This window comes from Corynebacterium sp. TUM25015 (genome assembly GCF_056393505.1).
This window is the reverse complement of the sequence record NZ_CM150783.1, coordinates 1,384,114-1,614,799: the sequence shown is the minus strand read 5'-3', so window position 1 is coordinate 1,614,799 and position 230,686 is coordinate 1,384,114. Positions and strand designations below refer to the sequence as shown.

Below are 230,686 nucleotides of genomic sequence, written 5' to 3'. Positions count from 1 at the left end.
TGAGAGTTCCGGCATTGCCGGGGTCGTTCGTTTCCACGGGAACGCTCACCAACCTTGGCTGCGGCGTCAATGCCTTAGCGACAGACCACAAAACCGGCTTACACACGGCGAACAAACCCGTGGTCGTGGCGGTATCAGCCAAATGCTTGGCGGCCTTGTCGTTGATGTAGTGAACGTAGACATTGAGGTATCCGGCGGTACGAATGATCGGCTCGAAACGCTCGGCCGCCGCCATAGTCACAAACACATCCGTGGCGCTGCCGGTAGCAATGGCCGCCTCGACGCTATTCTCCCCTTCCACGAGGAAAACCCCCGCCTTCTTGCGCGCAGCCGCACGGTGAAGCTTGGCTGCGTTAACCACGCTGGGGGTTCGTTCGGTGAAAATTTCCTGTGCATCCTGCAGGCTCATACCCCACAGCTTAGGGCACCTACTCTTCAAAGAGACGTTGGGTTGCCTCTTCCGTCGTGGTCACACCATTTTCTACATGGGTCTTGGTGACGGTTCCGCCTCGGCCCTCCTGACCCAACTCGATGAGGTAGTGACCATCGACGCGGAGCTGACCGTCCTCAACGACCGCAGTCATGGGCTCCCCCCTGGTTGCCCGGCACTCCGCCCATTTTCATGTCCAGGGATCCCAGCGGGAAGGTGGCCTTTGTGCGCCCCTCGTCAACCTCAGCCTTCTCGAGGTCTGCGGTGACCGACATACCACCCTTTCCAGCTGTAAAGCGCCATATTGCATCCAGCGTAAAGTTCAGCCCCGCCACGAATGCGCCACGGTCGTCCGTGTTCATTTCATCGACTCCCGCAAAGTAGTGACGCATGTTGTAGATCTTGTCGGCCGTTTCAAAGACCTGATCCTTTTCTTCATCACTCAATTCCGCGTAGTGCTCCACGGAATCGACTCGCTTCAGCAGGTTCTTCTCTTCGTCGGGCAGCTCGTCTATGGCCTGCACAAGGGAGGAATCCGTAGTGTTTTTCAGACAGTCGTCGATAGCCTTCGCCGCTTGTTCGGCGAAGTCTTCCTTGGACATGTCCGCATAAGAAAGATCTTCGCCCGCGCCATTTTCGTTGGTAGCAACATCCCCTTCGTGCGCTTTCTCAGAGGCTTTCTCGACTGCCTGCTCGGCATCCTCGTTAGTGCTCATATTGCAGGCGGTAACGGATCCGGCGAGCGAAAGGGCCAGCAGCACTGCTGCAGATCGTCGTGTGCACGCATTCATTGGGGGTTATCTCCTCAGGAAACACTGGCGAAACGAAGGGATAGCTTTTACCTCAATCTATCGGGAATCCGTCGGTCAAGAAGTCCCAAATGCGCAAAAGACCCCCACCCTGGAAAAACCAGGATGAGGGTGAACTAAGCCTTCCGGCTAGCTTTTAGGATGCAGCCGGTGCGTTAACGTCCTCCGGCAGGGCAGCCTTAGCGGCCTCACACAGAGCGGTGAAAGCGTCGAAATCGTTGACGGCCAGCTCGGCCAGGTTCTTGCGGTCAACCTCGATCTCAGCCAGGCGCAGGCCCTGGATCAGACGGTTGTAGGTCATACCGTTCTGGCGTGCGCCAGCGTTGATGCGCTGGATCCACAGCTTACGGAATTCGTTCTTGCGAGCCTTGCGGTCGCGGAACTCGTAAGTCTTGGAGTGGAGCATCTGCTCCTTTGCCTTGCGGTACAGGCGGGAGCGCTGACCACGGTAGCCCTTAGCGGACTTCAGTACTTCGCGACGCTTCTTCTTGGCGTTCACTGAGCGCTTGACACGTGCCACGGTGATACTTCCTTTTCTTTAAATTGTGCACGCCTCACAAAAGCACTATTGCAAGTGCAGTCATTACTCGATGAGGCGGTGAGGTGAATGGGGGTGGAAAGGTGGGCTTTCGCTATGCCTTGCCCAGCAGACGCTTCATGCGCTTGACGTCAGCCGGAGCGACGTCCTCGGTACCCTTTAGGCGACGAGTGCGCTTGGAGGGCTTGCCCTCCAGCAGGTGGCGGCGGTTAGCCTGCTCGCGACGCAGCTTGCCAGAGCCGGTGATCTTGATGCGCTTTGCGGCGCCCTTGTGAGTCTTCTGCTTCATTGGTGAAAAACCTCTAACAACTAGTTCTGTTACTACTTCTTGCCCTTGCGGATCGGGCCCAGCACCATGGTCATGTTGCGACCATCCTGCTTCGCACGAGTCTCAACTACGCCGTACTCTTCGACGTCGTTGGCCAGGCGCTCCAGCAGGCGGAACCCGAGTTCCGGTCGAGACTGCTCACGCCCACGGAACATGATCGTTACCTTGACCTTCGAGCCCTTCTCCAGGAAACGAATAACGTTGCCCTTCTTGGTCTCGTAGTCGTGGTCGTCGATCTTCGGACGGAACTTCTGTTCCTTCACCACGGTCTGCTGCTGGTTCTTACGAGCTTCACGAGCCTTCTGGGCCTGCTCGTACTTGAACTTGCCGAAGTCCATGATCTTCGCCACGGGTGGCTTGGCGTTCGGTGCAACCTCTACAAGGTCGAGGTCAGCTTCATAGGCCAGCTTTCGCGCATCGTCTGTCTTGACGATACCGACCTGTTCGCCGCCTGGACCGACGAGTCGGACCTCAGGGACTCGAATACGGTCGTTGATGCGAGCTTCTGCGCTAATGTGAACTCCTCAGTAGCAGTTTGGTTAATGTCTTACCGACCCCTGCAGTACTGAAGATCCCCTGTGTTCCCCCACTATCACAACCACAGAAGCACCAGCGGGAACATATCCACGCTTCCATGCATTGCACTTCCGGATTTTCAGAACCCATCCGTGCCTGTGGCCACGACCCGAGCCCAACCTCTAAGGCGGTCTCTAGGTGGGAGAAGGAACCTCCACTTGCAGCCCGTTTCCAATTCCTTGGAGCAATGCGTTTCAAACAAACTGCCTGAAACAAAATGTCCCAAATGAACGGAACGAGACGGTAGTACCTGGAAGTATAACAAGTAACCAATAGAACACAAAATGCCCTATCCGATCTGATCCCTAGGCACGGGGCTGACCAAAGAAAAGCGACTTTTATGACATGAATGATTCTAAGAACAATCAGGATAGAAGGCACTTGAACGGGTCTAGTTCCGACAATAAACCATCCGATCTGGTGCAGCGCATCGAGGATGTTGCGCAAACGCATGCGAAGGTCCAGGCACAGCTGTTCGCTCTTCTGCGCGAGGTTGCTGTTAATCAGCAGAAGCTAGCGACGCCACAAGCCGCTGCCGCCCCACAACCCAAACATGCCACGCAAGTTCCCTCTCCGCACGCACGGCTCTCCTCCCCGGTACAGCCTCAACGCACACAGCCACCTCAGCGCACGCAGCCACCGCAACAGACCCAACCACCGCAGCGAACACAGCCACCCCAGCAGGTACAGCCACCACGACCTATACCGACGCAGCCGCCCCACCCGACACGTCCGGTGGCGGCAACCCCATCAATGCAATCTCCCCGGCCACAGCAGGGACCTCCTCAGCAGAGCAAGCCGGAGCGTCAGCAACCTCAACGAGGGCAAGCTCAACCGCAGGGGCAACAACCGCAGAGACAACAACCGCACCCTCAACCACGTCCCGCTCCCCAACCGGTTGCTGTCAATAGGCTAAAGCAGTGGTGGGAAAAGGAGGATCTGGTTACTCGCCTGCTAGCGATTATCGGCGGTTCGATCACCGTCGTGGGTCTTACCTTCCTGGCTCTGCTGGCCTATGCTTCTGGCGTTCTAAGCCCAGAAGCCGCCGTCGTCCTCGCTGCTGTCCTCTGTGGAGGCCTGGCACTTGCTTCTACCATGATCCACCGGCGACAGCCGGACGGAGTCGGCGCATCGGCACTGCTTGTCGTTGCCACGCTGGGTGGCTTAGCTGATCTGTGGGTTTCGGTGTTCCAATTGAATTGGTTCGGTGAAGCGCTCGGCAGTGTCCTGACAGTGGTCATATGCGCAGCTGCCTTGGGGCTTGCGTATACGTGGAAGAAGGAGGTTCTGGCGGTCATCATCACCGCCTTTGCCCCACTTTTCATCGTTCCAATAGCCGCCGGCTTCCTTTCGATGTTCCCCGCCGACCAAATGACACAGCGAGAGATCCACAATGGCTACTTCGCGGGTAGCCTCTTGGCTGCCGCTATCTGCGGCTTTGCTGCTCGCTGGGGACGGCCATGGTTCAAGCTACAAATCACCGCGACGATCACATACATGGCCGCGCTGTTCATGAGTGCCCCATTCGTCCTCACAACGTTCCTGCTTGGCGTGGTTGGATTCACCCTGATTGCGATCATCAGCTTCGTACCACCATGGGCTACGCGCCAGCTTCACATCAGTAGTGTCATTGCCGTCGTAGTGGTTCCTGTCCTTATCCTTAGCAGCCACGACTCTTGGGGAAGCATTGCCTTTATCTCGGTGGTAACACTTTTTGCCTACCTCATCGCGCACTTCAACGGAGCCATTTACAAAGTCGACTCCCATTACACAGCAAACGCTCCACTGCCTCCGACCGTGGCTACGTCCTTCCTGTTTTCGATCGCCGCGGGAACGCTGCCGATCATCTTTGTCATCAGCTTCTTCCGTTGGCAAAAACTCTACGCGCTCAGCTATGAAAACCTCGGGGGCGTCCAGCTTCTGAAATACTCGACCGTAGCAATCGCCGTGGCCTTGCTGCTGTACTCCGCTGCAATTGTATGGGGACTGCCGCGGATACATAAGGCCGTGGCCTGGATCTCATTGGTCTGCTCGTTCTTGGTGGTGTTCACCTATGCCCCGCAAAGCTGGGTTGAGGCAGACAACATGCGCATCCCGGACTCCGCGATCGTGCTCGTCACCAGCCTGGCGCTTTCCGTGGCCTTGGCTTACCGGCATAAGTACCTCTTGGATTCGGGTCTACAGGGCATTGCCGGTCGGGAAGCCCCCGGTGCGACGGTCAATCCCGAATTGATTCTTATGTGTATCGGCGGAGTCACACTCGTCTTGGCTTCGTCGGCGGTTCCCGCGGTTGCAATGGCCATCTCGGCTACAAAGCTGTCGTTCATGATCGCCCATGTTTTTATCTCCGTCAGCTGGATGTTGGGTGCGGTATATCTGCTGTACCGCAACAACTCGAAGCTGGGATTGATCCTGGCAATCATCGCCACCGGAAAGCTCGTGTTCTATGACCTCTCCGTTCTGGGTGGATTGGTGCAGGCGCTGGCGTTCCTGATCTGCGGCATGGTACTGCTCATTGCGGCGGTTACGCGCGAAAAGCCGAACAAGAGCAATGGCATTACAAACATCCAAACGAACGCTCAGGTGCCCGCTACGCATATGGAACCCGCGGCCCCGACGGGTTCCCCTGTTCCGCCCCATGCTCAGCAGCCCCAACAGCCCCAGCGTCCGGCACAACCTCAGCAGCCCCAGCAGCCACAGCGTCCGGCACAGCCTCAGCAGCCAAGTCCTGGATCAGAGCATCGGCCGTAGATAACGGCCTGTATGGGAGGCCTCCACCGTTGCAACCTGCTCCGGGGTTCCCTCGGCAACCACCGTGCCGCCACCGGAGCCACCTTCCGGCCCCATGTCCACAATCCAGTCGGCTACCTTAATTACATCAAGGTTGTGTTCAATGATGAGCACGCTGTTGCCCTTGTCCACCAGCCCCTGGATTACCAGCATGAGCTTTCGGATATCCTCGAAATGCAGGCCGGTCGTCGGCTCGTCCAAGATGTACACAGTGCGCCCGTTGGAACGCTTCTGCAGCTCCGCGGCCAGCTTCACGCGCTGCGCCTCACCGCCAGACAAGGTGGTTGCTGCCTGCCCCAGGCGCACATACCCCAGTCCAACATCCACCAGCGTATTCAGGTAGCGCGAAATGGAGGTCACAGGTTCAAAGAACTCCGCAGCCTCAGAGATCGGCATATCCAGCACCTCGGCGATGGACTTGCCCTTGTAGTGGACCTCCAGCGTCTCGCGGTTGTAGCGGGCGCCTTCGCACACTTCGCAGGGTACGTACACGTCGGGCAGGAAGTTCATCTCAATCTTCAGCGTGCCATCGCCATGGCAGGCCTCACAGCGTCCGCCCTTCACGTTGAAGGAGAATCGTCCCGGACCATAGCCGCGGACCTTCGCCTCCGTCGTCTCGGCGAACAGCTTGCGGATCTTGTCGAACACGCCCGTGTACGTGGCCGGGTTGGATCGCGGTGTGCGCCCGATCGGGCTTTGATCCACCTGCACCAACTTGTCGAGGTGCTCCGTGCCCGTGATCTTCTTGTGGTGGCCGGGCACCTGGCGTGCCTTGTTCAGGGTATTGCTCAGCGACTTAGCCAAAATTCCATTAATCAGCGACGACTTACCCGAGCCAGACACTCCCGTCACGACTGTCAGCACACCCAATGGCAGGGTGACATCCACGTTCTGCAGGTTGTTCTCCTGCGCCCCGTGTACCTGCAACACGCGACCCTTGTCTATCTCACGTCGCTTTTCCGGCACCGCGAGGATTCGCTCGCCGGAGAGGTACTGGCCGGTTAGAGACTTCTTTTCTTTAAGGATTCCCTCCGGCTCGCCCTGGTAGACAATCTCGCCGCCGTACTCGCCAGCTCGCGGACCAATATCCACCAGCCAGTCGGCGGTGCGGATCGTATCCTCATCGTGCTCCACCACGATCAAGGTGTTCCCCAGATCCCGCAGATGCTGCAGTGTACGGATCAGACGTTCATTGTCGCGCTGGTGCAAGCCAATCGATGGCTCATCCAGCACGTACAGCACACCCGCCAAGCCCGAACCAATCTGTGTCGCCAAACGGATACGCTGCGCCTCGCCACCAGACAGTGTGCCCGCGGAGCGGGACATCGACAGGTAGTTCAATCCGACGTCCAAAAGGAACTTCAGGCGCGCCTGGATCTCCCGTAGAACTGCCCCGGCGATCATCTCCTCGCGCTTGGTGAGAGACAGGTTGTCCAGGAAACTACTGGCGTCGGCAATAGAAAGATCAGACACCTCGGCGATGGATAGTTCCCGATCCCCCGCAGCGATGGTTACGGCAAGAACCTCCGGCTTCAAGCGAGTGCCCTTACATGTCGGGCATGCAACCTCGCGCATGTAGCTGCGGTAGCGTTCCTTCGACCAGTCGGAATCGGTCTGGTCGAGCTTGCGCTTAAGGAAAGGCATCACGCCTTCGAAAGGCGCGTTGTAGTTGCGGGAGCGACCGTAACGATTGCGATAGCTCACCTTGATCTGAGTCTTGTGGCCATTCAGGAGGGCCTTGCGGTGAGCCGCCGAAAGCTCACTCCACGGAGACTTAGGATCAAAGCCCATCGCCTCGCCCAGCGCAGTCACAAGTTTGGTGAAGTACTTACTGTTCGGACTCGAAGCCCACGGTGCAATCGCGTTAATGACCGGCGCATCCTCGTCCGGAATCACCAGCTTCTCGTCAACCTCCAGGCGCGTGCCCAAGCCGTCGCAGGCGGGGCAGGCACCGTAGGGAGAGTTGAACGAGAACGTGCGCGGTTCGAGCTCTTCTAGCTGCACCGCATGGCCGTTGGGGCACGCCATCTTCTCGGAAAAGCGTCGCACGCGGTTCGGGTCGTCCTCTGGCAGGCCGACGAACTCGAGTGCCACAATGCCGTCGGCCAGCTTCAGCGCAGTCTCGATTGAGTCGGTCAGACGCTGCTTCTGGGAATCCTTAACCTGCAGACGGTCAACCACTACGTCGATGTCGTGCTTTACCTGCTTCTCCAGAGTCGGGGGATCCGACAGCTGGTACACGGCGCCGTCGACGCGCACTCGGGAATAACCCTGTGCGGAAAGATCCTCGAAAAGGTCCACGAATTCGCCCTTGCGGGTACGCACCACGGGCGCAAGTACCTGGAATTTCAGCCCCTGTTCCATCGCGAGGATCTGATCCACGATCTCTTGGGGAGTTTGGCGCTGGATCACCTCGCCGCACTTCGGGCAGTGCGGAGTACCGGTGCGGGCATAAAGCAGTCGCAGGTAGTCGAAGATTTCCGTCACTGTGCCCACTGTCGAACGCGGGTTGCGGTTTGTGGACTTTTGGTCGATGGACACTGCTGGAGACAGCCCCTCGATGAGTTCAACATCGGGCTTGTCCATCCGCCCCAGGAACATGCGCGCATAGGAGCTCAAAGATTCGACGTATCGGCGCTGGCCTTCTGCGAAGATCGTGTCGAAAGCCAGGGAGGATTTACCCGAGCCGGACAGGCCCGTAAACACGATCATCTTGTCGCGTGGCAGGTCGATATCCACGCCCTTGAGGTTGTGTTCGCTGGCTCCACGGACAATCAGCTGATCGGCCACTATTTACTCCTTAATTGTTGAAGCATCAACCCTGCTAGTCTACGCCATCGCCGAGACATCGCTAGTGTGGTGCCATGCAGCAAGTTACTGAATTTAGCCATCTTTCCGCACCGCGGGACGTGCAGGCTTTGAGTTCTGACGCCCATACGTATGCCGTTACCACCGTGGGTTCTATGGACAACAATTGTTGGTTGCTGTGCCGGGACGGCGAAGCGCTGCTGGTGGATGCCGCCGATGATGCAGAACACCTGCTGGACCTGGCCGAACGGCTGGGTGTGCGCATCACCGATGTGCTCACTACTCACCAGCATGCAGACCACACTCGCGCGCTGGCAGACGTCCTAAAGGCGACAGGCGCCCGCCACCACGGGCCGCGCCTGGATGCCGAGGCGCTGCCCGTGGCGCCGGATCGGGTGTACGGAAACGACGAAGGTTCCCGGGAACCACTGGACCTGGCTGGTGCACAGCTGCCGGAGCTCGGCTTGCAGGTAGTCGAGCTCCGGGGCCACACCCCGGGCGGCTTGGCAGTGCTGGATTTGGCCGACGGGCGCGTGCCACGAGCGTGGGTGGGTGACAGTGTTTTCCCCGGTGGCGTCGGAAAAACAAACAATCCCGAGCAATTCCAACAGCTTCTGGGCGACGTGCGCGACAGGATCTTCAACCTCCCGGAGGACACTCGCATTCACCCTGGTCACGGCGACTCCACTACCGTCGGAGCAGAAAAGGGCAAACTTGCAGAATGGGCTGCACGGGGTTGGTAGCAAGCGGTGTACTTCCACTCGGGACGTGGTCACTTCCGGTAACCTGGATGAGTGATCGAGCACGACTAAAATTAGTCAAGGGTCGTGCCACCAACGATTGAGGAGTGTGTAGACCCAAATGTTCCGTACCCTTGCCCGCCCTTTGCTGGCATCCGCTTTTGCCGTCGACGGTGCTCAGATGCTGCTGAACAGCAACGAGTACGCCGAGGACGCAAAGGCCATCAACGGCACCCTGCGTTCCGTTCTGCCGCAGGATAAGGCCGGCCTGATTCCAGACGATGCAGAATCCACCGTTCGCATCGTTGGCACCACCAAGGTTGTAGCTTCTGCCCTGCTGGCAACGGGTAAGGCTCCGCGCCTGGCCGCCGCCACCCTGGCTGCGGTACAGATCCCGACGGCTCTGTCCCGCCACGCATTTTGGAATGCCACCAATGGTGCAGAACGCAAGGAAGAGATCCGTGGCCTGGTTACCGATCTGGCTCTGCTGGGAGGCCTCGTCATCACTTCCGCAGACACCGCTGGAAAGCCGGGTCTGAAGTGGCGCGCACAGCAGGCAATGCCGGGTAAGTCCGAGCAGCAGAAGATGCTGGAGAACGCTCAGACCCAGTCCAAGGCTTTTGCCGCTAACGCTTCCGACCAGGCACAGGGCTTCTTTGCCAAGACGAAGGAAGTTGCCGGTCAGGTGCAGGAGAAGGTTGCCGACTATGTAGACGAGCACCAGGACGAGTGGAAGGAAACCGCCGAGAACCTGCGTGAGCGCGCAGCTGACTTCGGCGACCAGGCTTCCGATTACGCACAGACCGCAGCTGCCAAGGCGCAGGGCGCGTGGGATGACTTCGACTCCGAGGCTCTGAAGAAGGATCTTCAGAAGGCTACTAAGAAGTCGCGCAAGCGTGCGCAGAAGGCACAGAAGCAGGCTCAGAAGCGCGCCAAGAAGGCACAAAAGCGCCTGCAAAAGTAGCCCTTTTCTTTCCTTCTGCCAGTCTCGGTAGTGGGGAAAGAAAAAGAACCCCTGCCCAGGGGTTCTTTTTTTATGCTTGTTTCCTAGAGTTCTGGCTGGGGTTCTGGCCGTGGCGCTTCTAGCGTGGATCGAAGTTCTGCATCAGGAAGTTGGCGATAATGCCGAGCGCTGCACGAGCTCCCGCCACGAACAACAGGCAAAAGAGTATGATTGCTTGCTCTACCCCTTTAGACGCCTGCAATACACCCGCAGACCACCGACCTAGATAGAAGGGAACCCGCAACCACCTTGGCGCCCAATAACGACATCGCCGCCGAGCAGAACTACCTCGACGATCTCCTCTCCCGGGTAGATAACGCCCGCCAGAGACTGGAACAACGCCTCAAGGCCGTCCGCCTTGAAGCCGATATCGACGACCCGCAGGGACTCATGGTTCGCGACCGCGAGGCAAGGGATATTGCCCAACGCCTCGATTCCTATTCCGCTGCAGAAGTTGGTCTGATGTTCGGACGTATCGACGTCGAAGACCCGGAGGCGGAAAATCCCGCGCCTGGAAACGAAAAGCTGGATCGCCGCTATATCGGGCGCATCGGGTTGCACGATGACGACGAGCAGATGCGTACCCTGCTTATGGACTGGCGCGCTCCCCTGGCGCGCCCCTTCTACCTGGCCACCACCCTGCACCCCGACGGGGTACATACGCGACGGCATATCACCACTCGTGGCCGCACAGTACGCAACGTTGCAGACGAACAGCTTTCCAATACGCAAAACCCCGCTGATTCTGCGGGGGCGGGAGCGCGAGGTGGCGTCGCCAAAGAAGAGGCGCTGCTCGACGCAGTCAACAGAGCACGCACCCCATATATGCAGGACATCGTAGAGACGATCGCAGCGGAGCAGGATAAGATCATCCGCGCCGAACACCGCGGAGTAACCGTCGTGCAAGGCGCACCGGGCACTGGCAAGACGGCCGTCGCACTGCACCGCGCGGCATACCTGCTGTACACATGGCGTGAGCAACTAAGCAACACTGGCGTGCTGATCATCGGGCCAAATGACCGCTTCCTTTCCTATATCTCGCAGGTGCTTCCGTCTTTGGGCGAAACCGGCGTGGTGCTCGCGACCCCCGGCACCCTTCTGCCGAACCTAAAAACCGTGCCGGAGACGAACCTGCTGGCGCGCGAAGTGAAAGGCTCGGAGGAAATGCTGACGATCCTTTCCGACGCCATCAAGGCGTATCAAACCGTGCCGGACACCGACATCGAGCTCAGCATCGACGGACTCAACGTGCAGCTGACACCAAAGATGGTGCGCTCAGCCCGCACTCGTGCTCGCCGCAGCCGGAAGCCACACAACCACGCGCGGGCGGCCTTCCTAGACCACGGGCTCAACGCCCTGGCGGAGGCTTTGGGAGAAAACATTGGTGCCGACCCGCTTGGTGGCGCGAACCTGCTGGGTAAGGGGGACATTGCCACCCTGCGTGAGGAGCTCGGCGCAGACCCTGCGATCGTGGACGCGCTGGGGCAATTCTGGCCTGAACTGCACCCCATCGAGGTCTTAGAGCGGCTCTATGCAAACCCCGCGGCTATCGCCGTCGACTATGACGAGGACACTTGGCGCGGTCTTTCCGCTCATCCCAGCGGTGAATGGACGGACGCCGACGCGCCGCTCATTGACGAACTCATCGACTTGCTCGGCTATGTTTCCGACGAGGAGTCCGCGGCCGAGGAACGTGAAAAATGGCTGGAGAAGATCGCGGAGGCGCAGGAGGCTCTCGACATCCTTACCGGCTCGGCCAGCCAAGACCTCGACGATGGCTTCGCCCCCGAGGTGCTGATGGCCTACGACGTCATCGACGCGGAAACGCTCGCCGCCCGTCAGCGAGTACGCGATCAGCGCACTACTGCCGAACGCGCTGCAGCTGATAGTCGTTGGGCCTTCGGACATGTGATCGTGGACGAAGCCCAGGAGCTAAGCCACATGGCCTGGAGGATGGTTTTCCGCCGCTCGCCGAACAAGTGGATGACGTTGGTCGGTGACCCAGCGCAGACGGGCAACCCCGGTGGGGTGGATAGCTGGTCGGAGGCACTCTCGCCCTTCGTGGCCGACCGTTGGCAACTGCACCAGTTGACGGTGAACTATCGCACACCGAAAGACATTGCGGATCTTGCCGCACCTCTGTTGCAGCAGATCGATCCCGCCCAACCTGCCCCCGTAGCGCTGCGAGAGTCCGGCACGGGCGTGCGCTATGTAGTTCCCACGGATGAGATGCCACGGTCGGAGGGAGTGCGGGAGGCCATCGCGCAAGCCCGTGAACTGACGGGCGAAGAGGGACAGATCGGTGTCATTGCCGCTGCCCCGGACGCCTTGCGGTCGGCGATAGCCGAGCTGTTAGAGGCCACCGGCGCGGAAGTGGTGCTGGTCGATACAGCATCTGCGAAAGGGCTGGAATTCGACGAGGTTGTGCTGATCGAGCCGGCAGACATTGTGGAAGCTTCCCCCCAAGGGCTCAACGATCTCTACGTAGCAATGACCCGTGCCACTCAGGGGCTTACAGTCGTACACACGCGCCCGTTGCCGTGGCGCTAGATTAAAGGCCTAGTCTTTCATCCCTACGGTGTGAACGATCATCACGTCGCATTCCGCCTGGCGCGCAGCGTCGGCAGGCACGCTTCCCAGTAGTCGGCCTGTCAGGGAATTGATCCCGCGGTTACCGACCACGAGCAGATCTGCTCCCTCGCTCTTCACGATGCTCATCAAAGCCTCGACCGGGTCGCCTTCCTTCAGCACCGCACGGATCTTTGCCGCCCCTGCGTCCTCAGCTTCTTTTCGTGCGGACGCCAACACCTCAGACGCAGACATTTCACCTTCCACAGCGGTGGTCTGCTTTGCCGCGGTATCCGCATGCTCCCCCACATACGCGCTGGCCAGAACAAGCTCTGCATTCATTGCTGCGGCCACGCCTGCGGCACGTCGCACTGCTAGAAAAGAAGATTCTGACCCATCGGTTCCGACCACGACTGTGTTGTACATAACCCCAATCTTACAACCCAGCTTCGATCATGCCCCGAAGTTCCTTTTTTAGGTCTGCAATTTCATCGCGCAAGCGACCAGCAAGTTCAAACTTCAGCTCCTTGGCCGCCGATTTCATCTGCTCGGTCATCTCTTGGATGAGCTTTTCTAGCTGTGGACGTGCCATTGGCTCATCGGTGGAGCCGCGTACCAGCACCCAATCTGCTTCGGGCGATTCGCCCTTGCCACCGGAGGTGGTATCGGCGTCATTTCCTGCTTCTGCCTCAAGCTCCGCAACCTGATCCAAGATATCGGCGATCTTCTTGCGCAAGGGTTGCGGGTCAATTCCGTGCTCCTTGTTGTAGGCGATCTGCTTGGCACGGCGGCGCTCCGTTTCGTCGATGGCGTACTGCATGGAGTCAGTGACCTTGTCCGCGTACATGATGACTTCGCCCGAGACGTTGCGGGCTGCGCGACCGATGGTCTGGATCAGGGATCGTTCGGATCGCAGGAAGCCCTCCTTGTCCGCATCCAAAATAGCGACCAGCGATACTTCTGGCAGGTCAAGCCCCTCACGCAGCAGGTTGATACCGACCAGTACGTCGAATTCGCCGAGGCGTAGCTGGCGCAGCAGCTCCACGCGCTTGAGCGTGTCGATATCCGAGTGCATGTAGCGCACCTTTACACCATGTTCCAGCAGGTAGTCGGTTAGGTCCTCTGCCATTCGCTTGGTCAGGGTGGTCACCAGCACACGCTCGTTCTTCTCGGTTCGCTGACGGATCTGCTCAATCAGATCGTCGATCTGGCCTTCGGTTGGACGCACCTCTACCTTCGGATCCACGAGGCCAGTCGGACGAATGACCTGCTCCACATATTCGCCTTGGGCGGCGGCAATCTCGTAATCGCCGGGGGTCGCGGACATATAGACGCACTGGCCTTTACGATCGTCGAACTCCTCCCATGTCAATGGCCTGTTATCCAGGGCACTAGGAAGGCGGAATCCGTGCTCCACCAGGTTGCGTTTGCGGGACATGTCGCCTTCGAACATGCCGCCGATCTGTGGGACGGTCACGTGTGACTCATCGATGATGGTGAGGAAGTCCTCCGGGAAGTAGTCGATTAGCGTAGCGGGCGCAGACCCTGCCGCGCGTCCGTCAATGTGGCGGGAGTAGTTTTCGATACCGCTGGTGAAGCCCACCTGTTGGATCATCTCCAGGTCGTACTCGGTGCGCATGCGCAGGCGCTGAGCCTCCAACAACTTGCCGCGGTTTTCCAACTCCTCCAGCCGCTGCGCCAGCTCCTCCTTAATCGCCTGCATAGCCTTTTCCATGCGTTCCGGACCCGCCACATAGTGAGTGGCTGGGAAAATGCGCAGTTCGTCAACCTGGCGAATCACGTCTCCCGTCAAGGGATGGATGTAGTACAGCGCATCAATATCATCTCCGAAAAACTCCACACGAACTGCCAGTTCCTCGTAGGCGGGGATGATGTCTACCGTGTCGCCCTTGACGCGGAAGGTGCCGCGGGTAAAGGCGACGTCGTTGCGGGAGTATTGGATATCCACCAGCAGGCGCAGGAACCGATCGCGTTCGACCTCCTCGTCGACCTTCAAGACCACCGAGCGGTCCAGGTAAGACTGCGGGGTGCCGAGGCCGTAGATGCAGGAGACCGAGGACACAACCACCACGTCCCGGCGCGACAACAGCGCGGAGGTCGCGGAGTGGCGTAGGCGCTCCACGTCTTCGTTAATGGAGGAATCCTTTTCGATGTACGTATCCGTCTGCGCGATATACGCCTCTGGTTGGTAGTAGTCGTAGTAGGAAACGAAGTATTCCACTGCATTGTTTGGCAAGAGGCTTCGCAGTTCGTTGGCCAGCTGTGCCGCCAATGTCTTGTTTGGCGCCATCACGAGGGTGGGGCGCTGTTCCTTCTCAATTAGCCACGCCGCGGTCGCGGACTTACCGGTACCGGTGGCGCCCATCAGCACCACGTCGCGCTCGCCTCTGTTTAACCGCTGGTGCAGTTCCTCGATCGCCTTCGGCTGATCGCCAGCGGGTTGATAGTCGCTGATGACTTCGAACTCCGCATTCGATCGCTCGACCTCCCCCACGGGACGGAACTCGGAGTACGACAGTTCTGGACGTTCTGCTGCAAAGGCCATGCGCACCAGTCTACGTGTCACCTAGGACGGCACTCACTACCTCGCTCCCTTTGCCCAGCGCATCTGTCCTCGCCACTCTAAGGTAATTCACATGAATCTCTCTTCCCGTGCGCGCTTTTCTTCCCTCGCTTCTTTCCTCGCCGTCACTCTCTTTGCGGCGCCTCTTGTCGCACCGTCTGTCGCCCCCGCTGTAACCCCTACTGCCACAGCCGCACCTGCCATTCCACCTATCGTTGCCGGCACCGCGCCGATTGGCCCCAACACCGTCGTTATTCCTGGCGAGCTGTTGCCGGTGGGCCCCAGCGGGGCTCGCACTGCCCGCACTGTTGATGACGCCTACTCCGCAGCTGCCATAGCCGCTCAGTACATGAACAAGGATCCTCGCCCGGCGCTTGCTAGACTCTCCCCAGCTCGACGTACCGAGATCAAGCACATCCTGAGGGTATTGGAAGCTCCCGTCCAAAAGCCTGGAAAGTCCACCAGTCCGCGCGCAACCGTGGTTGTCCTCGGTAATGGTCTCAACCCGGACGGTTCTGTACACCCGAACCTACAGCGCCGCCTGGAGGTAGCCCGGGACTACGCCCTAAAGCACCCCGCTAGCCCTATCATCACCTCGGGTGGAAAGACCGAACATGGCCACGTAGAGGCCCAGGCGATGAAGAATTGGCTAGTCAAGGCTGGCATTTCCCCACAGCGCATTCATGTGGAAGGCAACTCCTGGTCCACCATCAGCAACGCATGGCACAGCGCGAAGGTGTTCGCTCGCATAAACAAGCATGCCACCAGCGCTCCCCGCAGTACGGCGTTGCCTCGCCAGCTGGTCATCGCGACCACCGATAGCCACCTGCACCGAGGTGTAAGTGACTACCGCATCGCCTTCGGCCCCCGTACCACCGTTTATGGCCTGGCGTCGAAGTCCGACCCAGTGCAGCAGCGGAACCTAGCCAAGGAACGCATGTCCCGCTACCGCGACGCGGTGGGATTGTATATCTTCCCGGAGACAGTTGTAGCCGACGGCCTTCCGCCAATCTTCGGAGCTGGTATCCCCCGCTTCTGGTAGGTTTTACAGCCCGTCCCAGAAGTCATCGACCTGAGTCAGCAGGTCTTCCAAACTGCCGGAGTTGTCTAACACCGTATCTGCAGCACTTAGGCGAGTCTCCCGATCGATCTGGGCGGCGATGCGGCGCCGGGCGTCGTCCTCATCCAGGCCGCGGTGCTGAACGAGGCGTTCGATGCGCAGCTCATCGGGAGCATCCACCACCAGTACATGATCGACCTTATTCACCTCGCCATTCTCAATGAGCAAGGGCATGTCGTAGACCAATACTTCCGCACCCGATTCCCTGCCCTGTTTGAATAGCTCCTCCGTGCGCGCACGAATACGCGGATGGGTGATCGCGTTGAGCTTCTTTGTGGCTTCCGGGGTAGCAAAAGCCTGGCGAGCCAACTCAGCACGGTTCAGCGTTCCATCGGGGTTTAACACCCCATCAAAGGCCTCCGCCAGCTCAGCCAAAGCTGTCTGACCTGGTTCGACGATCTCGCGCGCCACCAGGTCGGCGTCAACAATAAAAGCACCGAGCTCCGCCAACCGCGACGAGACGGTTGACTTGCCCGATCCGATTCCACCAGTTAGCCCAATTGTGATCATGAAGCCATGCTAGCGGCTACAGGGAACCGGAAATGGTGTTCCCGGCCAAACGGCACTGGTAGTAGCTGGCGGCGAGGTTGCCGAAATCGACGCGCAAAGCATTGGCCTTGTAGATATCCTGCTCCGCGACGGCGGCATCCCACTTCTTACGCACCTCGTCAATCTGCTGATTCAGGTTCTGGCATGCCTTCGGCACTCGCGAGGAGCTGCCGGAGCTGCCCGTCGCAGGCACCTCGACGGTGGGAAGCGGCTGGAGGGTCTCAGGTGCAGTGCCAGAGTCCGCAGCACCAGCGAGTCCCGCTGCAGTGGAAAAGGTTAGGCAGGTAGCGGCGACGATGGAAGCGATGCGAGAGGATTTAGCCATATGGGTGAATATAGCGAAGCTCCCCAGGCGGTGCAGCACAACATGTGTAAACATTAGCTTCATGAAGAACACATTCAGCGCCCGTCGCTCCCTCGCAGCTACCCTCTCCACCGGCACAATCCTCGCCACCGCATCCGTGGTGACCGCCCTTTCCACAGGTCACGCCGCCGCAGACCCATGCTGGACCTACACCCCCACCATGAGCGATGGCCTGGCAGCTAGCAGCACCGGTTCCCTGGCAGGCAGCCTGGGTCAACCGCAATGGCTCACCGGTAAGCCCGAAGGAATGCCAAAGGTCACCGGCAACACCGAGGCACTGCATATGCTCACGGGGCGCTTTGGGCCAGATCGCACTGACAAGACCGGGCTTAGCTCCACCGACCTGGGCATCATGTGGGATTCCGGAGACGGACGCGTGCTCGCCGCCTTCGGCGACTCCTTCCGCTGCGGGGCCGGTAACAATGGCTGGCACTCCAATGCGCTGTACGAAACGGACGACATGGACCCCTCTAACGGGATCTACCTGACCGGCCCTGCCACTGGAAGTCGCTCCGAGGAGTTCCTCCCCGCATCGCTGAAGATCGACGGAGTGGAGAAAACCATTATTCCTACCGCCGGCATTGAGGTTAACGGTGCACAGTATGTGGACTTCATGTCCGTCCGCGACTGGGGTCGCCCAGGACAGTGGCGCACCAACTACGCCGCGACCGCGAAGTCCACTGATGGCGGCAAGACCTTCTCTGTGATCCGCAATTCCTACCGCAGTAGTTCCGTGGCCTCTGGGGATAGCCGCTTGCCAGACTTCCCCGCTCACTCCCCCGGCGCCGATAACTTCCAGATGACGGCCTTTGCTAAGCCTCCTCAAGGCACGGCTGCCGAGGACGGCTATGTGTACGTCTATGGAACCCCTTCGGGGCGCTCGGGCCAGGCTCGGTTGGCGCGCATCAGCGAAGCGGAGTTCCCCAACTTCAGCTCTGCAGAATTCTGGGATGGCCAAGGATGGACCACTCGAATGGACGCGGCGAAAACTGTGCTGGACGGGCGAGTTTCCGAACTATCGGTGCAGTACAACAAGCACCTCGGCAAGTGGTTGGCTCTGTACGAAACCACCCAGGGCATGGTACTGCGGCAGGCCGATAAACCAGAAGGACCCTGGAGCAGCGAGAAAACACTGATCTCCAGGGCCCAGGTGCCGGATATCTACGGCGGTTTCATGTACCCACACCAGACTGACGGGAACCTGTACTGGGTAGCCACGTCGTGGAATAGCTACAACGCTGTGGTGTACAAGACCGATCTGGCGAAGGTCTTCTAGCGCTGCGAGAGCGCTAGGGCGCTAGCGCATTAGCGCTCGATGATGGCGACGATGCCCTGACCACCTGCAGCGCAGATGGAGACCAGGGTGCGGCCACCGCCGTTTTGCTCCAGCACCTTCGCAGCGGTAGCGATGATGCGGCCGCCGGTAGCGGCGAACGGGTGGCCAGCTGCCAGGGAGGAGCCCTTGACGTTCAGCTTCTCGCGGTCGATAGCGCCCAGAGCGCCGTCCAGCCCCAGACGCTCGCGGCAGTACTCGTCGGACTCCCATGCCTTCAGGGTGGCGCAGGTCTGGGAAGCGAAAGCCTCGTGAATCTCGTAGAAATCGAAATCCTGCAGGGTGAGATTGTTGCGCTTCAGCAGGCGAGCCACCGCATAGGTCGGGGACATCAGCAGGCCATCCGGGGTCATGCCATCCCGGCCGCTGATGAAGTCTACGGAAGCAATCTCGGAATCAACCAGGTAAGCCTTCACCGGAAGGTTGTGCTCTGCAGCCCATTCCTCGGAGGAGATCAGGACTGCGGAAGCGCCGTCGGTCAGCGGGGTGGAGTTACCAGCGGTCATGGTGGCCTTGGTGCCGTGCTGCTCAGCGTCCTTCTTGCCGAAGACCGGCTTCAGCTTAGCCAGCTTCTCCACATTGGAGTCCGGGCGCAGGTTGGTATCGCGCTGCACGCCCAGGAACGGGGTGATGAGGTCCTCGAAGAAGCCCTCGTCGTATGCCTTGGCCAGCTTCTGGTGGGATTCTGCCGCCAGCTGGTCCTGCTCCTCGCGGGTCAGGCCGAACTCGCGGGCGGTGATGGCCGCATGGTCACCCATGGACAGTCCGGTGCGGGGCTCGCCGTTGTTCGGCTGCTCCGGGGCCAGCTGGGAGGGGCGGATCTGGCCGACCAGCTTCAGGCGGTCGGTGGTGGTCTTTGCGTTGTTCAGCTTGATCAGGGTCTTGCGCAGCTGATCGTTAACAGCCAGCGGTGCGTCGGAGGTGGTGTCCACACCACCGCCGATGCCGGACTCGATACGTCCCAGGGCGATAGCGTCGGCAACCTGAACCAGGGCAGCCAGGCCGGTGCCGCAGGCCATCTGCAGGTCGAAGGCCGGGGTGGTGGAGGACAGTGCGGAGCCGAGGACGGTCTCGCGGGTCAGGTTGAAGTCGCGGGAGTGCTTCAGCACGGCGCCGGCGACAACCTGGCCCAGCTCCTCGCCCTGCAGGCCATAGCGTGCGACCAGGCCATCGATGGCGGCGGTCAGCATGTCTTGGTTAGACGCGTTCGCGTACTCCTTGTTGGAACGTGCGAACGGGATGCGGTTGCCGCCCAGGATGGCGACCTTGCGGGGTGCTCCGTTAGTCATATTTTTGTGTCACTCCATCGAAGAATGTGAATTGAAAGAACGTTTTCCTACACGGTGTGCTCGATCACACCGTATGGTTATACATGAGAACATACATTGTCACGGCTATGCACGTGTACGTATTGCCGACAAGACTTGTATATTTCGCGCTCACTTGCCGCACATTGCGATGAGGAAGCGTAAATCTCCACGTAGTCTTCAACCACATACTTCTATCGACATGAGGAGTTTAAGCTAGTGCCTGAAAACCAGGATGCATACCTGAAGTTCATCAACTCGGATCTCGGCAAGAAGGTCTCCAAGCAGGTTGGCCTGCCGGTACCGACGAAGCTGCGTCGTTACAAGGAGGGCGAGCCCGCCCTGGACGGTCGCGTACTGCTGGGTGGCTCCGGTCGCCTGATCGGCCGTATCGAGGAGCTGCTTGCCGACGATTACACCGTCTCCACTTCTGCTGGCGATAACAAGTACGCCGGTCTGGTCTTCGACGCCACCGGCATCACCAAGCCAGAGGATCTGCGCCAGCTGTACGACTTCTTCCACCCGGTCATGCGCCAGCTACAGCCCTGCGCACGCCTGCTGGTTATCGGCACCACCCCGGAACTGATCAACGACGTTGACGAGCGCATCGCTCAGCGTGCCCTGGAGGGCTTCACCCGCTCCGTCGGTAAGGAGCTGCTGCGCGGCGCTACCATCCAGCTGGTCTACACCGCTCCGGACGCTGCCGCCGATCTGGCTGGTCTGGAGTCCACCCTGCGCTTCGTGCTGTCTGCTAAGTCTGCCTTCGTGGATGCACAGGTTATTCGTGTTGACGCCCAGTCTGCGTCCGCCCCGGCTGATTGGAACAAGCCTTCCGAGGGCAAGATCGCTGTGGTTACCGGCGCTGCCCGTGGCATCGGCGCCACCATCGCAGAGGTGCTGGCTCGCGACGGCGCAAAGGTCATTTGCGTGGATATTCCGCAGGCTGGCGAGGGCCTCGCCGAGACCGCCAACAAGGTCGGCGGCACTGCACTGCCGCTGGACGTTACTGCGGCAGACGCTGCGGACAAGCTGAAGGAGCACGCTGAGGCTCGCCACGGCGGCCCAGTCGACATCATCGTTCACAACGCTGGTATCACCCGCGATAAGCTGCTGGCCAACATGGACGAGGGTCGCTGGGATTCCGTTATCGCCGTGAACCTGGTTGCACCGGTTCGCATCACCGAGAAGCTGCTGGAGAACGGTGGCCTGGCCGACAACGGTCGCGTCATCGGTGTGGCCTCCATTGCCGGTATCGCCGGTAACCGTGGTCAGACCAACTACGGTGCTACCAAGGCCGGCGTGATCGGCTTTGTCGATTCCTTCTCCGACAAGCTGGCTGACCGTGGCATCACTGTCAACGCTGTTGCTCCGGGCTTCATCGAGACTCAGATGACCGCTGCTATCCCGTTCGGCACCCGCGTCGGTGGCCGTCTGCTCTCCTCCCTGCAGCAGGGTGGCGAGACCGTGGACGTTGCCGAGACCATTGCCTACTTTGCTTCCCCGGCTTCCCAGGCTGTCACCGGCAACGTTGTCCGCGTGTGTGGCCAGGCAATGCTGGGAGCCTAAGCCGAGCCTCTTCGAGCGAGCTGTAGAGAAAGGAGCCACGACTAGTGGTTGACTACAAGAAGCTGGACTCCATCCCGGTTCTGATGGAGGAATACCGCAATGCAGTCAAGGATGTTGTTCCGGGTGTGGGTAGCTCTCGCAGCGCCAAGGAGAACCCAAAGACTGCGTTCAAGGTTGAGGGCGTCAAGATCAACGTGCCCGAACTAGCGGCCTACAACGCGGCAACGGGCCTGCGTCTGCGCAACGAGCTGCCGCTGACGTACCCGTACGTGCTGAGCTTCCCTATCGTCATGAAGATCCTGACGGCCAAGGACTCCCCCGTCAACGCCGTGGGGCTGGTGCACCTGACCAACCGCATCGAGCAAACCCGCGACCTGACCGTGGATGACGTACTGGATATCCGCGTACACGCGGAGAACCTGCGCCCGCACACCAAGGGCGTGTTGCTGGATGTTGTCACCGTTGTCTCCGTAAACGGCGAGGACGTATGGAAGCAGACTAGTGGCTTCCTATCCAAGGGTGCGAAGCTGTCTAGCTCCTCCCCTTACAAGGACAAGCAGCCGACCGACGGCCGTATTCTGGAGCCGGCTGAGTTCGACGAGTACAACGCAACTCCTACCGCGAAGTACCGCGTGACCCCGGCGGATATTCAGGAGTACGCGCAGGCTTCGGGTGACAAGAACCCGATCCACGTCTCCGGCATCGGCGCGAAGGCTTTCGGCTTCCCGGCCGTCATCGCGCACGGAATGTGGTCCGCCGCCACGATGCTGCGTGGCTTGGAGGGTGTGCTGCCGTCCGCCGTACGTTTCAGCGTGGAATTCGCCAAGCCCGTCACCCTGCCGACCTCCGTGGCGTTCTTTGCCGAAGCCGCCGGCGACAAGGCCTACCCGCGCCCCAGCGAGTGGGATCTGCAGCTGCGCAAGGCTTCCAAGTTGAGGACTCTGCATGCAGTGGGCAAGGTAGAGAAAATCTAGCCACCGTAAGTTGGGTTGACCGAACTGGCTGGACAGCTGCCGTTTAGATAAGTTTCGGTAGAATACGCTGGTTCTAAAAGAGCTCGTGGTGCGTACATCGCGCCACGAGCTTTCTTTTATCTATCGCCAGGGTCCTAGTAGAACGACGCCTAACTGACCGCCCAGTAGTAGGTCAGCACACCTTGCCCGATCAGGACGATTGGGATGAAGGCAAGGGACGCCACCACGTCAATGAATGTGATGACTTTGGCCATGCGAGCCTCGGCTAGTTCGTCCGGCTGACGATTCGCGATAAAGGCTAGAACAATCAGCGAGATGACGGTGACCAGGGCGGCTGCAGCCCATGGTTGCCAACTATCAGTAGCACCGTTGAAGACCCACGCATTCACACCAAACTCATCAGTGGAGTCCTTGCCAGACTGCGTTTGGTCACCTGAGAGCCAATGCACGAAGCTGCCAGCGCTCATGGCGAGGCCAATGATTCCGGCGATGAGCAGAGGGCTAATGATGCGAGCATCCGAAAAGCCATTCGTACGCAGGATCAAGATGATCGCCAGCAGGGCTGCAATGAGCCCCTGTTGCCAGTAGCTGCTTGAGTTGAGAACAAGAACAATGAGGGCGCCCATGATTGTTGCGGCCCAGCTAATACCGCGACTAATTGCTTCAGTGCGCAGGGCGGCAGCGCGAATGGATTCGCGGCTAATGGATTCACCTGCGTCACTGCGACGCAGCATCGCGGCAAGCCCGGTGCTACTGATGGCAAGAGTCGACGTGGTCAGTAGCATCGCAATAGGCAGCCAGGCTGTCCACGCAGCCAGCGCAAAAGGACTTGCTCCAAGGAAGGTTGCCAGGCCGAAGACCGCCGCAGCAACGGCGACGATCCCGGCTGCAACCGCTGTAGCTGTCGCTTGCCTACTCAGCGCGATCCAAGCTGCGACGGCTGTACAGAGCGCAGTGATGCTAATTGTCCAGGCTAGCCCTGGCGCACTTTCCACGGGGCGTAACACGGCTGCAGAGACAATGAACCCAAAGATAGGCAGGGCCCACGCCAACTTCTGAGCCCACGGACGCGGCTTCCACAGGGCAATCCCGATTGCCAGGAGGGTCAGGATAGTAGCGGTCACGACGCTTGTGATTCGACCTGAATTCCACGCCTCCACAACGTGTCCGCCGGCTGACGAGCTATACCCAAAGCCAAGCCCTGCGAGACTACTACCCCACACACTCTTGAGTGCGACGAAGCCAACCAGCGTAATAGTGGCCAACATAGTTGCCAGCAGTCCATCTGTGCGGGTGGTTCCAGACCACGCAAACTGGGAGGCTCCAATGGTGCTGCGCATTTCGGCCATGATGTCATCGACAAATGGTGCGTGGGCGGCTTCAGCTCGCTGCGACAGGTAAAGCTTGTGCCCGTCCAGCACCTCATAGTCTTCGAGAGAGCGCTCAGCGTTGATAATCCCCGTTTCTGGGGAGGACAATACCCACAGGTGCGCGGTAGCTTCCACGTCTGCGGTAAATTTGGAATCTGCTACTCGTCCCCGGAACAGTTCCACCACGTCATCGAGGTAGTCGATAACGGGCCTGTGTGCTGGGAGGCTGACATCCAGTTGATGGTCTTGCCAAAACACACTTAATCTCACAAACATCGCAGACATAGTAGTAATGATTACATGGATTGTCGTGTGGCACGTGGCTGGGTGCCCTTGTATGCGCCTAGTGGCCGATTGTCCTGTTGATCCCCGATACGTGCGTAGAGAGTTTTTGCTGAAGTAATGTCCACCAAAATTATTCACCGTCCGGCCCGCGCGAATCGAGCCATAATGCCACAAGGGCCGTTGGAGTTGGCTCAGATTCCAACGATTCGTTCCAATGGCGCGGCGGCGAATGCGGTTACGTTCCTGCTACCAGTTATTGGTGGCATGGGCATGGTGCTCATGATGATGTCGTCCGGCAACCCTATCCGCATGGCCATTGGCTCGGTGATGTTCGTGATGGTGATTGTCAGCGCGCTGGTGATGTTCGCGCGTTCGCGCACGGGCAAGCGCAAGGAGGCCGAAACAGCCCGCGTTCGTTTCTTGGAGCACCTGAAGGAAATGGAGGCGAAGGCAAAAGACAAGGCAACTGAGCAACAAAAAGTCGCAGCAATGCGCAGCCCCGAGCCAGGCGCGCTGCAGGATGCCATTCGAAATCCCTTCCGTCTGTGGGAGCGGCGTCGTGGTGACGAAGATGTTTTGGTCACCCGCATCGGATCAGGAACGTGCCAGCTGGCGTGCGGCATCAAGGTGAAGGAGGCCACGGATCCGTTGGCCATTCCGGAGCCGATCTCCCAAGCGCACGCAGAACGCATGCTGAAGCGTACTCAAACCGTGGAGAATACTCCCATCGCCATTCCCGCCCGTGGCGTGGTCAGTTTGGTGGGATCCCCACAGCTGACAACGGAGGCCCTCCGCACGATTGTCACCCAGGCGGCGGTGTTTCATGCTCCTGACGATGTGCGTTTCCACTTTGCATTGCCGTTGGCTGATCATGCGGATACGGCAGATTGGGCGCTGTGGCTTCCTCATATCTTGAGTGAGGACGAGTTTGATGGCCCTCTGGGTAAGCGCCAGGTGAGCCACGATGAAACTTCTGCCCAATCGTTGCTTCAGGAGGTGGAGCGCCGCAATGACGAGTTGAAGGAGCGCGCCCGGTACCAAATGAAGTCTCTGGAGGAGCCTTTCATTGTGGTGGTGCTGAACATGGACTCCGAGCATGGGCGCTGGCTGGAGGGCCAGTTGTCTCAGGTGTTGAGCCTGGAGAAGGCCCGTATTGCTGTGCTGGCCACGTCTCTGCGTCAGCAGGACGAGCCGAGCCACGTGGACGTTCGTGTAAGCATTGAGGATTCCCGCGAATTCCAGGTTCAGCTGATCGACCGTGGTGAGGTGCGCGAGCCCAAACCTGGCGAGGATGGCTTTGTAGAGCGCATGCTGTATGGAGGTTTTCGTGGCCGGTTGGATGAGGTCTCCCCTGCCTTAGCGGAATCCGTAGCGCGTTCGCTTTCACCTCTACGTTTGGTGGAGGATGCCACGCCCGACGCTCCGCTTGAACAGACCATCGGCTTGGATGCGATGCTGGGCATTGATGACTTTGCCACCTACGACATTGCCCACCAATGGAGTCCGGGTGGCGCGGATGAGTTCTTGAAGGTGCCTTTTGGAATTGACGCCGAGGCGCAACCGATCTACCTAGATATTAAGGAATCGGCGAGATCCGGAATGGGTCCACACGGCCTATGTGTGGGTGCGACCGGTTCGGGTAAGTCTGAGGTGCTGCGCACCATCGTTTTGGCTCAGGTCATCAACCATCATCCCGATCAGCTGTCGCTGGTTCTGGTGGACTTTAAGGGTGGCGCGACCTTTGCCGGCTTGGAGCCACTCCCTCATACGGCTGCGGTGGTGGATAACTTGGCGGACGAGGCTGGCTTGGTGGATCGCCTGCATGATTCAATTTTGGGCGAGATTCAGCGTCGCCAGCATGTTCTACAAAAGGCTGGCAACTTGGCCAATGTTGCGGAGTACAACGCCATTCGACAAAAGCAGATCGACCAGGATGGCTCAACCTCTATGGATCCTCTGCCTGTCCTGTTTGTAGTGATTGATGAGTTTGGTGAGCTTCTGGCAGCCAAGCCGGAGTTTATCGAATTGTTTGTGCAAATCGGGCGCATCGGCCGTTCCATTGGCGTGCACCTCCTCTTGGCTTCTCAGCGTTTGGAGGAAGGCCGCCTGCGCGGCTTGGAGTCTTACCTGTCCTACCGCATAGGCCTGCGTACGTTTTCCGCATCCGAATCCCGCACGGCCATTGGTTCCACGGCAGCCCACGAGCTTCCCCCAATTCCCGGTTCGGGTTATTTGAAGGTGGATCCGGATATCTTTGACCGCTTTAAGGCCGCTTATGTGTCGGGACCGTACACGTCCTCCGCATCCCAGGAGGAGCGCGAGCTTCCACCTGTTCCGATGCCTCTGGAGCTAGAGAATACGACGGAAAGCTGGCTGCAGCAGCGTGTTGAGGCTCACCAGCTCTCGCTGGCTACGAATGCCAAGAGGTCGGCGGATATCCCACCGACGGTAGAACCAACTACGACGTTGGAGCTGGTTGTGTCCCGCTTGATCCCCGCTGCGGCTCCTACCCGTCAGATTTGGCTTCCTCCGGTTCCTGACAGGATCGATCTTGGCTCGGCGTTGGGCCAGGTAGAGCTCACATCTGACCGCGGCATGCGTGCTCAGCGCACCGGTCAATTGCAGATTCCACTGGGGCTAAAGGATAAGCCTTTGGAGCAGTGGCAGGGCCCGCTTGTTGTCGATCTGGCGGGTTCGCAGGGCAATGTCGCTATCATGGGTGCTCCCCAATCTGGCAAGACGACAACGGTGAAGTCTCTGGCCCTGTCCACGGCTCTTACTCACACTCCTGCGGAAGTGTCCATGTACATCGCGGACCTGAATGGTTCGGCGTTCACCGCGTTTGCAGAGCTTCCTCATGTTGGTGATGTGGCAACTCGTTTTGATGAGGATAAGCTGCGCCGCATGTTTTCTGAGATGCTGCAGTTCCTCGCCGATCGCGAGCGTATTTTCGCTGAGCATCGCTTGTCCAGCGTGGAAGATTTGCGGGTTGCACACGCGGCGGGCCGTCTTCCGGAGCTGCCCAGCGCGGATGTCTTCCTCATTATCGATGGCTGGGCCACTCTTCGTCATGACTTTGAGGATCTGGCAGAGCAGGCTCAGAACTTGGCTGCCCGTGGCCTGGGCTATGGCGTACACGTGGTGTTTGCAACGGGACGCTGGGCAGATTTCCGACTGCAGCTGCAGGCTGTAATTGGCACCAAGCTGGAACATCGCCTGAATGATCCTCTGGATTCCTCGATCGGGAAGAAGCCACAAGAACAGTTGGCGGGACAGCCGACGGGTCGCATTTTGTCGGCGGACAAGCTGTTTTCCCATGTGGCAAGCCCTGTGCTGGACCAGCCAGATGTGGTTCGGGAGCAGTCCACGCAGGCGTTGATTTCCGCGATTGCTCAAGCAAGCCCATTTAAGTCTGCGCCTGCGGTACGCATGTTGCCGGAGAAGGTAATGCTGCAGGAGTTGATTGAGGCCAGCGGCGGTCAGCCTGCTGTGGTGGCGTTGGCGGAATCAACGTTGCAGCCGGTGCGCTTCGATTTGGATGGCGCTCAGCGTCATTTGTTCATTGTGGGTGAGCATGCGTCAGGCAAGACTACGGCGCTTCGCGCGTTGATGTCGGAGGCAATTCGTGGCAAGCAACCGGGCCAGGTGATGTTTGGTATTTTCGACGCCCGCCGCACCTTGCTTGGCGAGTGTCCTGAGGAGTTCCTGGGTGAGTACGCTGGCACAAAGTCCGCGGCGGAGTTATTGGCAAAAGGTATCGCTAAGGAGCTGGAGAGGCGTTTGCCGCCTGCGGATGTAACGCAGGAGCAATTGCGCAATCGGTCGTGGTGGCAAGGCCCCGAAATCTACATTGTGGTGGATGACTTCGAGCAGTTCGAGGGAACCAATAACCCGCTCCGGCCACTGGTTCCCTTCCTTTCCCATGGCACAGATATTGGTCTTCACGTGTGGATTGCACGCCGCGCGGCTGGTGTGTCGAGAGCCACGTATGACACGTTTGCACAAGGCATCCGGGACAACGGTGCAAATGGTTTGCTGCTCAGCGGCGAGAAGCAAGAAGGTGCTGTATGGCCGAAGGTGTACCTGCAGCAGTTACCGGCTGGGCGCGCACAGTGGGTGCGTGGCTCGGGCCGTGTGGAGTTGGTCCAGCTTGGTTTCTGCTCCCCCAATTAGAGGGCACCATAGGTAAACCTAAAGCGAACTACACCTTATATAAACCTAATTTTCACATAAGATTTTGTCCGGCAGTTAGTCCAAAATATTATCTAAACATACCCAAACCGTGCTGTCATACCTGCAGATTTCCCATCGCTTAGGATTCTCTAATCCAAGTTCCCCAACCTTCCCTTTTATCGAGATTTGCCATGCGATCTCGAGGCTCAGCTGGCATCCTCGAAGAGGTATTCAAGATTGACGGTGCGATTGAGTGAATTAAAGAGGAGAAGGCTTTATGGCCAATTCGGTCACGTCGCCTGTGCGGTTCCACCCGGACGCCCCACGTCCACGGTTCCTTTGGCAAGCCTCCCTCCCCACAAACTGGGTTCGTATTGACACCCATCCAGAGGCTTCACCACACCGTTTGTCCCAGATTGCGGAGAATTACATTCCTGGCCATCGCTTGAAGCGAGCCGAACAAAAGCTGGTGCTTCAGCAGCTCGAGCAGCTGGTTAAGGCTGCCCGCGATGGAAACATTCTACTAACGCTCATCCTCCCTGGCCTGTCGGAGGATGGGGAGGCAACGTCGGCAACGCTGCTCTTGCGGTGGTACGACAGCTCCCCTGAGTTTGCTAGCCTGCGCACCGTGGAGCAGGCATTTTCTACGAAGGACGCGACCACACAACAGTGCACAACCCCTAAGGGCACGGCCTATCTGTATTCATCCAACACCACTCAGACAGGTCCAATATCTCAGCGGCGCAAGACATTTAACCACCAGGCGTTTCTTCCCATTCCCTCCACCACCTGGACGCTGGTCATTTCTGGAACGGCTCCAGATGAGGAGACTGGTGAATTGCTGGGCAACATCGTAAAGCGTGTGGCCAACAGTGTTCAGGCACATCCAGAGACGTTGGGTGAAACGTTTGAAGGTCTGGATCTACTCGATTCGAATTTCTTCGCTGGTAGCCAGGAAGCTTTGCAGGAACAGGAGTAAGGCATGTCCGATTTCATTCAAGTCCCTTTGCAATCTCTGCGTGATATTGCAAACAATCTCGCCGGAATGAAGGCCGATCTAGAAGGAGATAAGACAGGTGCCGACCTTCTGTCTGGTGTGGACACCGTCCACGGTCACAAGATCCAGCAGGCGGTGGCCGAATACTTCGGCGAGTGGGATGGCCCACGCAAGCGCCTTCTAGAAAACGTCGGGAAGTTGGGCGATGTGTCGGGAAAGATCGCCGACGTCACTCAGCAATACGATGACGAATCCGCAAATGGTTTCAACCAGTTTGCCGCCAAGCTCAAGGGAAAGGAATAGCACATGTCTGGCGCTACGTATTATGCGTTCCGCGATTCGGCGGCAGATTCCACAAAGGGCGATATCAAAACGGTGATGGGCGAAATCGCGAATACTTTGGAAGACATCGACAACTCGATTGAAGATCTTCGTGGCGGTTGGGAGGCTACTGAGGCCGATGCGTACTACGAGATCATCACCAAGTGGAAAGAAGGCGCCACCAATTTGAAGGACGTCCTCGCGGACGTTCAAGATGCCTTGCAAAACATGAAAGATGGCAATACACAGCTTCGCGAAGGAATTTCCAAAGTGCTTGATGAAACCAGTTAGCTCAGTTAGCTAATGTCACGCGCGGGGTGCATGCGGGTGAAGGTCGGAAATCTTCTCTCGCGTTTGTTATTCCAGCACCGAACTGACTGCGCACCAACCTGTACAAGTTTTTCACCACTATTGACGAGCCCGAGTTGTCGGACTCGCGCAAGGAGTAATCATGGGTAGCGAACACCTTTCCGTTGAACACAGTGCCGTTTCTGGTCACGTATCTTCTCTGCAGACCAACCACCAGAACCTAATGGACCAGTCTTCTAAGTTCTTGGAGGCTTTGGAGCCGTTGAAGGGATCCTGGAAAGGATCCTCTGTTGGCGCTTGGGACAATATGACTCAGGCATGGTCGGACAACATGGATCAAGTTAAGCAGGCTTTGGAAGAGCTGACAGGTCGCGTTGATGAAGCTGGCAAGTCCTACCAGTCGGGTGAGGAAGAGCAGACCAACGCGCTGCAGCAAAAATTCGCCGGCATGAATTTCCAGCAGGGCAACATTCTCTAACCAACCACTGTCACCACATCTTCATTCGTAGAAAGGTTAACGTCCACCATGGCTGTGTATGCATACAACAATTCCGATGCCGAGTCCACGTCTGGCGATCTCAATGGCGTAATGAACCAGATCGAGTCCACCCTGTCGGAGATGGATTCTGATATTCGCAAGCTAGCTTCCAGCTGGGAAGGCTCCGAGCAGGAGGAATACTCCCAGGTTCACGGTAAGTGGTCTTCCGCTGCACATAACCTGAAGGAAATTCTGGGCCAGATTCGCGGCGCGCTGGACGAAAACACCCAGTCTGTCGCTGAAACTCGTGGTCGCGCTTCCCAAGCCATCGCTGGTTCCTAAGAGGGCTAGACCTTCTAGCCTCTTCATTCTATTTCCCCTTTTCTTTAGACCTGATTAAGACCAGAGGATTTTAGCCCGTCATGCCTGCACTGCCGCTGCTTCCTTTTGCTACGTACGCCGTTAAAAACTTCCACATTGGTGGAAACGTTGTCGCAGTCGGCGAGTCCGCGCGCCGGTATACCCATTTTGGCTCCCAAGCGTCGCTTGCCGCATCTGCCATGCGGACTATCAATGATGGCGGGTTCGAAGGCTCCGAAGGCGACCGTTTCAAGGAACTGCTAAATGCAGACTTCCCTAGCCACCTGGATGTCACCGGCGAGTCACATTCTGGTGTTGGGCGAGCCATCGGTCTTTATGAAGGTGCATTGCAGACTGCCCAAACTGAGATGGGCACGCTGGCTGGCACGGCAATGGGTACTCACGCTGAGCACCAGGCGGCAGTTGTGGCGTTTAATGCTGCTGAGGCCAATGCCGCGCGTGCCCGCGTAACGGCAACTGCTGCAGCCGCTACGGCAGTGGGCACCGCAATGGTTCCTGGTGTTGGCGCTGCCACAGCAGCAGCTGCGGCATCAGCTGAGACAGAGGCAAATGCCGCTCACACTGCGATGGAAGCCGCACGTCTCAAGTTGGATACCATACGCGCTGTCTGGGATGGTCATATTTCATCGTCCGATACCATTAAAGCCACTCTCGGCGGAGAAGTTGATTCCGCGGTAAGCATTATCGCAACGCAGGCCAGAGCAGACTTTGACGATAATCCGAACTGGCTGGAGCGCGCATGGCAGAAGACCAAGGATTGGGTGTCTGATCATGCTGATGTTCTCGCCGCTATTTCTGACATCATGCAGATTGTCGGTTCCGTGTTGCTTCTTGTTCCTGGTCTTCAGGCAATCGGTGCGGGACTGTTGATTGCTGGCATTGGGCTGAAGGCGTTGCTTGCAGCAACGGGCAACGCGTCGTGGGGTGAGGTACTTTTCGACGTGGCGACTTCCTTGCCTTTTGCCGGTATAGCCAAACTTGCGAAAGCAGGAAAGCTTGGCAACACCGTTGCCAAGGCAACTCACGGCATGGGCAAGGCAGCGTCCGCTGTAAAGGCGGCGGCGAAGTCCGGTGCCAACTCGGCTGCACTGAAGATGGCGAATGGAGCCAGCCGTGTCGCAGGCGAGGCTGGCGAAAAGTTCGCCAAGTCTGCCTATTCAAAGATCACCCGCGGCGGCCAGATTTGCTTCGCTGCTGAGCCTGTCGATATGGCGACGGGCAACATGGTCGATTTCACTCAAGACATCAACATCCCTGGCATCTTGCCGCTGATCATCGACCGAAATGCTAATTCTGCGCACGAGTTGGGACGAGCTTTGGGCTCCAAGTGGGTCTCGCGCATGGATGTGCATATTGAGATCTTGGATGACGAAGTCCTCATGGTCTCCCCCGATGGTGCGCTGTTGACGTTCCCGCCAGCCCCAACGGACGGATCCGAGGTTCGCGCGGACGGCCGCGCATGGCTGCTTTCGTTTGCAGATGGTGCCTACCGTGTGCGCAATGTAGCGGAGGGAATCACCTACGTATTTTCTGTTTCTGGTGACGGGAGCTACGTCACTACATCGGGCGTGGAGGACCGTTCCCCCGCAGCCGATGGAAATTCGGCAGGCGCAGGATTGCGCACAGGCTCTTTCGCCGCTGATCTTGGTTTGGGCTTCACCGTTGGTGTGACGGCGTTGGTTCACCACACCGGCGCGGCCATCACGTACTCCTGGGATCAGGCCACTGGCCAGATGCGAGACATCACACGCAGCGATGGAACTCACTTGTCTTTGGTCTGGGATCACGCTACGAACCGTGTGGCTTCCATTTGGGTTGATAACCAACAGACTCACCCTGACGAAGCACCTCAGCGGTTGATCTCTTATGAATACGACGCTGCCGGTCAGCTCATTCGCGTGGTGAACTCCCATGCTGGTGTATTGAGCTACTTCTACGATGAGCAAGGCCGTACTGCTGGTTGGCGTGACCGGAATGGTGCTGCGTATCACTACCGCTACGATGACCACGGCCGTGTTACCGCCCAAGTCGGCACCGGTGGTATGTTCCCCAACATCCTCTACTGGGGCGACGACACCGGCGACGACGCACCCGCTGGTGGTTCGGTTTGTGTTCTCATCGAAACCGCCGGCGACTTCACCGGCGACCCCCTAGAAACCGGCGATAGTGTCGTTGACACTTACCTCGACCGCCTCCACAACCTCCCCCTCTACCAAGCCCTCCTCAACGGCGGACTAGAACAAGCAGGACTCACCGGACGCGGTCGCACCACCAACCGCGACACCACCACAAACTGGACCATCCCCACCGACTGGCTGACCGACGACCTCCTCGGCGACATCCGCCCCACCGTCTACCGCGCCACCGCCGCAGGCGACGTCTGGCGCATCATCACCCCCGAAGGTGGTATCCAAGACACCACCTACACCGACCACCACCTCCCAGCCACCGTTACCAACGCGGCTGGTGCCACCACTTGCTACACCTACGACGACAACGACCTGATCACCCACACCACCTACCCCGACGGGACGACCACAACCATCGAACCCGGCACCTGGGGCATGCCCGTACGCATCACCGGCCGCGACGGACACACCACCGACTACCACGTCGACACCTTCGGCATGACCACCGCCATCACCACCGCCGACGGAGCCACCACCACCTACACCTATGACCTGCGCCCCACCGGCATCGTCCCTGCAACCATCACCAACCCTGATGGAGCGACCACCCACATCGACTGCGATAACGCAGGCCGCACCATCGCCATCACCGACCCCGCCGGCCGCCGTACCAGCCACACCCTCAACGTACGAGGCCTTATCACCGACACCCTCGACCCAGACGGCAACACCACCCGTATCGACTACACCCCTGAGGGCTGGCCCACCACACTCACCCATCCTGATGGCACCACCCTCACCGCCACCTACGACGGCGAAGGCAACCAACTGACCACCACCAACGAAACCGGTGCGACCACCACAACCACCTACACCGTCTTCGACAAACCAGCCACCACCACCGACGCCACCGGTGCGACTACAACCATCACCTACAACACCCAAATGCAACCCGTGGCCATCACCAACGCCGACGGCCACACCTGGACCTACTCCTACAACCTCGACGGGGACATCACCCAACAAACCGACTACAACGGTATTGTCACCACCAACACCACCAGCCCCGACGGGCTCGTCTCCGAGGTCACCACCCCAGCGGGAACAACCACCACCACTCGTAACCAGTTGGGACTGACCACCAGCATTGATGATGCGTCCGGCACCACACTGTTTGACTACGATCCCTTAGGCCGCCTGACCAGCATCACCAACCCGGCCGCGACCGTCACCTACACCCGTGATGCCTACGGCCGAGCCATTAGTGAAACCACACGCCTGGCCAGTGGCGAAGAAACCCGCCACACTCTCGAGCTCTCCCCCACGGGTATGGTCACCGGCGAACACCTCACCCTACCCACCGACCACACCATCACCACCGGCTACGGACGCAACGCTACCGGTGAGATCACCAGCAGCACCATCACCCAACACACCACCCCAGCGGTCACCCATGACCACCACACCGGTACAACCGACCCGGCAGGCCTGGATCACACTGGCCGACTGCTTGCCGAACTGACCTACACCACCAACACCCGCGGCCACCGCGCCACCACCGCCATCGACAACCTGGTACGCACCATTGACATCGATACCCGTGGACGTATCACTGGTGATCACACCAACCTGTTGGATTCGGCAACACCTGGCGGGCTTGCCCCTGTTGCTGGTCGTGACTTCACCTGGCGAGCAGACTCCACCCTCACTGCCATCACCGACCAACTGCGTGGCACCACCAGTTTCACCGTCGACGCTATTGGCCGTGCTACCAGTGCGACCCGCACACCCCAACCAACCACCACTAACCCCAGTGACCGGGGCTCCACCCCACCACACACTCCTGCACGAGCAGGCACTCCAGCACAATCAGGCTCTGCCACCGGGGTTTCCGCCCAGGAAAACTACTCCTTCACCCCGGCAGGTGTGCTGGCCTCTACTGCTGACGGGGTCATCGACTACCACAACACCCTGCCGGTCAAAGTCGGCCGGACTACCTACACCTACGACCAGGCTGGCCGTATCACCCGCACGGTAACCAAACGTCTGGGTAAGAAACCGTTGGTGCATCACTTCTTCTACGCCACCGGGGAACAACCCATCGGCTTTAGCTCAAGTGATGCTCCAGGAGTTGGCTACCGCTACACCTACGATGGTCTCGGCCGACGTGTAGCCAAAGAAACCATCAACACCACCACCGGCGAAGTTACCCACCGTGACGTGTTCACCCACACCGGTAACCAACTAGCAGCCGTCACCACCACCGTGGATACCACCGATCCGGCACGTGTGGGTGAAGGCTACGTGTGGACTACTGACCCTGCCACTGGTGAGACACATGGCCAGATCGCACTAACCAGTAACACCAGTGGCACCACATATGGCACCACAGGTAGCACCGGTGAGTATTCACACACCTCGGGCGGCCACTATGCAGAACCGGTTAACCCTGCCGCTGGTTGGTCCCAGGCTCGGGTTGATGCGACGTTCTACGCCCTAGTGTGTGATCTGGCAGGTGCACCACAGGAACTGATTAACACCACCACCGGTGTCATAGAGGGACACACCACCCAAACCTTGTATGGCAAGCGTACGTGGTCTGGTCGGTGTACCAGCCCGTTGTTGTTTGCCGGTCAGTACGAGGATGCTGAATCCGGGTGGGCGTACAACCGCTTCCGCTACTACAGTCCCACCTTGGGTGGCTACAACGCCCAAGACCCACTCGGACTCGCCCCACGCCTCGCCTCAACCCAGGGGTATGTCGACCACGCAGCACACTGGGTCGACGTACTCGGGCTCATGGCTCACAAAGCCACCCGCGGTATGCACCCTAGCGCCCCGCACCCCATTTATGATGGTCACAGGGTAAATGGTGAGTTCATGGGCCAGTCTTCGCTGACCAGAGATGGTATGTCTGCACACGCTGAATATTCTGAAACCATGAAGCCTCTAGGTTACGAAACCAATAGGTCATTGCCGAATAGCAACCAACGTCCAGACGCCTACAGGATAAATGAAGATAATTTCGTTACTGAAGTCCGTGAACTGAAGCCTGACACTCCAACAGGACGCCGCGCTGGTGCAGCACAGCTACAGAAATACGAGACTATTGCTAACCAGAACAACGCAAGAGTCTCCGAAGCTACCGGTAAGCCGGCCCCAACAGTTTCAAGCTACGCTGACTTCTATACAGTTGAAAACGGGAATTTTATATTTAAGCTCGGAAAATAAAATCAGAAGTTCGTAGAATAAGGAGGACATATGGAGCCATTCACATTTTCGGACTTTCGTTCAGGAATTGTGGAATCAGCTGTCTCGTGGCATCGCGTCGGCAAAAAAATGATGTGGGTTTATCAACCGGACGAAGTTATCTTCTTGCTTAAGCTAATCCAACCTAAAGCGATGAAGTACTTTGACATTCAACTGTTTTATGGGCATAGAGACTGGATTCAAGATGGTAATTACGAAGCTATCTCTTGCGGCGCACAAGCTTCATACCGAGCACTCACTCGCAAGAGTGATCTCAACCTGTCCGTGACATATCCAGGCATAGAGGAAAACTTTCACGGAGCTCTATTCGACAGTCTTCTCAACTCCGATATCATCACACGAAACAGTCGCGAAAAGTTTCCCGACATGATGAATCTAGAACTTCGCAAAAAGGATTGGACTCAATTTTTTGAAGTGCTTCGTCAACGACTTCAACCACTTCACACACTTAACGACATTGAGAACGAATTCGACGGGAACCTCAACAGCGAATTTTGGGACCGTATGAAGCAACGAGTTACCAATTTCCCTGATTGCGAGCCTTGCTAATGCCAAACGAAAACATCATACTACATATCTCGGACAGTTTCGTTAGAGGTGAAGAAGTTCTTCGCACCGTCCTCAACGCTAGCGAGAAACCCATTCAAAATAGCTCGGTTGAACTGCTTCAGCTACAAAACGCTATTAATGATCAATTAAACAAGGCTTCATTGCCTACTTCAGAACCAATTGGCGACAATTGCTTAGTCATTCCTGCCAGCGAACCTGAAGTACCATGGATCCTTCACCACATAACGCGATTAGCGTTAGAAACGTCTGCACTTATGGTCTTAGAAAATTCGCGTCTCGTTTGGCTTTTCGGGGACGAATCTATAGATTTTATAACCAAAGTATCCCATTACGGCTTCGTCTTCGAATGCCCCTGTGCAAGCCTTTCCGCGATCCCACAATGGATTAATGAAATTACAGAGCGTACAACAGTTGCTCCAGGTCAGCCAAGTAAGATTCAAAATCAAGATTTCTTGGTGGTCAAGAAGGAAGACCGTACAGAAACCTTTATTCAAACTGTTTTCGATCCTGTCATTAGAAGCTACCGGGTAGAAATGCGGCTAGGCGATGAAGAGCATCACTATTGGCGCGAAGAAACGGCTCAACAAGCTGTAGTCCAGGAATTCATCACGTGGATATCCAGCGAGTCACATTCAACTCAAGGATGGCACAAGTTAGAGCTCCCGCAAGCATAGACTCAACCACGCACCCTAGAGGTACTGAGATGCTACAGGTCGTGTTCCTAGGCATCCGCCTCAACTTCCATTCATTCGTAGGTCGGGTTTTCCCGAAGCCCTGACTAAACTGAAGTGCCCCGAGTTTTGGAAGCAGAATCCGCCGCAGGCGATAATAGAAATCAACGCGAATGCCTAGGAACGAAACCCGGGGCACTTCAGGCACAGCGGAAGGCCGGGCCACCCAAACCTTGTATGACACACGCATGTGGGCGGGTCGGTGTACCAGCCCGTTGTTGTTTGCTGGCCAGTACGAGGATGCGGAATCCGGGTGGGCGTACAACCGCTTCCGCTACTACAGTCCCACCCTGGGCGCCTACAACGCCCAAGACCCACTCGGACTCGCCCCACGACTCGCCTCAGCACAAGGGTATGTCGACCACGCAGCACACTGGGTCGACGTGCTGGGGTTGAAGTGCCACGAGGTTAGCCTCAATGAACTTAAAGCTGCCGGAGTTCCAGCGAAAGACCGATCAGCTGTGCAAGCCTGGCTCAACGGAAGGAATACCGACGCTCATGTCTACTCCTATATGGACAAAACCGGCAACCAGATGCAGTACATTGGAATGACTAATAATCTAGACGCCCGAGCACTGCAACACGGAAACCGTTTCGGAACGCGTATGATGCCAGCGGAACTAAATAAGAAAATGCTGAGTGAGAACGCAGACTCACTGACCCGTCGACAGGCACGGGCACTCGAAGAACTGGGAATCGACTCGCACGGCATGGCGAAGGAGGACGGTTTACTCTTGAATGCTCGCCACGAGATAGGAATAAATGGATCAGCGGGAAAGGAAGTACGCAATGGGGCGCTGAAATGGGCGCAATACATGGTAGATTCAGAGGCAATTAGAGTTTACGGAATGTGAGGGACTAGTGGCCTACCAAATTGTTTTAGATCCCAACTCTAAAGCCATACGACGCGCCGATAATCTTCATTTGAGACTGCATCTGAAACGCGGAAGTATAGATGCTTACCTTTTACGGAAAAGTTTTCACGTTGGTTTCGGTTGTCTTATTGGGATCCCGTTTACGGATAATAATTTGGCCGTTCTAGGAGTAGAGAACACATCTCTAGTTACACAGTGGAGTGACCTTGGCCAAGAATGGATTATTCCGCCCTTCACACTGCAAAACAGTTTTTTTGGAAAAGGCGGACCATTTGTGAGGGTAGGTAAACTAGATCCGACTGCGTACGCGTTCGATCCAGAGGCCACGGCAATTCTGGCGGAAGTCGAAGACTACAGTCCGTATCTTCTCGACTTCGTCCCCAGAAGAAAGCTTCAGTCAATCACACTGGGCATTCGTCCTAACGAGTTGGATCGCACCGATTGGCGCATCAAAATGCACGAATCTAAAGCTGCGGTACGAGAGCCAACACAGTCAGAACGCAACCTCCCGCTTGTACCTTGGACCGTCTTCGGCTTAGGGGATCCCGATTTATGGCTCGAACAATTCAGATGTCTATGTCTGGGGCAGCCAATCCCCAGCGTTGTTAAAGGCGCCGACGACTCGTGAAATTTCTAAAACTTATCCAGTTCGACTCAGATTTAAAAAGAGCCTGAACTGCTACGACTTAATCGTAGAACGCCCCAACTTCGATCAAATTGTCCTCCTCCCCGTAGAAGGTTTATCCCCCCATCGTTACGGAGGACAGAGGTCGAGGTAAAGCCCGACTAGATACTAACGGCAAGCCGGGCAATCCATTCTCGCGGGATCTATAGATCGGGGCATCTGCACCTCCATAACTATTGCGACGCCACGACGCGTGAGCTCATCGACACCACCACGGGTCTGAGACTCGCTGGACTCTGGACAGATAGTTTCGTCGAAATCGATTATAGTTTGTCCTGCCGGAGCTGGCGGACCACAATGATCATCCCGAAACGACTGCATACATAAGCTGCTGACTTTATCTGACGGAAACCGAGGGAATATTTCTATTTGGAGGGATCTAAAGTGGAAACGCTAAACTCACCGAAGGACAACAGCTCGTATGCCTTGAACTCGCTAAGAACGGTGAAGCTATGGACACGCGTTCCGCGAAAGAAACCAAATTGCGTTCCCTTAGGATAGGGGTCGGAGACATGTTGCAGGGGAATTGTCTCACGTTCAATTTGGATAAAAGGCTATGCAGACCAACTGCAAACTCTACCCGACAGCACTGTCTAGAAAGAGATCAGACTCCAATGGCAGCGCCTAAAATCCTTTACTGAAGCGCACGTTTGGTTTTCCGAACGGGGTACAGACGAGAAAAGTTCGACAAAACCACCGAGGCTAAGATTATTGAAGCTGATCTTCGGATTAGTTATTCTTGTGATCCTATTTAGTGCTCTCTGCAACTTTATGATACCCGTTTTGCCTACATAGTCCGCTTTCCGCACTGGGCTAGGTTGAGTTCGTCCCTGCATCTACTGAACTCCAGAAAAGGCAGACCAAATGGAATCAGCAAGGGGTCAGCGCTATTTACCTCTTTTTCCCAAAAATGCACGGGATTGGGTTTATGAACCGCTCAAGAATTCTGGTGCAGGACCGTACTGGGATAATAACTTCGCTATGACGCCGAAGGCTCCTCCAGTCGTTCACCTACTACATTGAGACCCACCGAAAGGATTCCTAACTTATCAACTCCGACATTCCTATTATCGATCCTGCTACGGTGCCGACTGGCATCTCAATTGACCGAGATCAACAGCGACGCGACAAGGACAATGAAGAAGCTGAAGATCCTGTAACCGATACACCATCGGCGAAGACACTCTCTACATCGCCTTCGACTGGGCTGGCGCTAAAGAAAAACACCAGGCAACTAAAGCTATCACCGGTGAGCATGAATTGACCTTCATCGATATCAGCGATACCACGACTATTCACCACCCCGATGGCCGCACACTCACCTGATAGCCACACCGCCGGATGGGTGTGGGAGTGCGGATGAAGCGTCCTGGGTTTAGTTCCTACCTCTGCTAAGGAAGGATTGGCACTATGCCCAGGACGCTTCACCACCGGTGTCGTCGAGGGACACACCACCCAAACCCTCTACGGCACACGCACATGGCATGGTCGATTCACCAGCCCGTTGTTGTTTGCCGGTCAGTACGAGGATGCTGAATCAGGCTGGGCCTACAACCGCTTCCGCTACTACAACCCCACCCTGGGTGCCTACAACGCCCAGGACCCACTCGGACTCGCCCCACGCCTCGCCTCAGCACAAGGCTACGTCGACCACGCAGCATACTGGGTAGACGTTTTCGGGCTAAAGCGGTGTTGGCTAAAAGTTAATGCCACCAAGAATCACTATGTCTATCACTACATGAATACAGCCGGCGATACGACATACGTCGGCATCACCAAACACCCTCGGCTACGAGCCATGCAACATGCGTTGAGTCATCCGATTACTCGACCCCGAGACCAAATGACAGTACTAAATAAAGACATGGCTCTAGGAAAATACGAGGCAAGAGGAGTCGAGCAACACCTAATTGAAAAACTGGGAATGCAAAAGCCCACGGGAGCAACGACTAAAGTAGGTAACCTAGAAAATAAGATAAATAGTATGAGCCCAAAACATGAGTTCTATGACCAAGCAACAGCTTTTGGCAAGGACTGGGTAGACCAATTCGCTAGCAAGGTACGTTAAGAACATGGCACTAAAACTAGTATTCGACGCTCCCAAAGGCAGCCGCCCGAAGGCTGGACGGCTCTACCTGATGAAAACCACCCTCGGATACATCCCTGTTGGTGCGACCTCCACCGAAGCATTCTTCGGCGCCGCCGTGATGATTCATCCCTACCGAGCGATCGTATCTGACCCCAAAGACACCACCTGGTACCCACTCGTCGAAAACAACGAACTCTTGATCCCGCCACTAGAGATCAGAAAGCAGGATTTCAAAAAGGGAGGCTGCTTCACTCCGATTCGCGACAAAGCAGCTCCTGTGCCCATCCCCTTCGATCGCTACTTTTACTACCAAATGTCCATGCCTTGGGCCCCAGCCGAACAAGCGTTCGTTCCAGCTGCTGAAACATTGCCAGAAGATCGGCTAGGCACTTTCGTTCCCAAGGACGAAAGAATCATAAAATTCACCATTCACGACACGAACCCGCCTCAAGGTGGCATCGTCGATGAAGCACCGGAGGGCACTTACTTTATGCCAGCGGGCCTCCTCATGGATCTTCACATCGAGTTTGCCCTTGAAGATGCACTTGCCTACTACGGATTGATCGATACCCCGCGACCCGCACACCCCGACTTCACCGAAAGCCAGGAGCACGACACGATGCCCACCGACACACAGCAGGAAGACCAACCACTCTTCCACCTCGCAGAAATCGACGGCGTGACTACCCTGTTTGCCGCCATGGACACCCTGCCCAAGGAGGCAGTCGGCGTCATCGAACAAGCAGGGCACACACCCAACGGCTACTTCCTCGACAACCTCGCCATGTACCTACTCCGACAAACAGGCGTCACCACCGACGGGATCGAATTCGACAGCGACGCAGGCATGTTCAGCCTCATCGGCACCACCGAAACCCTCCAACCACTCCACACCCAACTCACAGACCTGTTCAACAACACCAACGACCTGCAACAAACGCTAAAGCAAGCTAAAGCCGCAGGAACAGACTTCGACGACTAACACAGAAGCTTTTATCCTGACACACTAGAAACCAGCCAGCCGGCTGGAATGGTGCTGCTAAGCATCGCCGTTCCCCGGTGGCAGACTCGCACCGAGGTTAGCCTTGATGCAAGGGTATGTTGACCACACAGCACACTGGGTCGACATACTCGGACTCACGGGAAAGGCCTCAAACTCATACTTTATATGGGTAAAGTCGAAATGAATCCCAAAGGATGTAGTTCATATCGATCGCTACGCCTTGATTCATGGAGTGAACAATACTGAATAAGACGAGTAAGGGACTTTTGATGATAAACTCAAATGATTTTTTTGACAATCGTAGAGTTCAGCTATACGAGGGCGGTCTAGATAAAACGGAGCTGGAAGAGGCCCTTGATTTCGCTCCTACTTGGTTGCCTAGCGATCTTATTGACTTCTATTCCAGGTTCAATGGTGCAGAAATCGGAACGATCGAGGTGGTGCCACCAGGCCCGCTTTTTAACTCATCAAATGCACTCAAAGATTTGAACGAACAGATGGTGGATTCTTTTAACGATACAGACAATTTCTTTGCCGTTGCGTTTCTAAACGAAGATTGCTACCTCGTTATTCAGCGAGAATCAGAAACCGAACTTCGATGCGGTAGGTATGATTTTGGGGAACACGAGTGGTACGGCGGTGATACATTTCAAAGCTTCACCGACTGGATGTATTCACAAAAGAGTCAAGCCAACTAGCTCAGAAATGACGTGCTCCAAGTTTTGTTTCGTTCGAGTTGATAGGAAAATCGGGAACACGCCAAAGAATTCTGATCAGGATGTGAAGGATCGAGTGGTCCGCCCCGTTGAGGATCGCTTCCCTGGTAGAGAGCCTTTCCATGCATAATGTGTGCACGATTACGGCTCCGATATTGGGCGTGTCATGGCACTAAGTCCGGTTGATGCGTCTCGTTGACCTATTGGGCGAGAGAGGTGGTGCTCTTTTAAAAGCAATACCCAGGGGGCGCTTCAAGGCCTGTCCGCGAAGTTGAAAGACGGCATAACACGAGCCATAGCCAAATTATAGAAAGAGTCACAATGGCAATACCGAAACCGAATGCGCTCAAAGACCCTGCCATCAAACAACAAGCGATCGCTGATTTCAGAAAATTCAAACCTGACTTCCACAAAACACCGGAAGAGTTCGTTGATTTCATCCGGGAAGCAAAACGTGACCTTACCCCAGTGCAAATACGCCAGTATATCGCCGAGCACCGGCACATAGCCGAACGCCCCATGGATGAATGGTCTCGTTCTTTTATGGGCCTATTGATCCAACTCGGGGCTAAAGACCTGGACATCACCAACGCTGTCGATGAAATGCTCGAATACATCGACTGCGGCGGAGACCACTACGCAATTCGCGCACTTATTAAAGCGGATACCAACCTCATCATCAACAACATCCACCCGAAAACTTCGAACAAATCAACCGCTTCCTCAAAGCCACCAGCACCAACGAACCAGAGCTCCTTTTTGAGTGGCAACGCTTCCTCATCAAACAAGGAGTCAGAAAGAAAACCTTCCGTGAATACCCAGGATTCCACTGGATCAAAAACAGCGCTTTTGTAGAATATCCTCGAGCAAAAAGAACACGTCGCAAAGCTCGCCGACCCGTCCTAAAAAGTTCCACACCAAAGAAACTAAAGCATCCTGGGAGTAGTACAGAACAACAAGTCCACCACCAGAGGCATCAAGTTGGCCACTACCGCCACTACTGTCATCGCACAAAGCACCACAGAATGTGATTACGGGTGACCCCGGACAGCGCTAGTGATACCGGGAACCGCATTTAATACCAGCACCCACAGCAGCCAACCGGATCTAATACCAGGTCGACTCCAAGTTCTACTCCCTGGTCTCCACACCGGCTAGGGAATCTCGCGACAACTAGCGGTGTGTAGCAGTCCTCAACTACCGAAAACCCTCGACAGCAAACGGTGATACATCGACACGTCCTCTGGGTTTGTCGATGGAACGATCTTCGATCTGCTCGTCGAATGAGCGTCTACACTCGGCAGAACCACCGTATCTTGCGGCAAATCCAGAGCAGCTGCCCCCACCTTGACAACAGTCACCTTATTGGACTGTGCCAGCTCCGTCAGGTGGTGCCCCGGCTGGTACAGCCACCCATGCTGTTCATGGTGTCTATCAGCCACCAACAGCACATGATCCGCCATAGCTGTGCCCGCGGCAATGGTCTCCCCGGCACATGTATAAGGCAAGTTCACTACAACAATTGGCCACCTGTGCTGGGCACGACTAACCACAGTATCTAGCACATCAGCAGCCATCTGCCCCTGAGTACCTTGCGAAGCCGTCAACAGCGGAACTGCCCCGGAGTTATCCGCAAAGTTCTCCATTTTCTTGCGGGTCAGATCCAGCGGTTCCGTCGCCGCTAGCCCAAGAACATCTCCCGCTGCCCACGCACCCAACGGTCCTCGCATTGGCTGGGCTTGCACATCTGCGTCCAGAACTACCATCGGTAGTTCAGACACCTCTTCGGCAATCATGGAAACCAAAGCGGTCACAGGCGAAGTCAGCATACGGTTGTCAATGGAAGCCACCGCAATAACCATCGGCCTAGATGTGTCGACTGAAGAAAACCTCCGCGCCTGTGCAACCCGCGAAGCCCACACTGCCCTGCCGAAAACGCTACGCCCCGAGACCAGCGAGCCCGAACCTCCACTTCGTGCAGCGTTAGCTACCTTTGGGGAATTCATCTAGCGATTCTCTTCCATTCTGCCTAGAGCAAATCAAACACATCTGTGGGGGACACACAGCACAAATTGCACAACACACATTAGTATAGGACGGGTTATACGTAGAGAAGTTGTCGGTAACAAAGAGTGAAGTACACGAGGAGTGCGTAGTGTCAACCAACCAGCCATCCCACGAAGGACTGCCCTCTTGGCTCCAGTTCACTGGTGATGGTGCGCCAGCACAACCAGCCACCCCACCACAACAACCTTCTCAGCCCCAAGAGCCGCCCGCTGCAGAGTCTCCTACTTCCTCCCCTTCTTCCAATGAAGGTCAGCAGCAAGTCCCTGCGGCGCCTCAGCAAGCTCACGAATCCAAGCCTCAGGAAGGTCACCAAACCAACCAGGTGACTACTGATTCCCCTGAGTATCCTCAGCCTCCCCAAGGAACAGCGCCGCAGGGCACTGCCCCGCAAGGCTCTCCCGCTTCATCTGAAGCTCCTCAGCAGGCCCAGCCACAGCAAACTCAGGCTCAGCAGACTCAGCCACAGCAGACTCAGGCACAGCCGCAGCAGGCCCCATTGAATCACGGCAAGCACCATGTACCGTCCGAATATGACCTAAAGCCACCGCCGGCATTGGACCAGACAAACCTTGTCAATGCCGTCAAGAAGGCACCGCGCAGTGGATGGCGCAAAATGCTTTACAACGTCACCGGTGGGCACTGGAACGTTGGCGACTCCCAGCAAGATCTTGAACACGATCAGCTTCTGGAGAAAATCCGCCGACCGCTGCGCGGCGACTACCGCATTGCCGTGATGTCGCTCAAGGGTGGCGTGGGCAAAACCACCACCACCGTGGCATTGGGTGGCGTTTTCTCTTCCATCCGACACGACCGCGTCATCGCCATAGATGCCAACCCGGACCTCGGCACCCTAGCACAGCGTGTGGCTGCCCCCGGTCCGGCAACGATCCGCGACCTCCTCAACGCAGAAGACACGTCAAAGTACGCCTCCATACGCCAGTTCACTACCCAGGCCAAGTCTCGCTTGGAAGTTATCGGCTCGGAGCGCGATCCCGCCGTGTCCGAATCCTTCAGTGATGAGGACTACCGCCACGCGGTCGACATTCTGCAGCACCACTACAACGTGATGCTCACCGACTGCGGAACAGGGCTGATGCACTCGGCAATGTCCGGCGTGTTGGAGCTGGCCAATTCCTTGGTGCTCGTCACCTCTCCTGCCCTTGACGGCGCTCAATCAGCCTCCGCCACTTTGGACTGGCTCAATCTGCACGGCTACGAACAACTCGCAGCAAACTCTGTGGTGGTCGTCTCTGCGGCCCACCCTGAAAATGCGACGATTGATATGGACCAGTTGATTGCACACTTCCGTAGCCGCACCCGCGCAGTGCACGTCATTCCATTCGACCGCCACCTCTCTGAGGGCGCAACGGTTGATCTTGACCGCATCAGCAAGGAAACCAAGCAGGCCTACATGGAACTAGCAGCAATTGTTGCGGAGGACTTTGATTCGTGGCACCGTCACGCAGCTTCGTAGGCCGAGGGGTGGCCGCGCTGGGCGTCGGGTTCCTTGCTTTTACAACCCTTTCCAGCTGCGCCGATCGCCTAGAACCACCTGTGCCGGAACAACACGCCCAAGTGGATACCATGAAGCAGTGGGCTACCGAGCGCGCAAAACCCTACCACATTCCCGAGCGCGCGCTGCAGGCATACGCATACGCGGCCTACAACGTGGAACAGGAACAAGGCTGCGCCGTCGGCTGGCAAACGCTAGCTGCTTTGGGTGATGTGCTGACCCAACATGGGCAAATAAACTCCACCACCATCGACGAAGACGGCGTGACCTCCAAACCTATACGCGCCGTTGCGCCTGCCGCCGGCGGCAAGAACTCCGTGCCCGATACCGACGGAGGAGACATCGACGGCGATTCCACTAAGGACATCCCGGTGGGACCAATGCAACTCATGCCTTCGCGCTGGGAACAATATGGCACTGCCGCTGAACCTGGCAACGCGCCAAATCCGGACAACATCGACGACGCCGCCCTGACCACCGCGAAAATCACTTGTAGCGCGGGAGACCTCACCAGCCCAGAAGGGTGGACCACAGCAGTCTCAGAATTCAACCCCAGCCCAGTGTTCTTAAAAGCTGTGCACAAAAAGGCCAAGGAGTATTCACGCTAATGAGGAAAACTCACACTGCAAGCGCACTGCTCTTGATTTCGCTTACAGGCACGCTAGCTGCATGCGAATCGCCGGGTCATGCCAAAGAGCAGACTGTGAATGACGAAGTTCCACCACTGGGCAAAGTACCTGAGCTACCTGAAGAGGTGACGGCACCGAGCACCAAGTCTGAAACTCCCAAGCCAGCTCCCCCGCCGGCCCCAGCTGCGGAGCCAGAGACGGTAACAGAAACTGCCCCGCCTCCTTCTAAGCCTCCTGCGAAGCCAGCACCCAAGGCTCCAAAGGCACCAGCACCCAGGCCGCCTGCGAATGATTCACCAGAGATCCGTATCCAACTCCCACCAGAGCTGAAGCCATATCTTTAAGGCAGACGCCAAGCTGAAAGGAGCCCCCCATGTCTATCCAACAGCACGACGTAGGACAGAGCGCCCCTGCGGCTTCTCCCTCGTCGTCTACCGCCACGCCAGCAAAGAAGGACCATCGCGCTGCCGTGCAGGCGCACAAGCTGCGCATGGATATCGCGGGCAAAGCTATCCGGCATGGTGAAAATCAGCCGAGTGTGACACCGCGAACCGTCAAAATCCTGATGGGCTCGACAATTATCGCAGCCATCATGCTTGTGGTTACGATCGGCGCCGCCACTGTCATTCAGATGCTGTAGCCAAAAGCGCACCTACGAAAACCAAAAAGGCACCCACCGAAGTGGATGCCTTTAAGCGTTCCTAGCGCGCGGACTTAGCTGGTTAAATAGCGGTCCCTGCTAGCGGTGTCGAGTGGTTTACTCGCCGCCGGCCAGCTTCTCGCGCAGAGCAGCCAGCTGCTCGTCGGAAGCCAGGGTGCCTGCGTCCTGCGCCGGCGCCTCAGAGGAAGCCGGTGCGGACTCGGTCTGAGTCTCGGAGGAGTAGCCACCCTCGCCGTTGGCAGCGGCCTCGGCAGCTGCGGCGCGGTTGCGCTCGATCTGGGCGGTGTGCAGGCGGTGGCGACGCTCGGACTCTGCGTAGCGAGCCTCCCATGCCTGACGCTGCTCGTCGTAGCCCTCGAGCCACTCGTTGGTCTCCGGGTCGAAGCCCTCCGGGAAGATGTAGTTGCCCTGCTCGTCGTAGGAGTCAGCCATGCCGTACTTGGACGGGTCGAACTCCTCGGTGTAGTCCTCATCAGCCTGCTTCAGGGACAGGGAGATGCGGCGACGCTCCAGGTCGATGTCGATGACCTTGACCATTGCGTCCTGGCCAACGCCTACAACCTGATCCGGAACCTCGACGTGGCGCTCGGCCAGCTCGGAGATGTGAACCAGGCCCTCGATGCCCTCTTCGACGCGGACGAATGCGCCGAACGGAACCAGCTTGGTGACCTTGCCCGGCACGATCTGGCCGATAGCGTGGGTGCGTGCGAATACGCGCCACGGGTCTTCCTGGGTTGCCTTCAGGGACAGGGACACGCGCTCGCGATCCAGATCCACATCCAGAACCTCGACGGTGACCTCGTCGCCGACTGCGACAACCTCGGACGGGTGGTCAATGTGCTTCCAGGACAGCTGGGAGACGTGAACCAGGCCGTCGACACCGCCGAGATCGACGAAGGCGCCGAAGTTGACGATGGAGGAGACAACACCCTTGCGGACCTGACCCTTCTGCAGCTGGTGCAGGAACTCGGAGCGAACCTCGGACTGGGTCTGCTCGAGCCATGCGCGGCGGGACAGCACAACGTTGTTGCGGTGCTTGTCCAGCTCGATGATCTTGGCCTCGATCTCCTGGCCGATGTAGGGCTGCAGGTCGCGAACGCGACGCATCTCCACCAGGGAGGCGGGCAGGAAGCCGCGCAGGCCGATGTCCAGGATCAGGCCGCCCTTGACGACCTCGATGACGGTACCGGTGACCGGCTCCTCGTTCTTCTTGAGCTCCTCGATCGTGCCCCAAGCGCGCTCGTACTGTGCACGCTTCTTGGACAGGATCAGGCGGCCTTCCTTGTCTTCCTTGGTGAGAACCAGAGCGTCGATCTCGTCGCCGACCTCAACAACCTCACCCGGGTCAACGTCGTGCTTGATCGACAGCTCGCGGGAAGGGATGACACCCTCCGTCTTGTATCCGATGTCCAGCAGGACCTCGTCGTGATCGACCTTGACGACGGTGCCCTCGACAATGTCACCATCGTTGAAGTACTTGATGGTGGAGTCGACGGCAGCGAGGAAATCCTCAGCAGAGCCAATGTCGTTAATGGCTACCTGAGGGACGTTGTTGGTGGGCATATGTTGAATGTCTTTCGGAACGAATAGAAATAGAAGATGGACAGTTACTCTAGTTCTGCAAACCCTTCTTTTTGACGCCCCCACCAGCGTCAATTACCTGGCGGGAACCCCTAGGACGCTCACACTGGGGCGTCACAAAGTCTAAAAAAGAGGGCGCACAACGCGCATAACGCTACACGACCACAGTGAACAGCGCAAACATGGCGTTTTGGCCGCGCGTTAGGCGGGAGCTATTGAGGGCGTCCAGTACGATGGTGCGCGATGAAGGCAATACAAATATTAGTGAACATGGTCCGTGGCGGTTTGATCGGCATGGCCGAGCTGGTGCCCGGCGTATCGGGCGGAACAATTGCACTAGTTACTGGCGTGTACGAGCGTGTCCTCCACCAGGCGAACTTGTTCTTGGACGCCACGAAGCAGCTTCCCAAGGATAGGAAGGCTGCGTTTGCCCAGTACAAGGCTTTGGATTGGATGCTCTTGCTGCCGATGTTGGTGGGTATGGGCGCCGTTGTCCTCTCTCTGGCCGGAGTAATGGAGAGCTTCGTGACCGACAAGCCCGTCCATGCGCGGGCGCTGTTCTTCGGCATGGTGCTGATCTCCCTGAGCGTGCCGATTGGCATGACCGATAAGGAGGATGTGCGGCGACGCCTGCCAATGGCGATCCTCGGAATGGTTGTGGCGGCAGTGGCGACATTCTTCCTGACAGGCCTAACCAGCGCGCCGCAGTCTGACCCGAACCTTTTGTGGGTGTTCGTGGCCGCGGCGATCGCGGTGTGTGCGTTGGTGCTACCGGGCGTTTCGGGTTCTTTCTTCCTGCTGGCAGTGGGATTGTACTCCGCGACTATGGCTGCTGTGGACGATAGAAACCTGCTGTACCTGGGCGTGTTCTTCCTCGGTGCGCTGACTGGCATCGTGTGCTTTGTGCGTCTGCTGGAGTACCTACTGCACATTCACCGCACCATCACCCTGTTTGTGATGACGGGGCTGATGATTGGTTCCCTTCGCGCACTCTGGCCGTGGCAGGATGGCGACGCCAACCTGCAGGCACCCGGCGAGAACCTGGGCGCAGCCCTCGGGCTGTTCGTTCTCGGCGCAGCCATCGTGGGGGCGATGCTGGTAGCCGAGAAGGTCGCCGGCGCAAAGGCTGAAGCCAACTAGTGCGCAGCTAGGTCCCAGTTATCGCCCGTGCCGGCAGAGACATCCAAAGGCACGCGCAGCTGGGCGGCTGCATCCATTTCCCGCTCCACGAGCTCGGTCATCTGCTCCAGCTCGCCAGGGGCAACTTCCACAACGAGTTCGTCGTGGACCTGCAGCAGCACGCGGGAGTTCAGCTGCTGCCGTGCAATCTCCCGATCCACACGCAGCATAGCCAGCTTGATAATGTCCGCCGCCGTACCCTGAATCGGTGCGTTAAGGGCGGCACGCTCAGCATTCTCACGAGCCACGCGGTTCGATGAGTTGAGCTCCGGCAGATAGCGACGGCGCCCGTAGAGGGTTTCCGTATAGCCGGTTTCCTTGGCAACCTCCACCACGTGGTCGAGGTAGCGCTTCACACCGCCGAATCGCTCGAAGTAGTTATCCATGATCTTCTTCGCCTCCCCTGCGCTGATTTTCAGCTGCTGGGAAAGGCCGAAAGCGGATAGACCGTAGACCAGGCCGTAACTCAGCGCCTTGACGCGGCGGCGTAGTTCCGGAGTGACCTCATCGACAGGCACGTCGAACACGCGCGAGCCGACATAATTGTGCAGATCCTCGCCGCTGGCGTAGGCCTCGATGAGCCCCGCATCTTCGGATAGGTGCGCCATAACGCGCATTTCGATCTGGGAATAGTCGGCGGTCAGCAATGTTTCGTAGCCCTCCCCGACTTGGAATGCGGCACGGATCTTACGGCCTGCGTCTGTGCGCACGGGGATGTTCTGCAGGTTCGGGTCGGAGGACGAGAGTCGACCGGTCGCCGCACCCTTTTGGTTGAAGGTGGTGTGAATGCGCCCGTCGTCACCCACCGCCTCGATCAGCCCGTCGATGGTGGACTTCATCTTTTGGTATTCGCGGTGAGCCATCAAGTGCCCCAGGAATGGGTGGTTCGACTGTGCCGCAAGCTTTTCCAGCTCGGCAGCAGCGGTGGAATAGCCAGTCTTGGTCTTTTTGGTTTTCGGCAGGTCGAAGGTCTCAAAAAGCACCTTCTGCAGCTGCTTCGGGGAGGAAAGGTTCAGCTCCGGCTCCCCTGCCAGTTCGCGGGCTGCGGCGACCTCCTCGTTCAGGCGTGTGCCGTAGTCATCGGAGAGTTCTTGCAGCGCCGCGTCATCCACGGCAATGCCTGCGTGCTCCATCTTCGCCAGGATCAGCGCCAGGGGAACCTCCAAGTCAAAATACAACTCGGACTGTCCGGCCTCTTCGATCTCTGGAGTGAGGGCCTTCACCAGTTCCGCCACGGCCTGGGCTCGGTCGGTGCCGGTGGCATTGTCAGATAATTCGTGCCCCACGTGTCGCTGCACCACGTCCGCAAGACCGAGAGTGCGCACGTCGGGGCGCAGCAAGTAAGCCGCAAGCGATGTGTCATGCTCCACTCCGTCAAGCTTTAGGCCTTGATTTTGGAGTGTATGGAAGGCTTGTTTGGAATCGTGCAGCCACTTTGTGGCCTCCGGATTGGCCAGCCACTCCGACAGGGCTTTCTCATCCTTCGGATCCACGTCCGCCAGGTCGATGAGCACTGCAATGTTGTCCTGATCCAGCAGAGTCAATTGCTCGCCGTCAACATCGACCACCGTGCCACGGGTGCGCTTCTTCAGCCACGCCCCCAGCTTCCCAGCCTTGGGTTCCTCCACTGTCACGGGCACAGCTGCGCTGTCGGCGAACTCCACGCCCATGATCTTGAACGTCCTATTGCGAAGTCCCGTGCCAAACTGCAACTCCTCGAACATGCCCAGGGCTTCGTTGGCATCGATGTCTCGGGGGCTAAGGGCGTCCATACCATCGACGAGCTTTAGATCCCGCACCATTTCCGTAATGTCGCGCGCCAGCACCACATTGTCGATGTTCTCCCGCAGGCTAGTGCCGACCTTGCCGCCGATGTCGTCCATGTTGTCGATCACGCCCTGCAGACCGCCGTACTTCGCGATCCACTTTTGCGCCGTCTTTGGGCCGACTCCCGGTACGCCGGGCATGTTGTCGGAGGTATCGCCGCGCAGCGCCGCGAGGTCTGGGTACTGGGTGGGGGTCACGCCATACTTTTCCTCCACGGCCTGCGGAGTAAAGCGGTGCAGATTGGAGACGCCCTTCAGCGTGTACAGCACCGTCACATCCTCGGTAACCAGCTGCAAAGAGTCACGGTCGCCAGTACAGATCAGTACCTCCATGCCTTCCTTGGCGCCCTCGGTAGCCAAGGTGGCAATGATGTCGTCAGCCTCGTAGGACTCTTTGTCGAGGGTTGTGACGCCCAACGCTTCAAGAGTGCGGCGGATCAGCTCAATCTGGCCTTTGAACTCCGGCGGCGTACTCGGACGCTGCGCCTTGTACTCCGGGAAGGATTCCTCGCGGAATGTCGGCCCGGACAGGTCAAAAGCGGCGGCGACATGGGTGGGCTTCTCCTTATCCATAAGAGTAAGGAACATGCCCAGGAAGCCATAGACCGCGTTTGTGTGCTGGCCACCGACCGTGGAGAAGTTGGCGGCGGGTAGCGCATAGAAGGCGCGGAAAGCCAGCGAATGACCGTCGAGGAGTAAGAGTTTAGCCATGCGACCAACTTTAACGGAGGGCGGTTTTGGTTGGCTCGAGCACCGTGGCGTATTATGCACCGGTAAGCACTTCGCGCCCCAGTAGCCCAATTGGCAGAGGCAACGGATTCAAAACCCGTCCAGTGTGAGTTCGAGTCTCACCTGGGGCACCATGTAGACACCCGCTGTTGAGGAAAACCTTGGCAGCGGGTTTTGCTTATTCCTGCCACGCTCGTACCCCCCACGCCAAGTATCTGAAGTATCGGTGTCAACACCCCAAAAAGAACCACCCCGACATACCGAAAACCGACCGCAACAAGCCGGAGCCCGACGAGTCCGTTAATATGAATCGCAAAGAAAATTCGCAGCCTTGCCTGAAAGGCCGCTAAGCACTTTTTGTGACGCTAGGAGAACCATGACGGAAGAGAACTTCGGTTCAAACGATCCTGTGAACCCCGCCAACAACGGCGCACAGCAGCCCGAGCAGCCTCAGGCGCAGGCGCAGGGCAATTGGAACCAGAACCCGAACCCGTACGGCCAGCCTAACCAGGCACCGCAGCAGGACTGGAACCAGCAGGCTGCGCCTCAGCAGGGACAGAACGCATACGGCGCCCCGCAGAACGGCCAGAACGGCTACCAGAACAACTTCCAGAACCAGCAGGGCTTCAACGGACAGAACGGCCAGGCAGGCCAGTTCGACATCAAGCAGTACCTGGACTTCTCCAACAAGTCCGTGCTGTGGATGGTCTGCGCAGCCGGTGCCGCTCTGATCAGCCTCATTGGCAGCTTCATGCCGTGGGGTAAAGTCACTGTTCCTTTCTATGGAACCATCACAGTCTCCGGTACTGACGGCGATGGCATGCTCACGATGTTCCTTTCCCTGATCCTGATCGGTGGAATCGCTGCCTACCTGTTTGTAGAAAAGCTCACCAAGATGTGGTGGCGCGGCATCCCAGTGATCGCCATCGGTGCCGTTCTGCTGCTGATTTCAGTAATGGATTGGACCGATATCGGTTCCAAGGCAGGCCAAGTGGACAAGGACGTCGCCCAGGTGAGCGTGGGTGCCGGTCTGATTTTGATCCTCCTCGCTTCCATTGCAATCATCGCCTTTGGTGTTCTGACGCTGCTTAACGACAGGAAGAATTCTCCAGCAGTCCAGCAGGCAGGCTTCGGCCAGCCCCAGCAGGGCTACGGCCAGCCCCAGCAGGGCTACGGCCAGCAGCCGCAGAACAACTTCGACCAGAACAACAACTACGGTCAGCCACAGCAGAACGGCTTCGACCAGAACAACTTCGGTCAGCAGAACCCGCAATAAGCTTTAGCTTTAGCTTTAGCCGGAAAACTCCCGCGCCTCTCTTCGCAGAAGGCAGCGGGAGTTTTTGTTTCTTTACCCCCGCATTCCCCCAATGCAGACCCCTATTGGGAACCGATCCCGGTAGACATTCGACTAATGAGTCATGTCTCGCAGAATCATTCGCAGAGTCCACACTCTCGCCGGACTCTTTATCGCACCTCTTATCCTCGTAGCCACGCTATCGGGCTTCTTCTACGCGCTCGCGCCCACCATCGAAAGCTGGGTCTATGACGCCGAACTGACAGCCACCTCAACCAGTCCAGCACAACCCGTAGCTAAGCAGATCGAGGCTGCCAAGCGCATCCACCCGGACTTGGACGTCGCGAAGGTACAAATCTCCGACAAGGAAGGTAAGACCACTCGTGTGCTCTTCGCCGACCCGGAACTCCCCTCCGAAAGCTACACCCACGCGGTGTTCGTCGACCCGGGTGATCTCCACGTCACAGGCGAACTCGTGCAGTACGGAAGCGCCGCTGCCCTACCTTTCCGTTCCTGGCTTTCCGAAGGCCACCGAAACCTGTGGCTGGACGAGCCCGGGCGCATCTACTCCGAAACCGCAGCTACCTGGCTGGGTCCGATGGCCGTCACTGGCGTGGCGATGTGGTGGATCATGCGCAAGCAGAAGAACCAACGCAAGCCCAAAAAGAAGTCCCGTCGTGAAGCCATGAAGCGCCACACTCTCATCGGCCTCGTCGCAGCCCCAGGCCTGATCTTCCTGTGCGTCTCTGGCCTCACGTGGTCCCACTTTGCAGGAGATAACATCGCTACCGTCCGCGAACAGCTGAACTGGATGACTCCCAAGCCCAATACCACCATCGGTGGCGAGCCAAGTGCGGACGGCGACTCCGGTCATGGCGACCACGCAGGTCACGCAGGTCACGGTGATCACGGCGGAAGCGCCCACACCGACGCAGATGCCACACCGGTCAATACAGACAACGCAGACACCGTTTTGCAGGTTGGTCGCAATGAAGGCCTCACCGGAACGCTGCAGTTGGAGCCTCCGAGCAAGGCTGGCCAGGCATGGACCGTCAGCGAACCACGCCAGGCGTACAAGATGTACAACGATGCCATCACCGTAGACGGGGATACCGGCGCCGTCGTTGACCGCCTGCCCTTTAAGTCGTGGCCGATTGCAGCACAGCTGACCAGCTGGATTATTCAGCTACACATGGGCACACTGTTCGGATTGGTCAGCCAGATCGCACTCGCATTGCTGGCACTCGGCATTGGTGCGCTTGTTGTGTACGGCTACATCATGTGGTGGCGTCGCCGCGGTGGAAAGAACACCGGCAACCGCGTCGACCTCAGCTCCCTTACTTGGAAGCACTGGCTGACATTGGCCGTCCTGCTCGGCGGATACAGCGTGGTCGCTCCCCTATTTGCTGTCAGCGGTGCCATCCTCTTCGTCCTTGCCTGGGCTTTGGACTTCCGTGCAGGAAACAAGCGCGATAGCAAGCCCCGGATTTCCGCAGACCTAGACGGCGAAAAACAAGAGCCCGTTTCGGTCGAAAGCCATTAAAGAATATTCACATACTCCGATATAATCCACTGTATGAAACATAGCCACCCGCGCTCCCTGGCCCGTACAGTGGCCAAGGGCACCCTTGCGATCCTTCTTTCAGCATCGCTGGCGGGGTGTGTGACCAACGAAGAACTCGGCAATCCGGAAGGATGGGAGGAAATCCTCCCAGCAAAGAACCCCCAGCTAGCCGCCCTTGTGCCCCCAGAAATTCAAGCAAAAGGGAAAATCACCGTCGGCACCAACCCGCCCTACGCGCCCAACGAGTTTAAAGACTCCGACGGCAACATCATTGGCTTCGAAATGGACCTCATCCGCGCCGCTGGCGCCATGATGGGTCTCAAAGTCGAAGTGAATCAAATGGACTTCAACCTGATTCTGCCCGCCCTCAGCGCAGGATCCGTCGACGTCGGAGCTACCGCCTTCACAGACACCGAAGAACGACAAACAAACTACGACTTCGTCGACTTCTACAGCGCCGGTATCTCCTGGGCCACCCAGCCCGGCACCCACGTCGACCCGGACAATGCCTGCGGCCTGAAGGTCGCCGTCCAAAAGGGCACCTACTCCGACACGGACGAGGTGCAGGGACGATCCGAAGAATGCGAGGCCCAGGGCAAACCCCCGATCGAAAAGCTCGTCTATGAAAAGGCCGACGCCGCCGCCACCGCAACCATCCTGAAAAAAGCGCAGGCATACAGCTCTGACTCGCCGGTGATCGACTTCGCCATCGCCCGTTCTGAAGGCAAGCTAGTGCGAGTGGGCGAACCTTTTGACACCGCCCCGTTCGGTATGGGCGTCAAAAAGAACAACCCGCTAGGAACAGCACTGGCAGCGACGATGCAGACCATGATGAACGACGGCACCTACGAAGCGATCCTGAAGCAGTGGGGGCTAGAAGACGGTGGGCTTGACGCCGTGACGTTCAACCTCAAGCCGTACCAGCTGCCCCGCACGCTCCAAACGAAAGAAGGCACCAAGTGAGCACCCCAAACGCCTCTTCCGCCTCTGACGCCACACAGCGCAGGCGCCCCACCGAAAACAAAGCGATCCCACTACGCCACCCCGGTCGCTGGATCGCGGCGGTGATCCTCGCGGGGCTCGTGGTGTGGTTCATCATCTCCGCAGCCCAGAACGAGGCCTACCACTGGGATACCTACTTCCAATACCTGCTGGACACGCGCATCGTGAAGGCCGCGATGCACACCATTGCGTTAACGATTCTGGCGATGATCATCGGTGTGGTCATCGGCGCTATCGTCGCGGTACTTCGCATGTCCCCGAACCCGGTGTTACAGGGCGTGGCGTGGCTCTTTCTGTGGATCTTCCGCGGTACGCCCGTGTATGTGCAGCTGGTGTTCTGGGGTCTGCTGAGCTCCCTGTACCAATCCATCAATGTTGGATTCGCCGAGATCAACCTCGAAACAATCCTGCAGAATGCCTTTATGCTGGCGGTCCTGGGACTCGGTTTGAACGAGGCGGCCTACATGGCCGAGATCGTGCGCGCCGGCATCCAGGCCGTGCCGGAGGGACAGTCCGAAGCGTCGAAGGCACTGGGCATGACCTGGAGCCAGAACATGCGCCGCACTGTAATGCCACAAGCCATGCGCATCATCATCCCGCCAACGGGCAACGAGTTTATCTCGCTGCTGAAGACCACCTCACTGGTCATCGCCGTGCCTTACGCTGCTGAGCTGTACGGTCGTGCCACCGACATCTCGAACTCGCTGTTCCAGCCCGTACCCCTGCTGCTGGTCGCCGCCACGTGGTACCTGGTGATCACTAGCTTGCTGATGATCGCGCAGTTCTACGTGGAGCGTTACTTCTCTCGCGGATCGTCGCGCCAGCTCACGCAGCGCCAACTCGCTGCCCTTGCGGACGCCGAAGGCGTGCCCCCGCGCAATGTCACCGTCACGCCGAACGATAAGAAGGACTAGGAGCCACCATGTCTGACAACAACGCGCCGATGATCGCCATCAAGAACGTGTGGAAGCGCTACGGTCGACTCGACGTCCTTAAAGGCATCGACCTCGACGTACCCCGCGGTGGCGTGACCTGCCTGATTGGCCCCTCCGGCTCCGGCAAGTCCACCCTGCTACGCTGCGTCAACCACCTGGAGAAGGTGACCTCCGGACGGATCGAAGTAGACGGCGAACTGATCGGCTACCGCGAAAAGAACGGCAACCTCTACGAGCTGACACCAAAGCAGGCAGCAGCACAACGCGTGGACATCGGAATGGTGTTCCAGCACTTTAACCTCTTCACCCACCGGACCGTTATCGAGAACATCATCGAAGCCCCGGTGCAGGTGCGCGGAGAAAATAAAGACGAAGCCCTCGAACACGCACACAAGCTCCTGGACCAGGTTGGGCTCGCGCACAAGGCCGACGCCTACCCTGTGCAACTTTCTGGCGGCCAGCAGCAGCGCGTGGCGATCGCCCGTGCGCTGGCAATGCGCCCGAAGCTGATGCTCTTCGACGAGCCGACAAGTGCGCTGGATCCCGAGCTGGTTGGCGAAGTACTGGGGGTAATGCGCCGACTGGCCGATGACGGCATGACCATGCTTGTAGTGACCCACGAAATGGGATTCGCCCGCGAAGTAGCCGACGAGGTTGCATTCATGGATGGAGGCGTGATCGTGGAGCACGGACCGTCCGCGGAGGTCATTGGAAACCCGCAGCACAAACGCACCCAAGAATTCCTATCGAGCCTGCTCTAGGGGTGAAAACGAGGGGGCGTCGATAAGAAGGGAGAGGGGGTGTCCGGGGCCGTGTGTAAGGTAAGCGGCGCTCGGACACAAAGGGGGCAAAAATGGATGCCGACGAAATGCGGCGAATGTGCAATAGGGTCGACGCGGCGTATGCGTACAGCGTGATCGACGACCCAACCGTGGCGCGGATACAAGCGCAGCGGAAGGCGGGGACGGCAGATGCGACAGTGTTCGCACACGCGGCACAGATACTCGCAGTGATGAATTTATTGGGACTTGCCGCGCTGAAGGCAGGGATAATTGGCGTGCGGCACCTAGAGCAGGTGTGGCGTGTACGAAACGCTTACGCAGCAGCGCTGACGGAACCCGACGAAACAGGGCGGGCGATCATGGAGCTAGAACAGCTCAACCGCTACCTGGAAAAGCACGCAGTGGATTGCATCAGCGCGCGGGAAGATGGGCCGACTGCGAAAGAACTTGGGGAATATCTGTGCGAAGTGATTGCGCGGGACTTCCCCGCTCCCTTCGCGACCGGTGAGAAGGCAGCGGCGGAGGAACGCTCCGCAACGCGGAGTTCGGTGGCAACGCTGGGCGGAGCAGCGGAGTTTTCGCGCTGGACACTAAACATGCCAAAGGATCAATCGCAGCGGATGTGGGAAGCAGTGACCAAGAAGGCGAAAGTGCTGGCCGGGGAACTGGATTGTGACTTGGCACAGGCACGGATGGATGTGATTGCAGGACTGATCAGCGGCGAAGAGTCCAATGCTGTGGTGCACGTGCACGTGTTCCGGTGGGAGCATGGGCCCGGGTTCATCCCCGGTGCTGGCGCGATCAGCACTGAGCAGGCTGACTACTATGAGAGCTTCGCCTCGCGAGTGGAGAGTGTGACGGTGCCGCCGGCGGTAGAACAGTACACGCCCAGCAGGGAGATGAAAGAATTTCTAGTTGGTCGGGACGGGACATGCCGATTCCCCGGGTGCGAACACCCGGCGCCGATGTGCGACAAAGACCACATTGAGCCGTACAACCACTCGGAGCCTGCGGAAGGCGGACCGACGGATGTGCGAAACATGCAATGCCTTTGTAGAGCCCACCACAACCTAAAGACCAATGGCCAGTGGAGGGCGAGTACGCAGGACGGCGGCTGGACTATCAAGTGGGTGAACCACCACGGAGAGGAGTTCACCACGCACGCAAGGGGTGTTATACCGAAGCCACAGTGACGTGCCACGGCACGCGGGGCGAACCGGGATCGTCGTGGACCTGGCGCAGGATCGGCTCGGAGGGTTCCTTTTCCCGGGTAGTGAGAAGCTCCGCGAAATGCATGGCTAGCCCAGAAACAGAGCCGATGTCGTAACGGGCGACGTCGACGGTAAGTTCGGCGCCGGTGGCCGGGTCGGATCCTTCGTCGGGGCTCTCCCCGAAAAGCTCCACCCAAGTAGTGACCAGTTCGGGATCAGCGGGAAGCCCGGACTGGCAATTCAGCGTGCCTTCAAACGCCTCGCCGAGGGCTGCAATCATGGAGCGGAAATCCTGCTCGATTGTGGCCAGCTGCTCATGGTTAGCCAGCAGCCGAAAAGTAATCTTTGGCATTCCCCTAGTGTGGCAGCACGCAGCGGTGAACGGCAAGCACGGTGTGGGGTTAGTGGTGTGATCGACAGAACTTCAAAACGACTAGACTGTGTGCCGTGATTGGTTCCCATACTTCGCACCCCGCGCCCGTACCGCCCCTGACGACCCTGCCAGACGGGACGATCAAACAGGTCAACCCATTTTCCGGCACCGAGGTGTGGACAGTCCCCGGACGGGGTAACCGCCCCATCGCAGAGCACCGACCAGAAGTACGCACCGTGGCCGACCGCGACTCTGCTACTGCATTCGGGCTCAACCGTAAGCTGGACACTCCGCCGGAGAAGGCACGCCTGGTGCTGGACGAGGACGGTAAGCCACGCATCCTCCGTGGCCTTCCCGTCAGCGAGCTAGAGAACACCGAACCACTGTTCCGCCGTGTCGCGAACCTGTTTGAGATCCTGACGTACGACTACTGGCTGTTGAACTACGGCTACCGAATGAACCCCACAGCCGCCAAGCACATGGCCGATTATCTGGCAGAGGAAGCCGGCCAGAATCACGTCGAACAGATCCTGCGCACCAAATGGGCCGCCGGTGGGAAGACCCAAGAAGAACTCGATGAGCTCTTCTCCCCCGACCGCCGTCTACAGACCCTCTACGAAGAAAGCGGCTCACTATTCGCCGGTGGTCACGACGTAATCATCGCCCGCGACCACTATGTCCCCGGTGCAGAATCCACCGACCAGCTGGCATCCAGCGGCACACTGGGTTGGGAAAACCACCGCCACTTCATCGCTTTCACCGTCGACAGCATGGACCGCCTGTACCGCGCCAACCGCTATGTGCGCTATGTCGCCGCCTTCCAAAACTGGCTCGCCCCGGCGGGAGCCAGCTTCGAACACTTGCACAAGCAACTCGTCGCTATCGACGAACACGGCCTGCAAAACGAACTCGAGATCGCCCAGGTCCGCGCGAACCCAAACATGTACAACGAATGGGCCGTCGATTACGCTGCCCGCCACAACCTCGTTTTCGCCGAAAACGACCATGCCATCGCCTTCGCGGGTTTCGGGCACCGCTGGCCAACGCTGGAAGTCTTCTCCAAATCCGCGACGACCGAGCCGTGGCTCATGACCGACGCCGAACGCGATGCTGTCTCGGATCTGGTTCACGCCTGCCACGTCGCAGCCGGGCCACACATTCCCTGCAACGAAGAATGGCTTCACCGTCCCTTGGACGTGGACGTGCCCATGCCCTGGCGCATCGTGATCAAGTGGCGTGTGTCCACCATGGCTGGTTTCGAAGGCGGTACGAAGATCTTCATCAACACGATTTCCCCCGCTGATCTCAGGGAACGCGTACTCAATGCACTGCTCACTGCACAGGAGGAGGGGAAGCTCGCGCCTGGAATCCGACTCGGCGATGACTGCGCCACCCGCCCCAACATGCTGAAGTACAACCCGGCTATCCGATAGAAAGGACTTCCCCGTAAATGCGCAACGCAGATATTGCAGAGTTCATCTCGGACCACGGTGTGGATCTGAGCTGGCAGGACAGCTTTTACCAGTGGATGCATGAAAATCCCGAGTTGTCTCTGCAGGAAGAACAGACGGCAAAGCACATCATCGCCCGGTTGGCGCAAATGGATTGCGAAGTAACCACCGGTATCGGCGGACATGGCGTCACCGCAGTGTTCCATAACCCAAGCGGCGCAGGGGCAGACGAGCCAACAGTGCTAATGCGCGCCGATTTCGATGCGCTCCCGGTGCAGGAGACCACCGGCTTGCCCTATGCCTCGAAGAACAATGGAGTGATGCATGCGTGTGGCCATGACATGCACGCCACCGCCCTGATGGGACTGTGCGCGGTCCTCGACGAACGCCGCGATGCGTGGCACGGCACCTTTATTGCGCTGTTCCAGCCTGCGGAGGAAGTCACCGCCGGTGCCAGCAATATGATCAACGACGGCTTGGCCGACAAGATCCCGGCGCCGGACGTGTGCCTGGGACAGCATATTCTGCCGGGCCGCCTCGGCACCGTGATGTCCGCACCCGGCCCGGTGCTGGCGGCCTGCGACACGATCACTATCACGCTGCATGGCAAGTCCGCGCACGGTTCGAGCCCGCAGGATGCAATCGACCCAACGTTCCTCGCTGCGCTGATTGTCGTGCGTTTGCAGGGCATCGTCGGCCGCGAGGTCGCGCCGTCTGACTTCGCGGTCATTACCGTCGGCACGCTTTCTGCGGGGCATACGAATAACACCATCCCCGATACGGCAACGCTGGTACTGAACTGCCGCTTCTACGACACCGATGTGCGCGATAAGACCTATGCCGCGATCGAGCGTGTCGTGCGCGGCGAGTGCGCTGCGTCGGGGTGCGAGGTTCCTCCAGAGTTTGTCTATTCCGCCCACGGCGAACTAACGGATAACACACCTAGCGTATTCGAGCAGGTGCGCCCGGTTTTCGATGCGGTTTTCGGCGAGGATTCTATTGACGCCGAACCGTGGACGGCCTCCGAAGATTTCTCGGAAATCCCCCGCCACTTCAATGTGCCGTATCTTTTTTGGACGATCGGCACGACTGATCCGGAGCTGTGGAACTCCGGCGAGCCAGTGCCTGGCAATCACCACGGAAGCTTCGCTCCACGGATCGAGGCACTGGGCACCTCCACGGACGCGGCATTGGCCGCAACCTTGAGCTACCTCTTCCGCTCCTGACCCAGTAGGTGCACCTGGATCATGTTGGTGTTGCCGGAGATTCCGGGTGGGGAGCCGGCGACGACGACCATCATGTCGTCGTACTTGTACTGCGGCATAGCCAGCAGGTGGTGGTCTACGGTGTCCATCATCTCGTCAGTGGACTTCACGTCCTCGATCAGGAACGTCTCCACGCCCCACGTCAGCGCCAGCTGCGAGCGCACGGCCTGCGACGGGGTGAACACCAGCAGAGGCAAGTGGGAGCGCAGGCGCGCAACACGCTTAGCGGTATCGCCGGACGAGGTGAAGGCAACGAGTGCCTTCGCGTTGAGGCGCTCGCCGATGTCCTTGGCTGCGTAGGAGATCACGCCGCGGCGGGTGCGCGGACGGTGTGTAAGTGGCGGCACTTCCCCATCAACTTCGGCTGCGGCAACAATTCGCGCCATCGTCTCGACGGTCGTGATTGGGTGCTTGCCGACGGAGGTCTCGCCGGAGAGCATCACGGCATCCGCACCGTCGAGCACGGCGTTGGCCACGTCGGAGGCCTCCGCGCGCGTCGGGCGGGAGTTCTCGATCATGGAATCCAGCATCTGCGTTGCCACAATCACCGGCTTCGCGTTCTCGCGGGCGATCTGGATGGCACGCTTTTGCACCAGCGGCACGTCTTCCAGCGGTACCTCCACGCCAAGGTCACCGCGGGCGACCATGATGGCGTCGAAGGCCAAGATGACGGGCTCCAGTGCATCGACGGCCTCGGGCTTTTCCAGCTTGGCGATCACAGGTACGCGACGGCCCACCTCGTCCATGATGTCGCGGACAAGCTCCACGTCAGAGGGGCTGCGCACGAATGACAGTGCGATAAAGTCCACGCCCAGCTGCAGGGCGAAGCGCAGATCCTCGGTGTCCTTTTCACTTAGTGCAGGCACGGAGATATTCATGCCTGGCAGGGAGACACCTTTGTTGTTGGAAACCGGGCCGCCTTCAGTGACCTCACACACGACATCGTTGCCGTCGACTTCTTTACACACCAAGGCGATCTTGCCGTCGTCGACGAGCAGGCGGTCGCCAGGGCGCGCGTCGCGGGCGAGTCCCTTGTAGGTGGTGGACACGCGGTCGTGGGTGCCCTGTACGTCATCAACGGTGATGCGCACGGTTTCACCGGTCGCCCAGACGGTAGCGCCCTCTGCGAAGCGCCCCAGACGAATCTTCGGGCCTTGCAGGTCAGCGAGCACGCCGACCGCCTTGCCGGACTCGTCGGTCGCCTCTCGAACCCAGTTGTAGTTTTGCTCGTGGTCAGCGTGCTCGCCGTGGGAGAAATTCAGGCGCGCAACATTCATTCCGGCGTCTACGAGCCCGCGGATCTGCTCTTTCGAGGCAACCGCAGGACCCAGGGTGCAAACAATCTTGGTTCTTCTATTCACGAGTTCGAGAATAGCCCCGCGCCGTGGTCCTCGCTACTCCTTGGGTGTGACGCCCTTAGCCCTGCGCTCTTTCAGCGTCCACCACACAAAGAGCGCCGTGGCGGCCAGGAACACCACTGCCGAAACCACAACATTGATACGTATATCGCCGAAGACGGTGGTGGCTGCATCGGTGCGAATATTTTCGATAAAGAATCGCCCAAACGTGTACCCCATCACGTAAAGGGTGAATAGCCTTCCCCCGCTTACTCGCCAGTAGCGTTCTGCGACTAGCAGCAGAACTACGACGAGCAGGTTCCATAGCAGCTCGTAGAGGAACGTCGGCTGTACGGTAGCCAGTACTTCCCCGGTCGAGTGTCCGGTGACGGGCGCGGAATACCCATTCTCGTCGACGCGCCGGTAGATCTCTAGCGCCCAGGGGGCATCACTGGGCCCGCCGTAAAGCTCTTGGTTGAACCAGTTTCCAAACCGGCCAATCGCCTGTGCGAGTGGAATCGTGGGCGCGACGGCCGCGGCAAAGGTTCCCAAAGGCAGCTTCTTGGCTTTAAAGAGCAGCCACACTGCCAGGGAACCGAGGACGATGCCACCCCAGATCCCCAACCCACCGTTGGTGATGTTAAACACCTGGCTCGGGTCTTTCCCCTCCCCGAAATACTTTTGGTGATCGGTGATGACGTGGTACAGGCGGGCACCAATAATTCCCGCAGGCACGGCGACAAGCAAAGCGTCGACCGTAACTTCTGGATCCCCGCCCAGTTTTGCGTAGCGGCGGCGTGTCCAGAAGTAGGCCACCACCACTCCGGTGAGGATGCATAGCGCATAGGCGCGGATGGGTATGGGACCTAGTTCCCATACCCCTTGGGGCGGCGACGGAATGACCGCCGTCATGCGCGCACTCCCTGTGCCAGCTCGGCGGCTAGCTCACCCAGGTTGCCGGCAGCTGCGGCTTGGATCAGGGCGGAGCCGACAATCACGCCATCGGCGTAGGCGGCAATGCTTGTGGCATGTTCCCCGGTCTTCACACCCAGCCCCACTGCCACCGGCAGTTCCGTTGCTTCGCGCACGCGCGCCACGAGTTCCTCTGCAGAGTGGGAAACTTCATTCTGCGCACCGGTCACTCCCATGTGGGATGCGGCGTAAATGAAGCCATCGGCGGCGTCAACAGTAAGGGCCATGCGCTCGGGCGTGGTGGAGGGTGCTACGAGGTACACGGGCGACAGATCATTCGCGGCGCAGGCCTGTGCCCACCGGTCGGCTTCCTCAGGTAGAAGATCCGGAATGATGGAGCCCAATCCCCCGGCAGCGGCCAGGTCCGCGGCGAATTTCTCGGGGCCGTACTGCAGGATCGGGTTCCAATAGGACATGATGACGGCCTTGCCACCGGCCTTGGTGACAGTGCGAACCACATCCATCGTGTCCTTCACTCGGAAACCATTGGCCAGAGCTTCGTTGGCTGCATCCTGGATGGTGGGACCGTCCATCATCGGGTCGGTAAAAGGAACGCCTACCTCGATAAGGTCGGCGTGCCGAGCCAGCTCGGTGACAAGCTCCTTAGTTTTAGCCACCGTGGGATAGCCGGCGGGGAAATAGGCCACCAGCGCAGCCCGCCCCTCGGCGCGGGCGTCGAGGAACACCTGGGAAAGTCGGGAGGTCATGCCTTAGCCATCCTTCTCGCTTGTCTGATCCAGAATGTCGAACCATTTCGCAGCTGTCGTGACGTCCTTGTCACCACGGCCGGAAATGTTCACGATAAGCGTCGCACCCGGCTTTTCCTTAGCGATCTTCACCGCGGCGGCCACAGCGTGCGCGGACTCGATGGCCGGGATAATGCCTTCCAGGCGGGTTAGCAGTTTAAAGCCGTCCATAGCCTCGGCGTCGGTGATAGGTAGGTAACGGGCCCGACCCTCAGCATGCAGCTGCGAGTGCTCCGGCCCCACGCCCGGGTAGTCCAGACCCGCGGAGATGGAGTGCGATTCGATGATCTGGCCGTCTTCGTCTTGCATAAGATCGGCGTACGCACCCTGGAATACGCCCTGTAGCCCCAGGGTGATCGGCGCAGCGTGGCGGCCAGTTTCCATGCCATCTCCGGCGGCTTCGGCACCGACGATGTCCACGCCTTCGTCTTCGATGAACGGATGGAACAGGCCAATGGCATTCGAACCGCCGCCCACGCAGGCAATCACCGCATCGGGTAGCTTGCCAGTTTCGGCCAGCAGCTGCTGGCGCGCTTCCACTCCAATGATTCGCTGCAGGTCGCGCACCATCTGCGGGAATGGGTGCGGGCCTGCGGCGGTGCCGAAGCAGTAATACGTGTCATCGGCGTTGGATACCCAGAAGCGCATGGCTTCGTTGATGGCGTCCTTCAGCGTGCGGGAGCCAATCTCCACTACCTCCACCTGGGCACCTAGCAGGCGCATGCGGGCAATGTTGAGGGCCTGGCGTTCGGCGTCCACAGCCCCCATGTAGATACGGCAATCAATGCCGAGTAGCGCACAGGCCGTTGCCGTGGCCACACCGTGCTGGCCTGCACCGGTTTCAGCGATGACGCGAGTCTTACCCATGCGCTTGGCCAGCAGCACCTGCCCCAGCACGTTGTTGATCTTATGGGAGCCGGTGTGGTTAAGATCCTCGCGCTTCAGCCATACCTCCGCGCCCACTTCCTCAGAGAAGCGTGCCGCGTAGTACAGCGGGGACGGCCGCCCCGTGTAGGTGCGGTGTAGCTCGTCGAGCTGATCGAGATATCCCTGGTCGGAACGTGCCTTCGCCCAGGCATCGGTGATCTCGTCGATCACGGCCATGAGGGCTTCGGGGATGTATCGGCCACCGAATTCTCCCCAATGCCCACGCTCGTCAGGCTCGTGGTGGGTGGCGGTACCCAGGATCTCGCCTACCGTCGGCAGGGGCTTGCCCTGTGCATCGGCATTCTTGGAGTTCTTTTCGGTAGTCACAGTGTTACATGCTATCGTCTAGGAATTTTTTTGTGGGCAAGCGGGGTGTTTTCCTGCCGCTGCAAGATCCCGGCACGCCTGTGCGGGGTTACCAGCGGTAACGAGTCCTTCGCCGACGAGCACTGCGTCTGCACCCGCTGCTGCATATGCATTGAGGTCGTGTTTATTCTTGACGCCCGATTCTGCGATCTTCACGACGTCATCCGGCAGCGTCGGGGCGATCTTGCCGAACACCTCCGGATCCACCTCCAGGGTCTTCAGATTTCGCGCGTTGACGCCGATGACCTTCGCTCCAGCTGCAACGGCGCGCTCTGCCTCTTCGGCGGTGTGTACTTCCACCAAGGCAGTCATGCCCAGGGATTCGCTGCGATCCAGCAGAGATTCCAACCGTTGCTGTTCAAGGGCTGCGACGATGAGGAGGATAATGTCCGCGCCATGTGCCCGAGCCTCGTGGATTTGATAGGGGTTCATCATGAAGTCCTTGCGCAGCAGCGGGATATTCACCGCGCGCCGCACTGCATCGAAGTCCGCCAGGGAGCCCTTAAAGCGTCGTTCCTCTGTGAGACAGCTGATGGCTGTTGCCCCATTGTCCTCGTAGGCCTTGGCCAGTACTTCGGGCTCGGCGATCTCGGCGAGATGCCCTTTGGAAGGGCTAGCACGCTTTACCTCGGCAATGAGGCTGACCCCCGGGGCGGCCAGCGCGGAATGGGCGTCGAGCGCCGGTGGTGCGTCCAGGGACATGGCCTTGATCTCCTTATATGGGATCTTGGCTTCCCGCTCGGCCTGGTCTTCTAGCACCCCGGCGATGATCTGGTCGAGAACAGTCATGTGTGTCACATTTATGAGCTTATCGCCCGCGCTTGGTGCGGGAGAAATCGGATTCTTCGGTCGGATCCACCCCCGCGTCGAGAGCATCCCACAGCACGCGAGCTGAATCTGGATTCTCCGCGAGGTCCTCCTCCGCATCGGCGCGACGTACCTCCGGGGTCTCGTATCGACTGTGTCCCTTGGACTCCTGACCGGGGCGCAGGATGAGGATGCCACCACCGACGACTCCCACCGCCGCCGCGAGAAGCACGAGCACGATTCCCAGCGAATGTACTTCGCCGCTAATTACTTGTGCCCAGTCCGAGATCTGCACCGGATCCGATTGCTTCTGGGTTGCCGCTCCACTGGTCAAGATGCTCTTAGCTCTAGCCAGATCCACATCATTGGTCAGCAGCTGCACTGCCCGGAAGCTGGCCGTCGCCGCCAGGGCAACAATCACCACCCCCAGCACTCGCCGGATCATAGGCTGCACCGCAATCGAGAGGATCAGCGAAGCCAGCATCGCCAGCGCAAGAGGCACTAGTGCCGGATCCCACACGGAACCCACGAGCTCCTTGGTGGAGGCGCCGGCCTTGTCGTCGTCGATGGCCACGGTCACGAACTTCAGTCGGCTCGCTCCCCACAGCCCCGCGGCGCTCAGTACAACACACAGCAGGGCAATTTGCCGGATACGCTTGGCCTTCTGCGTGATGCCGTTGTCCTCTACTTTGCTGTCCTCTACTTTGCTCGCCTTGCTCACTGTCCTACCTCTGCACTCGCACTCTCGATGGTCTCTGCGGCGGCAACGGCCCGCAGCACTGCGGCGGCTTTATTGCGCGTTTCCAAATCCTCGGATTCCGGATCTGAATCCGCGACGATTCCTCCGCCTGCCTGCACATACACCGTGCCATCCTTGTACAGCCCAGTGCGGATCGCGATGGATTGGTCCGTGTTTCCGGAGAAATCAAAATAGCCGACAGTTCCGCCGTATACTCCGCGGCGAGTTTCCTCCAGCTCATCAATAATCTTCAACGCCGAGGGCTTCGGCGCACCCGATAGCGTCCCTGCTGGGAAGGTCGCATTGAACGCATCCACTGCCGTCTTTCCCGCAGCCAACTTGCCGGACACCCCGGAGACCAAGTGCATTACCGCCGAGTAGCGCTCCACGTGACGGAAGTCGTGCACCTCCACGGTGCCGGGTTCGCTGACTTTCCCGAGGTCGTTACGTCCCAGATCCACCAGCATGAGGTGCTCCGAGTTTTCCTTTTCGTCGTTTACCAGCTCGCGTTCAAAGGCGAAGTCCTGCTCCACTGTCTCTCCGCGCGGCCTGGATCCGGCGATGGGGAACGTTGTGACATTTCCGTCACGGACTTGCACCAGCGATTCCGGGGAGGAACCGATGATGTGGAATGCTGTGGCGTCAAAATCCTCGGTAGGAACGTTGAGCAAGAACATGTACGGCGAAGGGTTTGATACGCGCAACATGCGATAAATATCGATCGCCTCGACGTCAGTGTCCATCTCGAAGCGCTGCGACAGCACCACCTGGAACGCATCGCCGGCCTTGATATGCTCTTTCACCTTGCCGATGCGCTGACGGTGATCGTCGTAGGTGCGCTGCCGACGGTAGTCGGGCGTGGGGTCGTTATAGGTAGTGACGCCCCCTGCTACTCCCCTGGCCAGCCGTTCCACCATGGCGTCGAGCCGTTCCACTGCCTCGTCGTATGCCTCGTCCACGCGCTCATCAGAGTTATCCCAGTTGATCACACTGGCGATCAGCCAAATGGTGCCCTCGTAGTGATCCACGACGGCCATATCCTCGACGAGGAGCTGCACCATATCGGGAATATTCAGATCATCGGTGCAGGTATCGGGAATGCGCTCGATATAGCGGATCATGTCATAACCCATGTACCCCACCAGACCACTCGTTAACGGCGGCAAGCCTGGCATCGGGGCGGTCTGCAGGTGGGCAAGGGTATTACGGATCGCGTCGAGCGGGTCGGTTCCCTCTGGAATATCTACAGGCGGCTGGCCGATCCAGCGGGCGGCACCGTCGTCCACGGAGCTCTTAGCGGTCAAGGCGCAACGGGCGCCAGTGCCGATAAAGGAGTATCGATCCCACGACTGCCCGTGGGCGGCGGACTCCAACAGGAAAGTGCCGGGGCGCCCATCGGCGAGCTTGCGATAAGCCGACAGTGCTGTTTCTCCATCGGCGAGAACCTTGCGTACAACGGGCACCACGCGGTGGTCAGCGGCGAGCCTGCGGAAAGTCTCACGGCTCGTCAGGTCGCCGGTGGCTCGGCTGGAAGTGTTGTCACCCATGCCAAACATGTTAGGCCAAGCGGTCGGCGTCGAAACAAGTGCGGTCGCCGGTATGGCATGCAGCGCCGGTCTGCTCGACTTTCAGCAGCACCGTATCGCCGTCGCAGTCCAGGCGTACTTCTTCGACGCGCTGGGTGTGGCCGCTTGTTTCGCCCTTGATCCAATAGGATTGGCGCGATCGGGACCAATAGGTGCCTTTGTGGGTGGCTAGGGTATGCGCCAGGGCGTGGTCATTCATCCACGCCATCATCAGCACATCACCGTTCGTGGCATCCTGCACGATGGCGGGCACGAGACCGTCAGCGTTGAAGCGCACCCGCTCGGCAATGGCGTGGTCTAGTTCAAAGGTTGCCGGGTCGGTGCTGCTCACAGCCGCACCTCGTATCCTGCGTCGGCGAGTGCCTGCTTGACCTCGCTGATTTCCACTTCGCGGAAGTGAAAGATGGAGGCGGCTAGTACGGCATCGGCCCCGGCCTCCACTGCGGGTGGGAAGTGTTCCGGGGCGCCGGCGCCACCGGAGGCGATGACGGGGATGGAAACAGCCGAACGCACGGCCTGCAGCATCTCGATGTCGAAGCCGGCCTTTGTGCCGTCGCCGTCCATGGAGTTCAGCAGTATCTCCCCCACTCCCAGTTCCTCACCGGTGCGGGCCCATTCGACAGCATCCATTCCAGCGGATTTGGTACCGCCGTGGGTGGTGACCTCAAAGCCGGAGGGGTATTTGTCTGCCTCATCTGGGTTCTGTACGCGCCGCGCGTCTACGGATAGGACGATGCACTGAGCACCAAAGCGCTGCGAGAGCTCCCTGAGCAACTCGGGGCGAGCGACGGCGGAAGAGTTCACGGAGACCTTGTCTGCACCTGCGCGCAGCAATGCATCCACGTCTTCCTCGCTGCGTACTCCCCCGCCGACGGTCAGTGGAATAAACACCTGGTCTGCGGTGCGACGCACCACATCCAGCATGGTGCCGCGGCCGTCCTTGGAAGCGGAGACGTCCAGGAACGTCAGTTCGTCAGCACCCAGCGAGTCATAACGCTTGGCCAGCTCGACGGGATCTCCTGCATCGCGTAGGCCCTCAAAGTTCACGCCCTTCACTACCCGGCCATTGTCTACATCTAGACAAGGGATGATGCGCACGGTGACGCTCATCGGATGCCCCCTCGGTCGCGGATCTCTTGGGCATTGCGGGCAGCGGTACCGATCGGCACGGCTTGGATGTGCTGCAGGAGGGTGGCGTGAACCTCCGGCTCACCAGCGACCAGACCAGAGACGCCCGGGCGCCAAGGATTTCCTGCAAAGTCAGTGGCAATACCACCGTTTTCCTCTACAGCGAGGATGCCCGCCGCGTTGTCCCATAGGTTGGGGCTGAACGTCACCGTGCCACCAAACACTCCGGCGGCGGTGAAAGCTAGGTCGATGCCGACCGAACCGGTCACGCGCATGCGCGGGTAGGACTTACCAATTTCGTTGAGCATGTCCTGCCGGTATGAAATCGGCAGGTTTCCGCGACGCTGCGAGAGGATGGAGCCGAAACTGATCTGGGTGACACCAGGGTCGGACGGCGGCATAGCTCGCGACGGGTGCCCATCGACGAGCAGTCCGTGTCCACGACGAGCGGTGATGCGCTTGCCCAGCAGTGGCATTTCGGTCACGGAAATCATGGTCTGCCCCTGGTGTACCAGGGAGACCAGGATGCAGGCGAAGGGATTACCCACTGCATAGTTAGCAGTGCCGTCGATAGGGTCAACCACCCAAAACGTCTCCGGCAGCTCCTGGTCGCCAGCTTCGAGAGACTTACGCCTAGGACCATCCAGGCCATCGGCCATGGCGTCGCTGGGGTTGGGCTCGGTGACGTTCTCCCCCGGGACTTCACCGGGGCGTACGGTACCGAATTCCTCGCCGTGCACGGGCAGACCAGTGTACTGGGTCAGCAGTGTACGCAACTGCCGTTCGACGGTCAGATCGGCTTCGGTAGCGAAGTCGCCAGGAGACTTAATGACCTCCGGCTCTGCACCGACTGCTGCGGTGAACGTCGTCTCGGCTTCATCCACGGCGGCCTCAGCGATGGCCAGCAGCGACCGCGTGTCCAACTCCTCAGGGTGTACTCCGTGGAAGGCTGTCATTAGTTACCACCTTCTCGAGCTGCCTGCAGAGCCTGCTCCAGGGTGAACTTGCCTGCGTATAGTGCCTTGCCGACGATGGCGGAGTCCACGCCCTCGTCCACGACCGCCGCCAGAGCGCGGATGTCGTCCAGGCTCGAAATTCCGCCAGAGGCGACAACTGGAGCATCGGTGGCCGCGGCCACTTCGCGCAGCAGGTCGATGTTTGGGCCGTTCAGCATGCCGTCGCGGCTGACATCGGTGACGACGAGGCGCGATACTCCCTGAGAGTCCAGGCGCTCCAGTACCTCCCACAGCTCGCCTCCATCGGAGGTCCAGCCGCGGCCACGCAAGCGCCATTCACCGTCGACCTCTCGGGTATCCAGGCCAATAGCTACCTTGTCGCCATAACGAGAGATGACGGATTCGCACCACTCCGGATCTTCCAACGCTGCGGTGCCAATGTTCACTCGGCGGCAACCGGTGGACAAAGCACGCTCCAGCGATTCATCATCGCGAATGCCTCCGGAAAGCTCGACGTTCACATCTAGCTGACCGGTGACCTCCTTGAGCAGCTCAAAGTTGCTGCCTCGGCCAAAGGCTGCGTCAAGGTCCACCAGGTGAATCCACTCCGCACCCGCGTTCTGCCAGGCCAGAGCTGCCTCGATCGGCGCGCCATAGCTGGTCTCTGTGCCTGCGGCACCCTGTACCAGTCGGACGGCTTGGCCGTCGGCCACGTCAACGGCGGGTAGCAGGGTTAGAGCACGGGGGTTTTCAGTAGAAGCCATAGGAAGAATCCTAACGTGTAGAGAGGTCAGCGAAGCTCGAATCGGTCAAAGAAGTACTACTTTCAGATCTAGAGTGTTTCCACCCAATTCCGCAGCAGGTGCAGCCCCGCATCACCTGACTTCTCCGGGTGGAACTGTGTGGCCCACAGCGGACCGTTTTCCACCGCAGCAACGAAGCGGCTGCGCCCATGACGTGCCCAATGCACCAGTGGCGGTTCTGTCCGCCCGTCGGTCATGAGCTCCCACTCCTGCACGCCATAGGAATGCACAAAATAGAATCGTTCGGAATCCTTGATCCCGGCGAACATCTTCGATCCTTCAGTAGCGGGCGCTCCCAGTGCGCTCGCGGACGTACCGTCGCCCACCTCCACGGTGTTCCACCCCATGTGCGGTAGTACGTCCGCATCCAATTTTTCCACCGTGCCGGGCCACTCACCCATGCCTTCGGTATAAGCCGCAGATCCTTCGTCTGCACCTTCGGCGAACTCGGCTCCCTGTTCGAAAAGGATCTGCATGCCAACACAGATTCCCAGCACCGGGCGCCCGCCTGCCAGGCGCTGCCCAATCATGCGGTCGCCGTGGACACTGTGCAGCTGTTTCATACAGGCACTGAATGCCCCTACCCCCGGCACCAAAAGCCCGTCGGCTCGCTGGACGGTCTCCGGATCGCGGGTTACCTCAACCTCGGCGCCAGCCCTTTCCACCGCTCGCTGGGCGGAGCGTACATTTCCGCTGCCATAGTCCAAGAGGGCGACATGTGGGCGTCGAGAAGAAAGAGAAGAAGTCATAGCTAGCTAGTTTAGCCGGACTTACCTGGGCGCAATTCTCGCTTTCGGACACGGCGTAGTGTTTCGCGAACATTGCCGTGGTCGGTAAGGCGGTGACGCCCCACGATTCGGTCAAGAACCGCGATGACAAAACCTGCCAGAGCGACCGCGCCAGCAGTAATAAACGCACCCTGATACGTCAGTGCACCTGCGACGAACCCCAGCAAAACAGCACCAACACCGGTACCGCCATCGAAAGTCATGTTCCACAGCGCGGAGGCCTTAGCGGACTCGGCCCGGGGCAGGCGGTCGAACAGCATCAGCAGCGCCTCAGTCTGGTTGATGCCAAAACCCACGCCGAAGAAAGCAGCCGATGCCAGCGACCACATCAGCAATAGCCCACCGCTCGGGTGCACAGCCAGCATGACGGCTGCCGACCCCAAACCCACTACGCACAGCACCAAGCCGAGTGCATTCAAACGGCCCGGTTCGCCCACACGGTCGGCATACCAGCCGCTGAAAAGGCGCGAGCCGATCTGCATCAACCCCACGATGCTCAGCGCCAAGCCAGAAATCGTGGCCGCCACGCTCGCGTCGATTTCCCCGGCGGCGGGCGCCAAGAAGGTGCTAAACCCGGCGAAGCCCACCGCAGCTGCGCCGATGGATAGACCCGGCACAGTTGCCAGCTTCCACGTCGCTGCACGCGGCGCAGCCGGGGTGTAATCCGACTGCGCGGTCGCGTTATCCGGAATATCCGCAGCCACACCGGGAGAGTTTTCGCGCTCAACCTTCGGCAGTTGCAAAGCGGCCAAAGCTCCAACGGCAGAGTAGGCCGCCGCAGCCAAGCACACGCTCACCAGGCCAAAGCTGCCATATAGCCACATTCCCAGGGGGAAGCTGATTAGCTGGGTCACACCCACCGTCGCGCCGAACACACCGGAGGAACGTCCCACCAGTCTTGGTGGAACGAGCTCCGCGATCAGCGCGGCTTCCGTCACGGTTACCGCGCCGAAGCCCACACCACGCACAGCCGCGATGGCCAGCACCGTCACTGCGGACATATCGGCGATGTACACCAGCGCCGGGAAGCCCAACAGCAAACCGGCAACAAGCATGACGGGCGAATATCCAACCGCACGCAGCAGACGCGGGGTGAAAGCCTGCGTCAGAACCGTCGCAGCCATAAATACACCGGTGGATAGACCGGCGATACCGTCCGTCCCGCCCCCATCGATCACGGCCAGGGGGATGACCGGCAGTAGCAGCGCCCAACCGCCAAACGCACAGAAGACCGAGACCAGTGTGGCTTTCAGGCCGGGAGCCTGCCACACGGAATCGATCTTTTCTAGCTCTTCAATGGTCAGCGCCTGTGGGCGCGCCACTACAGCGTTCCCTTAGTCGACGGGACTCCGCCCACGCGCGGGTCATTCTCCACGGCGGTCCGCAGTGCACGGGCCACTGCCTTGAACTCCGCCTCCGTGATGTGGTGCGGATCGCGACCAAAGAGGCAGCGCACATGCAGCGCAATACGTGAGTTCAGCGCCAGGGTCTCAAAGAAGTGCTGGTTAATGACGGTGGCGTAGTGCCCGCCGATCACCGCGCTGAGCATCTGCTCTGGCTCCCCCACGCCCACGTAGTACGGACGTCCCGATACGTCCACCGCCGCGTGTGCCAGTGTCTCGTCCATCGGGATGAAAGCATCGCCGAAGCGGCGGATTCCTGCCTTATTTCCCAATGCCTGTGCGAGCGCCTGGCCCATCACAATAGCTGTGTCTTCCACGGTGTGGTGTGCGTCGATCTCCACGTCGCCACGGGCATGCACGGTGAGATCAAAGCAGCCGTGCGCACCGAGGGCGGTCAGCATGTGATCGAAAAACGGCACGCCGGTATCAATATCGGTCTTGCCGGTTCCGTCCAGGTTCCACTCGACCTTAATATCGGATTCTTTGGTGGCTCGCTGGGCCTTCCCGATGCGCGGAGCGGGATTCGTTGCCACAGTAGCTTTGCACCTGCCTCTCTGGTCTTGTTCTCTTGAAGGTTCTTGAAGCGTCCGTCTAATCGTCCATCATCTGCGCTGCGGCGGCAAGAAAAGCATCATTCTCTTCCGGCAGGCCGACAGTTGCGCGCAGCCAGCCGGGCACGCCAACGTCGCGGATCAGCACCTCTTGGTCCAGGAAACGCTGCCACACCGTGTGCGCGTCCCCCAGCTTGTCGAAGTTGCCGAAGAATACGAAGTTCGAGTGCGAATCGATGACGTCGTAGCCCAGTTCGCGCAAACCAGCAACCACTCGGTCGCGTTCTGCACGCAGCTTCGCCACCGTCTGCAGCGTGTCGTCGGAATGCTCGAGCGCCACCTCCGCTGCCGCCTGCGACAATGTAGCCAGGTGGTACGGCAGGCGCACCAGCATCACGGCTTCGATAAACGCCGGGTGTGCAACGAAGTAGCCCAGGCGCCCGCCCGCAAAGTCGAAGGCCTTGGACATGGTGCGGGAGACGACCAACTTCGTCGGATACTGCTTCACCAGTCCCACTGCACTCGGCTCATCGGAGAATTCCGCGTAGGCCTCATCCACGATGACGATGCCAGGGGCAGCCTGCACAATGCGCTCAATGTCGGTGAGTGGAGTGCTATTGCCAGTGGGGTTATTCGGCGTCGTAATAAAGACCACATTGGGTTGCTGTTCGGCGATGGCAGTGAGGGCCTCGTCAACATCAATGTCGAAGCGATTCTCGGCCTTTCGCTCAACGGTCACGAACTCGGTCTGTGTGCCCGCAGCCAGGATCGGGTGCATCGAGTAGCTCGGCACGAACCCCATCGCGCTGCGCCCGGGCCCACCGAACGCCTGCAGGAGTTGCTGCAGTACCTCGTTGGAACCGTTGGCCGCCCAGACCTGTTCTTTAGTGACGCCCACACCCGTCTGTTGGCTCACATAAGCCGCAAGGGCCTTACGCAATCCCACTGCGTCCCGGTCTGGATAGCGGTTCAGTTTGGTGCCCAGCTCTGCCACGCGCCGAGCGATGCCTTCGACAATCTCCGGCGACGGTGGGTAGGGATTTTCATTGGTGTTGAGTTGGTTCGCCACAGTCAGCTGCGGTGCACCATAGGCGGACTTACCGCGCAGCTCCTCGCGCAGCGGCAGGTCGGCCAGCGAAATGTTCTGTTTATTGGTGTTTGCTGCGTTGTTGTTCTCAGCCATGATTCCTCACTACCTCTCAGTGCCGCCTGTGCGAGCGCTGATGGCCTCGCCGTGGGCTGGAAGTCCCTCAGACTTGGACAGCGTGATGACAGTATCCGCCACGCCGCGCAGCCCTTCCTCGTTGTAGTCGATGACGTGCACAGACTTCAGGAACGTCAGGGTAGACAGCCCCGAAGAGTGACGTGCCGTGCCGGAGGTCGGCAGTACGTGATTGGAACCCGCAGCGTAATCGCCCAGCGGAACCGGGCTAAAACGTCCAATGAAGATCGCGCCGGCATTGGTGATTTGCGCGGCCACTGCGTGAGAATCCGCGCAGTGAATCTCCAAGTGCTCCGCCCCATATGCGTTGGCAGCGCGGATGCCCGCAGCGATATCGTCAACCAGCACCACACCGGACTGCTGGCCTTCCAGGGCTTCGGCGACACGCGCGGAGTTCTGGGTGATGTGGTAGCGCTTATTCATTTCCGCCACTACTTCATCGGCCAACTTTTCACTGTCGGTAATGAGTACAGAGGCCGCCATCGTGTCGTGTTCCGCCTGGCTTATCAAGTCGTAGGCAATCTCCACCGCATTTGCAGTGTCATCGGCCAAAACGGCAATCTCGGTGGGGCCTGCCTCGGAGTCAATGCCCACCACCGAACGGCACAGTCGCTTGGCTGCGGTAACGAAAATATTGCCCGGACCGGTGACCATATCCACTGGCTCCAGCTCCTCACCACCTGCGGCTGTCGAACCATAAGCCAACAGAGCCACGGCTTGCGCGCCACCAACTGCCCAGACCTCATCCACGCCCAGCAGCTGGCAGGCCGCCAGCACGGTCGGGTGCGGCCAGCCGCCCTCCTGCGGCGGGGAGGCCACTACGAGAGATTCCACCCCAGCTTCCTGAGCAGGCACAACGTTCATAATCACGCTCGACGGGTACACCGCGTTGCCGCCCGGTGCGTACAAGCCCACGCGCTGTACGGGAATGAATCGCTCCGTCACGGTGCCGCCCGGCGCGACCTCCACCTGCTTATCGTCTGGGCGGATGGCGGAGTGGAAAGCACGCACCCGTTTAATGGCTTCTTTCAGCGCTGCGATGACGTCGTCATCCAACGTCCCCACGGCGGCGTCAATAACTTCGGCCGGAACCCGCACTGAATCCGGGGTTACGCGGTCAAAGCGCTGCCCGATCTCCAAAGCCGCGCGAGCCCCGCCCTCGCATACCTGCGTAACGATCGGCTGGACGGTAGGAATCACTGAGTCCACGTCCGTGCCACCACGGGGAAGACGATGGCGCAGCTCAGCTGTAGTCGGGGTCTGTCCCCGCAGGTCGATCCGGCTAAAGTCCAGCTCAGCGTTTGTCATCGTGTACGCCGCATCCTTCCGAGTGATTCTTGGGAGCATTCTTATGCTGGGCTAGAGTTTACGCCATGGCCCAGACACTCCTTTCACTGCTCCAGGACAGCAGTCGCGCCGCGCATTCGGGGGCGTCTGCAGCGGCGAGCTGGCGCTTGGCCAGCGACTTCGCCAGGCAGTACTGGTTAGCCACCCCGGACGAGGTGCCGGAAGAGCTGGTGGGCGAGTTTTACAGCATGCGCGCCAGCGCGGCGGATCACCTGGGTTTCGCCGATGAGACCATCGCCGCCTTGCAGGATCTGCGCACGTGGGCGCGCAGCAACAACGACCACGCGCTGGCTCTGGAGGCCTTGGCGCTGCTTACTCACCAGGCTCTAACACAGGAAGGTCGCCCCGGCACCCTGACGGAACTGCATTCACCACAGGAAATGCTGGCGCAATTGGCCCAGGGTTTTGATGACTTCCGCCCGGATCCGGATTCCCCCACTCTCGCGGAAACTCCCGCGCTGACGCACCGGGACATTGCCCCTGCCATCGCCGCGCGCCTGACTTCCGCGGCCACGACAGGCTTCGCGGTGGCCACGAATCTTCCTAGTTCTTTTGAGGATGACGCCGAAGGCTTCGACTTTGCAAGCATCTTCGCTCGACTTGTACGGAGGTTCGGGTCGAAGCCCCCTTCGGCGGCGGATCGTCAGCTGTGGTTCGCGCAGGAAGCGTGGTTCCGCGGCCGGCGGACGGAGGCTTTAGAGCGGGTAACGGCACTGATCGACAGGTTGGAAGAAGACGGCGCGACCACGGATGCGCGCACGGTTTCCCTGTACGAGGCTCATGACATGCTGGCGCATTTCGAGATGTTCCGGGCAGCGGAGGGCGAGGACGCGGATTCGCTGGCTGCTGTGGCTGAGCATTGGAAGGCCTGCGTGCGCCTGGCGCGCAAGCTGGATGCCGGAGTAATTGCCCTGCACAATGCCGGTTTAGCGGCAATGGCACTGCTGGGCGAAGGATGCGAGGGCGAGGCCTGGGAGCTTGCGAGTTCTGCATTGGAAGGTGCAGAAGGGTGCCCACTGTCCCCCGCGATCCTCAACCTGCGCTACGCCCTTGCCGAAGCTGCCTTGAACTGTGGGCTCTTCGACGAGGCCTTAGCGAATGCCCGCCTGGTGGCGGAATGGTCCGAGTTCAGCGCCGATGACGAGCGCACTATCGGTGGCTACACCATGGCACTTGTGGCTGCCAGGGAGCTTGGCCACGAAGAGGTGGCCTGGGAACTCGACAAGCGCAGGCGGGCGGCATTGGAACGCTGGGAGGGTTAGTCCAACCCGATGTCGAGGGCACGCACACTGTGGGTCAGTCCACCCACCGCCACGGAGTCCACGCCCGCGGCTGCATAGTCAGCCACTACATCGAGAGTTAACCCGCCTGAGGATTCCAAAAGCACCTCCGGGGCTCGATTATCGCGCAACTCCACAGCCTTCTTCGTATCCTCCACGCTGAAGTTATCCAGTAGCACCTGTGGCGGATGAGGGCGATCCGCACCAAGCAGGTCGGAAAGTTGCTCCAGGGTATCCACTTCGACCTCTACCCACGTGGTGGCGTCATCACCCAAAAAGTCCCTTACCCGCGCATAGGCTTCGGCGGCGTTGGAGAGCTCCACGTGATTGTCCTTTACCATCACCTGATCGCCTAGGTTGTAGCGGTGCGGGTAGCCGCCGCCGTGAACGACCGCGCGCTTTTCCAGCATGCGCATTCCGGGCAGGGTCTTCCGCGAGTCACGCACCAAGCATCCGCCCGGGCTGCTGGCGGCGGCTGCGACGACATCCACCCACGCGCGTGTTTGGGTGGCAATGCCCGAAGCATGGCTCAGAATGTTCAACAGGGTGCGTTCCAGCATGAGGATGTGCTGGATCGTCCCCTCCACTCGCGCAATGTCCGCGCCGGCATCGACCCGATCCCCATCGGCGACTAGCGGGGTGATGTCGATGTGCCGGTCGGCGGCAACCTCCGCGACGATCGTCAGGGCTTCGAGTCCGCTGATCACTCCAGACTGGCGTGCTCGCATCACCTTCGTGCCCGTCGCATCGGCGGGGACGGTGGCTAGGGTACTGACATCCGCACCGTCGCCAAAGTCCTCTTCCAATGCGACCTTTGCCATGCGGAGATAAGCTGCGCGAATGCGGGAGGGGTCGGATAGTTGGGCGGGGAAAGGCAGCTCAGGGGTGGTCTCCATCGTTATTCCCCACTTCCCGGGTTACCAATGGCGATCATCCGCTCCACGGAGCGACGGGCCTTGGCGGCGGTCTGCTCGTCCACCGTTACTTCGTCCTCCCCCAAAGCCAGGCAGCGCAGTAGCGCGGCTGGGGTGATCATCTTCATATAGGTGCAGGACGCGCGGTCGTTGACGGCACGGAAATCAACGCCCGGGGCGGCCTGGCGCAATTGGTGCAGCATGCCCACCTCGGTGGCAACCAGAACCGTGGACTGGCTGGTGGACTTCGCCTGCGAGATCATGTCACCAGTGGATAGCATTTTCACCCGCTCGGGCTCCACAACCCCCTCGCCTGCGAGGTAAATCGCCGAATTGGCACAACCACACTCCGGGTGGATAAACAGGTCGGCCTCCGGGTTATCGTGCGCCTGCTGGCTTAAGTCCTTCCCAGAAATACCCGCATGCACATGGCACTCGCCTGCCCACACGTGAATATTGTCCCTCCCGGTCTTGCGGCGCACGTGAGCGCCGAGGAACTGATCGGGGCCGAAGAGCACTTCCTGATCCTCTGGCAAGCTCGCCACGACGTCTACTGCATTGGAACTGGTGCAGCAGATATCCGTCAACGCCTTCACATCAGCTGTGGTGTTTACGTAGCTGACGACCACAGCCTCTGGGTGCTCGGCCTTCCACTCACGCAGTTCCTCCGCTGTAAGGGAGTCGGCTAGGGAGCACCCCGCATTGGCGTCGGGAATAAGCACCGTCTTTTCCGGTGACAGGATCTTCGCTGTCTCGGCCATAAAGTGCACGCCGCAGAAAACGATCACGTCAGCGTCCGTTTCCGCGGCGATACGGGATAGTGCGAGGGAATCGCCCGTGTGGTCGGCGATGTCCTGAATCTCTGGCAGCTGATAGTTGTGAGCCAGAATCAGCGCGTTCCGCTCCTTCTTCAGCCGCTGCACCTCCGCGGCCCACTCGTCAGTGGTGATGGTATCTGACATTTCCCACTGGCCGTCTACACGGGTGATGCTTTCTAAGATCTTGTCTAGCATTCCTGCTACGTTAGTCCCCCGCGGCCCCAGATCACTAAAGGTTTAGAAATCTTCTGGGTCGACGAAGGTCGCCGCCAACCAGTACACCACCAGCGCCAGTGCCGTGGCTACGAGCATTCCCGAACCGGGATTAGTTGCCTCCACCAGGTGAAAGAGATCCCCTGGGTGCGGATCGGTAGGCAATGGATCGGCATGCAGTTTCTCTGCCAGCCACGTTCCAACGGTCCAGCACGTCACCGAGCCCCAGAGCGTGACCACACCGACCCACAGCATCATCAGCAGGCTCCTCATGCGGGTGCGAAAGGCCCACAGTCCAATTGCCAGGCCACCAAGTCCAGTCAGGGCCAAAAAATAGGCCAGGGCTTTAAACGAGGCATCCTCGGTACCCGGGACGGTATCCGCCCCACCGTCCGCTGCCACGGTCAGTTGGGTGGTCGGGTGGATGAGCCCCCACACCAGTCCCAACAGGATAAACACCACCAGCGTGACGAAAAGAACGAGTGCTGCCTCCCCGATTGGCCGAGGAATCAGCTGGTGCCGTTGCGCATTTTTTACTTTCTTCAATGTCCTAAAATGTCCTAGCCCTGCGACCCCTGCGTTCCTAGGGTGTGGCAGAACTTCCATTTCGCATCCTCGCGCTTGAAGTACATGCGATTGGTGTCGCTGCGCTCCCCCTCGACGATGGTGACCATCGCGTGCGCATTGTCGCCCTCGGCCATGACATCTTTGATGTCGGTGATATTCGGCGTTCTACCCGGCTGTTCGTCGAAGTTGCCCTGACCTGCGGAGTCTTTAGCCTGCTGACGTGCAGCCTCTTCGCCCCCTTGCTGGTCGATATCCGCGCGGCAGGTGTTGTCGATGGTCCAGTTCAGGTACACATCCATTGGTCGCGCGCCGTCGGACAGTCCGTGCAGCAGGTCAATGATCTGCTGTTGATCTTCCTCGCTAGCGGCCGTCTTGTACTCCGGCCCCTGCACCGGAGCTTGCGTGATTTCCCCTTCGCCGGCCTGTTCGCCTTGATTGTCCTGGGGCGCGGCGTTGTCCGCGTTATTACCCGCGTTTTGTTCTGCGTCTTCTGCGCCGTCGGATCCGCAGGCCGTCAGACCGAGGGGAAGGCTCACCGCGCACAAGGCAGCCACGCATGTCTTTCGAATCTTCATGTGGCACACCCTACGGCAATCGCGTCCACTACCCTTGTACATCGTGCAGCTAAACCGCAAGAAAATCGTGAGTACCGCCGTCGACATCCTGCAGCAGTATGGCCTGGCCGATCTCACGATGCGGCGACTCGCTCGTTCCCTCGATGTCGCACCGGGTGCGTTGTACTGGCATTTTCCCAATAAGCAAGCGCTTCTGGGAGGTATCGCCGAATCAATCCTCGCGGAAGTCCCTGCTTGCCCCGGAAGCGCGGCGACGTATTGTTCTTTACTTTTTGACGCCCTCACCTCCCTGCGCGACGGGGCTGATATCACGCTGGCAGCGGTGGCCAGCGGCACGTTGGAAAGGGATCTCACTTCAGAACTCGCTGCTGAGCTACAGTCCGGTGGCGCCCACTCCAGCGCCGAAGACGCAGCGAAGCTCCTGCTGCGTTTTATCTTCGGTTCTGCCTTAGAACTTCAGGCACGCCAGAACGTGCTACAGAACTTGGGGTCGCCTGCGGGGAAGGCCGAATCAGAGACGGTTTCACGGGAGGATGCGCACCGACAAGCAGTGATAGGAGTAGAAACAATACTCCGCGGTTTTAGCCGTTAGAATGGTGCCCATGACTTTCGGACTGTCAGATAAAAGTGGATTGCGTGCGCCCGGTGAGCCTTTGGTCGGTTGGCCTGGAAAACCCTACCCACTCGGCGCCACCTTCGATGGCAACGGCACCAATTTTGCCCTATTCACCGAGGTAGCTGAATCCGTCGAACTCTGCCTTTTCGATAGCCAGGGTGCGGAAACCCGGGTGAAGATGGAAGAGGTCGACGCAGACATTTGGCACTGCTACCTCCCCGGTATCGTTCCCGGTCAGCGTTATGGCTACCGTGTATACGGTCCGTGGGATCCGGCCAAGGGGCTGCGCTGTGACCCATCGAAGCTCCTCATGGATCCCTACGGCAAGTCCTTCGATGGCGCTTTCGATGGCGATGCCTCGCTGTTCAGCTACGACATCAACGATCCGGATAACCCGGAGAAGCGCAATCAGGAAGACTCCGCTCCGCACGCAATGCGTTCAGTGGTCATCAATCCATACTTTGATTGGAACCATGACCGCCGTCCGAATATTGAGATGCACAAGACCGTCATCTACGAAACCCATGTAAAGGGCTTAACGATGACGCACCCGGATGTCCCGGAGCACTTGCGCGGCACTTATGCCGGGCTGGGTCACCACTCCATCGTGGAGTACTTCAAGGATCTGGGTGTCACTGCTGTGGAGCTCATGCCGGTGCACCAGTTCGTCCACGACGATCGTCTGCGTGATATGGGACTACGCAACTACTGGGGTTACAACACCCTGGGCTTTTTCGCTCCACACCGCGACTACGCTGCCTCCCCCAGCGCTGAGGGCGCCATCGCAGAGTTCAAGCAGATGGTGCGCAGCTATCATGACGCGGGCATTGAGGTGATCCTGGATGTGGTCTACAACCACACCAGCGAGGGCAACCACATGGGCCCGACTCAGAACTTCCGCGGTATCGATAACGCCGCTTACTACCGTCTCGTCGACGGTGACGAGGCCCACTACATGGATTACACGGGCACTGGTAACTCCCTGAATGTGCGCCACCCGCACACGCTGCAGCTCATTATGGATTCGCTGCGCTACTGGGTCACGGAGATGCACATCGACGGCTTCCGTTTCGACCTGGCTTCCACTCTGGCCCGCGAGTTCCACGATGTCGATCGCCTTTCCGCATTCTTCGACCTGGTACAGCAGGATCCGATCGTCAGCCAGGTCAAGCTCATCGCTGAGCCTTGGGATGTCGGCGAGGGCGGCTACCAGGTGGGTAACTTCCCCGCACTGTGGAACGAGTGGAACGGTAAATACCGCGATACGGTTCGTGACTTCTGGCGTGGCGAGCCTTCCACGCTGGGCGAGTTCGCCTCCCGCCTGACGGGCTCCTCGGATCTCTACACAGGCCGTCGCCCGACCGCGTCGATCAACTTCATCACCGCCCACGACGGCTTCACCCTGAACGACCTGGTCAGCTTCAACGAAAAGCACAACGATGCCAACGGTGAGGAAAATCGCGACGGTGAGAGCCACAACCGTTCTTGGAACTGTGGCGTGGAAGGCCCGACGGATGATGAGGAGATCCTGCAGCTGCGCAACAAGCAGCGTCGTAACTTCCTCACCACCCTGATGCTTTCCCAGGGCACCCCGATGCTCTCGCACGGCGATGAGATCGGCCGCACCCAGGGCGGCAACAACAACGTTTACTGCCAGGACAACGAGATTTCCTGGATGGATTGGGAAAACATGGATGAGGGGCTGCACGCATTCACGCGCTACCTCATTCACCTGCGCCAGGCGCACCCGGTTTTCCGTCGCCGCCGTTTCCTGGCCGGCGGTCCGCTGGGTCAGGATGTGGCCAAGCGCGATATCGCCTGGCTCACTCCAAATGGCGATCTGATGTCTGAATCCGATTGGAATGCGGACTTCGGCAAGTCCCTGATGGTGCACCTCAATGGCATGGCAATCGACGAGCCGGATCCGCAGGGGCGCCCTGTCGAGGACGATTCCTTTATCTTCTGCTTCAACGCCCATCACGAGCCGATCACGTTCACTCTGCCGCGGCGCCACAATGTGATGCACGTCGAGCCCAGTGACGAGGAAAACTGGACCGTCGTCGTCGATACCGCCGAGCCGACCGGCGTGCCGGAGGAAACCCGCAGCTTCTCCGGCGGGGACACTCTGGAGATCGCTGGCCGCAGCACCGTCATTCTGCAGCGCCCGATCACCACGGAGGTCAAGCTCTAAACATGCCGACTGGTTCCTCCACCTTCCCCGCCCGCGGGGCGGAGGTCACGCTCACTGAGCAGGAGATTCGAGTGACTCGTTCGCCACTTGGCTCCTCGCTGTACCCGGACGTCACGCGCCCTGCCTCCGAACTTATTGGCTGGTACAAGCAGGCTCCCGAGGGCTGTTCACCGGGGTTTATCCAATTACTTTTTGACGCCGAGCGCCCGCGGGTGAACTTTTCCCCCTCGCAGACCGAGGAGTTCGCCGCGCTGGATAGCCAGCTCACCAACCTGCAGGCGGGATACCCATTGGAGGAAGGCACTAAGGTCAGCTCCCCTGCCAGCACAGAAGGCCACGAGGACATCTCCGCGGAGGAATGGGTTAGTTCTGCAGAGGCCTCAAGCGACGGGGACGAGGGGGCGTCATCAGACAACAAACAGCGCCGCTCGCCCGCACCATGGGCGAAGGTGGCCACACCGGACGTCGTGCCCGAAGCGAACGAGGAAGCGGATATCGACGGCCCGATCTACGGGCAGACTGTGTGCGTGACCGGCGACGTGGAGCCCTACGACAAGGGCGAGGTATGGGACATGATTGCCTCGCGGGGCGGCGTGGTGGCAAAGAACGTGACGAAGAAGACGACGATGTTGATTGTCGGCGAATGGCACTCCATGACGTCCAAAGAGAAGCGGGCACGGGAGTTGCAGGATAAGGGGCAGGAGCTGCAGATCATTGGGTTCCAGGAGTTTCTGCAGCTTATTAAGTAGCCAAGTAGCCTAGGAGTCATGTCAGCGACCTATCGCCTTCAGCTCCGTGGACCTGGATCCGACCCCACCCAAGCATTCACCTTCGCCGACGCGGAGAAGCACCTCCCGTACTTCTCTCGCCTGGGGGTTTCGCACCTTTATCTTTCCCCTGTGATGCAGGCTCCGGCGGAATCGACGCATGGATACGACGTGACCGACCCGGCGACCATTAACCCCGAGCTCGGCGGTATTGAGGGGCTGCGTTCCCTGGCCGATAAGGCGCACGAGGTGGGCATCAAACTATTGCTGGACATCGTGCCGAACCACGTGGGCGTGGACGATCCACAGCTCAACCCCTGGTGGTGGGATCTGCTGAAAAAGGGCAAGGAATCCGAGTACGCCGCCTACTTCGACGTGGACTGGTCGGAGGACAACGGCGCAAACGGGCGGCTGGGGCTGCCAGTGTTGGGCAGCGAGGATGACGTTGCGGAGCTGCGCATTGAGCCTGGCGATGACGCCGAGGGCTCCGAGCCTATGCTGTGCTACTACGACAACTGCTTCCCCATTGCCGAGGGCACCTTGGGCGGCACCCCGCAGGAGGTACACGACCGCCAGCACTACCGCCTGATGTTTTGGCGCGACGGAGTGATTAACTACCGCCGATTCTTTAGTATCAACGGTCTGGCCGGCCTGCGGCAGGAAGACCCAGTGGTGTTTGAACACTCCCACCGCATTCTGAACCAGCTGATCGCGGCTGACATCATCGATGGCGTGCGCGTAGATCACCCGGATGGCCTGGCCGATCCGTTCAACTACCTAAAGCAGCTGCGCAAGCTGATCGGCGACGAGCGTTGGTTGCTAGTGGAGAAGATCCTGGGGGTCACCGAACCACTCGATCCGCGCCTGGCTGTCGATGGCACTACGGGCTACGACGCATTGCGCGAGCTCGATGGCGTGTTCGTCCATCGCCCTGCCGTCGACACCATGGCTGAGCTCGCACTGGACATGACGGGATCCAAGTGGGATGCCGCAGCCTTCGAACAAGCCGAGTACGAGCTCAAGAGCGAGGTCGCCCGCCAGGAACTCGCCGCCGAGGTGCGTCGCCTGGCCCGCGCGGTACGCAATGACAACTGGTCCACCTCTGGCGAGGCAGTATCGGATGAGGAACTGCGTGAAGCCCTCATCGATCTTATTGCCGCCATGCCGGTATACCGTGCGGACTATGAGTCGCTGTCCCGCGTAACCAGCACCGTTATCGCCCAGATGATTATTCGCTATCCGGAGCGCGCCGATGCGCTGGATTTGATCGCCACCGCTTTGATTTCCCGTGGCGAGGCCAATATCCGCTTCGCCCAAGTTTGTGGTGCTGTGATGGCCAAGGGTGTGGAAGATACCGCTTTCTACCGTGGCTCCCGCCTAGTGAGCCTGCAAGAAGTCGGCGGTGCTCCAGGCCGCTTCGGGGTCTCCCCCGCCGAATTCCACCTGCTGCAGGCAGAGCGTGCTCGCCTGTGGCCCAAGGCCATGACTACGTTGACAACGCATGACACAAAGCGTGGCGAGGACGTGCGCAGCCGCATTGGCTGCATCACGGAATCCGCCGAGCGTTTCGCTGAGCTCTGCGACAGCATCGAATACGTCGACGGCGCTACCTGCCACTTCCTGCTACAGAACATGATTGGCGTGTGGCCCGCCGACGGTGCCGTTTCCGACGAACTGCGGGAGCGCCTGCATGCCTACGCCGAAAAGGCCATGCGCGAAGCCGGAGTGCACACCACGTGGTTCGAGGTCAATGAGGATTTCGAGAACTCTATTCACGCATGGATAGATTCCACTATCGACAACTTCGGCGAGGACATCACCTCCTACGTCAACCACATCGCCCCGGCGGCCAACACAGTCTCCATTTCCAAGAAGTTGCTGCAGATCATGGGCCCTGGAATTCCGGATATCTACCAGGGCACAGAGTTCTTTACGGATTCCCTCGTGGATCCGGATAACCGCCGCAAGGTAGACTTTTCCGAGCGGTTGGAAGCCCTGGATCGCATTTCCCGCGGAGATATCCGCAACGCCGACGACGAGCGCCTCTACGTCATCGCGACCGCTTTGCAGATCCGCAACCAATTCGAGCTCGATGCAGCCAGCTACCTGCCCGTCATGGCTACAGGCACCATGGAGCGCCACCTGTTGGGAACCATGCGGGGCGAGGACGTGATCACGCTGGTCACCCGCCGCCCGCTGGACGTGCTGCGCGATGGCTGGGGTGACACGACTGTGGCCCTGCCCGAGGGCGTGTGGGAGGATCGTCTCTCCGGCAGCATGTGGGAAGGCGAAGTGCCGCTCAACAGCCTGTTTAGCGAGCGCGGTCAGGCGATCCTCACGCGCATGGGAGCCTAATGCCGAAAAAGTCTGCGCACCCCGCTTTGGCGGATTACGACGCCTGGATCCAGTCCCACCCCAACGTCGCCGGCGCCCTGGAGGCGCGCATTATTGATGTTCTTGATGACGCCGGCCTGACGTTTGATCGGGTCAGCGTGCGAATCAAGGATCGAATGAGCTTCGCTCGCAAACTGTCCAACGAGGCCTACCCCGAGTACAACTCATTTGTCGACGCCCACGACGTCATCGGCGTGCGCGTGATTACCTTCCATTCCTCGGAGATACCGCAGCTTAAAGAAGCACTCTCCGACCTTTTCGAGGTGGTGCGAGTTATCGACAAGGCCGCCGAGACTGCGCGCGAGGGACGCTTTGGTTACGCCAGCCAGCACCTTATCGTCTCCGCTAAGAATGAACCTTGGGCAGCGGAGGATGGGGCGTCACCAAAGTACATAGAGATCCAACTACGTACCGTTCTGCAGCACGCATGGGCGGAGTTCGAGCATGACGTGCGCTACAAAAACCAGGAGCATCCGGAAACGAGCGCGCCGGAGATTCAGCGTGCTTTTACGCTGGCTGCAGGGCTGATCGAGCTGGCGGATGAGCAGTTCGACAAGATTGCCGCTGTGCTGGATACGGCTCGCTCCGACGCAGATGTGGACGGAGCGCTGGACGCGGCTTCATTGCCACGAGTACTCACTCGCATCGTCGGCGAGAAATACCCCACCTCTCGTGTGGATTACTACCACTATGCAATCGAGATGCTGGCGGCCCACGACATTACGACGATTCCCCAGCTGCGCGAGCTTTTGGCGCCGAAGCGGCTTAAGGCGCTGCGCAAGGCCATGAACTACCCCTATTACCCCGGCCAAGTCCGACTGATCGACGATATGCTGCTTTTCGCCTACGGGCGCGAGCACATCCGCAAGACGGTGCACATCGGCGACAATGCGCAATCGCGCCCCGGAAGGCTGGGCAATAGGTGGCAGCAGCTGGGGCAAAAGACGGGCTAGAGCCGGCAAGAGCTACCTAGAGCTCACCGCGTTTGAAGCGTTCCAATTGGCGCCGCTCCCGCTTCGTCGGACGGCCTGCTCCCCGATCCCGGCGCGGCATCGCGGGAATTACGGGTGGCGGTGGAGAATGGTCGATATAGGCTTTGCGTGCGAGCTCCGCACCTACGCGCTTAGACAGCAGCTGGGTGACTTCCACAATGTGCTCGCGGTGATGTATCCACACGCGCACTGTATCCCCCACCACCACGGGCTGGGCCGGCTTTACCGATACATCGTTGATCTTCACGTGTCCCGCGCGGCAGGCCTCCGCTGCTTGGGCGCGAGTCTTACAGAGGCGGACGGCCCACACCCATGCGTCGATGCGAACCTTGCTAGAAGGATTGTTGGCCAACGGAGTGCGTCACCACTGATCTTTGTGCTCGACGATGCCTTTGATCTTGAAGCCACTGTAGACGATGAAAGCCACAGCCAGAATCGGCACGATAACTGCGAAGAAGGTGGTGGGCAGGATCGTCAGGCCACCGACGAGGCTTACCGCACCCACGCCACCGGCGATTTGGATATTCCGGGAGTGCTTGCGAACTTCAGCCTTGCGCTGGGCGATCGGGTCGGTGCCCGGTCGGCGGGCGGGCAGGTTGCCGTAGTTACTCATGCTTCTACAGTGTAGTTAAGCGCCGTGTAGTTATTAGGAGTTGGTGCATTCGCGCGGTTTCTAGAGCGCGTCTTCAATCCAGCGCTGACCTTCCAGGTGGGGATCTACCGTCCCGCTGGTGATGCTGGCGAGGAAGTCCGGCAGTGGCGCGCCGGGTTCGCAGGCAATAGCCAGCTCCGCTGCAGCCTTGTATTCCACGCCCACCACGGTATATCCGGCGGCGCGCACCTCGGCCTCCACTCGCCCGGCATCCGCATGTGGCACCTCGCAGGTGTATAGGTCCAGCTGACGTCGCAGCGTCAATGGCACCTGCTGCAAGGCCTCGCGGGTGGCATCTTGGTAGGCGCGCACGAGCCCGCCGGTGCCTAGCTTTATCCCCCCGAAGTATCGCACCACCACTACGGCTACATCCTGAAGCGGCTTGGAGCTGCTCCACCCTTTTAGCACCTCCAGCATCGGCTGGCCTGCGGTGCCGGCTGGCTCACCGTCATCGCTGGAACGTTCAATCGGCTGTGCCGCGTCGACATGCACGACAAAGGCGCTGCAGTGGTGGCGCGCATCGGGATATTCGCGGCGAATTGCGCTGATAAACCCGCGGGCTTCGTTCTCGCTGGTGCATCGCTCTGCAAGCGCGATAAAGCGGGAACGTTTGATCTCCACTTCTGCGGTGTACCTACCCGCCTGGGGGCGGACGTACGAGGGTTCGGGTCGGGAGGCATTATCAGCGAGCATGCTCCCATTATCGCAGCTAGGGTAGGACGCATGTATTCCGTGTGGGCTCCCCTGGCCGAAAACGTAGATCTAGTCCTCCGACCAGCACAATCAGGTACCGAATCCGAGCACGATTCCGAACAGCGATTACCGATGACGCGCGGAACCGATGACTGGTTCCATGCCGATGTGCCTGCCGCTGCTGGCGATCGCTATGGCTTTTCCGTCGACGGTTCGCCAGTCTTCCCCGACCCGCGTTCCAGGCGCCAACCCGATGGCATCCACGGTTTATCAGAGGTGTGGCAGATCGATAGTCCACGCCGCCCGCTGGGGCGCCCGCTTCAGGGTGAGGTTCTCTACGAGCTGCACGTCGGCACATTCACCGAGGCAGGTACGTTCGACGCTGCCATTGACAAACTCGATGAGCTCAAAGCTGTGGGCGTCACCGCTATCGAGCTCATGCCCGTGCAGCCTTTCGGTGGCAGGCGTAACTGGGGCTACGACGGCGTGATGTGGCATGCGGTCACGGATGTTTACGGCGGGCCGGACGGACTGTTAAGGCTTATTGACGCCGCCCACGACCGCGACCTGGCCGTGGTTTTGGACGTGGTGTACAACCACTTCGGCCCGGACGGGAACTACACCGGAGTGTTCGGCCCCTACACCGCCGGCGGTTCCACCGGCTGGGGTGATGTGGTGAATCTGCAAGGCAGAGATTCCGACGAGGTGCGCGCATACATCCTAGAAGCCGTACGACTGTGGACCCAGGAATTCGGCATCGACGGCCTGCGCCTGGATGCGGTGCACGCTTTGGACGATACGGGCGCGGTGAGCATCATCGAGCAGATCCGCGACGCTGCGGAGCCGAGTTGGATCATTGCCGAAACCGACCAGAATGATCCCGTGTACACCGAGGGATACAAGGTGGCGCAGTGGAACGATGATATTCACCATGCGATCCACACCGTCGTCTCCGGCGAGGATCATGCCTACTACTCAGACTTCGGGACGCTCGAAGTACTGGCTACTACGTTCCAGCGAGTGTTTTGGCACGACGGCCGCTTTAGTTCTTTCCGCGGGCGCACTCATGGCAGGCCGGTGACGGATCCACAAACATGGCGCTTTGTGACATACACGACTACCCATGACCAGACGGGTAACCGCGCCGCGGGTGATAGGCCAAGCATGAACCTCACCGTCTCTCAACAACTAGCCAAGGCCACCCTCGTACTAACGAGTCCTTTCACCCCGATGCTGTTTATGGGCGAAGAGTGGGGCGCCTCTACCCCGTTCGCGTTCTTCGTCGATCACGAGAATGAGGAACTAAACCAGGCGACTCGGGAAGGCCGAATGCGCGAGTTTGCCCGTGCCGGTTGGAACCCAAAGGACGTGCCAAACCCAGCCGCCGAAGAGACCTTCCGCTCTAGCGTACTGAACTGGGCCGAGCGCAACGATGCCCCGCACGCAGAAGTTTTGCGGGGCTACACCGAGCTTTTGGAGTTCCGTCGTACTCACCGCCTGGCTGAGGCCGAGTTGCTGGACGTGAGCTGGTGGGCGGATGCCGAAGAGCCGGTGAGCGAGAAGCTGGCGGGAACAAACCCGACAGTGTCACCGATCAGCGCGGATACGGCCGAAGCACAGGGCCGCTGGATCCAGCTGACTTACCAAGCACCGGAGTCTCTAGTGAAGGTCACCGTGAACTTGAGCGACGAGCCACAAGAGGCACTGGGGCTGGGGCCATGGGAGTCCCGCTATACCGCAGAATAGCTAACGCCAGCTGCGCACCCGGTGCAGCAGCATGCGGTTCTTGCGCTGCGAGCGGTCCATCTTCGCACCGATTTCCCGCAGGATTCCAATTGCATCCGGTATGTGCGGCCCCTTGTTCAGCATGATGCATTCGGCGCGCAGGGCGAAAGCGACGTCGGTGATCTCCGCGCGCGTCGGTAGGCCCGACTTCGCCATGGATTCCAGCACTTGAGTGCCGATAATCAGCGGCACATGCGCTGCCTCCACCATCGCCAGCACCTGCCCCGGAACCTCCGCCATGCGGGAAAATCCCAATTCCACGGCTAGGTCGCCACGCGCGAGCATCACACCGAACCTCGCGTGCCGCATGCCCTCCAGCAAGATGGGCGCTAGGTTTTCAAACGCTGGGATCGTTTCAATCTTCAGCACCAGTCCCAGGTCGTCGGCCCCCAGATCGCGGAACTTTTCCAACACGTAGGCGACGTCTTCGCGGGTACGGATGAAGCTCACTGCGGCGATATCTGCATGCTCTGCGACGAAGGCCAGCGCGGCCTCGTCCTCCTCGGTCAGGCTCGGCAAAGGCAATTCCGTATCGGGCAGATTGATGCCTTTGTACTCGGCTAGTTTTGCTCCGCCACGGGTGATCTCCAGCTCAGCTTCTGCTGTGCCAGCCAACTCTCGGGTCTCCACGACCTGCGCCGCAATTGCCCCATCGTCGAAGAGCACCTGCTGGCCCACTTCGAGGGCCTGTACCGCTTCCGGCAAGGTACAGCTGATAGTGGGAACTCGCCCGTCTTGCGGGTTACAGACCACATCGGCGCTGGTCAGGATCAATCGATCCCCGGTCAACGGGCGAAGCTTCTGAATCGTTGGCGGCACCGAACGCACCGTGGTTGTAGCCGTGTCCGTCCGCAGCTCCGCCCCAAGCTGCAGGTAGATATTCTGCTGTCCCTCTGCCAGCGCCCCTTCGCTGCCGCCGGATGCCCTGTCTTTCTTTGTGACGCCGAGTTTCCGCCGCTTGCCGCGTGCGTCAACGACATGGATCACGTCGTCCACGGCAAGGGAATCAAAGAACTCCCGAGAAACGTGCACGCTCACGATCGGCCGCCCTTCAGTGGTGGCCGCCATGGGTGCCGGTTCCAGCTCCTGATCCTCTGGGATCATCCACAACCGGCAAGGGTGGATTACCGTGCCCGCGTCGTCGCGCTGCACGCGCACACGCACCACCGCAGGCCCCGGCGCGATACGCCCAGTCCGGATTTTCGGTCCGGCTAGATCCATGCTGATAGGGATTTCCCGCCCTGCGGCCTTGGCGGCGGTGCGGACGTTATCGATCATTCGCTTCCACACGTCCGGCCCATCGTGAGCACAGTTGATGCGCGCGAGCTCCATACCGGATCTCACAAGGCGAGCCACTAGATCTTCGTCAAAGGCAGCCTCGGCGGGCAGGGTGACCATGATGCGCGAGGAATCCCCCGGCAAAACCCGCGGGCCGAAGAGAGCTTCCGTGTGTTGCTCAAGAAGTTCATCTGCCCCCACGATGGCGTCGGCTACATCTTCCTCGTCGAACTGCGGCGAGCAACCATCCAGGGCAGAGACCACGTTGTGCGCTGCCTGCAGACGTGCCTTCACCGCAGGCTCCGCGGTGGACAGACGCGTAGCACCCAGGCTTTCCAAGTTGCCTTGCAACCCTCGGCGGTCGTGGGCACGCAGCGTCATATAGTGCACGAGGTTGCGGGCGCCGACATAGTGGGTGGGTGTGGTAGCTCGGATCTCTGAGTACCAGTGCAATGTCTGGTTATCGAGGTCGTCGAGGAGTTGCTCGATGGTTTCTAGAACCGCTTGCTTGTTGACCTGCATGATGAAAAGGCATCTCCTGGAAAGATGCGCAGCCTAGCCAGAGGACGCGCATGTAGGTGTGTCTTCTCTATCGTTACAGCTCTGCGGGGTTTGTGCTCGGCAACGTACTCGGCGCGGGGAACTACGAGAAAATTCCCTCCCACGTCGACGCTTTGAGTGCCCCCATCAAGGATGGGGATTTATTGACGCGCATTTCCGGCCCCAGCAGGAACTGCACCTCCTGTTCGCCGTCGATAAGGGTGAGGTAGACATCCGAATCGCCCTTGTTCTGGCTTAGAACCCGGCGCAGGTTGGCCATGTTGTCGGGGGTTGCCTGATCCACGCGAATGTTGAGGCGCAGGGGCACTCCGGAACCGGCACCGACGGTGAGCTCAGCGGACTTAAGATCCTGACAGAACAGCCGCATGTCGTCTTCCCGGTAATTGATCTTCGCCTTCACGAGGACAATGTTGTCCTCGACGATCTGCGGGGCCACCATCTGATAGGTCTTCGGGAAGACCAACAGTTCCACCTGCGCGCCGTGTTGATCTTCCACGGTGGCGATTGCCCACGGATTGCCGTTGCGGTCGATGCGACGTTCCACGGACGAAATAATGCCGCCGATCTTGAGATCCTTGTTGTTCGGAACTTCCCCGGACAAGACGGTGGTCAGGGGCGTATCAATCTGGGCGTCCAGGGCTTCCTCGAAGCCATCGAGTGGGTGGCCAGAGACGTAGAGCCCCAGCATGTCGCGTTCCAATGCCAGTTCGTGCTTTCGCTCCCACTTCTGGTCGGGCACCTCGACGCGGAAGACATCACCTGCATCGTCATCGCCGCCAAGTCCGGCAAAGAGGTCGAATTGTCCCTTGGCTGCGGCCTTCTTGGTGGCGGTTACGGCGTCCACCGCATCCTCGTGCACCAGTACTAGTCCCTTGCGCGGATGCCCCAGGGAATCGAAAGCACCGGCCTTGATCAGGGACTCGGTTACGCGCTTATTTGCTGCGGGGAGGTCGATCTTGTCCAGGTAGTCAGAGAAGTCCTTGAAGGCGCCCTTTTCCTCACGGGAGGCAATGATGGAGTTCACCACGTCTTCGCCCACGTTGCGGACGGCGCCCAGTCCGAAGCGGATATCCTCGCCGACGGATTGGAAAGTGTAACGCGAGTCATTGACATCGGGGGACAGCACTCGAATGCCCAGGTGGCGGCAGTCGGCCAGGTAGATAGCGGACTTGTCTTTCTTGTCGGCCACGGAGGTCAAGAGTGCGGCCATGTACTCCGGCGCATAGTTGGCCTTCAGGTAGGCGGTCCAGAAGGAAACGAGACCATAGCCCGCGGCGTGGGACTTGTTAAACGCATAGCCGGCGAAGGGCAGGATCGTATCCCACAGCGTCTTAATCGCATCGGAGGAATAGCCATTTTCCTTCATTCCGGATTCGAAGGTGACGAATTCCTTTTCGAGCACCTCCGGTTTCTTCTTACCCATGGCCTTACGGAAGCCATCGGCCTGACCCGCGGTGTAGTTCGCGACCTTTTGGGAGATCTTCATGATCTGCTCCTGGTACACGATCAGGCCATAGGTTTCTTCCAGAATTTCCTTTAGCGCATCTTCCAGCTCAGGGTGAATCGGCACGATGGGTTTGCGGCCATTCTTGCGGTCGGCGTACTCCCAGTGCGCGTCCACACCCATAGGGCCAGGTCGGTACAGTGCCAATGCGGCGACGATGTCATTAAAGCCGGTGGGTCGCATGCGCTTCAGTAGCTTCTGCATACCCGCCGAGTCCAGCTGGAACACACCCAGTGTCTCGCCTCGAGCCAGCAGTTCGTAGGTGGGGTCATCCACCGTGTCGAGGTTTTCCAGGTCCAGCTCGAAGTCGCGGTTGGCCTTAATGTTATCGAGGGCGTCACCAATAACGGTGAGGTTACGCAAGCCCAGGAAGTCCATCTTCAGCAACCCGATGGCCTCACAGGCGGGGTACGGCCAGCCCGTGATCAATGCGCCGTCCTGCTTGCGTTTCCACATGGGAATGCAATCCAGCAGTGGCACGCTGGACATAATCACCGCACAGGCGTGCACACCAGCCTGGCGAATCACGCCTTCTAGGCCGAGCGCATCCTTGTAAATCTTCGCTACATCCGGATCGGTCTCGATCAGCTGGCGGACTTCCGCGGCCTCGGGATAACGCTCGTGCTCCGGATCGGTAATGCCGTGGAGAGGAATGTCCTTAGCCATAATCGCCGGCGGCAGAGCCTTGGTGATCCGATCTGCCATTTGGAAACCCGCCTGACCATAGTGGGCGCGGGCGGAGTCCTTAATGGCCTGTTTAGTCTTCACTGTGCCGAACGTGATCACCTGGGCAATTTTGTCCTCGCCCCAGCGATCGGAGGCATAGCGAATCATCTCGCCACGTCGGCGATCGTCGAAGTCGATATCGATATCGGGTGCGGACGGACGCTCGGGGTTCAAGAAGCGCTCGAACAGCAGACCGTGTTCCATCGGATCGATGTTCGTGATCGTCAGCGCGTAGGCCACCAGTGCACCGGCTGCGGAACCACGTCCCGGACCGACGCGGATACCCACGGACCGGGCATGCTTAATCAGCTCGGCAACAATAAGGAAGTATGAGGGGTAGCCCTTCATATCGATCACGCCAATTTCGTACTTGGCGCGGTCGATGTACTCGGCGGGTACTTCGCGGCCGGGGAAACGCTCCTCCAGGCCCTTCATCACTTCGTGGGTCAACCATGTCGTCGGAGTGTGTCCCTCAGGCACGTCGGCGATAGGCATACGGTCGTGCGGGTGTTCCTCCCAAATTTCGGAGTAGTCCTGCACGCGCTCGGCAACCCAGAGGGTATTGTCGCAGCCCTTGGGTACCTCTTTATCCCACTGCGCACGAATATCCTCGGCGGTGCGCAAGTAATAGCCGGTGCCGGAAAAGGCAAAGCGCTTGCCGCCCTGATCCAAGGTCGGCTCGTCCAGGGTCGAACCGGTCTGCACACACAGCATCACTTCGTGGGCAGGAGCCTGCTGCTCTAGCACATAGTGGCAGTCGTTGGTCACCAGCGGCGGCAGCTCAAGCTTGCGGCCGATCTCCAGCAGGTCGTCACGTACTCGCTTTTCGATCTCGAGCCCGTGATCCATCAGCTCCAGGAAGAAGTTTTCCTTACCGTAGATGTCCTGCCACATCGCCGCAGCTTCCAGGGCCTTGTCGAACTGCCCCAGGCGCAGGCGCGTTTGCACATCGCCAGACGGGCAGCCGGTGGTGGCGATGATGCCCTCGGAGTGTTGGGAAATCAGTTCGGCGTCCATGCGCGGCCACTTACCCAGCTGCCCCTCGTAGCTGGCCATCGACGACAGGTAGAAAAGATTGCGCAACCCCGTAGCGTTCTCCGCAATCATCGTTTGGTGCAGATAGGCGCCGGAAGCCGAAACATCGTCCGACTTCTGCTCTGGCTTACCCCATCGCACGCGCTGCTGATCAAAGCGAGATTCCGGTGCGATGTACGCCTCGATGCCGATGATGGGCTTTATCCCCGCGGCGGTCATGGCGCGGTAAAAAGCGTCTGCTCCATACATGTTTCCGTGGTCGGTCATCCCCACCGCAGGCATCCCCTGCCGCACCGCCTCTTGAGCCAGAAGATCAACCTTGGCCATGCCGTCGAGCATGGAATATTCGGTGTGGTTATGCAGGTGGACGAAGGAGGAACCGCTCATGGTTCGCCATCATAGCGTGTCCTAAGAATCGCATTTTTCGGCACATCGGGTTCGCTTGCCCGTTACAGTTACTTTCCATGAACAAAGATACCCGCCTCGCAGTGGCGCACCTGGACGCTCCCTTTGCAGTGCTGGATCTGGATGCTGCTAGGGCCAATGCGCTAGACATGGCGCACCGTTCTCGCGGCACCCCGATTCGGGTGGCCAGCAAGTCTCTACGTATCCGCTCGCTGATCTCGGAAGTCCTCACCCTTCCCGGATACCGCGGTGTGCTGGCCTATAACCTCAACGAAGCTCTGTGGCTAAGTGACGAGCAAGTCAGCGACGATATTTTGGTCGCCTACCCCTCTGCTCACCGCGAGGCGCTGCATCGCCTGATTCACAATGCACGCGCTCTTGAAAACGTGACCCTCATGGTTGATTCTGTCGCTCACCTGGATCTTATTGACGCCGTGATGCCACCCAACGAGCGCGGGATAGTTCGGATCTGTATTGATATTGACGCCGCATTGCGCGCCGGCCCCGTTCACATTGGAGCTCTGCGTTCCCCCTTGCACACGGTGGACGAGGTGCGCGCCGTGGTACGGCATCTGCGTCAACGGGAAGGCTTTCGACTGGTGGGGCTGATGGCCTATGAGGGACAGATTGCCGGCACTACTGACACTTCCCCAGCCATCGCTGCAATGAAGGCACTGTCTGTTCGCGAATTGGCGCGTCGCCGCGCGAACATCGTGGCAGCGGTCGAAGAGGAATTGCGTGTTGCTGGCCTGCCCGCCCTGGAGTTCGTCAACGGTGGCGGTACCGGCTCGATCGAAACCACCAGTGCGGAAGCCGCGATCACTGAGATCGGCGCGGGGTCCGGCATTATCGGCCCAGCTTTGTTCGACCACTACCGCCAGTTCCAGCCCACCCCGGCCGAATGGTTCGTGGTGCCGGTGGTGCGCCGCCCAGCCGAGGAAACGGTGACGGTGGCCGGTGGTGGCCGCATCGCCTCTGGCCCTCCCGGAAAGGATCGCCTCCCCGTCGTCGACTGGCCGCGTGATCTGAAGATGGCTCCACTCGAAGGGCCGGGCGAGGTGCAAACCCCGCTGACTGGCCCCGCCGCCCGCAACCTGCGGCTAGGCGACCACGTTTGGATGCGTCATGCAAAGGCTGGCGAAGCAACTGAATACATCGATAGCGTGCTGGTCGTCTCGGCTGGCGAAATCATCGCGGAGTGGCCCACTTACCGCGGCGAAGGAAAGAGTTTTGTCTAATGAGCACCGTTAAAACCCGTAAGCCCGTCTACAACTCCCGGTGGATCAACTGGTCCAAGGTCACCACGGCTCAGCCGCGCAAGCAGGTAGCCCCGCGTGACGAGGCGGAGTTGATCGAGCTTATTCAACGCGCCGCAGCCTCCGGAGAGAGGGTGAAGCCCATTGGCGCTGGGCATTCTTTCACCTCCGTCGCGGCCACAGAGGGCATCCAAGTGAGCCTGGACCACCTGGCCGGATTGATCCGCTTCGACCCTGAGAAAATGACGGCACGCCTGCGCGCCGGCACGCGCCTACGGGATGTGCCCGGCATCCTGGCCCCGCTGGGAATGGCATTGGCTAACCAGGGCGACGTGGATCCGCAGTCCCTGGCGGGTGCGATCGGCACCAGCACCCATGGCACGGGTCTGGGCTTCACCGGCTTCGCCGGAATGCTGCGGGCTTTCCGCATCATCACCCCAGATGGCCAGGCTCACGAGTGCTACCCCGGAGCCGAAGGTATTGCGGGCGAACTCTACGACATTGCGCGCGTTTCCTTGGGCGCGTATGGCATCATCACGGAGGTTGAACTGGATGTGGTGGATACCTTCGTCCTCCACGCAGTAGAGCGCGCCGAGCCCAATGCACAGATCGTGGAGAATTTCGCAGATCGGGTTCGTGAAAAGGATCACCTGGAGTTCTATTGGTTCCCCGGCACCGATGTTGCCCACGTCAAGACGAATACCCGCCTGCCTGGCCACGCTCCCACCCAGCCTGTTCCGCGTTGGAAGGAGGTACTGGACGACGAGATGCTCAACAACGGTGCCTACCGAGTGATGAACGACCTGGCGCACTACTTCCCTTCCCTCAGCAGGCCTTTTGCAAAGCTGAGCGCGAAGACTCTCGCGCAGCGCGAGTACTCGAACGTAGCTCACGATGTTTTCGTCAGTTCTCGACGGGTGCGTTTCAACGAGATGGAGTACTCGGTGCCCCTTTCCGACGCCACGGAAGTACTCAAAGAGGTTCAGCACACCATGAACACCTGTGGCGAGCAGGTGCTCTTCCCCATCGAGGTGCGGGCGACTGCCGCCGACGAGGTGCCACTGTCCACCGCTAAAGGCCGCGAATCCTGCTACATCGCCATCCACCGCTATAACAAGGACAGCCACCAGGCGCTGTTCCGCCATATCGAGCCGATCTTCAAGGCTGTGAATGGTGGGCGTCCGCACTGGGGCAAACTGCATACTCTTACCCACGAGGATCTTCTCGAAAGGCATGAAGACCTGGCACGCGCGTGCGAGGTTCGCGCCCAGGTGGACCCTCAGGGCATGTTCAGAAATGCCATGGTGGATCGAGTATTCGGACTGGCCTAGTTCTCCCGCGCTAGTCCGCTGCCTCTGCCGACTGCCCGCCGAGTTTCTTTACCCGCCGTACCCGTGGCGGGCGGTTGCGCAGCAGGTCGACGATGAACACAATCACCGCTATCCAGATCAATATGAAACCCACCCACCGGGCAGGTGCGATGTGTTCGTGGGTGACGAACACTGCCCAGAGCATCTGCAGCACGGGAGTGATGTATTGAATCATTCCCAAGCTGGTCAGCGATAGCTCCTGGGCGGCTCGGGCAAAGCACAGTAGAGGCAGGGCTGTCACTACACCGGCTGTTACTAGCAGCAGTGCATGGCCGACACCGAATTGGACGAAAGTATTGCTGCCCTGGGACTGTAGGAACCACAAGTAGATCAGTCCTACCGGCGCCAGGACAAGAGTCTCGGCGGTAAGGGACTGTGTGGGCGTCAACCTCACCTGCTTTTTAACAAGCCCATAGAAGCCGAAGCTAAACGCCAATCCCAAAGAAATGATTGGCGGCGAACCCAGCGCCACGGTAAGAACGACGACGGCGAGGGTCGCGACGCCGACGGACACCAGCTGCAGGCGGCGTAGCCTCTCTCGCAGGACGATCACACCCAACAACACGCTGACCAGCGGGTTGATGAAGTACCCGAGGGCGGCATCGGCAACGTGGTCATTGTTCACTGCATAGATGTACAGCCCCCAGTTCACGCTGATTAGCAGTGCTGCCGCAGTCACGATCGCCCACTGGCGGCCCGTAATAGTCCGCATTTGCTTCAGTCCGCGCACAGCGGCGAGCAGCAGAAGCATGAACACCAGCGTCCACACAAAGCGGTGCGCCAGAATCTCCGTGGGGCTTGCCGGTTGTAGCAGAGGGAAGAACGCGGGGAACAACCCCCACATCAGGTAGGCCGCCAGGCCCCAAATCATCTATCTCACTCCCATAGGTCGGATTCCAATGCGCCCATACGCCGCGTCCGGTGCGGCGGGTTCCACGGCATACGCACGCGTGGCCAGCTCGCGCAGCTGGTCAGGCGTGGCATGTACCAGCACTCCATCGATACGCAGTTTCTCGGGCTGAGTCTGTGCACCGCGGGCAATATGTGACATCGCTTGATTGATCACATCGGCACGGGTGCGCCCCACCGCAGGTTCCGGTAGAACCGCCTGCGCAGTTGCACCGAAGTAAAGGGTACTCACCCGCGCATCGATGCCTTTCACTAGTTCGATTACTTCCCGGGCATCCCACGGGTGCTGCGGGTCGGGGGAAACCAGCGCCCAACGCGGTTCATCACCAGCCATCTGTTCTAACTGACCGTGCGCAAAGTCCCGATACCCCGCCGGTGTTCCTTCAAAGGGGCCGAGTTGATCACCGTTGATATTCGGCGGTGCGGAGGTCAGGTCGGAGGTGCTCATGGCGATGACGCCACATCCCATCGCAATAAGACATACCCCGGACAGCCACGCCACCCAGGCGGGTCGGCGGGTGTCCTCCCAATCCAACTGACGCTGCCGCTTTTTATTCGCCTTCAGCTGTTGGGGGTTGCGCCCCCGATACCGCTGCGGGTCACTCACGAATGCTGTCCCTCCCTGCTGGTGGGCGAGGCGATGCCGTTGGCATCGCGGAGCCGGTCGAGGGCCTGCTGCAAATCCTGTGGGTAAGGCGAGCGCACAGTCTTCCACGTTCCATCCGGGTGGGGAAATCCCAGTTCCACGGCGTGGAGCCACTGGCGAGTAAGCCCCAGTCTTTCGGACAGTTTCGGATCGCTGCCATACATCGGGTCGCCGCACAGAGGATGGTGCAAAGCGGAAAAGTGAACACGGATCTGGTGAGTGCGCCCAGTCTGCAGCTTTACTTCCAGCAAGCTCGCCTGACGGTGCGCCTCCAGGGTGTCGTAGTGCGTAATGGCATGCTTGCCATCCTCGCGCACGCTGAAACGCCACCCGGCTGATGGGTGACGGCCGATCGGCGCATCAATGGTGCCGGACGTTGGATCCGGGTGTCCCTGTACCAGAGCGTGATAGGTCTTGGACACTTCTCGATCGCGAAAGGCATTCTTCAACACGGTGTAAGCGCGCTCGCTGGCGGCGACAACCATTACCCCGGAAGTACCGACGTCCAGGCGTTGAACAATTCCTTTGCGCTCCGGTGGTCCAGAGGTGGAAATGCGAAAACCCGCCGCGGCCAAACCGGAAGTTACCGTTGGGCCTTCCCAACCGACGGTGGGGTGCGCTGCCACCCCCACCGGCTTATCGACCACGATGACGTCCTCATCGGAATAGAGGATTTCCATGCCTTCAACGTGGCGGGCAGGCTCTGCAGCTAGATCCCTTGGAGGGGCTGGCAAGGTGACATCCAACCAGGCCCCGGCCACCAACCGGTCCGACTTCCCCACCGGTTGCTGATCCTGCAGAATATCTCCGTCAGCTGCGAGCTCCGCTACCACGGTACGGCTCAGCCCAAGGAGTTTGGATAGGCCGGAATCCACGCGCATGCCGGCCAGCCCATCGGGCACGGGCATTACTCGGTTCTCCCGCGTCATCGGCTCACCTCCTCGCTCTCCGGATCCTGGTTACCTGCGGCGCCATTACCTTCTTTTGCTTCGCGCTCGGATTTCACATGATTCGCCGGTTCGATAAAAAATGCATAGATCAGATAGCACGCCACGCCGACGGTGATGGCGGCGTCGGCAATATTAAAGATGGCAAAGCTGCCGAAAGACAGAAAGTCCACCACGTGTCCGTGCATTCCCCCAGGCTCCCGGAAGATACGGTCGATGAGGTTGCCGGCCGCACCGCCGCCGATCAGGCCAATGGGTAGCGCTCCTGCCATGAAGCGGGTGCGCAGTGCCAAAATTATGCAAGCGATAAAGGCAGCCAGTTGAAAGAATGAAAAGACGATTGTGGCGCTGGTTCCCATGGAAAATGCAGCGCCAGGATTGCGCACCAAGTAGAGGCGAAAGAACTCCCCAAGGACGGGGTATGCCCGCTGTGGCTCGAGATTCTCGACGACCGCCCATTTGGTGATCTGGTCGACGGCGATGATCCCGAACATCAGGGTCAAGGCTGCGAAAGATGCGCGTTTCGAAGTCACGCTTATTCAGTCTAATGTCCGCCTGTTACGCTGTGAACTTGTGGGTATTTCTAGCAAGTCCGCGCTGGCTATATGCAGCGCCATAGGCCTGGCCTTCGCGGCCGTTGGATGCTCCGACTCTGAGCAGCCGCAATCTAAACCGGCTGACGTGGCCGTGCCGGGTGTCAAGGTAGAACTGCAAAACCGTGGTTCTACACCGCAGGAACCAATTGCATGGTTCTCACAAGAGGGCAACCAAGAGGTCATTTTCCGAGCCACCCAAGGTTTCGCACAGCACACGCTGGGGGCAAAAAAGGAATCTGAGAACCGCTCCGAAAAGGAGCCGAATACTAGCGCCACGGTGCCCCACGACGAGCAGCCGGATGTCGCCGAACTGGAATACGACGAGGTCACGATGGATCTGCCCTTGTCGGCCGAGGTGACGACGGACGGCAAGGGTCGCGAAACGGACGTTACCGTGGGCGCCCCTAGCGGCACGAATGACAAAAAGAACGAGGACATCGCCACCGCCGAGGGCTTTAAGATGCACGCGGCACAGGAGGTCGATGGTCGCACGACCTCTCGCAGCTACACTGCTCCCGACGGTGCGAGCCAGACGGCTCGAGCCAGCGTGGAATCAGCGTTGAGTCAGATGAACGACTACCCGCTAATCTTCCCCGCCGAGCCAGTGGGCGTGGGCGCAAAGTGGACGGTCTCCAACCGTGTGGATGGCGACATTTCCATGTCGCAGACCATCACCTATACCCTGCTGGAACGCCAAGGGCAGTCGGTTACTTTGAAGGTCGATGTGCAGCGTCGCCCGGCGGTATCCACGCTTGCGCAGACCGATCTAAAGGTTCTGAAATCAAACACCAAGTCCACCGGTCAGATTGCATTGGACTTAAATAAGGTGCTGCCCACTCGGGGTCATATCAACGTCACGACCGAGATCACCTATGGCCGTGACGACTCTCCGGCTCGCGTGGTGCAAACCACCACGTCGAAGTCAGAGTGGAAGCCGGCGAAAAAGTAAAAGCGTCTAGCTATAGCTGGTTGCAGCTAACTTAGACCTCTTTACACATCGGCGGCACCTGATCCGGCAGGACGTTTTCCACCAGGGTGCAGGCCCAGCCCTGGTCCAGCTTCCACTTTCCGTCTTCGTTGACAAACTCAACGTCGCTCACGACGTGCGGTTCCTGGCCGGGCACGGTGAGGTTTACGGTGGCGTTCACGTTGCCGGGGTTCAGGCTCGGCAGCACGGGCTCTACCACCTCGAGGGTCGCATTGGACTCGGTGCGGGACTTCGTCAGGGCGTCAAAAAGTTCCGGTGCTTTGTCGCCGTTGACGACCGTGTCCACCTTTTGGTCAGTCGGTACGTTCGGGTCAACCGCGCGGTTCAGCACGCCCGCCAGCTCCTGAACGGTCGGGGTTTCATCCTGCGCTGCACCGGAGGACTCAGCGCCACTGGAAGCTTGAGAGCTGGATGCCGAGGAGGCCTTGTCGGAGGAATCGTCGTCATTGCCGCAAGCCGACAGGGTCAGCCCGGCGGCCAAGACGGCAGAGATGGCCGTTGCGCGAGCAAAGACTTTTTTACCGCGAGAGTTGCGCAGGGTAGAACGCACGAAAATGCTCCTTCAATGGATAGACATGGTTAGACATGTTTGGACATGGATGGACTATGTGACGCTGATAAAAGTGTGTAGTCAGCGGTACAACCCTCAAATAAAAGGGGAACTAATTGTCGACTATACAAGCCATGCTGTTGCAGATGTTATTCGTGTGACTTGCGCTAGCGTAGCCAGTCGTTGAGTTCACCGCGGCGCTCTGCCTGATTTTGATACGCGCACCAACGGATTGGCCCATCCCATGGGCGAATCGGAGTCTCAGTTGTGTATTTTGCTGGAAGAGTATCCCTGTACCTTCGCCTTCACAACTATTCTGTGGCGTTCATGCGTTGCCGAGCAATCTGACAAACTAACGCCATCAAAGCTACGCCCGCCGCGGAAGCACAGAGAACGGTCGGCGTCGCGTGTACAGCAACGAGTAGCGACCCGAAGATAGCCCCCAGTCCGGATCCCAAGTAGTTAGCGGAAGCATTTGCAGCCACAGCCGTGGCACCGTCGGTCGGGTTCGTCTGCAGCAAGATATGCTGCTGGGGCGCGAGCGATGCCCATCCGCACATTCCCCAGACAAACAAGCTCGCGATCATGATCCAGGCGGTCTGACCTTGCGTCGTGCCAAGCAGCGCACAGGTGAGGAGCACGAGAATGAGCACGCTCAGGCGCAGCGGATCGCGTCGGTCCATAAGTCGGCCAATACCTAATGCTCCCACCGCTCCCCCAACGCCCCACACCCAGATCGCAAGAGTCTGGTGGGACGCGAGGCTTCCCGCTGACAAGATCACGGTCATGTACGTGTAAAGCCCCAAAGAAGCGACACCAGTCAGCAGAGTAACGGTGACCGTGAGTAGGTTCTTGGGTCGAGCAATTGATCGCAGGCGCTCGCGGGCACCCGAAGCGGGGATCGCTGGCAGCTCAGTTCCGCGCAGAGCAGTTCCCGCTAGTGCGGCACCACCAATAGCTGCGATCAAAAGTACGGCGGCTCGCCACCCCCAGTGCTGTGCTAACGCCAGACCGGTTGGGACGCCAAATACGGTACCGACCGCCAAACCTGCAAGAACTAGCGCCAATGCACGTCCGCGATGCGCTTCCCCTGCGATCTCCGCCGCAACTGCGGATGACAGCGGTGAATACACGCCCGCAGCTGCGCCAGCCACCACTCGGGTGGCTAGGAAAAACGCAATAGACGGTGAGAGCGCCGTGGTCAGGTTTGCCACGGTGAAGATCAGCAAGCACACAATTAGGCTCTGGCGTGACCGCCTCCCCGCATGTCCGGCCAGTAAAGGTCCTGCTATCGCATATGCCCCTGTGAATGCCGCTACTCCCAGGCCGACAGTGGCCTCGCGCGCATCCAAAGATGCGGCGATAGGGGGAAGGAGTCCCGCGACGACATAGGCGTCTAGCCCGAGCGCAACACTGCCCATTACAAACGGCCAGAGCCGCCCCATCATGCCTGTCCCTCCTCAGGGACAGCATTGGCCACTACAGCAGAAAGAAGACCGGGGAATAAGCGATCGAGGTCCTCGCTCCTCATTCGGATTAGACATGCGCGACCTTCACCTCTGGTCCATGTAACCCCTGCCTCCCGCAACATTCGGGTGTGGTACGTCAGTGTCGACCGTGGCAGGTCGTCCGCAAGCTCGAGACTATCGTGCTCGCGCCCGTCAGCCAGACGACGAATCATTTCGAGACGCGTGGGGTCACTCAAGGCGGCCAGCACCCTGGCCAGGGTGATTTCATCAGTCTCTGGGTGGTGATACTTGCGAGGGGACATGGAACCTCCTTGGATCGTGCAGGAATACTTGCATGTTAATCATGCAAGTATTCCTGCACAACTCCATTCGCTTTAACAGCCCTTGATCAACGCCCCCGATGAGGCACGCCTAGGCGTCGCGTACATTAGGCACATGACTTCCAGCGCCTCGCGAAATCGTCCACAGATTCCCATCCTCGGCACCGGTGGCACCATCAGCTGCACCCACTCCCCTGACGGCGATCTTGTACCGTCGCTGGCCTGCTCGGATATCGTTGGTCAAGCTCATATTCCCCAGGGGGTCGAGCCCGTCGCACACGACATCATGAGCATCGATTCCAGCTCGATCACCCTCCCCCAAATCGATGAGCTCATCGGCCACATCAACAGCTTCTGCTCCCCTGCCCCAATCGGCATTGTGGTGCTGCACGGCACGGACACAATGGAGGAATCCGCCGTCGCCGCTGCATGCGCACTACAACTGCCGTGCCCCGTCGTGTTTACGGGCGCTCAGCGCCCAGGTGATGACGCCACACCGGACGGCCCGGCCAACCTTTCCCGCGCGTTAGCTGCACTGGCCACTGGGGAACTCGATCCGGGTGTCCATATAGTCTTTGGAGACTCCATCGTAGCCGCTCGTGGGGCCTATAAGGCCCACACCACTGCGGATACCGCCTTCCGCAATGCCCTGGCGGATTCCAACGTGGCGCAGGATTCAGCATCACGTCCTTTTAAGTCCTCCGACGCACCGAATCCTCCGCGGATTGCCGGTCTGTTCGTGCCCATCATCACTACCTTCGCAGGTGATGACGGCCAGCTCCTCCGCGCCTTGCACGAACGGGATAGGAAAGAGGGCACTGTAGATGGTCTGGTGTTGGCTGCAATGGGGTCGGGCAATATTCCCACCGCCGTGGCTGAAGAGCTGACGACCTGGCGCGCCAGTCGACGTGCGCTGAACCGCGCCGACCTGCCTGTGGTGGTATGCAGTCGCGTGCCCACGGGAGGGGTTTCCTTCGTTTATGGCGGCACCGGCGGCGGAGCGCAGCTGGCGCGAGATGGCCTCCGAAGTGGAGGCGCATTGCGACCCAGCCAGGCACGTATCGAGCTCCTATACGAGCTTGCTGCTACTCCTCCATCAGGCCGCTGAGATCCCACCCCAGACTATCCAGCGGATCAGCAGGGCTAAGGTCTGGATCGTCGATGCGGAAGGTGCGGGTCTTCCCCGGCCCGGTCGCAGCGGTTTCGAAGCGCACGCTAACCACCCCGTTGCCGGCTCCCTGCACCCATCCGTGGCCGTACTCCACGTGCGATACATCCTGGGTGGCATGCCAGGCCGGATGAACCGTGATGGCGTCATCAGTAAAAGCAGCAACACCAGAATCAGTAGGCTGATCAGCGACAATAGGTAGGGGTGGACCGTCGAGTTCGGGGAAGAGTAGCTCCTGACGATCGGCGACAAGTCCGGATACGCTCACTCCGACGAGGCGAAAGGCACCGGCTTCCTCCGGACGCGGCATGAGACGCTGGGCGAGGGCAAAGATTTTATCGAAGTCCTCTGTCGGCGCTGGCAAACCGGCGGACTTCGTGTGCAGTTGGAAGTCCGTGGTGCGGGTCTTGACCGTCACGGTGCGGGCAGCACGGCCGTCTTTAAGCAAACGGCGGTGCATAGCTTGCGCGGTCTCGTGGAGTACGCGCATGGCTTCGGCAGTAGTTCGCGCATCGGTCTGCAATGTTCTTTCAGCGCTGACCTGCTTGGCGGGCGCGCGGGGTGCCACGGGCCGCGGATCATCCCCGGCGGCCATGCGTTGCATCTCTGCGCCGACGGATCCTAAGGCACCTCGAATATCCTCTACGTCGGCGACTACAAATTGGCCGATCGTTTCGATCCCCATGGTGTGCAGCTTCCCCTGCGCAACTTTGCCGATGCCCCATATGTCGCCTACAGGTCGGTTCGCGAAGATCTCCATGCGTTGCTCTGGCGGCACCACAAATACTCCATGGGGTTTCGCTAGGTCACTGGCCATTTTTGCATCCAGCTTCGTGGCCGCCATGCCGACGGACGCAGGCAGGCCGGTTTCTTCCTCCACCCTGGCCTGTAGTTTTTCCGCCCACGCGCGGGCCTCGGCTACACTGCCAAGCCCCTGGGGTTCGGCAAAGCCCTCGTCCACGGAGAGCTGCTCCACTACCCCGGCGTGGGCACGGATAACTTGGAAAATGCGTCGCGAGGCGGTGGTATACACCTCCTTGCGTGGAAGCACAACCACCGCGCGATGGTTGCATAGGCGCACGGCCTGACCCATCGGCATTGCAGAGCGGGCGCCGTAGGCTCGCGCTTCATAGGATGCGCCTGCCACGACCCCGCGCCCGCCCAGCCCGCCGACGAGTACCGGACGACCGCGCAGAGTGGGCCGGGTGAGCTGCTCGACGGAGGCAAAGAATGCGTCCATGTCGATGTGAGCTACCCAGCGCATGTGCGTACCCTGTGGGCCTATTTCTTTATGACGCCACCGTGATGTCAGCCGAGCAACCGTCGGCGACGTCGTGGCTAAGCTGCTCGCCGACGACGATCTTCACGTCCGTGGCCAGCACCTCCTTGCCGATGGTGTCCGTGTGGGTGTGGGCCCACTCTTCCTTGTCTGCAGGCACGGAAAGGGTCAGGTGGATCCGGTCGCTTACCTGCAGATCGGCAGCCTTGCGGGCTTCCTGCACGCCGCGCACGCGGTCAGCGGCCCAGCCTTCGGCTTCCAGCTCCGGTGTGGTCTGAGTGTCCAGAACAACCAAGCCGTCGTGGCCGGAAACCTCAGCAGTGTGCTCCGGGTCAGCGGCGACGAGCTTGCGGGTGAACTCCCCATCCTGCAGCTCAATGCCATCCGCAGCGACAACACCAGCATCGTCGACGGTGTAGTTGCCGGACTTCACTGCCTTGATCACACGCTGGACATCCTTGCCCAGGCGTGGGCCAGCCACACGGGCGTTCACGACAACATCGAAGCTGCCGACCTTCGCTACGTCCTCGGTGAGCTCCACCTGCTTGACGTTCACCTCGTCGGCGATGATCTGCGTAAAGTCCTCCAACGCGTTGGCATTGGGCAGCGCTACGGTCAGCTTGGGCAATGGCAGGCGGTTACGCAGCTTGTGTGCCTTACGCAGGGAGCTCGTAGCGGAGCTAACGGCGCGAACAGCATCCATTGCAGCTACCAGCTCGGCATCAGCCGGCAACGCATCGGCCTGTGGGAAATCCGCAAGGTGTACGGAACGCTCGCCAGTCAGGCCGCGCCAAATAACCTCGGTAGTCATCGGCAGCAGCGGTGCAGCAGTGCGGCACAGCGTCTCCAAGACGGTGTAGAGGGTGTTGAAGGCCTCGGGGTGAACGGTGTCGCCCGCCCAGAAGCGGTCGCGGGAGCGGCGAACATACCAGTTAGTCAATGCGTCACAGAACCAGCGAATCTCGTCGCAAGCGGTGGCAATGTCCGTGTTGTTCAGCGCGTCGGTCACGCCCTGCACCGTGTCACGCAGCTTCGCCAGAATGTAGCGATCCAACACGTTGGTGGACGAGGTATCGTACTGCGCCGGCTGGGAAGCATAGAGGCGCAGGAAGGAGTAGGCGTTCCACATCGGCAGCATCGCCTGACGCACGCCCTCGCGGATGCCCTGCTCGGTGACGATCAGGTTACCGCCGCGCAGGATCGGCGAGCTCATCAGGAACCAGCGCATAGCGTCCGAACCGTCACGATCAAAGACCTCGTTGACGTTCGGGTAGTTGCCCTTGGACTTACTCATCTTCAGCCCGTCGTCACCCAGCACGATGCCGTGTGCGACGACCTTCTTGAACGCCGGCCGGTCGAACAGTGCCGTAGACAGCACGTGCATGGTGTAGAACCAGCCGCGGGTCTGTCCGGAGTACTCCACGATAAAGTCCGCCGGGGAATGGCTATCGAACCACTCCTTGTTCTCGAACGGGTAGTGCTTCTGTGCGAAGGGCATCGAACCGGACTCGAACCAGCAGTCCAGTACCTCCGGTACACGGCGCATGGTGGACTTGCCCGTCGGATCATCCGGGTTCGGGCGGGTTAGCTCGTCAATATCCGGGCGGTGCAGGGAGGCTGGCTTACGGCCGAAGTCACGCTCCAATTCCTCCAAAGAGCCGTATACATCCATGCGTGGGTACTCCTCGGAGTCGGAGACCCACACCGGAATCGGTGCACCCCAGTAACGGTTGCGGGAGATGTTCCAATCGCGTGCGCCCTCCAGCCACTTGCCGAACTGGCCGTCGCGAATGTGGGAGGGCATCCACTCGATCTGCTCGTGGTTCAGTTCCACCATGCGGTCGCGGAACTTCGTGACCTCAACGAACCAGGACGGAAGTGCCATGTAGATCAACGGCTCGCCGGAGCGCCACGAGTGCGGGTAGGAGTGCTCGATCGTCTGGTGGCGGAGCACTCGGCCGGCGGCCTTCAGATCCTTAATGATGTCCTTGTTGGCGTCAAAGACCAGCTGGCCTTCATAGTCAGGGACTTGGGCGGTGAACTTGCCGTCCATGTCCACCGGGATGACCAGCTCGATATCTGCCTTCTGGCAGGTGTTCATATCGTCTTCACCGAACGCAGGAGCCTGGTGAACCACGCCGGTTCCGTCCTCAGTGGTGACATAGTCTGCGCTCAGGATCTGGAAGCCATTGTGCAGATCCTTGAAGTAGTCGAACACTGGGCTGTAGGTGAACCCAACCAGCTTTTCGCCGGGGAAGGTCGCCAGAACCTCGTGGTCTTCGCCTAGCTCCTTGCTGTAGGCACCCAGCAGGGCCTCCGCCAGGACCAGTTTCTGGCCAGCGAAGCCCTCGGTTCCCTTCTCTCCTACCTTGACCAGGGCATAGGTAACCTGAGGGTTCACAGCGAGCGCGGAGTTCGACGGAAGGGTCCACGGGGTGGTGGTCCATGCGATGGCGGATGCGTCGGAGAGCTCTGGGTGCTCAGCCAGCGTAGCTTCAGCAGCAGTTCCGGCATTCGCACCGGTCAGCGGCATGGTGACGGTCAGAGTCGGATCCTGACGCATCTTGTAGGAATCATCTAGGCGGGTTTCCTGATTGGACAGCGGAGTGTGCTCAGCCCAGGAGTACGGCAGCACGCGGAAGCCCTGGTAGATCAAGCCTTTGTCGTAGAGGTTCTTAAAGGCCCACATGACGGATTCCATAAAGCCCGGATCCATCGTTTTGTAGCCGTTGTCGAAGTCCACCCAGCGAGCCTGGCGAGTGACGTATTCCTTCCATTCATCCGTGTAACGCAGTACGGACGATGCACAGTACTCGTTGAAGGAGCGCATGCCCATCTCTTCGATGCCAGCGCGATCCTTGATGCCTAGCTGCTTTTCCGCCTCCAATTCGGCGGGCAGGCCGTGGCAATCCCAGCCGAAAACGCGAGCGACCTTCTTGCCCTGCATGGTCTGGTAGCGCGGCACGATGTCCTTGACGTAGCCGGTAAGAAGGTGCCCGTAGTGCGGTAGACCATTGGCAAAGGGCGGGCCATCGTAGAAAACGTATTCTTCATTGCCTTCGCGGGCGGAAACGGATTCATTAAACGTGCCGTCCTTGGCCCAGTACTCGAGAACGTTCTCCTCGAGAGCAGGAAAGGCAGTCGAGCCGCCGTTGGACATATCGACGCGCGGGTAGGCGCCGCCAGCTGGGGTTGCTTCGCTCATGGTGGTTCCTATTTCTGTTCTGTTTTTCTTAATGACGCCCACAGCGGTGCTGCCGACGAGCATGTCATAGAAACAGGGACGCTTCGAGCCAACAAAGGCCTAAAACGCGGTACCACCCTGATTGGCGTAATCCGCCCACTTCTTCTCTTACGGCTGTGACGTGCCGCGACTCCGCCTGGTTCTAATGAGTATCCCTACCTCCTCGCCTAAGCGAAGTGAGGTGAAAACACCGTTCTTCCAGGAACGCTCCCCGATGATGGTCGGATCATTGCGTGTGGTTTTCTTTCTATTCAGTTACGGATCCCAGCCTACACGGCGCAAGTGGGGATCTTTGATTCAAGTCTCAGTTTGCTTGTTTTAGCGTTTGTGGTGGCGAATCAGGTCGTAAATGAACAGAGCCACGCCTAGCGCAGCTACAGCCACGCAGATCCAGGCCCAGGTGGTGGACCCGACCGCGAGGCTGACCACCAGCGCTATAAACCCGACAACCGCCAGGAGGATGGCTGCGAAAAGCATGTTCCAAATCCTCCTGGCGGTTGCGTTGGGGCTTAAAGGGCTAGTGGGGTCAACGAAAACTAGTTGCTACTAGTTGTTCTGACCCTCTACCTCGATGGAGCCGGCAGGTGCAGCGGTGCCGCGGCTGTTGAGCTCTTCCAGCTGGGACTCCAGGAAGGTCTTCAGGCGGGTACGGTACTCGCGCTCGTAGGTACGCAGTTCCTCGATGCGTGCCTCGAGGGTAGCCTGCTGCTTCTTTACCGTGTTCATGATCTCGGTGTGCTTGCGTTCTGCGTCTTCCTGCAGCGCATTTGCCTTCTCCTGTGCGGAGCGGATCTGCGCCTGGGACTGAGCGGTGGCGTCGGAGATCATAACCTCGGACTTCTGCTTGGCGTCGGCCAGCTGTGCGCTCGACTTCTCCTCCGCGTCGGCCAGCATCTTCTCGGAACGGGTCTTCGCGTCGGACAGCTGAGCCTCGGAGCGCTTCTGGGCATCTGCCAGGATGTTCTTGGAGCTAAAGTCCGCATCGTCGATGGTCTTCTTCGCAGTAGCGCGAGCCTCTTCCAGCATGCTAGAAGACTCGGCCTTAGCATCGCCGGTCAGGCGGTCTGCCATCTCCTGTGCCAGGGACAGAACGCGAGCTGCCTGCATGTGGGTTTCGGCAGTTGCGACGCCGGACTTGCCATCGCCGGAGGCTGCACCAGCCGGTACTGCAGCGGCGGCCTGAGCCGGAGCCTGTTTCTTTGCCTCTTCTGCGCGCTTCTCAGCCTGCGCAGCGCGCTCCTCGGCAGCCTTAAGCTTTGCTTCGTAGTCAGCCTTGATCTTCTTCTCGATCTCAGCAGCGTTCGGCTGTGCTGCATCCGCGCCCTGAGGCTGAGAGCTGCTCAGCTTAGCCTGTGCTTCAGCAGCTTCTGCGCGGGCGTCCTTACGAGCCTGCTCCAGCTTGGTGGAGTACTCGGACTCGAACTTGCCACGCAGCTCGGTCTCGATCTGGCGACGCAGTGCTGCCTCGTCAACCTTAGAGACACCTGCGGCTCCGACGGCGCTCGCGGCACCTGCAACACCGGCACCCTTGGCAGAGCCAGACTCCAGCTGCTCGACCTTCAGCTTGAGGTCGGAGTTCTCATCCTGCAGTTCCGCAAGAGTGTCCTCCACGAGATCCAGGAACTGGTCGACCTCGTCCTCGTTGTAACCACGCTTGCCGATCGGCGGCTTGCTAAAAGCTACGTTGTGCACATCAGCCGGAGTGAGTGGCATAGGTTGTACCTTTCCCTTTCGGATTGCCTCAAAGTGCTAGAAGGCGTTCGCAACAGTAATGAACTATTGATGGTTTATGAAACAGCTACAAAGCATACCAGTTTCCATCGGGACAGTCTCAACTTCAGATAGAGATTGACCCCTAGCCCTAGAATAACTTTAATTTACGAACACCACATCTGTATCACAGGCTACACTCCACCCCCACAGGCACCCCCCATAGAAGATCTTCTATCCTTTTTTGGAGAATGCGTAACACTCGCCAGTGGCGAGCGTTCTAACAGATGACGGAAAAAGGAAAACCGCCACCGGCTAGGACCCACATTCCCAACCAGTAGCGGTTTCCGTCACTACACACGACATCTCCGCAGCCTCACTCACGTACCGCGAAGATGTCCTTAATATTAGTGTCTTGAACGATTATTCACAACAGTCTTGTGATTATTTGTCGCCATCCCTCCCCCATTAGCCACCCCCTTAATTTTAGGCTCCAAAGAAACTGCTGGAAGCAGCTTCAATAGTGAACTTTAGCGAGCTTTGTACCCGCTAGCTTACTCCCCTCATCACCCCCAATTCAGGGTTAGATCTGGCGGGTTTGTACTCGCACTGAGGGCATACTGAGGGCTTAGCGAATAAACGCTCCCAGCAACATGCTCAACAGCTGAAGTCCGAAGAAGAGAACTAATACGGAGACATCCAATCCCACTCCCCCAAGTTGGATCGGAGGAATCAGCTTGCGCAACGCCTTGACCGGAGGGTCGGTAAGAACAAACAAGGGTTCCGCCACGATGGTGAACCAACGCTGTGGTCGCCAATTACGCGAGAACGATTGAATCATCTCAATGATGATGCGCAGAATCAGGATCAGCACATACAGGCGAATCAGCCACAGCAGCACAAGCAGGATTTCGTTCACTTACAACAGCTCTTTCTACCAATGAAAGCCCGGCCGATGCATTCCGACGCGGGCTATTACTGGCTAACGACGATTGTCCAAAGGATCTTAAAAACTTAGATGGTCTCCGCGATGGCGTCCAGCTGATCCTGGGCCAGGGTCACGCCCTTCGGCAGCAAGATGAAGTTACGCACACCCTTTAGCTTCTTCAGCTGAGCATCCAGGCCACGGCTCAGGCCTGCAGCGAAATCCAGAACACGCTTAGCTTCGCCCTTTTCCATACCGCTCAGGGAAAAGACAACAACTTCACGTGCCTTCAGGTTCTCCACTAGTTCGCCCGCCTGGGTGTAAGAGCTCAAGGTGAAAGACACGAATGCCGAAGGATCCTTCTCCTCGGCGGCTGCGCCGGAGTAAGAGGAGGAGTAGCCGGAGTCAAAGGTGGCGTCAGAATCAGCGAAGCTTGAGCCACGAGAAGAGTAACGATCCTCGCGATCCGAGAACTCGGAACGGCTATAACGATCACCGCGCTCACCACGCTCCGCACGATCCAAGTGATCACGGTGATCGCGGTCCGAACGGGAGCGGTAGGAAGGCTCGTGTACATCGCGATCGGCACGGTCTGCACGGTCGGAACGATCACGGGAACCGTAGCCGTCGCTGTAGTAATCGGCATCGTAGGATTCCACGGGATCAAAACCGAAGAAGCGCTTGGTCTTGTCCATAAAGTTGTCTGCCATTGCTCTTGAGGAACCTTCCGTTGCTAGTTTTTCGAGGGTGTTTAATTATTAACTTCTTGGTTTAAAGTACTGGTCGCGCGCCCATAATATCCGTACCGACACGCACCAGCGTGGAGCCTTCCGCGATGGCGATCTCCAGGTCACCGCTCATCCCCGCGGAGTACACTGGGGCACCCACCACCCGGTCGGAAATCCGCTCAACGAGCTGCCGTCCACGGGCGAACACGGTCGCCGGATCTGCCTCCAGCGGGGGCACAGTCATTAGTCCGCGCAGCTCCAAATTCTCCGCCGCGGAGACGGCGTCGGCGAGCTCGTCGATATCCGCTTCCACTGCCCCGCCACGCTGCGGATCTCCGTCGGCACTGTACTGCAACAGAACCGGCAGAGCAGACTCGCGGTCGCCTCGTTCTAAGGCTAACGCGGCGCCACGGTCGAGCGCCTGCAGCAGCTTCAATGAATCGACGGTATGCACCGCTGCGGCCCATCGTGCCACGGAGTTCGCCTTTTTGGTCTGGACCTGGCCCACCATGTGGAACTGAAGTCCTGTCTCCGCCAATTGCGCGTGTTTATCGCGCGCTTCCTGTTCGCGGTTCTCGCCGACAGCAGTGACGCCCAAACGTACCAGCAGTCGGACGTCCTCCGCAGGGTGGAACTTGGTGATGGGCAGCAAATCCGCTCCCCCAGCGACCGCGATGCGGCGACGCACCTGCGCCAGGTTTTCGGCGAGCTCTCGGGCGCGCGGCCCGAGCTCTGCATCCCCACCTGGCAGGTCGCTCGGCTCGTGAGTTTCGCTCAGCTGCTCTGTCATGGCATCCACACTACGCCCGCTTGGCGGCCTGTCGTCCCCTCTCGGCGGTAGGAGAAGAAACGATCGGCGTTTTCCGAAGCGATAGTGCAGCGCGGGTCGGCGTCGATACTACGCACCCCGAGGGAAAGCAGTTGGCGGGTTAGACCAGCACGAATGTCTAGCCCGCTGGTGCCTTTGGCAGTAGTTGTGGCGGAACCGGGAAGTTTAGATTCCACATCGGCTGCCATAGCCTTCGGTACCTCGTAGTTCTCGCCGCTTGCAGCAGCGCCGAGCAGCGCATGAATATTGCTGGGAACAGCACCGAGATCCTCCATGCGAGCGATCACGCGCTTCAAGATCCCATTGCGAGCTCCCATGCGACCAGCGTGAACCGCCGCGACCACGCCTGCGTCCTCATCGGATAGCAAAACCGGAACGCAGTCCGCTGTAAGGACGATCAGGGCAGTCCCGCGCAGGGTGGTAATCAAAGCGTCGGTTGCTTCGATAATCGGGGAGGTGCCGGGCGTCAGGTGGTCGGCGGTGACCTCCGTAACGTTCGGCGAATGGATTTGCTCCATGAACACCAGTCGTTCCACGGCGAGTCCCAGGACATCGGCGAGACGCTGACGATTCTGGGCGACAGCCGCAGGGTCGTCACCTACGTGATCGCCGAGGTTAAAGGACCCATAGGCGCCGGTGGACACGCCACCATTGCGATCCGTAAAGACCTTCCGCACCTTAGGCTGGGGTTGCTGCTGGTCGTGGTTCTTAGGGCTCATGGGAAGCTCCTGCTCCTCACGCTGATTGCTGGATGCGAACTTCTAGTTGAAGTCCGGCAGATCCAGGTCGTCCTCTTCCTCCGACAGGTCAACATTCGCGTTGGTCGGATTCTGAGGCTGCTGGGAAGCAGTAGTGAACAAGCCGCCGCCCTGGTTAGGCTGTGCCTGCTGCGTCGGCTGCGGCATGGTGCCACGACGCTGCGCGAAGCTAGACTGTGCGCCTGCCTGCTGAGCCGGATCAACCTGCTGTTCCTGCTGTGCCGGGATCTGCTGTCCCTGCACTGCATACTGGGAGTTCTGGCCTGCCTGAGGTGCTTCCTGACCGCCGAACAGATTCGTCGGCTGGGCAGCGCCCGCGTCAGCGTTCTCGGACGCACGGTGTGCACCGGCACGCTGGTTGGCAGAAGGTGCAGACGGAGAATCGTCGAAGCCGGTAGCAATGACGGTCACACGCACCTCGTCGCCCAGCTGATCGTCGATGATGGTACCGAAAATCAGGTTGACGTCCTCGTCGGCCTTCTCTTCCACCAGATCCGCGGCCTGGGAGACCTCCAGGAGCCCCAGATCCGAACCACCGGCGAAGGACAGCAGCACGCCCTTGGCGCCTTCCATGGTGCTTTCCAGCAGCGGAGAGTTGATGGCAGCCTGGGTAGCCTTCACGGCGCGCTGTTCGCCGCGGGCGGTACCGATGCCCATCAGCGCGGAGCCTGCGTCGGTCATAACGGAACGCACGTCGGCGAAGTCCACGTTGATCACACCCGGGGTGGTGATCAGCTTGGTGATGCCCTCAACACCGCTCAGCAACACCTCGTCGGCCTTGCGGAAGGCCTCCATCATGGACAGCTGCTCTTCGGACATCTTTAGCAGGGAGTCGTTGGGGATGACGATGAGGGTATCGCATACCTCGCGCAGGGCCTCGATGCCTTCCATTGCCTGCTTGCTGCGACGACGGCCTTCAAAGCCGAAGGGGCGGGTAACCACACCGACAGTCAGGGCATTCTGCTTCTTGGCAATATTGGCCACGACCGGTGCAGCGCCCGTACCCGTGCCGCCACCCTCACCGGCGGTAACGAAGACCATGTCGGCACCGGCGAGGATCTCCTCGATCTGATCCTTGTGATCCTCGGCAGACTTGCGGCCCACCTCCGGGTTGGCACCTGCGCCCAGGCCACGGGTCTCCTCTCGACCGATATCCAGCTTGATATCCGCATCGGTGAGCATCAATGCCTGTGCGTCGGTGTTGATCGCAATGAACTCCACGCCCTGCAGCTGCTCGTCGATCATGCGGTTGACGGCGTTTACTCCGCCGCCGCCGACGCCGACCACCTTGATCTCAGCGAGGTGGTTTCCAGGATTCGTCATGTGTGCTTGTCCGCCTTCCTAATGAATTTTTCGTGCTTTGCGGTTTGCCGGTTTGCTGTTGCGTCCATCTTCCTAGCCGTCAAGCATTTAGCGGCGCACATTTTTGGTGGCGTGTCGTATCCTTAAAGTTCAACTTAAGGCTTAAGCTGGGGTTTCAGCCCTACTTCACGGTGGGCATCGCGGGGTTGGAAACGTTCCAATTTCCCTTACGCCCCAGCACGATACGGGTCGCTTCAGCCTTCTCATCCGCCCTGTCGGACGAACCCCAATACACCACCTGATTAGGGAAAAACAGGCGAATGCTATCTGCTGAACCAGCCTCGATCCCCTCCAACTTGCCCCGCAGTTCTGGGGACAAAGTCTGGAGAACCTTGGACGCTGAATCGATCGCGCGGGCATCGTCCGGCTTGGTTTTCTTAAACTCCAAAGCACCCTCGGGCTTCACACCCGTTAGGAACACCTGCCCGTTCTCGTCCACGACATGCGGCGTGTCGCCGTCCATCACATAGCCCACGGCATTGTGCTCAGTCACCTCGACGGTGACTGTCGTAGGCCAGGAACGCTTCACCGTCACCTTTTCCACCCACGCCACACTGGAAACTCCCTTAGCGGCGCTGGCCATGTCCAGGCGCAGCATGTTATCGCCAACATTAATGGTGCTGGCCTCGCGAATCGCTTCCACGTCCGCATGAGTCGTACCCTGCACGTCGATCTGCGCCACTTTAAGGATCGGCACCGCATACATCAACACGCCCAGCAGCACGATAAGCGCCACCAGCCCCGCGATAATCTTCTGCACGCGCTTCTTCGGCGCCCCATTCTTCTTCAGGAACTTCTTGCCCTTGGCGCGCGCTGCGCTATCGCTTGTAGTTCTGGACGCCCTACTCACCCGCGATCACCACGGTCCAGCTGCAGGAGAATCTCATCCGCCAGCATTGTCACGGTTCCCGCACCAATGGTCAGAACCATGTCACCAGGCTGTGCTAGGTCGGCAACGACGCCCGCCACGCTGGAGAAATCAGGTTCAAATACCCACTGGGTGGAAGCGTCGATCTTGTCTCCGATGATGCGGGAATCGACTCCCTCCACGGGCTCCTCGCGAGCGCCGAAGATATCCAACAGCACCACCTGATCAGCCAGAGAAAGTGCGTCGGCGAACTCCTGTGCGAAATTCATTGTGCGGGAGAACAAGTGCGGCTGGAAAACCGCCACAATGCGTCCGCCGCGAGCCTCCACTCGCTGGCGTGCAGCCGACAAAACGGCCGCCACCTCAGTCGGGTGGTGGGCGTAATCATCGTAGACCTCAACCTCACGACGAGTGCCGTGGTACTCGAAACGACGGCGTACACCGTCAAAGCCAGCGATACCGGCAAACACCTTGTCCACATCCGCTCCCAACAGCACGCTGCCCAGCCCCGCCGCCGTGGCATTGAGCACCATGTGAATACCGGGGATGGCCACGCGCAGGGAGTATTCTCCGGCAGCCGGGGTGGCCTCAGTCAGTCGCAGCGTGGAGACAGTCCCTTCGGCAGTCACCTCCGTGGCTTCGATAATGGCCGCTGGGGTAACGGAAGAGTGGGCGTCACAAGCTTCGGCCGTGCCATATCCCACAACGGTAAAGGACAGATCCATGCCATCGGCCGCAGCAGCTACCAAACCCTCCGCGAGCGCAGCCGACCCCGGATCGTCAAGGCAAGCCACCAAGTAACCACCTTCAACAATGCGGTGGGCGAACTTTTCAAAGACTTCGCGATAGGCCTGTTCGGTCTTGAAGTAATCCAGGTGATCGGGTTCGATGTTCGTCACGACCGCCACCTCTGGCGAGTAGGACAGGAAGGAGCCATCGGATTCATCCGCCTCGGCGACGAAGATATCGCCCGTGCCGTGGTGGGCGTTTGTGCCCGCACGGTTCAGCTGCCCACCAATGGCAAAAGAAGGATCCTGTCCCGCGGACTGCAAGGCGGCTACGGCCATCGATGTAGTTGAGGTCTTTCCATGCGTGCCCGCTAGTAGGAATGCACGCCTATCCTGCAACAACAGTGCCAGAACATCGGATCGACGAAGCACCGGGATACCCGACTCGCGAGCGGCAACGAGCTCCGGATTGTCCTGCGGGATTGCTGCGAAAGAAGTGACGACAACGGACGGCAGGTCGCCTAGGAGGCGCAGGTTATCCGCTGAATGCTCCACCTGGATCTGTGCCCCGGCTGCACGCAGCGCCAGAATGCTGCGTGACTCCTTCATGTCAGAACCGCTGACCTGGTAGCCGCGATCCAGCAGAATGCGGGCAATGCCGGACATTCCGGCTCCGCCGATACCCACCATGTGTACGCGTGTGAGATCCGTGGTTTGGGGCTGCTCGCTCATCGTGGAAGAAGGTGCCTTTCTAAGAAGGGAGGGGGAAAGTGTGGCTTCGTCAGAACGCTAACGCTTGTAGGCGGCAGCGATAATCTTCTGTGCAATTTTCTGTGCCGCGTCGCGGTGCCCTGCTGCGAGGGTGGCAAGGCTGGCGGCCTGCCAACGGGTCTCATCGCGCAACAATGGGATAACTTCCTGGGCGACGCGATGTTCGGTAAGTTCGGCGTCCTTGATGATTACTCCACCGCCAGCGTGAGTGATCGGACGAACGTTGAGCTCTTGTTCGCCATTGCCATGTGGCAAAGGCACGTAGATGCCTGGAAGGCCCACTGCGGATACTTCGGCGACAGTCATAGCACCGGAACGGCACAGGATGGCATCGGCGGCGGCCAGCGCCAAGTCCATTCGTTCGATATAGGGAACGGCTACATAAGGTGGCTTTCCTGCCTGGACCTCCTTGGGCAGCTCCACCGTATTTTTCTTGCCATACGCGTGAAGCACGCCAATGCCCGCGTCCTGCAGAGTCTTCGCTGCGCTCACAACGGCCTCGTTGATGCTGCGTGCGCCCTGGGATCCGCCGGTGACTAGCAGCAGCGGTGCTTCTGCATCCACGCCGAAGAACTCCCGAGCCTCTGCCCGTAAAGCCTTGCGATCCATTTTCAGAACTGCGTCGCGCACCGGGATGCCTACGACCTCGGCCTCCAGACCGGAATCTTCGACTGCTGCCAGACCCGTACCGCCCAGCTTTACTCCCAATTTGTTGGCTACGCCCGCACGGGCATTCGCCTCGTGGACGAAGAAGGGAATCTTGAGGGCGCGTGCAGCCAGATATGCCGGTGCGGACACATAACCGCCGAACCCGATCACCACATCAGCTTCCACTTCCCGCAGGATCTGCTTGGTTTCCTTGAGAGCTTTACGCAGGCGCAGCGGCAGGGTGGCTAGATCCTTGTTCAGTTTGCGGGGCACCGGCACTGGTGGAATCAGCTTCAAATCAAAGCCGCGAGCGGGCACCAGCGTGGTTTCCAAACCGCGGCTGGTTCCCAGCGCCGTAATGCGTGCATCGGGGCGCTGAGCGCGCACCGCTTCTGCCACGGCCATGGCGGGCTCAATGTGCCCTGCCGTTCCGCCGCCGGCAACGACGACTGATAGCTTCCGGTCGGCTTCTGGCTTCGGGTTCACTGGGCTAGCGCCTCCTGTGTCGGTTATCTAGATTTCTGCGGGTCTTGCGGGCTCTCTCCTGCCCTGAACTATCAGCCCGATTGCGGCTGCGTGGCATTGGTTTGGGAGTAGCCGTTGGGGGAAGATCCTGCCTTCGTACCCCATCGTAGCCACGCAAGCGGGACTCCCCACCGACCCGGCGGATCGATCGCTCCACCCGGTCGCGTTCCCGACGCACGTCTTGGCTGCCGCGGCCTGCACTAACCCGTTGACGGGTGACTGGTTCCCCATAGCTATAGGCCGTCTCACGACGCTCTGTACGGCGCTGTTCTCCGGCTTTATACCCCCGGGGCTCCGGGAGCATAAGGATACGGTCGATCAGCGGGCGTCCCTCGTGCTGCATGGAAGAAATCGTCTCCGGCTCATTGCGCGCACAATTGCACAGCAACCCCATGGAAAGCAGAGTGATGATCGCGGAGGAACCACCTGCGGAGATCAGTGGCAATTGAATACCGGTCACCGGCAGCAGGCCAACGACGTACCCCATGTTGAAAAACGCCTGCACAGCAATACCAATCGTCAGCGTGCCCGCCAATAGCCGGAGGAAAGGATCCGCCTGAGCCAACGCCGTACGAGTGCCGAAAAACGCAAGCATTCCGAACAGAATGACTACAATCACCGTGCCGAACAGACCCAATTCTTCACCAACGATGGCGAAAATGAAGTCGTTCTTCGCTTCAGGCAGATAAAACCACTTGGCACGGGACTGCCCCAAACCGGCGCCGAAAAGCCCGCCGTCGGAAAGGGAAAGGATTCCCTGGTGAGACTGGTAGGCCGCACCCTGTGTCGTAGTGTCGCCGAAATTCAGGGTCAGAGCATCCTTCCATGTCGTGATACGTGCACCACGGAAGCTCTTGCGGGAAATCGCGAATACTCCGAGCAATGCAACGCTACCCAGCATGGTGAAGAAGACCCGTTTATCAACTCCTGCAAAGAACATCAAGGCGGCGACCACGATGCCAACGGAGAACATCATTCCCAGGTCCTTTTGGAACAACACCAGCAGCATGATCACCGCGCTAATAGCAATGAAGGCACCCAGCCCGGTGTTCAAGCGCTGCGTTGCGCGTGCCCGGTAGCTCACAGTCGCCGCTCCCCACACTGCTAGAGCCAGCTTGGCCACCTCGGAGGGCTGCACACCGATGGGACCAATGCGGATCCATGAATTCGAGCCGACCTCGTCACCACCAACACCGATGCCGGGGATAAGCACGGCAATCAGCATCAAGATCGCGATCACCAACAACGACGGCGAGTACTTTCGCACTGTCTCCGGGCGCATGCGCAGTGCAAACCACATCACCACCAGGCCGATCACCACAACCATGGCCTGCTTGATGAACTCGCCGAACACACTCGCGCCGCTTGCATAAGAGGTCACCATCGAGGACGACAGCACCATGATCAGACCCAAAACGGTCAGACAGGCGGTAACGACCATTAGCACCTTGTAATTCAGCTGCGGAGTGGCCAGCTGTGCGGAGACTTTGCGCTGCAAAGACGCGAAGCCACGCTCATTGCTATTCGCTCGATCAGCCTTCTGCTGTACGCTCTCGCGCGCCTGTGGATCCTGTGCGCTACGTTGTGCGCGCTTCCCCGCGCCGGGGATTTGCCGTCGCTTGGAATTGGATGTCGGCGTGGACATGGAAAAACACCTACCCCTTTTCCTGCTTCGTGTGTGCTGCCGGATCGTCAGGCTGTGTGTGACCGGGTGAATCAGCCTCAGCATAAGCCAAGGCATATTGGGCAAACAGGTCGCCACGCTGGCTCATCCCGCTAAACATGTCCAGTGACGCAGCCGCCGGTGCCAGCACCACGCTGTCACCCGGTTCTGCCAGCTCGTGGGCGGCACGGGCGACGGCACGCATTGCTTCCTCTGGATCGGTGGCGTCAATAAGGGTGATCGGCAGTTCCGGCAGCTGCCGTGAGACCTCGGCGGCGAGTTCCTTCCGGTCCACGCCGAGAGCCACGACAGCTTTAAGGGCACCGCCGATCGCACGGATTAATCCGTCAACAGCTGCGCCCTTTAACTGGCCGCCGGCAATCCAAATCACGTTGTGCTGACCGCGGAGGGCTGCTTCGGCGGCGTGTGGGTTCGTGGCCTTCGAATTATCGATCCACGTCACCCCGCGGTGTTCCAGGACAACCTGACCGCGGTGAGCCTGCACCTGGAAGCCAGCTAGTGCGTTTTGGATGGCCTCCGGCGTCACGCCTACAGCACGTGCCATCGCCGCACTGGCCGCAGCATCGGCCAGTCCCGCGGGGCCGGGCGGGCTGATGCCTTGAGCCGGCGCCAAGTCAGTGATTTGGCTGGGATCGCCGAGGTTCGCCTCGACTAGCCGTCCATTGCGCACGCCGACGATGCGCTCGATATCCTTCGTTACTGGTGACGCCGCCTGTTCCGGATCGTGAATCGTGTAGGCACCGCACGCCGCTACCTGGCGGGCTTGTGCAGTGGACAGCACGTCAGCGTCGTCCAATGCCAGGATGGAATCCGTTGCAGTCAAGACCTGCGCCTTGTCTGCACAATAGTTTTCATAACTTCCATGCCAATCCAGGTGGTCCTCGGCAAGGTTGAGGATGCAACCCACCGTGGGCACAAACATGGGAGCCCAGTGCAGCTGGAAACTGGACACTTCCGCGACAAAGACATCCGATCGCGGAGCACCCCGGTGCTGCGCAGCCAACGCGGCCGCGGGTGCGATTCCGATATTGCCGACCGAAAGGGCTGCGCGCCCATCCGCAACCAACATGGACGTCAGCATGGCAGTGGTTGTCGTTTTGCCATTGGTGCCGGTAATGGCCAGCCACGTTCGTGGCTCGCCGAAAGCCCCTGCCTGGTCGGCCAGCCAAGCGGCGGCGATGTCCCCTATCACGGGAATGCCCAGGTCTGTGGCGCGTACCAGCAATGGGGACTCGGGCTTCCACCCCGGAGAGGTCACAACCATTCGCGGAGCCAGCTGGTCAAGCGAATCGGTAGCTTCAGCTACTCCCAGCAAACGGAGTTCGGTATCGCCGTCCTCGGCAATATGGCTAAGCACCTGTGCGTTATCGTCGGCGACCACGACGTGGCGGGCTCCGAGAGCACAGAGCATGGAGATCACGCCTCGTCCGGCCACGCCAGCCCCCGCGACCAGGATCGTCTCGGTGCGCATGGTGTGTAGGGCGTCTGCGGGTTGAAGTGCGTGTGTGGGTTCCACGGCTTTGCCTGTCCTTCGGGTTCTTACATTGCTAAATATGTGCTGTTGATAGTGAGCTACTGATTGATGGGCGTCTTACCAAGTGGCGGAGTTCAACCACTCGGCGTAGAACAATGCGAAGCCGGACATTGCAGCCAACCCGGCGAGCAACCAGAAGCGGATAACCACGGTGGTTTCGGCCCAGCCTTTGTTCTCAAAGTGGTGGTGAATCGGTGCCATTCGGAAAACGCGCTTACCGGTGGCCTTAAAGGAAACCACCTGAATAACAACGGAGGCGGCCTCAATAACGAAGATGATGCCAACCAGGATCATCAGCAACTCCGTCTGAGTGGTGATGGATAGACCTGCCACCAGACCACCCAGTGCCAAAGAACCAGTGTCGCCCATGAAAATCTTCGCCGGTGCAGCGTTCCACCATAGGAAGCCCAGGCAAGCGCCCAGCCCGGCAGAAGCAAGCATCGACAGATCCAGCGGATCACGTACCGCATAGCAGGCCGCCTGCGCGCTCACAGAACAAGAATTACGGAACTGCCAGAAGGTAATCAGTACATAGGTTCCCATCACCATTGCGGTCACGCCACCGGCGAGGCCGTCCAAACCATCGGTCAGGTTCACAGCATTGGACCAAGCGGAAATGACCAGGTAGATAAAAATCAGGAACAAGATGGTGCCCACGATGGCCGGACCAATAGCGATATCGAATGTAGCGATGTCGCGGATGGCCGAGAGGTGGGTGGAACCCGGAGTGAGGCCACGGGAATTCGGGAACTGCAGAATCAGCACGCCGAAAATAATTGCGGTAGCCAGCTGGCCAACCAACTTAGCCTTAGCGTTTAGTCCCAGATTGCGTCCCTTGACTAGCTTGATGTAGTCATCGGCGAAGCCCAATCCGCCCAGTGCTAGGGTCAACCCAAGCACGAGCCATCCACTTACTCCTGGACCTGCGCCAGTGGTAGCCAATCCCACCAGTACGCCCACCAAGTAGCCGAACAGGATGCCAGCAAGGATGGCGATTCCGCCCATGGTCGGGGTGCCGCGTTTCTTGAAGTGGGATTTCGGACCCTCTTCTCGGATCTCCTGGCCTAATCCTTCGGCGGAGAACCAACGGATCAACAAGGGTGTCAGGGCAACAGACACGACGAAAGCAACCGCACCCGCGATAAAGATTTGCAACATGGGTCTTTTAAGCTCCTTGGTCTTCGCCGATGAGCAGTCCTTCTGCCACGGCCCACAGTCCATCCGAATACGATGCCTTAATCAGCACCACATCCTGCGAGTTCAAACTCGTATCTAGGTAGTTCACCGCGCCGTCGATATTCTCGACAACCTGCGTGTCCACTCCACTTTCACGGGCGGCAGTGGCCAGTGCGTGCTGGTTTACACCATTGCCCACGATGACGGCGTGGTCGATTCGCCGCTGAGCGAGCACTCGGCCCAGCTCTGCATGTTCGTCACTCGCATCATCACCAAGCTCACCCATCTGGCCCAAGACAGCCCAGCTCTCCGCATCGGGGCGGCCCTTGGCTGTAAAAGCCAAAGCGTCGATGCCGGCGCGCATAGATTCGGGGTTGGCATTATAAGAGTCGTTGATAATGGTCACCCCGTCGGAGGTGCGCGTGCGCACGTCCATGCGGTTCACGCTGGCAGCGACATGGGAGCTCAGGGAAGTCGCAACCTGTGCGGCGTCAATACCCATTTCGATGCCCACCGCTGCGGCGGCGAGAGCATTGGACACCTGGTGAGCGCCGAAAACGGACAACTCCACACGCACCGGTTCACCCTTCGGGTGGTGCAAAAGGAAGCTGGCTCGAGCTACCGCGTCCAGCTCGATGTCGGTGGCATAGTAGTCTGCCGGCACTCCGGCGGCACCTGTGGTTCCTTCGGTGGAGAATCGCACTACGCGCGCTGCGGTGCGCTTGTCCATTGCCGCTACCTTGTCGTCGTCGGCGTTCAGCACGGCCAGGCCACCGTCTGCGGCCTGTGGCAGAGCTTCTACCAGCTCACCCTTGGCTTGGGCGATAGCCTGGCGGGATCCGAACTCGCCCAGGTGGGCACTGCCGACATTCAGCACCACGCCCACGCGTGGCGGCGTGACCGTCGTCAAATGCTGAATGTGTCCCACACCGCGAGCGGACATTTCGCTGACCAGGAAGCGCGTCTCACGTCCCGCGCGCAACGCGGTGTACGGCAGGCCGATCTCATTGTTAAAACTGCCGGGCGGGGCTACGGTCTCCCCCGCCTCCCGCAGTACCGCACCAATCAGGTCCTTCGTGGACGTCTTACCTGCGGAGCCGGTCACTCCCACAACGACCATTCCTTCTTCGGCGGCCAGAACGTCGGTGTTGTATCGAGCCAGCTTGTCGACGGCTGCCAACACTGCGGCACCGTGGCCTTCTGCGTCGAATTCGAAGGCGGTCGCATTGGAGGTCTGCTCATTCATCTGCACAGGTTCCGCCAACAGCGCCGGCTGCTCCACTCCCCGGCCTACAACTAGAAGGGCGGCGCCGTTGCGTAACGCAGAGTCCACAAAGTCGTGGCCGTCGGCTTTGGCACCGGGCAGGGCCATAAAGATCGCCCCGGGGGTGATCTTGCGTGAGTCGAACTCCACCGGTCCGGTTACCACGGCCTGTGGATCCGCGCCGTTGATGAGAGACCCGCCCGTCACGTCGGCGATCTGTTGTGTTGTTAGTTCAATCATCGCTGCTCACTACTTTCGCTCTGTCTACCATCGCGCTCTGAATGTGCCTGTGCCCGCTGGGCCAAGGCGTTCGCCAGCTCCTCCACATCGTCGAAGGGGTGCATAACTCCCGCGATGAGCTGGCCCTTCTCATGCCCTTTGCCTGCTATAACCACTGCATCGCCCGACTGTGCCCAGCTCACGGCAGCAGCAATAGCCTCAGCCCGGTCGGGCACGATCTCGCACACTGTCTCTTTGTCTTGTTGCTGCTTTTTCTTTTTGAGGACGCCCTCACGTGCCCCTGCATAGATCGCTTCCCGGATCGTAGACGGCTCCTCGTCTCGAGGATTATCATCCGTCACGAACACCGCGTCTGCCAGCTCAGCGGCAATGCGTCCCATAATGGGGCGCTTCTCGTGGTCACGATTGCCACCGGCGCCGAGGACAATCCCGATGCGAGCTTGCGGGTCAGGAAGGTAGTCGTGGAGGCTACTTAGCACCGCCTGTACTGCTCCCGGCTTGTGTGCGTAATCCACCATGGCCAGGAAGTCTTGGCCGGCTTCAACAAGTTGCATGCGACCTGGCACCTGCACATCCGCCAGCGCCTGTACTGCAGGGCTTTCAGATGTGAGCGTCTCCCCGGTTACGGCCTCGATACAGGCCAAAGCGACTAGGCTATTGGCTTGGTTAAAGGCTCCGGCCATGCCGATGCTGTAGTCCAGTTTGCGGGGGCTTTCTGCCCCGGTGATCTCCACCTCAATGTGCTGACGGCCACTGGCTGACACCTCTGCGGAAGTGATGACCCATGCAGGGTTGGTGTTTGCTTCCGGACGCTCAGCGGAGTCGTTCTTGGTGTGCGGATATAGCGCCACTGTGGACGAGAACTGAGCGGCGATGTCGCGCATACGCTCGCCCCACTCATCTTCACAGCAAATCACTGCGGTACCAGGCTGCTGGCCATCCTCCGCGCGCTCGAAAAGCAATGCCTTGGCCTGGAAGTAGTCCTCCATCGTCGGGTGGAAATCCAGGTGGTCTTGGCTGAGGTTCGTAAACGCCGCCACGTCAAAATGCAGGCCACGTACACGTCCGAGCTGCAATGCGTGACTGGATACCTCCATGACCAGGTGCGTGGCTCCCTCTGCAACCATGCGCGCCAGCAGCGCCTGGAGGGTCGGCGCCTCCGGGGTGGTCAGCGAAGTTGGAATTGGCTTGCCGTTAATGCGGGTGCCCGTCGTGCCAATCAGGCCTACCTTCAGCCCTGAATCCAGCAAAGCCTTTTCGACGAGGTAGCTGGTAGTTGTCTTGCCGGAAGTGCCGGTGATGCCAATGGTCTTCAGCTGACGCGCCGGGTGGCCATAAATCTCTGCGGAAACCGGACCCATCCATTCGCGTACATCATCGACAACAATGCACGGAAGTGGAGTGGGGGCGTCTTCAATAATCCGCTGGCCCGCGGCGTCAGTAAGCACGGCTACGGCATTGCTATCCGCGGCGAAGGTCGCTCCATGTACCTTCTGCCCTGGAACTGCGCAGAAGAGCCCGCCCGGTTGTACATCTCGCGAGCCGATTGCTGCCGATGTAACCTCCACGCCTTGCCAGGGTCCTGTGAGGGTACCACCGCAGATTTCGGCGAGACGTTTTACAGATGTCATTGATTTGCCTCCAGCATCAACTTCGGTCCGGGCTTTTCAGATGGGGAAACGTTGTAGTGATCCAGCATCCACGCCATGATGTCGTGGAACAGCGGTGCCGCGGTTCCGCCCGCGCCGCCGTCGGTTCCGCGCTGCGGATTGTCCAGCATGATTCCCACGACGAAGCGAGGTTTATCAGCAGGGGCTATACCCGCAAAATTAATCCAATAGGAAGAATTTGAATAGGCTCCGGAATCCGGGTCGATTTGCTGGGCGGTACCTGTCTTGCCGGAAACCTGGTAGCCATCAATAGCTGCCGGAGCGCCGCTACCCTGCTGGACTCCCGTCTCGTCCTTTTGGGTTACTGCGCGGAACATGTCAACGGTCGTCCGGGCAGTCTCCGGGGAGACTACCCGAGTTTCCTTAGCCGGGTCGGTGGGCAGCTCAGCGCCGTTGGAGGATGTGATCTTCTTGATCAATCGTGGCTCCACGCGCACGCCGTCGTTTGCCAGCGCCTGGTAGATGCTCGTCATTTGCAGCAGGTTCATCGACATACCCTGGCCGATCGGGAGATTGGCGAAGGTGCCGCCAGACCACTGGTTGAGCTCCGGCATGTAGCCGCTCACCTCATAGGGCAACCCCACTCCCGCTGCCTGGCCCACGCCGAACTTGCGGAAGTAGTCGTACATCTTCTCCTCGCCTACCCGCTGCGCGAGCATGAGGGTGCCAACGTTAGACGACTTACCGAAAACACCGGTGGTGGTGTACGGAACCTCTCCGTGTTCCCAGGCGTCCTTCACCGTTACACCGGCCATGTCGATGCTGCCAGGAATCTTAAGTACCTCGTCCGGGGTCGTTTTGCCCTCTTGGATCGCAGCGGCGGCAGTCATGATCTTGGCGACGGAGCCGGGTTCAAAGGAATCTGCCGTAGGGCGGTCGCCAAAGACCTTCTTACGCTTCAGTTGCTTTTCGATGTCACCGTTGGGATCAATCGAATCGCTGGATCCCATGGCAACAATCTCGCCGGTCTTGGAGTCCAAGACGACGGCGGAGGCAGACTTGGCTCCGGACTTTTCCCGTGCCTGCTGCAATGCCTGCTGCATATAGGTCTGCGCGTCAAGGTCGATGGTCAGCTCGTAGGAATCACCATCGACAGCGGGATGCACGTCACGGGTGGATCCTGGAATCAGGTAGCCGTCACCTGCGACGTCTACAGTGCGGGAGCCGTTGATCCCCTGCAATCGAGCGTCCTGGGAAAGCTCGAGGCCGAACTGCCCCTGGTTATCAGTGCTGATCTTGCCGATCATGTTTTGTGCGACCGCACCGTTGGGGTACTGCCGCAGATCTTGACGCTCGGCAGTGATCTCGGGGAATTCCTCAGCGACTTTCTCGGCGACATCCGGATCGACGTTTCGAACCAGTACCTCATAGTCCTTATCGCTCTTCAGCTTGTCACGGATGTCATCTTCTTGGATGTCATCGCCTTCTTTGTTGATCATCTCCGGCAGGCGCTTGGCGATATCCTCGATGCGCTGCTTTGGCTCCGGCACGTTCTCGGGGTCTAGTTCATGACGCTCCTGCATGAACGACTCGAGCTTCTTCGGGTGCACTGACAGGCTGCGGGCATCCATTGTGTAAGCCAATATCTGGCCGTTGCGGTCAGTGATCCCGCCGCGCAGGGCCGGCTCGGTGACGACTGAGGTGCGCTGCAACTGTGCCTGTGTGGACAAAGACGGGCTAGCGACCAGCTGCACCCAGACCAAACGCAGGATAAGTGCGAAAACAGTCAAGAAGATAACAAGGAACACAAGACGGACGCGTTTGTTAAAGCGCCCGAAGGAGGTATCCAAGATCAACCACGAGTTACCTTCAACCGTCCGCGGGGAGCGGCGGTCGTTACTTTTCGACACGTGGTTGTCCTCCTTTCTAATCACTCTTGGCTATTGTCCCCACAAATACGAAAACAGGCCGGGGTTGCTCCCGGCGTGTCTGAAGTTTTCGCACCGATCCTTCTCGCTTGTGAACCGCGCGGGAAAGCTGGTCTGGCCCCTGACGCTTATCGCTGCGCCTGGGCAGGCGCAGGGGCAGGGGCAGCTGCCGGAGCTGGACCCGGGGCTGGAGCTGGAGCCGCCGGAGCAGGCGCAGCTGCTTGCCCTGGTGTTTGCCCTGCCGTGCCACCGGAATAAGGCAGACCACCATTTGCCTGCGCATTCCCCGGCGCACTGGCATTCACGTCCGGAGCGCGATCGCCTGCCACAATCGGGTTGTTCGGGTGCAGTCCTTCAACCCGGTTGGTCTTCTCTGGGTCACTGGTAGCACCTCGGCGCTTGGCATTGCCGTTGACGTCCACAACGTCCTTGCCACGCTCCGCATCAGCGGGACGGGTTTCCTTAATCTTGCCGTTGCGATCTTCCAGGATGCCGGACTGCTTCGGGGTGACCATGCCCAGTTCGCTGGCCTCCTTAGCGATGCTCGCAGAGGATTTTGCGTTATTTACATCGCGGTTCAGGCTCTCAATTTCGTTTTCCAGAGTTGTGCTGTGCTTTTGCGCCTCGGCGATCTGGAAAGACTGCTTAGTGGTTGCAGCGGACAGCGCCATGACGGAGACAACACCGATGATGAACACAGCGACCGCTAGGGCGATACGACGAGTCAGCTGCGGATTGCCGCGTTCCAGGGCAATGATGCGGCGGCCACGAACGGATACCTGCTGGCGCGAGCCAACTCGGCTACCACCAAAGCGACGCGCACTGCGACCTACTGTGCCCGTGCGCTGAGCACGATCCGTGCGGGCAGCGCCCCAATCACTACGGCGATGGGCCGGGGCGGCGACGCGTTGGCCGGAGCGCTCTGGACGGTTTCCAGCGTAGGAGCGGTCGGTAACGACGCGACCGGCGGAGGTGGTGTGGTCGCGGTCAGTGCGCTGGCGGCGAGTGTGGATGGTGCCTGGTGCGGTCATGTGTTTCCTTCCGAAGGTTCGGAGGTTCGGATTTGTTTCTATCAGTGATGTTTGGGGGTTTTGCTTAGCTAACTGGGCGTGTCCAGCGGAAATGTGGTTTTTCCTCTGTCGTTGACCCTGCTGAAGGCTCTTACCCTCACAGGTGCTGCACGAGAGTTCTGCTCGATTTCTGCTTCGCTTGCTTTCTCGGCTCCCCGCGTGCGTAGCTCAAATTCGGCTTCCATCCCGGGCAGTTCCATAGGCAGCCCAGGGGGCGTCTTCGAGCTGCTGAGCTGCACCAATTCCTTCTTGACGATCTTGTCTTCCAGCGATTGGTAGCTCATAAACACGCCTACGCCGCCGACGTGGAGCCAACGGGAAATCTCGGGAATCAGCTTCTCCAGGGATTCGAGTTCTGCGTTAACCTCAACACGGAGTGCTTGGAACGTGCGCTTGGCCGGGTGTCCACCCGTTCGACGAGACGCCGCCGGGATCGTGGCATAGAGCAACTCAACAAGCCGAGCGGAGCTGTCGAAAGGTTGCTTCTCCCGCTCACGCACAACGGCGGAAGCGATCTTCCCTGCGAACCTTTCATCGCCATAGGTCTTGAGAATGCGAGCAATCTCGCCGTGGCTGTAGGTATTCAGAATGTCGGCAGCAGTCAGAGGGCTGCTGGGATCCATGCGCATGTCCAGCGGCGCATCGACTGCATAGGCGAATCCGCGCTCCGGTTGATCGAGCTGCATGGAGGAGACGCCCAGGTCGAAGAGGAAACCAGAAATTCCACTCTCACGCACGCTGGAAGGAATTGCCCCTTGATCCATGAGGTCTTCAAGCGCGTCGGTCACTCCGTCAAAGCGTGTCTGATAGGAAACGAAGCGATCGCCGTAGCCTGCCAGACGTTCATTCGCCTCTGCGAGCGCATTGGGATCACGGTCTAGCCCCACCACGATGGCGTGCGGAAAGGCGTCGAGAAAAGCTTCGCTGTGCCCACCAGCACCGAGGGTGCCGTCTACGATTAGGGGGCGTTCCGGCGCCTGGGCACTGTGCACACCCAACCCGACAAGCTCAACCATGCGGTCGCGCATGACTGGAATATGGCCGTGCTCGTTGTGCGGCTTGGCCGGCTGTGCCTGCCCGTCGGTCATTAGCTTTCCCTCCTTCCCTAGCTGCGCTATCTCTAGATTCCTATCCCCAAACTGGGGCTCTTTGTATTTCATGAGCCACATAGATACTTATGTGACTCAAAAGTTAAAAGAGTGCGAACAGGGCCTCACCTGCGTGGGTACGGGCTTGACATCGGGGAAGTACGTCAAGGTTCCGCGTCGTCCACGCAGGTAAGGGCCTGCGCACACTCTGTTGTCCACTATTAATTTGTCGTCTTGCGTTGTCGTTCCACGCGCTTCTAGAGGAAGGAAGCCAGCACTTCGTCGTCGCCGTCCGAGAAATCCTCTTCGTGCTCAGCGCTGTATTCTTCCCAGCTCGCGGCATCCCAAATCTCAATGAAGTCGACATTGCCGATTACTACGCACTCCTTCGAGAGCCCCGCGTAGTTACGGTGCAACGCCGAAACCGAAATCCTCCCCTGCGAATCCAGCGCCTGCTCATCGGCGCTGGCAGCAAGGTTTCGCACGAATGCGCGAGCCTTCGGGTTGGTGCGCGAAGCCTCAGCAGCCTTCTTTGCCCGCACAAGGAATTCAGCCTTGGGATATACAGCCAGGCTGCGATCCTGCCCTTTCACAACCATCAAGCCGTCCGCAAGTTCTTCGCGAAACTTCGCCGGCAGAGTCAATCGACCCTTGTCGTCGAGCTTCGGCGTAAAGGTGCCGAAAAACATGTCATCGGCCCCTTTCTATGAATGATCTTGCGCCTTGCTATGCCGTGTCCGTTGTGAATCAAGGGTAAAAATCACCCTGAACATTGGTTTCTCTATGAAGTTTGGAATTGTTGGTACAGCTTCACCCCAACGATCCCCACTTTACCCCACTCCTCCCCACAATCTCTACAACACGAGCTTTTGTGTGCGCTTTTTTCTCCCCACTTCTTTCTCAAAGTGTCCCCAACCAGCACTCTAGCCACAAAGCACACCTTCACAACCAACGCACGATCTTTACATCCCCCCTCTTCTTTACTACGACGCCACACTCTCCCCCACCCCGAGCCCCCTACTAAAAGCACCGTTTTAGCACAGGTAGACAGCGTTTCCCCCTTACACACGACCACCCTTCACCCCGGATGACTATGCATAGAATATTCAAAGTGGGGGAAAGTGGGGCGCCCACACCCAACTCGCACACCGAAAAATAAGGTTTACCTTTTGAGTGCTAGCCTGAATTATGTAGCAAGTTCGATACCGACCAAGGAGATACGACATGCGCTACACAACCGGCAACTACGAGGCATGCACCCCACCCCTAGAGATCGAAAATGCCAGCGTGCTGGATAGGTTGTACTGACTCAAACTCGATGCCCCAACAATTCCCACATCGCGCCACGGTAAATCCCCGAAGAAGTAGAAGCCCCCTGACTCAAGGGTGAAACTAGCCCCAGCCGCAAACTAAAAACCACCGTCCTCCCGGCTGGGAGGCGGTGGTTTTCTTGTTCCGCAACGCTTTAACGCTCAAAGCGACGGCGGAAACTATCTTCCATCCGATCGCCGAGCCCTCCACCGGACGTTCCCTTCAGGGCACGTGCCTTGCGGGGCTTTCCCGCCTTGGAGCGCTTGATAGCTGCAGCCTCCGGATCCTCATTCGGCTGGAAAGCCAGCAAGCCACCACCGAACATGATCAAAAATCCGAGGACACTTAGAGCCACGAACCACAGCGACAGTTGAGAGGCTGCAATCCCACCAACCATCACCGTGAGCCCGAGAACAATGAGCGCGATAGAACGGATGTTGAAGTTCATTGTCCGCTCGCCATTGGTGGAAGCCTGCTTCGCCAGGCGCGGATCCTCAGCAATCAGCGCCTGTTCGATCTCCGCGAGCATCCTCTGCTCTTGCTCTGATAGAGCCATCGCGACCTCCCAATTCTTTGCGGCTACTTCTTCCAACGGACAACCCGCAGAAAAAGTTTCCAGCCCTGGCGCGTTACACCCGTGTTTACCCCACCCACCCTACATCAACCTGCGGTTTTCAAACAATGATAAGCATTGTTTGAGGAGCTCTAGGCCACCTTTGGTAGGTAATCCACCGCCGCTCGCGCTAGGTCCACTAGATCGCAAGCATCGTGGTAAATCACGCCCCGGGAATCCGCAGGTATTCCCTGACTAAGCCCCAAGCCAGCCCGGCTCGCCACTCGGGCATGTGCCTCAAAGGTTTCAGCCCAGTCTTTAAGATCCGGACGAAGTACCCTCAGTTTTGCCCACGCACTTCCGGAAGGACGACGCTTCCGCGTGGCCATCTCCCACTCAATCAACGCCCCTGCCGCCCTCAATCCGGCGCGGTAGGCATACACAATCGCCTCTGGCTCACGAAGTTCCGCTCGCGACAGCGCCAACTGTCGCTCTGCCTCGTCCAGGAACCCCCTCGCGCCCAGGGAGCGACTGTACCCAGCCCGGGCTCCAATCTGCTTTTCCTGTACGGTCATCATTCTCATCCCCTAGTTTGCTCAGTCGCTGTCCTATGCAAGGTTTAGGTCTCACATTAGAAAGTTCCCTGGACACCACCCAGCCCCAAGCCGACAATAATCGAACACATGTCTTATTGTCTATTTTTGAGTTCATTCCGCCAGAAGGTGGCACTATTGTTTCCATGCCCCAGGACACGTACTCCCAGCCAACTCCCGACGATTCCTCCCTGCGCGTGTCCATCACCCCTGTCAACAACCGCCAGTTCATTGCGCGGCTCGACGAGCTCATCGACATTCACCTCGCCGCAATGAACTACCCCAAAGAGACCCATCCACAGCGCAAATCCCTGTGGTTCTACAACGCCTCCCAGCCGGACTTCACCTGCACCATGGCGCTCCTACACCACGTTGACGAGGCCCCAGATCCCGACAATTCACGCCAGCGTTGCATCGGAATCGGCTTCACCTTTCGCGGTTCCCCGCAAACATGGTGGTATCGGCAGGTCGCACGCGGCCTGGTTCTTAACGGATACTCCCGCACAGAGGTCTCCCGCATACTGCATACCTACGCAGAGCTCTCCGAGATACATGTCCTGCCCCCAGCGCAGGGTGAGGGCGTCGGCACCAAAATCCTCAACGACCTCCTCCAGCGAACGCCGCAGAGTACAGTGATGCTCTCCACTCCGGAGGTAGAAGGTGAAGCAAATGCCGCCTGGCAGCTTTATCGCCGAGCCGGGTTCACCGATGTGCTGCGAAACTTCAAGTTCCCTGCAGATCCGCGACCATTCGGCATCCTGCAGCGAACGTGCAACTAACTCACCAATAGCTCACCAATACAGGGCCACTGCTGGGCATCTAGCGACTCCACTACCGAGGTGCCTAGCGAACCATGTCGTGCCCAAGCCCCTGCCCCCATGCTGGCGCCATTCCCAAATTGTGCAGAACCTCCTGCGTAGCCCGCACGTTATTCATCGTCATGAAGTGCAGATCTGGCACGCCTTCGGCAATCAGGCGCTCCGCCATCTCGGTGGTCACCTCAATGCCCACCTCGCGAATGGCATCACGGTTAGCCACCTCATCCCCTGCAGCGGCATCGAGTAGACGCTTCTCCAATTCCGGTGGCAGGGCAGCACCCGCCAGCTCCATTTGGCGCCGCACGCTACGCAGCGACGTAATCGGCATAAGCCCTGGGATGATCGGCTTCTGCCCATGTTCCGGGTCCGCCTTGGCTAACCGGTCACGCAGACGCAGGTAATGGTCCACATCAAAGAACATCTGTGTAATGGAATACTGTGCCCCGGCGCGAAGTTTCGCCAAGGTGTATTCGGTATCTTGCTCTAGCGATCCGGTGCGGTAGTGACCTTCCGGGAAGCTGGCGATACCGATGTCAAAGTCCGCACATTCGGGCATTTCACGAATCATGTCGATCAACTCGCTGGCGTAATTTAGACCACCCGGTGTAGCCACCCATTCAGCGTTAGGGTCGCCCGGCGGGTCGCCGCGCAGAGCTAGCAGATTGGTCAGCCCCAGCGATGCATAGGTGCGCAGCATCTCCCGCAGCTCTTCCTGTGTGTGCTGCACCAGCGTCATATGCACCAGAGTGGTCAGCGGCTTGGTGCCCAGTCGCTCGGCAACACGCAGAGTGCGCTCGCGGGTGCTTCCGCCGGCGCCGTAGGTCACGGATACGAAGCTCACACCGAGATCGTGGAAAGCTTCCGCTGCATTCCAGAGCCGCTCCTCGGCAGCGTCATCGCGCGGCGGCATGAACTCGACAGAGAACGGTACACGCCCCGGCGTATGGAGGGAAAGTGACTGGGATACGGCAACCTGCCTGCGGATACTAGCCATACCCAAAGATCATATAGACAGAGCTGTCCATTTCAAGACATTGGCAATAATTCGCCTAAATTCGATACTCGCTCACCCCCACGCCCCGCCATACAAGCGTTCTTCGCACTTGACGCCCAACCGCTTAGAATGGAGAACCATGAGTACCGATGAGCAGGCAGCACACCCCTGGCGCCTCGATTCCCCACTGTCCGCGGTCAAAGCCGCCGTCGATGCCCAGCTAGTTGAGTATTTGAACCACTCGCACGAGGAGTTTTCTCATATCAATCCCCTCGTCAGTGGTGCCATCACGGTACTTCGTGACTTTATCGTCAACGGTGGTAAGCGCGTGCGTCCGACTTTCGCCTGGGCAGGTATCCGCGCGGCGCTCGAAGGCGGCGGCGGGTCGTTGGAGGCTCTTTGTGAAAAGGAAAATGACGCCACCGCGTCCCTCACCACCAACTTCACCCCCCACTCCGTACTCAATGCGCTGTCCGCTTTCGAATTCATCCAGGCCTGTGCACTGATTCACGATGACATTATCGACCGCTCTGATACCCGGCGCGGCTTCCCCACTGCCCATCGCACCTTCGAGGGCAAGCACCGCGAACGCGGTTGGTTGGGCTCTTCTGAGCACTATGGGATAAGCCAAGCTATCCTCCTCGGCGATCTCGCTTTTGCCTGGGCAGACGATCTGTACAACGATTCGGGTCTCAGCGATGTCGCATTGCGTCGAGCCCGCCCCGCGTGGCGCGCGATGCGCACTGAAGTTATTGCCGGCCAGATTTTGGACATTGCCGTCGAGGCAAACGGTAGCGAGGATGTTGCAGACTCCTTCGCCGTCATTAAGTACAAGACCGCCTCCTACACCGTGGCCCGACCGCTACACATCGGAGCTGCGCTGGCGGGAGCCAATGAACAAACTCAAACCATGCTCCGCGGGGTGGGTCAGGACATCGGCGAGGCCTTCCAATTACGAGATGACCAATTGGGTGTCTTCGGCGACCCGGAAGTCACAGGCAAACCATCTGGCGACGACCTACGCACAGGGAAACGTACGACACTCATCAACGAGGCATTGCGCCGAGGTAGCGCAGCCCAAGTCGCCGCCCTTCGAGAGGGGCTGGGACAAGGCGAGGAATCGTCGGAGGCTGACATCGAGCGTCTGCGGGACATCATCCACGACACTGGCGCACAATCCGAGGTAGAGGCTCTCATCGAAGCACGCACTCAAAGAGCCATCGAATCTCTAAAATCCGGCGGGTTGGGTACAGACATCACCACAGAACTGACTGCCTTGGCGGACAAACTAACGCACCGGAGGTTTTAAATGAAGCTATCCACTCGCTCCGCCGATGGGCGGCGACACCTGAGCCTACCGAGCCCTTTGGTGCCAATGACGCGCCCCACATTGCGCCGACGACTGCCAGGCAATGGCGAGCACGTCGTTGTAATTGGCGCAGGTCTAGCGGGACTCTCCGCCGCACTGCGCCTGCTCTCCGCAGGACGGGATGTCACAGTCATTGAGGCTTCCAATACCGTCGGTGGACGCTGCCGCAGCGAGCAACTCACCAGTGCACACGGAGACTACATCGCCGATACGGGCGCTACCGTTTTGACGATGCCCAGCCTGATCGAATCCGCGGTAGCTTCCGTCGGCATCGACCTGCGCTCTGATTCTGCTGCCAAGCAGCTTGGTTTGGAGCATCCATGGGCGCCACGGCGACTCGCGCCGGCCTATCATGCACAATTCGCCAGTGGACGTCACGCCGAGGTGTTCGCCGGACGCGACGCGATGGTGGCAGAGATACGCCGTTTCGCAGCATCCAAAGGTCTGGATAAAGCGGCGGCGGACAAGCTTGCAGCCGGTTACCTTCACCACCGCCAGTGGTCCCAGGATGTCTTCAGTGCCAGTTTCGAAAACTTCTTGGCCGCGGACTTCGACGGTGCGCTGGATTTGTTTTCCACGCCCGCTGCGGCGTCGGACCTCAGCCACTTGGGCTCCCTCGGCGCCTTCGGCAGCCTCGGCAAGACCGCGGCACGGCACCTCCCCGATACCGAGCTACAGCGGCTCTTTACTTTCCAAGCCCTGTACGCGGGTGTGGCACCGAAGAACGCGCGCGCCGTCTACACCGTGATCTCGCACATGGATACCTCCATGGGCGTGTTCTACCCCAGCTTCTCCATGAGCGAGGTTCCCGAGGTCATGGCCGCCGCTGTGCGCGCTGCGGGTGGCCGAATCATCACCGCAGACCCCGTCGAGCACGTGGACTTCTCCGAGGATCTGATTACCGGTGTACGCACCCGCACCGGCGAACACATCCCCTGCGATGCTGTCGTGGCAACCCCCGACCTTCCGGTGATTGGCAATCTGCTGACACAATCGGGGCGCACGAGTGGGCTGGTGTCTCGTTCCTTTGTCCGCCGGTTGTGGCGCAAGGCAGCGCCACTGCGCTGGTCCCCTTCGGCCGTCGTGATCCACGGAACCATCCCCACGGCCGTGTCCGGCGCGTGGGATTCCCAAAGCCATCACACCATTAGTTTTGGCGAGGCATGGGACGAAACCTTCCGCGAGATTACGGCCACTCACGGTCGGGGGTCGCTGATGAGCGATCCTTCACTGCTGCTCACCCGTCCGGCACGCACGGTGCCCGAACGTGCCTTTGGTGGCGACGCCACGTCCCCAAGCACGGACACATTCGAACCCTTGAGCATTCTCGCTCCGGCACCGAACCTGCGCTCCGCGGACATCGACTGGCACAACATCACCGAACCCTATGTCCAGGAGCTCTTAAGGGGCTTGGAGTCCCGCGGATACTCTGGCATCACCGAGAACTTCCGTGTCGCACGGGTGGAAACGCCGGCAACATGGCAGGCGGATCACGGCTTCGGCGCTGGTAGCCCCTTCGCATTGGCGCATTCCTTTACCCAGACCGGCCCCTTCCGTCCCCGTAATGCCCGCGCATTCGGAGTGGACAATCTAGTACTTGCTGGATCCTCTACTACCCCGGGCGTGGGCGTGCCGACCGTAATCCTCTCTGGAGCGTTGGCCGCCCGTCGCATCACTGGCGGTGGTGTGTTGTGACGGCCGGTGAGGCGTTTCTAGAAAAGGCGCGCAACCGACTGCAATCGACTAGCTACAGTCGCGCGATATGGATGGGACTCATTGGCAGCATCGTCTTGACGATCACCTCCCACAGCGTCGGCGCCGTGCGTGCCCGAGGCGGCATTATGCAGGTCATCGGGCTTAGCTCGTTCACTTTCGGCCATGCCGCTGGCATGATGACGGTGGTGATGTGGTTCGCCCTGTTGGCAATGGTCCTCAGCTGGATCATTATTGGCCGACATATTCTGATTCACGGCGCCACCCTGCGCCGATCAGCTATCGCCGCATGGATCGGCCCCCTAGCGCTAGCAGGGCCGTTAATGTCTCGCGACATTTACTCTTATCTGATGCAGGGCACCCTGGCCCGCGATGGGTTTAATGCGTACGAGGTAGGTGCTGCCGCCAACCCAGGCCCACTGTTGTTCGAGGTCAGCGCCGATTGGCGAAACACCACAACCCCTTATGGCCCGCTGCATATGGGGCTCGGTCGAGCGATCACATCGATCACCGGCGATAACATCACTGCCGGCATCCTTGCTTTCAAACTGGTTTCCATCGCATCAGTGCTAGTAATGGCCTGGGCCGTGGCGCAGCTGGCTACCCACCTTGGTGTGCGTCCCGACGTGGCTATGTGGCTGGGGGTTTTTAACCCCCTTAGCGTCCTGCACTTGATCGGTGGCATGCATACGGAAAACCTCATGATGGCGTTGATCTTGGTGGGATGTCTTTGCGCAATGAGGCTCCATCCCGTCCCCGGTGGCCTGGCGGCTGCCGCGCTAATCGGTGTAGCTGCGGCGTTGAAGGCAACGGCGTTTATTGCGTTGCCTTTCGTTGTATGGATAATGGTCGCCCGTATCGCTGGTCCGCTCCCCTATACAGAGGGCAAGCGCCGTTGGCTAGGGTTAGCAGACACTTGGCGGCGTTTCGGAACCCTGATCTGGACGGGTCTGGCCAGCGCAGCCACATGCATTGGGGTGTTGGCGCTGATTACAGTCGCAACTCAGCAGACATGGGGCTGGGTCACGGAGGTCACGGGTAACTCTAAGGTCATCAACCCCCTGGCGCTGCCTTCCTTTATTGCTTCCACACTTGAACCTTTCCTTTCGCGTATCAACGACGATCTGACGTTTAACGTTCTGGTGGATGCCATCCGCCCGGTGAGCAGTGCCCTCATGCTCGTGGGGCTCGTCATTGCGTGGTGGTTATTCCGGCACGATGAGCATACTGCGTTCACCGGCATGGCTGTGGCCTACGCCATCACCTGTGTTTTCAACACGGTGACGCTGCCGTGGTACTACACAGCTCCCCTGTCGCTGATATTCCTGGCTAGCCAATCGCGAATGACGATCTATCTCACCAGTGTGTTCTGCATGTGGGTCACCTTCATGTTCGACGGCGGAGGAAATAACCGCCTCTACGCTCTGTGGTGGGTGCTCGCCTTTGCAGTTGTTTTCGCCTGGATCGTCGCCGCGTGCCTATGGGATCCACGGCAGCAGCGGCCGCAGAAGCATGCTACAGAATCGCCATCGCCTGAGCGCGGCGCATCACCTCGCGGGCAAGGTGACCGTGCAGGGCATCAACCGGACGCCCGGGCAGAGAATCATCCTCAGTAAACAGGTAGTCCAGGATCTCCACATCCGAATAGCCACCATCGCTGAGCAAAGCGATCGCACCGGGAACGAACCGGTTGAGTTGACCGTCTTCGCCGAGGAAACGCGCGGGAATGTGTCGGATGCCGTCAACCTGAATAGCCAGCAGTTGCTTCTTGTTCAGCATGTCCATGACCTTGGTGATTACCAAGTTCATTCGTTCCGCGGCATCGGGAAGAGTCAGAACCTCTTCACCTGCAGGAACTCCACCCACCGACTCGTCGAGGATGCGTCCTGAAGCCTCGCCCTCCACGTGTGCGGAAATGCCGTGATCTACTGCGTGCTTGTTTTGTTTACTCACGGTCGCCACTGTAGCGCGTGGGCGTCAAAAAGAAACGAGTAGGGCACGAACCTGGCTAAACGTATAATGACACGAGTACCACTAGAATCATTGCGTAACTCTGAACGCACGGGGAACAAAACCCCCTTATAATCATCTCTTCTCAAGAGATACGACTGCTGAGAAAACGAGGCTGAAACTAGACGTGAGCGAGCTACATCCGGGAGACCTGCTGGAGTGGCGCTACCGCATCGGCGCCCAGATCGCCCGCGGTGGCATGTCCACAGTCTATGCGGCGGTCGATACCCGCCTGGACCGAGAAGTCGCGGTCAAGGTAATGGATCCAGCGCTCGCCCGCGAACCCGCCTTCCGTACTCGCTTCGAACGTGAGGCTCGCGCAGTAGCGAAACTCAACCACCCAACACTCGTAAACGTCTTCGACCAAGGTGTGGACGAGGACTATGTTTTCCTCGTCATGGAGCTGGTCGAAGGCGGCTCCCTGCGCGAATTGTTGAAGGAACGCGGCCCTATGCCCCCGCATGCCGCCATCGCCGTGATGCAACCCATGCTCAACGCCCTAGCCATCGCCCACGCCAAAGGGATGATTCACCGCGACATCAAACCGGATAATGTGCTGATCAGCGATCAGCACCAGGTAAAGCTAGCGGACTTCGGCCTCGTGCGCGCCATCGATAACGCGATGGGTGATGCCACGAACGCAACGACCTCCGTCAACGGGCAGGTCATCGGCACCGTCGGTTATCTTTCCCCCGAGCAAGTGCGCGGCGAAAACCTCACCCAAGCCAGTGACGTGTACTCAGCAGGCATCCTGCTGTTCGAACTGCTGACTGGCCGCACTCCTTTCAAGGGTGCCTCCCCGCTAGAAACCGCCATGGCGCGTATCAACCGTCCGGTGCCCGCTCCCAGCACGTTGATGCCCGACATTCCACCGGAGATCGACGAGCTCGTTCTGCGTGCGTGCCACCGCGACCCCGCCCAACGTTTCCAGGATGGCAGCGAGTTCCTGCAGGCCGTGGAGGACACTGCGGAGCAGCTAGATATTCCGGACTTCGAAGTCCCTGCCCCTATTGAGTCCGCCGTACGCACTGCTCTGGCCGGTACCGACTTCGGCGAACGTACCCCGTGGAATGACGAGTCGATGGCTACCCGCGCTGTCACCCTCCCCCAGGAGGATCGTGCCCGCCCGGAGACGCACCATACTGCCGTCACTCAGTACCATCCGGCGAACCGACCAGGTTATGCGCAGCATCCTGGCTCATTGGCGCCGTCTCCCGATACCAATGTGGGGCCATCGCATCAGCCAGTGCCACACCGACCGGCCCCGCATCGGTCGCCCCAGCACCGGCCCGCACCTGCACGCCCGGTGCACAAACTCAGCAACAAGTCACCGGCGGCCACCATTGTGTGGGTTCTCGTACTCCTGGCGCTGGTTATTGGCGTGGCGCTTGGCGGATGGTGGTTCGCCACGGGTCGCTATGGCGAGATCCCCACTGTGGTCGGCATGGATAAAGCCACGGCACAAGCCACCGTCGAGGAAGCCGGGTTCAGCTCCAAACTAGACGAGCGCTACGACAATCAGGCGGAGAAGAACACGGTCATGGGAACCGACCCTGCCAAGGGGCACCGCGCCCTGCGAGGCTCCGAAGTCGCCGTACTGCTTTCCCTAGGCAAGCCGACTATCCCGGATCCCGGAACGAACTCCAGCTTGCAGTATTACGAGAAAAAGCTGACCGACCGCACTTTGAAGTTGAAGAAGGGCGAGGAAGTCTACTCCGATGACATAGCTAAAGGGCATGTCGCGGAGGTCCAGCCTGCAGCGGGAACCGAAGTCAATACAGACTCGACCGTCGTTGTCCACATGAGCAAGGGCAAGCGCCCAGTGAAGGTGCCGGGCGTCAAGGGGCAAGAACACGACCGCGCAAAGCAGACCTTGGAGTCCGCCGGCCTAACAGTTGCCGAGGAGACCGAGGAGTTCGACAAGGATATCCCCGCAGGTCAGGCGATTCGCACCGATCCAAAGGAGGGATCGGAAGTCGAATCCGGTTCGGAGGTCACGCTGGTGCTGTCGAATGCGATCGAAGTACCGGATGTAGCGGGACTATCTATGGATGACGCCCGTAAGGCTTTGCGCGAGGCAGGTCTCAATCCGGTTGAGGGCAAACCCGTGGAGGACTCTTCCGAGGATTCCGGCAACGTTGCACAGCAGTCACCCCAGGCGGGCAAGCTGGTGGATCCTGCGAAGAACACGGATGTGGAAATCCGCGAGTCCACGTCCCAGCGCGTGCCGTGGACGATCGGTCTCAGCGCGGAAAAGGCTCGCCAAAAGCTAGAGGATGCGGGCTTTGAGGTGAAGATCAAGGGTGACCCCAACGGCTTGGTTCTGGGTCAATCCCCCGGCCCCGGCTCCCGCAGCCACCGGGGTGCCGTGGTCACGTTGACCACGGTGTAGCTGCCGTCCCGAAGGCAGCTAGTCGCAGCCACCTAGTTGCGCAGCATCTCCGCCACTAGGAACGCCAGCTCCAGCGACTGCTGGGTGTTCAGTCGCGGATCCACGGTAGTGGCGTAACGCTCCGGCAGATCCAGATCCGTGATGGACTGACCACCGCCGACAACCTCGGTGACGTCCTCGCCCGTCAGTTCTACGTGGATACCGCCAGGGTGCGAGCCGAGCTTCCGGTGCACCTCGAAGAATCCCTGAACTTCGTCGATGATGCGGTCGAAATCGCGCGTCTTGTAGCCATTGTTAGAGGTGTAGGTGTTGCCGTGCATAGGGTCGCACTGCCAGATGACCTTGTGACCCGTGGCCTCCACGGCCTCGACAATCGGAGGCAGCGCCGTGCGGATCTTGTCGTAGCCCATGCGGGTAATCAGCGTCAATCGACCCGGGGTGTTCTTCGGATCCAGCTGACGGACGTAGCCAACGGCCTCTTCCGGGGTGGTTGTTGGACCGATCTTCACGCCCACGGGGTTGGAGATCAAAGAGGCGAAGCGAATGTGCGCATCGTCAATGCCACGGGTGCGCTCGCCGATCCACACCTGGTGCGCGGACAGGTTATACAGGGCGTCATTGCCCTCTTCGTCGTGAGCCAGGCGCAGCATTGCACGCTCGTAGTCCAGAACTAGCGCCTCGTGGGAGGCAAAGATGTCCGCGGAGCGCAGCGTCTCCGACGTCACACCACAAGCGGACATGAACTCCAGGCCACGGTCGATCTCTGTCGCCAACGCCTCGTAGCGGGCGCCCGCCGGGGAGGTCGCCACGAACTCGCGGTTCCACTCATGCAGCTTGTACAGGTCAGCGGTACCAGAGTTCGTCAATGCACGAACCAGGTTCATTGCTGCGGAAGAGTTAGCGTAAGCACGCACCATGCGGGATGGGTCGTGGGCGCGAGCCTCCTCGGTGGCCTCTACGCCATTTACCAAGTCGCCACGGTAGTTCAACAGACCATTGGAATCTCGGTCCGCGGAGCGTGGCTTGGCGTACTGGCCGGCGATACGTCCCATCTTCACCACGGGCGTGGAAGCACCGTAGGTCAAGACAACAGCCATCTGCAGCAGGGTCTTCACGTTGCCACGCAGGTGCGGCTCCGTATTGGTTTCGAAGGTCTCCGCACAGTCACCGCCCTGCAGGAGGAAGGCCTTGCCCAGGGCGACATCAGCCAGTTGCTTCTTCAGCTTCTTAACTTCGGGAGCCACCACAATCGGTGGCACGGATTCCAGGATCTTCCGCACGCGCCCTGCGTGCTCTGGATCCCAGCTAGGCTGCTGCTTCGCGTCGCGAGACAGCGCATCTTCTAATTTTTCCGCCATGTCCGCTGGCAGCGGCGGCAGATCCGGAAGTTCGTCTAACGGTGCATCTATAGTCCAAGCCATAGACAGAGCATACGTTACCTAGCCACGGCTTTTGGCAATCAGGCTATTTTCAGATGCTTTTATGGACGTCCGGGTAACCCCTTCAATGCTTCCATGGACAGGCGGTATTTCACGACATTGAAACGGGCGTCGGCAAGAGCATCGTGAGCATTGCTAGGGCTTTCGGGCAACCGTGGTCGACCGGCCATCTCCCACAGCTGCTTCAGTTCGTGGGTGAAACGCGGCAGGTCAGCGGGAAGCCCGGTCATGTCGCCCCATAGCTGAGCCAGCGCCACGTGATCATAAGCCCCCACCCAGGCCCATAGTTCGGGCCGCTCACTGGGACGTCCCCGGGACTTCGTAGCCCGCTCGGGAACCAGGAATTCGTGCAGCTTGGCACGCATCATCGCGCGATCCATCCAAGCTTTGTCGGAGCGCGGCGGCAATTGCGGCAGAACGTTCTTCTTCACCCACTGCCCCGCCCGATGCTCGTTAAATTCGGTGGAGACTGCGTAAAACTCGCGCCCATCTTCGGCCACCACACCGATTGAGATCAGATCAATGGTGGAGCCGTCCTCAATGAACTCTGTGTCGTAGAAGTAGCGCACGGTTGTCCAGTCTAGAGCCTGGGCTTGAGGCTAGGCCGACAGGGTGCGGTCACCGCCGAACCGTACCTGCTGGCGCGGTTTTTGCTGTCTTTCTTGAGGACGCCGCAGTGCCGGTGGGAACAGCGTCCAACCAATAAGGGGCGTCTTGCCCACTACATAGCCCACAATGGAGGCGACTACGCAGGCGCCGATACCCCACCACAATTGGCCTGCCATCGTGCCCAGGAAAGCGAGCGACTCCGGATGCGCTTCGGCCAACGTGACGGCGTATCCGCCGAGCAGGTACAGACCCAACGGGTGGAACACGTAGACCTGCAAGGTGTTCCGGCCCACGAAAAGGAAGACCTCGCGCACTAAAGGGATCACGCACAGCCAAGCGGCAACCACAATGGCAAATGGCAGTGCGAGGACGGAGCGCAATAGGTCAGTTCCCAAGGTCAGAGCCGCAACCGTAGGCGTCCAATCGCTAAAGAGCGTCTTGGCCAGAGTCCGCATCATATACTCCGAGCTGAAGAACAACACGGCGCTTCCGAGTATCACAAGGGGGTTGAAGGCACGCTTGGCCAGCCGGAAGAAGAAGTCTCTGCAGTGCAGACCAATGAAGAACATGGGGGCAAAAGTGAGGACATGCCGGAAGAAGATGTTCTCCCCGCCACCGAGGAAAGCTCCGATGACCAGCGGGATAGCGGAGGTTAAGATGGCCAGCCACGGCGGCTGTTTGCGAAGTACCCAGGCGAAGATGTTGTAAAGAATCAACGCATAAAGGAACCACAGACCCACGTTGCCCAGCAGCATCGCCTTAAACAGGTTCATCAGCGAGTAGTTGTCGTCGATGCTCATGCGCGTCAGAATGTGGAAGGGGTTAAAGACCAAGTAAGGCACCAACAGGAACCACAGTCGTCGATACCACAGGTCGGCGAACGAACGCTCCAGGATACGATGGGCGAACAGTCCTGACACGAGGAAGAACAGCGGCATTCGGAGAGGATCGAGGAAGCTGGAGAAATGCCCCAGCGGGGTTTCCGTTCCACTGGGAACCCCGGTGACGACGTGCATAATGCACACACCGACAATGGAAAACCCTTTGGCGGCGTCCGCCCACTCGACTCTCTGCTTCACCGGCCGCGCTTGAGGCCGACTCGCACCCTGATCTACCTTCGACATGATTCTTATTACAAGATCAGGTTTGCGCTGCTGAAGTCAAACCGTCAACGACGGGCCGCACGGCATAAAAGCCCCGTTCACCACGGGGAAACGGAGTGCGTATGGTCGTTGGCACAGCAGCGCTGAGGGGGCACATTCACTACTGCCGCGGTTCCGAGCCCGCCGGGTAGCCCTTACCTGCCTCCAGGGACTTCTTCACATCGGCAGCATAAAAGTCCTTGACATACTCCTGACCGGAAAGCTTATGCAGCGCCTCCATGATCGCATCGGTCAGCGCCCGAGCCTGGGCGTATTCGTCGCCGGCATCACGGAAATCGTTCGGGTCGATTGGGTCTCCGACGTACACGCCACAGCGGGCCGGCCGTGGGATCCACGTACCGATGGGGTTGGCCTTGTTCGTGTTGATCATCGCCACCGGGTAGACCTTCTCCCCAGATTCGAGAGCGATGCGCGCCAGGCCGGTTTTGCCTCGGTACATGCGGCCATCCGGGGAACGCGTGCCCTCCGGGTACATGCCCAGCAGATCCCCACGCTCAAGTACCTTGAGCGCAGTGCCCAAAGCGGCGTTCTGGGATTCCTTATCCTGGCGGTCGATTGGCACCTGGCCAACGGAGGTGAAGAAGAACTTCTGAATGCCACCAACCAGGCCGGGCGTCGTGAAGTATTCCTTCTTCGCCAGGAACGTCAGCTGGCGCTTGGATACCAGCGGAAGGTAGAAGGAGTCCATCACTGCAAGGTGATTGGAAGCCAGGATTCCCGAGCCTTCCTTAGGTAGCTTTTCGAGCCCCTTGGTAAAAGGACGGTTGTACACGCGCAGCCATGGGCCGATGAGGATGTATTTGAAAAACCAATACGCCTTATTTTGCATATTTAAAAACCTACCGTCCCTTGTATACTTCCCTCGTGAGCGCCACAAAAAGCAGCGCAGTATTTGGCGCAGTATTCGGCGCGCACAGCGCTAGCCTTTAGGCGCCCGTCTGAAGGCGATCGCGCGCCAGTAACGCCACGCCGATCATACCGGCATCTCCTCCTAGTTGCGCGGTTTTTACTCGTGCGACAGGCCGGTGACCGGCTCCGACGATGCTGTAATTCAGCATGGATTCCGCCTGGTCCAGAAACAGATCTGCATCGGCACTTACGCCCCCGCCGATCACGATTAATTCCGGATCCAACACATCTTGCACCAGCGACAGTCCGCGGCCTAGCCACAGTCCCATGTCCTCCACTGCGGCGCGTGCCAACGGATCTCCCTCACGCGCCAGGCGAACTACGGCTCGTCCGGAGATTTCTTCTGGGTGCTGGGCGAATTCCCGTGTAATGGCGGAATCCGGGTAGCGTCCCGTAGCAATCAGGTCTTGGGCGGTCAGTGCCAGCGCCGAACCAGAGCAATAGCGCTCCAGGCAACCTTGTTTACCGCAGGGGCATGCACGACCACCTGGCATGACAGTCAGATGCCCAAACTCCGGGGCTGTACCAAAAGCTCCTCGGTAGATCTCGCCATCCACCATGACGGCACCACCGATTCCGGTCCCCAAAGCAAAAAGCACCCACGTGCCGACTCCTTGGGCAGCTCCCAATCGGTACTCCCCTAGCGCCGCGGAGTTGGCGTCGTGCTCCAATTCCACCGGAAGCCCTAACTTGGCGCTGAGCCTGTCGGTGACCTGCGCGTTCCGCCATGGCAGGTGCGGGGCAAAGCGCACTGTGTCGCGCTGCGCATTAATAAACCCAGCCACGGCCAATCCCACTGCGGCGATGCCTTCATTGCGGCGCTGCAGGCAGCCGATAGCATGCACCAGCGCGGTTTCCAGGGCATAAACATTGGAGGGGGTCGGAAGCTTTTCAATGTCCAGGATCTGGCCGTCCGCGTCCACCACGGCAGCACGTAGGTTCGTGCCACCGATGTCCACGCCCACGGTAAGGCTCCCAGTCACGAAGCGATCCCTCTTCCCTCTGTAGTCCGTATGTAACCTCATCATTCTAGCCAGCCGTGGGCTGCATAAAAACTCTGTGGTTCTACCCCAAGATTTACGTCTAGGCGAAGCTATGCCGCGGTGGAATCTCTCCCCCGCCTCGCATGACCGCTCGGCACTGGTAACCGAGGACGTGCCACGTCCATTTCTCCATCACGTTTTTCCGAGCTGCGGTCGCTAGGCGCTGGCGCGTGGGGGCGTCACTAAGCAGCGAAGAGATCTGCGCCACCACGTCGTCCAGATCCCGCGAGTCCACGACCAGCCCTGTTTCTCCATCGATCACTGTCTCGGGCGCGCCGCCACCATTGCCGGAAACCGTAGCGACTCCCGCGGCTTGTGCCTCGAGAAATACGATCCCGAGCCCTTCTACGGACAGTCCGCCCAGTTGCGTTCGCACCGGGAGTGCGAAAACATCACCGACCACGAAGTGGCCTGGTAGTTCCTCTACGTCGACCGCACCGGTAAAGGTTATGTTCTTTGTGACGCCCAGCCGACGCGCCAGTTTCGCCAACTTCACGCGGTAATCGCCGGGTCCGACGACAAGCAAATGTGCATCCGGGTGCTCACGAAGGATGGCGGGCATGGCCTTTACCAAAGTGTCCTGGCCTTTGCGTGGAACCAGTCGGGAGACGGCGACAATGACCTTCTCGTCCGTCACGCCATAGCGCGCCCGAAGCGCATCTCGCATCGCCGGGTTCGGTTGGAAGAGATCCGTGTTGACGCCACCTGGCATAGGTTCCCACGCAACGGAGGGACCAAAGGCAGCGGCCATTCGATTGCGGGCATAGTGCGAAACATATGTCAAGCAATCCACGGTACGGCCGATGCGGGCAAGGACGTGGCGCGAACCGGGGAACATGGACCATCCGACCTCGTGGCCATGGGTGGAGGCAACAATCCGGCGAGCGCCCGCTGCCCGGGCACTATTCGCCATCAATGCCAGCGGTGCGGCCGCCCCGAACCAGACAGTGTGGATGTCATGTTCACGGATCAGCTGCTGCATCTTGCGCGCAGTAGCTGGGGTGGGCAGCATGATGCTGCGAGGCCATCGGACGACGTGGTAGTCCTGTTCACCGTCGAAGGCCATTGCATCCTCGCGGTGTTGGGTAGAGGCGAAAACCACAACCTTGGCCGGATCCAGCGTGGAGAGGTAGTCGCGCACATACGTCTGAATCCCGCCGAAGGTAGGCGGGAAGTCATTGGTGACGACGAGGACGCGGGGATGGCTATGCTGGTCTGCGCTGGACATACGAACGGATGCTACCGCACGCTATGGGATGTTTAGTAGCGGGCGGCGCCCGAGATCGGCATGGAGTTCAGCGGAACTACCTGTACGGGGATGCCGTAATCGGAGGCGTGGACGATCTTGCCATCACCGATGTACATGCCCACGTGGGTCACTCCCGGGTAGAAACCAACGATGTCGCCCGGCTGTAGGTCGTCAATGGAGACCGGCTGCCCACCTGCGATCTGTGCGGACGAGGTGCGCGGGATGGACTTACCTTGCTGTTGGTAGGACCAGAACATCAGTCCGGAGCAGTCGAAAGCGCTCGGGCCGGCGGCACCCCAGGAGTACGGGGATCCCAACTTCGACAAGGCCGCTGCGACCACACCAGTTGCGTTGACCGGCGCACCGGAGTCACCGGCCTTCTTCATCTTGCCGAGGAACTCCTCGACATTCATGTCGATGGGACCATTGCGATCAATCCAGCGTCGACGATCCTCCGGGCTAAGCCCGTCGACGGCCTTCATGATTTTGTCCTTCAGCTCGCCGAGCTCCTTGTTGCGATCGTCAAGGTCCTTCTTGCGATCGTTGAGGGTACGCAGCTGGAAATCTGCGGTGGCCTTAGAACGGCTCGCCTTGTTCTTCTCCTTAGCAGCATCCTTCAGCTTCTGGCTCAGCGTGTTCACGGTATCGGCACGCTGATCACCAATCGACGTCAGGTAAGAAGAACGCTCGACTGCAGCCTGCGGGCCTTGGGAGCCAACAAAAGCAGAGACCGGATCCACCGTGGCGCCACGGTACATCGCGCGAGATACGCCGGTGACATTTGCACGTGACGCCTTGACATCCGTGTTGAGCTTCTCAGCCTTCTTGCGCGAGTCATCGGCAGCCTTGTTGGCCTTTGCCAGGTTCCCCTTAGCCTGGTCGATATCGATCTTCAGCTGCTCAACCTCATCCGAAGTCTCGGAGGCGTAGCCGGATACCTTGTCTACGTGGTTCAGCAGACCGTCAACATCCGCTGGGATCGGTGTGTCCAGTAGGCGACGGATTTCTTCCGCACGCTTCTGATCCGCGTTGCGATCATCCTTCTTGTCGCTTCCCTGCCCCTGGTCACCTCGCCCCGGAGCGTTCTGCGGATCCGCACTGGCCTGCGGGACAGTAGCTCCCATTGCGAGAGCTAGCAACGCCGCAGATGTGGCCTTGGCGATAGCGTTAGCACCGGAGCGACTGCCGCGCGAGGAGCGATCACGAGAAGAGGAAAACGACACGTTCACGACTGGACTTTCTTTAGTTCTCAAAAAATTCTCGGCCCACCGAAGGAGCCGTTCACCGATAGATATTCTGCCACATGAAAGGGCAAAAGTGGGACTGGCACCCTAATAGCACCAGCCCCACCATTTCACGCCTTCACCAGCCGTAACACTAGCCCCGATATCAACATCTGAGCTAGAGAAACACCGGAAGGTGTTGGCTAAAAATTAGAAGCGAACCGCGTTGTACACAGGCATCATGTGCAGGTTGTCGATACGCACCGGGTTGGAAGAGTTCAGGGCGTGAACGATCTTGCCATTGCCGATGTAGATGGCAACGTGAGATGCGCCACCGTAGTAGGAGATAACATCGCCCGGCTGCAGAGCGTTCAAGGAAACCTTCTTGCCAGCGGAAGCCTGAGCAGAGGAGGTACGCGGGATGGACTTGCCAACCTGGCGGTGAGCCCAAGAGGTCAGGCCGGAGCAGTCAAACGCGTTCGGGCCAGAAGCACCCCAAGAGTACGGTGCACCAACCTTGGACTTAGCGATGTCCGCAATGCGCTGTCCGATAGAGGAAGAAGCCAGCTTTGGAGCCGGAGCCTTGACAGCCTTAGTCGCAGCCTTCTTGTTGCCACCATCGGTGCTCAGGCCAGCCTGCTTGAAGTAAGGCTTGATGGTCGGCAGCAGGTGGTCCGGAACCTCTACGGTTACGCCGGACTGCTTGTGAGTGACCGGCGCAGCCTGGGCGGCAGCGGGGGTCAGTACAGCGGCACCCACACCGACGGCAGCGACGACAGCTGCGTTGCGGGATACGTTGTTCTTCTTCAGGCTGTGCTTGCCCATATAAGTCCTCAATTACCTTTCAATCCGTTGTTTGGGGTGTGGAGCTTTTCCATATCCCCTCGCCCGGCAACTCTTCGGCAGCTACCGCGGTGCGGTGAGCTCTTTGTCGCTCACCTCTAAGGTCTCGAAAAGATTACGAAATGATTGCGGTCCATGTCCAGCCGTTTCGCAAATCTGGGCTTTTTAAGCCTTAGACGTGCCGTTGTTATCAAACCGAGATTTTTCGAACCCTCAACTACAGCCTGAAAGTTATCGAAGCTTTATAAATTGCTGACCTGCGGTTTTAGTAAATACACTCACTACCTCTACCAGGGTCTGACGCTTATGATATTTTCAGAAAATAACAGATGTGATACTCGTCACACTAGGTAATTTTGGCGTGTCTTTTACGCCCATAACGCTTCAAAAACCGCCTGCCTCAGTGCAACCGTGCCAACATCCCCCGCCCAAAAGCTAAACTTGATCCCCATGCCCCCTACCGTGTCGAATCCGCCGTACCGCGATCCTCTAGCTTCAGAGGATTCACGGCCCGCTAAGCCACGCCAGCCACGCCGTTCAGATGAGATGCCGGATTCCTACGCCTTGGCGCACACACGCTCGGATCTGCAGCGCACTCTTCACGACTGCATCGTGATCGACTTGGAAACAACCGGGTTGCGGCCACAGCAAGAGCGAATAATTGAAATCGCGGCTCTGCGGGTCTCAGACGGAGAGATCCAGCAACGCTATACATCACTCCTCAACCCGCTACAAAAGGTTCCTGAGGAGATTACCGACTTAACGGGCATCTCCGAAGGGCTCTTGGCTGACAAGCCCACCTTTGAGGACATACTTCCCGAATTGCTGGGGTTCCTCCGCCCACACGGCTCCCCCATCCCACGTCTTGTTGGGCACAATGTCTTCTTCGACTTCTCCTTCTTGCAGCACGAAATGCTGCGCACCCAGCTCACCGCTTCAAACGAGCTTGTCTCTCCTCCCTACACTCCACGACTGGTGTGTACAGCGGAGGCATCCCGCACACTAATTCCGCGAGAGTCAGTTGGACGCTACCGCCTGGGGAACGTGGCGTCGTATCTCAAGGTCACCCACCGCCCACTACACCGAGCGATGAGTGACGCCTTGGCGACCTACGACGTACTAAAGGCTCTGTCGCAAGAGCGGAACTAAAAAATCCCGCCCACCTTCTTGGTGGACGGGATCTTCTCGAGCCTTATGTGAGAGCAGTTGAATCAGCTCGATGCGAGGTTACTTGTCGAGCTCCTCGTGGCGACGACGGTTCTCCTCGTTGAGACGCTCGAACATTTCCTTCTGCTCTGCGTGATTATCGTGCTCGATGCGCTCCGCCTTCTCCACGATCTCTGGGGAATCCGGGGAGAAGAAGCCACCGCGACCAGGGTGACCGGCAGCGCCGAGCTCGTTCATGGTCTTCGGAACGTATGCACCCTGGTACTCCAGCGGAATCGGGTGGCCGTGCTCGTCAACCGGGCCCAGCGGCTGGTGGACCTCGATGAAGCCACCGGATGGCAGCTGGCGGATGGTACCGGTCTCAATGCCGTGCTCCAGAACCTCGCGGTCGGAGCGCTGCAGGGAGACGCACAGGCGGTACGTGATGAAGTACGCGATCGGAGGCAGCAATACCAGGCCGATACGACCCAGCCACGTCATAAGGTTCAGCGAGATCGTGAAGTGCATTGCCAGCAGGTCGTTACCACCGGAAATAGTCAGCAGCACGTAGAAGGTCAGTGCCATGACGCCCAGGGCGGTACGAACCGGAACGTCGCGCGGACGCTGCAAGAGGTTATGGTGGGCGTCATCGCCGGTGAACTTCTGCTCGATCCACGGGTAGGTGAACAGCAGCACAACCAGGATGCCCAGCAGCAGAGCTACCCAGAACACAGCCGGAATGGTGTAGTTACCGAGGTAGAGCTCCCAGGCAGGCATGACACGTGCAGCACCGTCAGTCCACAGCATGTAGATATCCGGCTGAGAACCAGCGGACACCTGGGAAGGATTGTACGGGCCGAGATTCCAGATGGCGTTGATCTGGAACAGACCAGCCATCAGAGCAACCACGCCGAAGGTGATCAGGCCGAAGGAAGCTGCCTTCAGACCGAACACCGGCAGAATACGAACGCCGACAACGTTGTTTTCGGTACGACCCGGTCCAGGGAACTGGGTGTGCTTCTGGTACCACACGAGTGCAAGGTGTGCAGCGATCAGTGCCAGCAGGATGCCCGGGATCAGAAGAACGTGGGCGATGTACAGGCGAGGAATAATGATCTCACCCGGGAAGTCGCCGGCGAACATGATCCAGTGCAGCCAGGTGCCGATGACCGGCAGGCCAACCATGATGGCGGACATAATGCGCAGACCAACACCGGAAAGCAGGTCATCCGGCAGGGAGTAGCCCATGAAGCCCTCAGCGACAGAGAGCAGCAGCAGGACACAGCCGATAACCCAGTTCGCCTCACGCGGCTTGCGGAATGCACCGGTGAAGAAGATGCGCAGCATGTGAACCATGATCGACACGGCAAACAGCAGCGCAGCCCAGTGGTGAACCTGGCGGATGAACAAACCACCGCGAACCTCGAAAGAGAGGTTCAGAGCGGTCTTGTAGGCGGCGGACATCTCCACACCATTTAGGGGTGCATAAGCGCCGTCGTAGATCACCTTCGACATGGAGGGGTCGAAGAACAGCGTCAGGTAAACACCCGACAGGATCAGGATGATGAAAGAGTACAGCGCGATCTCACCGAGCATGAACGACCAGTGAGTCGGGAATACCTTGTTGATTTGCGGGCGGATCAGGCCAGAGGCTGTGTACCGCTCGTCGATGTTGTTGGCCGCTTTAGCAGCGCGGCTCTGTTGTTTAGTGGTCATGAACGACGCTCCCAGAATGCCGGGCCGACAGGCTCGATGAAGTTACGGTCGGCGTACATGTATCCCTCTTCGTCAACCGAGATCGACAGCTCGGGCAGAGCACGGGCTGCCGGTCCGAAGATCGGCTTACCATGCTGCAGTGCATCGAACTGGGACTGGTGGCACGGGCAGAGGATGCGGTTGGTTTGCTGCTCATACAGGGACGTAGGGCAACCGATGTGAGTACAGATCTTGGAGTAGGCGAAGTAGTCGCCGTAGTGGAAGTCCTCCTGGCCTTCGCGCAAGATCGCCTTTGCGGCGTCTGCCTGGCGCAGGCGAATCAACATCACGGCGTTACGCGGGCCGTGGATGGAGTGCATGTGCTCCTCGTAGACGTCGCGGTTCTTGTCGAACTTGTCGCCGTCGTTGACCATTTCCTCGGTCAGCGGGAACACGGTCTCCATCGAAGCCGGATCCAGATCTTCCGGACGCATGCGGATCAGGCGGGAAACACCCTGGGTGCTGTAGTGCCCCTCGTGCTCCTCGGCAATTGCACCGGTATCGCGGCCCAGGTAGACCTTCTCGCCCTGCTCCACCAGAGTCCAACCAGTAGTCCACAGGGTGCCGTCACCCTGGATACCCATGGCCTTGGCCTTCCAGGGGTTCTTGATGATGCCGCCGAGCGGCAGAGCGATGGTCAAGCCAGCCAGCACTGCACCAGCACCAGCCAGGCCAGCGATTACCGGACGACGACCCAGTGTGGAGGTCTTCCAGGAATCATTCAGCAGAGCGACCAGGGTACGACGGTCAACTTCCTCAGACGGACCATCGTGGCGAGTCTGCACCGAAATCTCTTCCGGAACGAAGCTCTTGGTGTAGGTAATGATAGCCGCACCCAGCAGCGTGATGCTCAGACCCGCAGTGAGGCCCAGTAGCGGGGTGTAGATCGAGTAGAGCCACACGCCATCCTCAGCGAGGTGCTTATACTCCCACGGCCAGAACAGGTAGACACCGATGAAAGCGATACCGAACAGAACCGACAGGGCCAGCATGATCGTGACCTTGCGGCTTGCACGCTTTTCAGCGGGATCGTTGGCGATCGGAAAGCGTTCCTTGCGGTAGGCAACCGTTACGCCGTCGAGCTCTGTACCCAGGCGGGCCAGCTCGTCATCGTTCATCTTCGACAGCTCTTCGTTGCTGTACTTTTTGTTGTGCTCACTCATGACCGCGATCCAATCCACATAGCGAAGGCAACGAGAACCACGATGCCAACGAACCACATCAGCATGCCTTCAGTCACCGGGCCGATGCCGCCCAGACCGAAGCCACCGGGGTTCGGAGTTTCCTTGGCCGACTTCAGGTAGGCGATGATGTCCTTCTTCTCGTCAGCAGTCAGCTGGCGGTCAGAGAACTTCGGCATGTTCTGCGGGCCGGTCAGCATTGCCTGGTAAATCTCCTGCTCGTTGGCCGGGGCCAGAGCCGGAGCGTACTTACCACTGGACAGTGCGCCGCCCTTACCGGTGAAGTTGTGGCAAGATGCACAGTTCAGGCGGAACAGGTCAGAACCACGGGCAACATCAGCCGGGTCGATCTCGCCGTTCTTGTTATTGGAGCCACGCAGGGACTCCATTGCAATCTCACCGTTAGAGTCGCGGACGATGCCCGGGCCGCCACCGTTTGCATTTACGTATGCGGCCAGCGCCAGAGCCTGCTGCTCGGAGTAGCGCGGGTTCTTGCGGCTTGCTTGAGCCTCGTTACGCAGCATCGGCATGCGGCCAGAGTGTACCTGGAAGTACACAGCGCCCTCACCGACACCGATCAGAGAAGGACCACGGTCCTTAACACCCTGCAGGTTTCCACCGTGACAGGTGATACAAGCAACCTCGTAGAGTTCCTTACCCTGCTTGGCCAGTTCCTCCGAGCTCTGCTCAGCAACGGCATTCTGTGCGTCAGGGGTCAATGCGTTGGCTAGGAAGCCCGCGCCCGTCAGCGCGAACAACAATGCCAACGCGCCAGCAAAGGCCTTACGGACCTTCCGGCGGCGGCGTGCCTTGGTGGCACTGCCCTTCGAACCAACGGAGCTCTGCTCCGTGGTCGCGTTGGTGGAGTTGATATCCATCTTGTTCCCTTATTAGTTAGTCAATGGAATTGCGATGGGCTGTAGGCCGACCCTCTTAAGCGAATGTCTTCGTGTTAAGAGGCACCGACCTGGCCGGCCTACTGAATGAAGTAAATGGTGATCCACAGGCCGATCCAGACGACGTCGACGAAGTGCCAGTAGTAGGACACAACGACGGCGGCGGTGGCCTGTGCCGGGGTGAACTTCGACTTGGCGGTCCTCAGCAGCACCACGATGAAGGCAATCACACCGGCGAGCACGTGCGCGCCGTGGAAGCCTGTCGTGATGAAGAAGACCGAACCATAGACGGAGCCCGGGATCGTCGTTCCATGCTGCACCAAGTGAACGTACTCGTAGCCCTGGCCAATAAGGAAGATAGTTCCCAACAGCGCGGACAATGCGTACCACTTGCGAAGCGCGAAGACGTCACCCCTCTCCGCCGCGAAGACGCCCCACTGAGCAGTGAACGAAGAACTGATCAGAATAATCGTGATCGCTGCCGCGAATGGCACGTTCAGCTCAGTGGGCTCAGACGGCCAATTGCCGCCAGAGTTGGCCTTGGACACGAAGTACATCGCGAAAAGGCCAGCGAAAAACATCAATTCCTGAGACAGGAACACAATCGTGCCGACACTGACCATATTGGGTCGGTTCAGTGTCGCAACACGATGTGGTGCTGCCATACCTGGGTTTTCAACTGCGCTCGTCACGCATAACAGTATGGCCGTTTAAAGCCCGATAGTCGATTCACTCCAGCACTTTTCTGGAAGCTATCTGTAAAATCGCAGGTAAAACCTTGGATAACGCTGAAAGCCCACCCCGTTAGGGGTTAGCGGGAACTTTTATCCTCCCCCATCCGACGAGCTACATAACGACAGGTCAAAACCTACTTTCGTCAAGGGTGGACACGCCACATACCCCACGATGGGGCTACTCCGCACCTACCCCTTTCACCTGGGCGGAACCTTCGAATATCTCCCCTGTAAGGGCGTCAACCCAAAAACTCCCCGTGCTACTACCCAACTAATAGACTGGTTAGTACAGAGCGTTTTTGCTTAATACTTCTTTCTAGGACAGAAAGGCGCGTCGAAAGAACCATGGCCCCCACTACCCCACGTCCCGCAGACATCAGCGGTCTCTCCCCCGAACAACTACCGCCAAGCTACTTCACCTGGCCCGGCGTACTGGGGCGACTGGGCAATGGCCAGGAGCTGAGCGAATCGCAGGTGCGCTGGGCAATGCAACAGATCATGGAGGGTCACGCATCCGACGCACAGATTTCGGGATTTGCCTTCGGAATTCGAGTGCGCGGTATTACCGCTGCCGAGCTTGCCGCCGCTGCCGAGACAATGACCAGCTTCGCTACTCCAGTTGACTTTTCGGACGTGCCGAATTGCGTGGATATCGTCGGCACCGGCGGCGACGGTCATCACACTGTGAACATTTCCACAATGGCTTCCTTTGTTGTTGCCGCCACGGGCGTTCCGGTAGTGAAGCACGGTAACCGCGCCGCAAGTTCGAAGTGTGGCGGTGCGGACATGTTGGAGGCTCTGGGCCTCGATATCGAGCGCTCCCCAGAGGCTATTCGCGACGACGCACACGAGACGGGTTTTGCCTTCATGTTCGCCAAAACCTACCACCCTGCGATGCGCTTCGCCGCCCCTGTACGCAGCCAGCTGGGTGCCCCGACCATCTTCAATCTCCTTGGCCCAATGACCAACCCCGCCTACCCCAAGTACGGTCTCATTGGCTGCGCCTTCAAGGAGTTCATGCCAATCATGGGTGGCGCTTTTGCCCGTCAGGGCAGCCGCGTACTCGTTGTTCGCGGCATGGACGGAATGGACGAAATCTCGGTGTGCACTCCTACCGAGGTCGTTACTGTTGACGCCGCAGGCCGCACCGGTGAAGAAGTAATTAACCCTCGCAGTGTCGGACTCGACTTTTATGAAGATGGCAGCCTCGCCGGTGGCGATGCTAGCTATAACGCGGATGTGGCTGTGCGTCTTATGAAGGGCGAAATCACTGGCGCAATCAAGGATGCTGTCTTGATTAACGCCGCTGGTGCTTTGACGGCTGTGCGCGGATGGGAGGAGAAGGGATTCCAGGAGTCCCTATCTGAGCAAGTACAGCACGCCCGGGAATCATTGGAGTCCGGGGCTGCGTGGAAGCAGATGGAAAAGATCGTGGGACGGAAGTTCTAGCACACAAAAAGAACTCCCCCTTCCGCTGCAACCTCCTGGGTTGGCGGAAGGGGGAGTTTTTAGTGAAGTGTGAAGTTTAGTGCTTCTCCGGCGGCAGGCCATACTGCAGGTTCAGCATCGTGGTTGCCCAGATCAGCATTGCTGCGCCGAAGAGAACCAGCCACAGGTGCCACCAGGCCAGACCTGCGCCCATCACGACGATGGAGACGGTCATCCAGAACGGCCAGATGGAGCTTGCGGAGAAGAAGCCGAGCACACCAGCGCCGTCCTCGATCTCTGCCTCTTCCCAATCATCCGGGCCGATGTCAGTCTTGGTCGACGTCAGGTGGAGGTAACCAGCGAGCATGAAAGCCAGCAGGGTTGCCATCACCAGGCCGGTGCCACCGGCCCATTCAACGCCCATGACGTTGCCTGCATCGCTAACGGAGTGCGTAACGATGAAGTAGAACACCGTGACCACGGTGAAGAAAGTACCTATGCCGTAGAAAAGCTTTGCACCAGAAGTCATTTGCTTTGTCTCTCTTTCTTCTTAACCTTGCGCTGCCACTTAAGCGGCGTTGCGATCCTTGTGGTTCTCTTCCGGGTTCCTGGTACCAGTGCGGTCGGAATTGAACGGGTGGGTGGAGGTTGCGTACGGCTGCTCGCCGATGGACTTCAGAGCCTCAGAGTTCGGAGCCTCAGGGTTGTCCTGGCGGAACTTCATGTACTGCTCGAACTTCTCCGGGGAGACAACGCGGAGTTCGAAGTTCATCATTGCGTGGTAAGTACCACACATCTCCGCACAGCGTCCGACGAACGCGCCTTCCTGATCGATGGACTCAACCTGGAAGATACGCTCAGAGCGGTTTGCCTCCGGGTGCGGGAAGACGTCGCGCTTGAACAGGAACTCCGGGATCCAGAAGGAGTGGACAACGTCCGCGGAAGCCAGGTTGAACTCAATCGGAGTGCCGGAAGGAACGACCAGAACCGGGATCTCCTGGGTGGTGCCCACGGTCTCGATCTTGTCGAAGTTCAGGTAGCTGTAGTCATCCTTCGCGCGGCCATGGATCGGACCCGGAACCTGCTCACCGTGCTTGTCCAGCTTCTTAGCGGGCTTCTTGGAATCCTCGGCGCGAGCCTGTGCTTCCTTGTCGGTGCCCTTGTACTCCTGGCCACCGTTCAGCTCTGCAGCAACGTGGCTGTAGCCGAACTTCCAGTTCCACTGGTAGCCAGTGACGTCGACGGTAACCTTCGGATCCTTGTCCAGTGCGGTCGCACGATCCTGAGTCTGAACGTTGAAGAAGAACAGGGTACAGATGATCAGAACTGGCAGGGTGGTTAGAACGAGCTCCAGCGGAACGTTGTAACCAGTCTGGCGCGGGAACTCGTCCTCGCCGCGCTTAGCGGCCTTCTTCGCGCTAGAACGGCCCATGTTGACGAACAACAGAACCCACATGATGATGCCGATGATCCAGGCGACAACCCAGACCCATACCCACATGTTGCCCATTTCCTTGGACTCCGGGGTAATACCCTTCGGCCAGCCCATTCGCAGAGCATCGAAGAACTTGTTTTCCGGTGGGGCGACAGTACAACCAGTCAGCACCAGGCCAGCAAGACCCAGTACGCCGGCGAGGCCAATACGGCGAGTCAAACCGTGCTTATTTCGCTGTTCCACGCGAGTTTGCCTTCCTCATTCACACGTCACTTGCGTTGCAAGAACTGGACTCTCACGCTCGCCTGCAGTTCGCGCGCGTTAGATAGTCTTACAACAACTTCACTTAAAGAACCTTAGACCATTGACAGGACATTGCCACCATCACGGAAGCGGAAATTCCCTTTTCGGGGTTGGCTACCGCTCCCATTGCCCCCACACGGGTTAGGCGGGAGCCCACACATGTGTGACTCCCGCCATAGGTAGGCCTGAAGAGGCACTCCTCAGAGCGCCTCACCCCTCTTGCTTAGAGCTTGTTGATCTCAATTGTGCCCGCCGCTCCGATGTTCCGGAGGTTGGCGCGCGCCAGGTCGACCATGCGTCCCACGCCACCGTCAAACACAGTGCGCGTAGCGGAGCGTGAGAAGCCCATCATCATCTCCCAGGTGATGTTCGGCGGCAGGCTCAGAGCGTTCGGGTCAGTAACGACATCCACCAGCACCGGACCGTCATAAGCCAAGGCTTCCTTGATGCCCTTCTCGACATCCTGCGGATCCTCGATTCGGATCGTCTTAATGCCAATGGCCTCAGCGATCTTGGAGAAGTTCACGTGCTCGTGGTCAGTCTCGTGTTCCGGCAGACCAGCAACCATCATCTCGAGCTTCACCATGCCCAGCGAGGAGTTGTTAAACACTACGATGTTGACGGGTAGATCGTGGAGCTTTGCGGTCAGTAGTTCACCCATCAGCATGCCCAAACCACCGTCGCCGGAGAAGGAAATCACCTGGCGGTTCCGGTCCGCAGCCTGTGCGCCGAGTGCCTGCGGCAGCGCATTGGCCATCGTGCCGTGGCGGAAGGAGCCGATCTCCGTACGCTTACCATTCGGCGTGATGTAGCGAGCGCCCCATACATTGCACATACCGGTATCGATAGTGAAGATGGCGTCTTCAGCTGCAAGACGGTCAATGGTATCCGCCACATACTCCGGGTGGATCGGCTTAGACTTGCCAGCCTTCTTCGTGTAGGCATCCACCACATGGTTCAGTGCACGAGCATGGTTACGCAACTGCTTATCCAGGAAGCTACGGTCAGTCTTTTCCTCGATGTGAGGCAGGATCGTATCAATCACAGCTCCAACGTCACCGACGACCGGGTAATTAATGGTTGTGCGGCGGCCAATGTGCGAGCCGTCGATATCCACCTGCGCCACGTTTCCGCTTGGCAGGAAGTCGTTGTATGGGAAGTCTGTGCCCAGCAGGATCAGCAAATCCGCGTCGTACATCGCTTCTCGGGCTGCACCATAGCCCAACAGACCGGACATACCGACGTCGAACGGGTTGTCGTACTGAATGTGCATCTTGCCGCCGAAAGCGTGGCCAATGGGAGACTTAATCTTCTCCGCAAGCTTGAGCACTTGCTCTCGGGAGTTCTTGACGCCCTCACCGCAGAACAAGGTGACAGTCTTAGCATCGTTAATAGCCTTGGCCAGGCGGGCTGCTTCCTCGGCATCCGGGTACAGCACGGGGCGACCCTTGGCATACACCGAACCGATAAAGCCTTCTTCCTCGATCGCCTGGGAGGATACATCGCCGGGGATAACCAGCACGCTTACGCCGTTGCCAGCAAGGGTGGACTGGATCGCATTGTGCAATACCTTGGGCCCCTGCGCGGCAGAGTTAATCATCTCGCAGTATCCAGAGCACTCCTGGAAAATCTGCTCCGGGTGAGTCTCCTGGAAGAACTGGGTGCCGATCTGCACGCTCGGGATGTGAGAAGCAATGGCCAGAACCTTTGCACCATTTCGATGGGAATCGTATAGCCCCTGGATCAGGTGAGTATTGCCAGGGCCACAGGAAGCAGCACATACTGCCAATTCACCGGTAACGAGGGATTCAGCACCAGCGGCGAAGGCCGCAGATTCCTCGTTCCGAACGTGGATCCATTCAATCGAGGATTGACGAACCTCATCCACGATGGGGTTGAGGCTATCGCCTACCAATCCGAAGATTCGCTTAACGCCTTGATTTTCTAGAGTCTTTACTAATTGTGCTGCGAAGTTTTTTGCCATGCCACAAGGCTACGCGTGGCTAATCGGTAGCGCATTGGTTGCTGTAAAGTCTCACAGAATCCCAATTCTGTAATACAAATCACTTTTGAACGTAGGGATCCCCAGCAAACGAGCTTTCCCCGCCGTGGCAACTAGCCCACCTCTACCCCGCCCGCGTAAAGTCTGAACGCATGTGTGGATTGCTTGGAATCATTGCGGCGAATAACGACGCGGAAAACTTTGTCGATGCAGTAGAGGGTGCACTGCCCTGCATGCACCACCGTGGCCCGGACGATAGTGGCACCTGGCACGACCAAGATGTTGTCTTCGGCTTTAACCGGCTCTCCATCATCGATCTGGAGCACTCTCACCAGCCACTCCAGTGGGGCCCAGAGGACGAACCAAACCGTTATGCACTGACGTTTAACGGCGAGATCTACAACTATGTGGAGCTTCGAGAGGAACTCGAGCAAGCGGGCTATTCCTTTAATACTCAGGGTGACGGAGAGCCGATTGTTGTTGGCTTCCACCACTGGGGTGCCGACGTGGTGAATCATCTCCGCGGCATGTTTGGCTTTGCTGTGTGGGATTCCAAGGAAAAGAAGCTCTTCCTGGCTCGCGACCAATTCGGCATCAAGCCGATGTACATCGCCACTACAGAGGCGGGCACCGTTTTCGCCTCGGAGAAGAAGTGCATCCTGTCGATGGCCGAGCAGCTGGGGTTGAACCTCGACCTGGATATCCGCGCAATCGCTCACTACACGGATCTGCAGTACGTGCCGGAGCCGGAGAGCCTGCACAAGCACATTCGCCGTTTGGAATCCGGTAGCTATGGCTTCGTGGCACCCGGTGGCCAGATCGAGGAAACTCGTTGGTTCGAGCCTCGCTTCCCTGTTAAGAAGGTTGCAGCAGGCGATGAAGAAGCCGTTTTCCAGCGTATCGCGGAGGCCTTGGAGGATTCCGTGGCCAAGCACATGCGCGCAGACGTGACGGTCGGCTCCTTCCTTTCGGGAGGCATCGACTCCACCGCCATCGCCGCACTGGCAAAGCGTCACAACCCGGATCTGCTGACCTTCACCACCGGTTTCGAGCGTGAGGGGTACTCCGAGGTAGATGTCGCCGCCGAATCTGCCGCCGCCATCGGAGCCGAGCACATCGTGAAGGTCGTGAGCCCCGAGGAATATGCCGAGGCTATTCCGAAGATCATCTGGTACCTGGACGACCCGGTCGCCGATCCTTCCCTGGTTCCCCTGTACTTCGTGGCAGCCGAAGCCCGCAAGCACGTCAAGGTCGTGCTCTCCGGCGAGGGCGCTGACGAGCTCTTCGGCGGCTACACGATCTACAAGGAGCCGCTCAGCCTGGCACCTTTCGACAAGATCCCCTCCCCGCTGAAGCGAGTACTGGCTAGCGTGGGTAACGCGCTCCCCGAGGGCATGCGCGGCAAGTCCCTGCTGCAGCGCGGCACCATGCCGATGGAGGATCGTTACTACGGCAATGCGCGTTCCTTTAACTACCAGCAATTGGAGCGCGTGCTCCGCGAGATCCGCCCAGAGTGGGATCACCGCGAGGTGACTGCTCCAATTTACGCGAAGTCGCAGGACATGGATCCGGTTGCCCGCATGCAGCACCTGGATCTGTTTACCTGGATGCGCGGAGACATCCTGGTTAAGGCCGACAAGATCAACATGGCTAACTCCCTGGAGCTACGCGTGCCCTTCCTGGACAAGGTCGTTTTCGACGTGGCAGAGACTCTCCCCCACGAACTGAAGATCTCCCACGGCACTACCAAGTACGCCCTTCGCAAGGCTCTGGAACGTATCGTTCCCCCGCATGTTCTCCACCGCAAGAAGCTGGGCTTCCCCGTGCCTATGCGCCACTGGCTCGCGGGCGATGAACTCTATGGCTGGGCCAAGGAGAACATCGAAGCTTCCCAGACCGACCACCTCTTCAATAAGGCCGAAGTCTTAAAGATGCTGGACGAGCATCGAGTGGCCATGAATACCGGCTCCGGCCCGGATCACTCGCGTCGCCTGTGGACCGTCATTGCGTTCATGGTCTGGCACGGTATCTTTGTCGAGGATCGTATCCACCCGAAGATCGATCAGCGCCAGTACCCGGTCGACCTGTAGAAGACCCCAAAACGCCCCCGAAGGAGTTCATCCCTCGGGGGCGTCAATCGTTTAAGGGCCTAAGCGAACTAGGCTAGCTGATTAACTAGCTGCTTAGCTGAAGGAATCACCACAGGCACAGGAACCGGTGGCATTCGGGTTATCGATGGTGAAGCCCTGAGACTCGATGGTGTCCGCAAAATCGATCTTCGCGCCCACCAGGTACGGGGAAGACATGCGGTCTACGACCAGATTCACGCCGTCGTACTCGTCAACCAGATCGCCATCCAGGGAACGATCATCGAAAAACAGCTGGTAACGCAGACCGGCGCAGCCACCTGGCTGCACTGCGATACGCAGGGAAAGATCGTCGCGGCCCTCCTGTGCCAGCAGTGCGCTGGCCTTCTGCTGAGCGGCCTCGGTCAGCTCCACACCGGTGACCTTCTCCGGAGCAGTCATGTTGGTCCTCCTCATTCAACAAATATGGCTTTACTCACAAGCCTTTGTTCACAAGCTACGCTTCATTGTTTCACAACGCCACTGCCCGATCGCTTTATTCCCGTGTTTGTATCCTTCTTTATTGCTGCCTTAATTGCAGTAACTCCGCCACTGGGTTTTGGGTTTTGTTCCTCTGTGCTCCTGATCTAGCCTGTTACATGTGAAAATGCCATGGACAAAGCAGGAAAAGGCCACCACAACGGCTGACGTAGTTAGCGACGCAGACGAGGGCGTCGCAGAGACAGAAGCAGAGACTAAGGCAGCGGCAGAGACAAAGGGCGCGGCAGAGACTCAGGAAAAGACCTCCAAGGCATATACGCCGAAGAAGGGCAAAGCGACCCCGAAGCGCAACGACCAGGAGCGCAAGCACGGCGTACGCCGTAGTGCCTACTCCGCCCCCAAAACGCCGGGCGAGGCCCGTAAGCAGCGCAAAGAACTCAAGGCCTCCATGTCCAAGGAAGAGTACAAGGCCATGAAGCAGCGCCAGCGGGACGAAGCGAACCGCGAACGCCGCCGCGCCAACGAGCGCATGATGGCTGGCGACGAGGACTACATGATGGATCGCGACAAGGGTCCGGAAAAGCGCTTTGTCCGCGATTGGGTCGATTCCCACCGTTACTTGATGAACTTCTTCCTGCCGATGGCTGTGTTCGTTATCGCCATCATGATCTTTGGCATGTCCAACCCGAACGTGGCCAACTTGGCTTCCCTGGTGATGATGGTCGTGTTCCTCATCATGCTCGCCGAAGGGTTGTGGCTCGGTCGCCGCGTTAACCGTGAAGTCAACGAGCGCTTCCCGGATAACCCACACGGCAAGTTCTCGCTGGGCATGTACGCCTTTACCCGCGCTACTATGATCCGCCGCCTGCGCACCCCCGCCCCGCAGAAGCAGGTCGGCGACAGCGTCTAGTCAACATCTACACTTGTCCCCATGGCACCTTCGACCTCCGCTCCGACTTTCCCACCGATCGTCCCTCCGGACGAGGCAGCTCGTAGTCGTGCTGCGCAGCTCCGCAGCACAGCGCCCACTGGCGCAGGAATTCCGGCTGGGTCGCTAGGGAAGCTCGAAGATATTGCGGCTTGGGTGGCGGCGTGCCAAAACACCGCTCCCGCCGCCGCGCTGGATGCTGCGCGGATGGTGCTGGTCACGGGCGATCACGGGGTGGCCGAAGCACACCCGGAGATCTCAACTCTGCCCGCTGATTTCAACTCCCAGGTGCGCGACGGCATTCTCGACGGGCAAGCTCCACTCGTGGATGCCTGCAGGTCGGCGCAGGTCGCTCTTTCTCTTATCGACGCCGCACCGGATAAGCCCTCCGGTTCCATCGATACCGTGGACGCTTTGAGCCCAGAAGAGTATGACGTTCATCTGGCGCGTGGCGTGCGGATCGCTGACGAGGAGGCTGACCAGGGCACATCGATCCTTTTGTTAGGTGATTTTGGGCGCGGGCTCACCACCGTCGCCGCCGCCGTGATCGGCAGCGTGTGCAGCGTGGAGCCGGTGAAAATCATCGGCCGTGGTTCCGGTATCAGTGATGAATCGTGGAAGACGAAGGTCGCGGCTATCCGCGACGCAATGTTCCGCGTGCGCGATGACAAGGCTGTAGCTGCACGAGTTTTGCAGCGAATCGGTTCGGCGGATCTGGTGGTGATGGCGGGCATTTTGGCGCAATCCGCGGTTCGCCGCACGCCGGTGATTTTCGACGGCGTGGGCGCGACTGCTGCCGCTTTGTGCGCGCAGATGTTGGCGCCGGGTGCGGCTGCGTGGTGGATGGCAGCCTCACCGGGAACGGAGCCCGCTACTCTTTCCGCGCTGAATGCGCTGGGGCTGGAACCGCTACTGGACTTGAAGATCGGCGCCGGCCAGGGACTCGGCGCCTTATTGGCGCTTCCTATGGTGCGCTACGCGGTGGCTGCCTGCTCCACCAACGTGTAAAGCCAGCCGTGCTTATCGGCGACGCGGCCGTTCTGAATGCCCGTCAGCTGCTCGCGCAGGCGCATCGTCACAGGGCCAGTCTGGCCACCATTCACCTGGAACTCGCCGGACTTGTCCTTGACAGTACCGACCGGCGTGACAACCGCAGCGGTGCCGCATGCAAATGCTTCGGTCATGGCTCCGGACTTCGCAGCTTCCTTCCACTCGTCGGTGGAGATACGACGTTCCTCGACGTTGTATCCCAGGTCGCGTGCCAACTCCAGCAGGGACAGGCGGGTAACGCCCGGGAGTAGCGAACCGGACAGCTCCGGAGTAACTAGCGTGACCCCACTGCTCCCCTGCTCGCCGTCTTCGCTACCGAAGACAAACGCCAGGTTCATGCCACCCATCTCCTCGATGTACTTGTGCTCGGTTGCGTCCAACCACACGACCTGGTCACAGCCTTCCTTCTGCGCGGAAGCTTGTGCCGCCAGGGACGCTGCATAGTTTCCAGCGAACTTCGCCGCACCGGTGCCGCCGGGGGCGGCACGGGTGTACTCAGTAGACAGCCACACACTGACGGGGTTGATACCGCCGGAGAAGTACGCGCCAGCCGGGGAGGCAATCACGAAAAAGGTGTAGCTGCTGGCCGGGTGCACGCCCAGGCCGATCTCACGAGAGATCATGAAGGGGCGCAAGTATAGGGATTCCTCGCCGCCTCCCTGCGGAACCCAGCGCTGGTCGATCTCCACGATCTGTCGCAGGGACTCCAGGAACAGCTCTTCCGGCAGCTCCGGCATGGCCATGCGGGTAGCGGAGTTCTGGAAACGACGAGCGTTTTGCTCCGGGCGGAAAGTGACAATCTTGCCATCCTCACCGCGATAAGCCTTCAGGCCTTCAAATATGGCCTGCCCATAGTGGAACACGCTGGATGCTGGGTCCATCTGAATCTGCTGGTAAGGCTCCACACGGGCGTTGTGCCAGCCTTCGTCGACCGTCCAGTCGATAGCAACCATGTGGTCGGTGAAGTGGTTGCCGAACCCCGGTGCGGTGAGAATTTCGGCGATTCTCTCCTCAGTTGTCGGGTTCTCGGTGCGAGTAACGGTGAAGTCCACCGGAGAAGCGTTCTGCTGTGCCTGTGAGTCTGTCTTCGGAGTGCTAGTCATGCACACCAGCGTACTCCGCCCCAGTTGAAAAGTGTGAGGAAGCTAACAATTCTTTTCATTAACCCCAGGGTTTTTACACCCTCAGCCGTCGCGCAACTGTTTCTGGGTATTGTGAAAACAGTGAATAGAGACAGTGAATAGAGATCTTGTGCAGACGCACAAGCCGGCGCACAAGACGGCGCACAAGACGGCGCACAGAGCGACGTCATTAACGCCGTCCAAGACTTCGAAGGAGCAGTCGAAACAGTTATGACCATCAACATCACTGGCCTTCCCTCCCGTGGCCACATCCCGCAGATGTCGCTGGTACAAACCAATTCCACGTTGGACGATGGCGCGACCAAAACTCCCTCGGTCATCGATACGCTGGTCATCCCGGTCTTCGAAGGTGAGGCTGGTCTGGAGCTCACCGGTGCTCCTATTGACGCCCTCACGGCCGAACAGCAGCTGGAAATGTGGAAGCTGCTGATCTCCGTAGGCGCAAAGGGCACGGCTGGTGAAGTCACGGTGGTACCGAACCTGTCAGCTGCGTCGCGAACCGATGTCGTTTCCACTGGCACCCTCTCCGCACAGCTACAGGAGTCCACACAAGATCCGCAGACCGCCGGGGGCGTCGTCGAGGCCGGCGATGGAGTGCGTGGCCCGGAGAAGATCCTGGCAATCGGTATGGGACCAGCAGATGAAGTATCCGCGGAAGACGTCCGCGTGGCCGCAGGCGTGGCGTCGCGAAACATTAAGAACCCCAGCGCCAACCCTGCTGAAGGTGCCGACGGCGCACAGGGACAGGCACGTGGTGCGCGCGTCGTAAGTGCACTAGGGCTGCTCGGCGCAGAAGCCGCTTTGGTCGGCCATGCACTGGGCGCCTACGAATACCGCGGGCTGAAGTCGGCGACATCGACCCCGGCAATTGAATCGATCGAGGTGCTAACCGCTGAGGATCCGGCAGAGATCCTCGAACACGCGCTGGCAACGGTGCGCGCGGTGGCACTGGCGCGCGACCTCGTGAATACTCCCTCCAACGTGCTGTACCCCGAAAGCTATGCTGCCATCATCTCCGAGGCTGTTCAGCACGCGGACATCAGCGTCGAGGTGCTAGACGAGACGGCGCTGGAAGAGCAGGGGTTCGGCGGCATTCTAGGAGTAGGTAAGGGTTCTGCCCGTGGGCCGCGTCTGGTGCGTCTGGACTACAATCCTGACAAGATCGCAGATGATTCCCCGCGTGTGGCGCTGGTCGGCAAGGGCATCACATTCGATACCGGCGGAATTTCCCTCAAGCCACCGGCAAAGATGTGGAACATGATCTCGGACATGGGCGGCTCCGCAGCAGTAGTTGCAGCAGTGATTGCCGCCGCCGAATTGAATATTCCCGTTCACGTCACCGCGACCATCCCGCTGGCAGAAAATATGCCCGGTGGGAATGCAACCCGGCCAGGCGACGTGCTTCGCCACTACGGTGGCACCACCACCGAGGTGTGGAACACCGACGCGGAAGGCCGCCTAGTACTGGCCGACGCAATCGTGCGAGCCTGCGAGGACAAGCCGGACTATCTGATTGAAACCGCCACCTTGACCGGCGCGCAGATTGTGGCCCTGGGCGAACGCACCCCGGGCATTATGGGGTCCATGGATTTCCGCGATAGGGTGGCGATGGTCTCCCAGCGGGTCGGCGATGCCGGTTGGCCCATGCCCCTGCCCGCGGAGCTGGGCGAAGCGCTGAAATCGGACGTGGCAGATATCAAGAACATCTCTGGTAACCGCTGGGGTGGCATGTCCGTGGCCGGCCACTACCTAAAGAAGTTCGTCCCCGAAGGCGTGCAGTGGGTGCACATTGACGTTGCGGGCCCGGCATACAACGATGGCGCCCCCTACGGGTACACACCGAAGCGCGCCACCGGCTCTCCAGTACGCACGATCATCGCGGCACTGGAAGACATTGCGCTCAAGGGCTAGGCAGGGGCTAATCGCCCTCTAGCTCGCTGCGTCGCTGCTCGAATTGGGCGCGCCGTTCGCGCTGTTCCAGACGCTTCTGGATGAGCCGATCGCGCTCAATGCGATCGCGCATGCGCTGTGGATAGCCTGTCTCCTCCGCGAAATACAGCGGAATCCCCACGGCCTGGGCCACCTTATCGATTCCCTTCGGCCCGCCGATGCGACGACGCGTCCACTCCCCTTCGCTATCGACCAGCACCACGGACATCTCGTTGACGATTGTCTCGGGTTCCACGAAGCCTTCCACGCCGCGGCGTGCCCCCGCCCATTGCTGGAGGTAACTGAGGTCCTTGGGTCGGATAGTCTCCCCCGGTGCACGCGGTGGTCTGGTGGAGCTGTTTTTGTTCCGGCCGAAAAGATTAAACACGCTTAGCGATTCTAGTTCACGGACCCAGCGGTTCCCCAAAGGTGCGCGGGGCGTGAGGTGGCGTCAACAAAGAAGGGGTGAGGGGGCAGACAACGGTGGTGGGTCAAGGCGCGTAGACTTATGTAGTATTTCAACCAAATAACCACAGCTGATTTTCGTTTAGCTTGAGGAGCTTCAAACACCATGGCGTACTCCGTCGAAATGCCCGAACTGGGCGAGTCCGTAACCGAGGGCACCGTTACTCAGTGGCTGAAGAAGGTCGGAGACAAGGTCTCCGTTGACGAGCCGTTGCTTGAGGTATCGACCGACAAGGTTGATACGGAGATCCCTTCCCCCGCGAGTGGTGTGCTGCTGAAGATTATTGCCGAGGAAGACGACACCGTGGATGTCGGTGCCGTCATCGCCGAAATCGGCGAGGAGGGCGAGGAGCCTTCTGGTTCTGACGCCGACAGCTCCAGCGACGACGATTCCAGCGAGGCAGCCGAGGCTGAGTCCGCTGACTCTTCCGACGAGGACGAGGCTGAGGAGTCCGGTGCTGGTTCCGCTTCCGGCGAGGCTGAGGACGTCACCATGCCGGAGCTCGGCGAGTCCGTCACCGAGGGCACTATCACCCAGTGGCTGAAGAAGGTCGGCGACAAGGTTGAGGTCGACGAGCCACTGCTGGAGGTCTCCACCGATAAGGTCGACACCGAGATTCCTTCCCCGGTCGCCGGCACCCTGGTAGAGACCCTGGCCAACGAAGACGACACTGTCGACGTCGGCGCAGTCATCGCCCGCATCGGCGACGAAAACGCTACTGCATCCAGCTCCAAGTCCGAGGACAAGAAGCAGGACGACAAGGCTGACGAAGCTAACAAGGCCGAGGAGAAGAAGGCCGAGGACAAGGCCGAGGAGAAGAAGACTGACGAGGCTTCCGATAACTCTGGTTCCGCTTCCGGCGAGGCTGAGGACGTCACCATGCCGGAGCTCGGCGAGTCCGTCACCGAGGGCACCATCACCCAGTGGCTGAAGAAGGTCGGCGACAAGGTTGAGGTCGACGAGCCACTGCTCGAGGTCTCTACCGATAAGGTCGACACCGAGATTCCTTCCCCGGTCGCCGGCACCCTGGTAGAGATCCTGGCTAACGAAGACGACACTGTCGACGTCGGCGCAGTCATCGCCCGCATCGGCGACGAAAACGCTACTGCATCCAGCTCCAAGTCCGAGGACAAGAAGCAGGACGACAAGGCTGACGAAGCTAACGAGGCTGAGGAGAAGAAGGCCGAGAACAAGAAGGCTAAGGACAAGGCCGAGCCACAAGCCGAGGAGAAGAAGGCCGAGGCTAAGCAGGCTGAGAAGAAGGCCGAAGCTAAGTCCTCCGAGACGGATGCAAAGAAGTCGAAGCCTGCCGAGGGCAACCTCCCTTATGTCACTCCGCTGGTACGCAAGCTTGCTGAAAAGCATGGCGTCGATCTGTCTAGCGTCGAGGGAACCGGCGTCGGCGGCCGTATCCGCAAGCAGGACATCCTGGCAGCGGCGGAAGGCACCTCCGCATCTGGCTCCGCTGCATCTGATTCCTCTGCGAAGTCCGCTTCCCCAGCTGGTCCGCGTGCTTCCTCCTACAAGGTCGACCCGGCCAAGCAGGAGCTGCGTGGCACGACCAAGAAGGTCAGCCGTATCCGCGAGATCACTGCAAAGACCACCTTGGATTCCCTGCACGCTGCCGCTCAGCTGACGCAGGTTCACGAGGTCGACATGACTCACATCGCAGAACTGCGCAAGGCCAACAAGCAGGCCTTTGCAGATAAGCACGGTGTGAACCTGACCTACCTGCCGTTCTTCGCGAAGGCAGCGGTCGAGGCGCTGATCTCCCACCCGAACGTCAATGCTTCCTACAATGCAGAAACCAAGGAAATGACCTACCACGAGCGGGTCAACCTGGGCATTGCCGTGGATACGGAGGCTGGCCTGCTGAGCCCGGTTATCCACGATGCACAGGATATGTCCCTGCCGGAGCTGGCCAAGGCCATCGTGGACATTGCTGACCGTGCGCGCAACAAGAAGCTGAAGCCGAATGATCTGTCCGGCGGCACCTTCACCATCACCAATATCGGTTCTGAGGGAGCCCTGACCGATACTCCGATCCTGGTTCCGCCACAGGCTGCCATGATCGGCACGGGTGCCATTGTGAAGCGTCCGGTTGTGCTGAGTGAGGATGACGGCGAGGCTATCGCCATCCGCCAGATGGTCTTCCTGCCGATGACCTACGATCACCAGGTGATTGACGGCGCCGACGCAGGTCGCTTCATGTCCACCCTGCGTGATCGCCTGGAGAACTCGGACTTCACCGAGGACCTGGAGCTCTAAGCTCTAGGCTGTTAGCTGCAGCCCGCCATTAAGCGCCAGCTATCCTGGCAAAGCGTCGGCCCCGCTTCCCGCGGGGTCGGCGTTCTGCATTGCGCGGCCTTTCCTGCCACTTCCCACCAGCCTCACCAGCCCCACTAACCTCACCAGCCTTGCCAGACAGACCCTCAGCCCGGTCACAGTAGGTGCCCAGACCCCCAAATGTCGTTAGATCGGGAATCTGTTAAAGACAACTATTCCCACTTATCCAAACGTGCAGGTCAGAGAGTTTCGGAATAATTGAATCCGGGTTCCCTTTTTGCAGAATCCCGATTCAACGACATTCGTCCGTTTCTCGGCCGCAAATGACGAGCACATGGTGACCTACAAGGTGCTTAACCACTCCGACAGTGATCACTCTCCGACAATGCCCACCCTCTGACAATGCTCACCCTCAGACAGCGCTCACCACCTGCGCCCTAACCTGCACCACCAGATCCAAGGCTCTTAACCGCTGGAGTACTATCGCCACCATGGGATTCCAGCAAGGCAGCATCCGCAAATCCAATACAAACAGCAGGTTCGGCGCAGGCACGCCAGCCACCGCACCCGCCGAAGGCACACCAGCCATCGCCCCCGCCGCAGACATCGACATCCGCGACCTCGGCACCGTCGACTACGAATCCACCTGGCACCTCCAGGCGGATATCGCCGCTCAGCGCGCCGAGGGAAAAATCCCCGACACCATCCTTCTCCTCCAGCACCCGCCGACATACACCGCCGGCAAACGCACCCAAGATTCCGACCGACCTACCAACGGCCTACCAGTCGTTGACGTCGACCGCGGAGGACGCATCACCTGGCACGGCCCCGGCCAGCTAGTCGCCTACCCCATCATCCAACTTGCCGACCCGGTGGACGTAGTCGACTACGTTCGCCGCCTCGAACAGGCGCTAATCCAAACCTGCGAAGACCTAGGCCTCCACGGCACGGGCCGCGTTGAAGGACGTTCGGGCGTGTGGCTGCCCGCGGGCGTCATCAATAACGAGCTCAAGCCCGCACGAAAGATCGCCGCAATCGGCATCCGCGTCACCCGCGGCGTGACCATGCACGGTGTATCCCTGAACTGCGACAACACGATGGAGTACTACGACCACATTGTGCCCTGCGGACTGGCGGACGCAGGGGTCACGACCCTTACCGAAGAGTTGGGACGCAAGGTTAGTGTTTCTGACGCCCAGCCGCTGCTCGCCCGGCATCTCGTCGACGCGCTGAACGGCGACTTGCAGGTGGATTCCTAGATACCCCCGGCGTAGGCTAGTCGCCATGAGTGTGACCGCAGATGGACGCCGGATGCTCCGCATCGAGGCGAAGAATGCCGAAACCCCCATCGAGTCGAAGCCTCGGTGGATCCGCACGACCGCCAAGGTCGGCCCGGAGTATCGGGACATTAAGAATCGCGTGAAGGGCGCTGGCCTACACACCGTGTGCCAGGAGGCTGGCTGCCCCAACATCAACGAGTGCTGGGAAGACCGCGAGGCGACATTCCTCATCGGTGGCGATACCTGCTCGCGACGCTGTGACTTCTGCCAGATTAAGTCTGGCCGCCCGTCCCCGCTGGATCGGGATGAACCGCGCCGCGTGGCGGAGAATGTACGTGAGATGGGACTGCGTTACGCCACCATCACCGGCGTGACCCGCGATGACCTCGACGATGAGGGTGCATGGCTGTATGCCGAGGTCGTCAAGAAGATCCACGAGCTGAACCCCAACACGGGCGTGGAAAATCTGACGCCGGACTTCTCCAACCGCCCGGAACTGCTGAAGGTTGTTTTCGATTCTCAGCCGGAGGTGTTTGCACACAACCTGGAGACCGTCCCCCGCATCTTTAAGCGCATCCGCCCGGCCTTCAAATACGACCGCTCCCTGGAAGTCATCCAGGCAGCACACGACTACGGTCTGGTGACGAAGTCCAACCTGATCCTCGGAATGGGTGAGAAGAAGGAGGAGGTGCGCGCGGCGATCAAGGATCTGGCCGATGCCGGCACGGATATTCTGACTATCACCCAGTACCTGCGCCCGTCCTCCATGCACCACCCGATCGAGCGCTGGGTTAAGCCGGAGGAGTTCATGGAGCACTCCGATGCCGCTTACGAGTTGGGCATCAAGGCCGTCATGTCCGGCCCGTTGGTGCGTTCTTCCTACCGCGCTGGCCGCCTATACGCTCAGGCCAAGCAGGCGCGTGGCGAGGCTATCCCAGAGAACCTGAAGCACCTGGAGGACACCCTGGATTCCACTACCTCCCAGGAGGCCTCTACTCTCTTGGAGCGCTACGGAGCTTCGGAAGATACGCCAGTTACCGCTTCGCGCCGCTAGGCCGGAGCCACAGTTCGCACTGAGGCTTCGTAGGCACCGAGGTCGGCGCCTACGCCAGCGCCTGGCCGAGGCAGCCAGTTAATCCACGGCGGGGCACTTTCGCCCTGCCTTTATTCATGCCTTATTGTTAAGTCCATGGCGAAGGATAAAAAGGACGTAAGAGTCAAGGAAGATAAGAAGGCTGCCAAGGCTGCAAAGAAGGAGCAGCGCAAGCAGACGCGCTCCCAGCTGTGGCAGGCCTTTAAGCTACAGAAGGGACGGGATAAGAAGCTTATCCCGTTCATGGTTTTGGCCTTCCTGATTCCCGTTGTGCTGATGCTGCTACTTAGCCTGGTGTTCGGCTGGTGGTGGCTGAACCTGATCGTAGGTATCTTCATCGGCGTCATCGCGGCAATGTGGACATTCTCCCGTCGTCTGCAGACCGGCGTGTACGACCAGATTGAGGGCGAAGCGGGAGCCGCTGCATGGGCTCTGACCAACATGCGTGATGGCGTAGGCATGAAGTGGATTACGGAGACCGGCGTGGCGTCGAACACCCATATGGACGCAGTGCACCGCGTGGTAGGCACCCCCGGCGTCGTGCTGGTTGGCGAGGGCTCCCCACACCGACTGAAGCCGATGATGGCGCAGGAGCGGAAGAAGCTCGCCCGCATCCTCGGCAAAACCCCCATCTACGACGTCATCGTCGGCAATGAAGAGGGGCAGGTGCCGGTAAAGAAGCTGCAGAACCACCTGATGCGCATGCCGCGCAACATCAAGAAGAATGAGGTTGACGCCCTTAACTCCAAGGTTGAGTCGATCTCGCGACTAAGCAGCCCGAATAGCAGCATGCCGAAGGGCCCCATGCCGAAGGGCGCAAAGATGTCCGGCATGAATCGCCGTGCCCGTCGCGCAGCGCAGCGCGGAAAGAAGTAACCCCTAGCGGGTGCGGATGACCGCGGTGCCGGTGGCGCGGTCATGCATGCCACGGCCATCGGTGTCTTGAATAATCGGGGGGAACAGGAAGACTGTCAGCAGCGCGCGGACTGCTGCGCGCCATAGGCCTACGCGCTGGTCGGGCTGATCAATGCGAGCCACACCGATGCCAAGGATGGCGTGCCCGGGTGACTGGGCGAACAGCCAGACGGTGAGGATGCGCCACGCGATAAAGAAGATGATCGTGGCGGTAGCTGAATCGCCCAGCGCGGAAGTCATGGAGACGACAAACCACGCCAGGGCGTAGCAGGCCAGCCAGTCGATGGCCAGGGCACCGATGCGGGGGAACAAGGGGGAAAGAGAACCAGGTCCGTCCTTGGGGAGCCCGAGGCGGGCACCGGGGTATGGACTCAGTTCGGCGAGGTCTTCGTTTTCGCCTGGGACAAGGGGGCCTTCAAGCCAGCTACGCGATTCACTCATGATGGTTTAGAGCCTAGCGTCCCCCATGTTGGTGGCATAATTTTGTATATTTTTGCCTGAACCTTCGCCCAGTATGCGTAGGATCGATGGTGTTGCTTTTATATATTGTCGCAACAGTTTGAGATTCCCACTGCAAGGAACGGAAGAAATTACAGTGTCATTCAAGAGTGCAGAAGAAGTCGTCAAGTACATCAAGGACAATGACGTCGAGTTTGTGGACGTTCGCTTCACCGATGTGCCCGGTATCGAGCAGCACTTCACCATCCCTGCTTCGGAATTCGACGAGGATGCGATTGAGGAGGGCCTGGCCTTCGACGGTTCGTCCGTCCGTGGGTTCACGACCATTGAAGAGTCGGACATGAACCTGCTGCCAGATCTGCAGACTGCCCGGATCGATCCGTTCCGCAAGGCTAAGACGCTGAACGTGAAGTTCTTCGTCCACGATCCTTTTACCCGCGAGCCGTTCTCCCGCGACCCGCGTAACGTTGCCCGTAAGGCGGAGCAGTACCTGACCTCCACGGGCATTGCGGATACCTGCTTCTTCGGTGCAGAGGCCGAGTTCTACCTGTTCGACTCCGCTCGCTTCGAGACGGACACGAACCGTGCGTTCTACGAGCTGGACTCCGTTGAGGGCTGGTGGAACCGCGGTGCGGAGGTCAACCCGGACGGCACCCCGAACCTGGGCTACAAGACCCGTATGAAGGGCGGCTACTTCCCTGTTGCCCCGTACGACCACTACCAGGATCTCCGTGACGACATGTGCCGCAACCTGGCAAATGCCGACTTCAAGCTGGAGCGCGCCCACCACGAGGTTGGCACCGGTGGCCAGCAGGAGATCAACTACCAGTTCAACACCCTGCTCCACGCCGCGGATGATCTGCAGTCCTTCAAGTACATCATCAAGAACACCGCATGGCAGGCCGGCAAGTCCGCGACCTTCATGCCGAAGCCGCTGGCTGGCGACAACGGTTCGGGTATGCACGCCCACCAGTCACTGTGGAAGGACGGCGAGCCGCTGTTCTACGATGAGTCCGGCTACGCCGGTCTGTCCGACATCGCTCGCTACTACATCGGCGGCATCCTGAAGCACGCTGGTGCGGTGCTGGCCTTCACCAACCCGACGCTGAACTCCTACCACCGTCTGGTTCCGGGCTTCGAGGCTCCGATTAACCTGGTTTACTCACAGCGTAACCGCTCTGCTGCGGTTCGCATCCCGATCACGGGCTCCAATGCAAAGGCTAAGCGCATTGAGTTCCGCGCTCCGGACCCAAGCGGTAACCCGTACTTCGGCTTCGCTGCAATGATGCTGGCTGGCCTGGACGGCGTGAAGAACCGCATCGAGCCGCACGCTCCGGTGGATAAGGACCTCTACGAGCTGCCGCCGGAGGAGGCTAAGGATATCCCGCAGGCTCCAACCAGCCTGGAGGCTTCCCTGAAGGCTCTGGAGGAGGACAACGAGTTCCTGACCGAGGGTGGCGTGTTCACCGACGACCTGATCGACACCTACATCGCCTACAAGTACGACAACGAGATCGCACCGGTTCGCCTGCGCCCGACCCCGCAGGAGTTCGAGATGTACTACGACTGCTAGTTGCTGATCTAGCGCGTGGCCCGGAAGCTGTTGGTAGCTTCCGGGTCTTTTGCTGTTGGTGGGAGGGGCTGGGTCATCCCCATCCGCATCCAGCGGAAGGCCTTCCGCCCATGCTGGGAGCGTGGATATTAACTCACACGCATCAGCAACGGTAAGGCCAGATTCGGTGGGTTCGTCGATGACGATTTCATCGTGCAGGTGCATCACAATTGAAGTGCCCCACGTGGAGTTTATCCAGAGCAACGTCTACGACGCCTACGAAGCTGTCGACGAGGATTTCGACCTCAAAGAAAGCCCCTTCTCCGCTTGGTGCCCGTGGCCAGAGCTGATGGTGGAAGACTCGCGCGGATTCATCCTCCGCGACAATTACTCACGATGTGACACTCACAATTTTTATATGCAGCTGCCAGAGGGAAGAACCATCGACGTGCGCGATCTTTCGTCACTTGCGCCCGCGTTTAAGAAGGGCGACTCGAAGTGTGGGGTCTACCGCCTCCACTTCGAAAACGGAGAGGCATACCCGGGCAAGTCCAAGAATGTAGTGAGCCGATTTGCGAGTCATAGGCGACGATGGCCAGACATTGTTGCCGTCGATTTCTTCCCGATGCCGGAAGACCAAATCACGGCCGCGGAGCAATTTTTGATCACCGAGACTGAAGCGCAATACTCGGTGCGAAACATCATGCTCACCAATCGGCCACGGGGAAATGACACTGCTGAGATCGTGACCCTGAAGGGCTCAACCGTGTCGCTGCCGTGGGAGCGAGAACGTGCGAAAGGTGCCACTCAGTCGTATGCGGACGAGCTCGACGCGAAGCTCGCCCAGCTTCTTCGGCACCCCGATTTCCTCGAGATTCGTTCCCTGCTTGGGTGGTACGTCGCCAACACCATGCCAGACCCGGCAGCGACCGCAGGCCAACTATGGACGGTGACATGTATGCCGTCGACAAATCGCACCCGAACTGAGCACCGACTGCTCACTCTCTCCTGCGGAAATCTAGAGACCTTGTTCATCGTGGCGAGCAAATCGGTGGATTACGCCAACGACCCGAACGCGTTCGTCGTCGTAAACGTGAACACGGTGCTCTTGGACAGCCATACGCGGTTCCAAGATCCTTCAGGGCGTTGGGAAGTTTTCAGCCGCGGGTACAGAGGAGAGAAGGTGTCGAGCCTCCAACTCGACCTAGGCACTCTGCTCGCAGTCATCGACGGCCATATCGAATTTCCGCATTTCGACGAAATACTCGCTGAGGCATACACGCTCAATACCCGCCTCATGCGCCGCGGCTCCACGATGTACTCGCGCTTCCACAACGAAATACCTCGCCGCGACATGCATACAATTTAGCTAAAAACTCGCAAATTTCAGACACACTAATAAGACCAATCGTCATCCAGCTGGAGTTCTCTGTCTCATTAGCGGATCACGACGGTCCCCGATAGTTACTCGACGTCATCACAGCCGCACTATTCACTATTCGCTTGGAGCCGATGTTAAGGGCGCTCCAATTTCTGCGATGACTTCGTCATCAAGCAACTTCTTAATCTCGACAAAACCAGCTTCGTTGTTGCTCAGACGCCCAGGAATATGCGCAGGAGAAATGATATGAATCAGACACAGCATTTCCCTTACATATCGTCGAAAATCTGGCTCTGAAAGAGTCGGAAGCAGCATAAAATCAAAGTTGCGAAGCTGAAACTGCGAATGAGAATCCGGATTTAGAAAACTCCTTCCAGCATAATGATCTAAGAATTGAACATATTGTTCGCCCCGTGAAGCGAAATAACTACGCACTGCCGGTGATGCTGCCGCCGTGGTCAACTTCTCGCCCAAATGAAAAGTAGTAAAAGCTTCCCAGACCCGGCGGACTTCATTGGAAGTGGGCAGCACAATGGAGTTTTTGCGACGGATTGTTGCATCAAACATTCCTTGCAAGAACTTCTTATACTGATCGATACTGTCAAAACGAACGCGTTCTAATATTCCTTCTTGTAGAGTCCAGCTCACTACTCGATCGTTCACAATATCTTTGAAGCATTGTGACAGATCATTAGCAACCGAGATGTCATGCGTAAGAACCAATAGTTTGGCTTCACTCATCTCCTCGAACATCTTAGAACCAATCTGACGAATCAATGACAACGCGCCGTACTTATTCTTGGAATCGAAGCTCGAAATAGGATCATCGAGCACATATAAGGAGTTTTGTTTCAGATTCTCGCCAAATCGCTTATGCCGCGCAGTGCCGACAAAGAAGTAACATAACGCGAGCAGATTTTGCTCACCAGTAGAGAGATTTCCGGGTTGGAGCTCTCGTGCGCGATTCGACACCACATACCCTCCACCAACAGCAGACTCCAGTTTAATGGTGTCCTTTCCAAAGGCCAGCTTCAGAAGCGTATTGATCTCTGTTGCTGCGTCTTCCGTATTACTTAGCTTATGACGAAGCGTACCTAGACTTTCAGTCAGCTTACTCGTGTTACGTTCTGCCGAAGCGTGAGCCTTGTATGCAGCCTTTTGGTCTTCATCAGCTTTCTCATAGGCAAGAATTTCAGCAGCAGCCTCCGCTCGCGCAATCTGCATATTAAGCTCGGCAGCTTCTTTCTGAAGCTTTGCAATATTGTTGAACTGCATATTATGTCGTTCCACAAGCAGCCTCACATTTTCCAAAGCTTCATTTCTCTTTGTCCATGCATCGGTGTATTTCAACTCACTGATCGAAAACACGGAGGCAGGGTTGTCGATTTTCGCATCAATCGCTTCATTTATAAGCCGTAACTGAAACTGGTACTGTTCGTGAGCAGCAGCCGCGGACTCCAGCTGATTGACACCCGCGAAGTCGATTTCGGGAAGGTCTAGACTTTCAAGGTGTTCCTCAACTTTGAGGCCCTTCAGCTTCTCAATCGACTTTTGTTGTTCGATTCGCTTTACTTGGGCCATCAATGAGGTAGCTAATTGTTGGCGAAAGTCGGAGGAAATGTCTTGGAAGCAGTGTGGGCAATGTTTTGCGCTAGCCTCAACCAATTCGTCAAAGCGCTCAATTAGGGTTTGCTTTCCCAAACTTGCTTCAAAAACTTTGACATCAAGGGCTCCTGCATCAGAATCAAGTTCAGGAGCCGTGATTTGTGATGCTACATTTTCAATCTGTTTTATGTTTATCCGTGGAGGCGCCTGAGGCACTACCCATGAAATTTGCTCAGAGGAATGCAGTCGGTTTAGCTGCTCTACGAGGTCGGAAAATTCAACCTCCAACTCCCCTAGAGTTTTACCTTCAGGTTTACCTTTCCCAATTATCTCTTCAATAACTTTTGAACGCAGGTGCGTCGATTTATTGTCCAGTTTGATTAGTGATGTTCGCCCTTGCCAGGACTTCTTTGGCTCCTCGCCTTGGCTTGCTTGAAGTACTTTCTTCAGTGCTTTAAATGCCGCATCGCGTTCCTTTTTCTTCGAATTCAAGCTTTTTTCGGCAACCACTTCCGCTTGCTGCGCACGAACCAAAGCTGCTTCCGTTTCATCGATTTCATCTTGCAGGTTTGCCTGCGGGCCTAGGAGGATGATCGGCTCAAGCTGTTCAGTGTCTCTAAACCGGAAATTTCTCTGAATGAAAGCGTCATCAAATACGTAAACGTTCTCTGGTAATTCAATGGCCAATGGACTTCCGTTTTGATCGCTAAACGTAACGTCTGCTCCTGGGGATCTTAGTTTTCTAGCGATTGTTGACTTTCCGCTCCCGTTTTCTGCATAAACAATCGCAGCCCCAGATTTTAATGTTGTTTCTTCCTTGTTCTTATTTACTCGTGTGAATAGCGGAAGATCGACTCGTTCTTCTGGGGCATAATCAAATGACAACGTCAAAGACGACAATTTTGTGCAGTCGACTATTGTTTGGTTTATTTCGGTCACGGCAGTACTCCGTCCTACGTTACAAAGACTACTCATTGAGTATAGTTAATTGACGAGTCGATGTCTCACATTCTCGTATGAAGGTCGATTACAAGGCACTGACCAAGACTCTCTGGTACCCCGTGGTCAAGAAAGTTGCCGCGATGCTTGGCCAAGAAATCACTAAGCAAGCAGTTAGCTCCGCAGTCACCAAGGTCGTCCCCGTCCTTGGAGGCGTCGTCGCCGGCACGCTTACCTATGCCACCTTCCGCCCCATGGGCCAACGTCTCACCGATGTCTGCGTTCAGAACCTCAACGGTGAATTCAGCATCAAAGAAGATCTCAGGGATCAGCTCAATTCTGAATTTCTTCAGGAGCTCGAAGAAAAGGAAGTATAAGTCATCGACGGCGAAGTTGTTGAGGACCAGGTGACTCAGGTACAACGACTTTTGTCATTGACTCTGGGAACCGGCGAGCTTTCCGATGGTGAACATCACAGGCAATCAGAAGACGTCGGTGAGCCCACGCGCGTGAAGGTCGCGGAATAGTTCAGTCCAGGAAGCAGTGGATTCACTGGTGGCGATGTGCATGCCTAATAGTTCGCGGTAGCTGTCGGCGTTGACGCCGTCGGCGGTAAGCACGCTGGTCTTATGTACACGCTTGCCTTCGCGGACTTTCATAGTCAACGCATCACAAGCAACGTAGAGATAAGGGCCATTGTCTAATGTGAAGTGTCCCGGGTTTTGTTCCTAGGCTTGTGCCTTGATTTCCATTATTTCTCGACTGGGGTGGTGTTCCCAAAATTCGGTTTCGACTTCAGCCGGCGTGCGGTAGCCCAGGCTCTGGTGGAGCCTTGACTCGTTCCACCAATTCACCCACTCGAACGTCGCGTTTTCCACGTCGACAACATCGGCCCACGTTCGCCTATGAATCAGCTCATTCTTGTAGGAGCCGTTGACGTTCTCAGCCAAAGCATTGTCATAGGAGTCGCCCACCGTCCCAGTGGACGCTGCGATACCGTGCTCAGCCAAGCGCTCATTGTAGACGATGCTCACATATTGTGAGCCGTGGTCTGAATGGTGAATCAAGCCCGTTGTTTCCTTAGCGCACACGATTGCCTGGTTCAACGCCTGCAGCGGCAAGGCTTCGGTGCGCATCGAATCGGACAGCGCCCATCCGACGATCCTCCGGGAGAATACATCGGTCACGAACGCGGTGTACACAAAGCCTTTTCGGGTGCGCACGTAGGTAATGTCCGCCACCCACAGCCGATTAGGGCCAGGGGCCTTAAACTCACGTTTTACCAAGTCAGGGCGATGATCCGGACCCTTGGGTTTGCGGGTTGTGATTGGTGCCCCACCTTTGCCCTTGCCGGACAGTCCAGCACTGCGCATCAGCCGGGCTGTTTGCTCGCGTCCAATGTCAATGCCCTGGCGGCGCAGCACGCGCCACATTTTGCGAATCCCGTAGACACCGTAGTTTTGTTTATGAACTTCGGTAATGCGCTCTACTAGAGCAGCGTCGCGAAAAGCGCGGGAGCTTAAGCCCCGGGCCTTGGATTGGCGGTATCCACGCGAGCTAAGAAAACCGCCTTCGCGATGCTTGTTTAACGTCTGGCAGATGAACTCGACTGAGAAACGATTCCGATGCTCATCGATGAATCGGATCATTTCCGACATTTTGGGTCGAGTTCGGATGCGAAAAAAGCTGAGGCAGCTTTCAACAACTCATTGGTGTCCCGCAGCTCTTGATTCTCTCGACGCAACCGTGCGTTTTCTGCAGCAAGGTCCTCGGGCATTGATTCCACAACACGTCCTTCGCGACGAGCGGCCTGCGTCCATTGCCTCGCCGTGTGCCACGAGACGCCCAGCTTTGGGGCTACTGCCTGGCACGCGGCTTGCATCGACATATTTTCCGCCAAGATGCGGTCTTCCACGAGACGGACCACACGGTCCTTGGCATCCTGGTCAAATTTCCTTGGCATATTCCAGATTTTCCCATCTACTCAAACGGAACAAAACCTGGGACACTTCAGAAGATCGTTTTAGGGTTGGCCAGACGACCTGGTTCAGCCTCATCGAATCCAAATACATTGAAGTACTAGAGGACACCGTCGATGTTTTTCACGTCGTTCGACGCTTCGCTGGTGTGGGTTTTAGAAACGAAGCCGGTCTCGCTAAAGACCTCGGCGAATTCATGTGTCTTGCCCACTGCCTAGTCGAACAAGATAAAGGCAAGAAAGTAGCCATGATTGTCGACGACGGCCAAGGGCAGGAGATGGCACGGAAGCGCCAAGTTCATTGGTTCAGCTCTGAAGATGTTTTGCTCCGCGCACTTCAGATGAAGAAGCTTCGGACAAAGTCCGAAGTACGAAAGATCTGGGAGCAGCTCTCCGAGTTCGACACCCACGTACACTTCTCAAACACAAAACTATCTAACCCAAAAATCTATCGCGATCTTTAGTTCCCCAACCCCAGCCTCACCTAATGAAAGGTACCCTGACCTGCGCAAAGGTAGCCTTTCAATGCTTGCGGCGCCTCTCCAACCCGGCAATACTTGAGCCATGAGCACTTCAGTATCTTGCCCCTGCGATCGCTACTACGACGGCAGCTGCGTGGCCGTCGACGCATGCGAGCGCCAGGCCGTCACCATTTCGACGACTGAAGTGACCACCTCTGTCGCACACGCCAAGTACACCGGACGCGCCGTGATTGGTGGCGCCATATCCATGGCGCTGGGTGAATATGTCTCCGTCTCCTCCCAGCGCGATTCCGAGCGCACCATGGGAATGAGCCAACTCGTGAACCCATGGTCCGCAGCCGTCGCCTCCTTCATTTCCTTCATCCTGGGCGCCGCATTGCCATTTGCTGCTGCCCTCTTCGCTCCCGTCGCCGTCATCTTCGGCGTGACCCTCATAGCCCTGACGCTCACCGGTGCCCTGTCGGCTCACCTAAGTAACGTGCCAAAGACCCGCGCAATACTGCGCATCGTGATTGGCGGAATGCTCGCCTTGGCGGTGACCTTCGCGGTCGGCAGCATCTTCGGGGCGGCAATATAGCCAAGCGGCTACCGCCCCACACACCATAAACTAAGCGCTATACGGCAACGTATAGCGCTATTTCGCCACACCACAACGAAAATTGACGAAATCGTCAAAATCTACAAAAATACCCAGGGTGTCTGATGAAATAGACCGCGCTTCCCACTCTCCAAGAAATCAGGTAAAGCCATGTCTTCCTATGCAGTAGAAGCCCAGGATCTCGAGCTTAAAGGCGATGAGGGTAAAGTATTCGGCCCCCTTAGTTTCGCCGTGCCCAGCCAGGGGCTAACCAATCTGCTCGGCAAGGGCGGTTCCGGCCGCACGGCTCTCGCCCTGGTTCTTTCGGGTCGTATGAAGCCCACGGGCGGCTCGCTGAGTGTTCTCGGCGAATCCAAGCCTCGCCCAATTCGCTCCCGCGTCGCCATCGCCGGCGTGGAGCAAATCGACCTATTAGAGCGTTCAGTCACTGTCCAGGACATCCTCACCGAGTCCCTGTCGTGGTCAAAGCACTGGTTCAAGCCGATGGGTAAAGCCACCCAGGAAGATCTGGAGCGTATCTGCTCCCAGGTCTACGGTGATCGTGACCTTCCTCCGCTGGATGCCTACATCTCCCAGTTGGACAATCTAGACAAGATCATGCTTCGCATCAGCTTGGCTCTGTCTCCTGCCGATAACAAGCCCGTCGAACTGCTGATTATGGACGATATTGAGCAGGTACACGAAAACGATGACCGAGCAATTCTGCTGCAGGTGCTCGAACGCCTGTCGGAAGAAATTCCGGTGATCATCAACTCCGCTAACCCAATTGTCGGCCCTGTTGCGCCGAACAAGGTTATTGAAATTGACGCCAACGCTGGCCACACGCACCCGATTCATACCGGACTGCGCGAATACAGTGACCCGGTGGATAGTGAACCGGCCTACAGCGGTTCACAAGACAGTCCATACGACAATCCGAGCCGCGATCCGGAATACGATCCGAAACTAGACGACCTCGACATCCCCGAAGACACCTCCACCCACATCGCAGAGCCAAAGGAGAACCGTTAATGCTCGCCGGATTCAAACTCAACAGCGAAATCCGCAGCTTCAAGCGCAACCGGTTGACGCGAATTGCACTCGTGATCCTGGTACTCATGCCGCTGCTGTACTCCGCCCTGTACCTCTGGGCGTTTTGGAACCCTTTTGGGCACCTCAACTCGCTTCCCGTCGCCCTGGTCAACAGTGATAAGGGCGCGAATGTGAAGGGCGAGCAGCTCCGCGCCGGCGATAAGGTGATCGAAGGCTTAAAGGAAAACGATCAGATCAGTTGGATCGAAACCGACGCCGAGGATGCCCGTAAGGGCGTGGAATCCGGCGAATACTATTTCTCGCTTGAGCTACCGGAGAACTTCTCCGAAGCCGTGGCCTCCCCCACCTCTGATAACCCGGAGAAGGCCAACCTCATCAGCACCTATAACGATGCCAATGGCTATCTGTCCACCATGATCGGCCAAAACGTTATGCGTGAGGTCATCAGTGTCGTCGGTGACAAGATCAGCGCCGAGGCCGTGGACAAGGTCCTGGTCGGCGTGGTCGACGCCGGCAGTGGCATGCAAAAGGCAGCTCTCGGCGCAGGCAAGCTCGCCGACGGCACCGCTGAACTGAAGGACGGCTCCGGCAAGCTCGACGACGGCGCGAATAAACTCTCCGACGGCATCTCCAAGGCCAAGGATGGCTCCGGCAAGTTACGCAAGGGCGCGAATGAACTCGACGATGGTATTTCCAAGTTGCACGACGGTGCGGGCAAGCTCTCTGATGGTACGGGCGAGCTGGCCACGAAGGTAAACGCTGCGGCAACGAAGCTCAACGGTCAAAGTGGAAAGCTAAATCAGCTGGAAACCGGCGTCGATAAGCTCGGCAACGGTGCAAGCCAGGTGAACGACGGCGTCCAGAAGCTACGCAACAAGCTCGGCACCGTCACGAAGGTGCAAAGCGACCAAGCAACAAACCTGCGCAATATCTCCCGCGACCTGCGAGCCACCGGTCTGCCCTCCGCCATCAATGCAGCAAATGAACTCGACAAGGCGGCTAACTCTTTGGATACCCAAGGGCTGGGGCCGAAGTCTCAGAACGCGGCCGACCTCAAACGTCTGGCTGATGGCTCGGCGCAGTTGTCCTACCAGCTGAATGACCCGAATGCCCCACTGCGCAAGGGTGTCGGCGAGCTTTCCGGCCTGCCGGCACAGTTCAAGCAGCTGCAAGACGGCGTAAACAAGATCGACGATGGCGCGCAGACCCTGAACACCAAGCTCGGCGATGCCTCGGACGGTGCCGGCAAATTGAAGGATGGCATCATCCAACTCGACGACGGCAACACCAAGCTAAAGGATGGTGCCGACCAGCTCACCGACGCAACCTCCAAGGCCAAGGATGGCACCGTCAAGCTCAATAATGGCGCCACCGAGCTGCGTGACAAGCTCTCCGATGGTGCCAAGCAGGTGCCGAAGTGGAACGAGGGGCAGCGCCTCGCCACCGCATCCACCATCGGCGGACCTGTGCAGATGCAGTCCGACAACGATTCCGGCACCCACACCTTCGGCGCCGGTATGGCACCGTTCTTCTTCAGTATGGCGCTCTTCATCGGCGGCATCATGGTGTACGTCATGATTAAGCCACTGCAGGCTCGCACGGTAAACTCCGGCGTGCACTCGTGGCGCGCGGCACTTTCCGGCTTCCTGCCAACCGGCATTATCGCCATCCTGCAGGCCTGTGTAGTCGTGGCAGTAACCATCTGGGGCGTGGGCATGGATACCGCCAACATCCCAGGACTATTCCTCTTCGCCGCACTCGTGGCGCTCGTGTGGATGCTGATGAACCAGGCCTTTATCGCCTTCCTGGGCCCCGGACCAGGCAGAGTGGCGGCACTGGCGGTGCTCATGCTGCAAATCGTTGCCTCGGGTGGCCTCTACCCCATCGAGACACAGAACAAGTTCTTCCAATTCCTGCACCCATTCGATCCGATGACATACACAGTCAACGGCTTCAGGCAGCTGATCTACGGCTTCTACGATGAACGCCTACCGATCGCAGTCGGAGTGCTGATACTGGTCGGACTCGGCGCCTTCCTGGTCACCACGCTATCGGCGCGCAGCCAGCAAACGTGGACCATGAAGCGACTGCATCCAGTACTGAACGCCTAAGGTTCGCTGGGCCGAGGGGGCGTCACTACCCTTTCGGCGCCCTCTACTCCCAACAACAAAGAAGGGTCGATCTCGTGCCCCTCGCGCAGGGTGGAGATGGAACCATTGGACTCCAGCACCATGCAAGCGACTTCGCTTATATCCCGCACCCCAGCCTTGCGCAACGCAGTAGCGATTGCATTGTCGGTAATGTGCTGACGCTTGAGTGTCTCCTCGACCAACTCGCCGTGAGCGACCAATACCGTCGGGGGCGGGTTAATTGTGCGACGCAACCCCACCACGTCCTGCACCACCCCGAAGATGGCCTCCATGCCCATGAGGGTAAGAAGGCCAATGACGCCCGCAGCTAATGACGGCGGGTGCCCCAGCACGGCACGGCCCGCTACAGCGCCGAACATAAAAATAACGACGGCATCGAAGCCCCCTAGTGGGCTCAAAATGCGCTGCCCAAAGAGTCGCACCGCAATGAGGAAAGTGAAGTAGATGCCGATTGCGGCGATCATCACAATCGGAATACGCCACAGTTCGATGCCGAGTTGTTCCTTCAGCACCGGCCCCCATCCCTGTGGCGGGGCGAGATCCGCAGAACTGATTGCAGCCGTCACATATGCGTCACAGATCTCGCCCAACATGGATATTTAGCCTACTGGTCGATCTCGTCTTTCACCTCGTCGGTGATGGTCTTGTGCAGCGTTTTATCGTCGATATTGGATTCGCCAACCAGCTTGCGCATCTCCTGGCGATCCTTTTCCGTGTAGTCGCCATCCTTATCCTCGCGCGCGTGGGCGAGCTCGTGGATACGGTCGCGGCGCTTGGATTCCTTGGAGATACGCGCGCGGGAGCGCACCCACCACGCGATCATGGTCACGATCATCGCCATGCCGATGTAGCCGATCACCGGGTAGACATACGTCATCAAGGTGTCGAAGCCTACGAAGCTGATGCCATAACCAATCAGCGTCACCACAACGAACACCGGGCGGAAAGACTTGTCCGTGCTGGCGGTTAGGCGCTTACCCAGGGCATAGAACATGCCGATCGCGGTATTGAAGATCATGGTGAAGATGATGATCGCCATGATCACGCCCAAGGTCGGGTTGATCTGATTCATCATTTCCAGCATCGGCACATCGCTGCCGGAAACCTTTTCAATGTTCAGATACAGCGTGATTGTCGCGATGATGAGCATCACCGTGTACAACGCACCACCCATCAGGCCACCGATACCGGCCTCCTTCGGCGAGGCATAGTTACCGCCGATCACCAGAGACATCGATACACCCAGCAGTAGAGCCAGACCGTTGTAGTTCACGGCGGATAGGAACCACGGGGAAACCGGCGAATCCTCCGCCATCGCAGCTTCGCTCAGGTGGGAAGTATCGGCGGGCATGTGCATCATCGTGTAAACGAAGGCGAACACGACAGCCACGATGATCAGCGGAGTGAGCGCTCCGATCACCTGGCTAACCTTCTCCACATCCAGCATTCCGGCTGCTAGCACCACGCCGGTCATGATCAGCGCACCCGCCCAGGCTGGCAGGCCAAATTGCTGTTCTAGGTTGGAGCCCGCACCGGCGAGCATCACGAAACCAACGGCGAAAAGGGTCAGCGTTACAGAGATATCGAGGAACCGCGACACAATCGGATGCGCTACATTGCGGAACACCATCCGGTGCTCGTCGGCCAGGAAATAACTGCCGACCTGCAGGATCACACTGCCCGCGATAGTCATGACGATGCCGGCGAGCACAGCACCCCAGATTCCGTTCATTCCGAAGGAAACGAAGTACTGGATGACTTCTTGGCCAGTAGCGAAACCCGCGCCGACGGTTAGTCCGACGAAGGCCATAGCGATGGAGAATGTTCTCTTCACGCTTCAGGAACCCCTTTACGAAGATAGTTGTATTTTTAGTCCGAGAGTCGACCTTACTCCGCGGCCGCCTCTCGGGCACCTTTACGATGTGCGAATCACGCGCGAGGCCGACGCTGTTGCCTCCCCCACGTAGCCACCACGGAAAACGGCCGCATGGAGCCATAGAAGGTGCTGTTGATGCAGATCAACACTTCGTGAACCTGTACCCCAGCCAGGCTCATCTGCACCCAGCACGCCCTGTTCACTTGCCGCCTCAAAGTACGCGCCCTCGATGCGGCTTAGGTGCGGTGCACCGAATAGCCGTAGTGCCGCCAAATCAGCACGCGGATGCCCGCCATGCGCGCTCGGGTCGATAAGGATTCCTCCTGTCCTATTTGTTGACGCCACCTTCCCCCACAACACATTCCCCGCCCACAGATCGCCGTGGATGCGGCCCGGAGGTGTGCCGTCATCCAACTGCCCGGCGCGCAAACTTTCTAGTAGCTGCGTGACCTCTGCTGGAGCATTGTCGAAAACCCGCTCGATCAACGGTGCCAGGCACACGTTGGCATAAAACTCGCCCCAGTTTTCGTAAGGCTTGAGGGGAAGCTCCAAAAGGTTGTCGTTGGGGCCTTGGAATCCTGACTCTCCCGTCGGCGAGTAACCGAAGTGTGGCGCGCCCGCGGCGTGGGTTAACGCCAGCTTTCTTCCAAAATCTTCAGCCATGGCGCGTGTGGGCGTCATCGAAGAAACACGGTCAATCCCCAGACCGCGTTCATTGTGCTCGTGAACAGTGACGACGGGCACTCCGCCCGGAGCGTCGGCGAGCCAACGCAGGCCCGCGACTTCCCAGGCGCCAGGACGGCCGGGGTTGTCCTTCCAATAGATATCGGGAGTGGGTGCGGGGGCGGAAGCATCAGAAAGTTCCATACCTCTAGTGTTACAGCTTCGGCCATCCCCGCAACGACGTTGCCAGCGTCGGACAGGTTGAAATAACCAGGTAGCGGAGCTGCTACATATCTGAAACTCCTGGATAGACGTCCTAGTATGGGTGGTGGAGGACATCGCACCGGTAGGAGCTGGACGGTCAGCTCAACATCGTCGGTGAGGCATTTCGGAAGGAGAATCATGAAGATTGTCGATAAGGGACCAGAAGCCAACGTCTTTGACATTGAAACTGCCACCCGAGAAAACACCAACTACCGAACCACCGCATGGACGGGTAAGTACCTGCAGGTAACCCTCATGTCTATCGCTCCCGGCGATTCGATCGGCCTGGAGGTGCACCACGATACCGACCAGTTCCTGCGCCTGGATGCGGGAGTTGGCAAGTGCATCATGGGTCCGGACAAGGACAACATGACCATCCAGCAGGAGGTCTCCGACGGCTGGGCCGTACAGGTTCCGGCGGGCGTATGGCACGACATCATCAACACTGGTGAAGAGCCGATGCAGGTGTACGCCATCTACGCACCGAGCCACCACGCCAAGGGCATCGTTCAGGAAACGGCCGAGCAGGCAGAGCAGGACGAGGAATCCGGCAAGGACGTGCCACCGGAGTGGACGGTTCAGCCTTCCAACCAGCAGGCTGACGAGCACGCATAAAACTCGCTTGAGTTCTTCAATGTGGCGCTTCTCTTGGGGAGGCGCCACATTATTTTTTGCACCGCGCATGTTCCCCGCTTGCTCCCCCACCCCCGCGAAGTTCCCTGAGCGCCCGGTATGTCGCACGCCGCAATGGCAGTAAGTTAGCATGTGAAACTAAACAGCGTTCAAGAGCGATACGCCACCATAACTCGCACGAGAACTAGAGGAGACCGACGATGACGACCACTGAAGCTACCAAGGCCACCGATACCCCCGAGATTCTAAAGCTCGCGCGCACGAAGGTGCTGGAAAATGGCGAGCCCCTGAACTACGAGGAAACCCTGCAGGTTCTGCAGCTCGGCGATGAGCACCTGGACGAGCTGCTAGACCTCGCCCACCAAGTGCGTCTGAAGTGGTGTGGTGATGCCGTGGAGATGGAGGGCATTATCTCCCTGCAGACTGGTGGCTGCCCCGAGGACTGCCACTTCTGCGCACAGTCGGGACTTTTCGAATCTCCGGTGCGTTCCATCCAGTTGGATATTGCCCAGCTGATCGAGGCCGCAAAGCAGACCGCCAAGACCGGCGCCACTGAGTTCTGCATCGTCGCCGCCGTTAAGGGGCCTGACGAGGATCTGATGAACCAAATGGCTAAGGCTATCGCCGCCATCCAGGCAGAGGTGGACATCAACATCGCCGCCTCCATCGGCATCCTCACCCAGGAGCAGGTTGACCGCCTCAAGGAACTCGGTGTACACCGCTACAACCACAACTTGGAGACCTGCAAGAGCTACTTCCCGGAAGTTGTTACGACCCACACGTGGGAGGAGCGCACCTCCACCCTGGAGATGGTGCGCGACGCAGGTATGGAAGTGTGCTGCGGCGGCATCCTCGGCATGGGCGAGACGGTCGAGCAGCGTGCAGAGTTCGCCATCGACCTGCAGAACCTCGATCCCACCGAGGTTCCGCTGAACTTCTTCGACCCGCGCCCGGGCACCCCCTTCGCCGATATCGAACCAATGCCCGTCAATGATGCGCTGCGCACCATCGGCGCCTTCCGTCTGGCGCTACCCCGCCAGCTTCTGCGTTTCGCCGGTGGTCGCGAGCTGACGCTGGGCGACCTGGGCGCAGAAAAGGGTCTACTCGGCGGCATTAATGCTGTCATTGTGGGCAACTACCTGACCACGCTGGGCCGCCCCGCTGAGCGCGACGTGGACATGCTCGGCAAGCTGCAGCTGCCGATCAAGGCTCTGAACGCAACGCTGTAGGCTCACCGCAATGTCCTCTAGTACTCCCCTCAGCGAACTCACCGCTCTCTATGTTCTTGGCGGTACTCCGCTGTATGACGCCCATACGGGCCAACCCCTCGATTCTTCTGATAAGTCTTTGCGCGTCGGCCGCGGGGCACTTGCACAGGCGAGTCGTGGGGCGGTGGCGGGTTTGGAGCCGCCGCGCTTCTGCCCACTGTGTGGCCGCCGCATGAAGGTTCAGGTGAACCCGATGGGATGGACCGCAGAGTGTTCCCGGCATGGCGAAATGGATTCCGCGCTGGTCATGGACGTTTAACGCGAACCCGACAGATTCTGCAGCACGTTATCAACCTCACCGCAATGGGAGACCGCAGCCCACAGTGCAAGAAAATGATTGTGCTAAACCGTAAGAGCTCCAGCGGCGCGGGCGACTCCGGCAGCACCCCTACGCCAGGTACGATCTACCTCAACATCAACCGCCAAGGCCTATTGTGGTGGCCGACGTGGGCAGTAGTCACAGAAGTCGTGCCGGAGAAGGTCTTCGAGTTCAAGATCCCCCTCAACCGCTCGCGTTGGCGTTTCGAACTAGAGACTTCCGCCGACGGAACCGCCACGCTCACAGAGAAGCGGATCGTGGCAGGAGGGAAGACCTCACTGGTGTCGCGAGCGTTGGTGGCTGCATTTCTCGGTGGGGAGGAAAAATTCGAAGCTGGCCTTGCTCAAGGAATTCAGCAGACCATCCGTGCCATTGCTATGGAAGCAGAAGAGTCTTAGGTACAGTTCACTTCTGTGCATGATCAGCAAAACCTATCCTCCGCCCACTGGACTCGATCCCGAATCATCGGCGCGTGGGCGTTGGTGCAGGCGATTCTGATCAGCGTTTTGGTCTTCTGGCCTTTCGCCAAGGGCGATCCGCTGTATTACTTCCGTAATTCAGTACATGAACCCACGAAACCACTCCACGGAGCGGTGCCACTCACTGAGTATCCGGATGCGGGATTATGGCCGGTACGCACCATCGTGTGGCTGTGCGGCGACCACACCCACACATTCCTCGTCGTTTTCTCGGGCTTCTTGATCCTGCTCAGCACCGCATTCTTCTTCTATCTGCTGAATCAAAGCCATCGGGCGGCGTTATTCTGGACGGCTTTTTGCGTGGCTACAGGCCCCATTGCGTATTCCCGTCTAGATCTCATCCCTGGCCTCTTGGTGGCTATCGCTGCTGCTGCATTGTTCAATCACCCCAAGGTAGCCTCCGCACTATTGGGATTTGCGGCGATGTCGAAACTCTGGCCTGCTGCCCTAGCTGCCGGGCTCGTGGATAAGTGGAATCGCTCCACCACGTGGGCTCGGCTGGCCACGTTCGCCGGCACCATGGTGGTTGTCGGCCTGGTCACAGTACTGACGTCTGGTTGGGATCGTCTGGTCTCCCCACTCACTTACCAGGACGTCCGCGGCTTGCAGATCGAGTCGGTCCTCGCCACTCCCCTCATCCTCGCTGCTGTCTTTGCACCCGGCCATTGGCATATCGCGAAAGCCCCGTCGAAGAGCTTTGAGATTTTCGGCCCCGGCGTGGATCAAATGCTCACGCTAAGCAGCATCCTTATGCTCGCCACAATGCTGTTCGGCCTGGGGTGGGCCTTGTGGCGCTTTATTTATGACGGCTGGTCCCCGCGAAGCACCAGCGGGTTCCTCCTGACGATGGTGCTACTCCTGATCGTCTCCAACAAGGTGTTCTCGCCGCAGTACGTGGTGTGGTTCGGCCCCGTGCTGGCCGTGATGATCGCCAAATTGCCGGCAGCTGCCCCTTCCGAGCAGGGCACCCCGGTACCACTATCCCGGTCAATGGTGTTCGGCAAACACGAGGTTCTCGGCTACCTGCCAGGCCTTAGCGTGCTCGCGGCAGCACTGACGATGGTGGTTTTCCCCTTCACCTATAACCTCCTTTTCGAAGGTCCACACTGGTTCGCAGCGCTTGTACTCACGGCACGGAACATCCTTATGGTCGTCATTACTTTCTTGACGCTGCGCCTCGCCATCCGCGAAGGGTTTAAGGACCTTCCGACAACGGAGGCGGTGGGCGTCCTCAAGAACAACCCCCTGAAAAACAGCCCTAAGAATGGCGCCGAACGTTTCGATCGCGTGAAAGCCACATTCCGCAGAAGCCAAACGCCCACACAGTAGCCACGGCAATCCAGGCCACACCGAAGTCGCCCCACACGTAATGCCCATCCGGAGCCCGCAGGTTGAGCAGCACGCCAACTGCTTGGGCGCCGATCATGCCCGCGATCCAGCCACCCATATTCGCCAAGCCGGTGCCGGTGGCGACGAAGCGGCGGTCCACTTTCTCACGCACAGAGTCAAAGCCCAGGTTCGCGACGGGGCCGGTGAAACCCATGATGATGTTCATCAGGCACGCAGCCCACAACACACCGGTGGGAGCAGCGGTAAAGAACCACAACCAGCCCAACCATCCGGTGACGGAAAAGAGCATCACGACCTGCATGCGGTGGTTGTAGAAGCGTGCAGAAAGCAGACCCACAATCGGCCCCACCATCACCGAGGCCAAGGTGCCAAGGGATAGTGCCAATCCGGCCTTATCCGCAGGCAGCCCCAGGCCAAGGGTCATGATCGGCAACCCCCACAGCAGGGTGAACACCACTAGTGCGCCCAGACCGGTCCAGTGAACAAAGAAGCCGTGCCAGCACACGCGGTTGGTCAGCACATTAGCCAGGATCGTTTTAACGGGCATTCTTTGTGTGGGGGCAGAGGGCTGTGTCGGGGCAGGCTTCGCAGTCTCCGGCGCATCTTTCACCAAAACCCCCGCTACCAAGGCCACCAGCGCCCCCACTGCTCCAAGGCTGACGAACCCTACCTGCCAGCTTGTTGCGTGCAGCAAGCTCAAAAACGGTACCGCCGAGAGAAATTGGCCGAACTGCCCCACCGCGCCCGTCAGCTGACCCAACAGCGGGGCGTGGCGCAGTGGAATCCACGCGGGGATCAGGCGCATGACGGATAGGAATGCCGTCGCATCGCCTGCACCGATGAGCATGCGGGCGCCGATCGCCACCGGGTAGCTGGAGGTGAAAGCCAGTGTCACCTGCCCTAGGGCCATCACGAAAGCACCGGCAACCATCAGCTTGCGCGGGCCAAAGCGATCCACCAGCAACCCCACCGGGATCTGTGCAAACGCGTACACGGCCAGCTGCAGTGTGGTGAACACGGCCAGCTGCGCGGCATTGATGTGGAAGCGGTCGATTGCGTCCACACTGGCCACGCCAAAGGAAGTGCGTCCCGTGACCGCCAGGGTGTAGCACAGCACCCCGGCTCCCCATACCAGCAGCGCGCGGCTGCTGAGTTTCTCTTTGTCTGTCGCCGTCACGCGTCCTACGCTACCCGGTCGATATATGGATAAACTTATTCACTATGAGCTTTACCCGCCCTTTTACTAATCGCCGCCGAACTGTAGCCGCCGTTGTGGCTCTACTCGTCGTCATCGCACTGATTGTTTGGGCTGTGTTAGCTCTTTCGGGTGATGACGCTCCCTCGGCCTCCAACGGTGCTAGCTCCAGTGAGGCGACTGGCAGCTCTGCATCTTCGAGCGCGGAGAAGCCCAACGACAAGAAGAAAGACAAGGACGGCAAGGAGGGCAAGGATCACAAGGACGGGGACAAGAAGAAGGATCGCTCACTTGTCCCGGGGCCACTCGGACAGAATGGTTCCTTCACCATGGACGGTCCCGCACCGGTGAATGGGGCGACATATGCCTCGATGCCCTATGCCCTACCGCTCAACCCAGCCGGTCCGCAGAACACGATGGTGCGCTGGGTAGATGGCTGGGGAGTCTCCCCGAACAATGCGGAAAAGGGCACAATGTATGTGCTGGGGCACGCCTGGGGCGCTGCTCCGTTGGTGTTTAACCCGCTGAGCGAAGCTGTGACCGCGGATGTGAACCTCAATGCTCCGCCGAAGAATGTCACCGGAACCGACGGTAAACCGGTGAAACGCTACTCCTCCGATGTGCTTAATGGCGCCCGCATCACCATGCGCGATGGCGCAAACCACGGACACACGTGGAAGGTCACCCGCAGCTGGCTGGTGGATAAGAACGAGGCGATCGTCGATCCGGACATCATGGACGCCAAGCGACCAGGCCGCATTGTTTTGATCGCCTGCTCCGTTTCTGGTTCCAGCGACCTGGGCTACAACGTCATCGTCGAGGGGCAGCTGGACTAGCCACCGTAGTCAATGCCGACATCCTCACCCCAGAAGATCCGGTCGACCACGCGGTGTGCTTTGCGGGTCTTCTTAAGGTAGTCGTCAAGGAACTCCTGTGCCTGCTCTGGCTGCCAATGGGCCGCCGCCGCAACGTGACGAAGTTGGTCTCCGTGGCTAGGCAATTGATCCTTGCGCTTACCCTTGACCAGCACAATTGCGTTGCGGGCGATGGTGGCGGTGATCCAGGCATCACGCAAGATTTCCGCATCGGCCTCGGCGATAAACTCACCGCTGGCCAGCTCGCGCAGCGTTTCTAGGGTGGAGGTGTTGCGCAGGTTCTGAGCATCATCGCCGTGCTGCATGGTAAGCAGCTGGACAGTCCACTCCACGTCGGTCAGCGCACCGCGGCCTAGCTTGGTGTGAGTTTTGCGGTCTGCACCCCGCGGCAAGCGTTCTGAATCCACGCGTGCCTTCATACGGCGAACCTCTTGCACGACCTTGTCGTCCACACCTCCCGGCGGATAGCGGAAGTCGTCGATCATGTGCAGGAACTCAATGCCCAGGTCTTTATCGCCGGCGATCCAGGTGGCACGCAACAGGGCTTGCATCTCCCACGTCTCGCCCCACTGTTCGTAGTAGCGGCGGTAGGAATCCAGCGTGCGCACGACCGGCCCATTGCGTCCCTCGGGGCGCAGGTCAATGTCCACGTCCAATGGCGGGTCCTGGCTGGGTCTGCCCAGGCGAGTTCGCACCGTGTCGCAAATATGAGTGGCCCACTTCAGCGCCTCTGATTCGTCGGCGCCTTCTACAGGTTGGGCGACGAACATCACGTCGGCGTCGGAACCATAGCCCAGCTCCGCGCCACCCAACCGTCCCATGCCAATAACGGTGATGCGGGCAGGCGCATTGGCTACGTTCTCGTCCTCCCAATAGCGAATCTCAGCGCGCAAAGCCGCTTCGAGTACCGCGTCCCACACCCAAGACAGGGAGACGCACACCTGCTCGACGTCCATGAAGCCCAATAGGTCGGCCGCTGCAATGCGGGCGAGCTCTGCACGACGCAGCGAACGCGCGACGGAGATGGCCTTGTCCGGGTGGCGATGTCGGCCTGCGGCGGCCACCAGGGAATGGGTAACAACCTGATGAGCCTGCTCCAGGAACTTCGGCCCGGTAGCGCCGTCGGAAAGCAGTTTCACCGAATCGACAGAGTTCAGGAACAGCTCCGAGGCATAGGGAGACGTGCCCAGGATGTGCATGAGGCGTTTGCCCACGATGTTTTCGTCGCGCAGCAGGCGCAAGAACCAGCTGTACTCATGCGCAGCCTCCGACATTTTGCGATAGTTCAGCAGGCCGGCATCCGGATCAACGGTTTTGCCGAGCCATTCCAGCAACGTGGGCAGGATGATGGCCTGGAGTTTAGCCTTGCGGCTCTTCCCCGCTGCTAGCGCACTCAAGTGCTCAAATGCACGATCCGGGTACGCGTATCCCAAGGCGGCAAGCTGGCGCTTGGCGGCCTCCGGAGACAGGCGAATCGTATCTGCCTCCATCGCCGCCACCGAGGTAAGCAATGGGCGGTAGAACAGTTTCGAATGCAGGTGGCTGACCTGCAGGTTAACGCGCTTGACGTCCGCGGATAGCTGCTCGTCCATCGACCTGGTGCCCTCCGGTCGACAGCCGGCTGTGCGACCCAGCCATACACGTGCGCGGATGTCCTCCTTGGGCGGCAGGGTGTGGGTGCGCTTAAGACGCTGCAATTGCAGGCGGTGCTCAAGCAGGCGCATAAACGCATAGTCTTCCTGCAGGCTCTGGCAATCTGCCCGGCCGATATAGCCACCCGCGGCCAAAGCATTCAACGCGGATACGGTGGAGCGGGTACGCAAAGATTCGTCGGTGCGCCCGTGCACCATCTGCAGCAGTTGGACGGCGAACTCAATGTCACGCAAGCCGCCCGGCCCCAACTTCAACTCGCGGGCGCGGATATCATCCGGAATATTCTCAATTACGCGGCGGCGCATTGCCTGCACATCCGTCACGAAGTCCTCGCGCTCGGTAGCAGACCACACCTTGCTGGCCAGCGCATCGACGTACTCCTGCCCCAATGCCAGATCGCCCGTCATCGGGCGGGCCTTGAGCTGCGCCTGGAACTCCCAGGTCTCGGCCCAACGGTTGTAGTAGTTCACATGCGATTCCAGGGTGCGCACCAGCGCACCGCTCTTGCCCTCCGGGCGCAGTGCCGCATCCACCTCAAAGAACACGCGAGTGCCGATGTTGATGAACTCCCCTGCCCAGCGCGTGGCCTTCGGGTCTGCGGGTTCGGCAACAAAGATGACGTCCACGTCCGAGATGTAGTTCAACTCCTGCGCACCGCATTTGCCCATGGCTAGTACGGCAAGCCGGGCGGGTTCCTCGTCGGCGTCATAAACCTGCGCACAAGCCACTGCCAGCGCGGCGGTCAGGGCAGCATCCGCAGCATCCGACAGACGTCGGGAGACCAGCTCGAAGCTGACTGGTTTGCATGGCTTCTGTCCGCGCTGAACAAAAGTGCCCGCCACATCCACGGCAGCGATGCGGGCCAGGATTGTGCGATAGGCAAGGCGCATGGCGTCGTCGGCCTGCGAACCGGTAACGGCAGCGCGGAACACCCGTTCACCCGCGCCCTCAACGCGCGTCGCCTCGACGCTGCCCAGCATCAGCTCCATCATCTCTTGAGAGGTCGGCATGCCCGATTCCAGCTGCTTCCACTCCTGCGGATGGGCGACAATGTGATCGCCCAACATCGACGATGCACCGAAAAGCCCCAGTAGCCGCACGGCGAAGGTGCGGGACTCGGCAATTCGATCCAGCAGCTCAGATGCCTCGTCCCCCAGTGCGTTCACCAGGCGGATCAGGTTATTCAGCGCCAGATCCGGGTCCCCCGTCGCCGCGAGAATCCACATCTGTTCGGCGTGTTTGGCGTCCACCCATCCCAGCTGTTGAAGGTCCTCCTGAGCCTTCGGGTGGGTAAGGCCCAAGTTGCGGGCGGTGGGCACGGAGGAACGCGAACTGCGGGGACGGGTCATGAGGTACGGGTGCTCCTGGGATCTAAGTGAAGGTGGGGCGTGAGGGCGTCACGAAAAAAGACCTAGAACGGCAGATTATTTCGCAGCTCCCACGGCGTGATCTGTGCTTGGTACTCGTACCACTCGCGCCACTTGTTGCGTAGGAAGAACTCAAAGACGTGCTCGCCGAGGGCATCGGCGACCAGCTCGGAGCGCTCCATCTCTCGCAATGCGCTGTTGAGGTCGGAGGGCAGATCCTTGTAACCGGCGGCAATGCGCTCGCGGCGGGTCATGAGGGAAACGTCCTCCTCCGCCGGGGCAGGCAACTCGTAGTCATCCTTAATGCCCTTCAGGCCAGCTGCCAACAACACTGAATAAGCCAAGTACGGGTTGCAGGCACTATCCGGCGAGCGCACCTCCACGCGACGGGATGCCGCCTTGTGCTGCGTGTACATCGGCAGGCGAACCATCGCTGAACGGTTCGACGCTCCCCATGCCGCCGCGCGCGGAGCCTCATCGCCAGACGTAATGCGCTTGTACGAGTTCACCCATTGGTTGGTGACCGCAGAAATCTCCGGGGCGTGCTCCAAGATGCCCGCGATGAAGGACTTCGCAGTTCTGGAAAGGCGCAACTCGTCATCCGGGTCGTGGAACGCATTGTTATCGCCCTCGAACAAGGACATGTGAGTGTGCATGGCCGAACCGGCGTGCTCCTGGAACGGCTTCGGCATGAACGTCGCGGCCACTCCATTGCGGCGGGCGACCTGCTTGATCAGGTAGCGGAACGTCATTACGTTATCGGCCATTGTCAGCGCATCGGCGTAGCGCAGGTCGATCTCCTGTTGCCCCGGTGCGTTCTCGTGATGGGAAAACTCCACAGAGATTCCCATGTGCTCCAATGCGCTGATCGCATGGGCGCGGAAAGCCGGAGCATCGTCGGTGACGGCCTGGTCGAAGTAGCCACCGCTATCCGTCGGCACTGGCGGGTAGCCCTTCGTCTCCAGCTCCTTGACCAGGAAGAACTCGATCTCCGGGTGGACATAGCAGCTGAATCCCTGGTCCGCGGCAGCCTTGATTTGTCGGCGCAGCACCTGGCGCGGGTCTGCCCACGACGGCGTACCATCCGGCATCGCAATATCGCAGAACATGCGTGCCGATAGCTCCCCGGTGTCGGATTTAAACGGCAGAATCTGGAACGTCGACGGGTCCGGCTGTGCAATAGTGTCGGACTCCGCGATACGGGAAAAGCCCTCGATCGCCGAACCGTCGAAGCCAATGCCCTCCTCAAAAGCTCCTTCTAGCTCTGCTGGCACCACTGCCACGGATTTCAGATACCCCTGGATATCTGTAAACCAAAGGCGAACAAAGCGGATGTCGCGTTCTTCCAGCGTGCGCAGAACATATTCCTGTTGGCGATTCATAGCCTCCATTGTAGAAGTTTCGCCCTGCCTGCTGTGCCACTCTGGCAATCGCTTCACCCAGGCACATTGGCAGGCCCCACGCTGAGGCCGCTTCGTTGGGGAGGCCGAGGGGGCGTCACTATAGTGAACAGCATGACTGCAACATCTGGAACATCGGGCTCGACCCCCAACGGCTACCTGGTGCCCACCAAGAAGGTGCGCATCGCGGATCTGAAGGCGCGCAAGGGCTCCGGCGAGCCGTTCGCGATGCTGACGGCCTACGACTATTCCACCGCCGTGGCCTTTGCGGAGGCAGGCGTGGAGATCATGCTGGTCGGCGATTCTGCCGCGAATGTCGTTTTTGGCTATGACGCGACCCAGCGGATCAGTATGGATGAGATGGTGTACTTGGTCGCTGCCGTTGTGCGCGGCGCTGGTAATGCGGCTGTGGTCGCTGACCTGCCCTTCGGCACCTATGAGGCTTCGGATGAGCAGGCTGTGAAGGCTGCGTCCGAGATGCTGCACCGCACGGGCGCGCACGCGGTGAAGATCGAGGGTGGGGTGCGGATGGCGGACCGTATTCGCGCCATTACCGACGCCGGTATCTCCGTGTGTGCACACATCGGATTTACTCCGCAGTCGGTGAACCAGCTGGGCGGCTTCAAGGTGCAGGGTCGCGGGGCTGGCGCCGAGCAGTTGCTGGCTGATGCGCGTGCCGTGCAGGAGGCCGGTGCCGACATGGTTGTTCTGGAGATGGTGCCGGCTGATGTGGCAGCTTCGGTAACTCAAGAACTAGCCATCCCGACCATCGGTATTGGCGCAGGTCCGGACTGCGATGGGCAGGTTCTGGTGTGGCATGACATGGCTGCATTCCCGGCTGGTGGGCACCGTCCGCGCTTCGCTAAGCAGTGGGCTTCGGTGGGTGCGGATATGACCGCAGCTGCGGCGGCCTACAAGCGAGAGGTTGCTGAGGGGACGTTCCCTGCGGAAGAGCACTGCTTCTAGCTGGCATTTTGCCGGCAGCCCTCGCCCTCACAGCCCCTTTCCCACACCCCATCAAAGACTAAATGTCGCTGAATCGGGATTCTGCTGCACCCCGGCAGGTCACACCCCCGAGCCCCAACTCTCTGACCTGCAGTTTCTCACACTTGCAAACCATAACCAATAACACATTCCCGATCTAGCGACATTCCGCACTTCGTGGCACCCAGCGTCCGCCAAAATCAATACCAAAATCCCATTTTGGCGAAACCAAACTTTATTGAAACTAGCTCTTGGTGGCGGCTCTCTCCATGACGTAGACGTGGAACCGGACCGCCAAACCTTCGTCCGCGGAGTTTTCCAGACTCACCCCCTCGGCTCTTTGGACAAAGCCTGGATCCTCACCGAACTTGAAAACCGGAGTTAGCTGATACGTCGTCCCGTCCTTTTCCGCAGCAACTGGTGAGACTTTATATCCACCACACAGTATGGACATCCCGTTTCTGTCCATTTGTTGTGGTGCACTATGGTCAGCTTCACTACGGTCAGCTTCTTGACCTGTACCTTTAGCAGTCGTTCTATCAGCTGACTTACCTTCGCAGCCGAGCAAATTGTATTGCTGCAGCTCACTGTTTTGTGACAGAGCGACAAGAATATCCTGGTGATATTTTTCTATGAATGTTGGCTTGCGCCGGTCCATCTTTACCCAGTCAGCAGATAAACCGTCAGCGACTATGGGGGTGCCCCCTCCCAACAAAGGGACCCCTCCCCCTTCACCATGCCTATCCATAGAGAAAATTTTCGCAGATACCGGACCAGGGAAAACGACCAGCACGGTGGATACCGCAACAACAACGGCATATGTCGAAAAAATCACTGTCAAAGGAATCGCCAGGGAACCAGTCTGCCCACCAGGGTTTCTGCTATTCCGCGCATTCCGTGCTTTCCACCCAATCCGCGATGCGTAGACGATCAGCAAAACCCAAATCAAAAGGCTTGTACACGCACAGAAAAGAACGAAGGCATAAAACACCAAGTCAATAACATGAACCCCTGGTGCCACGTCAGAGACGTCGAAAGTCCTGTAGAAAACGTCAAAGTCCACAAACTCGCCTTTCTAGCTATTCCCTGCAATCCGCTCACCCGCCTCCGAACGCATGAAGCAAGGCAACTTGGTCAGGCGCCTAACTTGGTGGAGCGGTTGGGGCTAGATGGCGTCCAGAATAACGAAGGTGGCGGCGACCACGCCGCAGATCAGGACAGCCGCAGTCACCGCAACGACCGAGCCGACGTTTGTGGTGAGGCGTTCGGCGCGCAGGCCGGCGCTGAAGCGCAGGTAGCGGCGCCGTTGGGTCAGCAGAATCAATGCCGCAAGCAGCACTAACACTCCCGCGGCGGGCAGAACGATCACGCCGTAGCGGCCGATCCACCGGAACAACATCGCGCTAACGACCAGCAGCGCCAGCACGGTGCGCTGCCACGACAGGCTGGTGCGCTCCGGCTGAAGCCCCAGGTCAGAGTGCGGGCGCTCGGGCACCTCCCGCGCACCCTGGCGTGACACCTCCCGCGCAGCCCCAGGCACCGCCCGGCGCCTCACCTACAGCTCCATCCCAAAGTCGCCGAAGATCACAAACCCCAGCACAACCGCGCATGCCACCACGGCCACCCCCGCCAGAAAGGGCACGATCGCAGGTACGGGCAGAGCCTTCCCTGTCCGCATGGCACGCTCCACGCGAAGCCACCGCACCGCCGCCCCCAGCCCGATCAGCATGCCAACGATCAGCACCAGCACGGCTGCGGTACTCCACAAATGCTCGGGTACGTCCGGCGAGCGGAACGCCTCCAGCGCCACCCCGCCAGCCAGAAACGCCAGGCTAGTGCGGATCCACGCCAAGAAGGTGCGTTCGTTCGCCAGGGTGAAGCGCGGGTCCGGCTCCTTCCCCTCCGGCAGTAGGGTCCGCGCCAGCCACGAACGCTCGTCCGTACTCGCGCTATCGCACCCAGCGTCCGCGCCATCGCACCCGGCGCCCGCGCTAGGATCCTTAGTCGTCATTCTCTTCCGCGTCGTATTCCTCGGCCTCCTTGGTGCGCTGCTGCGCGGTCGCGATGGCCGCCTGGGCCTCCTCGCGCGAGTCGTATGGCCCCATGCGGTTCTCCCAGGCGCCGTCCTTGCCCTGGCTTACCTGGCCGGTTTTCGTGTCGTAGTACCACTTCTGCGCATCGTTTTCGCTCATAGGCTCATGTGTACCACACGCGCCGGACAACCCCTGTTCTAATCGGCTGGCCAGGCGAAACGCACCTTTCGCTCTGCCGGATCGGCCTTAATCAGGGTTACTTTAATTGTTGACGCCTCGTCTGGGCCGCCCACACAAGTCGTCAAGATGGGCGGCTCCTCGACCAAGATTTTCGCCTTGTCTCCGCCGTCGCTATTGAGCACCGTCGCGTTGAAGTTCTGGCCCACCCACGGTTGCAAAACGACCGCTTCGGTGAGCCCCAGGCAGGCGCGATCGACGGCACTGGCCGTCTGACCGCTGGATTTCATCGTGCCGAGGACCTGGTCGACGTTGGCGGTGACCCACTCCGGGATGGGCTGTTCACTGGCGATAGCCAGGCAGACCTCCGTAGCGAAGCGGTCCACCAGGCGCCGCAGCGGCGCGGTGACGTGCGCGTAGTGGCCGCCGATCCCCGCATGGATGCTGGGCTGCTCCTCGCTGGCTTTGGCCGCACCGTCATCAGTCGCGCCAGCGTCCGCACCGTCGGTATCCCCGCCGACCAGCCCGAAGTGCTGATACCCCGCCCCGCGCAGAAGACTCTGCGCGTCGCGCATAAGTGCCATGCCGCGCGGCGTAGAGGCGTCAATATCAGCGAGCAACTCCCCGATCGGGCGGCCGGACCGATCGAACCCTAACGCCCGCGCGCCGTGGTCGAAGGCGGCAATGTCCTTTGCCCCGGCGGGCGGTAGTGTGCGCAGGATACCCACGCCCGCGCGCACCATCATCTCGCCCGCGCACATACCGGCAAGCAGCGACAGTTCAGCGTTGAAGTCGTTCATCTCCAACCGCTCGTCGATCTCCAATTCGTACCGCTCGGAACCGTCCTCGGCCTCTACTCGCTCCACCGAAATGGAGGGCAACCGCAGGTTTATTGCCTGACGCCGCAGATCAGATCCCTGGCGCGCGCGACCAACTTCGGGCAGCTGCGCGATGGCGGGGTGCAAAGTACCACCCTTCATGTCCGCCTCCACCTCTGTGTAATCAAAGCGCTTCACGGAACGAATCAGCGCGCGGTACACGGTGCAGTCCGCGACCTCACCGTCGGCGCGCAGCAAAATATCCCATACCACGGCCGGGCGAGTCTGATCCGGCAATAGCGAGGCGCTCCCCTCCGAGAGCTCCGCAGGGTGCAGCCGGGTGGGCTCGTCCGGCAGGTACATGGTTTGGCCACGCTGGAGGGATTCCGCCATCAGCGCCCCGGCTGGATCAACAAACGCGGCAACGTCCGCGATTGCATAGAGCACGCGCCACCGCGCCGCATTACCTCCGCCGTCGGCGCTTGCTCCTCCGTCGGTTCCCGCCCCGCCGTCGCTGATCCCGCTTGCAACACCCGGCGCGTCCTGAATATTCACCGCCTGATCCAAATCCATCGAACCTGCGGGGTCGATCGTCACAAAAGGAATATCCCGCAGATCACGACGTTGGTCTGCATGACGGTCCGTGGCCTGCAACGCTTCGGCGTGAACGTCCTCGGGGAATCGTTCCGGCAGTTCGAATTCCTCTGCAATGGTGCGGAAGTTCAGCTCGGCGGCGAAAAGTTTCATGCCTCCAAGAGTGACACAACCGCGCCACCCCGGCCACGCCTAAGCCCCAAAAAATTTTTAAGTCGAGACAGCCTGTGAGCCGGATTCTGTCCTATCCCCCCGCACACCCCGCAGCACCTCGAAGGGCACGCCAGGAGTGCGTGAAGACGAGGCGATCATCCATCTGAACCCACCATTGCTGATGGGTTTCAAGCGGCCTACCTGCTCATGGTTGGGCGGGCAGCCCTAGAGCTACGCCGCACGCTGGTGCGCCATCTGGGATAGCGCGCGTGCGAGCACCTTGACCTTGCTCCCGGTGGGGTTTACCTAGCCACCCCAGTCACCTGGGGCGCTGGTGCGCTCTTACCGCACCTTTTCACCCTTACCCGCGCGTGGCGGGCGGTTTATTTTCTGTGGCACTGTTCCCGCGAGTCACCCCGGGTTGCTGTTAGCAACCACCGTTGCCCTGTGGAGTCCGGACTTTCCTCCGCGCCCGGCCTGCCCCGTGTGCAGGGTGGTTCCGCGCGCCGCGATCGCCCGACCGTCTCGACAAGGGTTAACTCTAGCGCACCACTTCTTAGTGAAGGTAGTGCGTGTCGTTGACCCGTCGTACCACGGCGCTGTCATTATTGACGCCCAGCTTGCCCGAACGGGCCATCTCATTTGGACCGAAGAGCTCAATGACGCTCAAACCTGCCAAGTCCAAGTGCAGCGTGCGATACAACGCACCACTTGTGCACAGTGCGTAGCGCAGCATGGACTTAATGGGAGTCACGTGGCTGACCACCACAACCTCCTCGCCCGGGTGGTTGCGCGCAACATCACGCAGGAAGGAGCGCACGCGGTCGAACACCTCGTCGGGGCTTTCACCTCCGCTGGGTGCGGCGGAGCTATCCCACAGGCAGGCATCGTGTTCTAAGGGGAACTGCTCCATGACCTCGGTGAAGGTGCGCCCTTCCCAGTCTCCAAAGTCCATCTCGATGAGAGACTCAGTAAATTGAATGCGCGATGTGGCCGCGCTGGTCTGTCCAATAGCCTCGACCACGGCCTCCGCTGTCTGGCGGGTGCGTTGCAGCGGGGAGCTGTACACAGCCACTGGACCAGGACTGGAGCTGGCATCTGCGCCAGTTCCCCCGCTAGCCGGTCGCCCCGCCAGGCGCCTAGCCAACTGCCCGGCCACATAAACAGCGGCCCGCTGGGCTTGCTCGCGCCCGTGAGCGGTCAACTCCGGATCGGACAGCCCGGAGAACTGTCCCTGCACACTCATTTCCGTCTGTCCGTGGCGCAGCACCCAGAGGCGGGTCGGCTCCCCTCCGGGGTGCCATTCCGGCGAGCTCGCAGCATCCGTCACAGCACCAGCGGAACTCTGCACACCAGCATCCTCTGCTGCGGTACGTGCAGCATCGGCATCCGCAGCACCCTGCTCTGGAGTGGCGGCCGATTGGAACGAAAGGGCGTCATCAAACCAGCGACCCCCAACCCGATCATCCATCGCACGATTGGCCAGCTCGTCGGCGCGCTTGTTCTGCGCTCGCGGCACCCAGTTGTAGGTGACGGCGGCGAGGGTGGACTCAATGTCCTTGACCCGCGCGGCCAGGGGCTTCATGTCAGGGTGCTTGATCTTCCAGCGCCCGCTCATCTGCTCAACGACAAGCTTGGAATCCATGCGCACCTCGATCTCCAGCTCACTCGGAGCTACCCCCTGGATCTCGGCAACGTCAATGGCTAGCTCCAGGGCATTGATCAGCCCCTGGTACTCCGCCACGTTGTTGGTGGCTTTGGCAATAAACTCCCAACGTGCGGCCACCTCATGGTCGCCGTCCAGCACCGAGCTTCCGCACCCCGCGATGCCCGGATTACCGCGGGAACCTCCATCGCACTCCACGTACAAGCGCATCCTGTATCACCCTCGATCACCCTTGTTCAACGAATCTTCAGGCCACTCTAGCGCAGCGGCAGGACATGAACTTTGGGGTGTCGGCAATCTCGTCTGCCTGGATGCTCGCTACTTCTCGTGCACGGTCCACGGATCAGTGCGCACGTCGATCACTGTGGTCTGTACCTTCGTTGCCTTCTTTACGACGCCCTCCGCCTGCGAACACCACGGAAACTCACTAGCCCAGTGGGCAGTATCGATGACGGGGCATCCACCCATGCGCAAGTGTTCATCCACCGGGTGGTGGCGCAGATCGGAGGTCACGAAGCAGTCCACGTCCATCTTGGCGACTTGGCCCAGGAAGCTGTCGCCGGCGCCACTGGCGACGGCGACGGTGCGGATCATGGCGTCCGGATTTCCGGCTGCACGCACGCCCCATTCAGTGCTGGGCAGTCGCTCGGCCACCCGCGCGGTGAACTCCCGCAAGGTCATGGGCGTATCCAGCTCGCCGACGCGCCCAATGCCGAGTTGCTGGTCGGCGGGCGTGGGCAGGGAGGTTTCCACGCAGTCATATGCCGGCTCCTCATAGGGGTGGGCCTTGATCAAAGCCGCGCGGATGGCCTCCCGCTTCGCGGCGGGGGCGACGAACTCGATGCGGACTTCTTCGACCGTTTCCACTTCTCCCACTACCCCGAGGTGCGGGTTCGCCCCTTCCGTAGGCAGGAACTGTCCCGTGACGGAGAACTCAAAGCATGCCTGCTCATAGTCGCCCTGTGCGCCGCCGCCTGCGGAAAAGATGGCGGACTTCACCGCAGGGGCGTCACTAAGAGGAACGGTGAAACCCCACTTATCGGTGCCGGAAGGAATCGGACGCAGCGCAGCACCCGGGGTTACCCCAAGGAGTTCGGCCAGGCGATCGTTGACGCCGGGGCGGGCGGAATCGGCATTCGTGTGCGCGGCGAACAGGGCGATGCCGTGGCGGATGAGCTTGTGGACGATGCGGCCCTTTGGCGAATTCGCGGGCACGGCGGTGACCCCGCGGAGCAGGAGCGGATGGTGGACGACCAGCATCTGGGCGCCCAGCTCGATGGCGGCGTCCACTACGGCATCAGTGCAGTCCAGCGCGAAGGCAACCTTGTCGGCGGGCTCGGCGGGGTCGCCGCAGATCAGGCCGACCGCATCCCAGGATTCAGCGAGGTGGGGCGGGTAAGCAGCCTCGAGGGCAGCGATGACGTCGGCGACGGTGGTTGCGGCAGTTTCGGCGGGCTGGCTGGCGGGCTGGGCAGGCTGGGCGGTTGGTTCGGCAGCGGACACGGGGGTTCTCCTGGGGATGGCTAAATTCTCTGTCCCACCCAGCCTAGCTAGATCTGACAGACTGGAAAGGTGCGCGATTTACCAATTCTGCTTATAGATGTAGACGGAACCTTGATGGATAGCTACCCCGGCATCCGAGCCAGCTTCGTTAAGGCGCTGGAAACACACGGGGTGCCGGTACCACCCGAGGAGCGGGTGCGGCAGATCCCCGGCCCGCCGATGGTCGAGACCCTGGCGGACATTGGGCTAGAAGGCGAACTGCTGCAGAAGGTCTTCGACACATATCTGGCAGACCAGCAGGACGGGCGCTGGCGCGAGGCCACCCCTTTCCCGGGAATGCGCGAGCTGCTGGAGAAGTGGTCCGGCGAGGGCATTGTGCTGTCCACGGCGACGTCGAAGTCCGAGGTTTCCGCAGAGCGGATCCTGCGCGAGCACGACATGATGAAGTACTTCGCGGTGCTCGGCGCTGCGCAGGAGGACGGCACCCGCCGCTCGAAAGCCGCCGTGATCGAATATGCGCTAGAGCAGCTGAAAGAGGCTGACGAGGTGCGCGAGATGCTGGCTCACATGAGTGCGGAAGAAGGGCTGCAGGCCCTCGACCCGACGAAGATGCTGCTGATCGGTGACCGCATCCACGATGTGGAGGGCGCCGCGCAGTCGGGCATTCCGACGGTGCTGGTGGGCTGGGGATATGGCTCGGATGAAGAGCGCGCAAAGGCCGCCTACACCGTAGACACTCCCGCGGAGCTAGACGCGCTGGTGCAGCGCTGGGCCAACGAGGGGTAAAGATCCGGGCTGGGAGGCCGCTCTAGAAGTCGGTCCTACGAATCAGGGCAAGAAAATCAGAGCAAAAGAATCCGGACAAAGGAATCAGGGCAAGAAAGGATTTCAATGCACATTACTGTCGTTTGCACGGGCAATATCTGCCGTTCTCCGATGGGCGAGGTCATCCTCCGTGCTGGCCTCGAGGACGCCGGGATCGCCACCAGCCACTCCCCAGCCGCGGAATCCACTGGTGCTACCGGTTCCACTGGAGCTACCAGTTCCGCGGGTGCTGCCGGTTCCGCTGACGCACCCGTGACCCTGAACTCCTGCGGACTCGGCGGCTGGCACATCGGCGACGGCGCTGACGATCGGGCCGTGGACGAGTTGGCGTCATTGGGCTACGACGGCACCACCCACCGCGCGGCACAGCTCGGACCTGCGCATATGGGCGCCGACCTTTTCCTGGCCATGGACGACGGGCATGTGCGCGGCCTGCGCAATGCGGGTGTGGATGCGGATCGCATTCGCCTGTTCCGTAGCTTCGACGCCGACTCCCCCGCCGGTGCCGAAGTCGCCGACCCGTACTACGGCCACCGCTCGGATTTTGCCGAGGTCGGGCACCAGATTGAGGCCGCTGTGCCGGGAATTGTCGCGTATGTGCAGGAGCAGCTAGGGCAGTAGGAAGTTGGCTGCGGTACTTGGTGGCTGACGGCGGCAATACCCGGGTGCCCGACTGCCCGCCCCTGTCAAATGTCGCTAGATCGGGAATGTGTTACCACAAACCGTTTTCATCCAGATGAAACTGCTGGTCAGAGCGTTGCGCAAATTTGCAAAACGATCCGAGCGCTGACAGATTCCCGATTCAACGACATTCCCACCCCTAGAAGCCCCACACATTCCCGATCTAACGACATCAGGATGAAAGACTCAGTGCGATACGCCCAAGCCCCCGGTGAGATTAACCAGCGGAATTAGAAACGCTCCTTGCCACGCTTTTCGGCGCGGAGTTCCTCAAACCGGGAGCGGGTTCCTCCGTAACGATCAGCCAGGTCAGTGTGCTTTCTGGGCTCCTTTTGAGACTTCTCGCCGGAAGCACTTTCGTCCCTGATCAAGGAGGATTTCGCGTCGCTTCGCTGGGATTTGGCATCGGCTGCAGCAGCTGCTTCAGCACCGTCACCTGTGGAAGCGCCAACACCGTCAGCGCCACCAGCACCGTCACCGACGTCAGCGCCACCAGCACCGTCCCCGCCAGCACCCCCGCTGACCTGGGCATTGAGGCGGGCGACCTCGGCGCTTTCCTCGCGCTCACGCCGGCGCTCCCGCATCTCCGCATACACAAACCACCCCAGCCCCACCGGCGCCAGAATGCCGAACGCAATCCACTGAATCCCGTAGGACAAGTTCGTGCTGCCATCCAAATGAGGCAGTGGTAGCGCCTGCAGATCCGGCGCACCCGCACCGTCACCAGCCATGCCGTTCAGCCGATCCACGCTCTCCGAATCCAACTGCACATAATCCGCAGCCAGCTTCTCCTGCGTCTCCTCGGAAATCTGCTTCGTCGACATACCTGTGACCTGCGTATACCCTTGAGCCTTCGTTGGCTTCGCATCCGGCACAGCCTCGCTCATGCGGATAAACCCGGTCACTTTCACGTCGTCCCGCGGCGCATCCTTCAACCGCGGCGCAGCCCCGTTCCCCTCCACGGCAACCCACCCGCGATGCACCAGAACAGTCTGGCCGCTGTCGAGGCGAAAGGGCGTCAACGATTGATAAGAATGAGTCGAGTCGACCGGACGGTTGCGCAGCAGCACCTCTTTGTCCGGCAGGAAATGGCCCTGTAGCGTGACTCTGGTCCATTCTTTTTCGACGCCCACTGATCCCCCGTCGCCCGGGATCACCTCGTTAATCGGGGCGGGATCAATCTGCAGGGATTGTTCAAGACGCTGGTTGAAGGCGTTTTTGTCCTTGTTCTTTCCCAGTTGCCAGGGGGCCAAGAAGCTGAATGCGGTGTAGGTGAAAGCGATGATCAGGATGGCGGTTATGACCCATCCGGGTGTGAGGAAGTTTCGCCAACCGCTGCGCTTCGTGGAAGTCATGAATCCCATTATTCTCACGACGCGCGAGGTGGCCAAATGTTTCCCCAGTCGCGCTAAGCAACCCTCCGATCAAAAACAAAACACCCCGCAGTCAAAAGTGACTGCGGGGTGAAATCTGTGCGCCCTGACGGGTTCGAACCGCCGACCTGCTGGGTGTAAACCAGCTGCTCTTCCAGCTGAGCTAAAGGCGCCCACTGCTTCGATTACATCGAAACCGCGGCTTCGCTTGAAGCGTTAATGACTCTAGCACATCCAAGACCAAAACAACGAAACCGCAGGTAAAGGCACCAAAATCGCGCAAGGTGATTAGCGTTAAATCGCTAACACTTAGGGAAATTAGCGCTTAGTGCCAGAGGAAACCAGGCAGGCGCCCTGCCAGTTCCCCAGTCGCTCGGACTTGGTCTGCACCAGGCCAGCCAGCTGCGCGGACTCGGCGATCACGCCCGGTTCCACTCGGCCAGCATCTGCCTTCGCGGGGGTCAGCAGCCAAATGCTGCCGTCCTCCCCCAGGCTGCGGGTCGCGTCGACTAGACCGTCGACCAAGTCGCCGTCCTCGTCGCGCCACCAGAGAAGTACAACGTCGACGACCTCGTCGGTGTCGATATCCAACAGTGCGTCGCCAATAGCGTCTTCCAGGGCTTCACTGATGCTGCTGTCACAGTCCTCGTCCCACCCGATCTCCTGGATCAGATAGTCGGACTCCACGTTGAGCACCTTGGCCCAATCGCGTCCGTCCTGCGACTGTGCGCCTTTGGTGCCCTGTGCGCTCTTGGTGTCGATGCCGTGTGCACCGCCAGCGGAGCCTGCAGAGCTCGAAGCCGTACCGGGGGCTATTGCCACTGTTTTTTCGTACCTTTCTGGGAAAGCCAGCCGTGCATAGTTCCGCCGTCTAGCGAGTAGCGAAGTTATCGCAGCTGGTGTGGTTAAAAGTCTTCATTTTTGAACCTAACACAATCCCGTTATCTCCGAAGGTTTTCTAACGGGACTTTGACGTAGTGTGGGAAACACAAGGGGCTTACCCTCAAGCGCCCGTAACCCATGGAACCTAGGAGGACGAAACACATGTCCGCTTCGGCAGAAGAAAACAATAGCGCTTACGATTCCAGCAACTTTGCTCTAATCCGCGATGGAGTGGCCTCGTACTTGGCCGACTCCGACCCGGAGGAAACCCAGGAATGGATGGATTCCCTGGACGGGCTGCTGGAATCCGCAGGCCCCGATCGCGGTCGCTACCTGATGTTGCGCCTGCTCGAGCGTGCAACCGCCAAGCGAGTCCCCCTCCCACCGCTGCTTTCCACCGACTACGTCAACACCATTCCCACCACCCAGGAACCGGAATTCCCCGGTGATGAGGAAATCGAAAAGCGCTACCGCCGTTGGATCCGCTGGAACGCGGCCATCATGGTGCACCGCGCGCAGCGCCCGGGTATTGGGGTGGGTGGCCACATCTCCACCTACGCCGGCGCCGCCCCGCTGTACGAGGTCGGCCTAAACCACTTCTTCCGCGGCAAGGATCACCCAGGCGGCGGGGATCAGATTTTCTTCCAGGGGCACGCCTCCCCGGGCATGTACGCCCGTGCTTTCCTTGAGGGACGCCTCAGCGAGGAGGACCTGGATGCCTTCCGCCAGGAGGCCTCCAAGCCCGGCCATGGCCTCCCCTCTTACCCGCACCCGCACGGCATGCCGGAGTTCTGGGAGTTCCCAACCGTTTCCATGGGTCTGGGTCCGATGGATGCCATCTACCAGGCGCGCTTCAACCGTTACCTGCATGACCGTGGCATCAAGGACACCTCCCAGCAGCACGTTTGGGCTTTCCTCGGCGACGGCGAGATGGATGAGCCGGAGTCTCGCGGCCTGATCCAAACCGCTGCGCTAAACAACCTGGATAACCTCACGTTCGTCATCAACTGCAACCTGCAGCGTCTGGACGGCCCAGTGCGCGGTAACACGAAGATCATCCAGGAGCTGGAGAGCTTCTTCCGCGGCGCGGGCTGGAATGTCATCAAGGTCGTGTGGGGCCGCGAGTGGGACGAGCTGTTCGCCCGCGACGAAGAGGGTGCCCTGGTTCACGCCATGAACACCACTCCGGATGGCGACTTCCAGACGTTCAAGGCCAACGACGGCGCTTACGTCCGCGAGTACTTCTTCAACAAGGATCCGCGCACCGCCAAGCTGGTGGAGAACATGACGGACGAGGAGATTTGGCATCTGCGCCGCGGCGGCCACGACTACCGCAAGATTTACGCCGCCTACAAGCGTGCCCTGGAGACCAAGGATCAGCCGACCGTCATCCTGGCACACACCATTAAGGGCTACGGCCTGGGCCACAACTTCGAGGGGCGCAATGCTACCCACCAGATGAAGAAGCTCACGCTGGACGATCTGAAGCTCTTCCGCGATAAGCAGGACATTCCGATCTCCGACGAGGAGCTGGAGAAGGATCCGTACCTGCCGCCGTACTTCCACCCCGGCCCGGACGCCGAGGAGATCAAGTACATGGTGAACCGCCGCAAGGAACTCGGTGGCTTCCTGCCGGAGCGCCGCGAAAAGTTCACCCCGCTGAAGATGCCGGATCTATCCATCGCCAAGCTGGCCCGCAAGGGTTCCGGCAAGCAGGAAGTCGCCACCACCATGGCGCTGGTTCGCGTGTTCAAGGATCTTATGCGCGACGATGAGCTGAAGAAGCGCATTGTGCCCATCGTGCCTGATGAGGCGCGTACTTTCGGCATGGACTCCTGGTTCCCGACGTTGAAGATCTACAACCCGCACGGCCAGAGCTACACGCCGGTGGATCACGACCTGATGCTTTCCTACCGCGAGGCCACCGACGGCCACATCCTGCACGAGGGCATTTCGGAGGCCGGTTCTCTGGCGTCCTTCATTGCCGCGGGCACCAGCTACGCCACGCACGGCGAGGTCATGATCCCGCTGTACATCTTCTATTCCATGTTCGGCTTCCAGCGCGTCGGCGATGAAATCTGGGCGGCGGGCGACCAGATGTCTCGCGGTTTCCTGATCGGCGCCACCGCAGGCCGCACTACGCTGACAGGCGAGGGCTTGCAGCATATGGACGGCAACTCCCCCGTGTTGGCGTCCACAAACCCTGCCGTGGTGACCTACGACCCGGCGTTTGCCTACGAGATTGCCCACATCGTGCACCGTGGCATCGAGCGCATGTACGGCGAGAACAGCAACGATGGCCGCGGCGAGGACGTGATCTACTACATCACGGCCTACAATGAGCCGATCCACCAGCCGGCGGAACCGGAGGACCTCGACGTGGAGGGTCTGCACAAGGGCATTTACCTTTATGACGCCGCCTCGGATTCAGCGGAGCTGCAGGCCAATATTCTGGCCTCTGGCGTGGCCATGACGGCAGCGTTGAAGGCAAAGGAACTGCTGAAGGAGTTCGACGTCGACGCAAACGTGTTCTCTGTGACCAGCTGGAACGAGCTGGCCCGCGATGGCCAGGCCGTGGAGTTGGAGCAGCTGCGCGATCCGTCGACGGAGCCGCGCACGGCGTTCATCACTCAGCAGCTGGAGGCTGCGGAAGGTCCGTTCGTAGCCGTCAGCGACTACGCCACCACCGTGGCGGAGCAGGTGCGCAAGTGGGTGCCGGGCGAATACGTGGTGCTGGGTGCCGATGGCTTCGGCTTTGCGGATACCCGCGAGGCGGCGCGCCGTTACTTCAACGTAGATGCGGAGTCCATCGTGGTGGGCGTGCTGCTGGGGCTGGCGCGCGAGGGCAAGATCGATCGCTCTGTGGCTGCGGAGGCGGCCGAGCGTTTCCAGATCGACGACCCGACCGCTACCAACTAGCCCAGCAGGTTTAGTAGCGCCCGGTTGACATCCTCCGGGCGTTCAACCGGCAGCATGTGCCCGGACTCCGGGTATTCGTGCAGGTCGGCGCGGGGCCACAGCTCGTGGATGCGTCGGCTCTGGCTGGGCGGGGTGACGTCATCCATTGCGCCGACCAGAATCTCCCCGGGGATGTCGGCAAGCAGCTCGGCGGTGGCGAGTTCGTCGTGTTCCGTCAGGTCGTCGAGGTAGCCCAGCAGGGTGGGCATGGGGGTGTTGGCGATCTCGTTGGCGTGGAAACTCAACACATCGAAGTCGTCGGAGGCGCCGTCGTCCAACGAGCCGTGGTAAATAAAGGCGGCGATAACGGGCTTGATGGCCCACTCCACCAGGCTTTTTGCCCATTCCAATTGGCTGGGGCTCTGTGCCCCTAGCCAACGCACCGCGCGCACCAGCGGGGAGTGCAGAATCTGCGATACGCCCTTGGAGGCGAAAATATCAATCGCCCCGTTGACCAGCGCGATGCCACCGATCCGCTGGCGGTCTTCCCTACTTAGGTGGCGCAACACGCCCAGGACTGTCATCGCACCCATCGAGTGGCCCGCCAGGATCAGCCTGCCCGTCGGTGCAAGTGTGCGGATGGTTTCGGCCAAGTCGATGGCGGTGCGTTCAATGTCCAAGCCCGGCATGGGCTGCGGGCCATTCGTCCCAGGAGTAGTTTCGCTGGCGCCGTGGCCGCGCAGATCAGGCAGCAGGATGCGCAGGTTCGGTAGCTCGCGCACCGCGGCCAGCTGGAAAAACCAGGAGGCGGCCGTCAGGTTGAAGCCGTGTACGAGGATGAGGGTGGTGGGTGCGGACGAGGGGGCGTCCTCATAAGAAAAAGAGTAAGAACGCACCTCGTGGACCGCGACCTTGGCGCCGTCGTCCATGGCGAGGCGGTGGATCCACCGGGCGCGTGGCAGTCCGGGGACGGCGGGCGGGTCGCGCAGCACAATGCTGGCGAGGTTGCGGACGGCGGTGGTAAGACGCATGGGAAGGACCTCCGCAAGATTGTTAGGATGAGTGTACAAACGCCAAAGCGCGCACGACTTGGTCGAGCTGAAGCGAGCTATAGCGAGCTAACGGTTGCTATAGATTTTGTAGCTTAGTGCGCAGCGCGCGGGTCGCGTTAGTTGCAGGAGAGGGAACGAAGATGGCTGAGGAAAACAACCAGCTGGCAGCAGCGCTGTCGAAGAAGTTGAAGCAGGACAGCGCCAACGCCGAGGCAAGCAATAAGGCTGACAGCAAGGCTAACTCTGCAGGCAAGGCCGGCAAGACCGATAAAGCAGATAAGCGCGGAACCGTGCTCGACATCGTGGAGGACGCGACCGGCATTGAGCGCGACGAGTTGGAAGGCTCGAAGCGCCTGGGCGATGACCTGAACATCGACTCGCTCTCCCTGATGGATATTGCCGTGCGCTTGGAAGAGGAATTCGGTGTGGAAGTGCCGGATGAGGACATCAACCGAGTGAAGACCATCGACGAGCTGGTTGGCCTGGTGGATAAGTGAGCGGACAAGTGAGTGCGGAGGCGGATGGCACGGCCAGCGCTGTGGAGAACGTACTCGCCGAGCTGCAGGAATGGCCTGTAGACAACGTAGCCGCGGCGGCGCTGTGGGACGGCACTACGGCAACCTATGGCGACACGGCAGCGCGGTTCCCTCTGGCCAGCGTGAGCAAGCTGATCACCGCTTATGCCGCCCTTTTGGCCGTGGAGGAAGGCGCCTTCGAGCTGGATCAGCAGGTTCCGGCGGAGTTGCTGCCCGAGTTCGACGACCTGCCGACGGTGCGCGAATTGCTGGCGCACACGAGTGGCATTGGTTTCCGCGGCCGCTCCCCGGAAAAGCCGCGCGGTGCTCGGAGGATCTACTCTTCGGCGGGCTACGAGGTGCTGGCGGACTTCATCGCCGCGGAAGCCGACATGCCTTTCGCGGACTACGTGGCCGAGGGCGTGTGCGCACCGTTGGGGATTAAGGTCACGGTCGAGGGCAGCGCGGGGCACGGTTTTTCCGCCTCGGTTGACGCTCTTTCGGCGCTGTGTGCGGAATTTTTGACGCCCACAGTGTTGGCTCCCACCACCCCGCGCGAGGCGCTGGAACCGCAGTGGCCGGAGCTTTCCGGAGTGGTCCCCGGCTATGGAATGCAGAAGCCCTGCCCGTGGGGACTGGGATTTGAACTGCACGGTGAGAAGTCGCCGCACTGGTTGGGCGAAAAGATGCCCGTGACGGTAGCGGGACACTTCGGGCAGTCGGGAACATTCTTATGGTTCCACCCGGAAACAAAGAAAGCCGCCGTCGTCCTCACGGATGAGGACTTCGGCGACTGGGCCAAGCAGCGCTGGGATGGTTTCAACCAGCGACTGTGGGAGGCCATGGGTTAGGCCCTGGCTGCGCTAGAGGTACAGCCGGGTAGGGGTTATTCGAAGGTGGTACGCAGGTCCTTGTGGCCCTCTGCGTGCCAGTCCACGTAGGCATTGTCCTTCGTCTCGATGCCCTGTTCCTTCTGGTGCGGCACCTTTGCAACAATGTTGCGGCGTGCACGGCCAGAGCGCAGCTGGGATTCGATACGCTCGGCCAGCTTCGCCAGACCCATGTTGATCAGGATCATGATTACAGCAATCAGCATCAGCGCCGGGATCATCGCACCGTAGTACTCACCCAGCTGGCGGCCGGAGCGGACAACCTCCACGAAGCCGATCATGTAGCCCAGCGCGGAGTCCTTTAGCGCAATGACCATCTGGGAGATGATCGCAGGCAGCATAGCTGCCACGGCCTGTGGCAGCAGGATCAGGAAGATGGACTGGCGGTGGCTCAAGCCCAAAGCGATAGCGGCTTCGCGCTGGCCGCGCGGTAGCGATTCGATACCCGAGCGCAGGGTCTCGGCGATCACAGAGCCGTTGTACATCGTCAGGCCGAACACCACTGCCGTGAAGCCTAGCCAGTTAGAAGGCACCAGCTGCAGCAGGGAGAATACGGCGTAGGCGAAAAGCATCAGCACCAGCACCGGGATGGAGCGGAAGAATTCCACGATGATTCCGCAGAGCCAGCGGACCGGGGCGGCCATGGATAGGCGCCCCACGCCCAGCAGAGCGCCGATGACCATAGCCAGAACGATGGAGACCACGGCCGCACCAATGGTGGAGATCAAACCGGGGATGATGTACGTCGTCCAGGTTGATCCTTCCAGGAAGAAGGACCACTTTGCGGATTCGAACTGGCCCTTCTCGTTGAGCTTCAAGCCCACTAGAACCAGGATCGCTGCGACTACTACGACCGTGATCACGGTCAGGATTGAGTTGAGCCTGCGGCCCTTGGGGCCTGGGGCGTCATACAAAACAGTTGCGCGTACAGACATTAGCGCTTCACCGCCAATCGCTTACCTGCCCAACCGAAGAACAAACCGGTGGGGAGCGTCAAGATAATAAACCCAATTGCGATGACTCCGAAGATCACCAGGATGTCGCTGGCGTAGTCCTCCGTCAGGGTCTTCATCAACAGGGAGGCTTCGGCCACACCAATCACGGATGCGATGGTGGTGTTCTTCGTCAACGCGATCAGAGTGTTGCCCAGTGGCACGATCGCGCCGCGCAGAGCCTGCGGGAAGATCACGTGGCGGAAGTTCTGACCAAAGCTAAGGCCCAGGGAACGGGCGGCTTCGGCCTGGCCGAAGGGCACGGTATTGATGCCGGAGCGTAATGACTCGGCCACGAAGCAGGAGGTGTAGGCCACGAAGGCCAGAACCGCCAACCGGAAGTTCTGCTTTTCAATGAAGGAATCGTTCTCCACCGCCAGCAGCAGACCGAGGTTGTAGTACAGCCCCATGGAGGCCAGCAGAATGATCAACGTCAGCGGGGTGTTACGAACGATGTTGATGTACCACGCGGACAGGTTGCGCAGGATGGCCACGGGGCTCACGCGCATTGCGGTCAGGATGATTCCGAAGATCATTGATCCCACCGCAGAGAAGAACGTCAACTTGATGGTCACCCAGAATGCCGGTAGCAGTTCGGGCTTCATCTCGGACCATAGTTCGGGATTCATAGTGCGTTCCTCCTTCCCTACTTCTTATCGACGAACGACAGGTCGCCGATCTCCGGCTTTTCGCCGAGATCCACGTTGTCGCCCAGGTTCTTGGCGACGATCTTTTGGAACTCGCCGGAATCGTGCATTTCGTTCAGCGCTTCATTGACCTCAGCCTTGGCTTCGTCATCGCCCTTGGGCAGGCCGATGCCGTAGCGCTCGTTGGTCCAGTAGCTACCGTCGTCCTTCTTGAGCTGGATCACGCTGTAGTTTTCGCCATAGCGCTGCTGGTAGCGCTGCGCGAAGCCCGCGAGAATGGTCGCGTCTGTCGTGGTGGCATCCACCACGCCCTGCTTAAGGCCCTCGGCGCAGGCGGCGTAGGTATCGAACTCCTGCAGCTGCACCTCCGGCAGCGCGGACTTCACCTTCTGTGCAGGGGTGGAGCCGGATACGGAGCACAGGCGAGTGCCCGGTGCGATGTCCTTGAGCCCCTTAATGCCGGAATCTTCGCGTACCAGCAGCGCCTGGTGGGTCACCACGTACGGGCCGGCGAAGTCGACGGCCTTGAGGCGACCCTTATTGATGGAGTAGGTCGCGGTGATCATGTTGACCTCACCGTTGTTGATGAGGGTCTCGCGCTGTGCGGATGGGGTTTCGCGCCACTTGATTTCTGGCGTGGCCCAGCCGTGCTTCTTTGCGATGTATTCCACGACGTAGCGGGATACGTCGGTATCCAGGCCGGCGAATTGCTTATCGGGGGTGCGCTCGCCCAGGTTGGGTTGGTCGTATTTGGTGCCCAGGACAACGTGGCCGGATTCGATGTCCGCCAGTAGGTCGCGGGCGCCACCGGATCCACACGCGGCAAGCGTCACCACCGTTGTGGTGGCAACCACTGCAGCCGTGAGGCGCTTGATTGCGCTTTTCAAAGTAGACATGTGCAAACTCGCTTCCCGAACTAGTGGCCTACGATCTTCGCCAGGAAGTCCTTGGCGCGATCGGATTGCGGGTTCGTGAAGAAGGTCTCCGGGTCAGTGTCCTCGACGACGGCGCCATCGGCCATGAACAGGATGCGGTCGGCCACGCGGCGTGCGAAGCTCATCTCATGGGTGACGACCACCATGGTCATGCCGCCCTTAGCCAGGTCGGTCATGACGTCCAGGACCTCGTTGATCATCTCTGGGTCGAGGGCGGAGGTCGGCTCGTCGAAGAGCATTACCTTTGGATCCATGGCCAGTGCGCGGGCGATGGCCACGCGCTGCTGCTGGCCACCGGAAAGCTGTGCCGGGTACTTGTCAGCCTGCGCTGCGATGCCCACGCGATCCAGCAACTCGTCGGCGGTCTTGCGTGCGGCTTCCTTGCTGATCTTGCGGACTTTAGTGGGAGCCAGCGTCACGTTGTCCCGGATGGTCATGTGGCTGAACAGGTTGAACTGCTGGAACACCATGCCAACTTCCGCACGCAGCTTGGCAAGTTCCTTGCCCTCTTCTGGCAGCAGATCGCCGTCGATGCGGATTTCGCCCTTATCGATGGTTTCGAGACGGTTAATGGTGCGGCAAAGCGTGGACTTACCGGATCCGGAGGGGCCGAGGATGACGACGACCTGACCTGCCGGTACTTCGAGGTTGATGTCCCGAAGTGCGTGGTACTCGCCGAAGTGCTTGTTCACTCCTTTGAGTTCAATCATTGGCTTAGAAACAGTGGGTGTAGACATAAAAGACATATTAAGTAATGCGCATCACTTTTAAGTAATCAAAGGAAGATGGCTCACCCTTGTTCGGCATTGTGTGGCGTTTTAGCTCTTCAACCGGGAACGATGCCGGATGAGCAATGGCGGGGTCGATACTCAATTGACCGGCGAGGCGTACGGTGGCGGTCATGAATTTCTCTGAATTTATACGTAACCGCCACTCCCCTCGCGCGTTCCTGCCGGACCCTATCCCGGCGGCGGACATCAAGGAGATTCTTCTTGACGCCCAATCCGCGCCCTCGAACTCCAACACACAGCCGTGGAATGTCCACGTGATTGGTGGCCAGAAGTTGAAGGACCTAAGTACTGCCTTGATTGAGGAGTTCGACACCAATGGCCTGACCCCTGACTTCACTATTGATTACGGCGAGGGTGTGCACCCGCAGCGTTCGCAGGAGCTGGCGGCGAAAATGTACGGGCTGCTGGGCATTGCGCGTGAGGATAAGGAGGCGCGCACGGAGTTCGTCCGCGAGAATCTGCGTTTCTTTGGTGCGCCGTACTCGGCTTTGATGTTTATTCCGCCGATGGGCGACCGTATTCGCGCAGCGTTTGACCAGGGAACGTACGCGGAGAACTTCCTGCTGTCCCTGACTGCCCACGGATACCACGGGGTGCCCCAGGGCATGATCTCCCTGCTGGCGCCGACGGTGCGCGAGTTCCTGGACGTGGATGAGGAGTACAAGCTGGTGACGGCACTAACCTTCGGCCGTGCGGATGAATCCAGCCCGGTGTTCTGGACGAACCCGGGCCGTGTTGCACTATCCGAGACGGTGACGGTGCACGGGATTGAGGGGTTGGAGGTTTAGAGGGGGACGCCGACATGGGGGGGAACGAGGCAAGAGGGAAAAGCCCCGCTGACGCGGGGAATAAGTGGATCCCAGCACTGAACCATGCAAAGCCAACGGCTCATCCCCGCCTGCGCGGGGAAGCATGGGCGCCACTAACTCCCCACCCTACAAAAACAGCAAATTTCACCAAGGTCGAGGTAGGCGAAAAAATTTTCCAACTTGGTATTGCATGGTTTAGACATTGCTACTAAGTTTGTTTGTACACACAACACTACGAAAGTCAGCAGACATGACAGACCACAATTCCGCACCATCGTTCGTTTTAGAATCCTGGAACGAAGTAGTTAATAACTTCTCCCCCACAGCCAGCGCGTTCTTAGCCAAATCTGGCGACGAAACCGGCCCCATGTCACTCGTCCAGCATCTTGTCGATTCCGGCGCGGTTGCGACCTACCTTTGGGATTCCTGGCTCTCCCCGCAGATCGAGGACTTCCTCAGCCGCACTACACGACTCTCCCCCGAACACATCCGCTCACTCACCGTGTTCCTAGTAGCAAGCCACGACTTGGGGAAGATTAGCGGTCCTTTCGTACGCAAGCTCCGCTCCCCCGAAACCAATACCCCGCTTCTCTTCCCACTAGAGAACGCCGGTGTCCCCATCCCAGACCTCGACGCAGATGAGGAAGTTGCAGCCCTGGCTCACCCACTATATTCGCGGGAGCTTTTGGTTCGCTGGCTCGCGGAACATGGGCTCAAACCACGGGTCGCTTTGTCCCTGACTCAAACGGTTGAAGCTCACCATGGATGGCTCGACACTAGCGGTCGACAAGCCGTTGTTTCGTTCGTAGACAACTATCCTCCCGAGTGGCAGGCTGCCGTCAACGAGATTTTGGATAGCCTCGCAAACACTACAAACGTCCAAACAGCTCTGAACTCACTCGACGGCAGGAGATTGCCTACCACGGTAGTGCAGATCATCACTGGGTTCATGGTGATGTGCGATTGGCTGGCCTCAAACACCAACTTCTTTCCACTCCACTTCAGCGACTCACAGTCTGACCGCATCACGCAAGGAATGAGGTTGGCAAAGTTTAATCTCTGCACAGAGTTCAAACAGCTAGATGGCGATCCTTCCAGCATCGCTTACAACTACCGTACCAGTTTCTCCTGGCCGGAAAGTTCCACACCGCGCCCCGTGCAACTCGCAACAGCGGAGTTGCTCAGGGACAAAGCCCCCGGACCTTCGCTGGTTACCATCGAAGCCCCAACCGGTGAGGGGAAAACCGAAGCCGCCCTTTACGCTGCGCAACAATTTGTCCAGCTCAATAAAGCTACAGGCGCGATACTGGCAGCCCCCACTATGGCAACCGCAAATGGCCTGTTCAAGCGTTTCTCTCGCTGGGTAGAGAATATCACTGAAAACTCAGCTATCTCCTCCCTCTATCTCGCCCATGGCAAGAATCAACTCAACAGCGATTACCGAAAGCTCCGCTACAGCGACATTGGTGAGGACTGCGCCGACCATGGCACAGTCATTGCTACCGACTGGCTTTCTGGACGCAAAAGCGGGCTACTTTCAAACTTCGCTGTCGGAACCATCGATCAAGTCCTGATGATGGCTCTGCAGATCCGCCACTCGATGCTGCGGCACCTGGCGCTTGCCGGGAAGGTCGTAATCTTCGATGAAATCCACGCCTATTCGACATACACCAACGAATACCTGGCTGAAACCCTGCGTTGGTTGGCCGCTTACGGTGTACCCGTTATCTTGTTGTCGGCCACACTTCCGACCAGTCGAAAAAATGAACTCATTTCCGCCTATGGCGGCCAACTTAAGAAACAAGACCACACACTGACCAATGAAGGGTATCCCCTTCTCACCCTGGTTGATACGGACGGAGTCTGGGAGCAAGCAGTCCCACCTCGACCAGACGACATGCACGCGCACGTGGAGCTCATCGACGACTCTGTCGAAGAACTCACGCGCCTCGTTAAAGAACTCTGTTCCGAGGGCGGCGTAGCTCTCGTCATATGCAACACCATCAAACGAGCTCAGGAAGCATTCGCCGCACTGGAATCCGCATTCCCTGGTGAGGTTCGCCTCCACCACTCTGCCTTCACCGGCCTCGATCGCGCGCGCCACGAAGAAGAGCTCTTGAACGAACTGGGACCGGCGTCGCATAAGGAACAAGGGCGCCCCACCCTGCGCATCGTATGCGGTACCCAAACCCTGGAACAGAGCCTTGATATCGACGCCGACGTCTTGATCACTGACATTGCCCCAATGGATCTAATCATTCAGCGGGCAGGGCGCCTACACCGTCACCAGCGGCCGGACAGTGACCGGCCGGCGAAGCTACGCGATGCTCACATCTATATCCGCGGAATCTCAAACACCTCCCCACAGCCTGAGTGGGATTCCGGCACGGCTCACATTTACGACGACGCGTTGTTGCTCACGACCTACAGGTTGCTCTCCACAGAAGTAGCGGAGAAGGGATTCCGACGCCCTTCCGATGTACCACACCTAGTTCAGAAGGCCTACGACTTTGAAGCGAATCATGACTTCCCAGAAGCCTGGTCAGATCGCTGGGACAATTCACGCACGAAATCGCTCGCGACTCATTCTGCTGATTTGTCCAGGTCCAGAGTCTTTAGGATTCCAAGCCCCGGGAAGACGGGGAACCGACTGGATAGCCTTTATGAGCAGTTAGTCCGGGATAGATCGCAGGAAGAGGTCAAAGCCACAGCATCTGTACGCGATGCTGAAAGCAGTATCGAGGTTATCCCCATTATCGACAGCGAGTATGGATACTCCCCTCTCCATCTGGCAGACGACAGCCAGCAACCTGGAGTGTTGGAGGACACGACAATCCCGGACTTTGATACGGCCTTCCGTCTTGCCGCATCCACAGTGCGCTTGCCTGCGATGTTCACCCGTTTTGACGACGTGTGGGATCGGACGGTCGACCGGCTGGAGGAGCAAACCCCCGAAGGATGGGCTGACCACTACCTGCTGAGAGGCCAGGTCGCACTGCGCCTTAACCAAAACCTGGAGGCCACATTGACCGGCGTGAAGGTCAGTTATTCCGAGCTACTCGGACTTCAAACTGAAGGCTTTCCAGATTTACGAAAAGACACCTAAATGTTTGCCATACGGATAACTTCAAGGAAAACAAGAACTTCAACCCGCCCTCCCTAGACCTGGTACACCCCGGCAATCGCCCCGACAACAACCAACTGAAGCTACACAGAAAGGAAGGTTTAACGTGACGGAGAGCTTTAGCCTTCTGGATCAACCGTGGATTCTCACGACGTTGACCGATGGCTCCGCTGCAGAGCTCAGCCTGCGCGAAATCTTCGACGGTTCCCATTCAATTGCAACCATTCGCGGTGACAGTCCGCTGCAGGACGTAGCCATTTATCGCCTTTTACTAGCCATTTACTGGTGCGCCTACCGCGAAATGCTTGAGTTCGCCCCAGGCGAAGAACTGGACATGGTCGACTGGATTTCTGACCGCTTGGAAGCTGCCGAAGAAGATCAATCGGACACCACCGTGCTGGAATACCTGGAGCGATTCGCAGACCGCTTTGACCTGCTAGATCCAAAGAAACCGTTTATGCAGGTAGCTGACCTGCATACAAGCAAAAATGCAACGTCCGATGTGCGTCGGCTCGTACCGGATTTTGAGGATGATTACTTCACACTCCGCGCTGGCGAAGGCGCACTGTCTCTTACCTATGCCGAAGCGGCACGTTGGCTCATCTACGTCCAGGCCTACGACTATTCCGGTATCAAATCAGGTGCCGTTGGCGACCCGCGCGTCAAAGGCGGGAGGGGCTACCCAATCGGCACTGGTTGGACTGGAGCGATCACCGCGACAATCATTCTCGGGTCGAACCTGCAGGAAACCCTCGCCTTAAACACCACCACAACGGCTCTCCAGGCCGAAGGTGATCTACCAGTGTGGGAACGCGAACCAGACACCTCTGCACAACGTCTGGATCCTACGAACAAAGACGGTATCTACCCCAAGGGGCCGGTTGAGATTGTTACTTGGCAATCCCGGCGAGTTCGCCTCTTCCCGGAGGATGGGCGTATTACTCAAGTTCTCGTATCGAATGGGGATCGTATCCCCCACGCGAACGCGAACGTTAAAGATGACCCGATGACGCCCTATCGGTTCAGTAAGAACAAGTCCACCAAGAGTACCGATGTCTACTACCCCAAGCCGCTCGAGGCAGAGCGAACAATGTGGCGCAGCTTGGAGCCACTGATTGCTTTGGAAACCGACCCGGTCTACGACAAGAAGAACCGGGCTCCTGAACGCCCCAAGACGATCGATCAGCTCGCTGATTTGAAAGAAAACGGAGTTGAGCTCCCGGAAACCCTGAACGTTTCCATGTCCTCCCTGCAGTACGGCTCAAATAGCTCGGTCGTGGGCATCAGCATTAGTACAAAAATCGCGCTGCCACTGGAGCTGCTTCCCCAACCCGCTGTTAAACAGCGTCAATCAATACTCAACCTCGCTGCAGCGACAAGCCAAGCAGGAACCATG

201 protein-coding genes, 2 tRNA genes, 1 other RNA gene and 1 pseudogene (2 of these 205 running past the window's edge) are annotated in these 230,686 nt (G+C 59.2%); 85 read left to right on the top strand and 120 right to left on the bottom strand.

Annotated features, from left to right (window positions below; genetic code table 11):
* The 7 genes from AC06DS_RS07315 to AC06DS_RS07285 all read right to left on the bottom strand — a co-directional run.
* A protein-coding gene (locus tag AC06DS_RS07315) for a TrmH family RNA methyltransferase (protein WP_477100376.1) crosses the window boundary here: on the bottom strand, positions 1–409 show its 5' portion. Its footprint begins 407 nt before the window's first position; the window shows 409 of its 816 coding nt (coding positions 1–409); it begins with the start codon at positions 407–409; its stop codon lies beyond the left edge, outside the window.
* A 19-nt stretch (positions 410–428) separates the two neighbouring features.
* On the bottom strand, positions 429–584 hold the full coding sequence (locus tag AC06DS_RS07310; RefSeq protein WP_477100375.1) for a hypothetical protein: 156 nt from the start codon (positions 582–584) through the stop codon (positions 429–431).
* Positions 568–1,221 (bottom strand): hypothetical protein, encoded by a 654-nt coding sequence (locus tag AC06DS_RS07305; RefSeq protein WP_477100374.1) that lies wholly within the window; start codon positions 1,219–1,221, stop codon positions 568–570. The genes AC06DS_RS07310 and AC06DS_RS07305 overlap by 17 nt, the downstream gene beginning before the upstream one ends.
* A 154-nt stretch (positions 1,222–1,375) precedes the next feature.
* Positions 1,376–1,759 (bottom strand): 50S ribosomal protein L20, encoded by a 384-nt coding sequence (gene rplT / locus AC06DS_RS07300; protein ID WP_011273437.1) that lies wholly within the window; start codon positions 1,757–1,759, stop codon positions 1,376–1,378.
* A gap of 112 nt (positions 1,760–1,871) precedes the next feature.
* Positions 1,872–2,066 (bottom strand): 50S ribosomal protein L35, encoded by a 195-nt coding sequence (gene rpmI / locus AC06DS_RS07295; protein ID WP_269955193.1) that lies wholly within the window; start codon positions 2,064–2,066, stop codon positions 1,872–1,874.
* A 32-nt stretch (positions 2,067–2,098) separates the two neighbouring features.
* Positions 2,099–2,620, bottom strand: a complete 522-nt coding sequence (gene infC / locus AC06DS_RS07290; protein WP_080716109.1) for a translation initiation factor IF-3 — start codon at positions 2,618–2,620, stop codon at positions 2,099–2,101.
* 761 nt (positions 2,621–3,381) lie between these two features.
* Positions 3,382–3,561 (bottom strand): hypothetical protein, encoded by a 180-nt coding sequence (locus AC06DS_RS07285; protein ID WP_477100373.1) that lies wholly within the window; start codon positions 3,559–3,561, stop codon positions 3,382–3,384.
* Positions 3,562–3,665: 104 nt separating this feature from the next.
* Here AC06DS_RS07285 and AC06DS_RS07280 point away from each other — a divergent pair, with 104 nt between their 5' ends.
* The gene (locus AC06DS_RS07280; RefSeq protein WP_477100372.1) at positions 3,666–5,432 is read left to right on the top strand and encodes a hypothetical protein; all 1,767 of its coding nucleotides are present in this window, start codon (positions 3,666–3,668) and stop codon (positions 5,430–5,432) included.
* On the opposite strand, the gene uvrA is transcribed toward AC06DS_RS07280, so the two are convergent.
* A complete protein-coding gene (gene uvrA / locus AC06DS_RS07275) occupies positions 5,415–8,261 on the bottom strand; it encodes an excinuclease ABC subunit UvrA (protein WP_477100371.1) in 2,847 nt (948 codons plus the stop codon). The two genes, AC06DS_RS07280 and uvrA, sit on opposite strands and share 18 nt — an antisense overlap.
* Positions 8,262–8,335: 74 nt before the next feature.
* Here uvrA and AC06DS_RS07270 point away from each other — a divergent pair, with 74 nt between their 5' ends.
* The 3 genes from AC06DS_RS07270 (at position 8,336) to AC06DS_RS07260 (ending at position 12,572) form a co-directional block, all read left to right on the top strand.
* Positions 8,336–9,022, top strand: coding sequence for an MBL fold metallo-hydrolase (locus tag AC06DS_RS07270; protein WP_477100370.1), 687 nt, complete (start codon positions 8,336–8,338; stop codon positions 9,020–9,022).
* A 118-nt stretch (positions 9,023–9,140) separates the two neighbouring features.
* On the top strand, positions 9,141–9,983 hold the full coding sequence (locus AC06DS_RS07265) for a DoxX family protein (protein WP_293791977.1): 843 nt from the start codon (positions 9,141–9,143) through the stop codon (positions 9,981–9,983).
* Between the two features lie 288 nt (positions 9,984–10,271).
* On the top strand, positions 10,272–12,572 hold the full coding sequence (locus tag AC06DS_RS07260) for a HelD family protein (protein WP_477100369.1): 2,301 nt from the start codon (positions 10,272–10,274) through the stop codon (positions 12,570–12,572).
* A 9-nt stretch (positions 12,573–12,581) separates the two neighbouring features.
* On the opposite strand, the gene AC06DS_RS07255 is transcribed toward AC06DS_RS07260, so the two are convergent.
* On the bottom strand, positions 12,582–13,016 hold the full coding sequence (locus AC06DS_RS07255) for a universal stress protein (protein WP_293791982.1): 435 nt from the start codon (positions 13,014–13,016) through the stop codon (positions 12,582–12,584).
* 10 nt (positions 13,017–13,026) lie between these two features.
* Positions 13,027–15,156: an excinuclease ABC subunit UvrB gene (gene uvrB / locus AC06DS_RS07250; protein WP_477100368.1), complete on the bottom strand. Its 2,130-nt coding sequence runs from the start codon at positions 15,154–15,156 to the stop codon at positions 13,027–13,029.
* Positions 15,157–15,247: 91 nt separating this feature from the next.
* On the opposite strand from uvrB, the gene AC06DS_RS07245 reads away from it, so the two are divergent.
* The gene (locus AC06DS_RS07245; protein WP_477100367.1) at positions 15,248–16,216 is read left to right on the top strand and encodes a YdcF family protein; all 969 of its coding nucleotides are present in this window, start codon (positions 15,248–15,250) and stop codon (positions 16,214–16,216) included.
* Between the two features lie 3 nt (positions 16,217–16,219).
* Here the strand turns inward: AC06DS_RS07245 and coaE are convergent, their stop codons facing one another.
* Together coaE and AC06DS_RS07235 are read right to left on the bottom strand one after the other, a co-directional pair.
* The gene (gene coaE / locus AC06DS_RS07240) at positions 16,220–16,804 is read right to left on the bottom strand and encodes a dephospho-CoA kinase (protein WP_477100366.1); all 585 of its coding nucleotides are present in this window, start codon (positions 16,802–16,804) and stop codon (positions 16,220–16,222) included.
* 16 nt (positions 16,805–16,820) lie between these two features.
* Positions 16,821–17,168 carry a hypothetical protein gene (locus AC06DS_RS07235; RefSeq protein ID WP_477100365.1) on the bottom strand — a complete coding sequence of 116 codons (348 nt, stop codon included), beginning with the start codon at positions 17,166–17,168 and terminating at the stop codon, positions 16,821–16,823.
* A gap of 61 nt (positions 17,169–17,229) precedes the next feature.
* On the opposite strand from AC06DS_RS07235, the gene AC06DS_RS07230 reads away from it, so the two are divergent.
* Positions 17,230–18,483, top strand: a complete 1,254-nt coding sequence (locus AC06DS_RS07230; protein WP_477100364.1) for a DUF4185 domain-containing protein — start codon at positions 17,230–17,232, stop codon at positions 18,481–18,483.
* Positions 18,484–18,512: 29 nt separating this feature from the next.
* On the opposite strand, the gene AC06DS_RS07225 is transcribed toward AC06DS_RS07230, so the two are convergent.
* The gene (locus AC06DS_RS07225; RefSeq protein WP_477100363.1) at positions 18,513–19,829 is read right to left on the bottom strand and encodes an acetyl-CoA C-acetyltransferase; all 1,317 of its coding nucleotides are present in this window, start codon (positions 19,827–19,829) and stop codon (positions 18,513–18,515) included.
* Positions 19,830–20,090: 261 nt separating this feature from the next.
* Between AC06DS_RS07225 and AC06DS_RS07220 the strand changes: the two genes are divergently transcribed.
* Positions 20,091–21,413, top strand: a complete 1,323-nt coding sequence (locus AC06DS_RS07220; protein ID WP_408926057.1) for a 3-oxoacyl-ACP reductase — start codon at positions 20,091–20,093, stop codon at positions 21,411–21,413.
* Positions 21,414–21,457: 44 nt separating this feature from the next.
* Complete coding sequence (locus AC06DS_RS07215) at positions 21,458–22,387, top strand: MaoC family dehydratase (RefSeq protein WP_477100362.1); 930 nt, start codon at positions 21,458–21,460, stop codon at positions 22,385–22,387.
* Positions 22,388–22,536: 149 nt separating this feature from the next.
* On the opposite strand, the gene AC06DS_RS07210 is transcribed toward AC06DS_RS07215, so the two are convergent.
* The gene (locus AC06DS_RS07210) at positions 22,537–24,042 is read right to left on the bottom strand and encodes an EsaB/YukD family protein (protein ID WP_477100361.1); all 1,506 of its coding nucleotides are present in this window, start codon (positions 24,040–24,042) and stop codon (positions 22,537–22,539) included.
* 117 nt (positions 24,043–24,159) lie between these two features.
* Between AC06DS_RS07210 and eccCa the strand changes: the two genes are divergently transcribed.
* The 15 genes from eccCa to AC06DS_RS07135 all read left to right on the top strand — a co-directional run bounded on the left by eccCa (position 24,160) and on the right by AC06DS_RS07135 (position 43,624).
* Positions 24,160–28,215: a type VII secretion protein EccCa gene (gene eccCa, locus AC06DS_RS07205; RefSeq protein WP_477100360.1), complete on the top strand. Its 4,056-nt coding sequence runs from the start codon at positions 24,160–24,162 to the stop codon at positions 28,213–28,215.
* Between the two features lie 277 nt (positions 28,216–28,492).
* The gene (locus AC06DS_RS07200; RefSeq protein WP_473963951.1) at positions 28,493–29,194 is read left to right on the top strand and encodes a hypothetical protein; all 702 of its coding nucleotides are present in this window, start codon (positions 28,493–28,495) and stop codon (positions 29,192–29,194) included.
* A 3-nt stretch (positions 29,195–29,197) separates the two neighbouring features.
* Positions 29,198–29,515, top strand: coding sequence for a hypothetical protein (locus AC06DS_RS07195; RefSeq protein WP_448308356.1), 318 nt, complete (start codon positions 29,198–29,200; stop codon positions 29,513–29,515).
* Positions 29,516–29,518: 3 nt separating this feature from the next.
* A complete protein-coding gene (locus AC06DS_RS07190; RefSeq protein ID WP_434817236.1) occupies positions 29,519–29,824 on the top strand; it encodes a WXG100 family type VII secretion target in 306 nt (101 codons plus the stop codon).
* Between the two features lie 160 nt (positions 29,825–29,984).
* On the top strand, positions 29,985–30,320 hold the full coding sequence (locus AC06DS_RS07185) for a WXG100 family type VII secretion target (RefSeq protein WP_434817235.1): 336 nt from the start codon (positions 29,985–29,987) through the stop codon (positions 30,318–30,320).
* A 48-nt stretch (positions 30,321–30,368) separates the two neighbouring features.
* A complete protein-coding gene (locus AC06DS_RS07180) occupies positions 30,369–30,662 on the top strand; it encodes a WXG100 family type VII secretion target (RefSeq protein WP_034966005.1) in 294 nt (97 codons plus the stop codon).
* A gap of 80 nt (positions 30,663–30,742) precedes the next feature.
* Positions 30,743–36,061, top strand: coding sequence for a DUF6531 domain-containing protein (locus tag AC06DS_RS07175; protein ID WP_477100359.1), 5,319 nt, complete (start codon positions 30,743–30,745; stop codon positions 36,059–36,061).
* A gap of 30 nt (positions 36,062–36,091) precedes the next feature.
* Positions 36,092–36,649 (top strand): hypothetical protein, encoded by a 558-nt coding sequence (locus tag AC06DS_RS07170; RefSeq protein WP_477100358.1) that lies wholly within the window; start codon positions 36,092–36,094, stop codon positions 36,647–36,649.
* Positions 36,649–37,344: a hypothetical protein gene (locus AC06DS_RS07165; protein ID WP_477100357.1), complete on the top strand. Its 696-nt coding sequence runs from the start codon at positions 36,649–36,651 to the stop codon at positions 37,342–37,344. The genes AC06DS_RS07170 and AC06DS_RS07165 overlap by 1 nt, the downstream gene beginning before the upstream one ends.
* 170 nt (positions 37,345–37,514) lie before the next feature.
* Positions 37,515–38,255, top strand: coding sequence for an RHS repeat-associated core domain-containing protein (locus tag AC06DS_RS07160; RefSeq protein WP_477100356.1), 741 nt, complete (start codon positions 37,515–37,517; stop codon positions 38,253–38,255).
* Positions 38,256–38,262: 7 nt separating this feature from the next.
* The gene (locus AC06DS_RS07155) at positions 38,263–38,904 is read left to right on the top strand and encodes a hypothetical protein (protein ID WP_434829415.1); all 642 of its coding nucleotides are present in this window, start codon (positions 38,263–38,265) and stop codon (positions 38,902–38,904) included.
* 1,459 nt (positions 38,905–40,363) lie between these two features.
* Positions 40,364–41,029 carry an RHS repeat-associated core domain-containing protein gene (locus tag AC06DS_RS07150; protein ID WP_477100355.1) on the top strand — a complete coding sequence of 222 codons (666 nt, stop codon included), beginning with the start codon at positions 40,364–40,366 and terminating at the stop codon, positions 41,027–41,029.
* A 4-nt stretch (positions 41,030–41,033) separates the two neighbouring features.
* On the top strand, positions 41,034–42,032 hold the full coding sequence (locus AC06DS_RS07145) for a hypothetical protein (RefSeq protein ID WP_477100354.1): 999 nt from the start codon (positions 41,034–41,036) through the stop codon (positions 42,030–42,032).
* Positions 42,033–42,322: 290 nt separating this feature from the next.
* A complete protein-coding gene (locus tag AC06DS_RS07140) occupies positions 42,323–42,751 on the top strand; it encodes a hypothetical protein (protein ID WP_477100353.1) in 429 nt (142 codons plus the stop codon).
* A gap of 339 nt (positions 42,752–43,090) precedes the next feature.
* Entirely contained in the window at positions 43,091–43,624 is a 534-nt protein-coding gene (locus tag AC06DS_RS07135) for a hypothetical protein (RefSeq protein ID WP_477100352.1), read from the top strand.
* A 338-nt stretch (positions 43,625–43,962) separates the two neighbouring features.
* Here AC06DS_RS07135 and AC06DS_RS07130 read toward each other — a convergent pair whose 3' ends face one another.
* The gene (locus AC06DS_RS07130; RefSeq protein ID WP_473964295.1) at positions 43,963–44,619 is read right to left on the bottom strand and encodes a hypothetical protein; all 657 of its coding nucleotides are present in this window, start codon (positions 44,617–44,619) and stop codon (positions 43,963–43,965) included.
* Between AC06DS_RS07130 and AC06DS_RS07125 the strand changes: the two genes are divergently transcribed.
* The 4 genes from AC06DS_RS07125 (at position 44,609) to AC06DS_RS07110 (ending at position 47,618) form a co-directional block, all read left to right on the top strand.
* Positions 44,609–44,779: a hypothetical protein gene (locus AC06DS_RS07125; protein WP_434816420.1), complete on the top strand. Its 171-nt coding sequence runs from the start codon at positions 44,609–44,611 to the stop codon at positions 44,777–44,779. The two genes, AC06DS_RS07130 and AC06DS_RS07125, sit on opposite strands and share 11 nt — an antisense overlap.
* Positions 44,780–44,924: 145 nt before the next feature.
* Positions 44,925–46,310, top strand: a complete 1,386-nt coding sequence (locus tag AC06DS_RS07120) for a MinD/ParA family ATP-binding protein (RefSeq protein ID WP_477100351.1) — start codon at positions 44,925–44,927, stop codon at positions 46,308–46,310.
* On the top strand, positions 46,286–46,957 hold the full coding sequence (locus AC06DS_RS07115; RefSeq protein ID WP_477100350.1) for a lysozyme family protein: 672 nt from the start codon (positions 46,286–46,288) through the stop codon (positions 46,955–46,957). The genes AC06DS_RS07120 and AC06DS_RS07115 overlap by 25 nt, the downstream gene beginning before the upstream one ends.
* A gap of 394 nt (positions 46,958–47,351) precedes the next feature.
* Positions 47,352–47,618 (top strand): hypothetical protein, encoded by a 267-nt coding sequence (locus AC06DS_RS07110; protein ID WP_293792331.1) that lies wholly within the window; start codon positions 47,352–47,354, stop codon positions 47,616–47,618.
* 117 nt (positions 47,619–47,735) lie between these two features.
* Here the strand turns inward: AC06DS_RS07110 and rpsA are convergent, their stop codons facing one another.
* Positions 47,736–49,202 carry a 30S ribosomal protein S1 gene (rpsA, locus tag AC06DS_RS07105; protein WP_034969922.1) on the bottom strand — a complete coding sequence of 489 codons (1,467 nt, stop codon included), beginning with the start codon at positions 49,200–49,202 and terminating at the stop codon, positions 47,736–47,738.
* 288 nt (positions 49,203–49,490) lie between these two features.
* On the opposite strand from rpsA, the gene AC06DS_RS07100 reads away from it, so the two are divergent.
* Positions 49,491–50,360: a DUF368 domain-containing protein gene (locus AC06DS_RS07100; protein WP_477101191.1), complete on the top strand. Its 870-nt coding sequence runs from the start codon at positions 49,491–49,493 to the stop codon at positions 50,358–50,360.
* Here AC06DS_RS07100 and polA read toward each other — a convergent pair.
* On the bottom strand, positions 50,357–52,936 hold the full coding sequence (gene polA, locus AC06DS_RS07095) for a DNA polymerase I (protein ID WP_477100349.1): 2,580 nt from the start codon (positions 52,934–52,936) through the stop codon (positions 50,357–50,359). The two genes, AC06DS_RS07100 and polA, sit on opposite strands and share 4 nt — an antisense overlap.
* A 75-nt stretch (positions 52,937–53,011) precedes the next feature.
* Here polA and AC06DS_RS07090 point away from each other — a divergent pair.
* From AC06DS_RS07090 to AC06DS_RS07060, 7 genes are all read left to right on the top strand, one after another.
* A tRNA-Leu gene (locus AC06DS_RS07090) sits at positions 53,012–53,088 on the top strand.
* Between the two features lie 242 nt (positions 53,089–53,330).
* A complete protein-coding gene (locus AC06DS_RS07085) occupies positions 53,331–54,230 on the top strand; it encodes an ECF transporter S component (protein WP_477100348.1) in 900 nt (299 codons plus the stop codon).
* Between the two features lie 142 nt (positions 54,231–54,372).
* Positions 54,373–55,791 carry a PepSY-associated TM helix domain-containing protein gene (locus AC06DS_RS07080; protein WP_477100347.1) on the top strand — a complete coding sequence of 473 codons (1,419 nt, stop codon included), beginning with the start codon at positions 54,373–54,375 and terminating at the stop codon, positions 55,789–55,791.
* A 33-nt stretch (positions 55,792–55,824) separates the two neighbouring features.
* Positions 55,825–56,775: an ABC transporter substrate-binding protein gene (locus AC06DS_RS07075; protein WP_293791270.1), complete on the top strand. Its 951-nt coding sequence runs from the start codon at positions 55,825–55,827 to the stop codon at positions 56,773–56,775.
* Positions 56,772–57,728, top strand: a complete 957-nt coding sequence (locus tag AC06DS_RS07070; protein WP_293791271.1) for an amino acid ABC transporter permease — start codon at positions 56,772–56,774, stop codon at positions 57,726–57,728. Before AC06DS_RS07075 ends, AC06DS_RS07070 begins: the two co-directional genes overlap by 4 nt.
* 8 nt (positions 57,729–57,736) lie before the next feature.
* Positions 57,737–58,510: an amino acid ABC transporter ATP-binding protein gene (locus AC06DS_RS07065; RefSeq protein ID WP_434816944.1), complete on the top strand. Its 774-nt coding sequence runs from the start codon at positions 57,737–57,739 to the stop codon at positions 58,508–58,510.
* 92 nt (positions 58,511–58,602) lie between these two features.
* Positions 58,603–59,724 carry an HNH endonuclease signature motif containing protein gene (locus tag AC06DS_RS07060; protein ID WP_477100346.1) on the top strand — a complete coding sequence of 374 codons (1,122 nt, stop codon included), beginning with the start codon at positions 58,603–58,605 and terminating at the stop codon, positions 59,722–59,724.
* On the opposite strand, the gene AC06DS_RS07055 is transcribed toward AC06DS_RS07060, so the two are convergent.
* Positions 59,705–60,094: a hypothetical protein gene (locus AC06DS_RS07055; protein ID WP_434816946.1), complete on the bottom strand. Its 390-nt coding sequence runs from the start codon at positions 60,092–60,094 to the stop codon at positions 59,705–59,707. The genes AC06DS_RS07060 and AC06DS_RS07055 overlap by 20 nt on opposite strands.
* A gap of 95 nt (positions 60,095–60,189) precedes the next feature.
* Between AC06DS_RS07055 and AC06DS_RS07050 the strand changes: the two genes are divergently transcribed.
* Together AC06DS_RS07050 and AC06DS_RS07045 are read left to right on the top strand one after the other, a co-directional pair.
* On the top strand, positions 60,190–61,548 hold the full coding sequence (locus AC06DS_RS07050) for a DUF4921 family protein (RefSeq protein WP_477100345.1): 1,359 nt from the start codon (positions 60,190–60,192) through the stop codon (positions 61,546–61,548).
* Between the two features lie 17 nt (positions 61,549–61,565).
* Positions 61,566–62,792 carry an amidohydrolase gene (locus AC06DS_RS07045; RefSeq protein ID WP_477100344.1) on the top strand — a complete coding sequence of 409 codons (1,227 nt, stop codon included), beginning with the start codon at positions 61,566–61,568 and terminating at the stop codon, positions 62,790–62,792.
* On the opposite strand, the gene pyk is transcribed toward AC06DS_RS07045, so the two are convergent.
* From pyk to hisD, 16 genes are all read right to left on the bottom strand, one after another.
* Positions 62,774–64,192, bottom strand: coding sequence for a pyruvate kinase (gene pyk / locus AC06DS_RS07040; protein ID WP_293791278.1), 1,419 nt, complete (start codon positions 64,190–64,192; stop codon positions 62,774–62,776). The two genes, AC06DS_RS07045 and pyk, sit on opposite strands and share 19 nt — an antisense overlap.
* A 33-nt stretch (positions 64,193–64,225) precedes the next feature.
* The gene (gene lgt / locus AC06DS_RS07035) at positions 64,226–65,080 is read right to left on the bottom strand and encodes a prolipoprotein diacylglyceryl transferase (protein ID WP_477100343.1); all 855 of its coding nucleotides are present in this window, start codon (positions 65,078–65,080) and stop codon (positions 64,226–64,228) included.
* Entirely contained in the window at positions 65,077–65,847 is a 771-nt protein-coding gene (gene trpA, locus AC06DS_RS07030) for a tryptophan synthase subunit alpha (RefSeq protein WP_477100342.1), read from the bottom strand. Before trpA ends, lgt begins: the two co-directional genes overlap by 4 nt.
* A gap of 3 nt (positions 65,848–65,850) precedes the next feature.
* Positions 65,851–67,140, bottom strand: a complete 1,290-nt coding sequence (gene trpB / locus AC06DS_RS07025; RefSeq protein WP_477100341.1) for a tryptophan synthase subunit beta — start codon at positions 67,138–67,140, stop codon at positions 65,851–65,853.
* An 18-nt stretch (positions 67,141–67,158) separates the two neighbouring features.
* Positions 67,159–67,968: an indole-3-glycerol phosphate synthase TrpC gene (trpC, locus tag AC06DS_RS07020; protein WP_448308075.1), complete on the bottom strand. Its 810-nt coding sequence runs from the start codon at positions 67,966–67,968 to the stop codon at positions 67,159–67,161.
* Between the two features lie 19 nt (positions 67,969–67,987).
* The gene (locus AC06DS_RS07015) at positions 67,988–68,707 is read right to left on the bottom strand and encodes a TIGR02234 family membrane protein (protein WP_476728142.1); all 720 of its coding nucleotides are present in this window, start codon (positions 68,705–68,707) and stop codon (positions 67,988–67,990) included.
* Positions 68,704–70,281, bottom strand: coding sequence for an anthranilate synthase component I (locus AC06DS_RS07010; protein WP_477100340.1), 1,578 nt, complete (start codon positions 70,279–70,281; stop codon positions 68,704–68,706). Before AC06DS_RS07010 ends, AC06DS_RS07015 begins: the two co-directional genes overlap by 4 nt.
* Before the next feature lies 1 nt (position 70,282).
* Positions 70,283–70,642: a phosphoribosyl-AMP cyclohydrolase gene (gene hisI, locus AC06DS_RS07005; protein WP_293791284.1), complete on the bottom strand. Its 360-nt coding sequence runs from the start codon at positions 70,640–70,642 to the stop codon at positions 70,283–70,285.
* A complete protein-coding gene (gene hisF, locus AC06DS_RS07000) occupies positions 70,639–71,421 on the bottom strand; it encodes an imidazole glycerol phosphate synthase subunit HisF (protein ID WP_477100339.1) in 783 nt (260 codons plus the stop codon). Before hisF ends, hisI begins: the two co-directional genes overlap by 4 nt.
* Positions 71,418–72,395 (bottom strand): inositol monophosphatase family protein, encoded by a 978-nt coding sequence (locus AC06DS_RS06995; RefSeq protein ID WP_434816956.1) that lies wholly within the window; start codon positions 72,393–72,395, stop codon positions 71,418–71,420. Before AC06DS_RS06995 ends, hisF begins: the two co-directional genes overlap by 4 nt.
* Complete coding sequence (priA, locus tag AC06DS_RS06990) at positions 72,395–73,159, bottom strand: bifunctional 1-(5-phosphoribosyl)-5-((5-phosphoribosylamino)methylideneamino)imidazole-4-carboxamide isomerase/phosphoribosylanthranilate isomerase PriA (protein ID WP_448308078.1); 765 nt, start codon at positions 73,157–73,159, stop codon at positions 72,395–72,397. Before priA ends, AC06DS_RS06995 begins: the two co-directional genes overlap by 1 nt.
* Before the next feature lie 68 nt (positions 73,160–73,227).
* Complete coding sequence (gene hisH / locus AC06DS_RS06985; RefSeq protein WP_434816958.1) at positions 73,228–73,947, bottom strand: imidazole glycerol phosphate synthase subunit HisH; 720 nt, start codon at positions 73,945–73,947, stop codon at positions 73,228–73,230.
* An 11-nt stretch (positions 73,948–73,958) separates the two neighbouring features.
* Entirely contained in the window at positions 73,959–75,308 is a 1,350-nt protein-coding gene (locus AC06DS_RS06980) for an MFS transporter (protein WP_448308080.1), read from the bottom strand.
* Positions 75,308–75,922, bottom strand: coding sequence for an imidazoleglycerol-phosphate dehydratase HisB (hisB, locus tag AC06DS_RS06975; protein WP_477100338.1), 615 nt, complete (start codon positions 75,920–75,922; stop codon positions 75,308–75,310). The genes AC06DS_RS06980 and hisB overlap by 1 nt, the downstream gene beginning before the upstream one ends.
* 58 nt (positions 75,923–75,980) lie before the next feature.
* Positions 75,981–77,123, bottom strand: coding sequence for a histidinol-phosphate transaminase (locus AC06DS_RS06970; protein ID WP_477100337.1), 1,143 nt, complete (start codon positions 77,121–77,123; stop codon positions 75,981–75,983).
* Positions 77,124–77,132: 9 nt separating this feature from the next.
* Positions 77,133–78,470 carry a histidinol dehydrogenase gene (gene hisD, locus AC06DS_RS06965; protein WP_477100336.1) on the bottom strand — a complete coding sequence of 446 codons (1,338 nt, stop codon included), beginning with the start codon at positions 78,468–78,470 and terminating at the stop codon, positions 77,133–77,135.
* Between the two features lie 65 nt (positions 78,471–78,535).
* Here hisD and AC06DS_RS06960 point away from each other — a divergent pair, with 65 nt between their 5' ends.
* Entirely contained in the window at positions 78,536–79,771 is a 1,236-nt protein-coding gene (locus AC06DS_RS06960) for a hypothetical protein (RefSeq protein ID WP_477100335.1), read from the top strand.
* Here AC06DS_RS06960 and nadC read toward each other — a convergent pair.
* Genes nadC through AC06DS_RS06940 form a run of 4 tightly spaced genes read right to left on the bottom strand, consistent with a single transcriptional unit; the run spans position 79,768 to position 82,876 of the window.
* A complete protein-coding gene (gene nadC / locus AC06DS_RS06955) occupies positions 79,768–80,685 on the bottom strand; it encodes a carboxylating nicotinate-nucleotide diphosphorylase (protein WP_477100334.1) in 918 nt (305 codons plus the stop codon). The genes AC06DS_RS06960 and nadC overlap by 4 nt on opposite strands.
* Before the next feature lie 2 nt (positions 80,686–80,687).
* Positions 80,688–81,716: a quinolinate synthase NadA gene (gene nadA / locus AC06DS_RS06950; protein WP_477100333.1), complete on the bottom strand. Its 1,029-nt coding sequence runs from the start codon at positions 81,714–81,716 to the stop codon at positions 80,688–80,690.
* A gap of 42 nt (positions 81,717–81,758) precedes the next feature.
* A complete protein-coding gene (locus AC06DS_RS06945; RefSeq protein ID WP_448308084.1) occupies positions 81,759–82,280 on the bottom strand; it encodes a hypothetical protein in 522 nt (173 codons plus the stop codon).
* 14 nt (positions 82,281–82,294) lie between these two features.
* Entirely contained in the window at positions 82,295–82,876 is a 582-nt protein-coding gene (locus AC06DS_RS06940; RefSeq protein ID WP_477100332.1) for a hypothetical protein, read from the bottom strand.
* A gap of 43 nt (positions 82,877–82,919) precedes the next feature.
* Between AC06DS_RS06940 and AC06DS_RS06935 the strand changes: the two genes are divergently transcribed.
* Genes AC06DS_RS06935 through AC06DS_RS06915 form a run of 5 tightly spaced genes read left to right on the top strand, consistent with a single transcriptional unit; the run spans position 82,920 to position 89,797 of the window.
* The gene (locus AC06DS_RS06935; RefSeq protein ID WP_477100331.1) at positions 82,920–83,468 is read left to right on the top strand and encodes a TetR family transcriptional regulator; all 549 of its coding nucleotides are present in this window, start codon (positions 82,920–82,922) and stop codon (positions 83,466–83,468) included.
* 10 nt (positions 83,469–83,478) lie between these two features.
* Positions 83,479–85,683, top strand: a complete 2,205-nt coding sequence (gene glgX, locus AC06DS_RS06930; RefSeq protein WP_473963453.1) for a glycogen debranching protein GlgX — start codon at positions 83,479–83,481, stop codon at positions 85,681–85,683.
* Positions 85,684–85,685: 2 nt separating this feature from the next.
* Positions 85,686–86,432, top strand: coding sequence for a BRCT domain-containing protein (locus tag AC06DS_RS06925; protein WP_448308088.1), 747 nt, complete (start codon positions 85,686–85,688; stop codon positions 86,430–86,432).
* Positions 86,433–86,450: 18 nt separating this feature from the next.
* Complete coding sequence (gene treY / locus AC06DS_RS06920) at positions 86,451–88,805, top strand: malto-oligosyltrehalose synthase (protein ID WP_477100330.1); 2,355 nt, start codon at positions 86,451–86,453, stop codon at positions 88,803–88,805.
* Positions 88,805–89,797 (top strand): GTP pyrophosphokinase, encoded by a 993-nt coding sequence (locus AC06DS_RS06915; RefSeq protein WP_477100329.1) that lies wholly within the window; start codon positions 88,805–88,807, stop codon positions 89,795–89,797. Before treY ends, AC06DS_RS06915 begins: the two co-directional genes overlap by 1 nt.
* 16 nt (positions 89,798–89,813) lie before the next feature.
* On the opposite strand, the gene AC06DS_RS06910 is transcribed toward AC06DS_RS06915, so the two are convergent.
* The 3 genes from AC06DS_RS06910 to AC06DS_RS06900 are packed head-to-tail and all read right to left on the bottom strand — an operon-like array spanning position 89,814 to position 91,181.
* Positions 89,814–90,188, bottom strand: coding sequence for an RNA-binding S4 domain-containing protein (locus AC06DS_RS06910; protein ID WP_448308091.1), 375 nt, complete (start codon positions 90,186–90,188; stop codon positions 89,814–89,816).
* A 9-nt stretch (positions 90,189–90,197) separates the two neighbouring features.
* A complete protein-coding gene (locus AC06DS_RS06905; protein WP_293791304.1) occupies positions 90,198–90,449 on the bottom strand; it encodes a hypothetical protein in 252 nt (83 codons plus the stop codon).
* Positions 90,450–90,509: 60 nt separating this feature from the next.
* Entirely contained in the window at positions 90,510–91,181 is a 672-nt protein-coding gene (locus AC06DS_RS06900) for an IMPACT family protein (RefSeq protein WP_477100328.1), read from the bottom strand.
* Between the two features lie 30 nt (positions 91,182–91,211).
* Here AC06DS_RS06900 and treZ point away from each other — a divergent pair, with 30 nt between their 5' ends.
* A complete protein-coding gene (gene treZ, locus AC06DS_RS06895) occupies positions 91,212–92,927 on the top strand; it encodes a malto-oligosyltrehalose trehalohydrolase (protein WP_477100327.1) in 1,716 nt (571 codons plus the stop codon).
* On the opposite strand, the gene AC06DS_RS06890 is transcribed toward treZ, so the two are convergent.
* Entirely contained in the window at positions 92,928–94,766 is a 1,839-nt protein-coding gene (locus AC06DS_RS06890) for a pyruvate kinase (protein ID WP_477100326.1), read from the bottom strand.
* A 121-nt stretch (positions 94,767–94,887) separates the two neighbouring features.
* Positions 94,888–98,457 (bottom strand): DNA polymerase III subunit alpha, encoded by a 3,570-nt coding sequence (dnaE, locus tag AC06DS_RS06885; RefSeq protein ID WP_448308095.1) that lies wholly within the window; start codon positions 98,455–98,457, stop codon positions 94,888–94,890.
* 77 nt (positions 98,458–98,534) lie between these two features.
* On the opposite strand from dnaE, the gene AC06DS_RS06880 reads away from it, so the two are divergent.
* Positions 98,535–99,713 carry an amino acid deaminase/aldolase gene (locus tag AC06DS_RS06880; RefSeq protein WP_477100325.1) on the top strand — a complete coding sequence of 393 codons (1,179 nt, stop codon included), beginning with the start codon at positions 98,535–98,537 and terminating at the stop codon, positions 99,711–99,713.
* Positions 99,713–101,062, top strand: coding sequence for a D-arabinono-1,4-lactone oxidase (locus AC06DS_RS06875; protein ID WP_477100324.1), 1,350 nt, complete (start codon positions 99,713–99,715; stop codon positions 101,060–101,062). Before AC06DS_RS06880 ends, AC06DS_RS06875 begins: the two co-directional genes overlap by 1 nt.
* A 10-nt stretch (positions 101,063–101,072) precedes the next feature.
* Here AC06DS_RS06875 and rarD read toward each other — a convergent pair whose 3' ends face one another.
* The 4 genes from rarD to lspA are packed head-to-tail and all read right to left on the bottom strand — an operon-like array spanning position 101,073 to position 104,136.
* Positions 101,073–101,972, bottom strand: coding sequence for an EamA family transporter RarD (rarD, locus tag AC06DS_RS06870; RefSeq protein ID WP_477100323.1), 900 nt, complete (start codon positions 101,970–101,972; stop codon positions 101,073–101,075).
* Positions 101,973–102,617: a hypothetical protein gene (locus AC06DS_RS06865; protein ID WP_477100322.1), complete on the bottom strand. Its 645-nt coding sequence runs from the start codon at positions 102,615–102,617 to the stop codon at positions 101,973–101,975. It abuts the gene before it with no gap.
* Positions 102,614–103,585: an RluA family pseudouridine synthase gene (locus AC06DS_RS06860; RefSeq protein ID WP_448308099.1), complete on the bottom strand. Its 972-nt coding sequence runs from the start codon at positions 103,583–103,585 to the stop codon at positions 102,614–102,616. Before AC06DS_RS06860 ends, AC06DS_RS06865 begins: the two co-directional genes overlap by 4 nt.
* A complete protein-coding gene (gene lspA / locus AC06DS_RS06855; RefSeq protein ID WP_448308100.1) occupies positions 103,582–104,136 on the bottom strand; it encodes a signal peptidase II in 555 nt (184 codons plus the stop codon). The genes AC06DS_RS06860 and lspA overlap by 4 nt, the downstream gene beginning before the upstream one ends.
* Before the next feature lie 40 nt (positions 104,137–104,176).
* On the opposite strand from lspA, the gene AC06DS_RS06850 reads away from it, so the two are divergent.
* Entirely contained in the window at positions 104,177–105,148 is a 972-nt protein-coding gene (locus tag AC06DS_RS06850; RefSeq protein WP_477100321.1) for a DUF6263 family protein, read from the top strand.
* A gap of 31 nt (positions 105,149–105,179) precedes the next feature.
* On the opposite strand, the gene AC06DS_RS06845 is transcribed toward AC06DS_RS06850, so the two are convergent.
* The 3 genes from AC06DS_RS06845 to AC06DS_RS06835 all read right to left on the bottom strand — a co-directional run bounded on the left by AC06DS_RS06845 (position 105,180) and on the right by AC06DS_RS06835 (position 107,508).
* Positions 105,180–105,737, bottom strand: a complete 558-nt coding sequence (locus tag AC06DS_RS06845) for a WKL family lipoprotein (RefSeq protein ID WP_293791319.1) — start codon at positions 105,735–105,737, stop codon at positions 105,180–105,182.
* 311 nt (positions 105,738–106,048) lie between these two features.
* Positions 106,049–107,185, bottom strand: a complete 1,137-nt coding sequence (locus tag AC06DS_RS06840) for an MFS transporter (RefSeq protein WP_477100320.1) — start codon at positions 107,183–107,185, stop codon at positions 106,049–106,051.
* Positions 107,182–107,508, bottom strand: coding sequence for an ArsR/SmtB family transcription factor (locus tag AC06DS_RS06835; RefSeq protein ID WP_293791321.1), 327 nt, complete (start codon positions 107,506–107,508; stop codon positions 107,182–107,184). The genes AC06DS_RS06840 and AC06DS_RS06835 overlap by 4 nt, the downstream gene beginning before the upstream one ends.
* Before the next feature lie 133 nt (positions 107,509–107,641).
* On the opposite strand from AC06DS_RS06835, the gene AC06DS_RS06830 reads away from it, so the two are divergent.
* Positions 107,642–108,634 (top strand): asparaginase, encoded by a 993-nt coding sequence (locus AC06DS_RS06830; protein WP_477100319.1) that lies wholly within the window; start codon positions 107,642–107,644, stop codon positions 108,632–108,634.
* On the opposite strand, the gene AC06DS_RS06825 is transcribed toward AC06DS_RS06830, so the two are convergent.
* The 23 genes from AC06DS_RS06825 to AC06DS_RS06715 all read right to left on the bottom strand — a co-directional run bounded on the left by AC06DS_RS06825 (position 108,612) and on the right by AC06DS_RS06715 (position 137,105).
* Positions 108,612–109,958, bottom strand: a complete 1,347-nt coding sequence (locus AC06DS_RS06825; RefSeq protein ID WP_477100318.1) for a DNA polymerase IV — start codon at positions 109,956–109,958, stop codon at positions 108,612–108,614. The two genes, AC06DS_RS06830 and AC06DS_RS06825, sit on opposite strands and share 23 nt — an antisense overlap.
* Positions 109,959–109,983: 25 nt before the next feature.
* Entirely contained in the window at positions 109,984–113,178 is a 3,195-nt protein-coding gene (gene ileS, locus AC06DS_RS06820; RefSeq protein ID WP_477100317.1) for an isoleucine--tRNA ligase, read from the bottom strand.
* Positions 113,179–113,535: 357 nt separating this feature from the next.
* Complete coding sequence (locus tag AC06DS_RS06815) at positions 113,536–113,694, bottom strand: hypothetical protein (RefSeq protein WP_293791325.1); 159 nt, start codon at positions 113,692–113,694, stop codon at positions 113,536–113,538.
* A 69-nt stretch (positions 113,695–113,763) separates the two neighbouring features.
* Positions 113,764–114,930, bottom strand: a complete 1,167-nt coding sequence (locus AC06DS_RS06810; RefSeq protein ID WP_477100316.1) for a DivIVA domain-containing protein — start codon at positions 114,928–114,930, stop codon at positions 113,764–113,766.
* A 625-nt stretch (positions 114,931–115,555) separates the two neighbouring features.
* Entirely contained in the window at positions 115,556–115,846 is a 291-nt protein-coding gene (locus AC06DS_RS06805; protein WP_293791327.1) for a YggT family protein, read from the bottom strand.
* Positions 115,847–115,941: 95 nt separating this feature from the next.
* Entirely contained in the window at positions 115,942–116,562 is a 621-nt protein-coding gene (locus AC06DS_RS06800) for a cell division protein SepF (protein ID WP_473963435.1), read from the bottom strand.
* 61 nt (positions 116,563–116,623) lie between these two features.
* Positions 116,624–117,370, bottom strand: a complete 747-nt coding sequence (locus AC06DS_RS06795; protein WP_293791329.1) for a YggS family pyridoxal phosphate-dependent enzyme — start codon at positions 117,368–117,370, stop codon at positions 116,624–116,626.
* The gene (gene pgeF / locus AC06DS_RS06790; RefSeq protein WP_477100315.1) at positions 117,367–118,128 is read right to left on the bottom strand and encodes a peptidoglycan editing factor PgeF; all 762 of its coding nucleotides are present in this window, start codon (positions 118,126–118,128) and stop codon (positions 117,367–117,369) included. Before pgeF ends, AC06DS_RS06795 begins: the two co-directional genes overlap by 4 nt.
* 42 nt (positions 118,129–118,170) lie before the next feature.
* On the bottom strand, positions 118,171–119,490 hold the full coding sequence (gene ftsZ, locus AC06DS_RS06785; protein WP_477100314.1) for a cell division protein FtsZ: 1,320 nt from the start codon (positions 119,488–119,490) through the stop codon (positions 118,171–118,173).
* 160 nt (positions 119,491–119,650) lie between these two features.
* Complete coding sequence (locus AC06DS_RS06780) at positions 119,651–120,379, bottom strand: cell division protein FtsQ/DivIB (protein WP_477100313.1); 729 nt, start codon at positions 120,377–120,379, stop codon at positions 119,651–119,653.
* Positions 120,376–121,857: a UDP-N-acetylmuramate--L-alanine ligase gene (gene murC / locus AC06DS_RS06775; RefSeq protein WP_293791333.1), complete on the bottom strand. Its 1,482-nt coding sequence runs from the start codon at positions 121,855–121,857 to the stop codon at positions 120,376–120,378. Before murC ends, AC06DS_RS06780 begins: the two co-directional genes overlap by 4 nt.
* Positions 121,858–121,914: 57 nt before the next feature.
* Positions 121,915–123,030: an undecaprenyldiphospho-muramoylpentapeptide beta-N-acetylglucosaminyltransferase gene (murG, locus tag AC06DS_RS06770; protein ID WP_293791334.1), complete on the bottom strand. Its 1,116-nt coding sequence runs from the start codon at positions 123,028–123,030 to the stop codon at positions 121,915–121,917.
* A 4-nt stretch (positions 123,031–123,034) separates the two neighbouring features.
* Entirely contained in the window at positions 123,035–124,714 is a 1,680-nt protein-coding gene (ftsW, locus tag AC06DS_RS06765; protein WP_477100312.1) for a putative lipid II flippase FtsW, read from the bottom strand.
* Positions 124,715–124,724: 10 nt separating this feature from the next.
* The gene (murD, locus tag AC06DS_RS06760) at positions 124,725–126,269 is read right to left on the bottom strand and encodes a UDP-N-acetylmuramoyl-L-alanine--D-glutamate ligase (RefSeq protein WP_477100311.1); all 1,545 of its coding nucleotides are present in this window, start codon (positions 126,267–126,269) and stop codon (positions 124,725–124,727) included.
* A gap of 75 nt (positions 126,270–126,344) precedes the next feature.
* On the bottom strand, positions 126,345–127,445 hold the full coding sequence (gene mraY, locus AC06DS_RS06755; protein ID WP_293791336.1) for a phospho-N-acetylmuramoyl-pentapeptide-transferase: 1,101 nt from the start codon (positions 127,443–127,445) through the stop codon (positions 126,345–126,347).
* Positions 127,446–127,452: 7 nt separating this feature from the next.
* Positions 127,453–128,967, bottom strand: coding sequence for a UDP-N-acetylmuramoyl-tripeptide--D-alanyl-D-alanine ligase (locus tag AC06DS_RS06750; protein WP_293791337.1), 1,515 nt, complete (start codon positions 128,965–128,967; stop codon positions 127,453–127,455).
* The gene (locus tag AC06DS_RS06745) at positions 128,964–130,598 is read right to left on the bottom strand and encodes a UDP-N-acetylmuramoyl-L-alanyl-D-glutamate--2,6-diaminopimelate ligase (RefSeq protein ID WP_477100310.1); all 1,635 of its coding nucleotides are present in this window, start codon (positions 130,596–130,598) and stop codon (positions 128,964–128,966) included. The genes AC06DS_RS06750 and AC06DS_RS06745 overlap by 4 nt, the downstream gene beginning before the upstream one ends.
* Positions 130,595–132,487 carry a peptidoglycan D,D-transpeptidase FtsI family protein gene (locus tag AC06DS_RS06740; protein ID WP_448308113.1) on the bottom strand — a complete coding sequence of 631 codons (1,893 nt, stop codon included), beginning with the start codon at positions 132,485–132,487 and terminating at the stop codon, positions 130,595–130,597. The genes AC06DS_RS06745 and AC06DS_RS06740 overlap by 4 nt, the downstream gene beginning before the upstream one ends.
* Before the next feature lie 146 nt (positions 132,488–132,633).
* Positions 132,634–133,536, bottom strand: a complete 903-nt coding sequence (gene ftsL / locus AC06DS_RS06735; RefSeq protein WP_293791340.1) for a cell division protein FtsL — start codon at positions 133,534–133,536, stop codon at positions 132,634–132,636.
* Positions 133,537–133,604: 68 nt separating this feature from the next.
* Positions 133,605–134,663, bottom strand: coding sequence for a 16S rRNA (cytosine(1402)-N(4))-methyltransferase RsmH (gene rsmH, locus AC06DS_RS06730; protein WP_293791341.1), 1,059 nt, complete (start codon positions 134,661–134,663; stop codon positions 133,605–133,607).
* A 257-nt stretch (positions 134,664–134,920) separates the two neighbouring features.
* Positions 134,921–135,352: a division/cell wall cluster transcriptional repressor MraZ gene (gene mraZ / locus AC06DS_RS06725; protein ID WP_293791342.1), complete on the bottom strand. Its 432-nt coding sequence runs from the start codon at positions 135,350–135,352 to the stop codon at positions 134,921–134,923.
* Between the two features lie 776 nt (positions 135,353–136,128).
* Complete coding sequence (locus AC06DS_RS06720; protein WP_473963423.1) at positions 136,129–136,530, bottom strand: DUF3040 domain-containing protein; 402 nt, start codon at positions 136,528–136,530, stop codon at positions 136,129–136,131.
* Between the two features lie 149 nt (positions 136,531–136,679).
* Complete coding sequence (locus AC06DS_RS06715; RefSeq protein WP_477100309.1) at positions 136,680–137,105, bottom strand: SAV_6107 family HEPN domain-containing protein; 426 nt, start codon at positions 137,103–137,105, stop codon at positions 136,680–136,682.
* 161 nt (positions 137,106–137,266) lie between these two features.
* Between AC06DS_RS06715 and AC06DS_RS06710 the strand changes: the two genes are divergently transcribed.
* Positions 137,267–137,899 (top strand): GNAT family N-acetyltransferase, encoded by a 633-nt coding sequence (locus AC06DS_RS06710; RefSeq protein WP_477100308.1) that lies wholly within the window; start codon positions 137,267–137,269, stop codon positions 137,897–137,899.
* 64 nt (positions 137,900–137,963) lie between these two features.
* Here the strand turns inward: AC06DS_RS06710 and metF are convergent, their stop codons facing one another.
* Entirely contained in the window at positions 137,964–138,932 is a 969-nt protein-coding gene (gene metF / locus AC06DS_RS06705) for a methylenetetrahydrofolate reductase [NAD(P)H] (RefSeq protein ID WP_448308117.1), read from the bottom strand.
* A gap of 139 nt (positions 138,933–139,071) precedes the next feature.
* Between metF and AC06DS_RS06700 the strand changes: the two genes are divergently transcribed.
* The 3 genes from AC06DS_RS06700 (at position 139,072) to AC06DS_RS06690 (ending at position 143,630) form a co-directional block, all read left to right on the top strand.
* Positions 139,072–140,241 carry a polyprenyl synthetase family protein gene (locus AC06DS_RS06700; RefSeq protein ID WP_477100307.1) on the top strand — a complete coding sequence of 390 codons (1,170 nt, stop codon included), beginning with the start codon at positions 139,072–139,074 and terminating at the stop codon, positions 140,239–140,241.
* Positions 140,242–141,996: a phytoene desaturase family protein gene (crtI, locus tag AC06DS_RS06695; protein ID WP_477100306.1), complete on the top strand. Its 1,755-nt coding sequence runs from the start codon at positions 140,242–140,244 to the stop codon at positions 141,994–141,996.
* A gap of 71 nt (positions 141,997–142,067) precedes the next feature.
* Positions 142,068–143,630: an alpha-(1->6)-mannopyranosyltransferase A gene (locus AC06DS_RS06690; RefSeq protein WP_473963419.1), complete on the top strand. Its 1,563-nt coding sequence runs from the start codon at positions 142,068–142,070 to the stop codon at positions 143,628–143,630.
* On the opposite strand, the gene AC06DS_RS06685 is transcribed toward AC06DS_RS06690, so the two are convergent.
* Positions 143,530–143,895, bottom strand: coding sequence for an Rv2175c family DNA-binding protein (locus AC06DS_RS06685; RefSeq protein WP_293791373.1), 366 nt, complete (start codon positions 143,893–143,895; stop codon positions 143,530–143,532). The two genes, AC06DS_RS06690 and AC06DS_RS06685, sit on opposite strands and share 101 nt — an antisense overlap.
* A gap of 256 nt (positions 143,896–144,151) precedes the next feature.
* Here AC06DS_RS06685 and pknB point away from each other — a divergent pair, with 256 nt between their 5' ends.
* Positions 144,152–146,416 carry a Stk1 family PASTA domain-containing Ser/Thr kinase gene (pknB, locus tag AC06DS_RS06680; protein WP_477100305.1) on the top strand — a complete coding sequence of 755 codons (2,265 nt, stop codon included), beginning with the start codon at positions 144,152–144,154 and terminating at the stop codon, positions 146,414–146,416.
* 32 nt (positions 146,417–146,448) lie between these two features.
* Here the strand turns inward: pknB and AC06DS_RS06675 are convergent, their stop codons facing one another.
* The 8 genes from AC06DS_RS06675 to AC06DS_RS06640 all read right to left on the bottom strand — a co-directional run bounded on the left by AC06DS_RS06675 (position 146,449) and on the right by AC06DS_RS06640 (position 154,876).
* Positions 146,449–147,837: a class II 3-deoxy-7-phosphoheptulonate synthase gene (locus tag AC06DS_RS06675; RefSeq protein ID WP_293791351.1), complete on the bottom strand. Its 1,389-nt coding sequence runs from the start codon at positions 147,835–147,837 to the stop codon at positions 146,449–146,451.
* A 59-nt stretch (positions 147,838–147,896) separates the two neighbouring features.
* Positions 147,897–148,424, bottom strand: a complete 528-nt coding sequence (locus tag AC06DS_RS06670) for a polyadenylate-specific 3'-exoribonuclease AS (protein WP_477100304.1) — start codon at positions 148,422–148,424, stop codon at positions 147,897–147,899.
* 30 nt (positions 148,425–148,454) lie between these two features.
* Complete coding sequence (locus AC06DS_RS06665; protein ID WP_477100303.1) at positions 148,455–149,588, bottom strand: acyltransferase family protein; 1,134 nt, start codon at positions 149,586–149,588, stop codon at positions 148,455–148,457.
* A gap of 139 nt (positions 149,589–149,727) precedes the next feature.
* Positions 149,728–150,456, bottom strand: a complete 729-nt coding sequence (locus AC06DS_RS06660; RefSeq protein ID WP_477100302.1) for a lysophospholipid acyltransferase family protein — start codon at positions 150,454–150,456, stop codon at positions 149,728–149,730.
* Between the two features lie 97 nt (positions 150,457–150,553).
* On the bottom strand, positions 150,554–151,561 hold the full coding sequence (locus tag AC06DS_RS06655) for an ROK family protein (RefSeq protein ID WP_448308131.1): 1,008 nt from the start codon (positions 151,559–151,561) through the stop codon (positions 150,554–150,556).
* 58 nt (positions 151,562–151,619) lie between these two features.
* Positions 151,620–152,807 carry a glycosyltransferase family 4 protein gene (locus tag AC06DS_RS06650; RefSeq protein ID WP_448308125.1) on the bottom strand — a complete coding sequence of 396 codons (1,188 nt, stop codon included), beginning with the start codon at positions 152,805–152,807 and terminating at the stop codon, positions 151,620–151,622.
* Positions 152,808–152,839: 32 nt separating this feature from the next.
* Complete coding sequence (locus AC06DS_RS06645) at positions 152,840–154,057, bottom strand: NlpC/P60 family protein (protein WP_477100301.1); 1,218 nt, start codon at positions 154,055–154,057, stop codon at positions 152,840–152,842.
* A 204-nt stretch (positions 154,058–154,261) separates the two neighbouring features.
* Positions 154,262–154,876, bottom strand: a complete 615-nt coding sequence (locus AC06DS_RS06640; protein WP_448308127.1) for a C40 family peptidase — start codon at positions 154,874–154,876, stop codon at positions 154,262–154,264.
* Positions 154,877–155,344: 468 nt separating this feature from the next.
* Between AC06DS_RS06640 and AC06DS_RS06635 the strand changes: the two genes are divergently transcribed.
* Positions 155,345–156,043: a 3'-5' exonuclease gene (locus AC06DS_RS06635; RefSeq protein ID WP_477100300.1), complete on the top strand. Its 699-nt coding sequence runs from the start codon at positions 155,345–155,347 to the stop codon at positions 156,041–156,043.
* Between the two features lie 78 nt (positions 156,044–156,121).
* Here the strand turns inward: AC06DS_RS06635 and qcrB are convergent, their stop codons facing one another.
* From qcrB to ctaE, 4 genes are all read right to left on the bottom strand, one after another.
* Complete coding sequence (qcrB, locus tag AC06DS_RS06630) at positions 156,122–157,756, bottom strand: cytochrome bc1 complex cytochrome b subunit (RefSeq protein WP_293791360.1); 1,635 nt, start codon at positions 157,754–157,756, stop codon at positions 156,122–156,124.
* Positions 157,753–158,958 (bottom strand): cytochrome bc1 complex Rieske iron-sulfur subunit, encoded by a 1,206-nt coding sequence (gene qcrA, locus AC06DS_RS06625; RefSeq protein WP_476728094.1) that lies wholly within the window; start codon positions 158,956–158,958, stop codon positions 157,753–157,755. Before qcrA ends, qcrB begins: the two co-directional genes overlap by 4 nt.
* The gene (qcrC, locus tag AC06DS_RS06620; RefSeq protein WP_477100299.1) at positions 158,955–159,854 is read right to left on the bottom strand and encodes a cytochrome bc1 complex diheme cytochrome c subunit; all 900 of its coding nucleotides are present in this window, start codon (positions 159,852–159,854) and stop codon (positions 158,955–158,957) included. The genes qcrA and qcrC overlap by 4 nt, the downstream gene beginning before the upstream one ends.
* Positions 159,855–159,952: 98 nt before the next feature.
* Positions 159,953–160,564, bottom strand: a complete 612-nt coding sequence (gene ctaE, locus AC06DS_RS06615; RefSeq protein WP_293791363.1) for an aa3-type cytochrome oxidase subunit III — start codon at positions 160,562–160,564, stop codon at positions 159,953–159,955.
* A 387-nt stretch (positions 160,565–160,951) separates the two neighbouring features.
* Here ctaE and trpD point away from each other — a divergent pair, with 387 nt between their 5' ends.
* Positions 160,952–162,055 carry an anthranilate phosphoribosyltransferase gene (gene trpD / locus AC06DS_RS06610; protein WP_477100298.1) on the top strand — a complete coding sequence of 368 codons (1,104 nt, stop codon included), beginning with the start codon at positions 160,952–160,954 and terminating at the stop codon, positions 162,053–162,055.
* Between the two features lie 76 nt (positions 162,056–162,131).
* Here the strand turns inward: trpD and ctaF are convergent, their stop codons facing one another.
* The 3 genes from ctaF to AC06DS_RS06595 form a co-directional block, all read right to left on the bottom strand.
* Complete coding sequence (gene ctaF / locus AC06DS_RS06605) at positions 162,132–162,563, bottom strand: aa3-type cytochrome oxidase subunit IV (RefSeq protein ID WP_477100297.1); 432 nt, start codon at positions 162,561–162,563, stop codon at positions 162,132–162,134.
* Positions 162,564–162,602: 39 nt separating this feature from the next.
* A complete protein-coding gene (gene ctaC / locus AC06DS_RS06600) occupies positions 162,603–163,712 on the bottom strand; it encodes an aa3-type cytochrome oxidase subunit II (RefSeq protein ID WP_477100296.1) in 1,110 nt (369 codons plus the stop codon).
* A 283-nt stretch (positions 163,713–163,995) separates the two neighbouring features.
* Complete coding sequence (locus AC06DS_RS06595) at positions 163,996–165,756, bottom strand: pyruvate dehydrogenase (protein ID WP_293791367.1); 1,761 nt, start codon at positions 165,754–165,756, stop codon at positions 163,996–163,998.
* 170 nt (positions 165,757–165,926) lie between these two features.
* On the opposite strand from AC06DS_RS06595, the gene asnB reads away from it, so the two are divergent.
* Positions 165,927–167,864: an asparagine synthase (glutamine-hydrolyzing) gene (gene asnB / locus AC06DS_RS06590; RefSeq protein WP_477100295.1), complete on the top strand. Its 1,938-nt coding sequence runs from the start codon at positions 165,927–165,929 to the stop codon at positions 167,862–167,864.
* Between the two features lie 93 nt (positions 167,865–167,957).
* Here asnB and AC06DS_RS06585 read toward each other — a convergent pair whose 3' ends face one another.
* Positions 167,958–168,302: a HesB/IscA family protein gene (locus AC06DS_RS06585; protein ID WP_293791760.1), complete on the bottom strand. Its 345-nt coding sequence runs from the start codon at positions 168,300–168,302 to the stop codon at positions 167,958–167,960.
* A 205-nt stretch (positions 168,303–168,507) separates the two neighbouring features.
* Between AC06DS_RS06585 and AC06DS_RS06580 the strand changes: the two genes are divergently transcribed.
* Both AC06DS_RS06580 and AC06DS_RS06575 read left to right on the top strand, forming a co-directional pair.
* On the top strand, positions 168,508–169,251 hold the full coding sequence (locus AC06DS_RS06580) for a DUF3043 domain-containing protein (protein WP_477100294.1): 744 nt from the start codon (positions 168,508–168,510) through the stop codon (positions 169,249–169,251).
* Positions 169,252–169,272: 21 nt separating this feature from the next.
* Positions 169,273–170,277 carry a nicotinate-nucleotide--dimethylbenzimidazole phosphoribosyltransferase gene (locus AC06DS_RS06575; RefSeq protein ID WP_477100293.1) on the top strand — a complete coding sequence of 335 codons (1,005 nt, stop codon included), beginning with the start codon at positions 169,273–169,275 and terminating at the stop codon, positions 170,275–170,277.
* Here the strand turns inward: AC06DS_RS06575 and AC06DS_RS06570 are convergent.
* Positions 170,244–171,422 carry a branched-chain amino acid aminotransferase gene (locus AC06DS_RS06570; protein ID WP_477100292.1) on the bottom strand — a complete coding sequence of 393 codons (1,179 nt, stop codon included), beginning with the start codon at positions 171,420–171,422 and terminating at the stop codon, positions 170,244–170,246. The genes AC06DS_RS06575 and AC06DS_RS06570 overlap by 34 nt on opposite strands.
* 249 nt (positions 171,423–171,671) lie before the next feature.
* Here AC06DS_RS06570 and AC06DS_RS06565 point away from each other — a divergent pair, with 249 nt between their 5' ends.
* The gene (locus tag AC06DS_RS06565) at positions 171,672–173,372 is read left to right on the top strand and encodes a leucyl aminopeptidase (RefSeq protein WP_477100291.1); all 1,701 of its coding nucleotides are present in this window, start codon (positions 171,672–171,674) and stop codon (positions 173,370–173,372) included.
* Positions 173,373–173,379: 7 nt separating this feature from the next.
* Here AC06DS_RS06565 and AC06DS_RS06560 read toward each other — a convergent pair whose 3' ends face one another.
* Positions 173,380–173,778 (bottom strand): oxidoreductase, encoded by a 399-nt coding sequence (locus AC06DS_RS06560; protein WP_293791766.1) that lies wholly within the window; start codon positions 173,776–173,778, stop codon positions 173,380–173,382.
* A 183-nt stretch (positions 173,779–173,961) separates the two neighbouring features.
* Here AC06DS_RS06560 and sucB point away from each other — a divergent pair, with 183 nt between their 5' ends.
* The 4 genes from sucB to AC06DS_RS06540 all read left to right on the top strand — a co-directional run bounded on the left by sucB (position 173,962) and on the right by AC06DS_RS06540 (position 179,391).
* Positions 173,962–176,124 carry a 2-oxoglutarate dehydrogenase, E2 component, dihydrolipoamide succinyltransferase gene (gene sucB, locus AC06DS_RS06555; RefSeq protein WP_477100290.1) on the top strand — a complete coding sequence of 721 codons (2,163 nt, stop codon included), beginning with the start codon at positions 173,962–173,964 and terminating at the stop codon, positions 176,122–176,124.
* A 509-nt stretch (positions 176,125–176,633) separates the two neighbouring features.
* Positions 176,634–177,401, top strand: coding sequence for a lipoyl(octanoyl) transferase LipB (lipB, locus tag AC06DS_RS06550; RefSeq protein ID WP_477100289.1), 768 nt, complete (start codon positions 176,634–176,636; stop codon positions 177,399–177,401).
* Positions 177,402–177,426: 25 nt separating this feature from the next.
* Positions 177,427–178,476: a lipoyl synthase gene (gene lipA / locus AC06DS_RS06545; protein WP_287862452.1), complete on the top strand. Its 1,050-nt coding sequence runs from the start codon at positions 177,427–177,429 to the stop codon at positions 178,474–178,476.
* A gap of 135 nt (positions 178,477–178,611) precedes the next feature.
* On the top strand, positions 178,612–179,391 hold the full coding sequence (locus tag AC06DS_RS06540) for a DUF4191 domain-containing protein (RefSeq protein ID WP_477100288.1): 780 nt from the start codon (positions 178,612–178,614) through the stop codon (positions 179,389–179,391).
* Positions 179,392–179,394: 3 nt separating this feature from the next.
* Here the strand turns inward: AC06DS_RS06540 and AC06DS_RS06535 are convergent, their stop codons facing one another.
* Positions 179,395–179,871: an RDD family protein gene (locus AC06DS_RS06535; RefSeq protein WP_477100287.1), complete on the bottom strand. Its 477-nt coding sequence runs from the start codon at positions 179,869–179,871 to the stop codon at positions 179,395–179,397.
* A 154-nt stretch (positions 179,872–180,025) separates the two neighbouring features.
* Between AC06DS_RS06535 and glnA the strand changes: the two genes are divergently transcribed.
* Both glnA and AC06DS_RS06525 read left to right on the top strand, forming a co-directional pair.
* Positions 180,026–181,462: a type I glutamate--ammonia ligase gene (gene glnA / locus AC06DS_RS06530; RefSeq protein WP_477100286.1), complete on the top strand. Its 1,437-nt coding sequence runs from the start codon at positions 180,026–180,028 to the stop codon at positions 181,460–181,462.
* Positions 181,463–181,685: 223 nt separating this feature from the next.
* On the top strand, positions 181,686–182,810 hold the full coding sequence (locus AC06DS_RS06525; protein ID WP_477100285.1) for a GIY-YIG nuclease family protein: 1,125 nt from the start codon (positions 181,686–181,688) through the stop codon (positions 182,808–182,810).
* A gap of 126 nt (positions 182,811–182,936) precedes the next feature.
* On the opposite strand, the gene AC06DS_RS06520 is transcribed toward AC06DS_RS06525, so the two are convergent.
* Entirely contained in the window at positions 182,937–185,366 is a 2,430-nt protein-coding gene (locus tag AC06DS_RS06520) for an AAA family ATPase (protein WP_477100284.1), read from the bottom strand.
* A gap of 77 nt (positions 185,367–185,443) precedes the next feature.
* Here AC06DS_RS06520 and AC06DS_RS06515 point away from each other — a divergent pair, with 77 nt between their 5' ends.
* Entirely contained in the window at positions 185,444–185,743 is a 300-nt protein-coding gene (locus AC06DS_RS06515) for a hypothetical protein (protein WP_477100283.1), read from the top strand.
* A 108-nt stretch (positions 185,744–185,851) separates the two neighbouring features.
* On the opposite strand, the pseudogene AC06DS_RS06510 reads toward AC06DS_RS06515, so the two are convergent.
* Together AC06DS_RS06510 and AC06DS_RS06505 are read right to left on the bottom strand one after the other, a co-directional pair.
* Positions 185,852–186,070 (bottom strand): annotated as a pseudogene (locus AC06DS_RS06510) (transposase); the annotation flags it as partial.
* Positions 186,071–186,094: 24 nt separating this feature from the next.
* Positions 186,095–187,329 (bottom strand): IS3 family transposase gene (locus AC06DS_RS06505; protein ID WP_477100282.1). Its coding sequence is split into 2 segments (ribosomal slippage): positions 186,095–187,038 and positions 187,038–187,329, totalling 1,236 coding nucleotides; the frame shifts between segments, so codons are not numbered across the junction.
* Between AC06DS_RS06505 and AC06DS_RS06500 the strand changes: the two genes are divergently transcribed.
* The 4 genes from AC06DS_RS06500 (at position 187,323) to AC06DS_RS06485 (ending at position 191,567) form a co-directional block, all read left to right on the top strand.
* The gene (locus AC06DS_RS06500; RefSeq protein ID WP_477100281.1) at positions 187,323–187,808 is read left to right on the top strand and encodes a PIN domain-containing protein; all 486 of its coding nucleotides are present in this window, start codon (positions 187,323–187,325) and stop codon (positions 187,806–187,808) included. The two genes, AC06DS_RS06505 and AC06DS_RS06500, sit on opposite strands and share 7 nt — an antisense overlap.
* Positions 187,809–187,908: 100 nt before the next feature.
* Positions 187,909–188,403 carry a VIT1/CCC1 transporter family protein gene (locus AC06DS_RS06495; protein WP_477100280.1) on the top strand — a complete coding sequence of 165 codons (495 nt, stop codon included), beginning with the start codon at positions 187,909–187,911 and terminating at the stop codon, positions 188,401–188,403.
* 171 nt (positions 188,404–188,574) lie between these two features.
* Positions 188,575–189,435 (top strand): ATP-binding cassette domain-containing protein, encoded by an 861-nt coding sequence (locus AC06DS_RS06490; RefSeq protein WP_477100279.1) that lies wholly within the window; start codon positions 188,575–188,577, stop codon positions 189,433–189,435.
* Positions 189,435–191,567, top strand: coding sequence for a YhgE/Pip family protein (locus AC06DS_RS06485; RefSeq protein WP_477100278.1), 2,133 nt, complete (start codon positions 189,435–189,437; stop codon positions 191,565–191,567). The genes AC06DS_RS06490 and AC06DS_RS06485 overlap by 1 nt, the downstream gene beginning before the upstream one ends.
* Here the strand turns inward: AC06DS_RS06485 and AC06DS_RS06480 are convergent.
* From AC06DS_RS06480 to AC06DS_RS06470, 3 genes are all read right to left on the bottom strand, one after another.
* Positions 191,564–192,199, bottom strand: a complete 636-nt coding sequence (locus AC06DS_RS06480) for a DUF421 domain-containing protein (RefSeq protein WP_477100277.1) — start codon at positions 192,197–192,199, stop codon at positions 191,564–191,566. The two genes, AC06DS_RS06485 and AC06DS_RS06480, sit on opposite strands and share 4 nt — an antisense overlap.
* An 11-nt stretch (positions 192,200–192,210) precedes the next feature.
* Positions 192,211–193,440, bottom strand: a complete 1,230-nt coding sequence (locus AC06DS_RS06475; RefSeq protein WP_477100276.1) for a YkvI family membrane protein — start codon at positions 193,438–193,440, stop codon at positions 192,211–192,213.
* An 81-nt stretch (positions 193,441–193,521) separates the two neighbouring features.
* Complete coding sequence (locus AC06DS_RS06470) at positions 193,522–194,349, bottom strand: fructosamine kinase family protein (RefSeq protein WP_477100275.1); 828 nt, start codon at positions 194,347–194,349, stop codon at positions 193,522–193,524.
* A gap of 198 nt (positions 194,350–194,547) precedes the next feature.
* On the opposite strand from AC06DS_RS06470, the gene AC06DS_RS06465 reads away from it, so the two are divergent.
* The 5 genes from AC06DS_RS06465 (at position 194,548) to AC06DS_RS06445 (ending at position 198,437) form a co-directional block, all read left to right on the top strand.
* Positions 194,548–195,024 (top strand): cupin domain-containing protein, encoded by a 477-nt coding sequence (locus tag AC06DS_RS06465; protein WP_477100274.1) that lies wholly within the window; start codon positions 194,548–194,550, stop codon positions 195,022–195,024.
* A gap of 218 nt (positions 195,025–195,242) precedes the next feature.
* The gene (bioB, locus tag AC06DS_RS06460) at positions 195,243–196,271 is read left to right on the top strand and encodes a biotin synthase BioB (RefSeq protein WP_477100273.1); all 1,029 of its coding nucleotides are present in this window, start codon (positions 195,243–195,245) and stop codon (positions 196,269–196,271) included.
* 10 nt (positions 196,272–196,281) lie between these two features.
* Positions 196,282–196,569 carry a biotin synthase auxiliary protein BsaP gene (bsaP, locus tag AC06DS_RS06455; RefSeq protein WP_448307202.1) on the top strand — a complete coding sequence of 96 codons (288 nt, stop codon included), beginning with the start codon at positions 196,282–196,284 and terminating at the stop codon, positions 196,567–196,569.
* 74 nt (positions 196,570–196,643) lie between these two features.
* Entirely contained in the window at positions 196,644–197,027 is a 384-nt protein-coding gene (locus tag AC06DS_RS06450) for an SRPBCC family protein (RefSeq protein ID WP_477100272.1), read from the top strand.
* 15 nt (positions 197,028–197,042) lie between these two features.
* Complete coding sequence (locus AC06DS_RS06445) at positions 197,043–198,437, top strand: hypothetical protein (RefSeq protein WP_477100271.1); 1,395 nt, start codon at positions 197,043–197,045, stop codon at positions 198,435–198,437.
* Here the strand turns inward: AC06DS_RS06445 and AC06DS_RS06440 are convergent.
* Complete coding sequence (locus tag AC06DS_RS06440) at positions 198,367–199,635, bottom strand: MFS transporter (RefSeq protein WP_477100270.1); 1,269 nt, start codon at positions 199,633–199,635, stop codon at positions 198,367–198,369. The two genes, AC06DS_RS06445 and AC06DS_RS06440, sit on opposite strands and share 71 nt — an antisense overlap.
* 44 nt (positions 199,636–199,679) lie before the next feature.
* On the opposite strand from AC06DS_RS06440, the gene AC06DS_RS06435 reads away from it, so the two are divergent.
* On the top strand, positions 199,680–200,489 hold the full coding sequence (locus tag AC06DS_RS06435) for a sortase family protein (RefSeq protein WP_477100269.1): 810 nt from the start codon (positions 199,680–199,682) through the stop codon (positions 200,487–200,489).
* Here the strand turns inward: AC06DS_RS06435 and AC06DS_RS06430 are convergent.
* Together AC06DS_RS06430 and AC06DS_RS06425 are read right to left on the bottom strand one after the other, a co-directional pair.
* Positions 200,486–203,530, bottom strand: coding sequence for a bifunctional [glutamine synthetase] adenylyltransferase/[glutamine synthetase]-adenylyl-L-tyrosine phosphorylase (locus tag AC06DS_RS06430; protein ID WP_477100268.1), 3,045 nt, complete (start codon positions 203,528–203,530; stop codon positions 200,486–200,488). The two genes, AC06DS_RS06435 and AC06DS_RS06430, sit on opposite strands and share 4 nt — an antisense overlap.
* 62 nt (positions 203,531–203,592) lie before the next feature.
* The gene (locus tag AC06DS_RS06425) at positions 203,593–204,930 is read right to left on the bottom strand and encodes a glutamine synthetase family protein (RefSeq protein ID WP_448307210.1); all 1,338 of its coding nucleotides are present in this window, start codon (positions 204,928–204,930) and stop codon (positions 203,593–203,595) included.
* Positions 204,931–205,062: 132 nt separating this feature from the next.
* Between AC06DS_RS06425 and panB the strand changes: the two genes are divergently transcribed.
* Positions 205,063–205,914: a 3-methyl-2-oxobutanoate hydroxymethyltransferase gene (panB, locus tag AC06DS_RS06420; protein ID WP_477100267.1), complete on the top strand. Its 852-nt coding sequence runs from the start codon at positions 205,063–205,065 to the stop codon at positions 205,912–205,914.
* A 262-nt stretch (positions 205,915–206,176) separates the two neighbouring features.
* On the opposite strand, the gene AC06DS_RS06415 is transcribed toward panB, so the two are convergent.
* The 8 genes from AC06DS_RS06415 to AC06DS_RS06380 form a co-directional block, all read right to left on the bottom strand.
* Positions 206,177–206,995 (bottom strand): hypothetical protein, encoded by an 819-nt coding sequence (locus AC06DS_RS06415; protein WP_477100266.1) that lies wholly within the window; start codon positions 206,993–206,995, stop codon positions 206,177–206,179.
* Between the two features lie 102 nt (positions 206,996–207,097).
* Positions 207,098–207,451 carry a DUF202 domain-containing protein gene (locus tag AC06DS_RS06410; protein WP_477100265.1) on the bottom strand — a complete coding sequence of 118 codons (354 nt, stop codon included), beginning with the start codon at positions 207,449–207,451 and terminating at the stop codon, positions 207,098–207,100.
* Positions 207,452–207,487: 36 nt separating this feature from the next.
* Positions 207,488–207,943, bottom strand: coding sequence for a YidH family protein (locus tag AC06DS_RS06405; protein WP_448307217.1), 456 nt, complete (start codon positions 207,941–207,943; stop codon positions 207,488–207,490).
* Positions 207,933–208,124 (bottom strand): SPOR domain-containing protein, encoded by a 192-nt coding sequence (locus AC06DS_RS06400; protein ID WP_477100264.1) that lies wholly within the window; start codon positions 208,122–208,124, stop codon positions 207,933–207,935. The genes AC06DS_RS06405 and AC06DS_RS06400 overlap by 11 nt, the downstream gene beginning before the upstream one ends.
* 38 nt (positions 208,125–208,162) lie before the next feature.
* Positions 208,163–209,707, bottom strand: a complete 1,545-nt coding sequence (locus tag AC06DS_RS06395) for an RNB domain-containing ribonuclease (RefSeq protein WP_477100263.1) — start codon at positions 209,705–209,707, stop codon at positions 208,163–208,165.
* Between the two features lie 59 nt (positions 209,708–209,766).
* Positions 209,767–210,235, bottom strand: an RNA gene (gene rnpB, locus AC06DS_RS06390) — RNase P RNA component class A.
* Positions 210,236–210,263: 28 nt separating this feature from the next.
* The gene (locus AC06DS_RS06385; RefSeq protein ID WP_477100262.1) at positions 210,264–211,583 is read right to left on the bottom strand and encodes a bifunctional RNase H/acid phosphatase; all 1,320 of its coding nucleotides are present in this window, start codon (positions 211,581–211,583) and stop codon (positions 210,264–210,266) included.
* Between the two features lie 108 nt (positions 211,584–211,691).
* On the bottom strand, positions 211,692–212,876 hold the full coding sequence (locus AC06DS_RS06380) for a Nif3-like dinuclear metal center hexameric protein (protein WP_477100261.1): 1,185 nt from the start codon (positions 212,874–212,876) through the stop codon (positions 211,692–211,694).
* Positions 212,877–212,945: 69 nt separating this feature from the next.
* Here AC06DS_RS06380 and AC06DS_RS06375 point away from each other — a divergent pair, with 69 nt between their 5' ends.
* Together AC06DS_RS06375 and AC06DS_RS06370 are read left to right on the top strand one after the other, a co-directional pair.
* The gene (locus AC06DS_RS06375; protein WP_473963382.1) at positions 212,946–213,662 is read left to right on the top strand and encodes an HAD hydrolase-like protein; all 717 of its coding nucleotides are present in this window, start codon (positions 212,946–212,948) and stop codon (positions 213,660–213,662) included.
* A 105-nt stretch (positions 213,663–213,767) separates the two neighbouring features.
* Positions 213,768–214,322, top strand: a complete 555-nt coding sequence (locus tag AC06DS_RS06370; protein ID WP_477100260.1) for a low molecular weight protein-tyrosine-phosphatase — start codon at positions 213,768–213,770, stop codon at positions 214,320–214,322.
* Positions 214,323–214,612: 290 nt separating this feature from the next.
* Here AC06DS_RS06370 and AC06DS_RS06365 read toward each other — a convergent pair whose 3' ends face one another.
* The 3 genes from AC06DS_RS06365 to AC06DS_RS06355 form a co-directional block, all read right to left on the bottom strand.
* Positions 214,613–215,737 (bottom strand): SURF1 family cytochrome oxidase biogenesis protein, encoded by a 1,125-nt coding sequence (locus AC06DS_RS06365; protein ID WP_477100259.1) that lies wholly within the window; start codon positions 215,735–215,737, stop codon positions 214,613–214,615.
* Between the two features lie 118 nt (positions 215,738–215,855).
* Positions 215,856–215,928: transfer RNA gene (locus AC06DS_RS06360), tRNA-Val, on the bottom strand.
* 145 nt (positions 215,929–216,073) lie between these two features.
* Positions 216,074–216,451 (bottom strand): DUF3052 domain-containing protein, encoded by a 378-nt coding sequence (locus AC06DS_RS06355; protein ID WP_448307473.1) that lies wholly within the window; start codon positions 216,449–216,451, stop codon positions 216,074–216,076.
* A gap of 348 nt (positions 216,452–216,799) precedes the next feature.
* Between AC06DS_RS06355 and aceE the strand changes: the two genes are divergently transcribed.
* Positions 216,800–219,556, top strand: coding sequence for a pyruvate dehydrogenase (acetyl-transferring), homodimeric type (gene aceE, locus AC06DS_RS06350; RefSeq protein ID WP_477100258.1), 2,757 nt, complete (start codon positions 216,800–216,802; stop codon positions 219,554–219,556).
* Here the strand turns inward: aceE and AC06DS_RS06345 are convergent.
* Positions 219,553–220,566, bottom strand: a complete 1,014-nt coding sequence (locus AC06DS_RS06345) for an alpha/beta fold hydrolase (protein WP_477100257.1) — start codon at positions 220,564–220,566, stop codon at positions 219,553–219,555. The two genes, aceE and AC06DS_RS06345, sit on opposite strands and share 4 nt — an antisense overlap.
* Before the next feature lie 161 nt (positions 220,567–220,727).
* Here AC06DS_RS06345 and AC06DS_RS06340 point away from each other — a divergent pair, with 161 nt between their 5' ends.
* Together AC06DS_RS06340 and AC06DS_RS06335 are read left to right on the top strand one after the other, a co-directional pair.
* Entirely contained in the window at positions 220,728–221,084 is a 357-nt protein-coding gene (locus AC06DS_RS06340; RefSeq protein WP_477100256.1) for an acyl carrier protein, read from the top strand.
* A complete protein-coding gene (locus AC06DS_RS06335; RefSeq protein WP_477100255.1) occupies positions 221,081–221,953 on the top strand; it encodes a serine hydrolase domain-containing protein in 873 nt (290 codons plus the stop codon). The genes AC06DS_RS06340 and AC06DS_RS06335 overlap by 4 nt, the downstream gene beginning before the upstream one ends.
* A 35-nt stretch (positions 221,954–221,988) precedes the next feature.
* Here AC06DS_RS06335 and AC06DS_RS06330 read toward each other — a convergent pair whose 3' ends face one another.
* The 5 genes from AC06DS_RS06330 to AC06DS_RS06310 are packed head-to-tail and all read right to left on the bottom strand — an operon-like array spanning position 221,989 to position 225,469.
* Entirely contained in the window at positions 221,989–222,927 is a 939-nt protein-coding gene (locus AC06DS_RS06330; RefSeq protein ID WP_477100254.1) for an amino acid ABC transporter permease, read from the bottom strand.
* Positions 222,927–223,613, bottom strand: a complete 687-nt coding sequence (locus AC06DS_RS06325; protein ID WP_477100253.1) for an amino acid ABC transporter permease — start codon at positions 223,611–223,613, stop codon at positions 222,927–222,929. Before AC06DS_RS06325 ends, AC06DS_RS06330 begins: the two co-directional genes overlap by 1 nt.
* Before the next feature lie 17 nt (positions 223,614–223,630).
* Positions 223,631–224,527: a glutamate ABC transporter substrate-binding protein gene (locus AC06DS_RS06320; RefSeq protein ID WP_293791815.1), complete on the bottom strand. Its 897-nt coding sequence runs from the start codon at positions 224,525–224,527 to the stop codon at positions 223,631–223,633.
* A gap of 20 nt (positions 224,528–224,547) precedes the next feature.
* Positions 224,548–225,276 (bottom strand): amino acid ABC transporter ATP-binding protein, encoded by a 729-nt coding sequence (locus tag AC06DS_RS06315; protein WP_477101190.1) that lies wholly within the window; start codon positions 225,274–225,276, stop codon positions 224,548–224,550.
* Positions 225,277–225,313: 37 nt separating this feature from the next.
* Positions 225,314–225,469: a hypothetical protein gene (locus tag AC06DS_RS06310; protein WP_477100252.1), complete on the bottom strand. Its 156-nt coding sequence runs from the start codon at positions 225,467–225,469 to the stop codon at positions 225,314–225,316.
* Here AC06DS_RS06310 and AC06DS_RS06305 point away from each other — a divergent pair.
* The 3 genes from AC06DS_RS06305 to casA form a co-directional block, all read left to right on the top strand.
* Positions 225,468–226,145, top strand: a complete 678-nt coding sequence (locus tag AC06DS_RS06305; RefSeq protein WP_477100251.1) for a nitroreductase — start codon at positions 225,468–225,470, stop codon at positions 226,143–226,145. The genes AC06DS_RS06310 and AC06DS_RS06305 overlap by 2 nt on opposite strands.
* Positions 226,146–226,416: 271 nt before the next feature.
* Complete coding sequence (cas3, locus tag AC06DS_RS06300) at positions 226,417–229,272, top strand: CRISPR-associated helicase Cas3' (protein WP_477100250.1); 2,856 nt, start codon at positions 226,417–226,419, stop codon at positions 229,270–229,272.
* A 124-nt stretch (positions 229,273–229,396) separates the two neighbouring features.
* Positions 229,397–230,686, top strand: the 5' portion of a protein-coding gene (casA, locus tag AC06DS_RS06295; protein WP_477100249.1) for a type I-E CRISPR-associated protein Cse1/CasA. The gene runs 381 nt beyond the window's last position; the window shows 1,290 of its 1,671 coding nt (coding positions 1–1,290); its start codon is at positions 229,397–229,399; its stop codon lies beyond the right edge, outside the window.

Coding starts and splice junctions, on each gene's coding strand:
- AC06DS_RS07085 (WP_477100348.1), top strand. CDS start 53,331: ATGACGGAAGAGAACTTCGGTTCAAACGATCCTGTGAACCCCGCCAAC.
- qcrB (WP_293791360.1), bottom strand. CDS start 157,756: ATGACCACTAAACAACAGAGCCGCGCTGCTAAAGCGGCCAACAACATC.
- AC06DS_RS06750 (WP_293791337.1), bottom strand. CDS start 128,967: ATGATTGAACTAACAACACAACAGATCGCCGACGTGACGGGCGGGTCT.
- eccCa (WP_477100360.1), top strand. CDS start 24,160: ATGTCCACCAAAATTATTCACCGTCCGGCCCGCGCGAATCGAGCCATA.
- qcrC (WP_477100299.1), bottom strand. CDS start 159,854: ATGGATATCAACTCCACCAACGCGACCACGGAGCAGAGCTCCGTTGGT.
- bioB (WP_477100273.1), top strand. CDS start 195,243: ATGACGACCACTGAAGCTACCAAGGCCACCGATACCCCCGAGATTCTA.
- AC06DS_RS06435 (WP_477100269.1), top strand. CDS start 199,680: ATGAGCTTTACCCGCCCTTTTACTAATCGCCGCCGAACTGTAGCCGCC.
- AC06DS_RS06715 (WP_477100309.1), bottom strand. CDS start 137,105: ATGATGACCGTACAGGAAAAGCAGATTGGAGCCCGGGCTGGGTACAGT.
- bsaP (WP_448307202.1), top strand. CDS start 196,282: ATGTCCTCTAGTACTCCCCTCAGCGAACTCACCGCTCTCTATGTTCTT.
- aceE (WP_477100258.1), top strand. CDS start 216,800: ATGTCCGCTTCGGCAGAAGAAAACAATAGCGCTTACGATTCCAGCAAC.
- AC06DS_RS06675 (WP_293791351.1), bottom strand. CDS start 147,837: ATGGCTTGGACTATAGATGCACCGTTAGACGAACTTCCGGATCTGCCG.
- polA (WP_477100349.1), bottom strand. CDS start 52,936: ATGGCTAAACTCTTACTCCTCGACGGTCATTCGCTGGCTTTCCGCGCC.
- AC06DS_RS07010 (WP_477100340.1), bottom strand. CDS start 70,281: ATGTTTGGCATGGGTGACAACACTTCCAGCCGAGCCACCGGCGACCTG.
- trpC (WP_448308075.1), bottom strand. CDS start 67,968: ATGACTGTTCTCGACCAGATCATCGCCGGGGTGCTAGAAGACCAGGCC.
- AC06DS_RS06970 (WP_477100337.1), bottom strand. CDS start 77,123: ATGGCTGAGAACAACAACGCAGCAAACACCAATAAACAGAACATTTCG.
- AC06DS_RS06570 (WP_477100292.1), bottom strand. CDS start 171,422: ATGACTAGCACTCCGAAGACAGACTCACAGGCACAGCAGAACGCTTCT.
- dnaE (WP_448308095.1), bottom strand. CDS start 98,457: ATGAGCGGTTCCTCCTTCGTCCACCTGCATAACCACACCGAATATTCC.
- AC06DS_RS06470 (WP_477100275.1), bottom strand. CDS start 194,349: ATGGAACTTTCTGATGCTTCCGCCCCCGCACCCACTCCCGATATCTAT.
- AC06DS_RS06425 (WP_448307210.1), bottom strand. CDS start 204,930: ATGAATCGCCAACAGGAATATGTTCTGCGCACGCTGGAAGAACGCGAC.
- AC06DS_RS07305 (WP_477100374.1), bottom strand. CDS start 1,221: ATGAATGCGTGCACACGACGATCTGCAGCAGTGCTGCTGGCCCTTTCG.
- AC06DS_RS06370 (WP_477100260.1), top strand. CDS start 213,768: ATGCACATTACTGTCGTTTGCACGGGCAATATCTGCCGTTCTCCGATG.
- trpD (WP_477100298.1), top strand. CDS start 160,952: ATGGCCCCCACTACCCCACGTCCCGCAGACATCAGCGGTCTCTCCCCC.
- nadA (WP_477100333.1), bottom strand. CDS start 81,716: ATGCTAGACAAGATCTTAGAAAGCATCACCCGTGTAGACGGCCAGTGG.
- hisF (WP_477100339.1), bottom strand. CDS start 71,421: ATGAGCGTCACCGTGCGCATCATCCCTTGTCTAGATGTAGACAATGGC.
- AC06DS_RS06480 (WP_477100277.1), bottom strand. CDS start 192,199: ATGTTGGGCGAGATCTGTGACGCATATGTGACGGCTGCAATCAGTTCT.
- AC06DS_RS07200 (WP_473963951.1), top strand. CDS start 28,493: ATGGCCAATTCGGTCACGTCGCCTGTGCGGTTCCACCCGGACGCCCCA.
- uvrB (WP_477100368.1), bottom strand. CDS start 15,156: ATGGCCTTTGCAGCAGAACGTCCAGAACTGTCGTACTCCGAGTTCCGT.
- AC06DS_RS06995 (WP_434816956.1), bottom strand. CDS start 72,395: ATGACAGCCTTCCACGGAGTACACCCTGAGGAGTTGGACACGCGGTCG.
- AC06DS_RS06640 (WP_448308127.1), bottom strand. CDS start 154,876: ATGGGCAAGCACAGCCTGAAGAAGAACAACGTATCCCGCAACGCAGCT.
- AC06DS_RS06575 (WP_477100293.1), top strand. CDS start 169,273: ATGGCACCTTCGACCTCCGCTCCGACTTTCCCACCGATCGTCCCTCCG.
- mraY (WP_293791336.1), bottom strand. CDS start 127,445: ATGTTGCAAATCTTTATCGCGGGTGCGGTTGCTTTCGTCGTGTCTGTT.
- AC06DS_RS06315 (WP_477101190.1), bottom strand. CDS start 225,276: ATGATTGAACTCAAAGGAGTGAACAAGCACTTCGGCGAGTACCACGCA.
- AC06DS_RS07055 (WP_434816946.1), bottom strand. CDS start 60,094: ATGCCAAAGATTACTTTTCGGCTGCTGGCTAACCATGAGCAGCTGGCC.
- AC06DS_RS07170 (WP_477100358.1), top strand. CDS start 36,092: ATGGAGCCATTCACATTTTCGGACTTTCGTTCAGGAATTGTGGAATCA.
- rpmI (WP_269955193.1), bottom strand. CDS start 2,066: ATGAAGCAGAAGACTCACAAGGGCGCCGCAAAGCGCATCAAGATCACC.
- AC06DS_RS06900 (WP_477100328.1), bottom strand. CDS start 91,181: ATGCTCGCTGATAATGCCTCCCGACCCGAACCCTCGTACGTCCGCCCC.
- ctaF (WP_477100297.1), bottom strand. CDS start 162,563: ATGACTTCTGGTGCAAAGCTTTTCTACGGCATAGGTACTTTCTTCACC.
- AC06DS_RS06540 (WP_477100288.1), top strand. CDS start 178,612: ATGGCGAAGGATAAAAAGGACGTAAGAGTCAAGGAAGATAAGAAGGCT.
- AC06DS_RS07165 (WP_477100357.1), top strand. CDS start 36,649: ATGCCAAACGAAAACATCATACTACATATCTCGGACAGTTTCGTTAGA.
- hisD (WP_477100336.1), bottom strand. CDS start 78,470: ATGACAAACGCTGAGCTGGACTTTAGCCGGATCGACCTGCGGGGACAG.
- AC06DS_RS07140 (WP_477100353.1), top strand. CDS start 42,323: ATGATAAACTCAAATGATTTTTTTGACAATCGTAGAGTTCAGCTATAC.
- AC06DS_RS06490 (WP_477100279.1), top strand. CDS start 188,575: ATGTCTTCCTATGCAGTAGAAGCCCAGGATCTCGAGCTTAAAGGCGAT.
- AC06DS_RS06840 (WP_477100320.1), bottom strand. CDS start 107,185: ATGATGGGGCGGCTCTGGCCGTTTGTAATGGGCAGTGTTGCGCTCGGG.
- AC06DS_RS07110 (WP_293792331.1), top strand. CDS start 47,352: ATGTCTATCCAACAGCACGACGTAGGACAGAGCGCCCCTGCGGCTTCT.
- cas3 (WP_477100250.1), top strand. CDS start 226,417: ATGACAGACCACAATTCCGCACCATCGTTCGTTTTAGAATCCTGGAAC.
- trpA (WP_477100342.1), bottom strand. CDS start 65,847: ATGACCTCCCGACTTTCCCAGGTGTTCCTCGACGCCCGCGCCGAGGGG.
- AC06DS_RS06635 (WP_477100300.1), top strand. CDS start 155,345: ATGCCCCCTACCGTGTCGAATCCGCCGTACCGCGATCCTCTAGCTTCA.
- AC06DS_RS07310 (WP_477100375.1), bottom strand. CDS start 584: ATGACTGCGGTCGTTGAGGACGGTCAGCTCCGCGTCGATGGTCACTAC.
- AC06DS_RS06450 (WP_477100272.1), top strand. CDS start 196,644: ATGATTGTGCTAAACCGTAAGAGCTCCAGCGGCGCGGGCGACTCCGGC.
- murC (WP_293791333.1), bottom strand. CDS start 121,857: ATGAGCGAGCAGCCCCAAACCACGGATCTCACACGCGTACACATGGTG.
- metF (WP_448308117.1), bottom strand. CDS start 138,932: ATGGCTAGTATCCGCAGGCAGGTTGCCGTATCCCAGTCACTTTCCCTC.
- AC06DS_RS06890 (WP_477100326.1), bottom strand. CDS start 94,766: ATGCAGGTCAACAAGCAAGCGGTTCTAGAAACCATCGAGCAACTCCTC.
- AC06DS_RS07145 (WP_477100354.1), top strand. CDS start 41,034: ATGGCACTAAAACTAGTATTCGACGCTCCCAAAGGCAGCCGCCCGAAG.
- AC06DS_RS07270 (WP_477100370.1), top strand. CDS start 8,336: ATGCAGCAAGTTACTGAATTTAGCCATCTTTCCGCACCGCGGGACGTG.
- AC06DS_RS06320 (WP_293791815.1), bottom strand. CDS start 224,527: ATGTCTACTTTGAAAAGCGCAATCAAGCGCCTCACGGCTGCAGTGGTT.
- AC06DS_RS06795 (WP_293791329.1), bottom strand. CDS start 117,370: ATGACAGAGCAGCTGAGCGAAACTCACGAGCCGAGCGACCTGCCAGGT.
- crtI (WP_477100306.1), top strand. CDS start 140,242: ATGAAGCTATCCACTCGCTCCGCCGATGGGCGGCGACACCTGAGCCTA.
- AC06DS_RS06655 (WP_448308131.1), bottom strand. CDS start 151,561: ATGAGGTTACATACGGACTACAGAGGGAAGAGGGATCGCTTCGTGACT.
- treZ (WP_477100327.1), top strand. CDS start 91,212: ATGTATTCCGTGTGGGCTCCCCTGGCCGAAAACGTAGATCTAGTCCTC.
- panB (WP_477100267.1), top strand. CDS start 205,063: ATGACTGCAACATCTGGAACATCGGGCTCGACCCCCAACGGCTACCTG.
- AC06DS_RS06880 (WP_477100325.1), top strand. CDS start 98,535: ATGAACAAAGATACCCGCCTCGCAGTGGCGCACCTGGACGCTCCCTTT.
- AC06DS_RS07235 (WP_477100365.1), bottom strand. CDS start 17,168: ATGGCTAAATCCTCTCGCATCGCTTCCATCGTCGCCGCTACCTGCCTA.
- glgX (WP_473963453.1), top strand. CDS start 83,479: ATGACTTTCGGACTGTCAGATAAAAGTGGATTGCGTGCGCCCGGTGAG.
- AC06DS_RS06690 (WP_473963419.1), top strand. CDS start 142,068: ATGGGACTCATTGGCAGCATCGTCTTGACGATCACCTCCCACAGCGTC.
- lgt (WP_477100343.1), bottom strand. CDS start 65,080: ATGACGGCGGTCATTCCGTCGCCGCCCCAAGGGGTATGGGAACTAGGT.
- asnB (WP_477100295.1), top strand. CDS start 165,927: ATGTGTGGATTGCTTGGAATCATTGCGGCGAATAACGACGCGGAAAAC.
- mraZ (WP_293791342.1), bottom strand. CDS start 135,352: ATGTTTTTCGGCACCTTTACGCCGAAGCTCGACGACAAGGGTCGATTG.
- AC06DS_RS06565 (WP_477100291.1), top strand. CDS start 171,672: ATGACCATCAACATCACTGGCCTTCCCTCCCGTGGCCACATCCCGCAG.
- AC06DS_RS07045 (WP_477100344.1), top strand. CDS start 61,566: ATGCGCAACGCAGATATTGCAGAGTTCATCTCGGACCACGGTGTGGAT.
- AC06DS_RS06830 (WP_477100319.1), top strand. CDS start 107,642: ATGACTTCCAGCGCCTCGCGAAATCGTCCACAGATTCCCATCCTCGGC.
- qcrA (WP_476728094.1), bottom strand. CDS start 158,958: ATGAGTGAGCACAACAAAAAGTACAGCAACGAAGAGCTGTCGAAGATG.
- sucB (WP_477100290.1), top strand. CDS start 173,962: ATGGCGTACTCCGTCGAAATGCCCGAACTGGGCGAGTCCGTAACCGAG.
- coaE (WP_477100366.1), bottom strand. CDS start 16,804: ATGATCACAATTGGGCTAACTGGTGGAATCGGATCGGGCAAGTCAACC.
- AC06DS_RS06365 (WP_477100259.1), bottom strand. CDS start 215,737: ATGACTTCCACGAAGCGCAGCGGTTGGCGAAACTTCCTCACACCCGGA.
- AC06DS_RS06340 (WP_477100256.1), top strand. CDS start 220,728: ATGGCTGAGGAAAACAACCAGCTGGCAGCAGCGCTGTCGAAGAAGTTG.
- AC06DS_RS06710 (WP_477100308.1), top strand. CDS start 137,267: ATGCCCCAGGACACGTACTCCCAGCCAACTCCCGACGATTCCTCCCTG.
- AC06DS_RS06925 (WP_448308088.1), top strand. CDS start 85,686: ATGCCGACTGGTTCCTCCACCTTCCCCGCCCGCGGGGCGGAGGTCACG.
- AC06DS_RS06860 (WP_448308099.1), bottom strand. CDS start 103,585: ATGACGCGGGAGAACCGAGTAATGCCCGTGCCCGATGGGCTGGCCGGC.
- AC06DS_RS07075 (WP_293791270.1), top strand. CDS start 55,825: ATGAAACATAGCCACCCGCGCTCCCTGGCCCGTACAGTGGCCAAGGGC.
- AC06DS_RS06535 (WP_477100287.1), bottom strand. CDS start 179,871: ATGAGTGAATCGCGTAGCTGGCTTGAAGGCCCCCTTGTCCCAGGCGAA.
- AC06DS_RS07160 (WP_477100356.1), top strand. CDS start 37,515: ATGCCTAGGAACGAAACCCGGGGCACTTCAGGCACAGCGGAAGGCCGG.
- pgeF (WP_477100315.1), bottom strand. CDS start 118,128: ATGAGCCCTAAGAACCACGACCAGCAGCAACCCCAGCCTAAGGTGCGG.
- AC06DS_RS07225 (WP_477100363.1), bottom strand. CDS start 19,829: ATGACTAACGGAGCACCCCGCAAGGTCGCCATCCTGGGCGGCAACCGC.
- AC06DS_RS06875 (WP_477100324.1), top strand. CDS start 99,713: ATGAGCACCGTTAAAACCCGTAAGCCCGTCTACAACTCCCGGTGGATC.
- AC06DS_RS06815 (WP_293791325.1), bottom strand. CDS start 113,694: ATGCTTTTCGCAGCCATCCTCCTGGCGGTTGTCGGGTTTATAGCGCTG.
- AC06DS_RS06395 (WP_477100263.1), bottom strand. CDS start 209,707: ATGAAACTTTTCGCCGCCGAGCTGAACTTCCGCACCATTGCAGAGGAA.
- AC06DS_RS06405 (WP_448307217.1), bottom strand. CDS start 207,943: ATGACGACTAAGGATCCTAGCGCGGGCGCCGGGTGCGATGGCGCGGAC.
- AC06DS_RS06800 (WP_473963435.1), bottom strand. CDS start 116,562: ATGGCAGACAACTTTATGGACAAGACCAAGCGCTTCTTCGGTTTTGAT.
- ileS (WP_477100317.1), bottom strand. CDS start 113,178: ATGAGCGAAGCAACCCCAGCTGGCGGCGCCTACCCGCGCGTCGATATG.
- AC06DS_RS06720 (WP_473963423.1), bottom strand. CDS start 136,530: ATGGCTCTATCAGAGCAAGAGCAGAGGATGCTCGCGGAGATCGAACAG.
- AC06DS_RS06810 (WP_477100316.1), bottom strand. CDS start 114,930: ATGCCACTCACTCCGGCTGATGTGCACAACGTAGCTTTTAGCAAGCCG.
- rpsA (WP_034969922.1), bottom strand. CDS start 49,202: ATGCCCACCAACAACGTCCCTCAGGTAGCCATTAACGACATTGGCTCT.
- AC06DS_RS06650 (WP_448308125.1), bottom strand. CDS start 152,807: ATGTCCAGCGCAGACCAGCATAGCCATCCCCGCGTCCTCGTCGTCACC.
- AC06DS_RS06825 (WP_477100318.1), bottom strand. CDS start 109,958: ATGCGCTGGGTAGCTCACATCGACATGGACGCATTCTTTGCCTCCGTC.
- AC06DS_RS07060 (WP_477100346.1), top strand. CDS start 58,603: ATGGATGCCGACGAAATGCGGCGAATGTGCAATAGGGTCGACGCGGCG.
- AC06DS_RS06700 (WP_477100307.1), top strand. CDS start 139,072: ATGAGTACCGATGAGCAGGCAGCACACCCCTGGCGCCTCGATTCCCCA.
- rsmH (WP_293791341.1), bottom strand. CDS start 134,663: ATGACCGACGGGCAGGCACAGCCGGCCAAGCCGCACAACGAGCACGGC.
- lipB (WP_477100289.1), top strand. CDS start 176,634: ATGGGATTCCAGCAAGGCAGCATCCGCAAATCCAATACAAACAGCAGG.
- AC06DS_RS07100 (WP_477101191.1), top strand. CDS start 49,491: ATGGTCCGTGGCGGTTTGATCGGCATGGCCGAGCTGGTGCCCGGCGTA.
- AC06DS_RS07185 (WP_434817235.1), top strand. CDS start 29,985: ATGGGTAGCGAACACCTTTCCGTTGAACACAGTGCCGTTTCTGGTCAC.
- ftsZ (WP_477100314.1), bottom strand. CDS start 119,490: ATGACGAATCCTGGAAACCACCTCGCTGAGATCAAGGTGGTCGGCGTC.
- AC06DS_RS06325 (WP_477100253.1), bottom strand. CDS start 223,613: ATGAATCCCGAACTATGGTCCGAGATGAAGCCCGAACTGCTACCGGCA.
- AC06DS_RS07080 (WP_477100347.1), top strand. CDS start 54,373: ATGTCTCGCAGAATCATTCGCAGAGTCCACACTCTCGCCGGACTCTTT.
- AC06DS_RS06310 (WP_477100252.1), bottom strand. CDS start 225,469: ATGACCGCCACCGTACGCCTCGCCGGTCAATTGAGTATCGACCCCGCC.
- lipA (WP_287862452.1), top strand. CDS start 177,427: ATGAGTGTGACCGCAGATGGACGCCGGATGCTCCGCATCGAGGCGAAG.
- rarD (WP_477100323.1), bottom strand. CDS start 101,972: ATGATTTGGGGCCTGGCGGCCTACCTGATGTGGGGGTTGTTCCCCGCG.
- AC06DS_RS06345 (WP_477100257.1), bottom strand. CDS start 220,566: ATGCGTCTTACCACCGCCGTCCGCAACCTCGCCAGCATTGTGCTGCGC.
- AC06DS_RS06905 (WP_293791304.1), bottom strand. CDS start 90,449: ATGAGTAACTACGGCAACCTGCCCGCCCGCCGACCGGGCACCGACCCG.
- AC06DS_RS07175 (WP_477100359.1), top strand. CDS start 30,743: ATGCCTGCACTGCCGCTGCTTCCTTTTGCTACGTACGCCGTTAAAAAC.
- nadC (WP_477100334.1), bottom strand. CDS start 80,685: ATGGAGACCACCCCTGAGCTGCCTTTCCCCGCCCAACTATCCGACCCC.
- AC06DS_RS07210 (WP_477100361.1), bottom strand. CDS start 24,042: ATGTCTGCGATGTTTGTGAGATTAAGTGTGTTTTGGCAAGACCATCAA.
- AC06DS_RS07065 (WP_434816944.1), top strand. CDS start 57,737: ATGTCTGACAACAACGCGCCGATGATCGCCATCAAGAACGTGTGGAAG.
- ftsL (WP_293791340.1), bottom strand. CDS start 133,536: ATGACCGCACCAGGCACCATCCACACTCGCCGCCAGCGCACTGACCGC.
- hisH (WP_434816958.1), bottom strand. CDS start 73,947: ATGACTTCTTCTCTTTCTTCTCGACGCCCACATGTCGCCCTCTTGGAC.
- AC06DS_RS06400 (WP_477100264.1), bottom strand. CDS start 208,124: ATGAGCGAAAACGATGCGCAGAAGTGGTACTACGACACGAAAACCGGC.
- AC06DS_RS06960 (WP_477100335.1), top strand. CDS start 78,536: ATGGCCCAGACACTCCTTTCACTGCTCCAGGACAGCAGTCGCGCCGCG.
- AC06DS_RS07195 (WP_448308356.1), top strand. CDS start 29,198: ATGTCCGATTTCATTCAAGTCCCTTTGCAATCTCTGCGTGATATTGCA.
- AC06DS_RS06385 (WP_477100262.1), bottom strand. CDS start 211,583: ATGCGCTTGTACGTGGAGTGCGATGGAGGTTCCCGCGGTAATCCGGGC.
- AC06DS_RS07255 (WP_293791982.1), bottom strand. CDS start 13,016: ATGTACAACACAGTCGTGGTCGGAACCGATGGGTCAGAATCTTCTTTT.
- AC06DS_RS07245 (WP_477100367.1), top strand. CDS start 15,248: ATGAATCTCTCTTCCCGTGCGCGCTTTTCTTCCCTCGCTTCTTTCCTC.
- AC06DS_RS06495 (WP_477100280.1), top strand. CDS start 187,909: ATGAGCACTTCAGTATCTTGCCCCTGCGATCGCTACTACGACGGCAGC.
- AC06DS_RS06485 (WP_477100278.1), top strand. CDS start 189,435: ATGCTCGCCGGATTCAAACTCAACAGCGAAATCCGCAGCTTCAAGCGC.
- AC06DS_RS06580 (WP_477100294.1), top strand. CDS start 168,508: ATGCCATGGACAAAGCAGGAAAAGGCCACCACAACGGCTGACGTAGTT.
- AC06DS_RS06660 (WP_477100302.1), bottom strand. CDS start 150,456: ATGCAAAATAAGGCGTATTGGTTTTTCAAATACATCCTCATCGGCCCA.
- AC06DS_RS07125 (WP_434816420.1), top strand. CDS start 44,609: ATGGAAGCCACCGCAATAACCATCGGCCTAGATGTGTCGACTGAAGAA.
- AC06DS_RS06305 (WP_477100251.1), top strand. CDS start 225,468: ATGAATTTCTCTGAATTTATACGTAACCGCCACTCCCCTCGCGCGTTC.
- AC06DS_RS06515 (WP_477100283.1), top strand. CDS start 185,444: ATGAAGGTCGATTACAAGGCACTGACCAAGACTCTCTGGTACCCCGTG.
- AC06DS_RS06595 (WP_293791367.1), bottom strand. CDS start 165,756: ATGGCAAAAAACTTCGCAGCACAATTAGTAAAGACTCTAGAAAATCAA.
- AC06DS_RS06330 (WP_477100254.1), bottom strand. CDS start 222,927: ATGTCTGTACGCGCAACTGTTTTGTATGACGCCCCAGGCCCCAAGGGC.
- AC06DS_RS06665 (WP_477100303.1), bottom strand. CDS start 149,588: ATGTCGAAGGTAGATCAGGGTGCGAGTCGGCCTCAAGCGCGGCCGGTG.
- AC06DS_RS07190 (WP_434817236.1), top strand. CDS start 29,519: ATGTCTGGCGCTACGTATTATGCGTTCCGCGATTCGGCGGCAGATTCC.
- AC06DS_RS07265 (WP_293791977.1), top strand. CDS start 9,141: ATGTTCCGTACCCTTGCCCGCCCTTTGCTGGCATCCGCTTTTGCCGTC.
- AC06DS_RS06835 (WP_293791321.1), bottom strand. CDS start 107,508: ATGTCCCCTCGCAAGTATCACCACCCAGAGACTGATGAAATCACCCTG.
- AC06DS_RS06940 (WP_477100332.1), bottom strand. CDS start 82,876: ATGAAGATTCGAAAGACATGCGTGGCTGCCTTGTGCGCGGTGAGCCTT.
- AC06DS_RS06915 (WP_477100329.1), top strand. CDS start 88,805: ATGCCGAAAAAGTCTGCGCACCCCGCTTTGGCGGATTACGACGCCTGG.
- AC06DS_RS07180 (WP_034966005.1), top strand. CDS start 30,369: ATGGCTGTGTATGCATACAACAATTCCGATGCCGAGTCCACGTCTGGC.
- AC06DS_RS06585 (WP_293791760.1), bottom strand. CDS start 168,302: ATGACTGCTCCGGAGAAGGTCACCGGTGTGGAGCTGACCGAGGCCGCT.
- AC06DS_RS06465 (WP_477100274.1), top strand. CDS start 194,548: ATGAAGATTGTCGATAAGGGACCAGAAGCCAACGTCTTTGACATTGAA.
- AC06DS_RS06430 (WP_477100268.1), bottom strand. CDS start 203,530: ATGACCCGTCCCCGCAGTTCGCGTTCCTCCGTGCCCACCGCCCGCAAC.
- priA (WP_448308078.1), bottom strand. CDS start 73,159: ATGGCTTCTACTGAAAACCCCCGTGCTCTAACCCTGCTACCCGCCGTT.
- treY (WP_477100330.1), top strand. CDS start 86,451: ATGTCAGCGACCTATCGCCTTCAGCTCCGTGGACCTGGATCCGACCCC.
- ftsW (WP_477100312.1), bottom strand. CDS start 124,714: ATGTCCACGCCGACATCCAATTCCAAGCGACGGCAAATCCCCGGCGCG.
- AC06DS_RS06745 (WP_477100310.1), bottom strand. CDS start 130,598: ATGACATCTGTAAAACGTCTCGCCGAAATCTGCGGTGGTACCCTCACA.
- AC06DS_RS07135 (WP_477100352.1), top strand. CDS start 43,091: ATGGCAATACCGAAACCGAATGCGCTCAAAGACCCTGCCATCAAACAA.
- AC06DS_RS07230 (WP_477100364.1), top strand. CDS start 17,230: ATGAAGAACACATTCAGCGCCCGTCGCTCCCTCGCAGCTACCCTCTCC.